Annotated in this window: 223 protein-coding genes, 3 tRNA genes, 3 pseudogenes and 1 riboswitch (1 of these 230 only partly in view); of the genes and pseudogenes, 98 read left to right on the forward strand and 131 right to left on the reverse strand. The window is 57.7% G+C overall.

The features are described from left to right. Positions 1–486: 486 nt before the first annotated feature. The gene (locus tag ACR0D9_RS07530) at positions 487–2,106 is read left to right on the forward strand and encodes a GMC family oxidoreductase (protein WP_480506945.1); all 1,620 of its coding nucleotides are present in this window, start codon (positions 487–489) and stop codon (positions 2,104–2,106) included. Between the two features lie 5 nt (positions 2,107–2,111). On the opposite strand, the gene ACR0D9_RS07535 is transcribed toward ACR0D9_RS07530, so the two are convergent. Further along, positions 2,112–2,957, reverse strand: coding sequence for an SDR family oxidoreductase (locus tag ACR0D9_RS07535; protein ID WP_480484604.1), 846 nt, complete (start codon positions 2,955–2,957; stop codon positions 2,112–2,114). An 87-nt stretch (positions 2,958–3,044) separates the two neighbouring features. Here ACR0D9_RS07535 and ACR0D9_RS07540 point away from each other — a divergent pair, with 87 nt between their 5' ends. After that, positions 3,045–3,677: a class I SAM-dependent DNA methyltransferase gene (locus ACR0D9_RS07540; RefSeq protein ID WP_480487107.1), complete on the forward strand. Its 633-nt coding sequence runs from the start codon at positions 3,045–3,047 to the stop codon at positions 3,675–3,677. A gap of 22 nt (positions 3,678–3,699) precedes the next feature. Here the strand turns inward: ACR0D9_RS07540 and ACR0D9_RS07545 are convergent, their stop codons facing one another. Beyond that, complete coding sequence (locus ACR0D9_RS07545) at positions 3,700–4,689, reverse strand: sterol desaturase family protein (protein WP_480487098.1); 990 nt, start codon at positions 4,687–4,689, stop codon at positions 3,700–3,702. 21 nt (positions 4,690–4,710) lie between these two features. After that, complete coding sequence (locus ACR0D9_RS07550) at positions 4,711–5,466, reverse strand: class II aldolase and adducin N-terminal domain-containing protein (RefSeq protein ID WP_480487096.1); 756 nt, start codon at positions 5,464–5,466, stop codon at positions 4,711–4,713. 114 nt (positions 5,467–5,580) lie between these two features. On the opposite strand from ACR0D9_RS07550, the gene ACR0D9_RS07555 reads away from it, so the two are divergent. The 5 genes from ACR0D9_RS07555 (at position 5,581) to ACR0D9_RS07575 (ending at position 10,961) form a co-directional block, all read left to right on the forward strand. Beyond that, positions 5,581–6,450 carry a LysR family transcriptional regulator gene (locus ACR0D9_RS07555; protein WP_480487094.1) on the forward strand — a complete coding sequence of 290 codons (870 nt, stop codon included), beginning with the start codon at positions 5,581–5,583 and terminating at the stop codon, positions 6,448–6,450. 140 nt (positions 6,451–6,590) lie between these two features. Continuing rightward, positions 6,591–8,393 (forward strand): adenine deaminase, encoded by a 1,803-nt coding sequence (gene ade / locus ACR0D9_RS07560; RefSeq protein ID WP_480538261.1) that lies wholly within the window; start codon positions 6,591–6,593, stop codon positions 8,391–8,393. Continuing rightward, on the forward strand, positions 8,390–9,853 hold the full coding sequence (locus ACR0D9_RS07565) for an AMP nucleosidase (RefSeq protein ID WP_480487090.1): 1,464 nt from the start codon (positions 8,390–8,392) through the stop codon (positions 9,851–9,853). Before ade ends, ACR0D9_RS07565 begins: the two co-directional genes overlap by 4 nt. Positions 9,854–9,983: 130 nt before the next feature. Further along, complete coding sequence (locus tag ACR0D9_RS07570; protein ID WP_117871130.1) at positions 9,984–10,271, forward strand: HU family DNA-binding protein; 288 nt, start codon at positions 9,984–9,986, stop codon at positions 10,269–10,271. Between the two features lie 216 nt (positions 10,272–10,487). Continuing rightward, positions 10,488–10,961, forward strand: a complete 474-nt coding sequence (locus ACR0D9_RS07575; RefSeq protein WP_480538262.1) for a GNAT family N-acetyltransferase — start codon at positions 10,488–10,490, stop codon at positions 10,959–10,961. A gap of 99 nt (positions 10,962–11,060) precedes the next feature. On the opposite strand, the gene ACR0D9_RS07580 is transcribed toward ACR0D9_RS07575, so the two are convergent. Next, positions 11,061–12,257, reverse strand: a complete 1,197-nt coding sequence (locus ACR0D9_RS07580) for a BCCT family transporter (protein WP_480538561.1) — start codon at positions 12,255–12,257, stop codon at positions 11,061–11,063. Between the two features lie 182 nt (positions 12,258–12,439). Between ACR0D9_RS07580 and ACR0D9_RS07585 the strand changes: the two genes are divergently transcribed. From ACR0D9_RS07585 to msrA (ACR0D9_RS07595), 3 genes are all read left to right on the forward strand, one after another. After that, positions 12,440–13,324: a DMT family transporter gene (locus ACR0D9_RS07585; RefSeq protein ID WP_480538264.1), complete on the forward strand. Its 885-nt coding sequence runs from the start codon at positions 12,440–12,442 to the stop codon at positions 13,322–13,324. A 125-nt stretch (positions 13,325–13,449) separates the two neighbouring features. After that, positions 13,450–13,899 carry a peptide-methionine (R)-S-oxide reductase MsrB gene (msrB, locus tag ACR0D9_RS07590; protein ID WP_267363147.1) on the forward strand — a complete coding sequence of 150 codons (450 nt, stop codon included), beginning with the start codon at positions 13,450–13,452 and terminating at the stop codon, positions 13,897–13,899. Then, positions 13,896–14,408, forward strand: coding sequence for a peptide-methionine (S)-S-oxide reductase MsrA (gene msrA / locus ACR0D9_RS07595; RefSeq protein WP_209598908.1), 513 nt, complete (start codon positions 13,896–13,898; stop codon positions 14,406–14,408). The genes msrB and msrA (ACR0D9_RS07595) overlap by 4 nt, the downstream gene beginning before the upstream one ends. A 39-nt stretch (positions 14,409–14,447) precedes the next feature. On the opposite strand, the gene ACR0D9_RS07600 is transcribed toward msrA (ACR0D9_RS07595), so the two are convergent. From ACR0D9_RS07600 to ACR0D9_RS07635, 8 genes are all read right to left on the reverse strand, one after another. After that, positions 14,448–16,451, reverse strand: a complete 2,004-nt coding sequence (locus ACR0D9_RS07600; protein ID WP_480538266.1) for a hydantoinase/oxoprolinase family protein — start codon at positions 16,449–16,451, stop codon at positions 14,448–14,450. A 72-nt stretch (positions 16,452–16,523) separates the two neighbouring features. Then, entirely contained in the window at positions 16,524–17,561 is a 1,038-nt protein-coding gene (gene queG, locus ACR0D9_RS07605; RefSeq protein WP_480538268.1) for a tRNA epoxyqueuosine(34) reductase QueG, read from the reverse strand. 74 nt (positions 17,562–17,635) lie between these two features. Next, complete coding sequence (fzlA, locus tag ACR0D9_RS07610; protein ID WP_267363152.1) at positions 17,636–18,301, reverse strand: FtsZ-binding protein FzlA; 666 nt, start codon at positions 18,299–18,301, stop codon at positions 17,636–17,638. 58 nt (positions 18,302–18,359) lie between these two features. Beyond that, positions 18,360–19,094 carry a monofunctional biosynthetic peptidoglycan transglycosylase gene (mtgA, locus tag ACR0D9_RS07615; RefSeq protein ID WP_480538270.1) on the reverse strand — a complete coding sequence of 245 codons (735 nt, stop codon included), beginning with the start codon at positions 19,092–19,094 and terminating at the stop codon, positions 18,360–18,362. A 39-nt stretch (positions 19,095–19,133) separates the two neighbouring features. Further along, the gene (locus ACR0D9_RS07620) at positions 19,134–20,048 is read right to left on the reverse strand and encodes a Hint domain-containing protein (protein WP_480487081.1); all 915 of its coding nucleotides are present in this window, start codon (positions 20,046–20,048) and stop codon (positions 19,134–19,136) included. Between the two features lie 181 nt (positions 20,049–20,229). Continuing rightward, positions 20,230–24,762, reverse strand: coding sequence for a glutamate synthase large subunit (gene gltB / locus ACR0D9_RS07625; protein WP_480487079.1), 4,533 nt, complete (start codon positions 24,760–24,762; stop codon positions 20,230–20,232). Next, positions 24,759–25,196, reverse strand: a complete 438-nt coding sequence (locus ACR0D9_RS07630) for a GFA family protein (RefSeq protein ID WP_480487077.1) — start codon at positions 25,194–25,196, stop codon at positions 24,759–24,761. Before ACR0D9_RS07630 ends, gltB begins: the two co-directional genes overlap by 4 nt. Positions 25,197–25,220: 24 nt before the next feature. Further along, positions 25,221–26,654: an NAD(P)-dependent oxidoreductase gene (locus ACR0D9_RS07635; RefSeq protein ID WP_480538272.1), complete on the reverse strand. Its 1,434-nt coding sequence runs from the start codon at positions 26,652–26,654 to the stop codon at positions 25,221–25,223. A gap of 231 nt (positions 26,655–26,885) precedes the next feature. On the opposite strand from ACR0D9_RS07635, the gene ACR0D9_RS07640 reads away from it, so the two are divergent. Continuing rightward, positions 26,886–27,689 (forward strand): undecaprenyl-diphosphate phosphatase, encoded by an 804-nt coding sequence (locus tag ACR0D9_RS07640; protein WP_480538274.1) that lies wholly within the window; start codon positions 26,886–26,888, stop codon positions 27,687–27,689. Here ACR0D9_RS07640 and ACR0D9_RS07645 read toward each other — a convergent pair whose 3' ends face one another. Next, positions 27,690–28,673: a complex I NDUFA9 subunit family protein gene (locus ACR0D9_RS07645; RefSeq protein WP_480538275.1), complete on the reverse strand. Its 984-nt coding sequence runs from the start codon at positions 28,671–28,673 to the stop codon at positions 27,690–27,692. Positions 28,674–28,874: 201 nt separating this feature from the next. Between ACR0D9_RS07645 and ACR0D9_RS07650 the strand changes: the two genes are divergently transcribed. Then, a tRNA-Leu gene (locus tag ACR0D9_RS07650) sits at positions 28,875–28,961 on the forward strand. Between the two features lie 222 nt (positions 28,962–29,183). Further along, a pseudogene (locus tag ACR0D9_RS07655) lies at positions 29,184–29,381 on the forward strand (hypothetical protein); the annotation flags it as partial. Positions 29,382–29,583: 202 nt separating this feature from the next. On the opposite strand, the gene ACR0D9_RS07660 reads toward ACR0D9_RS07655, so the two are convergent. Beyond that, positions 29,584–30,537, reverse strand: coding sequence for an AraC family transcriptional regulator (locus ACR0D9_RS07660; RefSeq protein WP_480484587.1), 954 nt, complete (start codon positions 30,535–30,537; stop codon positions 29,584–29,586). A 136-nt stretch (positions 30,538–30,673) separates the two neighbouring features. On the opposite strand from ACR0D9_RS07660, the gene ACR0D9_RS07665 reads away from it, so the two are divergent. Together ACR0D9_RS07665 and ACR0D9_RS07670 are read left to right on the forward strand one after the other, a co-directional pair. Then, positions 30,674–31,195, forward strand: coding sequence for a DUF4142 domain-containing protein (locus ACR0D9_RS07665; protein WP_480484586.1), 522 nt, complete (start codon positions 30,674–30,676; stop codon positions 31,193–31,195). Then, positions 31,195–31,542, forward strand: a complete 348-nt coding sequence (locus ACR0D9_RS07670; RefSeq protein WP_480484585.1) for a cupredoxin domain-containing protein — start codon at positions 31,195–31,197, stop codon at positions 31,540–31,542. The genes ACR0D9_RS07665 and ACR0D9_RS07670 overlap by 1 nt, the downstream gene beginning before the upstream one ends. Positions 31,543–31,804: 262 nt before the next feature. Here the strand turns inward: ACR0D9_RS07670 and ACR0D9_RS07675 are convergent, their stop codons facing one another. Together ACR0D9_RS07675 and ACR0D9_RS07680 are read right to left on the reverse strand one after the other, a co-directional pair. Next, complete coding sequence (locus ACR0D9_RS07675) at positions 31,805–32,440, reverse strand: glutathione S-transferase family protein (protein WP_480538277.1); 636 nt, start codon at positions 32,438–32,440, stop codon at positions 31,805–31,807. Further along, entirely contained in the window at positions 32,440–33,183 is a 744-nt protein-coding gene (locus tag ACR0D9_RS07680; RefSeq protein WP_480484583.1) for an ATP-binding cassette domain-containing protein, read from the reverse strand. Before ACR0D9_RS07680 ends, ACR0D9_RS07675 begins: the two co-directional genes overlap by 1 nt. A gap of 260 nt (positions 33,184–33,443) precedes the next feature. Here ACR0D9_RS07680 and ACR0D9_RS07685 point away from each other — a divergent pair. Continuing rightward, a pseudogene (locus ACR0D9_RS07685) lies at positions 33,444–33,698 on the forward strand (PfkB family carbohydrate kinase); the annotation flags it as partial. A gap of 128 nt (positions 33,699–33,826) precedes the next feature. On the opposite strand, the gene ACR0D9_RS07690 reads toward ACR0D9_RS07685, so the two are convergent. Continuing rightward, a complete protein-coding gene (locus ACR0D9_RS07690) occupies positions 33,827–36,025 on the reverse strand; it encodes an adenylate/guanylate cyclase domain-containing protein (protein ID WP_480487065.1) in 2,199 nt (732 codons plus the stop codon). 185 nt (positions 36,026–36,210) lie between these two features. After that, entirely contained in the window at positions 36,211–36,702 is a 492-nt protein-coding gene (locus ACR0D9_RS07695) for an RNA pyrophosphohydrolase (RefSeq protein WP_480538279.1), read from the reverse strand. Between the two features lie 137 nt (positions 36,703–36,839). Here ACR0D9_RS07695 and ACR0D9_RS07700 point away from each other — a divergent pair, with 137 nt between their 5' ends. Next, entirely contained in the window at positions 36,840–38,867 is a 2,028-nt protein-coding gene (locus ACR0D9_RS07700) for an FAD-dependent oxidoreductase (RefSeq protein ID WP_480484579.1), read from the forward strand. 20 nt (positions 38,868–38,887) lie between these two features. Here the strand turns inward: ACR0D9_RS07700 and ACR0D9_RS07705 are convergent, their stop codons facing one another. Next, positions 38,888–39,496 carry a LysE family translocator gene (locus ACR0D9_RS07705; RefSeq protein WP_480484578.1) on the reverse strand — a complete coding sequence of 203 codons (609 nt, stop codon included), beginning with the start codon at positions 39,494–39,496 and terminating at the stop codon, positions 38,888–38,890. 423 nt (positions 39,497–39,919) lie between these two features. Here ACR0D9_RS07705 and ACR0D9_RS07710 point away from each other — a divergent pair, with 423 nt between their 5' ends. Continuing rightward, a complete protein-coding gene (locus ACR0D9_RS07710; protein ID WP_209505110.1) occupies positions 39,920–40,825 on the forward strand; it encodes a LysR family transcriptional regulator in 906 nt (301 codons plus the stop codon). A gap of 52 nt (positions 40,826–40,877) precedes the next feature. Here ACR0D9_RS07710 and ACR0D9_RS07715 read toward each other — a convergent pair whose 3' ends face one another. Continuing rightward, positions 40,878–41,795, reverse strand: a complete 918-nt coding sequence (locus ACR0D9_RS07715; RefSeq protein WP_480538281.1) for a hydrogen peroxide-inducible genes activator — start codon at positions 41,793–41,795, stop codon at positions 40,878–40,880. A gap of 98 nt (positions 41,796–41,893) precedes the next feature. Between ACR0D9_RS07715 and ACR0D9_RS07720 the strand changes: the two genes are divergently transcribed. After that, positions 41,894–42,856 carry a sodium-dependent bicarbonate transport family permease gene (locus ACR0D9_RS07720; RefSeq protein WP_480506523.1) on the forward strand — a complete coding sequence of 321 codons (963 nt, stop codon included), beginning with the start codon at positions 41,894–41,896 and terminating at the stop codon, positions 42,854–42,856. Here ACR0D9_RS07720 and ACR0D9_RS07725 read toward each other — a convergent pair. The 4 genes from ACR0D9_RS07725 to ACR0D9_RS07740 are packed head-to-tail and all read right to left on the reverse strand — an operon-like array spanning position 42,849 to position 45,765. Further along, entirely contained in the window at positions 42,849–43,751 is a 903-nt protein-coding gene (locus ACR0D9_RS07725) for an OmpA family protein (protein WP_480538283.1), read from the reverse strand. The genes ACR0D9_RS07720 and ACR0D9_RS07725 overlap by 8 nt on opposite strands. Beyond that, on the reverse strand, positions 43,748–44,320 hold the full coding sequence (locus ACR0D9_RS07730; RefSeq protein WP_209505114.1) for a peroxidase-related enzyme: 573 nt from the start codon (positions 44,318–44,320) through the stop codon (positions 43,748–43,750). Before ACR0D9_RS07730 ends, ACR0D9_RS07725 begins: the two co-directional genes overlap by 4 nt. Before the next feature lie 15 nt (positions 44,321–44,335). Continuing rightward, the gene (locus tag ACR0D9_RS07735; protein ID WP_480538285.1) at positions 44,336–45,046 is read right to left on the reverse strand and encodes a GNAT family N-acetyltransferase; all 711 of its coding nucleotides are present in this window, start codon (positions 45,044–45,046) and stop codon (positions 44,336–44,338) included. Next, on the reverse strand, positions 45,043–45,765 hold the full coding sequence (locus ACR0D9_RS07740) for a competence/damage-inducible protein A (RefSeq protein WP_480538287.1): 723 nt from the start codon (positions 45,763–45,765) through the stop codon (positions 45,043–45,045). Before ACR0D9_RS07740 ends, ACR0D9_RS07735 begins: the two co-directional genes overlap by 4 nt. 50 nt (positions 45,766–45,815) lie before the next feature. Here ACR0D9_RS07740 and sfsA point away from each other — a divergent pair, with 50 nt between their 5' ends. Beyond that, positions 45,816–46,547 (forward strand): DNA/RNA nuclease SfsA, encoded by a 732-nt coding sequence (gene sfsA / locus ACR0D9_RS07745; protein WP_480538289.1) that lies wholly within the window; start codon positions 45,816–45,818, stop codon positions 46,545–46,547. A 55-nt stretch (positions 46,548–46,602) separates the two neighbouring features. On the opposite strand, the gene ACR0D9_RS07750 is transcribed toward sfsA, so the two are convergent. Then, positions 46,603–47,520, reverse strand: a complete 918-nt coding sequence (locus ACR0D9_RS07750) for a homocysteine S-methyltransferase family protein (RefSeq protein WP_480487052.1) — start codon at positions 47,518–47,520, stop codon at positions 46,603–46,605. Between the two features lie 275 nt (positions 47,521–47,795). Between ACR0D9_RS07750 and map the strand changes: the two genes are divergently transcribed. After that, on the forward strand, positions 47,796–48,608 hold the full coding sequence (map, locus tag ACR0D9_RS07755; protein WP_480484570.1) for a type I methionyl aminopeptidase: 813 nt from the start codon (positions 47,796–47,798) through the stop codon (positions 48,606–48,608). Here map and ACR0D9_RS07760 read toward each other — a convergent pair. The 4 genes from ACR0D9_RS07760 to ACR0D9_RS07775 are packed head-to-tail and all read right to left on the reverse strand — an operon-like array spanning position 48,596 to position 51,197. Then, positions 48,596–48,775 (reverse strand): hypothetical protein, encoded by a 180-nt coding sequence (locus ACR0D9_RS07760; RefSeq protein ID WP_267364635.1) that lies wholly within the window; start codon positions 48,773–48,775, stop codon positions 48,596–48,598. The genes map and ACR0D9_RS07760 overlap by 13 nt on opposite strands. 25 nt (positions 48,776–48,800) lie before the next feature. Next, positions 48,801–49,436 (reverse strand): HAD family hydrolase, encoded by a 636-nt coding sequence (locus ACR0D9_RS07765; protein ID WP_480487050.1) that lies wholly within the window; start codon positions 49,434–49,436, stop codon positions 48,801–48,803. Further along, complete coding sequence (rsmD, locus tag ACR0D9_RS07770; RefSeq protein ID WP_480487048.1) at positions 49,429–49,989, reverse strand: 16S rRNA (guanine(966)-N(2))-methyltransferase RsmD; 561 nt, start codon at positions 49,987–49,989, stop codon at positions 49,429–49,431. The genes ACR0D9_RS07765 and rsmD overlap by 8 nt, the downstream gene beginning before the upstream one ends. Beyond that, entirely contained in the window at positions 49,986–51,197 is a 1,212-nt protein-coding gene (locus ACR0D9_RS07775; RefSeq protein WP_480484567.1) for an NAD(P)/FAD-dependent oxidoreductase, read from the reverse strand. Before ACR0D9_RS07775 ends, rsmD begins: the two co-directional genes overlap by 4 nt. 99 nt (positions 51,198–51,296) lie before the next feature. Between ACR0D9_RS07775 and ACR0D9_RS07780 the strand changes: the two genes are divergently transcribed. The 4 genes from ACR0D9_RS07780 (at position 51,297) to ACR0D9_RS07795 (ending at position 52,815) form a co-directional block, all read left to right on the forward strand. Further along, positions 51,297–51,782, forward strand: coding sequence for a redoxin family protein (locus ACR0D9_RS07780; protein WP_480474293.1), 486 nt, complete (start codon positions 51,297–51,299; stop codon positions 51,780–51,782). 102 nt (positions 51,783–51,884) lie between these two features. After that, the gene (locus ACR0D9_RS07785) at positions 51,885–52,130 is read left to right on the forward strand and encodes a glycine zipper 2TM domain-containing protein (RefSeq protein ID WP_480487046.1); all 246 of its coding nucleotides are present in this window, start codon (positions 51,885–51,887) and stop codon (positions 52,128–52,130) included. A gap of 10 nt (positions 52,131–52,140) precedes the next feature. After that, the gene (locus tag ACR0D9_RS07790; protein ID WP_480487044.1) at positions 52,141–52,488 is read left to right on the forward strand and encodes an EF-hand domain-containing protein; all 348 of its coding nucleotides are present in this window, start codon (positions 52,141–52,143) and stop codon (positions 52,486–52,488) included. Positions 52,489–52,503: 15 nt separating this feature from the next. Beyond that, entirely contained in the window at positions 52,504–52,815 is a 312-nt protein-coding gene (locus tag ACR0D9_RS07795) for a hypothetical protein (RefSeq protein ID WP_480538291.1), read from the forward strand. Here the strand turns inward: ACR0D9_RS07795 and ACR0D9_RS07800 are convergent. From ACR0D9_RS07800 to ACR0D9_RS07815, 4 genes are read right to left on the reverse strand one after another with little or no spacing between them, the layout of a single operon-like run. After that, on the reverse strand, positions 52,812–53,105 hold the full coding sequence (locus ACR0D9_RS07800; protein ID WP_209505128.1) for a 4a-hydroxytetrahydrobiopterin dehydratase: 294 nt from the start codon (positions 53,103–53,105) through the stop codon (positions 52,812–52,814). The genes ACR0D9_RS07795 and ACR0D9_RS07800 overlap by 4 nt on opposite strands. Next, complete coding sequence (locus tag ACR0D9_RS07805) at positions 53,102–54,289, reverse strand: GNAT family N-acetyltransferase (protein WP_480538293.1); 1,188 nt, start codon at positions 54,287–54,289, stop codon at positions 53,102–53,104. Before ACR0D9_RS07805 ends, ACR0D9_RS07800 begins: the two co-directional genes overlap by 4 nt. Before the next feature lie 45 nt (positions 54,290–54,334). Next, positions 54,335–55,102 carry a glycerophosphodiester phosphodiesterase family protein gene (locus ACR0D9_RS07810; protein WP_480474298.1) on the reverse strand — a complete coding sequence of 256 codons (768 nt, stop codon included), beginning with the start codon at positions 55,100–55,102 and terminating at the stop codon, positions 54,335–54,337. After that, a complete protein-coding gene (locus ACR0D9_RS07815) occupies positions 55,099–55,554 on the reverse strand; it encodes a RidA family protein (protein WP_480474299.1) in 456 nt (151 codons plus the stop codon). Before ACR0D9_RS07815 ends, ACR0D9_RS07810 begins: the two co-directional genes overlap by 4 nt. 350 nt (positions 55,555–55,904) lie before the next feature. Here ACR0D9_RS07815 and ACR0D9_RS07820 point away from each other — a divergent pair, with 350 nt between their 5' ends. Next, the gene (locus ACR0D9_RS07820) at positions 55,905–56,675 is read left to right on the forward strand and encodes an MlaA family lipoprotein (RefSeq protein WP_480484606.1); all 771 of its coding nucleotides are present in this window, start codon (positions 55,905–55,907) and stop codon (positions 56,673–56,675) included. Continuing rightward, positions 56,665–57,264 (forward strand): MlaC/ttg2D family ABC transporter substrate-binding protein, encoded by a 600-nt coding sequence (locus ACR0D9_RS07825; protein ID WP_480484563.1) that lies wholly within the window; start codon positions 56,665–56,667, stop codon positions 57,262–57,264. The genes ACR0D9_RS07820 and ACR0D9_RS07825 overlap by 11 nt, the downstream gene beginning before the upstream one ends. Positions 57,265–57,366: 102 nt before the next feature. Here ACR0D9_RS07825 and fliP read toward each other — a convergent pair whose 3' ends face one another. From fliP to fliF, 4 genes are read right to left on the reverse strand one after another with little or no spacing between them, the layout of a single operon-like run. Then, on the reverse strand, positions 57,367–58,098 hold the full coding sequence (fliP, locus tag ACR0D9_RS07830; protein WP_480484562.1) for a flagellar type III secretion system pore protein FliP: 732 nt from the start codon (positions 58,096–58,098) through the stop codon (positions 57,367–57,369). Continuing rightward, complete coding sequence (locus tag ACR0D9_RS07835; RefSeq protein WP_267364617.1) at positions 58,098–58,385, reverse strand: FliM/FliN family flagellar motor C-terminal domain-containing protein; 288 nt, start codon at positions 58,383–58,385, stop codon at positions 58,098–58,100. The genes fliP and ACR0D9_RS07835 overlap by 1 nt, the downstream gene beginning before the upstream one ends. Next, positions 58,378–58,974 (reverse strand): FliH/SctL family protein, encoded by a 597-nt coding sequence (locus tag ACR0D9_RS07840; RefSeq protein WP_480538295.1) that lies wholly within the window; start codon positions 58,972–58,974, stop codon positions 58,378–58,380. Before ACR0D9_RS07840 ends, ACR0D9_RS07835 begins: the two co-directional genes overlap by 8 nt. Further along, the gene (gene fliF / locus ACR0D9_RS07845; protein WP_480538297.1) at positions 58,974–60,557 is read right to left on the reverse strand and encodes a flagellar basal-body MS-ring/collar protein FliF; all 1,584 of its coding nucleotides are present in this window, start codon (positions 60,555–60,557) and stop codon (positions 58,974–58,976) included. Before fliF ends, ACR0D9_RS07840 begins: the two co-directional genes overlap by 1 nt. 118 nt (positions 60,558–60,675) lie before the next feature. Between fliF and ACR0D9_RS07850 the strand changes: the two genes are divergently transcribed. From ACR0D9_RS07850 to ACR0D9_RS07870, 5 genes are read left to right on the forward strand one after another with little or no spacing between them, the layout of a single operon-like run. After that, positions 60,676–61,173: a flagellar basal body-associated FliL family protein gene (locus ACR0D9_RS07850; RefSeq protein WP_480487036.1), complete on the forward strand. Its 498-nt coding sequence runs from the start codon at positions 60,676–60,678 to the stop codon at positions 61,171–61,173. A gap of 9 nt (positions 61,174–61,182) precedes the next feature. After that, entirely contained in the window at positions 61,183–61,665 is a 483-nt protein-coding gene (locus tag ACR0D9_RS07855; protein WP_480538299.1) for a hypothetical protein, read from the forward strand. Next, on the forward strand, positions 61,662–62,246 hold the full coding sequence (locus tag ACR0D9_RS07860; protein WP_480484556.1) for a MotE family protein: 585 nt from the start codon (positions 61,662–61,664) through the stop codon (positions 62,244–62,246). Before ACR0D9_RS07855 ends, ACR0D9_RS07860 begins: the two co-directional genes overlap by 4 nt. A gap of 47 nt (positions 62,247–62,293) precedes the next feature. Continuing rightward, a complete protein-coding gene (gene motA / locus ACR0D9_RS07865; RefSeq protein WP_480484555.1) occupies positions 62,294–63,163 on the forward strand; it encodes a flagellar motor stator protein MotA in 870 nt (289 codons plus the stop codon). Next, positions 63,160–65,307, forward strand: a complete 2,148-nt coding sequence (locus ACR0D9_RS07870; RefSeq protein ID WP_480538301.1) for a hypothetical protein — start codon at positions 63,160–63,162, stop codon at positions 65,305–65,307. The genes motA and ACR0D9_RS07870 overlap by 4 nt, the downstream gene beginning before the upstream one ends. 58 nt (positions 65,308–65,365) lie before the next feature. On the opposite strand, the gene ACR0D9_RS07875 is transcribed toward ACR0D9_RS07870, so the two are convergent. Then, the gene (locus ACR0D9_RS07875) at positions 65,366–66,733 is read right to left on the reverse strand and encodes an MmgE/PrpD family protein (protein WP_480538303.1); all 1,368 of its coding nucleotides are present in this window, start codon (positions 66,731–66,733) and stop codon (positions 65,366–65,368) included. Between the two features lie 119 nt (positions 66,734–66,852). Continuing rightward, positions 66,853–68,307, reverse strand: coding sequence for a betaine-aldehyde dehydrogenase (betB, locus tag ACR0D9_RS07880; protein WP_480538304.1), 1,455 nt, complete (start codon positions 68,305–68,307; stop codon positions 66,853–66,855). Positions 68,308–68,494: 187 nt separating this feature from the next. On the opposite strand from betB, the gene ACR0D9_RS07885 reads away from it, so the two are divergent. After that, a complete protein-coding gene (locus ACR0D9_RS07885; protein WP_480487031.1) occupies positions 68,495–68,824 on the forward strand; it encodes a hypothetical protein in 330 nt (109 codons plus the stop codon). Between the two features lie 3 nt (positions 68,825–68,827). Here ACR0D9_RS07885 and ACR0D9_RS07890 read toward each other — a convergent pair whose 3' ends face one another. Both ACR0D9_RS07890 and trhO read right to left on the reverse strand, forming a co-directional pair. Then, positions 68,828–69,340: a potassium channel family protein gene (locus ACR0D9_RS07890; RefSeq protein WP_480487029.1), complete on the reverse strand. Its 513-nt coding sequence runs from the start codon at positions 69,338–69,340 to the stop codon at positions 68,828–68,830. 65 nt (positions 69,341–69,405) lie between these two features. Then, positions 69,406–70,311: an oxygen-dependent tRNA uridine(34) hydroxylase TrhO gene (trhO, locus tag ACR0D9_RS07895; RefSeq protein ID WP_480487027.1), complete on the reverse strand. Its 906-nt coding sequence runs from the start codon at positions 70,309–70,311 to the stop codon at positions 69,406–69,408. A 97-nt stretch (positions 70,312–70,408) separates the two neighbouring features. Between trhO and pncA the strand changes: the two genes are divergently transcribed. After that, on the forward strand, positions 70,409–71,002 hold the full coding sequence (gene pncA / locus ACR0D9_RS07900; protein WP_480487026.1) for a bifunctional nicotinamidase/pyrazinamidase: 594 nt from the start codon (positions 70,409–70,411) through the stop codon (positions 71,000–71,002). On the opposite strand, the gene ACR0D9_RS07905 is transcribed toward pncA, so the two are convergent. Further along, the gene (locus ACR0D9_RS07905) at positions 70,999–71,532 is read right to left on the reverse strand and encodes a hypothetical protein (protein WP_480484547.1); all 534 of its coding nucleotides are present in this window, start codon (positions 71,530–71,532) and stop codon (positions 70,999–71,001) included. The two genes, pncA and ACR0D9_RS07905, sit on opposite strands and share 4 nt — an antisense overlap. A 164-nt stretch (positions 71,533–71,696) precedes the next feature. Here ACR0D9_RS07905 and pncB point away from each other — a divergent pair, with 164 nt between their 5' ends. Next, a complete protein-coding gene (gene pncB / locus ACR0D9_RS07910) occupies positions 71,697–72,989 on the forward strand; it encodes a nicotinate phosphoribosyltransferase (RefSeq protein ID WP_480484546.1) in 1,293 nt (430 codons plus the stop codon). 57 nt (positions 72,990–73,046) lie between these two features. On the opposite strand, the pseudogene tnpA reads toward pncB, so the two are convergent. Both tnpA and ACR0D9_RS07920 read right to left on the reverse strand, forming a co-directional pair. Next, positions 73,047–73,477 (reverse strand): annotated as a pseudogene (gene tnpA, locus ACR0D9_RS07915) (IS200/IS605 family transposase). A gap of 54 nt (positions 73,478–73,531) precedes the next feature. Beyond that, positions 73,532–73,607 (reverse strand) — tRNA-Thr (locus tag ACR0D9_RS07920). A gap of 238 nt (positions 73,608–73,845) precedes the next feature. On the opposite strand from ACR0D9_RS07920, the gene ACR0D9_RS07925 reads away from it, so the two are divergent. The 3 genes from ACR0D9_RS07925 to arsJ are packed head-to-tail and all read left to right on the forward strand — an operon-like array spanning position 73,846 to position 76,936. Beyond that, a complete protein-coding gene (locus ACR0D9_RS07925) occupies positions 73,846–74,679 on the forward strand; it encodes an arsenate reductase/protein-tyrosine-phosphatase family protein (RefSeq protein WP_480538306.1) in 834 nt (277 codons plus the stop codon). Then, positions 74,676–75,674, forward strand: coding sequence for an ArsJ-associated glyceraldehyde-3-phosphate dehydrogenase (locus ACR0D9_RS07930; RefSeq protein ID WP_480482368.1), 999 nt, complete (start codon positions 74,676–74,678; stop codon positions 75,672–75,674). Before ACR0D9_RS07925 ends, ACR0D9_RS07930 begins: the two co-directional genes overlap by 4 nt. Then, positions 75,671–76,936, forward strand: a complete 1,266-nt coding sequence (arsJ, locus tag ACR0D9_RS07935) for an organoarsenical effux MFS transporter ArsJ (RefSeq protein ID WP_480482370.1) — start codon at positions 75,671–75,673, stop codon at positions 76,934–76,936. The genes ACR0D9_RS07930 and arsJ overlap by 4 nt, the downstream gene beginning before the upstream one ends. A 397-nt stretch (positions 76,937–77,333) precedes the next feature. On the opposite strand, the gene ACR0D9_RS07940 is transcribed toward arsJ, so the two are convergent. Next, positions 77,334–77,924 carry a tyrosine-type recombinase/integrase gene (locus ACR0D9_RS07940; RefSeq protein ID WP_480482372.1) on the reverse strand — a complete coding sequence of 197 codons (591 nt, stop codon included), beginning with the start codon at positions 77,922–77,924 and terminating at the stop codon, positions 77,334–77,336. 907 nt (positions 77,925–78,831) lie between these two features. Here ACR0D9_RS07940 and ACR0D9_RS07945 point away from each other — a divergent pair. Continuing rightward, positions 78,832–79,476 (forward strand): helix-turn-helix domain-containing protein, encoded by a 645-nt coding sequence (locus tag ACR0D9_RS07945; protein WP_480482374.1) that lies wholly within the window; start codon positions 78,832–78,834, stop codon positions 79,474–79,476. Here ACR0D9_RS07945 and ACR0D9_RS07950 read toward each other — a convergent pair. Further along, positions 79,473–79,697, reverse strand: a complete 225-nt coding sequence (locus ACR0D9_RS07950) for a helix-turn-helix domain-containing protein (RefSeq protein ID WP_456036516.1) — start codon at positions 79,695–79,697, stop codon at positions 79,473–79,475. The genes ACR0D9_RS07945 and ACR0D9_RS07950 overlap by 4 nt on opposite strands. 82 nt (positions 79,698–79,779) lie before the next feature. On the opposite strand from ACR0D9_RS07950, the gene ACR0D9_RS07955 reads away from it, so the two are divergent. From ACR0D9_RS07955 to ACR0D9_RS08000, 10 genes are all read left to right on the forward strand, one after another. After that, entirely contained in the window at positions 79,780–80,061 is a 282-nt protein-coding gene (locus ACR0D9_RS07955; protein ID WP_480487020.1) for a hypothetical protein, read from the forward strand. Continuing rightward, complete coding sequence (locus ACR0D9_RS07960; protein ID WP_480538308.1) at positions 80,049–80,462, forward strand: hypothetical protein; 414 nt, start codon at positions 80,049–80,051, stop codon at positions 80,460–80,462. Before ACR0D9_RS07955 ends, ACR0D9_RS07960 begins: the two co-directional genes overlap by 13 nt. Beyond that, a complete protein-coding gene (locus ACR0D9_RS07965; protein ID WP_480482380.1) occupies positions 80,459–80,617 on the forward strand; it encodes a hypothetical protein in 159 nt (52 codons plus the stop codon). Before ACR0D9_RS07960 ends, ACR0D9_RS07965 begins: the two co-directional genes overlap by 4 nt. 176 nt (positions 80,618–80,793) lie before the next feature. Beyond that, positions 80,794–81,111, forward strand: coding sequence for a hypothetical protein (locus tag ACR0D9_RS07970; protein WP_480482382.1), 318 nt, complete (start codon positions 80,794–80,796; stop codon positions 81,109–81,111). 57 nt (positions 81,112–81,168) lie between these two features. Then, positions 81,169–81,972: a metallophosphoesterase gene (locus ACR0D9_RS07975; RefSeq protein ID WP_480538310.1), complete on the forward strand. Its 804-nt coding sequence runs from the start codon at positions 81,169–81,171 to the stop codon at positions 81,970–81,972. Positions 81,973–82,175: 203 nt separating this feature from the next. Continuing rightward, a complete protein-coding gene (locus ACR0D9_RS07980; protein ID WP_480538311.1) occupies positions 82,176–83,786 on the forward strand; it encodes a phage minor head protein in 1,611 nt (536 codons plus the stop codon). After that, positions 83,783–84,112, forward strand: a complete 330-nt coding sequence (locus ACR0D9_RS07985; RefSeq protein ID WP_480538313.1) for a hypothetical protein — start codon at positions 83,783–83,785, stop codon at positions 84,110–84,112. The genes ACR0D9_RS07980 and ACR0D9_RS07985 overlap by 4 nt, the downstream gene beginning before the upstream one ends. 455 nt (positions 84,113–84,567) lie before the next feature. Beyond that, the gene (dcm, locus tag ACR0D9_RS07990; RefSeq protein ID WP_480538315.1) at positions 84,568–85,794 is read left to right on the forward strand and encodes a DNA (cytosine-5-)-methyltransferase; all 1,227 of its coding nucleotides are present in this window, start codon (positions 84,568–84,570) and stop codon (positions 85,792–85,794) included. Positions 85,795–85,825: 31 nt separating this feature from the next. After that, entirely contained in the window at positions 85,826–86,263 is a 438-nt protein-coding gene (locus tag ACR0D9_RS07995; RefSeq protein ID WP_480482394.1) for a very short patch repair endonuclease, read from the forward strand. Beyond that, positions 86,260–87,630 carry a type II restriction endonuclease gene (locus tag ACR0D9_RS08000; RefSeq protein WP_480538317.1) on the forward strand — a complete coding sequence of 457 codons (1,371 nt, stop codon included), beginning with the start codon at positions 86,260–86,262 and terminating at the stop codon, positions 87,628–87,630. Before ACR0D9_RS07995 ends, ACR0D9_RS08000 begins: the two co-directional genes overlap by 4 nt. Before the next feature lie 216 nt (positions 87,631–87,846). On the opposite strand, the gene ACR0D9_RS08005 is transcribed toward ACR0D9_RS08000, so the two are convergent. Together ACR0D9_RS08005 and ACR0D9_RS08010 are read right to left on the reverse strand one after the other, a co-directional pair. Further along, complete coding sequence (locus ACR0D9_RS08005; RefSeq protein ID WP_480487014.1) at positions 87,847–88,386, reverse strand: helix-turn-helix domain-containing protein; 540 nt, start codon at positions 88,384–88,386, stop codon at positions 87,847–87,849. A gap of 278 nt (positions 88,387–88,664) precedes the next feature. Continuing rightward, positions 88,665–88,741 (reverse strand) — tRNA-Arg (locus ACR0D9_RS08010). Positions 88,742–88,856: 115 nt separating this feature from the next. Here ACR0D9_RS08010 and ACR0D9_RS08015 point away from each other — a divergent pair. Both ACR0D9_RS08015 and ACR0D9_RS08020 read left to right on the forward strand, forming a co-directional pair. Continuing rightward, a complete protein-coding gene (locus ACR0D9_RS08015; protein ID WP_267366879.1) occupies positions 88,857–89,882 on the forward strand; it encodes a LacI family DNA-binding transcriptional regulator in 1,026 nt (341 codons plus the stop codon). Further along, positions 89,879–91,090 (forward strand): winged helix-turn-helix domain-containing protein, encoded by a 1,212-nt coding sequence (locus ACR0D9_RS08020; protein WP_480538318.1) that lies wholly within the window; start codon positions 89,879–89,881, stop codon positions 91,088–91,090. The genes ACR0D9_RS08015 and ACR0D9_RS08020 overlap by 4 nt, the downstream gene beginning before the upstream one ends. A gap of 3 nt (positions 91,091–91,093) precedes the next feature. Here ACR0D9_RS08020 and ACR0D9_RS08025 read toward each other — a convergent pair whose 3' ends face one another. Both ACR0D9_RS08025 and hpaR read right to left on the reverse strand, forming a co-directional pair. After that, on the reverse strand, positions 91,094–91,792 hold the full coding sequence (locus ACR0D9_RS08025; RefSeq protein WP_480538320.1) for a fumarylacetoacetate hydrolase family protein: 699 nt from the start codon (positions 91,790–91,792) through the stop codon (positions 91,094–91,096). A gap of 599 nt (positions 91,793–92,391) precedes the next feature. After that, positions 92,392–92,826 (reverse strand): homoprotocatechuate degradation operon regulator HpaR, encoded by a 435-nt coding sequence (gene hpaR, locus ACR0D9_RS08030; RefSeq protein ID WP_209506956.1) that lies wholly within the window; start codon positions 92,824–92,826, stop codon positions 92,392–92,394. A 188-nt stretch (positions 92,827–93,014) separates the two neighbouring features. On the opposite strand from hpaR, the gene ACR0D9_RS08035 reads away from it, so the two are divergent. Further along, positions 93,015–93,785, forward strand: coding sequence for an HpcH/HpaI aldolase family protein (locus ACR0D9_RS08035; RefSeq protein ID WP_480538322.1), 771 nt, complete (start codon positions 93,015–93,017; stop codon positions 93,783–93,785). A gap of 4 nt (positions 93,786–93,789) precedes the next feature. Here ACR0D9_RS08035 and ACR0D9_RS08040 read toward each other — a convergent pair whose 3' ends face one another. Then, complete coding sequence (locus tag ACR0D9_RS08040) at positions 93,790–94,932, reverse strand: DUF3095 domain-containing protein (RefSeq protein ID WP_480538324.1); 1,143 nt, start codon at positions 94,930–94,932, stop codon at positions 93,790–93,792. Between the two features lie 139 nt (positions 94,933–95,071). On the opposite strand from ACR0D9_RS08040, the gene ACR0D9_RS08045 reads away from it, so the two are divergent. The 5 genes from ACR0D9_RS08045 to ACR0D9_RS08065 all read left to right on the forward strand — a co-directional run bounded on the left by ACR0D9_RS08045 (position 95,072) and on the right by ACR0D9_RS08065 (position 100,842). Next, positions 95,072–96,244, forward strand: coding sequence for an MFS transporter (locus ACR0D9_RS08045; protein ID WP_480487007.1), 1,173 nt, complete (start codon positions 95,072–95,074; stop codon positions 96,242–96,244). A gap of 21 nt (positions 96,245–96,265) precedes the next feature. Continuing rightward, the gene (locus ACR0D9_RS08050) at positions 96,266–97,297 is read left to right on the forward strand and encodes a glycosyltransferase family 4 protein (RefSeq protein ID WP_480487005.1); all 1,032 of its coding nucleotides are present in this window, start codon (positions 96,266–96,268) and stop codon (positions 97,295–97,297) included. Positions 97,298–97,400: 103 nt separating this feature from the next. Beyond that, a complete protein-coding gene (locus tag ACR0D9_RS08055) occupies positions 97,401–98,423 on the forward strand; it encodes an aspartate-semialdehyde dehydrogenase (protein ID WP_267367255.1) in 1,023 nt (340 codons plus the stop codon). A gap of 213 nt (positions 98,424–98,636) precedes the next feature. Further along, positions 98,637–99,578 carry a class I SAM-dependent methyltransferase gene (locus tag ACR0D9_RS08060; RefSeq protein WP_480482420.1) on the forward strand — a complete coding sequence of 314 codons (942 nt, stop codon included), beginning with the start codon at positions 98,637–98,639 and terminating at the stop codon, positions 99,576–99,578. 346 nt (positions 99,579–99,924) lie between these two features. Next, complete coding sequence (locus tag ACR0D9_RS08065; RefSeq protein WP_480538326.1) at positions 99,925–100,842, forward strand: endonuclease/exonuclease/phosphatase family protein; 918 nt, start codon at positions 99,925–99,927, stop codon at positions 100,840–100,842. 63 nt (positions 100,843–100,905) lie between these two features. On the opposite strand, the gene ACR0D9_RS08070 is transcribed toward ACR0D9_RS08065, so the two are convergent. Continuing rightward, positions 100,906–101,442 (reverse strand): SRPBCC family protein, encoded by a 537-nt coding sequence (locus ACR0D9_RS08070; protein ID WP_480506899.1) that lies wholly within the window; start codon positions 101,440–101,442, stop codon positions 100,906–100,908. A 97-nt stretch (positions 101,443–101,539) separates the two neighbouring features. Then, positions 101,540–102,190 carry a carbonic anhydrase gene (locus ACR0D9_RS08075; RefSeq protein ID WP_480538328.1) on the reverse strand — a complete coding sequence of 217 codons (651 nt, stop codon included), beginning with the start codon at positions 102,188–102,190 and terminating at the stop codon, positions 101,540–101,542. Between the two features lie 144 nt (positions 102,191–102,334). Here ACR0D9_RS08075 and ACR0D9_RS08080 point away from each other — a divergent pair, with 144 nt between their 5' ends. The 3 genes from ACR0D9_RS08080 to ACR0D9_RS08090 all read left to right on the forward strand — a co-directional run bounded on the left by ACR0D9_RS08080 (position 102,335) and on the right by ACR0D9_RS08090 (position 105,048). Beyond that, positions 102,335–102,724, forward strand: a complete 390-nt coding sequence (locus ACR0D9_RS08080) for a hypothetical protein (protein ID WP_267363938.1) — start codon at positions 102,335–102,337, stop codon at positions 102,722–102,724. A gap of 63 nt (positions 102,725–102,787) precedes the next feature. Beyond that, a complete protein-coding gene (locus ACR0D9_RS08085) occupies positions 102,788–104,170 on the forward strand; it encodes a leucyl aminopeptidase family protein (RefSeq protein WP_480538330.1) in 1,383 nt (460 codons plus the stop codon). Further along, entirely contained in the window at positions 104,167–105,048 is an 882-nt protein-coding gene (locus ACR0D9_RS08090; protein WP_480486995.1) for a C40 family peptidase, read from the forward strand. The genes ACR0D9_RS08085 and ACR0D9_RS08090 overlap by 4 nt, the downstream gene beginning before the upstream one ends. 3 nt (positions 105,049–105,051) lie before the next feature. Here ACR0D9_RS08090 and ACR0D9_RS08095 read toward each other — a convergent pair whose 3' ends face one another. The 10 genes from ACR0D9_RS08095 to ACR0D9_RS08140 all read right to left on the reverse strand — a co-directional run bounded on the left by ACR0D9_RS08095 (position 105,052) and on the right by ACR0D9_RS08140 (position 116,030). Beyond that, on the reverse strand, positions 105,052–105,402 hold the full coding sequence (locus tag ACR0D9_RS08095) for a DUF2794 domain-containing protein (protein WP_209598949.1): 351 nt from the start codon (positions 105,400–105,402) through the stop codon (positions 105,052–105,054). 73 nt (positions 105,403–105,475) lie between these two features. Continuing rightward, the gene (locus ACR0D9_RS08100) at positions 105,476–107,140 is read right to left on the reverse strand and encodes an ABC transporter permease (protein ID WP_480482431.1); all 1,665 of its coding nucleotides are present in this window, start codon (positions 107,138–107,140) and stop codon (positions 105,476–105,478) included. Positions 107,141–107,262: 122 nt separating this feature from the next. Continuing rightward, the gene (locus tag ACR0D9_RS08105) at positions 107,263–108,480 is read right to left on the reverse strand and encodes a phenylacetate--CoA ligase family protein (protein ID WP_480482433.1); all 1,218 of its coding nucleotides are present in this window, start codon (positions 108,478–108,480) and stop codon (positions 107,263–107,265) included. A gap of 19 nt (positions 108,481–108,499) precedes the next feature. After that, positions 108,500–109,333 carry an ABC transporter ATP-binding protein gene (locus ACR0D9_RS08110; protein ID WP_480482435.1) on the reverse strand — a complete coding sequence of 278 codons (834 nt, stop codon included), beginning with the start codon at positions 109,331–109,333 and terminating at the stop codon, positions 108,500–108,502. 111 nt (positions 109,334–109,444) lie between these two features. Beyond that, complete coding sequence (locus tag ACR0D9_RS08115) at positions 109,445–110,728, reverse strand: ABC transporter substrate-binding protein (RefSeq protein WP_267363927.1); 1,284 nt, start codon at positions 110,726–110,728, stop codon at positions 109,445–109,447. Positions 110,729–110,802: 74 nt separating this feature from the next. After that, positions 110,803–111,879 (reverse strand): branched-chain amino acid ABC transporter permease, encoded by a 1,077-nt coding sequence (locus tag ACR0D9_RS08120; RefSeq protein WP_480482437.1) that lies wholly within the window; start codon positions 111,877–111,879, stop codon positions 110,803–110,805. A 3-nt stretch (positions 111,880–111,882) separates the two neighbouring features. Then, positions 111,883–112,140 carry a hypothetical protein gene (locus tag ACR0D9_RS08125; protein ID WP_209506939.1) on the reverse strand — a complete coding sequence of 86 codons (258 nt, stop codon included), beginning with the start codon at positions 112,138–112,140 and terminating at the stop codon, positions 111,883–111,885. Positions 112,141–112,143: 3 nt separating this feature from the next. Further along, entirely contained in the window at positions 112,144–113,130 is a 987-nt protein-coding gene (locus tag ACR0D9_RS08130) for a branched-chain amino acid ABC transporter permease (protein WP_267363929.1), read from the reverse strand. 29 nt (positions 113,131–113,159) lie between these two features. Next, positions 113,160–113,978, reverse strand: coding sequence for an ABC transporter ATP-binding protein (locus ACR0D9_RS08135; protein WP_267363930.1), 819 nt, complete (start codon positions 113,976–113,978; stop codon positions 113,160–113,162). A 78-nt stretch (positions 113,979–114,056) separates the two neighbouring features. Further along, complete coding sequence (locus tag ACR0D9_RS08140; protein ID WP_480528688.1) at positions 114,057–116,030, reverse strand: AMP-binding protein; 1,974 nt, start codon at positions 116,028–116,030, stop codon at positions 114,057–114,059. Between the two features lie 161 nt (positions 116,031–116,191). Between ACR0D9_RS08140 and ACR0D9_RS08145 the strand changes: the two genes are divergently transcribed. Further along, positions 116,192–117,445, forward strand: coding sequence for an FkbM family methyltransferase (locus ACR0D9_RS08145; RefSeq protein WP_480538332.1), 1,254 nt, complete (start codon positions 116,192–116,194; stop codon positions 117,443–117,445). A 248-nt stretch (positions 117,446–117,693) separates the two neighbouring features. Here the strand turns inward: ACR0D9_RS08145 and ACR0D9_RS08150 are convergent, their stop codons facing one another. The 4 genes from ACR0D9_RS08150 to ACR0D9_RS08165 form a co-directional block, all read right to left on the reverse strand. Further along, positions 117,694–118,284, reverse strand: coding sequence for a hypothetical protein (locus ACR0D9_RS08150; protein ID WP_480538334.1), 591 nt, complete (start codon positions 118,282–118,284; stop codon positions 117,694–117,696). A 121-nt stretch (positions 118,285–118,405) separates the two neighbouring features. Further along, a complete protein-coding gene (mutT, locus tag ACR0D9_RS08155) occupies positions 118,406–118,804 on the reverse strand; it encodes an 8-oxo-dGTP diphosphatase MutT (protein WP_267363933.1) in 399 nt (132 codons plus the stop codon). Continuing rightward, positions 118,801–120,027 (reverse strand): bifunctional glutamate N-acetyltransferase/amino-acid acetyltransferase ArgJ, encoded by a 1,227-nt coding sequence (gene argJ, locus ACR0D9_RS08160; protein WP_480538336.1) that lies wholly within the window; start codon positions 120,025–120,027, stop codon positions 118,801–118,803. The genes mutT and argJ overlap by 4 nt, the downstream gene beginning before the upstream one ends. A 5-nt stretch (positions 120,028–120,032) precedes the next feature. After that, complete coding sequence (locus tag ACR0D9_RS08165) at positions 120,033–120,881, reverse strand: peptidylprolyl isomerase (RefSeq protein ID WP_480538338.1); 849 nt, start codon at positions 120,879–120,881, stop codon at positions 120,033–120,035. Between the two features lie 177 nt (positions 120,882–121,058). Here ACR0D9_RS08165 and secA point away from each other — a divergent pair, with 177 nt between their 5' ends. From secA to ACR0D9_RS08180, 3 genes are all read left to right on the forward strand, one after another. Then, the gene (gene secA / locus ACR0D9_RS08170; RefSeq protein ID WP_480538340.1) at positions 121,059–123,776 is read left to right on the forward strand and encodes a preprotein translocase subunit SecA; all 2,718 of its coding nucleotides are present in this window, start codon (positions 121,059–121,061) and stop codon (positions 123,774–123,776) included. A gap of 100 nt (positions 123,777–123,876) precedes the next feature. Next, positions 123,877–124,794, forward strand: a complete 918-nt coding sequence (locus ACR0D9_RS08175) for a hypothetical protein (protein WP_480538342.1) — start codon at positions 123,877–123,879, stop codon at positions 124,792–124,794. Between the two features lie 24 nt (positions 124,795–124,818). After that, positions 124,819–126,375 (forward strand): phosphate ABC transporter substrate-binding/OmpA family protein, encoded by a 1,557-nt coding sequence (locus ACR0D9_RS08180; protein ID WP_480538344.1) that lies wholly within the window; start codon positions 124,819–124,821, stop codon positions 126,373–126,375. Between the two features lie 3 nt (positions 126,376–126,378). Here ACR0D9_RS08180 and radC read toward each other — a convergent pair whose 3' ends face one another. The 13 genes from radC to dnaK form a co-directional block, all read right to left on the reverse strand. Beyond that, entirely contained in the window at positions 126,379–127,134 is a 756-nt protein-coding gene (gene radC / locus ACR0D9_RS08185) for a RadC family protein (protein WP_209506928.1), read from the reverse strand. Between the two features lie 35 nt (positions 127,135–127,169). Further along, positions 127,170–127,904 carry an ABC transporter permease gene (locus ACR0D9_RS08190; protein ID WP_480538346.1) on the reverse strand — a complete coding sequence of 245 codons (735 nt, stop codon included), beginning with the start codon at positions 127,902–127,904 and terminating at the stop codon, positions 127,170–127,172. Beyond that, on the reverse strand, positions 127,901–128,629 hold the full coding sequence (locus ACR0D9_RS08195; protein ID WP_480538348.1) for an ABC transporter ATP-binding protein: 729 nt from the start codon (positions 128,627–128,629) through the stop codon (positions 127,901–127,903). Before ACR0D9_RS08195 ends, ACR0D9_RS08190 begins: the two co-directional genes overlap by 4 nt. After that, a complete protein-coding gene (gene tenA, locus ACR0D9_RS08200; RefSeq protein ID WP_480538350.1) occupies positions 128,626–129,300 on the reverse strand; it encodes a thiaminase II in 675 nt (224 codons plus the stop codon). Before tenA ends, ACR0D9_RS08195 begins: the two co-directional genes overlap by 4 nt. Next, entirely contained in the window at positions 129,297–130,232 is a 936-nt protein-coding gene (locus ACR0D9_RS08205; protein WP_480486973.1) for an ABC transporter substrate-binding protein, read from the reverse strand. The genes tenA and ACR0D9_RS08205 overlap by 4 nt, the downstream gene beginning before the upstream one ends. Before the next feature lie 18 nt (positions 130,233–130,250). Beyond that, positions 130,251–131,216, reverse strand: a complete 966-nt coding sequence (locus tag ACR0D9_RS08210; protein ID WP_480538352.1) for a HesA/MoeB/ThiF family protein — start codon at positions 131,214–131,216, stop codon at positions 130,251–130,253. Then, positions 131,213–131,809, reverse strand: coding sequence for a thiamine phosphate synthase (locus tag ACR0D9_RS08215; protein ID WP_480486970.1), 597 nt, complete (start codon positions 131,807–131,809; stop codon positions 131,213–131,215). The genes ACR0D9_RS08210 and ACR0D9_RS08215 overlap by 4 nt, the downstream gene beginning before the upstream one ends. Beyond that, entirely contained in the window at positions 131,806–132,570 is a 765-nt protein-coding gene (locus tag ACR0D9_RS08220) for a thiazole synthase (protein WP_480486968.1), read from the reverse strand. Before ACR0D9_RS08220 ends, ACR0D9_RS08215 begins: the two co-directional genes overlap by 4 nt. Positions 132,571–132,572: 2 nt before the next feature. Beyond that, positions 132,573–132,767, reverse strand: coding sequence for a sulfur carrier protein ThiS (gene thiS / locus ACR0D9_RS08225; RefSeq protein ID WP_209506920.1), 195 nt, complete (start codon positions 132,765–132,767; stop codon positions 132,573–132,575). Then, positions 132,751–133,728: a glycine oxidase ThiO gene (gene thiO / locus ACR0D9_RS08230; RefSeq protein ID WP_480486967.1), complete on the reverse strand. Its 978-nt coding sequence runs from the start codon at positions 133,726–133,728 to the stop codon at positions 132,751–132,753. The genes thiS and thiO overlap by 17 nt, the downstream gene beginning before the upstream one ends. Then, positions 133,725–134,528: a bifunctional hydroxymethylpyrimidine kinase/phosphomethylpyrimidine kinase gene (gene thiD / locus ACR0D9_RS08235; RefSeq protein ID WP_480486965.1), complete on the reverse strand. Its 804-nt coding sequence runs from the start codon at positions 134,526–134,528 to the stop codon at positions 133,725–133,727. Before thiD ends, thiO begins: the two co-directional genes overlap by 4 nt. Positions 134,529–134,572: 44 nt before the next feature. Next, a riboswitch (TPP riboswitch) is annotated at positions 134,573–134,677 on the reverse strand. A gap of 239 nt (positions 134,678–134,916) precedes the next feature. After that, entirely contained in the window at positions 134,917–136,062 is a 1,146-nt protein-coding gene (gene dnaJ, locus ACR0D9_RS08240) for a molecular chaperone DnaJ (protein ID WP_480538354.1), read from the reverse strand. 74 nt (positions 136,063–136,136) lie between these two features. Then, positions 136,137–138,044, reverse strand: coding sequence for a molecular chaperone DnaK (gene dnaK, locus ACR0D9_RS08245; protein ID WP_480482473.1), 1,908 nt, complete (start codon positions 138,042–138,044; stop codon positions 136,137–136,139). 212 nt (positions 138,045–138,256) lie between these two features. Here dnaK and ACR0D9_RS08250 point away from each other — a divergent pair, with 212 nt between their 5' ends. Beyond that, a complete protein-coding gene (locus ACR0D9_RS08250; protein ID WP_480486961.1) occupies positions 138,257–138,859 on the forward strand; it encodes an alpha-ketoglutarate-dependent dioxygenase AlkB family protein in 603 nt (200 codons plus the stop codon). Here ACR0D9_RS08250 and ACR0D9_RS08255 read toward each other — a convergent pair. Beyond that, on the reverse strand, positions 138,856–139,680 hold the full coding sequence (locus tag ACR0D9_RS08255) for an ABC transporter permease (protein WP_267364436.1): 825 nt from the start codon (positions 139,678–139,680) through the stop codon (positions 138,856–138,858). The two genes, ACR0D9_RS08250 and ACR0D9_RS08255, sit on opposite strands and share 4 nt — an antisense overlap. Positions 139,681–139,802: 122 nt before the next feature. On the opposite strand from ACR0D9_RS08255, the gene cysQ reads away from it, so the two are divergent. The 7 genes from cysQ (at position 139,803) to ACR0D9_RS08290 (ending at position 147,834) form a co-directional block, all read left to right on the forward strand. After that, positions 139,803–140,600, forward strand: coding sequence for a 3'(2'),5'-bisphosphate nucleotidase CysQ (cysQ, locus tag ACR0D9_RS08260; RefSeq protein WP_480538356.1), 798 nt, complete (start codon positions 139,803–139,805; stop codon positions 140,598–140,600). Next, complete coding sequence (locus ACR0D9_RS08265) at positions 140,600–141,400, forward strand: 3-deoxy-manno-octulosonate cytidylyltransferase family protein (RefSeq protein WP_480538358.1); 801 nt, start codon at positions 140,600–140,602, stop codon at positions 141,398–141,400. Before cysQ ends, ACR0D9_RS08265 begins: the two co-directional genes overlap by 1 nt. Before the next feature lie 72 nt (positions 141,401–141,472). Then, positions 141,473–142,456, forward strand: coding sequence for a UDP-glucose 4-epimerase GalE (gene galE / locus ACR0D9_RS08270; RefSeq protein WP_480486955.1), 984 nt, complete (start codon positions 141,473–141,475; stop codon positions 142,454–142,456). 10 nt (positions 142,457–142,466) lie between these two features. Continuing rightward, complete coding sequence (locus ACR0D9_RS08275) at positions 142,467–143,507, forward strand: glycosyltransferase family 2 protein (protein WP_480538360.1); 1,041 nt, start codon at positions 142,467–142,469, stop codon at positions 143,505–143,507. A 185-nt stretch (positions 143,508–143,692) separates the two neighbouring features. Next, entirely contained in the window at positions 143,693–144,679 is a 987-nt protein-coding gene (locus ACR0D9_RS08280; protein WP_480538563.1) for a glycosyltransferase family 2 protein, read from the forward strand. Further along, positions 144,676–146,376: a DUF5927 domain-containing protein gene (locus ACR0D9_RS08285; protein WP_480538362.1), complete on the forward strand. Its 1,701-nt coding sequence runs from the start codon at positions 144,676–144,678 to the stop codon at positions 146,374–146,376. Before ACR0D9_RS08280 ends, ACR0D9_RS08285 begins: the two co-directional genes overlap by 4 nt. Positions 146,377–146,382: 6 nt before the next feature. After that, the gene (locus ACR0D9_RS08290) at positions 146,383–147,834 is read left to right on the forward strand and encodes a nodulation protein NodH (RefSeq protein WP_480538363.1); all 1,452 of its coding nucleotides are present in this window, start codon (positions 146,383–146,385) and stop codon (positions 147,832–147,834) included. Here ACR0D9_RS08290 and ACR0D9_RS08295 read toward each other — a convergent pair. The 8 genes from ACR0D9_RS08295 to hslO form a co-directional block, all read right to left on the reverse strand. Beyond that, entirely contained in the window at positions 147,818–148,336 is a 519-nt protein-coding gene (locus ACR0D9_RS08295; RefSeq protein ID WP_480486947.1) for a L,D-transpeptidase family protein, read from the reverse strand. The genes ACR0D9_RS08290 and ACR0D9_RS08295 overlap by 17 nt on opposite strands. Positions 148,337–148,396: 60 nt before the next feature. Further along, positions 148,397–149,182 (reverse strand): ion transporter, encoded by a 786-nt coding sequence (locus ACR0D9_RS08300; RefSeq protein ID WP_480486945.1) that lies wholly within the window; start codon positions 149,180–149,182, stop codon positions 148,397–148,399. A 21-nt stretch (positions 149,183–149,203) separates the two neighbouring features. Then, entirely contained in the window at positions 149,204–150,433 is a 1,230-nt protein-coding gene (locus ACR0D9_RS08305) for a class I SAM-dependent RNA methyltransferase (protein ID WP_480538365.1), read from the reverse strand. A gap of 39 nt (positions 150,434–150,472) precedes the next feature. Continuing rightward, complete coding sequence (locus ACR0D9_RS08310; RefSeq protein ID WP_480538367.1) at positions 150,473–152,305, reverse strand: ABC transporter ATP-binding protein; 1,833 nt, start codon at positions 152,303–152,305, stop codon at positions 150,473–150,475. Beyond that, positions 152,302–154,140, reverse strand: a complete 1,839-nt coding sequence (locus tag ACR0D9_RS08315; protein WP_480538368.1) for an ABC transporter ATP-binding protein — start codon at positions 154,138–154,140, stop codon at positions 152,302–152,304. Before ACR0D9_RS08315 ends, ACR0D9_RS08310 begins: the two co-directional genes overlap by 4 nt. A gap of 191 nt (positions 154,141–154,331) precedes the next feature. Then, positions 154,332–155,486: a CCA tRNA nucleotidyltransferase gene (locus tag ACR0D9_RS08320; RefSeq protein WP_480538370.1), complete on the reverse strand. Its 1,155-nt coding sequence runs from the start codon at positions 155,484–155,486 to the stop codon at positions 154,332–154,334. Next, a complete protein-coding gene (locus ACR0D9_RS08325) occupies positions 155,483–156,079 on the reverse strand; it encodes a CoA pyrophosphatase (RefSeq protein WP_480538372.1) in 597 nt (198 codons plus the stop codon). Before ACR0D9_RS08325 ends, ACR0D9_RS08320 begins: the two co-directional genes overlap by 4 nt. Further along, the gene (gene hslO, locus ACR0D9_RS08330) at positions 156,072–157,058 is read right to left on the reverse strand and encodes an Hsp33 family molecular chaperone HslO (protein WP_480538373.1); all 987 of its coding nucleotides are present in this window, start codon (positions 157,056–157,058) and stop codon (positions 156,072–156,074) included. Before hslO ends, ACR0D9_RS08325 begins: the two co-directional genes overlap by 8 nt. Before the next feature lie 76 nt (positions 157,059–157,134). Between hslO and ACR0D9_RS08335 the strand changes: the two genes are divergently transcribed. Then, positions 157,135–157,578, forward strand: a complete 444-nt coding sequence (locus ACR0D9_RS08335) for an NUDIX hydrolase (RefSeq protein ID WP_267363745.1) — start codon at positions 157,135–157,137, stop codon at positions 157,576–157,578. On the opposite strand, the gene ACR0D9_RS08340 is transcribed toward ACR0D9_RS08335, so the two are convergent. After that, the gene (locus tag ACR0D9_RS08340) at positions 157,575–158,849 is read right to left on the reverse strand and encodes a PP2C family protein-serine/threonine phosphatase (protein ID WP_480486931.1); all 1,275 of its coding nucleotides are present in this window, start codon (positions 158,847–158,849) and stop codon (positions 157,575–157,577) included. The genes ACR0D9_RS08335 and ACR0D9_RS08340 overlap by 4 nt on opposite strands. Positions 158,850–159,011: 162 nt before the next feature. On the opposite strand from ACR0D9_RS08340, the gene ACR0D9_RS08345 reads away from it, so the two are divergent. Continuing rightward, on the forward strand, positions 159,012–159,341 hold the full coding sequence (locus ACR0D9_RS08345) for an Hpt domain-containing protein (protein ID WP_480486929.1): 330 nt from the start codon (positions 159,012–159,014) through the stop codon (positions 159,339–159,341). On the opposite strand, the gene ilvA is transcribed toward ACR0D9_RS08345, so the two are convergent. Together ilvA and ACR0D9_RS08355 are read right to left on the reverse strand one after the other, a co-directional pair. Next, positions 159,338–160,564, reverse strand: a complete 1,227-nt coding sequence (ilvA, locus tag ACR0D9_RS08350) for a threonine ammonia-lyase IlvA (RefSeq protein WP_480538375.1) — start codon at positions 160,562–160,564, stop codon at positions 159,338–159,340. The genes ACR0D9_RS08345 and ilvA overlap by 4 nt on opposite strands. Positions 160,565–160,622: 58 nt before the next feature. Continuing rightward, the gene (locus ACR0D9_RS08355; protein WP_480482510.1) at positions 160,623–161,384 is read right to left on the reverse strand and encodes a hypothetical protein; all 762 of its coding nucleotides are present in this window, start codon (positions 161,382–161,384) and stop codon (positions 160,623–160,625) included. 142 nt (positions 161,385–161,526) lie between these two features. On the opposite strand from ACR0D9_RS08355, the gene ACR0D9_RS08360 reads away from it, so the two are divergent. From ACR0D9_RS08360 to msrA (ACR0D9_RS08375), 4 genes are all read left to right on the forward strand, one after another. Then, entirely contained in the window at positions 161,527–162,753 is a 1,227-nt protein-coding gene (locus ACR0D9_RS08360) for an argininosuccinate synthase (protein WP_480482512.1), read from the forward strand. Positions 162,754–162,785: 32 nt separating this feature from the next. Continuing rightward, positions 162,786–163,190 (forward strand): DUF1810 domain-containing protein, encoded by a 405-nt coding sequence (locus ACR0D9_RS08365; protein ID WP_480538565.1) that lies wholly within the window; start codon positions 162,786–162,788, stop codon positions 163,188–163,190. 79 nt (positions 163,191–163,269) lie between these two features. Further along, positions 163,270–163,551, forward strand: a complete 282-nt coding sequence (locus ACR0D9_RS08370; protein ID WP_480538377.1) for an SCP2 sterol-binding domain-containing protein — start codon at positions 163,270–163,272, stop codon at positions 163,549–163,551. A gap of 256 nt (positions 163,552–163,807) precedes the next feature. Beyond that, the gene (msrA, locus tag ACR0D9_RS08375; protein ID WP_480538379.1) at positions 163,808–164,479 is read left to right on the forward strand and encodes a peptide-methionine (S)-S-oxide reductase MsrA; all 672 of its coding nucleotides are present in this window, start codon (positions 163,808–163,810) and stop codon (positions 164,477–164,479) included. On the opposite strand, the gene ACR0D9_RS08380 is transcribed toward msrA (ACR0D9_RS08375), so the two are convergent. Both ACR0D9_RS08380 and ACR0D9_RS08385 read right to left on the reverse strand, forming a co-directional pair. Further along, complete coding sequence (locus ACR0D9_RS08380; protein WP_480538381.1) at positions 164,476–165,348, reverse strand: ribokinase; 873 nt, start codon at positions 165,346–165,348, stop codon at positions 164,476–164,478. The two genes, msrA (ACR0D9_RS08375) and ACR0D9_RS08380, sit on opposite strands and share 4 nt — an antisense overlap. Positions 165,349–165,351: 3 nt before the next feature. Further along, positions 165,352–167,607 (reverse strand): NADP-dependent malic enzyme, encoded by a 2,256-nt coding sequence (locus ACR0D9_RS08385; protein ID WP_480494020.1) that lies wholly within the window; start codon positions 167,605–167,607, stop codon positions 165,352–165,354. A 161-nt stretch (positions 167,608–167,768) separates the two neighbouring features. Here ACR0D9_RS08385 and mutS point away from each other — a divergent pair, with 161 nt between their 5' ends. Continuing rightward, the gene (mutS, locus tag ACR0D9_RS08390) at positions 167,769–170,384 is read left to right on the forward strand and encodes a DNA mismatch repair protein MutS (protein WP_480538567.1); all 2,616 of its coding nucleotides are present in this window, start codon (positions 167,769–167,771) and stop codon (positions 170,382–170,384) included. A 56-nt stretch (positions 170,385–170,440) separates the two neighbouring features. Here the strand turns inward: mutS and ACR0D9_RS08395 are convergent, their stop codons facing one another. Next, positions 170,441–171,004, reverse strand: a complete 564-nt coding sequence (locus ACR0D9_RS08395) for a nucleotide exchange factor GrpE (protein ID WP_480482518.1) — start codon at positions 171,002–171,004, stop codon at positions 170,441–170,443. A gap of 10 nt (positions 171,005–171,014) precedes the next feature. Beyond that, positions 171,015–172,079 carry a heat-inducible transcriptional repressor HrcA gene (gene hrcA, locus ACR0D9_RS08400; RefSeq protein WP_480482520.1) on the reverse strand — a complete coding sequence of 355 codons (1,065 nt, stop codon included), beginning with the start codon at positions 172,077–172,079 and terminating at the stop codon, positions 171,015–171,017. 112 nt (positions 172,080–172,191) lie between these two features. Between hrcA and rph the strand changes: the two genes are divergently transcribed. From rph to ACR0D9_RS08420, 4 genes are read left to right on the forward strand one after another with little or no spacing between them, the layout of a single operon-like run. After that, positions 172,192–172,905, forward strand: coding sequence for a ribonuclease PH (gene rph, locus ACR0D9_RS08405; protein WP_267363729.1), 714 nt, complete (start codon positions 172,192–172,194; stop codon positions 172,903–172,905). Further along, on the forward strand, positions 172,902–173,516 hold the full coding sequence (gene rdgB, locus ACR0D9_RS08410; RefSeq protein WP_480482522.1) for an RdgB/HAM1 family non-canonical purine NTP pyrophosphatase: 615 nt from the start codon (positions 172,902–172,904) through the stop codon (positions 173,514–173,516). Before rph ends, rdgB begins: the two co-directional genes overlap by 4 nt. Then, entirely contained in the window at positions 173,506–174,660 is a 1,155-nt protein-coding gene (gene hemW / locus ACR0D9_RS08415; protein WP_480538383.1) for a radical SAM family heme chaperone HemW, read from the forward strand. Before rdgB ends, hemW begins: the two co-directional genes overlap by 11 nt. A gap of 2 nt (positions 174,661–174,662) precedes the next feature. After that, complete coding sequence (locus ACR0D9_RS08420; RefSeq protein ID WP_480482526.1) at positions 174,663–175,016, forward strand: YbaN family protein; 354 nt, start codon at positions 174,663–174,665, stop codon at positions 175,014–175,016. Here ACR0D9_RS08420 and ACR0D9_RS08425 read toward each other — a convergent pair. The 7 genes from ACR0D9_RS08425 to ACR0D9_RS08455 form a co-directional block, all read right to left on the reverse strand. Then, on the reverse strand, positions 175,006–175,902 hold the full coding sequence (locus ACR0D9_RS08425; protein WP_480486918.1) for a ParB/RepB/Spo0J family partition protein: 897 nt from the start codon (positions 175,900–175,902) through the stop codon (positions 175,006–175,008). The genes ACR0D9_RS08420 and ACR0D9_RS08425 overlap by 11 nt on opposite strands. 20 nt (positions 175,903–175,922) lie before the next feature. Continuing rightward, the gene (locus tag ACR0D9_RS08430; protein ID WP_209506882.1) at positions 175,923–176,726 is read right to left on the reverse strand and encodes a ParA family protein; all 804 of its coding nucleotides are present in this window, start codon (positions 176,724–176,726) and stop codon (positions 175,923–175,925) included. Further along, positions 176,719–177,339, reverse strand: a complete 621-nt coding sequence (rsmG, locus tag ACR0D9_RS08435) for a 16S rRNA (guanine(527)-N(7))-methyltransferase RsmG (RefSeq protein ID WP_480538386.1) — start codon at positions 177,337–177,339, stop codon at positions 176,719–176,721. The genes ACR0D9_RS08430 and rsmG overlap by 8 nt, the downstream gene beginning before the upstream one ends. After that, a complete protein-coding gene (gene mnmG / locus ACR0D9_RS08440; RefSeq protein WP_480538388.1) occupies positions 177,336–179,204 on the reverse strand; it encodes a tRNA uridine-5-carboxymethylaminomethyl(34) synthesis enzyme MnmG in 1,869 nt (622 codons plus the stop codon). Before mnmG ends, rsmG begins: the two co-directional genes overlap by 4 nt. 12 nt (positions 179,205–179,216) lie before the next feature. Next, entirely contained in the window at positions 179,217–180,503 is a 1,287-nt protein-coding gene (mnmE, locus tag ACR0D9_RS08445) for a tRNA uridine-5-carboxymethylaminomethyl(34) synthesis GTPase MnmE (protein ID WP_480538389.1), read from the reverse strand. A 31-nt stretch (positions 180,504–180,534) separates the two neighbouring features. Continuing rightward, complete coding sequence (rho, locus tag ACR0D9_RS08450) at positions 180,535–181,806, reverse strand: transcription termination factor Rho (RefSeq protein WP_267364726.1); 1,272 nt, start codon at positions 181,804–181,806, stop codon at positions 180,535–180,537. Positions 181,807–181,928: 122 nt separating this feature from the next. Continuing rightward, positions 181,929–182,378: a CopD family protein gene (locus ACR0D9_RS08455; protein WP_209506877.1), complete on the reverse strand. Its 450-nt coding sequence runs from the start codon at positions 182,376–182,378 to the stop codon at positions 181,929–181,931. A 404-nt stretch (positions 182,379–182,782) separates the two neighbouring features. Here ACR0D9_RS08455 and ACR0D9_RS08460 point away from each other — a divergent pair, with 404 nt between their 5' ends. The 4 genes from ACR0D9_RS08460 to dnaQ are packed head-to-tail and all read left to right on the forward strand — an operon-like array spanning position 182,783 to position 185,517. Continuing rightward, a complete protein-coding gene (locus ACR0D9_RS08460) occupies positions 182,783–183,382 on the forward strand; it encodes a Maf family protein (RefSeq protein WP_480538391.1) in 600 nt (199 codons plus the stop codon). Beyond that, positions 183,379–184,212: a shikimate dehydrogenase gene (locus ACR0D9_RS08465; RefSeq protein ID WP_267364724.1), complete on the forward strand. Its 834-nt coding sequence runs from the start codon at positions 183,379–183,381 to the stop codon at positions 184,210–184,212. The genes ACR0D9_RS08460 and ACR0D9_RS08465 overlap by 4 nt, the downstream gene beginning before the upstream one ends. Beyond that, positions 184,209–184,802, forward strand: coding sequence for a dephospho-CoA kinase (coaE, locus tag ACR0D9_RS08470; protein WP_480486905.1), 594 nt, complete (start codon positions 184,209–184,211; stop codon positions 184,800–184,802). The genes ACR0D9_RS08465 and coaE overlap by 4 nt, the downstream gene beginning before the upstream one ends. Next, the gene (dnaQ, locus tag ACR0D9_RS08475) at positions 184,795–185,517 is read left to right on the forward strand and encodes a DNA polymerase III subunit epsilon (protein WP_480538394.1); all 723 of its coding nucleotides are present in this window, start codon (positions 184,795–184,797) and stop codon (positions 185,515–185,517) included. Before coaE ends, dnaQ begins: the two co-directional genes overlap by 8 nt. A gap of 23 nt (positions 185,518–185,540) precedes the next feature. Here dnaQ and secB read toward each other — a convergent pair whose 3' ends face one another. Next, positions 185,541–186,041 (reverse strand): protein-export chaperone SecB, encoded by a 501-nt coding sequence (secB, locus tag ACR0D9_RS08480; RefSeq protein ID WP_209506872.1) that lies wholly within the window; start codon positions 186,039–186,041, stop codon positions 185,541–185,543. A 54-nt stretch (positions 186,042–186,095) separates the two neighbouring features. Then, positions 186,096–186,596 (reverse strand): FxsA family protein, encoded by a 501-nt coding sequence (locus tag ACR0D9_RS08485; RefSeq protein ID WP_209506871.1) that lies wholly within the window; start codon positions 186,594–186,596, stop codon positions 186,096–186,098. A gap of 108 nt (positions 186,597–186,704) precedes the next feature. On the opposite strand from ACR0D9_RS08485, the gene ACR0D9_RS08490 reads away from it, so the two are divergent. The 3 genes from ACR0D9_RS08490 to ACR0D9_RS08500 are packed head-to-tail and all read left to right on the forward strand — an operon-like array spanning position 186,705 to position 188,991. Then, positions 186,705–187,367, forward strand: coding sequence for a Tim44/TimA family putative adaptor protein (locus ACR0D9_RS08490; protein WP_480482550.1), 663 nt, complete (start codon positions 186,705–186,707; stop codon positions 187,365–187,367). Further along, positions 187,364–188,404, forward strand: coding sequence for a murein transglycosylase A (mltA, locus tag ACR0D9_RS08495; RefSeq protein WP_480538396.1), 1,041 nt, complete (start codon positions 187,364–187,366; stop codon positions 188,402–188,404). Before ACR0D9_RS08490 ends, mltA begins: the two co-directional genes overlap by 4 nt. Beyond that, positions 188,404–188,991, forward strand: a complete 588-nt coding sequence (locus ACR0D9_RS08500) for a Smr/MutS family protein (RefSeq protein ID WP_480538398.1) — start codon at positions 188,404–188,406, stop codon at positions 188,989–188,991. Before mltA ends, ACR0D9_RS08500 begins: the two co-directional genes overlap by 1 nt. Here the strand turns inward: ACR0D9_RS08500 and ACR0D9_RS08505 are convergent. The 12 genes from ACR0D9_RS08505 to hslU all read right to left on the reverse strand — a co-directional run bounded on the left by ACR0D9_RS08505 (position 188,988) and on the right by hslU (position 206,252). Beyond that, the gene (locus tag ACR0D9_RS08505) at positions 188,988–190,208 is read right to left on the reverse strand and encodes an MFS transporter (RefSeq protein WP_480538400.1); all 1,221 of its coding nucleotides are present in this window, start codon (positions 190,206–190,208) and stop codon (positions 188,988–188,990) included. The genes ACR0D9_RS08500 and ACR0D9_RS08505 overlap by 4 nt on opposite strands. Continuing rightward, positions 190,205–191,305: an alpha/beta hydrolase gene (locus tag ACR0D9_RS08510; protein ID WP_480482558.1), complete on the reverse strand. Its 1,101-nt coding sequence runs from the start codon at positions 191,303–191,305 to the stop codon at positions 190,205–190,207. Before ACR0D9_RS08510 ends, ACR0D9_RS08505 begins: the two co-directional genes overlap by 4 nt. A gap of 154 nt (positions 191,306–191,459) precedes the next feature. Continuing rightward, positions 191,460–193,154, reverse strand: a complete 1,695-nt coding sequence (locus ACR0D9_RS08515) for a Na/Pi cotransporter family protein (RefSeq protein ID WP_480482560.1) — start codon at positions 193,152–193,154, stop codon at positions 191,460–191,462. Between the two features lie 4 nt (positions 193,155–193,158). Next, on the reverse strand, positions 193,159–193,956 hold the full coding sequence (locus ACR0D9_RS08520; RefSeq protein ID WP_480486895.1) for an inositol monophosphatase family protein: 798 nt from the start codon (positions 193,954–193,956) through the stop codon (positions 193,159–193,161). 539 nt (positions 193,957–194,495) lie between these two features. After that, the gene (locus ACR0D9_RS08525) at positions 194,496–195,494 is read right to left on the reverse strand and encodes a hypothetical protein (RefSeq protein WP_480538402.1); all 999 of its coding nucleotides are present in this window, start codon (positions 195,492–195,494) and stop codon (positions 194,496–194,498) included. Between the two features lie 34 nt (positions 195,495–195,528). Next, entirely contained in the window at positions 195,529–197,544 is a 2,016-nt protein-coding gene (locus tag ACR0D9_RS08530; RefSeq protein WP_480538404.1) for an FkbM family methyltransferase, read from the reverse strand. A gap of 384 nt (positions 197,545–197,928) precedes the next feature. Then, positions 197,929–198,822 carry an NAD-dependent epimerase/dehydratase family protein gene (locus ACR0D9_RS08535; RefSeq protein ID WP_480538406.1) on the reverse strand — a complete coding sequence of 298 codons (894 nt, stop codon included), beginning with the start codon at positions 198,820–198,822 and terminating at the stop codon, positions 197,929–197,931. Beyond that, positions 198,822–199,859 carry a GDP-mannose 4,6-dehydratase gene (gene gmd / locus ACR0D9_RS08540; protein WP_480486890.1) on the reverse strand — a complete coding sequence of 346 codons (1,038 nt, stop codon included), beginning with the start codon at positions 199,857–199,859 and terminating at the stop codon, positions 198,822–198,824. The genes ACR0D9_RS08535 and gmd overlap by 1 nt, the downstream gene beginning before the upstream one ends. 240 nt (positions 199,860–200,099) lie before the next feature. Further along, a complete protein-coding gene (locus ACR0D9_RS08545; protein ID WP_480486888.1) occupies positions 200,100–201,587 on the reverse strand; it encodes a glycosyltransferase family 4 protein in 1,488 nt (495 codons plus the stop codon). Positions 201,588–201,929: 342 nt separating this feature from the next. Then, on the reverse strand, positions 201,930–203,210 hold the full coding sequence (locus tag ACR0D9_RS08550) for a glycosyltransferase family 4 protein (protein ID WP_480538408.1): 1,281 nt from the start codon (positions 203,208–203,210) through the stop codon (positions 201,930–201,932). Between the two features lie 53 nt (positions 203,211–203,263). Next, positions 203,264–204,682, reverse strand: a complete 1,419-nt coding sequence (locus ACR0D9_RS08555; protein WP_480482576.1) for a mannose-1-phosphate guanylyltransferase/mannose-6-phosphate isomerase — start codon at positions 204,680–204,682, stop codon at positions 203,264–203,266. A 262-nt stretch (positions 204,683–204,944) separates the two neighbouring features. After that, a complete protein-coding gene (hslU, locus tag ACR0D9_RS08560) occupies positions 204,945–206,252 on the reverse strand; it encodes an ATP-dependent protease ATPase subunit HslU (RefSeq protein ID WP_480474422.1) in 1,308 nt (435 codons plus the stop codon). Positions 206,253–206,443: 191 nt separating this feature from the next. Here hslU and ACR0D9_RS08565 point away from each other — a divergent pair, with 191 nt between their 5' ends. Then, a complete protein-coding gene (locus tag ACR0D9_RS08565; RefSeq protein ID WP_480486882.1) occupies positions 206,444–207,685 on the forward strand; it encodes an MFS transporter in 1,242 nt (413 codons plus the stop codon). Here ACR0D9_RS08565 and hslV read toward each other — a convergent pair. After that, a complete protein-coding gene (gene hslV / locus ACR0D9_RS08570) occupies positions 207,677–208,234 on the reverse strand; it encodes an ATP-dependent protease subunit HslV (protein WP_480482584.1) in 558 nt (185 codons plus the stop codon). The two genes, ACR0D9_RS08565 and hslV, sit on opposite strands and share 9 nt — an antisense overlap. A 197-nt stretch (positions 208,235–208,431) precedes the next feature. Between hslV and ACR0D9_RS08575 the strand changes: the two genes are divergently transcribed. After that, entirely contained in the window at positions 208,432–208,626 is a 195-nt protein-coding gene (locus ACR0D9_RS08575) for a DUF1127 domain-containing protein (protein ID WP_209505251.1), read from the forward strand. 62 nt (positions 208,627–208,688) lie between these two features. Here ACR0D9_RS08575 and ACR0D9_RS08580 read toward each other — a convergent pair whose 3' ends face one another. The 10 genes from ACR0D9_RS08580 to regB all read right to left on the reverse strand — a co-directional run bounded on the left by ACR0D9_RS08580 (position 208,689) and on the right by regB (position 221,294). Then, complete coding sequence (locus tag ACR0D9_RS08580; protein WP_480482586.1) at positions 208,689–209,051, reverse strand: Lin0512 family protein; 363 nt, start codon at positions 209,049–209,051, stop codon at positions 208,689–208,691. After that, positions 209,048–209,398, reverse strand: a complete 351-nt coding sequence (locus tag ACR0D9_RS08585; protein WP_209598521.1) for a Lin0512 family protein — start codon at positions 209,396–209,398, stop codon at positions 209,048–209,050. The genes ACR0D9_RS08580 and ACR0D9_RS08585 overlap by 4 nt, the downstream gene beginning before the upstream one ends. A gap of 73 nt (positions 209,399–209,471) precedes the next feature. Beyond that, positions 209,472–209,792, reverse strand: coding sequence for a thioredoxin (gene trxA, locus ACR0D9_RS08590; protein WP_209505247.1), 321 nt, complete (start codon positions 209,790–209,792; stop codon positions 209,472–209,474). Positions 209,793–209,852: 60 nt separating this feature from the next. Then, entirely contained in the window at positions 209,853–213,212 is a 3,360-nt protein-coding gene (gene addA, locus ACR0D9_RS08595; protein WP_480538410.1) for a double-strand break repair helicase AddA, read from the reverse strand. Further along, positions 213,209–216,133 carry a double-strand break repair protein AddB gene (addB, locus tag ACR0D9_RS08600; RefSeq protein WP_480538412.1) on the reverse strand — a complete coding sequence of 975 codons (2,925 nt, stop codon included), beginning with the start codon at positions 216,131–216,133 and terminating at the stop codon, positions 213,209–213,211. Before addB ends, addA begins: the two co-directional genes overlap by 4 nt. Further along, complete coding sequence (locus ACR0D9_RS08605) at positions 216,126–216,812, reverse strand: nucleotidyltransferase family protein (RefSeq protein ID WP_480538414.1); 687 nt, start codon at positions 216,810–216,812, stop codon at positions 216,126–216,128. The genes addB and ACR0D9_RS08605 overlap by 8 nt, the downstream gene beginning before the upstream one ends. Beyond that, positions 216,809–217,813: an aminoglycoside phosphotransferase family protein gene (locus tag ACR0D9_RS08610; RefSeq protein ID WP_480538416.1), complete on the reverse strand. Its 1,005-nt coding sequence runs from the start codon at positions 217,811–217,813 to the stop codon at positions 216,809–216,811. The genes ACR0D9_RS08605 and ACR0D9_RS08610 overlap by 4 nt, the downstream gene beginning before the upstream one ends. After that, positions 217,810–218,283: a tRNA (adenosine(37)-N6)-threonylcarbamoyltransferase complex ATPase subunit type 1 TsaE gene (tsaE, locus tag ACR0D9_RS08615; RefSeq protein ID WP_480538418.1), complete on the reverse strand. Its 474-nt coding sequence runs from the start codon at positions 218,281–218,283 to the stop codon at positions 217,810–217,812. The genes ACR0D9_RS08610 and tsaE overlap by 4 nt, the downstream gene beginning before the upstream one ends. A 42-nt stretch (positions 218,284–218,325) precedes the next feature. Next, positions 218,326–219,831, reverse strand: a complete 1,506-nt coding sequence (locus ACR0D9_RS08620) for a PAS-domain containing protein (RefSeq protein ID WP_480486869.1) — start codon at positions 219,829–219,831, stop codon at positions 218,326–218,328. A gap of 65 nt (positions 219,832–219,896) precedes the next feature. Next, positions 219,897–221,294, reverse strand: a complete 1,398-nt coding sequence (gene regB / locus ACR0D9_RS08625) for a sensor histidine kinase RegB (protein WP_480486867.1) — start codon at positions 221,292–221,294, stop codon at positions 219,897–219,899. A gap of 90 nt (positions 221,295–221,384) precedes the next feature. Between regB and ACR0D9_RS08630 the strand changes: the two genes are divergently transcribed. Together ACR0D9_RS08630 and ACR0D9_RS08635 are read left to right on the forward strand one after the other, a co-directional pair. Beyond that, entirely contained in the window at positions 221,385–222,011 is a 627-nt protein-coding gene (locus tag ACR0D9_RS08630; protein WP_209598516.1) for an SCO family protein, read from the forward strand. Between the two features lie 81 nt (positions 222,012–222,092). Beyond that, the gene (locus ACR0D9_RS08635; protein ID WP_050604676.1) at positions 222,093–222,647 is read left to right on the forward strand and encodes an ActR/PrrA/RegA family redox response regulator transcription factor; all 555 of its coding nucleotides are present in this window, start codon (positions 222,093–222,095) and stop codon (positions 222,645–222,647) included. A gap of 38 nt (positions 222,648–222,685) precedes the next feature. Here ACR0D9_RS08635 and ACR0D9_RS08640 read toward each other — a convergent pair whose 3' ends face one another. Further along, a complete protein-coding gene (locus ACR0D9_RS08640) occupies positions 222,686–223,408 on the reverse strand; it encodes an SGNH/GDSL hydrolase family protein (protein WP_480486865.1) in 723 nt (240 codons plus the stop codon). A 36-nt stretch (positions 223,409–223,444) separates the two neighbouring features. After that, positions 223,445–224,038 (reverse strand): HD domain-containing protein, encoded by a 594-nt coding sequence (locus tag ACR0D9_RS08645; RefSeq protein WP_480538420.1) that lies wholly within the window; start codon positions 224,036–224,038, stop codon positions 223,445–223,447. Positions 224,039–224,244: 206 nt separating this feature from the next. On the opposite strand from ACR0D9_RS08645, the gene ACR0D9_RS08650 reads away from it, so the two are divergent. From ACR0D9_RS08650 to ACR0D9_RS08665, 4 genes are all read left to right on the forward strand, one after another. Then, complete coding sequence (locus tag ACR0D9_RS08650; RefSeq protein WP_480538422.1) at positions 224,245–224,559, forward strand: hypothetical protein; 315 nt, start codon at positions 224,245–224,247, stop codon at positions 224,557–224,559. A gap of 102 nt (positions 224,560–224,661) precedes the next feature. Then, complete coding sequence (gene ahcY / locus ACR0D9_RS08655; protein WP_267366313.1) at positions 224,662–226,050, forward strand: adenosylhomocysteinase; 1,389 nt, start codon at positions 224,662–224,664, stop codon at positions 226,048–226,050. A 13-nt stretch (positions 226,051–226,063) separates the two neighbouring features. Beyond that, a complete protein-coding gene (locus tag ACR0D9_RS08660; protein WP_480538424.1) occupies positions 226,064–226,813 on the forward strand; it encodes an extensin-like domain-containing protein in 750 nt (249 codons plus the stop codon). 137 nt (positions 226,814–226,950) lie between these two features. Then, positions 226,951–227,292, forward strand: coding sequence for a DUF2853 family protein (locus tag ACR0D9_RS08665; protein ID WP_267366309.1), 342 nt, complete (start codon positions 226,951–226,953; stop codon positions 227,290–227,292). Between the two features lie 219 nt (positions 227,293–227,511). On the opposite strand, the gene ACR0D9_RS08670 is transcribed toward ACR0D9_RS08665, so the two are convergent. Beyond that, a protein-coding gene (locus ACR0D9_RS08670) for a hypothetical protein (RefSeq protein WP_480538426.1) crosses the window boundary here: on the reverse strand, positions 227,512–227,631 show its 3' portion. The gene runs 1,164 nt beyond the window's last position; 120 of the gene's 1,284 nt are visible here — the last part of the coding sequence; its start codon lies beyond the right edge, outside the window; it ends in the stop codon at positions 227,512–227,514.

Consider the following 227,631-nt stretch of genomic DNA (forward strand, 5'->3'; position numbering starts at 1 on the left):
AACCTCAACCTCAGATGCCCACCGTCTCTCCGGTGCGTCTCAACCGTCTTTCCAGTCCGTCAGGCCAACCTCAGTTGCGCCGGTGAAGGGGTATTTACGGATTAGGCTTCCGACCTGCAACCCCCATTTTGAAAAAACTTCACATTTCTCACTACTCTCTCATTTAAATGTTGTAAATCAATAGTTTAAACAGATATTTCGCGATTCCCATCGGCCATTTCAGGTGCAGGCTCATCAGAAGAAGAGGGTGAAATCTGCACTTTGGCTGGAATCGTCGACCCCGTCAGCAAACGACGACATCGATATCCGTCTTGAGTCACTCGATCGACGCGGGCGTACCGTTTCGCTGAATGTCGAAGAACACTTGGAAACTGACTTCAGGTCACAATTGTTTTTTTACTCAATTGACGCAGTCTCAGGTGAGCCTGGCTCGGATGGCGAACAGCGGACCGGCACAATAATGGTTCTGATAGTAGGGAAGCCAGCATGGAGTTCGACTATATCATCGTGGGCGGCGGTTCGGCAGGATCCGTTCTTGCAAACCGCCTCACCGAGAACCCGGCTTCACGCGTTTGCCTGCTCGAAGCAGGTGGGAACGGAAACGGCCTGACTGTCAGGGTGCCGGCAGCTGTCGTGGCAGCCCTTCCGGGACGACCCAAAATAAACAACTGGGCTTTTGAAACCATACCGCAACGCGGGTTGAACGGACGCCGGGGGTATCAACCCCGCGGCAAAGCACTGGGTGGTTCGAGCGCGATCAACGCGATGCTTTATGTCCGGGGTCAGCGGCAGGATTACGATGGGTGGGCCGATCAGGGCTGCGACGGTTGGGATTGGGACAGCGTATTGCCGTATTTCAAACGGTCCGAGAACAATGAGCTTGGCGCAGACAGCTGGCATGGTGACAAGGGCCCGTTACAGGTGTCACAGCAAAAGGAACCTCGCCCGATCACCCGCGCGTTCATTGAAGCCGCGCGGCAACTCCAACACCGTCATACTGATGATTTCAACCGAGGCGATAACGAAGGTGTCGGGCTGTATCAGGTAACGCAGTTTCATGACCCGACAAAGAATGGAGAGCGGTGCTCGGCGGCTGCGGGTTACCTGTTCCCGATTGCCAACCGTCCGAACCTGACGATCATTACACATGCCCATGCGAAAGGGCTGGTATTTCAGGGTAAGCGCGCAACTGGCGTTGTTTTCAGGGTCAAAGGCAAAGAGGCAGACACCACCGTTACCGCCACTCGCGAAGTTCTGCTGTGCGCGGGAGCATTAAAAACACCGCAGCTGCTGCAAATCTCTGGGATTGGAGCAAGCGCTGATCTAGAACCGCACGGGATCGCTGTTCTCAACGAACTACCGGGTGTAGGGCGGAACCTGCAGGACCACCTCGACTTTACTCTGACCTACCGGACCAAAGACACGAACAACTTTGGGATCGGCGCAACAGCGGCAGTGCGACTGCTGAAGCACATCCATCAGTGGCGCAAGACCGGTGTGTCAATGGCGGCCACTCCGTTTGCCGAAGGCGCGGCGTTTCTGAAAACCTCACCCGAGCTGGAGCGCCCGGATATCCAGCTGCATTTCACCATCGCAATGGTCGATGATCACGCCCGCAAACTGCATTACGGTTACGGGTACAGCTGTCATATCTGCAAGCTTCGCCCGGAAAGCCGGGGAACCGTTGGCCTGAGCAGCGCCGACCCAATGGCAATGCCTGTCATCGACCCGGGATTTCTTGCAGATGCACGCGATCTGGACACCATGATCAAAGGCGCGCGAATGACGCGAGACATCCTGCAAGCGCCAGCTTTGGCCAAATATCGGCATAAAGAGATGTTCGGAACCGATACGGCCAAATCTGACGCCGATTGGGAGGGGCATATCCGCGCCCGCGCCGATACGATCTATCACCCGGTCGGCACCTGCAAGATGGGTACCGACGATCTGGCGGTTGTGGATCCCGAACTTCGGGTGCGGGGGATTGAGGGGCTGCGTGTAGTTGATGCGTCGGTGATGCCAACGCTGGTGTCGGGAAACACAAACGCGCCAACAATAATGATCGCGGAAAAAGCCTCGGACATGATTAAGGCAGCCGCGCAGTAAAGAACCTACCGGTCCTTCATCAGCGCCTCCAACCCCACCCGGTAGTTCGGGTAGATCAATTCGACACCCAACTCATCCTTGATCCGGTCGTTTCGGACGCGTTTGTTCTCGTTATAAAAACTGCGCGCCATCGGTGTCAGATCGGCCTCGTCAAATGAAACCGCCGGGGGCAGAGGAAGCCCCTGCAACTCGGCGGCATACCCGATGACATCCTGTGGCGGGACAGGCTCATCGTCGCAGACATTGTAAACACTGCCCGGATTCGGCCTTGTCATCGAGGCTTGCAGAACCTGCGCAATGTCATCCACGTGGATACGCGAAAACACTTGCCCCGGCTTGATGATACGCCGCAGCCCACCGCGTGTGAGCTTAGAGAACGGCCCACGGCCCGGGCCGTAAATCCCTGCCAGACGGAAGATGTGAACAGGCAGGCCCGGCACAGCCGCCCATTGCTCTTCAGCCAGCATGCGCCACTTTCCACGCTTGGCGGTCGGTGTTGGCGGGGTGTCTTCGTCAACCCAGGCGCCCTGGTGATCGCCATAAACAGCCGTTGTCGATAAATAACCCACCCAAGTGAACTGACTTGCTCGTTTTCGGATCTCGTCGCCCAGCGCTGCCAGTACCGGATCGCCCGCCTCGCCCGGTGCCGTTGAGATCAGCAAATGCGTCACCCGATCCAGGTTTGGAACCTCACCGGGCCAGATCAGCGGGTCCGCGCCAGAGGCACGTATCGCATCTGTGCCTTCGCCATCTCGTGTGGTGCCAAAAATCTGCCAGCCTTTCGGGGCAAGAATTCGGGAAAGGGCCTGCGCAGAATAGCCGTGGCCAAATGAGAAGAGTGTCTTGGTCATGCACCGTTGATGGGCTTCAGCGCATCGGGATGCAAGCGCCGCATGGACGCACTTGAATCGAATCTTCTGATGCGCCTTTCTGTGGATATGAGCAAAAAGAAACCAGACCTGCATTCTGCCTACGCGCTGAGCTCTCCGGACGATAACAAACGCCTTTATGCGGAATGGGCCGGGGACTATGACGACAGCTTTGCCGCGCGTGAGGATTATCAGCTTCATACCCATACCGCGCGGGCGTTTGTGGGCGCGGGCGGTCAGGGGCCGGTTCTGGATGTCGGAGCGGGAACGGGCCTGTGCGGCGCGGTGTTGTCTGGGCTTGGTGTTGGCCCGATTGATGCCACGGATATCAGTTCAGAGATGCTGGAACAGGCTATGCGCAAGGATATCTACCGGGACGCGATCGAGGCTGACCTGACCCATGGCATCCCGGTTCCGCCAGACAGCTATTCCGGCATCGTGTCATCTGGCACGTTCACACATGGCCACCTGGGTCCCGAAGTGTTGCCTGCGCTGCTTCGCGTCGCACGATCAGGCGCTACGTTCGCCCTGTCAATAAACGCCCGCCATTTCGAAAAGATGGGCTTCAAGGGCAAGCTGCACGAACTGGAACAGGACCAGATCCGCAACCTGACCCTGCCCGAGGTTCGCATCTATGGCGATCTTGCCGCAGGACCCAATAAGGATGACACGGCCTTCATTGCATTGTTCGAGCGGGTTTAGTCCCCGGACAGAACCAGCCGCGTCAAGTGTACATCTGCTTTTTGTAGGCCCTCGTGCGTGTCGTCGCCTCGGCTGAGCCATCGTGATAGGTGCCAAACCACTTGTCGAACGGAATTTCGGATGTGCCGTAGTTGCACTCGAAATACCTGTGGTGGAGCTGATGAAAAAAGTCGCCCGCCCGCGCGGCTTCGGTCTCACCGGCCTTTAGCTTCTCGAACCCAGAATGGGACAGTATCGGGCTGACCTGCTGGAACGAGCTGTGAAACAACACATGCAGCGGATGGGAAGGCACGATCAGGTGGATGAAATACGTCGTGAAATACAGCATGTTTTCATACCAGTGATTCGAAATCCCTGACCATGGCCCGGTATTGACATTGCGGTGATGGACCGCGTGCACAAGTTTATAAAGCCTGGGATGATGTTCCAGCCGGTGCACCCAGTAAAAATGCAGACCGGACCACATGGGAATAAACAACATCCAAACCACGAACCAGACCGGCGCGCTGGCCCAGGTAATCGTCGGAACCCAGCCATTTGCCATCGCCCAGAAGATGACCCACTGGTAAATGGTCGCCACCGTCATGGCGCTGCCCAGCGTCCACCAGATGTTATCCCAGACCTGATTGCGGAATGTGAATGTTCCGTTGTCCCGTGTCAGGTCCCTGCGATCAAACTTTTTGTACATCCCCTGCCCTTTGCGCATGTACAGCCACCAGTGCAGGCTTCCTGCTACCAGAGTTTGCGGCACCATATTCAGCAACCAGATCCGAAACATCCATCCGGGCGCAAAGCTTTTCATCGTCTCTAACGCAGGGAAAAAGAACGCATAGGCGATGACGGCCAAGGTCATGCACAGTGTCAGGGCGGTGATTTGCAACCACGCTCCGCTGTACCATTTCAGCACGGCCGCCGGACGTGGTGGCCAACTGAACAGCGGGTTGAGACCCACTGGCCCGTCGGGGTGGTAATGCCAGCGGGCAGCTTCGGGGTCCTGCGTGGAATCTCGCATGTCGGTCACTCTGTCTTGCATTCAGGTTGCGTAATCCGAGCCTTCTGCATCGAGTATTGCTTTGATCTCTCGCAGATGCGCTTCGGCTTGACCGGGGTAGTCGTCCAGTTCCTGTGCTGTTTTCTCGGCAATTTCATCCGACAGCACCCGCAGGGGCAGGCCTGTTTGCAGCGCCCGGATGTAAGTTTCGGCAGCGCGCTCGAAATAATAGAGCCTGTTAAAGGTATCTGCAGGGTCGCTGCCAGTGATCAGAACCCCGTGGTTGCCCATGATCATGACTTTCTTCTTCGGATCAGCCAACATCCCGGCGCACCGCTCGCCTTCGCTTTCAAAAGCCAATCCGCCAAATTCTTCGTCAACAACGTAGCGGTTGTAGAAGGTCGCGGTGTTCTGGTCGATTGGCGGAAGTGTACTGTCGGCCAGTGACGCCAGAACAGTTGCGAAAATCGAATGCACATGCATGACGCAACGCGCGTGCGGGCAGTGGCGATGGATCGAGCCGTGCAGGCCCCAGGCCGTGGGATCAGGTGCGCCGGGCTGGGACATCACATCCGGATCGTTGGCGTTCAACAGCAACAGATCAGACGCGCGAATACGCGAGAAATGCGCCTGATTGGGGTTCATCAGGAACTGCGTCCCGTCTGCGTTCACAGCAAGACTGAAGTGGTTGGCAACGGCTTCGTGCATGTTCAGCCGGGCCGTCCAGCGAAAGGTTGCGGCCATGTCCACACGTTCTGACCAATGATCGATGTTGGGACGAAGGTTGGTGAGACTCATGTGACGCGTCCTTTGGTATCTGCGAATGACCAAAGCCTGCATTTGGTCCGGCAATTTGACCAACGAAAAAAACGCAACTATTCCATTAGCTAAACTTATGCCGGAGTTATGTCGATGCAAAACAGGCTTCCCCCGCTTGGCTGGCTGCGCACATTCGAAGCCGCAGCCCGCCATCTGTCATTCACCGGTGCGGCGCGGGATCTGAACATGACGCAAAGTGCGGTCAGTCAGCAGATCAAATCGCTGGAAGGCCATCTGGGTCAGCCACTGTTCCTGCGACGCCCGAAGGCGCTTGAGCTGACAGAGGCCGGAATCACCTATTTGCCGGTGGTGCGCGAGGCGTTTCGGACACTGATACGGGGCACTCAGGCGGTAACTGGCGCGCAACAGAATGCGGTCCAGGTGCAGTGCAACATCAGTTTCGCCGTGAACTGGCTGGCCCCGCGTCTGCCATTATTTCAGGCTGAACACCCGGATGTTCAGCTGAACATCTTCACCGAGTTGTGGGAACCGCGCGAGATGGCTGAAGGCGCAGCAGTCGAGATCCGGTTTTCCCTTCGACCCTCAGATACAACCCGGACAGAGGTGCTGCGCTCTGAATATTACTATCCCGTCTGCGCGCCGGGATATCAGGTGTGCCTGCAAGACCTTCAGGAAAAACCTCTGTTCGACTGTTCCAACCTGTTGACCAACTGGGCGACGTGGGCTGAAGATCAGGCTCTGAATTGGCAGAATCCGCCTATTACCTACGCGACAACCTATCTGGTTTGTTTGTCAGCTGCGATGGCCGGAGGTGGCCTGTGCCTGGCCCATGACACCATCGCAGGTCATTTGATCGATCAGGGACGACTAGTCGCACCATTTGAGCATCGCGCCCCGATGCCCGAGGCGTATTATCTGCTGCTCTCCCCTCAGGCCGAGGACACGCCCGGAGCGGTTACCTTTGCGAACTGGATACGACGAGAATTCGGGTCCGAAACGTAAACCCGGACGGGTTCCTGCGCGCTGTCGGCACCTATGTCAGCTTTCGATGACTGAGTCGGGCAGATTTGCAGAATTGTGATCCGTCGGCAGTAGTAAAGAACCGGGGTTGCGCCCACGCGCGCATTCGTGAAAGTTGAGCCATGGAAAACACACCCTTCCCAACTTGGCCCGATGTCGCCCCCCGATTGATCGCAGTTGCTGCCGGACGTGAGGCAGCAGATATGGTAATAAAGGGTGGGACTTGGGTAAATGTGCACAGCCGCGAACTGCTGCCGAACCATTCAGTTGCAATCGCTGCAGGCCGTATTGCATTTGTCGGTCCCGACGCCTCGCATTGTACCGGACCAGAGACACAGGTTATCGACGCGCAAGGCCGCTTTATCCTGCCCGGCTTATGCGACGCGCATATGCACATCGAATCGGGGATGCTGACCCCTGCCGAGTTTGCCCGCGCAGTTATCCCCCATGGCACAACCAGTATGTTCACCGACCCGCACGAGATCGCCAATGTGTTGGGGCTGGACGGTGTGCGCATGATGCATGACGAAGCAATGATGCAGCCGGTCAACATCTTCACTCAGATGCCGTCCTGCGCGCCCTCTGCACCGGGGTTAGAGACGACAGGCTATGAAATCACCCCCGAAGACGTGGCCGAGGCGATGAATTGGCCCGGGATCATCGGCTTGGGGGAAATGATGAACTTCCCCGGCGTGATTCACGGAGATCCCAAAATGCTGGCCGAGATTGCGGCCACGCAGCGGGCAGGCAAGGTCGTCGGCGGACATTACGCATCCCCTGATTTAGGGCCTGATTTTGCGGCTTACGTGGCTGGCGGACCTGCCGATGACCACGAAGGCACCTGCGAAGCGGATGCCATCGCACGGGTCAGACAGGGAATGCGTTCGATGATGCGGTTGGGCTCGGCCTGGTATGACGTTGAAAGCCAGATTACCGCAGTAACCGAAAAAGGTCTGGATGCGCGCAATTTCATCCTGTGCACGGATGACTGCCACTCTGCAACGCTGGTCAATGAAGGGCATATGAATCGCGTCGTGCGCCACGCCGTTGCCTGTGGCTGTGACCCGCTTGTGGCCCTGCAGATGGCCACAATCAACACCGCCACGCATTTCGGTCTGGAACGCGAGATCGGATCGGTCACGCCGGGACGACGGGCGGATATCATCCTCAGCTCTGACCTGACCGAATTGCCGGTCGAACTGGTCATAGCGCGCGGGCAGGTTGTCGCGGAAAACGGGGTGATCAAGGTTGATTGCCCCCATCTAAACTGGCCCGACAAAGCACGTCGCACGGTTCATCTGAAGCATGCGCTGACCTCGACCGATTTTGAGATCACGGCGCCGAAGGGCGCAAACAAGGTAAGGGCCAACGTCATTGGCGTGGTAGAAAACCAGGCCCCCACTAAAGCGCTGAAAGCCGAATTGCCGATTATCGGCGGGCTTGTTGAAGGTGAGGGTGACGTATGTCAGATCTCACTGGTCGAACGACACCGGGCGACAGGGGGCGTCACCAATGCCTTTGTCTCGGGGTTTGGATATCAGGGAAAAATGGCCATGGCCTCGACCGTGGCACATGACAGTCACCACATGATCGTCGTCGGCACGGACCGTGAACAGATGGCGCTGGCCGCGAATCGACTGGCCGAGGTGGGTGGCGGCATCACGATCTTCCGGGACGGCCAGGAACTGGCGATGGTCGAACTTCCCATTGCCGGTCTGATGTCCGACAGCCCGGCCGCTGAAGTGGCGGCCAAGGCGGACAGGATGGTTCAGGCCATGCAGGAATGTGGCTGCAATCTGAACAACGCATATATGCAACATTCGCTGCTGGCGTTGGTCGTCATACCGGAACTCAGGATCTCTGATCTCGGGCTGGTTGACGTGCGCACATTCAAAAAAATTGATCTTCTGGAACCCTTGGCATGACGACACTCCTGACACCTGAAGCCCTTTCGCCAGAACAGTTCACCGATCCCGCAGCCGCAGTTGCGCGACTGGAGGAGCTTTACACTCAAGCAACAGAATTTCTTTGCGACAGCTTCTCGAAGGTACTGCAAAATGGAGCACCAACCGCCAGATACAGGGCCTATTACCCCGAGATTCGCATAAAGACGTCGACCTATGCTCAAGTCGACAGCCGCCTGAGTTTTGGGCATGTGGCGGAACCCGGTGTTCACGCTACAACCGTAACGCGCCCGGATTTATTCCGGTCCTACCTGACCCAGCAGATTGCCCTGTTGATCAAGAATCACGACCAACCGGTGACGATTGCAGCGTCGGACACACCTATTCCGGTGCATTTTGCCGTGGCGAATACGTCAGGTCTGGTTGTGCCGCATCAGGGGGCGGCTGCTTTCACCCTGCGCGATGTGTTTGACGTGCCGGATCTGACCACCACGAATGACGACATCGTTAACGGCGTGCACGATCATGAAGACGCCGTCGGACCCTTGTCATTGTTTACTGCCCAGCGCGTCGATTATTCACTTGCGCGACTGGCACATTACACAGCGACAGATGCCCGGCATTTTCAGAACCACGTTCTGTTCACGAACTATCAGTTCTATGTTTCGGAATTCGAGAACTACGCCCGTGAGCAGTTGGCTGATCCCAGCAGCGGGTATACCAGCTTTGTCTCGACCGGGAATGTTGAGATCACGGAGCCGGACGCAGAAATCGAGCAACCGCTGAAACTGCCGCAAATGCCAACCTATCATCTGAAGCGTGAAGATGGTTCGGGTCTTACTTTGGTGAACATCGGTGTTGGCCCCTCGAATGCGAAAACTGCGACCGACCATATCGCGGTTCTGCGCCCCCACGCGTGGTTGATGGTTGGCCATTGCGCCGGATTGCGCAACACGCAGGCATTGGGTGATTTCGTTCTGGCCCATGCATATCTACGTGATGACAAGGTTCTGGATGATGACCTGCCGGTCTGGGTGCCCATCCCGCCCCTGGCCGAGGTTCAGGTCGCGCTGGAACGCGCCGTGGCCGAAGTGACCGAGCTGGAAGGGTATGAACTGAAGCGGATCATGCGGACGGGAACAGTTGCATCGGTCGACAATCGCAACTGGGAACTGCGCGATCAATCCGGACCGGTTCAGCGCCTCAGCCAGTCGCGGGCCATCGCGCTGGATATGGAAAGCGCCACCATCGCCGCGAACGGCTATCGCTTTCGCGTTCCTTACGGCACTTTGCTGTGCGTGTCGGACAAGCCCCTGCACGGCGAACTGAAACTACCGGGCATGGCGTCTACCTTTTATACCACTCAGGTCGGGCGTCATTTGATGATCGGGATACGCGCTATGGAGCACCTGCGCGGCATGCCGTTGGAGCGTCTGCACAGCCGGAAATTGCGTTCCTTCGACGAAACTGCCTTCCTCTGACGCAAAAAAGCAACGTTTTCCCCATATTTTTAGGGGTTTCTGCGCTACTATTCGTTGTGTTTGGCCACAATATCCCGTTACAGTTACGCGGTGAGGCCCTATAGATCGGGCACGTTAAGGAGACCAAGAAATGGCAAAACCTATGACAAAGACTCAGCTGGTTGCTGCTCTCGCTGAGGAAATGGGAACCGATAAGAAATCCGCGAACTCTGCGCTTGAGGCCATAACCGGCCTGATCACACGCGAAGTTTCCGCAGGTGGTGCAGTGACCCTGCCTGGCGTCGGCAAAATCTACTGCCGCGAGCGCCCCGAGCGTCAGGTCCGCAACCCGGCAACCGGTGAAACCTTCACCAAAGAAGCCGACAAGGTTGTGAAAATGACCATCGCGAAAGCACTGAAAGACAGCGTGAACGGCTGATCTCAAGCGCTTGGAACCATGAAAAGGGGTGGCGGTTACGCGGCCCCTTTTTTGTGCCTGAGCTTCACATTTTAAAGCCTGCGCACATGTGTCCTAAGGCATCAGAGTTCTTATTCAGACTGTAAATATGGGCTACAATCCAACACCGGTTGTCCTTGGCACGTTTTTTACGGACAACCCTTTGATTTCCTGCTTGGCCCGCTAAATCCCAGTTCTATGGAACAGGATATAACCTTCACGCGACTGCCCCTCGTCTCAGCACCTGAGATACTGGCGCATATGAGAAATCCAATTCTTGCCGAACACATGCCTCTCCTGACGCAGGATTGGGATGAGGAAACAGTCGCCGGTTTCATTCACGCGAAAGAGTCGTGTTGGGCGCGGGACGGCCTAGGTCATTGGGCAATTCTGCACCGCGGACATTATGTGGGATGGGGCGGATTTCAAAAAGAAGGTGAAGATTGGGATTTCGGGTTGGTCTTGAAGCCCGGTGCATTTGGACTGGGTGCAAAGATAGCACGTCAGGCCATCGCATTCGCAAAGCAGGACAATCGTATTCCGTTCGTGACATTCTTGCTGCCGCCTTCACGCACGAAACTGCGCGCAATGACCAAACTCGGCGCTTATTTTGTTGGGCAAGTAGACTACGCTGGCCACAGTTTCCTCAAATATCGTCTCGACACGAACTGAAGTGAACGACAAGGAATGAGGGCCGGATCGGGCAGTGCCCAAAAACGGCTGCGGGCCCCAATGTCGAGGCCCGCTTTTGGTTTGGTAGGTTCGAAACAATCAGTGAATCGTCTCAACCTTGTGGAAGTCCAGATCGCGATCTTCCGGCATGGCATCGATACTCATCACCTCTTTGCGCTTGGTGACCAGGATATAGACCACGCAAGCCAGGTAAAGACCGACTACGACGGCTCCGATCCACTGGATTTGCAACCACTGACTCTGGAACAGCAGCGTTAGCACAAACAGCAGCGCGACGTTGCCAGCGACATAGGTCGCCTTGCCAAACCGCTCGGCGGTCATGTTCAGGTTGTCTGTATAGAGCCTAATCAGCGAGTCCAGCGAGTTGATCACAAAGGTCACGCCCACGATTACCATCGCGATATTGGTGATGCCTGCGGTGCTGATGCCGTTCAGGTGATAGTAGTAGAGAACGGTGAACCAGATCCCCAGCGGGATCGACGGGAAGATCAACAACGCCGCCAGCAGCTGCCAGGTTTTCAAACCGCCCACAAAGCGCGAAGTAAACTGGCCAATCATGATTGACCACGCAAACCACCAGAACAAGTAGAAGGCATGATAATCGGTCAGCGGCAGGACAAATTTGTGCACATTGGTGAAATAGGCACCAATGTTACTGCCGGTTTCGATAAACCCGGTCATTCCCATGCCAGCGGCCGCCCACATACCCAGAATCAGTGCAAGGAACAGAAAGGTCGAACCGACCGACAGGATGCGCACATATTTCAAATCGGTCGACGAGTATGCCGCCGCCAGAATGACCACAAACACGATGACGTAGAAGGTGGTAACGACAGATTCTCCATCCCCGACCTCTGGCAGGTAGCCAGGCAGGTAGATCAGGAACAGGCTGGCGGTAAAGGCGCAGGTGCCGATGATGACGATGTTGTTGATCAGCTTGACCAGCGGAATCTCAAAGAAGTTCACGCGGGGTTCGATCACGCAGAAATAGAAGGCTGTCAGGAAGTAAAACGCCCAGATCAGAAATCCCCAGAAACCGAACTCGATCGCCAGTGGATTAGCAAAGGCATAGGCCGGATCTTCGGCATAGCCACCAAATTCTGTCAGCGGGAACATGATCAGGCCAACATCCAGACCGGACGTAAACAGAATCGCGATGAACGTGAAAAGGTGGACAGGTGTAACGCCAACGCAGCGCAGGTTCCACCACTTCACGACGAAGAACGCGACCAGGCCCAACGCCAGCAGAACGCCAAAAGATAGAATGTACTCCAGAAGCACCGACAACCCTCCCTTGATATGTCAGATCCCGGAGCCGATAACTTTAATTGTTCAGTCAATCAATAAAAACATCCTCGTGACTTTCGTTGCATCACGGATGTGTCTTTTTTGACGCGCAGCGCTTGCGACCCATCGGAAAATCGGGGACAGTCCGCGCAAAGTGACAGGGGGTCTCCATGGATCTGCGCGCCATAGCCATGGGGCTTACTTTTGCCCTGATCTGGTCGTCTGCCTTTACCTCGGCGCGGATCATCGTGGCAGACGCCTCTCCCTTGTTTTCGCTGGCTCTGCGGTTTTTGATCTCAGGGGGTCTGGGGGTTCTGATTGCCCGGGCGATGGGGCAAAGCTGGCACCTGACCCGGAACCAATGGCGGGCGACAATTCTGTTCGGTATCTGCCAAAATGCCCTGTATTTGGGTCTGAATTTCTACGCTATGCAAACGGTCGAGGCTTCGGTTGCGGCGATTATCGCGTCCACAATGCCCTTGTTGGTGGCGCTGGCAGGGTGGCTGATTTTCGGCGAGAAACTGCGCCCTCTCGGGATTTTGGGATTGTTTGCCGGATTCACCGGCGTCGCCCTGATCATGAGCAGCCGGATCAGTTCTGGTGTCGACATGTTCGGCATCGCGTTGTGCGGCATCGGAGCTTTGGCGCTGACCTTTGCCACCCTCGCGGTCCGCGGTGCGACTTCGGGCGGTAATTTCATGATGGTCGTCGGTCTACAGATGCTTGTAGGTTCAGCCATGTTGTTCGTGGCTGCTCCGATCTTTGAGGCCATCTACATCCACCCGACGCTGCCATTGGCCTTGGCGTTCACCTACACAACCCTGTTTCCTGGGCTGCTGGCCACGCTGATCTGGTTCCTTCTTCTGGATCGCATCGGCGCGATCCGCGCAGCCACGTTCCACTTTTTGAATCCGGTATTCGGTGTCACGATTGCGGCCATATTGTTGGGCGAGAAACTGGGCGCGATGGACGCAATTGGCGTTACAATCACGACATTGGGTATTCTTGCCGTACAGCTTTCACGCCAACCTGCCAGCAAAACGACTTCGGCCTAACACAAGGACCTAAGTGTATGCGTCTGACCGACCGCACGACTGTGAGAGCTCTTTGAAATATCGCTTTGCTTTCTGTACGGCAGCCCCCAGATAATGGCACAAACGTCAAATCAGCCGGAGGATCCATGACACGCTACACCAAAGACCCCACGGTTATTGCGGCGCTTTCGCCCGAAGAATTTCACGTCACCCAACGCAACGGCACCGAACGGCCGGGGACAGGCAAGTATTTGGGGAACAAGGAACCGGGTATCTACGTGGACATCGTGTCAGGCGAACCGCTGTTTGCTTCGACCCACAAATACGAATCTGGATGTGGCTGGCCCAGCTTTACCAAGCCGATCATCCATGAGCATGTGGAAGAGTTTCGCGACACGACACATGGTATGATTCGGACCGAGGTTCGCTCGAAACACGGCGACAGCCATCTGGGGCATGTCTTCCCCGACGGCCCGCGAGAACATGGCGGTCTGCGATATTGCATCAACTCGGCCTCGCTCAGGTTCATCCATCGGGATGAGATGGAGGCTGAAGGTTACGCCGAATTCCTGATCCACGTGGAGGAAATCCAATGACTGAACAACGTGCTGTACTGGCCGGAGGCTGCTTTTGGGGTATGCAGGACCTGATCCGCAAGCTGCCAGGCGTCTTGCGTACCCGGGTGGGCTACACCGGAGGCGATGTGCCCAACGCCACCTATCGCAACCACGGCACCCACGCCGAAGGGATCGAAATCTGGTTTGACCCATCGCTAATCAGTTACCGCGACCTGCTGGAATTTTTCTTCCAGATTCACGACCCGACCACGGTGAATCGACAAGGCAACGACCGAGGCATGAGCTATCGTTCCGCGATTTACCACGTCGATGAAGCCCAAAGAGCAACCGCCCTGGATACAATCGCAGACGTGAATGCCAGCGGCTTGTGGCCGGGAAAAGTCGTAACCGAAGTCGAACCCGTCGGCGATTTCTGGGAGGCCGAACCCGAGCATCAGGATTATCTTGAGCGTATCCCGAACGGATATACCTGCCACTTCCCGCGCCAGGACTGGGTTCTTCCCAAACGTGCCAGCGCCGCAGAATAATGCACCACCTGCCCGGCCCCTCTGAACGAGTCAGAGGGGCTAGCCCGCCGCAACCCGCGGTCGCCCGCTCGCCTCGACCGTGATCATTGCTTCGACAAACACATCATTGGCCTCGACCCGCGCGGTTTTGATGTCGCGATCCACGATCACCCGGATATCTTCTGCACCGGCTTCGCGCACCGCGCCTTCAGCTTCCGACCTCAGAACATTTTCCAGCAAAGCCAGCGCATCTTCTGATGCGGAAAAATCCTTGGGCCCGCCCTCGAGATGTACACGATACCGCCCTTCGGCAGGACTTGTCACCGTGCCCGTTCGCCGTAAGGTCAACCGCCCCACGACAGCGCCAATCGCATTGGCTACGCCCGCATGTTCCGGCAGTATCATCCGGCAGTGAAGCCGTTCACCAACCGCCGGGTAATAGCTGGGGGCAGATGCCCCAAGTCCCACAACATCAACGTTCAGGGCTGCGGTCAGCGACAACAAACCGCGATGCTGCGCCAATCCGCGCTGTGTCAGGATATGCCGCGCCAGCTCCTGTGGCGAAAGCCCGAAACTGTCTGGTTCCTCATCAAAAGCAGCCTCTAACAAGGTCAAACTGGTCTGTTCTGTCAATTGTATCACGATCATCTGCGCCAGCGCTTCGGCGGAATTTGCCAACATATCTCCGGACCCGACCCGTTTGCGCGCGACCAGTTCAAGTGCCTTACGGGCGGCGTCCGCATCCCAGGCATCCACCCGCCCCAGTACATGGCTGGCATCCGACGGCGTCACGCCCGAGATCTGAATGATCCCGCGGTCCACCAACCGGGTCAATGCGCCGCTCTCCATTCGGGACCGAAGCAAGGAACCGATCGGCAGAACCTGATCTCCCAACCGCTCCAACAGGGCTTCTTCTCGCACATCTATACCGTCGTCACGTATTCCCGGCACGCGACGGGCAAAGCGCGTATCGTGCTCACCCACCGTCGTGGCCCGCAATTGCTCGTCCAGAACGGCATGGACGATCTCGGGCGCTTCCGAGGCGATCAGGGACACCGGAAGAACGCGGCGCGGCCCCAGAAAAACACCGCCCTGCAACCCCTCGGTCACGACATGCACCTGACTGTCACCTCCAAGGCCATGGGTGCGCATCGCAACTGCCTCGACCATTGTGCGGAACCCGCCCACCTGTGCCCCGGCCGAGTCTATCGCGGGCTTACCGTCACGGATCAACGCCACGTCAGTTGTCGTGCCGCCAATATCCGACACCAACGCATTCTCTGCGCCGGTCAACCAGCGCGCGCCTACAATTGACGCGGCTGGTCCGCTCAGGATCGTTTCAATGGGGCGTTCACGCGCCTGTTCAGCACTCATCAACGCCCCATCACCGCGCACGACCATCATCGGGGCCATTATCCCCAACTCGCGCAGCTGGTCCTGCGCACGCCCGATCAAACGATCGATCATCCCGATCAGCCGCGCATTCAACACGGCCGTCACGGCGCGTTTCGGCCCATTCAGCTTTGCCGACAAGTGATGCGAACATGTTACCGGAGCCCCGGTTCTTTCCGTAACGATCCGTGCGGCTTCCAGTTCATGCGCGGGATTACGGGTGGCAAACTGAGCGGCTATGGCAAAGCCAGAAATCCCTTTATGAGTGTCTAAAAACTGCTCCAGCGCGGCAACGTCCAATGGCGCAGCTTCGCTGCCAGAATGAGAATGCCCACCAGACATAACCAGGGACGGGTCCCCTTTTAACGCGTCCTTCAAACCGTGCTTTTCAAGGTCGCTGTCTTTGAATCCGATATAGATCAACGCAACGCGCCCGCCCTGCCCTTCGACCAAGGCATTAGTCGCCAATGTTGTGGACAAAGACGCCATTGAAATCTGATCCGGCGCAACTTTCGCCTGCTCCAGAACGGCAGAAATCGCCTTGCCCACACCAATTGCCAGATCCGCGCGTGTGGTCAGGGACTTGGCCGAGGCTATGACCTCTTTTTCATCCCGGATCAGTACCGCATCGGTATAGGTTCCACCCGTATCCACCCCCAAAGCCAGCGCCATCGGGTTCTCCTTACTGTTCGCTGCAGATTGGTGTAGCGATTGGGGCCGACACGTCCAGCCTGTTTGCGGCAATTATGAAAGTTGTTCCACCGCCCAACGCGCTGCGTCGGCCACGGTTTCATCCGGGTCATCTGTCAATCTCTGGGCCGCAGCCTTCAAACTCGGGCGCCCCGAGTTTCCAATGGCATAAAGCACGTTGCGCACAAACCGGTCGCGCCCAATCCGTTTAATGGGTGAGCCAGAGAACTTCGCTCGGAACAAAGTATCATCAAGCGCTACCAGCTCTTCCAGCGCAGGCGCCGTCAGATCCTCGCGCGCGGCATAGCGTATGTCACTTGCGGCAACCGCAAACTTGTTCCACGGGCAAGCTGCCAGGCAATCATCACAGCCGTAGATTCGATTGCCCAGCTTTCCGCGAAGTTCAGGCTCCACAGGGCCTTTATGTTCGATGGTCAGATAGGAAATGCACCGCCGTGCATCCAATTGATACGGGCCTGGAAAGGCGTCCGTGGGGCAGCTGTCCAAACAGGCCCGACAAGACCCGCAGCGATCAATCTCAGAAGAATCAGTGGGTATGTCCAATGTTGAAAAAACAGACCCTATAAAGGCCCAATTACCCCATTCCCGACTGACAAGATTTGTGTGTTTCCCCTGCCAGCCCAACCCGGCGGCCTGCCCCAAGGCTTTCTCTGGCACGGGTGCAGTGTCAACGAACACCTTAACCTCGCCGCCCGCCTCGGCAATCAGCCACCGCGCCAGACGCTTCAGTCGCTTTTTGACCAGATCATGATAGTCTTTGTTCTGCGCATAGACAGAAATCGCCCCGTGGCCGCGTTGCTTCAAGACGTCTGTCGGGTCATGTTCCGGCGTGTAACTCTCGGCCAGCATGATCACTGATCGCGCCTCGGGCCAAAGGGCTGCAGGATCACCGCGCCAATGCGTTCGTTCGGCCATCCATCCCATCTGCCCATGATACCCGGCACCCAGGTACGCGGCCAAACGCTCGGGAACTTCTGGAACATCCCACGGGCGGCAGACACGGCACGCAACAAACCCTTCTTCAAGGGCCTGTTGTACCAGCTTTTCCTTCAAATCAGATCCGCTCTTCATCTGGCCAAAAATATCCTCGGGGGGAATCGCGCATCTGCGCGATGGGGGGCAGACAGCCCCCCTGGCGCACCCTATCAGAAATCCAGATCAGCGTAATGGGGCGGCGGCCGGAAACCCGGCACCTGATCCGCCAGAATAGAGCGAAACGCAGGGCGTGATTTGATTTTCGCATACCAATCCTTGACCACCTGACTGCGGTTCCAATCCACGTCCGAGATATAGTCCAGCGAAGACAGATGCGCCGCTGCTGCGAAATCAGCCAATGTCATCTGGTCACCGGCCAACCACCGGCGGTGATCCAGCAGCCATGCCATATAATCCAGGTGGTACTTGATGGCCTTGGCACCCTGTTTGACGTTCTTGCTGTCCGGATAGCCCTGACCCGTCACTTTTTTGTTTACCCGTTCGTACAGCAGCTTCGACGTCACCTCATGGTGGAATTTGTCGTCAAACCAACCAACAAGGCGCCGCACTTCGTATCGGGCTTCGGGGCTTTTTGGCATCAATGGCGGTTCGGGACGGGTTTCTTCGATGTATTCGCAGATCGCTGCGCTTTCCGACATCATTTGTCCGTCCAGACGCAATACTGGTACTTTACCCGCGGGGTTACGGCGCAAAAAGTCGGGGTCCTGTTCCCAGTATCGCTCTTCGACAAGCTCAACCTCGATCTTCTTTTCCGCCAGAGACAGCCGAACCTTGCGGCAATATGGAGAGAGGGGAACATGAAACAGACGCGCCATGGGCTTCCAATCGAACCAGTGAGTACCCGACAGATTTAGCCTTGGCAGGCGACGGGTTTCAATCCTCGAAACAATCTGCGCGACCATCTGCGCGGATGGTGGCCGCCCCATCCAGAATAGATGCCGCCCGCCTGCGCGTTTGCGCCGTCGGGTCAGTGACCGATCTGTTGCGCGGTGACGGCAGAATGGCGGCAATCCGCGCCGCCTGAACCGAGGTAAGCTTTGAGGCGCTGGTGTTGAAATACCGTTGCGCGGCAGCCTCGACCCCAAAAACACCATTCCCGGTTTCGGCAACGTTCAGATAGACCTCGAGAATTCGCTGCTTGCTCCAGAAAATCTCGACCACAGGTGTGATCGAAGTTTCCAACGCCTTGCGTATCCAACTGCGCCCTTGCCAAAGAAATACGTTCTTCACAACTTGCTGTGTAATCGTCGAGGCGCCGCGATTCCCGCCATCCTCAAGCGCATCGCGAATGGCCTCTACGTCAAATCCCCAGTGCAGGCAGAAATTTGCATCCTCTGCTGCCACGACCGAACGCGCCATGATCGGAGCCATGTCCTCGATCGGCACCCATTCGCGCTCAACCTTTCCCAAACGGCGCCATTCCGACCAGATCGTATGGGTTACGGGTGGGTTCACAACCGAATACAACAGGATTATCGCAAGCAAAGCTCCGGCAATTGCCGCAACCGCACGAGTCAGCCAACGGCGAATCTGACGCACCGTAGGTGTTTTTCTGCTGGATGCCTTGTTTTTCTTACCGCTTGATTTGCGGGCTGCTTTCTTCGCCATGCCTCAGCTATACGACGCGCGGTCCGGGTTTGAAACGGCCTAAATCGCGAAAGCGCGCGCTTCGCGCGGGTGAACAACCGGTCGTGCGGTTTCTACCGACATCGGATCATGACCTGCCAGTTCAGGGAACAAGTGCAGGACCTCGCTCTGCGTTTCGCGGTCCGAGGCCGACAACGCGTGCCCCGGATAATAGCTTTCGCTTTTGGCGCCATTGGCGATGACGATCTCGTGCTGCTTGAACAAAAGGTGGAAATACTCCACCTCGCCGCCTTCCACCCGGGTCACCGTTTTTCCATTGACCAGAGCATGTGCCGGAATCAGCGCTTCAGCGTGCCCAGACAAGTACGAGGCCCGCCAGTCTTCAACCAGCATCCGATGCTGAGGCGAAACAAGCAGCGGACGATCCAGGTCAAACACTCCGGCCTCAAACCGGATCGGGGCCAGCTTTCCTTCGGCCGCCACCACTGTACGCCCAACCCAGATCAAAGGCTGGGGGCCATGATCCACGGTCGTGACCAGATCGCCGACTTCAAGATCTTCAACCGCACGTTCGCCTTCCGGGGTCGCTATCATGGTGCCCGGCGTGAAACAGGGCGGACCCAGATTGCCGACATTCAGCGGCCCCTGTGTGTTGACGAAGGTGGCTGAAACAAATGTTCCCGGCTGCAGGACCTGGCCGTCTGTCGGTGTGAAAACCCGAGATCCGTCAGCCAGATAAAACGTGGTGCCGGTATAGGTTACGTTCCCGACGCCCGCCACGTTGATGGTAACAGTGTCCCCTGGCCAGGAATTCGTGACGTCCTGACCGTTGACGGTGTCGCCGCTCGGTGCATCGATTTCGTTGTCATCGTCTGCATCGATCAAAGTGAAGCTGCTAACAGTGACTGCCGTTCCCGCAGGTGGCGGGTTTGCTGGATCGAAAGTATAAAACTGATCCTGATACGGTGTTGGCATCCGGTTGCCCCTGTTTGCTTATCATCTGGCGCCTAGATCGGCCCATGATTGTCGCCTGAGTGTGAAGAAAGATTGGCGATTTTCGGATAAACGGGCAAGACCTGCACTGAAACGTCGTTAACATACGAACCCCGCGTGGTGCAAATGACACGCGGGGCTTTTAGAGACAATAGGTTTCGGCTTATTCCGCCGGAACTGCTTTGGCTTCAACACTCAGCGGGTGGCTGAGCTTGTTCAGCATCTCCTTCGGGCAAACCTGCAGGAAGTTGCCTTTTTCCACTTCCCAGTGCTGAAGAATGTCAGTGGCCTTGCGGCTTTGCGATTCAGCAGCATGGCGCATGATGAGCGATTTCAACTGCTCTTCCCAGTGATCCACAGTGACCGGGCAAGTGACCAGCGTTTCCCTATTCATCAGCGCCTCAGCCTTGCCTTCGGGATCATACAGATAGGCCATGCCGCCTGTCATGCCCGCGCCAAAGTTGGCTCCGATCGTTCCAAGGATAACGGCGACACCGCCGGTCATGTATTCACACCCGTTGGAACCGCACCCCTCGACAACAACCTTGGCACCAGAGTTCCGGACCGCGAACCGTTCACCGGCGCGACCGGCCGCGAACAGATACCCGTCGGTGGCGCCATAGAGCACAGTATTGCCAATGATCGTGTTGTCATCTGCTTTCAGCGGGCTGACCTGCGGTGGACGCACGACGATCATACCGCCGGACAGGCCCTTACCGACATAGTCATTGGCATCGCCCGACACTTCCAGCTTCAGACCGGGGGCCGCAAAAGCTCCCAGCGATTGCCCGGCCGAGCCCTGCAGTTTCACATGCAGATGGTCGTCCTGAAAGGTGTTCCGCATCCCGAAATTCTGCACAATATGGCTGGACACTCGGGTTCCAACGGTCCGGTGTGTGTTCTGCACTGCATAAGACAGCTGCATCTTTTCACCATCCTTCAGGAACCGGGCCGCATCACGAACAATTTCGGCGTCCAGCGTATCCGGCACCGCGTTGCGCTCTTTGTCGCGGTTGTAGATGATGTTATGTGCCCCATCGACAGTGATCAGCAGCGGGTTCAGATCGAGATCATCCAGATGAGCGGACCCACGGCTGACCTGAGCCAGCAGATCGGCCCGACCGATGATTTCATCAATCGAACGCGCGCCGAGGCTGGCCAGCAGCTCGCGCACTTCCTGCGCGTAGAAGGTGATCAGATTGACGACCTTATCCGCATTGCCGGTGAATTTGGCGCGCAGGGATTCATCCTGCGTACACACGCCCACCGGACAGGTGTTCGACTGACACTGACGCACCATGATACAGCCCATGGCGATCAGCGCAGCGGTACCGATGCCGAATTCCTCGGCCCCCATCATCGCGGCCATGACAATGTCGCGCCCCGTGCGCAGGCCACCGTCGGTCCGCAGGGTGACGCGGTCGCGCAGGTTGTTCATCGCCAGAACCTGATGCGCCTCGGTCAGGCCCATCTCCCACGGCAGACCAGCGTATTTGATCGAGGTCGCAGGCGACGCGCCTGTACCGCCATTGTGACCCGAAATAAGGATAATATCCGCTTTCGCTTTGGCTACACCGGCAGCAATCGTGCCAACGCCCGAGGACGCTACCAGCTTGACCGTCACCTTGCAGCGCGGGTTGATCTGCTTCAGATCGTAGATCAGCTGCGCCAGATCCTCGATCGAATAGATATCGTGGTGCGGCGGCGGCGAGATCAGCGTCACGCCCTTGGTCGAATGGCGCAGGCGCGCGATCAGGTCGGTGACCTTCATACCTGGCAACTGACCACCTTCGCCGGGTTTTGCACCCTGAGCGACCTTGATCTCAAGCTCCTCACACTGGTTGAGGTATTCCGCAGTCACACCAAACCGACCTGAAGCCACCTGTTTGATCTTGGCCGAAGGGTTGTCGCCATTGGGTTCAGGCACGAAATGTGCCGGATCTTCGCCACCTTCGCCACTGTCGGATTTCGCACCGATCCGGTTCATCGCCACGTTCAGTGTTTTATGCGCTTCTGGCGACAATGCACCCAGCGACATACCTGGCGTGACAAAGCGTTTGCGGATCGAGGTGATCGATTCCACCTCTTCGATCGGCACCGGCTTGCCCAGCGGTTTGAAATCCATCAGATCGCGCAGATGAATTGGCGGGTTCGACTGCATCTTGGCTGAATACTGTTTCCACAGCTCATACGAAGCCTTGTTGCAGGCCATCTGCATCATGTGCATCGAGGTCGCTTCCCACGCGTGGGTCTCACCTGACTTACGCGCCTTGTAGAAACCACCGATGGGCAGCACATCCAGACCGCTGTTCCAACCCTTGGCATGGATTTCTTCGGCCTTGGCCTGAATACCTTTGATACCTATGCCCGAGATACGGCTGGTCATTCCAGGGAAATACTCGGCCACCATGGCACGGCTGAGGCCAACGGCCTCAAAGTTCAGACCACCGCGATAAGACGAAATGACCGAGATGCCCATCTTGGCCATGATCTTCAGCAAGCCCTGATCGATCGCCTCGCGATAGCGCGCGACGTTTTCGGTCAGGCTTCCGTCCAGCAAACCGCGATCGATACGGTCAGCCAAAGAATCCTCGGCCAGATAGGCGTTCACCACAGTCGCGCCACAGCCGATCAGAACGGCAAAGTAATGCGGGTCTACACATTCAGCCGAACGGACGTTCAACGAACAGAAGGTCCGCAAACCCTGACGCGTCAAATGGGAATGCACAGCGCTGGTCGCGAGGATCATTGGCATCGCAATCCGATCCTCGCCCGACCGCATATCAGACAAGACGATATGCCCGGCACCAGATCGCACAGCTTCTTCGGATTCGGCTCTGATACGGGCCAAAGCCGCGCTCAATGCGCCTTGACCAGCCTCGAAGCTACAGTCGATTTCCGCCAGCGGCGCATCAAAGTTCTCAACCAGCTTGTCCCATTGCGCGTTGCCGACAAAGGGGCTTTCCAGAACCACGATCTCGGTCTGGCTGCTGTCTTCGTCCAGCACGTTCTTGAGGTTGGCAAACCGGGTTTTCAGCGACATCACGCGGTATTCACGCAGGCTGTCGATCGGCGGGTTGGTCACCTGGCTGAAGTTCTGACGGAAAAAATGGCTGAGTGGGCGGTATTGCTTTGACAGAACAGCCGAGGGCGTATCATCCCCCATGGATGCCAGGGCTTCCTTGCCGTCTTCCGCCATCGGAGCAAGGATTTGTTCCAGCTCTTCCACCGAGTATCCCGCAGCAATCTGGCGCTTGCGCAACTCGCCACCCGCAAAGATCGGAACTTCGCTCACACCCGCAAGCGTTTCGTCCAGATCGTTTATCTTGCCAACCCATTCGCCAAATGGCAGCGCGCGGGCCAGCTTGTTCTTGATCTGGGTATCGCGGTACAGCTTGCCCTTTTTCATGTCGACCGCCAGCATCTGACCCGGCCCCAACGCGCCTTTTTCGGTCACGGTAGCTTCGTTGATCGGCACCATTCCGGCCTCGGATCCTGCGATGACAAGGCCATCGCCAGTCACAACGTACCGCATGGGGCGCAACCCGTTCCGGTCCAGACCGGCGCAGACCCAGCGTCCATCGGTCATCGCCAGCGCGGCCGGGCCATCCCATGGCTCCATCACCGAGTTGCAGTAGGAATACATGTCGCGCCACGCTTGCGGCAGCTCGACCGCCTGCTTGGACCAGCTTTCCGGAACCAGCATGGTTTTTGCCATCGGGGCCGACCGCCCCGCGCGCACCAGAACCTCGAAAACCGAGTCTAATGCGGCAGAATCTGACGAACCACCTGCGATGATTGGCTTGATATCTTCAGCATAGTCACCAAAGGTTCCGCTGGCCATCCGGATCTCATGGCTTTTCATCCAGTTGACGTTGCCCTTGAGGGTGTTGATCTCGCCGTTGTGGGCCAGCATGCGGAATGGCTGCGCCAGCCACCATTGCGGAAACGTGTTGGTCGAATAACGCTGGTGGTAAATCGCGAATGCCGATTCAAAGCGTTCGTCCATGAGATCGGGATAGAATACAGCGACCTGTTCGGCCAGCATCATACCCTTGTAGATGATCGACCGGCAGGACAGCGACGCAAGATAAAGACCAGAGATACCCGACACCAAAGCCGCTTTTTCGATGCGGCGACGGATGACATAGAGCTCGCGCTCGAAAGTTTCTTCGTCCACACCCTTGGAGTTCGAGATCAGGATCTGCTCAATCTCGGGGCGGGTTGCGTTGGCCTTTTCCCCAAGGCAAGTCACATCGACCGGCACGTGTCGCCAGCCATAGATGTAGTAACCCATACGCAGAACTTCGCTTTCGACGATGGTCCGGCACCGCTCCTGCGCGCCGAAATCGGTGCGGGGCAGGAAAACCTGACCAACAGCAATCAGCTCATTCAGCTTGGGTTCGTGACCCGTGCGGCGGACCTGATCATAGAAGAAGGGAACCGGAATCTGCACATGGATGCCCGCGCCATCGCCGGTCTTGCCATCCGCGTCAACGGCCCCGCGATGCCAGATCGCTTTCAGGGCATCGATCCCGGCATCCACCACCTTGCGCGACCGTTTGCCATCCACGGACACAACAAGGCCCACACCGCACGAAGAATGCTCTTCTGCCTCGGAATAGAGACCATTTTCGGCCATCCACTTGCGTTTTGCTTCTTCTGCCCGCACCCAATCGGCATCATATTTGGTCATTGGCTGTCTCCTTCGTCAGAGGGGGAATACATGGCTTCGACCTCGGCTTTGGTCATTTGCCGACGTTCACCTGCGAACGCGTATCCCTCGGGCTTTTTGTCGATATAAAGTTCAAGTTTCAGCGGGTTACCTGTTGCATTTTCAAACAGGCCAGCCGCCATTTGTGTCTGTCCGTGCATCTCACCCGGCAGCGTGATCCGATACCAGAGCGAGGATCCGCATTCGCCGCAAAAAGCACGTTCTGCCCAGTCGGACGAGGTAAATGTCTTGACCGGGCCCAGCGCTGCATAGCCTTCTTTCGCCTGAAAGGTCACCAGCATCGAACTGGTCCACCGACGGCATTGATCACAGTGACACGCCCCCAGAGCATCCCGCACAGGGGTGGCGGTGACTGTGACCGCGCCACACATGCATTGGCCTTGAAGTTCCGACATTTCGAACCCTCCTGAAAACTGGGGTTATTCCGCCGCCACGGCAGTTTTGGCGTTGAACCGGTCGATGATCGCGTCAGCGCAGTCGCGCCCGTCGCGGATCGCCCATACGACCAGTGAGGCACCGCGCACGATGTCCCCGATCGCGTACACACCATCCATTTCGGTTTCCCCGGTCTGGAATGCTGCCCTGACCGTTCCCCATCGGGTGACAGGCAAGTCGGGCTGCCCGAACAAGGTGGGCAGGTCTTCAGGCTCAAAACCCAATGCCTTGATCACCAGATCGGCGCCCTCAACATAATCCGCGCCTTCGATCACTTCGGGGGCCTGGCGACCAGATGCATCGGGTTGCCCCAGACGCATCTTCTGCACCATCACGCCAGAAACCTTGTCGTCGCCCGTGAACCCCTTGGGTGCACTGAGCCATTCGAATACCACGCCTTCTTCCTCGGCGTTCTGTGTCTCGCGCTGCGAACCCGGCATGTTTGCCCGGTCACGACGGTACAGGCATTTGACCGATGTCGCGCCCTGACGGATCGACGTACGCACACAATCCATCGCGGTGTCACCACCACCGATCACGACAACCTTCTTGCCCTCGGCATTCAGCCGTCCGTTGTCGAAATCCTCAACAGTGTCACCAAAGCTTTTACGGTTTGATGCAGTCAGGAAATCGATTGCCTTCTCGATCCCGGCAAGACCACTGCCCGGCATGGACAGATCCCTCGACTTGTAAACGCCCGTTGCGATGATGATCGCGTCATGCTTAGCGTGAAGTTCAGCGAATTTTGCGGCGTCCACGTCGCAGTTCAATACGAACTCGACACCGCCGTCCGCCAACAGGTCGTTACGCCGCTGGACGACTTCTTTTTCCAGCTTGAAGCCCGGAATGCCATACATCAGCAGACCACCCGCACGGTCGTAGCGGTCATAGACCGTGACCTGAACACCGGCCCGACGCAGCATGTCCGCCGCGGCAAGACCACCCGGCCCGCCACCGATAATGCCGACGCTTTCACGGCGCTCTGTCGCAGGGACCACTGGTTTGACCCAGCCTTTGTCCCACGCCGTGTCGGTAATGTACTTTTCGATCGTGCCGATGGTGACCGTTCCGTGGCCGGATTGTTCGATCACGCAATTTCCTTCGCACAAACGGTCTTGCGGGCAGATGCGGCCGCAAATCTCGGGGAAGGTGTTTGTCGCCTGGCTGGTTTCGTAAGCCTCTTCCAGCCGTCCGGTTGCAGTCAGCCGCAACCAGTCGGGAATGTTGTTATGCAGCGGGCAGTGCGATTGACAGTAGGGCACACCGCATTGACTGCAACGGCTGGCCTGTTCTGCTGCTTTCTCGGCAGCGAACTCGGCATAAATTTCGTTAAAGTCTTCTCTGCGGTCATTGGCGGCACGCTTTTCCGGCATGACGCGGTCGATCTGCACAAATTTCAGCATCGGTTGCTTGGCCACGGGTCAGACTCCATGAATTGGCTTGGTTGGATTTCTTTATGCGATGCGCAAACGGATGAAAAGTCATATATGCTGACCTATTGTGAGAATTTTCCACCCACTCACTCGAAATCTGTGAATTCTTAAAGGAATTTTAGGTACGATTCGGACCTATATGAAGACTTTCCTTTTCCCCACCACCCTTATAGCCATACACCACATAAAAAACGTGGCGGCAGCACGGCAGGGCAGATGAGTCTTTTCCACCTGATTCTCGTGGCAATCATTCAGGGAATAACTGAGTTTTTGCCCATTTCGTCTTCGGGTCACCTGATCCTGCTGCCGAACTTGTCGGGCCTTCAGGATCAGGGTCAGGCCATAGACATCGCGGTGCACGTGGGAACCCTTGGAGCGGTCGTTCTGTATTTCTGGGCGGATGTGAAGCAGGCTCTTGCCGGGGTGCCGCGCGCCCTGACCGGCCGGACAGATACGCCGCAGGCCCGTTTGGCTCTTGGTCTGATCATTGCGACACTTCCAACCGTGATTGCAGGTCTGATTCTGCATCTGACCGGGTTAAGCGAGGCCATGCGTTCGATCGCTGTAATCGGGTGGACGATGCTGGGCTTTGGCCTGCTGCTTTATTGGATTGACCAGAAAGGCCCCCAAAAGAAAGAGGCGTCTGATTGGGGTATTCGCGATGCTTTCGTCATGGGGCTGTGGCAGGTTCTTGCGCTGATCCCCGGAACATCGCGGTCCGGGATCACCATTACAGGGGCACGTCAATTGGGCTATACCAGAGAAGACGGCGCGCGGATTGCCATGCTGATGTCAATCCCAACCATTCTGGCCTCTGGCACACTGCTTGCACTGGATGTGATACGCGACGCTGATGCGCAACTGGCCCGGGATGGGGCCATTGCCGCGGCATTTGCTTTTGTCTCAGCACTATTGGCGCTTAGCCTTATGATGCGACTGCTGCGCAGTGTCAGCTTTACGCCCTATGTGATCTACCGCGTCATTCTGGGCGCAGCATTGTTGTTCATGGCCTACAGCTGATCAGATACGCAGGTTTTTCGCAGAGTTCTGAATGTCATCATACTGCCCCGACGGGCGGAACTTCCACAGATATTCCGGCAGCACCGATTCCAGAGTGGTCGGCGCAATGCCTAGGTCCGCAAAGGACTTGGCCCCGTCAGATACCACGTTGTCATGACGCAGATTCCTGACTTGATCGCGGGTCAAAATGTTGTTCGGGAACAGCTGGAAGCTGACGAATTTTGCGATATCCAGCACACCCGCCATAATCCGGGCAGCAAAAAACGGCAGGCCGACAATGATGCGCCGCCGGTGGACAACTTCAAGCATCTGCTGCATCAGGGCGCGGAAGGTTTTCACTTCCGGTCCGCCAAGCTCGTACACGCCCGGCTCTGCCTGCCCCAGAATACCTTTGATCGCTGCCTGGGCCACGTCGTCCACGTAAACCGGCTGAAATTTGGTCTCGGCACCAACCACTGGCAGGAACGGACCCATGCGGGTCATCCCGGCAAATCGGTTATAGAACTGATCCTCGGTACCGAAGATTACAGATGGGCGAAGGATCACCGCATCCGGTATGTGCTTCAGCACACCTGCCTCGCCCAGCGCTTTGGTCCGGGCATAATCGCTGGCCGCGTTTGCATCCGCACCGATGGCCGAAATATGCACCATTCGACCAATGCCCTGCTGTGCGGCCAGGCGCGCAATACGCTCGGCCCCTTCGGCCTGAACGGCATCAAACGCGTTCTTGCCCAGTTCATTCAGAACACCTACGCAGTTCACCACGACATCGGCGCTCTGCATCGCCAGCGCGACCGAGGCGTCATCGCGGATATTGCACAGCACAGGCTCAACCTGTCCCACGACGCCGTAGGGTTTCACGAACATGGCTTCGTTCGGGCGTCGTACAGCCACCCGCACACGCCACCCCTCACTCGCCATACGTCGCGCGATGTAGCGACCGACAAATCCCGATCCGCCATAAATCGTCACCAGTTTCGACATGAGAGGGCTCCTGCTGAGAAATTGCGCTCTAGAACTAACGCTCGCAGGCCAGCCAAACAAGGCACTAATTCGCCGCGCCGGTCATGAAATACTGAGGCCAAAATCTCAGTTCGAAAACCGAATTCAAAAAACTTTCAAAATTCATTCAGAATCCGGTTGACGCCCCCCGCCAGTCAGCTTAAACGCCGCTCCACGACACCTGCCCAGGTGGCGGAATTGGTAGACGCGCTAGCTTCAGGTGCTAGTGTCCGTATGGACGTGGAGGTTCGAGTCCTCTCCTGGGCACCATCTTTACCTCAAAAATATATAAATCACAAGAGCTTAGCGGAAAGTTCAAACCTGTAAAGGTGACACAAGAGGTGACGCAATGCCTCTAATCATCTTTGCAGCAGAAGCGATTCTGATCATGGCTAGATACATTGAACAAAAGAACTCCAATGGTGTTTGGTAATTTCGTAGGCGTGTTCCCCAAGACGTTCGAAAGCACTACCCCAAGCTAAGCAATCGAAACGAACTCGATTTTCTCTCCAAACGAAAGACCCCAAGGAAGCGACTGTTCTGGCTCAGAGAAAAGTCACCGAACAAGATGGGTTCTGGAAAAGTGTCAGAAGGGCCGAAAGAGTATTTCAGGTTGATGGGAAAAGACCCAGAAAGCAGGCAGGAAATGGTCGCGCTCGAATAGTCTGTCTGACGTCAGACAGAGGTTGAAAACGCCCAGTCCGAGAACAAAAGGAGGCACCATCATGGCGATGGCGGCGGGATTATCGATAAGGGCGGATATATCTTTGGCGGCAAAAAGCGGAAACTTTCTTCTCCGTTGTTTTGCGACGGAAAAGTGTGCTCCTCAGCAACAGGTACTTTTGAGCACTGTCGTTGGAATGAATGCATACCCGGCAACATTGCAGATCGTTCAGACCTGAGTGGGTAACGCAGAGGTTCGAAATCTGGCAGGCGGTTGCCCGATCTCTTTCTTGAACGCGCGACTGAACGCTGCTTCCGAGGAATACCCACTCAGATCCGCGGCCTCGGCAACACTGACACCTTTCTCTACCAACGCGCTGCGGGCAATCTGCATACGCCATGCAGTCACATATTGCATCGGTGTGATCCCAAGCTTCTCGGAAAACCGCATTGCGAAACTTGTCCGAGACAATGCCGCCCTGTTGGCCAAAGAATCGACACTCCACTGCGCAGTCGGGTCATTGTGGAACGCCGTCAATGCGCGGGTAAGATGAACATCGGCGAAACCTGCGAGTTTTCCCCCTGTTCTGGCGGTATCTTCGATATGGCACCGGATAGCCTGCGCAAAAATCGCCTCTGACATCTTCAGCGCTATCAAATCACCTCCAAAACGGCCGAACCCTGCCTCGGACCCTATCACGCGCAACGTCGCTTCCAGCCAATCGCTGGCCTCGGCGCCATAATCCCGGATGACAATGCTTGGCGGCAATCGGTCAAGCAACAGATGCCTTGATCCTTCGGCTAGTGAAAAATGACCACAAATCAGCTGGTTCTCCATGTTGGGGTCGTTGCCGCCATACACCAGAACACCCTTACCATCATAGCCGGACCTTTCCAGCACGTCATCCAGCGGCAAGGCGTCTTCCGGGCCCGAAACACGACAATTCAACGTATGTGCCGCCCCGTGTGGAACCAGGATAAGATCGCCTTTGGTAAGGCGTAGCGCCCGATCTTCTCCTGCGACGCGCACTACGCACTCACCGCGATGTACATAGTGGAACCGGGCCACGTTCTGAAACGCCGGCACCTGGATCCCCCAGGGCTGTTCGCTAAGGCTGGTGCGGAAATACAGTGTCCCCTTGAGCGACAGGCGGGTCAGAATATCACTTAGCAGATCAAGCATGGTTGCTGATATTACCAAGAGTTCGATATCTGTCTACATGTTCGAACGATAGGGCATGTCTTCTGGACGGCAGGTAATTCAAAGACAAGGCAAACTGTACGCATATCAGGGCTTCAATCAACTTTGGAGATTCCAGATGAAAACCGTTTTCCTTTCTGCTGCTCTTGTCGTCGTCGGCTATGCTGCTGTTGCAGATGAGAACAAGATGAACGATCTTGAAATCGCGCATACAGCGTATACTGCCGGTGAAATCGACATCCGCTATGCGCATCTTGCTCTTGCTGTGTCCGACAATAACGACGTTCGGGATTTTGCGAACACAATGATCCGTGATCATGCGGCCGTGAACCAAGCTGCAGGGGCGTTGATCCAACAACTGAATGTAACGCCCCAGGACAACGCCCTCAGCCAGGCCCTGGTTAAAGGTTCGGTCGAGAAACGCGATGAGCTGAGCGGGCTGCGCGGTAAAGCCTTTGATTGCGCCTACGCTCAGAATGAGCTCGCTTATCATCAGATCGTGAACAAAACGGTTGAGGACGAGTTCATCCCCAACACCACCGTTGAGCCGCTCACCAACCTGCTGCAGGATGCTCTTGCCACATTCAAACAGCATGAAGGCCACGCCGAACAGATGGTGTCTGGGCTGGATTGCGGCTGATGGCTGTACTGTCACGCAGAAAGTTTGGTGCCGTACTGGGTGCGGCACCGCTTACTCTTCTGGCTGGCGCATTGGGTGCGTCCGCCGGGGCAACCAGCCATCAGATTTCTATTCGCAAATTCAAGTTCGCGCCTGAGAAACTCGAAGTTTCGGTCGGTGATGAGGTGATCTGGACCAATCTGGACATCGCGCCTCACACCGCAACGGAACAAGAGATGCAAGATTGGGACACCGGGCCGCTAGAGCGGAACGAAAAGGCAGCCGTGGTATTCGACAAACCCGGGGTTTATGCCTATTTCTGCGTGTTTCACCCGCATATGAAGGGGGCTATCGTAGTGAAAGATTAATCAGCGGCTACACGCGGGGAGCTGAGCGTCGCCGTGCTTTGATTTCTTCATCAGAGTCACCTCATTCATCCGTAAAAACCTACTTCTAAACGCCCCAAATTTTCGGTGAGATTACCACCCGGCGCGTCTGTTCAACCCGCGGCCGAAGAATACGAAAATCACACCTGCAAGAACGAGGGAGTGTCGGAGGCAGAGTATACGTGCGAAGTTGCCGTGATATTCGGCGGCGGACCAATTCCATTCCTAAAATCCTGCTGTTTTGTCACGTTTTCCTTTTGGATTGAAATAACGCGTCGCACCCGAAGAATTCGCACGCCATTGCCGTCGCAGGCTTTGCCTTAATATGCTCCGTCCAACGTGTAACATTCGGTGCATTCTCAAGTGAAAGGCAGAGATGGTTGTGGTCATTAATCCAAGGGAACAAGGCAATATCTGCAACACTGTAAGAATTGCCGCAAAGGTACTGCTGGTCATCCAATATGCTGTCCAGATACGCGATAGAACGATTAGCAATTGAGTTATACAACGCAAGCGCCTCTGGGTTGGGGTTTTCTGCAAGACCAGACCAATACTCAACCTGACCAAAGTAGGGCCCTTGAGACGAAGACTGGTAGAACAACCAAGAATTAATCTCGTCCAAACCCGTCGGCGTTTCGACAAGTCCCCATCCGGTTTTTCGAGCGAGATACAAAAGAATGGCGTTGGATTCAGTGAGTACAAATCCACCGTCATCTATGACCGGCGTTCTACCGGCCGGGTTCAACCTCAGGAACTCAGGCCGGTGCTGTTCTCCTTTTCTGATATCGATTGGAACAAACTCGTATTCGAGCTTTGTTTCCAATAGCATCATCAGAACCTTCAGAGCATTTACAGTGTTGTATCCATAGAATTTAATCATCAGAATTCGAGACCTTCTTCCGACAACCCTTCAAGATGAGGCATCAGAAAAAGCAGTTCCTCTGTGTATGAGGTCTGGGGATTGGTAAACAACTCTGCGGTTTCCTGTACTTCAAGAATACGGCCAGATTGCATAACTGCGACGCGGTCACACATCTGGCGCACAACAGGAAGGTCGTGGCTGATAAACAGCATTGTCAGGCCAAGGTGCTGCTGCAGATCTTTCAGGATATTGAGGATCTGTGCTTGAATAGAAACATCCAGCGCAGAAGTAGGTTCGTCGCAGATCAAAAAGCGTGGCTGTGTCGCCAGTGCCCGCGCTATCGAAATCCGCTGGCGTTGTCCCCCTGAAAACTCGTGAGGGAATTTTCCGGCCGCTGCGGCGCCAAGTCCAACTTGATCCAAGAGTTCATGCACACGTTTCGTCAACTCATCGCCTCCCAGAATTTTGTGGTGACGGATGGGTTCAGCAATGAGATCCAACACTTTCATACGCGGATTAAGAGATGAGTAAGGGTCTTGAAAAATCATCTGAATGTCGCGACGAAAATTCGCTTGTGCAGTCTTGTCCAACGGATTGCTCACGACTGTACCGGCGAACTCAACTTCTCCGCCATCTAACGCGTAAAGTCCGCTGATTAACCGCGCGACCGTTGACTTCCCTGAGCCGCTTTCACCGACAACACCAAATTGTCCGTCATCGTTTGCCTTGAACCCGGCTAATGTCGGGGGAATTTGTCTCAAACTTCTTTGAAAAATGAAGGGGAGTGGCAGGTTCAGTGCTTGGTCGCCGAACTTCGAAAACTGGTTGAATGGGCATATTCCGACTCCCTACTCGCCCATCCTGATCATCTGCGCGACTTGAATGCCATCCAGCGTTGCGGATGCAAAGGATTTGAAGCCGAGCATTGGGTGATCCACATCTTGATGATCCTATGGTCTTTTCAATCACGTTTCCGGGGAACTTGCCCCTGATAGCCTTCTGGAATGAAAAACCTTTCGCGCGCTCGGGTGACGGCGTGACCGTCCTGAACGGAGGCGCGCGCATCGACGTGCCGGTCAAGAGGATCGTCCCCGTAGACGCAACCGGTGCCGGAGACCAATTCGCCGCGGGGTTCCTGTATGGAATGGCCACAGGGCGCGATTACGAGACCTGTGCCAGGATCGGCAACGTCTGCGCCCGCGAGGTCATCAGCCATATCGGCCCAAGACCCGAGGCGGATATGCTGGAATTGTTGCGGGAAGAAGGGCTGCTTTGAGTCCGGAGTTGCCGATGCTGCGGCATGCTCGAACTGGTCGATAGTGCTGCAGGCGTGCAATCCCGGGCGGATAGCCGGCCTGAATCTGACCGTGCGCGCCTTTCCCAGCAGGGCTAGGAGTCAGCTTTCTACTCGCCTGAGATGCGCGTGATCGCCCTCTTGGCACGAAGCCCTATTATGGGCTCCTCAGTGACGGCCTCCAGCGCTGGCAAAGCTGCACTGGCTGGCGCGCCGATCTTTCCGAGCGTGATTACGACCTCGCGGCGCGCGCGCTTACCGCCAGTTTCAAGAACACCGAGCAGATCAGAGACCGCGCTGGCCGCCTGGGGACCGAACCAGCCCAACATCCGCAGCGTTTCGATTTGCGCTGGTCCTTCCTGCGTCTTGAGGTCTTCCAGTAGGGATGTCACGGTAGTGGTTGGCCTGAGCGCTGCGAGTTTCAACCCGTCGGCCATCTTGCGGTTTAGTTCCTCGTGATCACCGTCCCACTGCATCGGCAGCAGATAGTTTTCGGCAAGCGCCAGCCGATCCTTGTCGCGCGCCCAGGCATACATCAGGTCGTCGGCTTTCCGGCGGTCGCCCAACTGCGCGTGAATCGACGCCGCGGTGATGATCAGGTTCAGCGACTTTTTCGTTCTGGCAGTCGCCTCGTCCAGAATTTCGGCTGCCCTGTGCAACTGCCCTAACGCATAATACGCAGCTGCCTCGACAATAACGACATTGGCGGGCACACTGGGGTCAAGCCGCTTGGCAATCGCAATCTCGTCTAGACCCTGCTCGGGATTGCCCGAAGCGATTAGCGCCCAGGCCATAGTGACATGCGCCTCGGGGTCATTTGGGCCAAGCTCGATCGCCCTGGCCGCTTCTTCGATGGCCTTTGCCGAGCGCGCGGCGCCAGTTTCGCCAGTGTTCTGGTCACGGAAGTTAAGCTGCCGCATGGCGCGAATAATGTGCACCATCGACCCGCCTCTGTCGCCGGCTTTTTCAAGATGATCGGGGATCAGAACGGTATAGAGGTGGGCGCGGGAGTTACCGCGAATTTTCTGGTTCCACCGGAACACGCCATCTCGTTGAAAGGCCAGCGCCAGTGCGGCATGGGCACGGCCATAGTCGGGATCAATTTCAATCGCCCTTTCGAAATGATCCACAGCTCGGGCATTGTCGCGTTCGTTGAAGTTCGACATCAACTCCCAGCCACGTTGAAATGCCTCGCGGGCGGCGACGACTTTAGTATCGGCCCGGTTCACCTCCTCGAGTTCGTCGTCGGTCAGTTCAACCTTCAGCGCGTTGATGATCTTCAGTACAAACGCGTCCTGTGCCGCAAAAACATCCGAGGCGTCGCCGTCGAAGCGGTCAGCCCAGACGTGGTTGCCGGTGGTGGCGTCAATCAACTGAGCGTTGACGCGCAATGTGGTGCCCGAGCGCCGCACGCTGCCTTCGAGCACGTATTGCACGCCCAGGGTTTCGGCGACGTCTTTGATGCTCACCGACTTGCGCTTGTAAATGAAGGTCGAATTGCGCGCGATGACGAACAAGCCCGAAACTTTCGACAGGTCGGTGATCAGATCCTCGGTTATCCCGTCGGCCAGAGGTTCCTGTTGGGACTCGCCGCTGAGATTGTCAAACGGCAGAACCGCAACCGAGGCCTTGTCGGGTAACGGCAATGCCATCGCTTCGATCGAGGCCGCTTCGACCTTCACCGGACGGGATTGAAGCCAGTACGCCGCTCCAGCACTGATGGCCAGAAGGCCAAAAAGCGCGGCTATGACCGCGCTTGCTTTACCGTAGCGCCCGCGGGATGGCCGAACGACGGTTGGTTCGGTGCGTCTTGTGGCACGATAAACACGGACAGGCTCGGGGATGTTTTTCAGCGTCTTGTCGCCCAGATCGCCGAACGCCGCCTCAAGCTTGCCGCTGGCATGATCGACGACCGTGCGCGATACCAGCACCGAACCCGGCTCAGCGATGGATTCCAGCCGCGCGGCTACGTTGATGCCATCTCCGAAAATATCGTCGTCCCTGACAACGATATCACCCAGGTTTATCCCGATCCGAAATTGCAGGGCGTCCGGCTCGTCCGCGCGAGGCCTTATCCGGTCCTGCCAGTCCAAAGCGCAGTTCACCGCATCTACGACGCTGGCAAACTCGATCAGATAGCCGTCGCCCATCCGCTTGACGATCCGTCCCCCGTGGCGTTCGACCAATGGCGTGATGATACCTGTGTCGAGCGCCTCGAGCCGGGCAAGAATGCCAGCCTCGTCCTCGTGCATGAGGCGCGAAAAATCGACCAGGTCGGCAACAAGAATGGCTGCTAGGCGCCGCTCCATCCAGAATTCCGCTGTGGTACAAGCTATGCCTTTAAGGTTGCCCTAGCTGTTCGCGTCGTTCAATCCCTTTCGAATATTCGCAAACATCCCAGTCGCGAGCTGCAAACACAAGTCATGGGTAAGCGAAGGCCGAACTGCTGGCTTCGTCTCGCTTAGCGGAACAACCTGAAAAGCATCCCTAGCGATCAGAGTTCGTTTAGATAGTCGGAAAAAGCCTCGACCACGCGCTCATACACATCGCGCTTGAAGGGCACGATTTCGGCGATCAGCCGGTCTGGCTCCTGCCATTTCCAGCGGGTGAATTCCGGGTGGTCGGTTTCGATGTTGATCTGATCGTCGGCGCCGGTGAAGCGCAGCAGGAACCATTTTTGTTCCTGCCCGCGATAGCGTCCTTTCCAGATGTGGGGCACGATGTCATGGGGCAGGTCATAGGGCAGCCAACCCTCGGTTTCGGCGATGATTTCGACCAGATCAGCCGTGACCCCGGTTTCTTCCCACAGTTCGCGCAGGGCTGCGTCGCGGGGATCTTCGCCCTTGTCCACACCGCCCTGCGGCATTTGCCAGGCGTCTTGTGGGCCGTCGTTTCGCATGCCCACAAAAACCCTCCCCTCGGTATTCATCAGCATCAGCCCGACGCAGGGGCGATAGGGCAGTTTGGCGATTTCTTCGGGGGTCATGCGCGGCCTCATCGGGTTGTTCCGCCCACCTCTAGCAATCACCGGCGTCACAGCAAAGAGGGTGACGTGGGGTTTTGCGTGACAAAGTTGACGCGAACGTCAATCTAGCGGTCAAATTCAGGAGGGAGAGTTCCGCCATGACTGCGTACCCGAATATGCTGGCCCCGCTGGATCTGGGCTTTACCACGTTGAAAAACCGCGTGCTGATGGGCTCGATGCATACGGGGCTTGAGGAGACCGGCGACTGGAACCGGGTGGCCGAGTTCTATGCCGACCGGGCGCGGGGCGGCGTGGCCCTGATGGTGACGGGCGGGATTGGTCCGAACCTTGAAGGCTCGGTCCTGCCGGGGGCCTCGATGATGGTGAGCGACAAGGACGTGGCGCACCATTCCATCGTGACGCAGCGCGTCCATGAAGCGGGCGGCAAGATCGCGATGCAGATCCTGCACGCAGGTCGTTATGCCTATGGGCCGAAATGCGTGGCACCCAGCCCGGTGAAATCGCCGATCTCTCCGTTCCCGCCCACTGAGCTGGATGAAGAGGGCATCGAGAAGCAGATCAGCGATATCGTCAACGCCGCCGTACTGGCGCAAAAGGCAGGTTATGACGGGGTCGAGATCATGGGGTCGGAAGGGTACTTCCTGAACCAGTTCCTTGTGACCCATACCAACAAGCGCACCGACCGCTGGGGCGGGTCTTATGAGAACCGGATGCGTCTGCCGATCGAAGTTGTGCGCCGCACGCGCGAGGCGGTGGGCACCGATTTCATCATCATCTACCGGCTGTCGATGATCGATCTGGTCCCCAACGGCTCGACCCATGACGAGGTGGTGCAACTGGCGCAGGAGATCGAAAAGGCCGGGGCCACGATCATCAATACCGGCATTGGCTGGCACGAGGCGCGGATCCCTACCATCGCCACCAGCGTGCCGCGCGCGGCCTTTGCCTGGGTGACCAAGAAGCTGATGGGCAAGGTGGGGATACCGGTGATCACATCGAACCGGATCAACACGCCCGAGGTGGCCGAAGAGGTTCTTTCGACCGGCTGCGCCGACATGGTCTCGCTGGCCCGCCCGATGCTGGCGGATGCAGATTTCGTCAACAAGGCGATGGCAGATCAGGCGGCAAAGATCGCGCCTTGCATTGCCTGCAATCAGGCCTGTCTGGATCACACGTTCAGTGGCAAGCTGACCTCATGCCTCGTGAACCCGCGCGCCTGTCATGAGACGGAGCTGGTGATTGAACCGGCAAAAACGCGCAAATCCATTGCCATTGTGGGTGCAGGCCCTGCCGGTCTGTCGACCGCAATGATCGCGGCCCAGCGCGGCCACGATGTTACCCTGTTCGACCGCGCTGATGAGGTCGGCGGGCAGCTGAACATGGCCAAGCAGGTGCCGGGGAAAGAAGAATTCTGGGGTCTTGTCGACTGGTACCGTACCATGATGGATGATCTGGGCGTGACTGTCGAACTGAACCGCGAGGTAGGCGCAGATGACCTGACCGGCTTTGACGAGGTGGTCATCGCCACCGGTGTCAGCCCGCGTGATCCGCAGATACCGGGGCAGGATCGGGACAACGTGCTAAGTTACATCGACGTGCTGCGCGGCAAGGCCGAGGTTGGCAAGTCTGCTGCCGTGATCGGGGCCGGTGGCATCGGCTTTGATGTGTCCGAGTTCCTGCTGGAAGAGGGCCACAGCGCCACGACCGACCTGCCAATGTGGATGAAGGAATGGGGCGTGACGGACCCGGCTGAGCACCGTGCAGGGTTGGCGCCCGAGGGGCCGCAACCCAGCGCCCCCGCACGTCAGGTCACCCTGTTGCAGCGCAAGAAACAGGCGCATGGCAAGGGTTTGGGCAAAACCACTGGCTGGATTCACCGGGCAACGCTGAAGATGAAGAACGTCAATTTCGTGGGTAGTGTGAATTATGAACGCATCGACGATGACGGCCTGCATGTCAGCTTTGGCGAAGAGCGCGCAGACCCGACGGTGATCGCGGCCGATACCATTGTGTTATGTGCCGGTCAGGTGTCCGAACGGTCACTGGCGGACGCGCTGATCGAGCGGGGCATCACCCCCCATGTGATCGGGGGTGCGGATGTCGCCGCCGAGCTGGACGCCAAGCGCGCGATCAATCAGGGCACGCGGCTGGCGGCGAAGTTCTGATCGCCCCGGTTTAGCGTTTCCTAGTCGGACAGCGCGAGTTTTGCACCCAGTGCGCCAAAGGCCGTTGCAAAACTCCGCCTGATCCACTTCATCACCGTTGGACGGCGGATCACATAGTCGCGGGCCAGTGCTGCGCAGCCCCCGTATCCGACGAAGACAACAAAGGTCATGGCCATAAAGGCCAGGGCCAGCTGGATCAGCGCACCCCCTGCGTTCGCCGTGTCGGCTGGCAGGAACTGCGGCAGAAACGCCAGAAAGAACAGCGACAGCTTAGGGTTCAGCACGTTGATGAGCGTTCCCGTGATGGCAATCTTGAAACTGCTTTTCGCGGTCTTGTCGGCGGTGACATCCAAGGCGCCGCCACTCCTGAGGATGCCCCACGCCATGTAGAAAAGGTAAATGACACCAAGGTATTTCACGAGCTGAAACGCCACGGCACTGGTGTGCAGCAATGCGGCAAGCCCGACGATACTGGCCACGGCAGCGGGAACGATTCCCACTGTGCATCCGACCGCGGCGGCAACGCTGGCCCGGAAACCGCGGCCAAGGCCAACGGCCAGTGTGTAGATGACACCGGTGCCTGGCAGCAGCACGACGATCATGGATGTGATGAAGAATTCCAGTGACATTCAAACCCCCTGCAAATGCGCGCAGGGTCGCGAACATCCGCGAAGATGTAAATAGCGATCGGTCCGGGAACAGGGGTTGCGGCCCGGTGTCGCCGCTGGGCGTGGTGGTGAAACTTGGCTTTGAAAAGGGTTTTCGGGGTACCGTGCCCCCGGCCAAAAGACCGACAAGGACGGAGATGGAGAAAACGGATTTCCTGACCCCCTCTGTCGTCACAAAAATGCCATTCTAAGATGAACAGAAACGTATGATTGCGTGGAAAACGCAGTATCGCAGGCGTCGGGGCCGGTTTGGAAACCACTGTTTCTGCGTTTCTCATACGCAAACGATCCGATTCAAATCCCTGATATTATCCCATGTATGCCCCGATTCCGCCCAGATTCAGAGCGATAGTCGGGTTGGAAATCAAGATCTGGGGAACGAGAATGGACCGACTGACCGAAATGGAAGCCTTCGCCAACGTGGTGGACCAGGGTGGCTTCACCGATGCGGCCAAGAAGATGGGCATCTCCAAATCGGCCGTGTCCAAACACGTCTCGAGCCTCGAAGCGCGTCTGGGAGCCCGGCTGCTGAACCGCACCACGCGCCGGGTGTCGCCGACAGAAATCGGCCTGGCCTATTATGACCGCGCGCGTCGCGTTCTGAATGATGCGGGTGAAGCGGATTCGCTGGTCACATCGATGCAATCGGCCCCGTCCGGACTGCTGCGCATCAGCGTAGCCACGGATTTCGGTGTCAATCACCTGTCGCCGGTCCTGTCCGATTTCCTGGCCGTCTACCCCGACATCACCGTGAACATGGTGCTGAACAACCGCTATGTCGAACTGATTTCCGAAGGATTTGACGTGGCCGTGCGCATCGGTGAGCTGGAAGACAGCACGTTGCGCGCCCGCAAGCTGACCGAAACGGTCAAACGCATGGTCGCCGCGCCCAGCTATATCGAACGGTTCGGACGCCCGCAGAAGATCGACGATCTGAACGAACACAAGTTGCTGCACTATTCCAGCCAGTCGTCAGGCAATGTCTGGAAACTGACCGCACCGTCTGGCGAGAAGCGTCAGGTGCGCACCGCGGGTTGGCTGAGCGTGAATGACGGCCAGTCGCTGCTGAACGCGGCCATCTCGGGGCTGGGGATCGCGTATCTGCCCAGCTACCTTTATGCCGAAGCGTTGAAATCGGGGCGGGTTGTCGATGCCATGCCGTCCCTGCCGGACGAGGTACAGGGCATTTACGCCGTTTATCCGCCCGGCCGCTTCACACAACCCAAAGTACGGGCCTTCATCGATTTTCTGGTCGATGCATTCGAAGACAAAAGCCCGATGGATTGGTAGTTTCTCCCTGAAGACCAACCTTTGGCCCGCATGTCAAAGTGCGGGCCTTTTTTTATGAACCAATCACTGTCAGGCCGATGGATCGCGCGGAAGAGCGCAGGCTTTCCGTCAATACGTTCTGACCCGGCGGCGGCGTTTCGGCGTTGCGCGCCAGCAATGCGATATCGCGATTGGCATTGGGAATGGACAGCGGGCGCAGCCGTACTTCGTCGCGGTAAATGCCCTGTCTGCGGGCAAACAGATCCGGCAGTACCGCAACCCCAACCCCCGAGGCCGCCATCAAGACAATGGAATCAAGCGTTGTGCCTTCATATTCATCCGAAACCACACCACCGCATTCGGCTGCCAGCGCATAGACGATGCGCGACAGGCGGTGGCTTTGGTCAAGGGTCAGGAACAGCCGGTTCTGCAAGTCGGCAGCTCTGACGCCCTGGGGGTCCTGCGCCAGAACGTCGTCAACGGCCACCGCAACCCAGAGGGGTTCGTTGAACAAGCGGTGCTGAACGGTATTGGGGTGATCCTCGGGCGTTGACAGGATCAGGTCAAACCGACCGGATTTCAGGCCCTGTTCCAGATCGCGGGTGTTTTCCTCGCGCACGACAATGCGTAATCCGGGGCGCAGGCGGTGCACCTCTTTGATGGCTTGCGGCAGCAGGTACGGCCCGATCGAAGGCAAAACGCCCAGTCGCAACCTTCCTCCGACAGGCATATCGTTGGTCATGGCGTGGCGCAGGTCCTTGACCTCGGCAAGGATCTTTTGCGCGCGCGAGATGAACTCTTCCCCCTTTGTGGTCACCTGAATTCCACCACGGTTGCGGTCAAAGATCCGAACGCCAAGCTCTTGTTCTACGGTTGCAATTTGCGCCGACAGGCTGGGTTGACTGACATTCAGCACCTCGGCGGCCAAACTGAACCGCCCGAGGCGGCTGACCGTGACGATGTATTCCAATTGGCGCAGGGTTGGACGCATTTCATAGCCTGAAACTATATTAAACTTATAAAGATAGTATTTGGCGAAATCAATTTTGCAAGGCACCTAGCCCTGAAACGAGGGATCAGGAGACAAGTATGCCCGGAGTGATCGAGACGCTGTCCAGCAACCTGCTGGTGCCCACCATATTGTTTTTTGCCCTAGGGCTTCTGGCCGCTTTTGTGCGCAGCGATTTGTCTATCCCGGCGGGCGCGGCCAAGTTCATGTCGCTTTACCTGCTGCTGGCCATCGGGTTCAAAGGCGGTGCCAGCCTTGCCGCGCATGGCATCCACCTGCAACTGTTCCTGACCCTGCTGGGCGGCGTGGCCCTGTCCTTTACCATCCCCTTCGTGGCCTTTGCCCTGCTGAGGGTTATGACACGGCTGGATGCGTTAAATGCAGCGGCGGTCGCAGGGCATTACGGCTCGATTTCGATTGTCACCTTTGTCACCGCCACCAGCCTGCTGGATCTGGTGGGATTGACCCATGACGGGTTCATGGTGGCGGTTGCGGCAGCGATGGAGGTGCCGGCCATTCTGTCGGCGCTGTGGCTGGCGCACAAGACCGGCGGCAATGGCGTCAAGGATGACAAGCTGTGGCGTGATCTACTGGCCAATGGATCGATTGTGCTGTTGACCGGGGCGTTCCTGATCGGGGCCATAACCGGGGGTGAAGGCATGCAGATGATCGCGCCTTTCATCGTCACGCCCTTCACTGGCATCCTGTGCCTGTTCCTGCTGGATATGGGGCTTTCGGCGGGGCGCAGCCTGATCAGCAATCGCGACAAACTGTCGGTTGGCCTGTTCGCATTTGGCGTATTGATGCCCCTGATCGGCGCGCTGATGGCCTGGGCCGTCGGTGCGGTGATCGGATTGCCGCAAGGCAGCCTGTTCCTGTTCATGGTGCTGTCGGCCTCGGCGTCTTATATCGCGGTTCCGGCCGCCATGAAAATTGCACTGCCAAAGGCCGAGGCCGGGATTTATCTGACCCTGTCGCTGGGTGTGTCGTTTCCGTTCAACATCACGGTCGGATTGCCGCTGTACCTGTGGTGGGTCAGTTGACGAGCAAGACCGCCTCGACCCGGCGGTTCAGCTCGCGCCCTTCGGGGGTTGCGTTCGAGGTGAGCGGGGACAGATAGCCGACGCCCTGCGCCTCGATCCGGTCGGCGGCCACACCATGCGCATCAATCAGACGGGTGCGGACCGACTCGGCCCGGCTTTTGCTGACCGCGATATTGGCCTGCAACGCGCCGGTGTCATCGGTGTGCCCCACCAGCGCTAGGCGCATCTTGGGGTTTTCGGCCAGATACCCGGCCAGCAGGGTCAGAGAGGCGTATGTCCCTTCGCCCAACGCAACCTCACCGGTTGGGAAATGCAGATCGTCCAGTATCACGTGACCCGATGTTGCCAGCGCCTCAAGCAGCCCGCCCGACCCCTCGACTGCCTGTTCGATCACGACCGGAACAGGGTCCGGTGCATTCTGGGGTGTGACGCGGATCATCTGGACATACCCGTCCGGGGGGTTGCGGCTGACCAACAGGCTGAGGGCAACAGGCCCCTTGGTGGCCGACAGGAACCGGTAATCCTGAATGGCGACATACATATCCGGGGTCGGCACGACCTCGGTGCCAAAGCGGAAATCGAACCCGCCACAGGCGCGGGCATCACATTCGAACAGAATCTTATAGCCCTGCGCCTCGATCTGGTCGCGCAGCGGGGTCAAAAGCTGGAGGGTTGTGCTTGAGCCCGCCTGAAGCCGCCACGTGTAGCGTTCAACCCGGCCTTCGAGGGTGTCAGCAGGCACCGCGCCATTCGCGAAAGGCCCCGTTGGCAGGTCATAGCTGTCCAGCGGCGAGGTGCGGTCGCTGATTTGGCGGGCGCTGGCTGGAAGGGTCAGGTCCTGCGCCAGAACCGGCCCAGCCAGCAGCGTGGCAATGAGGGCGGCTGATCGGATCATCGAAACTGCGCGTGATACTCGGGGTTGGGCACCATTGCCGTGGCACTGGCTACCCGGTTGGACATGTTGAAGAACCCGGCGACATTGGCAATGTCCCAGATATCGCGGTCGGTAAAGCCTGCATCGCGCAGCTTCTGGCGGTCGGGTTCTTCGATCTCGGCGCTGGCGGTGGTCATTTTGGCGGCAAAGTCCAGCATCGCGCGCTGCCGGGGCTCGATCGGGGCAACGCGGTAATTCATCACCAGCATCTCACCCAGTTGCGGGTTGCCTGAAAGCTGCCGGACCGCCGCGCCGTGTGCGACCAGACAGTAGAAGCATTTGTTGATCGACGACACGACCACGGCGATCATCTCGCGTTCCAGCTTGGACAGGCCGCTGTTGGCCAGCATCAGATCGTTATACATCGCCGTGAAAGTGTTCAGCTTGTCGATATCGAAGGCGTTCGCTTTCAGCACATTCGGCACCATGCCCAGCTTTTCGACACAAATATCGAAGTATTTCTGCGTTTCCGGCGGCAGCGGATCGACCATGGGCAGGTTCAGCGCGGTGGGCATGTCTTTCTGTGTCATGGCGACCCCTTTTGTTCAGACAAGGTGACGGTAATGGTATTCACTGGCGATCTCCATCCCGAGGGCGCGATAGAGACCATTGGCACCTTCATTGGCCTTGGTGCAGATCACACTGAAGGTTTGAGCACCGTTGTCACCTGCCCAAATCGCCGCGGCGCGCATGGTCCACTGACCCAGCCCCTGACGGCGGTGCGCGGGCAGGATTTCAAGCGCATGTAGCATCGCGACATCGCCATGCATCGCCACGAAGGCTGCGCCGCTGGGTTGGTCGTTGTGGCGCAGCAGCAGACCGGTTTTGGGACCCTTCGCGCGCTCCATCACCGCCAGACGTTCGGGCCCGATCCCACCAGCCGCCCAGATTTCGCGCATGATTTCAAGCGGCTCCCAGACCGAAAACACCATGACCGGAGGGATCGGCTGATCGGTGAGGTGAGAGACGGGGCACGTATAGATGTTGACCGGATCAAGGATGTCATATCCCCGTTGCGCCAGCTTTGCGTCCAGCGCCTCATCCCCCGGGCGCAGGCAGAAGATGGATTTCTGCCCCATGGCCTGCATCGCGGCCTCGGCCGCGTCGATATCGGCATCGCTGGCCGGGGCCAGCGCATTGGCCGCAGAAACACGCGAGCCACCTCCCTGCCCTTCGCGCAGTTGAAACGGCCCCAGCCTGCGATACCGCGCGGCAGGCCATGTGCCGTCAACGATGTCCGCCCAGTCGCCTCTCAAAGCGCAAGCTCTTTCGCCAGACGGGTCATGGCCGCGTCAATCCGGCTGCCATCGGTGCCGCGCACCACCACGTTGGCCCCGAAGGCCCCGTTGATCTGAAACGGATAGCAACCGATGGACAGATCGCTGAAATCCTCGGCCAGCGCGGACAGGTTTGCGGCGATATCGCCTTCGCCCCGGTCCACGCGCAGGGTTTGCGACAACAAGGGGCTGCCACCGGTCAGTGTGGGCAGGACGCTGGCGACCATGGCCTGAAACACCAGCGGTACCCCGGCCATCACATGCACGTTCTTCAGGGTGAAACCCGGCGCCGTCGAGACCGGATTGTCGATCAATGTCGCGCCATCCGGGATACGCGCCATGCGCAGGCGGGCAGCGTTCAGTTCCATCCCGGATTTGTCGTAATGCGCCTGCAACAGCGCGCGCGCGTCGTCGCGAATGTCAATCGGGGTGTCAAAGGCGCGCGCAATGCAATCGGCGGTGATATCGTCATGGGTCGGGCCGATGCCGCCGCTGGTAAAGACGGTGTCGTGGCTGTCAGACAGCGCTTTGACCGCCGCTTCGATGGCGGGGGCGTCATCGCTGACGATGCGGACCTCTTTCAGATCGATGCCGTGTTTTGCCAGCTCCTGCGCCAGATAATGCATGTTTGCATCGCGGGTGCGGCCCGACAGGATTTCATCCCCGATCACCAGCATTGCTGCGGTTGGATTGGCCATGGCGCGGACTCCTCTTGATCGTCTTCAGGGGCAGGTATAGGCCGTGAGACATGCGTTTTGGAACCCCTCTTGTCCCCGCCCGCCTGATCCGTCGCTACAAACGCTTTCTGGCCGATTGCAGGCTGGATGACGGGCGCGAAGTGACCGCCCATTGCGCCAATCCGGGATCCATGATGGGGCTGGCTGAACCGGGCCAGTTGATCTGGCTTGAGCCCAATGACGACCCGAAGAAAAAGCTGAAATTCGGCTGGCGGCTGGTGGATCACGAAAACGGGCATTTCACCGGGGTCGATACTTCCGTCCCGAACCGCGCCCTGCGGGCAGCGCTTGAGGCGCGCGAGATCCCCGAGCTGGCCGCTTATGACACTGTCCGGCCCGAGGTGAAATACGGGCAAAACAGCCGTATCGATTTCCTGCTGAGCGGCCCCGGCCTGCCAGATGCCTATATCGAGGTCAAAAGCGTGACGCTGTCCCGCCAGCCCGGTCTGGCCGAGTTCCCCGACAGCGTCACCGCGCGCGGCACCAAACATCTGGGCGAGCTGGCACAGATGGCGGCGCAGGGGCACCGGGCGATCATGCTGTACCTGGTGCAACGCACCGATTGCGACCGGTTCGCGCTGGCCGCGGATATCGACCCGGCCTATGCGGCGGCGTTTGAGGTCGCGCAGGCGCAAGGGGTAGAGCGGATGATTTGCGGGACGCGGATTTCGCCGGATGGGGTTTGGGTTGACGTCAGTACCTTTCCAGTAATCAACCAGCATGACCCTGGCCTGTTGACGTAGCCCAAAATGCGCGCGATTGACTAAGGAGCACTGATTGAGACTGTTTGGCGCGCGTCTAAGACGCAGCAACCGCTTGTGCCATGAGTTTCAAATGCCTCATATCTGTACCGCAGCACCCTCCTATCACTGAAATTGACGGGTTGTTATGCACGACGTCCGCAATCTCTTGCCCAAGCACATGGGGGTCACCTTCGTCTAATTCCTCGGCCTCATCCAGTTCCGCATGAGAGCAACTTGATGCGTTTGCGACAACGCCTCTTAGTCTTGGATGGCGATTTAGCGCATCGGAAAAGTGGGTCGGATGGGCACAATTGACCATGAAGAACTGCGCAGCCGCATCCGTGGCGACATCGATTTGATCCAGCGCGTCTACAAGCTTTGTTCCATCAGCCAGACACCCGTCGGTTTCAACTACCAATGACATCACTATCGGTAGTCCCAAATCCTGCGCAGCCAGAATGCAGCCCGCTGCTTCGCTAGGTCTGTTGAACGTATAAGCTGTCACCAAGTCGACGCTGGTTTGTTTCAAAACGGCAAGCTGCGCACTGTGATACTGACGGGCATCATCGATCGACATGGCCGGAACGTCCGCATAGGGATCGTGGCGTGGGCCGACGCAGGCAGAAACCAAAACGTCATCTCGACCAGCGCTCTGACGCACGTCTTCCATTAACGCGACAGCATCCCGGTTTATTTCATCCAGTTGTTCGGCATCGTAACCCAGAGGAGCAGCCCGATCAGCATTGGCCATCCAAGTCGGTGCATCAAGTATACAACCCACTTCCATCTCGCCCGCCAACTGAACAAGCGCGTGCATCTGACCTGCCAGGACAGAACGGGTTTCTGGGTTCTCTAGCAATGGAAATGAGGCAAATCCCGGCAAATCTATGCCGTGGTTAAAGATCAGATCCGTGCCAGTTCCGGCAAAAACCAAATACTTTTTGTCTGTCTCGTGCGGGAGCTGTCGTGGCACTTCAGTGCGCTCCTTTAGTTGTTGGAGTTCATCGCAACAATAACAGGGCAGAGGCTGTCTGTGAAATTTGCTGTGTAAACTGAACAAACGCCAATCCGTTATGCGTCAACGCAATGGTCGATGGGTCAAACCGGATTTGAAACCTAACTTCAGTTCAAGTTCTTGAACTCTCGTGGTTCTGCCCCATGTGCCGCCTGATACACTGCGCCCTCTGGTACTTTCTGCACAAGCAGCGTAAAAGAAGTGCCGCGCGTAACATTTGGAGCTTTGCGTCGATGAAAGAGCATCGTGGCCGCCTGACCAAGGACGGTATCCGCATCTATGAACAGGGTGATTTTGCCGGGATGCACGCGGCGGGCGCTCTGGCGGCGCGGATATTGGATGATATCGCCGCGCATGTCTTTCCCGGTCAGACCACGGGTGCGCTTGACGGGCTGATCACGCAGATGGTCGAGGATGCGGGCGCGACCTCGGCCACGATCGGCTATAAAGGATATGAGCACGCCAGCTGCATCAGTGTGAACCATGTGGTTTGCCACGGTATTCCCAGTGACAAGAAGCTGAAGGATGGCGATATCCTGAACATCGATGTGACCGTCATCGTGGATGGCTGGTTCGGTGACACCTCGCGCATGTATGTGGCGGGCAAACTGCCGCGCAAGGCCGAGCGTCTGATCCAGGTAACCCATGACGCACTGTTCAAGGGCATCGAGATGGTCAAGCCGGGCAACACGTTCGGCGATATCGGCCATGCCATTCAGGCCTATGTCGAAGCGCACCGGATGAGTGTTGTTCGCGACTTTTGCGGGCACGGTCTGGGCCGCGTGTTCCACGCGCCGCCGAATGTGCTGCATTATGGCCGCCCCGGCACAGGCGCGGTTCTTGAGGAAGGCATGTTCTTTACCATCGAGCCGATGGTCAATCTGGGCCGTCCCGAAACCAAGACACTGGCCGATGACTGGACCGCCGTGACCCGCGACAAGTCGCTGTCGGCACAGTTCGAGCATTCGGTGGGCGTAACGGCGGATGGGGTCGATATCTTTACCCTGTCGCCAGGCGGCAAGTTTCACCCGACCTATTCGTCCTGATCGGCGGCCTGTTCGCGCAGGAGTTTCAGCAGCATCGTCTCAGCCCCCCAAGGGGTAACCGCATCGTGGATGAACACCGGCGCGCGCAGGGGCTTGGGGTCAGGTTTCGCCATGACCTCGGCGTCGCGGGAGACTGTCCAGACAAAGGGTGTCAGAGCATGATCCATGGCTGCACCCTAGCACAGTTGGGAGTCAGAGTCCCAACAGCGGGTGCGCCTGTGACATATCCGTGATCACCTCGGCCCCAAGATCGGCCAGCCTGTCACCACCGCCATGCGGCGCGTAGGCCAGACAGCGCATATTGGCCCGGATTGCGGCTGTAACGCCATTGTGGCTGTCTTCGATGACCACCGGGGCCTGTGCGCCAAAATTCTCGGCCGCCAGTTGGAACATCTTTGGATCAGGCTTGCCGGTGCCAAGCACATGGGCCGAGAACATCACATCTTTGAACCGGTCCCAAAGCCCATTCTGGCCCAGCGTGATCTGCATCTTGTCCGGGCTGCCGTTTGAGGCCACGCAACAGGGGATGCCCCGCTGATCCAGCGCCGCAAGCAGGTCCGCGACACCCGGCACCAAAGGCACACCGGCGCGCAGGCGGTCGTAGGTTTCGGCATAGACCTGATCAATCCAGTCTTCGGGAAGATCAGCGCCCATCGCACGCGCCTTGTCGCGCACCCCGACCATGGTTCCGCCCACAAACAGGGACATGCATTCGGGCAAGGTCAGGTGCAGGCCATAGCCCGCCAGATTGTCCGCCAGCACCTGGTTCGAGATCACCTCGCTGTCGACCAGAACGCCATCGCAATCGAAAATGACCAGATCATGCACTTTGATCACCGTTCCGCATCAATGAGATATAGGTGTCGCCATATTTGCGGCTGTCGTGCAACGTGAACCCGGCCGGAGCCTGCATCCGTGAGTTTTCTTCCCAAACCAGCAGCGCATCATCCGCGATCCAGCCATTGGACAGCGCGGCGATGGCTTTCTGTCCCATGGCCTTGCCATAGGGCGGGTCCAGAAAGATCAGATCGTAGGGTGCGCCCGGATTTTCGCCCAACCGGGTTGCATCGCGGCGGATCAGGTCGGTGCGCCCGGCACTGCGGGTCAGGTCGATATTCTTGCGGATCAAACCCTGCGCCACGCGCCCGTCATCAACGAAGGTGACATGTGCCGCGCCGCGTGACAGCGCTTCGAGCCCAAGCGCCCCGGTGCCAGCAAACAGGTCCAGCACGCGCAGGCCGTCGAAATCGATCTGATGGGCCAGCACGTTGAACAGGCTTTCGCGCACCCGGTCGGTGGTCGGGCGCAGATGTGCGCCCGCATCGCCCTTGCCGATGGGGGTCAGGGCGCGACCGCGGAACTCTCCGGCGATGATCCTCATGCCTTGAGCAGCGGTTTAAGGTCTGCATCCGGGTCGGCCACGACGGCCGGGTCTGCCGTTTTTCCCATCTCGATCAGGCGCTTGCCAACCATATAGGCGCGCGGATCGTTCATCGCGTCGACCGCAATCAGCTTGTCACCGTTGTAATACCAGAAGGATACGGTCTGCCCTTCGCCCTGCCGCGTCACCACGCGGTCATATCCGGTGTTCAGGCCCGCGATCTGAAGCTTGACGTCGTATTGATCCGACCAGAACCACGGGGTTGCCACATAATCCTTGGCCGCGCCCAGCATGTTCTGGGCCACGATCTCGGCCTGATCAATGGCGTTGGGGACGCTTTCCAGACGGATGCGGCCTTCGCCATGCGGAAAAGAGGCGCAATCGCCAGCCGCCCAGATCGACGGGTCGGACGTGCGGCCATGGGCGTCGGTCCTGATGCCGTTATCCAGTTCCAGCCCGGCCATCTCGGCCAGCTGGGTCGCGGGTGCAATGCCGACGCCAACCACTACAAAATCAACGTCCAACTTTGTGCCGTCGGTCAGAACCGCGCCGGTGACCTTGCCGTTTTCGCCGATCAGACGATCCAGCCCGACACCCTCGCGGATGTCAGCGCCGTATGCACTGTGCAACGCGCGGAAATAATCGCTGGTCTCGGGCGCTGCGACCCGTTGCAGGATACGGTCGGCCATTTCAATCAGAGTGACCTTGACGCCGCGCTTGGCGCAGACAGCGGCAGCTTCGAGCCCGATATACCCGCCGCCCACGATCAGCGCGCGGGCGCCTTCGGTCACTTTGGGCTCCATCTCGTCGATATGGGCCAGATCGCGCACCACATGCACACCGTCCAGATCGCCACCAATCGCGGCAGGCAGGCGGCGCGGGTCCGATCCGGTGGTCAGCGCCAGTTCGTCGTAAGAGATAACCTCATCCCCCAGGGTGACCGTTTTGGCCTTGGGGTCGATACCGGTGACGCGCTGACCCAAACGCAGGGTGATGTTGTTTTCCGTGTAAAAACTTTCGGGCCGCAGGAACAGACGCTCAAGCTCCATCTCGCCCAGCAGATAGGCTTTGGACAGGGGTGGGCGTTGATAGGGCAGATGCGGCTCGGCCCCGATCAGAGTGATCTCACCCGCAAACCCGTCCTTGCGCAGACGAGCCACCAAAGAGGCGCCTGCCTGCCCCGCGCCGATCACGACAATATGGTTCATGCTTTGCCTACCCCGTAGTTTTCAAGTGGTCACCGTGTTCAGACCACCTATATTGCGGCTAAGCACATTTCTGCAAATCCAAACGACAGGAGCTGAATAATGATTTCAACAGGAGATACCCTACCCGAAGCAACGCTGATCCAGATGGGTGCGAACGGGCCGGAAGAGGTGCGGATTTCAGACAAGACCAAAGGCCGCAAGGTGGTGATCTTTGCCGTGCCGGGGGCCTATACCGGAACCTGCACGACCGCCCATGTGCCCAGTTTCATCCGCACAAAGAAACAGTTTGACGCCAAGGGCGTGGACGAGATCCTGTGCCTTTCGGTCAATGATCCGTTTGTGATGCAGGCGTGGGGGCAATCCACAGGCGCGACCGAGGCGGGGCTGACCATGGTGTCGGACGCAGCGGCAGAGTTCACCAAGGCCATCGGCATGGATTTCGACGCGCCGCCCGTGGGGCTTTTCGCGCGGTCCAAGCGGTATGCAATGCTGGTCGAGGATGGCACGGTCACGGTGCTGAATATGGAAGAAAACCCCGGCGCCTGCGAGATTTCCGCCGGTGAAGGCCTGTTGGATGTGATCTGATTTTGATCGGCCCCGGTCCGACCGGGGCCTTTCGCCGCCAATTTAACTTGAAGCACCGCCCCAGAGCGCGAATACTTGGCGTATTCATACGGGGAGTTTTTCATGAAACTTAACGCGTTCTACCTATTACTGTCCGGCGCGGCCCTTTTGGCGGCCTGTGGACCGGTCCCAACTCAGCAACAGCAAGCTGCACGCCAGCACGAAATCGCCTGTCTGGGCGGAACGTTGGGCGGGGCGCTGATCGGGGGCGCAATCGGCAACCAGTTTGGTGGCGGATCAGGCAAGACGATCCTGACCGCAGCGGGCGCTGCCGCTGGCGGCATCGAAGGTCAGAGATTCGCGTGCTGAGGAGGTCGATATGAAACAGCTAAGCCTAGTGATGTTCATGGTGGCTTTGGCCGGTTCGGGTCACGCCGAAAGCGTGGCTGAACTGCACGAAAACGAGTTGAAGGCCATCGACGCCAACAATGACGGGTTCCTGTCCAAAGACGAGTTCGATGCTTTCTCGGATTACGCCTTTCAGACGATGGACGAAGACAGGAACGGCACTTTGGGTCAGGCCGAGGCCAAACCGTTCATGGACATCAAACTGTTCCGCAACGCTGACCGAAACGGCGACAACGTAATCTCAAGACCTGAATTTGACACCCAGATGGGCGAGGATTTCCTGTCTGCCGATCAGAACGGGAATGGTCAGCTTGATTAATGGCAGGAGCATGAGATGAACAAATGGCTCGGTTTGACAGCGCTGGCGCTGGTTGCGGCCTGTGACGTGCCGCAGGCCCCGTTGGTGACAGGCCCGGACGGGCAGGCCCGCATTCAGATCAACCTGTCTGGCCTGACCTGCTATGAAACCAAGTGTCTGGATATCAACCCGGCCGCGCGCAGTGTGCGCCAGATCGGAAACAAGACCACGGGTATTCCAAGAGCGATTGACGTCAGCGACGGCACTGTCACGCCTGCCGAGTTCCGGCAGATGGGCACTGCCGCATCGCTGGCTGGCGGTGAAGGGTCAGGCCGCAACGACCGCTAGCACAGACTGTCCATCTTTCGGGCCAGTTTGGCATCCAGCGAGGACAGGCCGCCCACATCATGGGTCGACAAGACAACCTCGACCGTGCGGTAGACATTGAACCATTCGGGATGATGGTTCCACTTCTCGGCCCAGATTGCCACCTGTGTCATCCAGCCGAAGGCATGGACGAAATTGTCGAAAATGAAAGTCTTGGTGATCGCATCGCGGCCTTCAACCATGGTCCAACCGTTTTTGAACAGCGGATCCAGCAGCGGGCCACGGGTTTCGGTCGACAAGAGTTCGGTCATTGCTGTTCCTCCGGGTTCGATTTCCTGAACGGGCCGTAATCCGTCAGAATCTCGATCTCTTCTTCCACTGCGTGGCCTTCGGCGTCCAGATATTTCTTGACCGCATCAGCAAAACCCGGATCGCCGACCCAATGCAAGCTATGCGTGCGTGTTGGCAGGTACCCTCGCGCCAGCTTGTGTTCGCCCTGTGCGCCTGCCTCGACCCGGGCCAGACCGTGAGCAATGGCAAAGTCGATTGCCCTATAATAGCACAGTTCGAAATGCAGGCAGGGATGATGTTCGATGCAGCCCCAATAGCGCCCAAAAAGGGTTTCCCGGCCGATAAAGTTCAACGCACCCGCAATGGGAAAGCCATTCCGTTCTGCCATCACAAGGGCCATGTCATCTGCCATCGTGTCCTGAGCAATATCAAAGAACTGCCGCGTCAGGTAGGGTGAGCCCCATTTGCGCGATCCGGTGTCCTGATAGAACCGCCAGAACGCGTCCCAGTGTTCGGGGCGCAGCTGGTCACCGGTCAGAGTGCGGATCCCGCCGCCAAACCCACAGGCCTGCGCGCGTTCTTTCCGGATAGTTTTGCGCTTGCGCGACGACAGCGCGCTCAGGAAGTCGTCGAAATCTGAATAGTTATCGTTCAGCCAGTGAAACTGCTGCGATCGGCGCAGCATCAGGCCCATCTGTTCACCAGCAAGGGCTTCGTCTTCGGTACAGAAGGTCACGTGAAGGGACGAAACCCGGTTGTCAGCCGCAAGCTGCACCGCCCCCTGAACCAGCGCCGACATGCCGATCCGTTCATAGCCCGGACGCACCAGAAACCGCCGCCCGGTTGCCGGGGTGAACGGCACCGCGATTTGCAGTTTGGGGTAATACCGCCCGCCCGCGCTTTCATAGGCATGGGCCCAGCTGTGATCGAAGATATATTCACCCTGGCTGTGCGATTTGGCATACATCGGGGCCGCCGCGATCAACATCCCGTCATGATAGGCGGTCAGGTATTGCGGCTGCCAGCCGGTGCCACGCCCGACCGAGCCGCTGTCCTCCAGCGCCAGCAAAAAGCGATGTGTGGTAAAGGGACCAAGCGGCCGCCCGCCATCGGCAGCTTCGGGGCAGGCGCAGGCATCCCACTCTGCCTCTGAAATCTGCGACAGAGCGCCCAGTACCTGAATCTCGATCTGTGCCTGATCCATATGTCCTCCGCGCCTGTCCTTTATCTGTGACCGCACGGAGGGGGTTCAAGTCGAATGCGCGGCCAAATAGCCTTCGAAGGTCACATTGTCGGCAACCTTGCGGGCTTCTGCCTCTTGTTCGGGCGACCGGATTGTCCAACACAGGATCGGCACGCCCCGCGCCTTGAGTTCCGCCACGCGGGGGCGCGACAGGTCTGCGGCTTCGTGGCTGATGAAACTGGCGCCGACACGGTCGAAATCCGGGATATCGCGCAAGTGATCGCAGACGCTTTGCGGCAAAAGCTCGACACTGGGCTCATACGCGCAGGTCGTGATCCCGCGCGGCAGATGCGGGGCCAGCCGCGCCAGTTCAGCGACCGAGTTGGGATTGAAGGACATCAGGGCCACCGGGCCTTTGTAGCCCTGCAACGCGCGTACGGTGTCGCGTTCAAGCGCGCCCACCTTCGTGCCCATCGCCCCGTCCTGATCCTTTAATTCGATCAGCAACGGCACCCGGCCCGCGACAATTTCCAGCACATCATCCAGTGTCGGAATGCCGTCATCCCCATGCAGAAGCGGCGTGCCAGAGGCGGCCAGTGCCGTGACCTGCTGAATGGGGCCCGACTGCCCGGTCAGACGGGTCATGTCATAATCGTGAAAGACCATTGCCTGGTCGTCCGATGTCAGTTGAAGATCGATCTCGATCCCGTAGCCAGCTTCAATCGCGGCACGAATGGCCGCCCGGCTGTTTTCCGGGCGGTTCTTGGTAATGTCGTGCAGCGCCCGATGCGCAATCGGGGCCTGCAAAAACACATCTGGTAGGGGCGGCGTCATTCGATTTCGAAAATGCCTTCGATCTCGACCGCGACACCCAGCGGAAGCGACGCCGCGCTGACGGCGGAACGCGAATGGCGACCGGCATCGCCCAGCACCTCGACCAGAAAATCGGACGCGCCGTTGATCACCTGCGGCTGTGCCGTGAATTCAGCGGTCGAGTTCACGAATCCGGTCAGCTTGATCACGCGGACCAGCTTTTCGATATCGCCGCCGCAAGCCGCCTTGACCTGTGCCAGCAGGTTGATCGCGCAGACACGCGCCGCCGCAGCCCCGGCTTCGACATCCAAGTCATCGCCCAGTTTTCCGGTGATCAGCTTATCAGTCTTCGAGATCTGGCCAGATACATAAAGGATGTTGCCGACACGCACGAAAGGCACATAGTTGGCCGCAGGCGCGGGCGCGTCTTCCAGCGTTACACCGAGGCTTTCCAGTTTGGCAGCGATGCTCATTGCGAGGGTCCTTCCCTAAATTCAACTCTGCGGGACGCTAACCGGGAAGCACGGATTGGGAAAGACGGAAACCGGTAAATTTCGGCCTTCCTGCGATCTGAGCGTATCTTTACTGAAAATTCACTGTTGATCGACGGTCACTTTACCCCACCGTGATGAACAGGTTACACGCAAGGTGTTTCATTTAAGACCTGAAACGACTATGTGACTGCAACTTGTGCCGCTCCGGCACGTGGATTTTGGTGGATTATTGATTGAATGTCCGGCAGGCGCATATGCCGGGCCATTTAGGAGAGACAAAGATCGTGTCGAGCAGATTTCGCCTGAAACACCTTGTTTTACTGTCGCTCATGGCCGTTGTGTCCGCCTGTGCAACCACGCCGCCCGAGGGTGCCTCGCGCAGTGACGTGTTTGACCCGTATGAAAATGCGAACCGGGGAATTCACAAGTTCAATCTGGGTGTTGACCGGTTTCTGTTCCGGCCGGCCTCGAAAGGCTATGTCAAAATCGTTCCTGACCCGATGGTCACCAGTTTCAGCACTTTTGCCGAAAACATCTCGCTGCCCGGTCAGGCTGTTGACTACCTGCTTCAGGGCAACCCGAAACAGATGGGCAACGCCCTGCTGCGCTTTGTGATCAACATGACCGTTGGTGGCTTTGGCCTGTCTTCGCCCGCTGATGAGCTGAACCTGCCACCGGTGGACACGGATTTCGGTGAGACCCTGCATGTCTGGGGAGTGGGTGAAGGCGCTTATATCGAGCTGCCATTCTATGGCCCGTCGACCCAAAGGGATGCGATTGGGGTTGTGGTCAACCTGTTCTCGAACCCGATCAATTTCAGCCCGACCCGCCCCACCGACAACCTTGGCGTCTACGCCGAGATCGTACGGCGCATGGGAGATCGGGGCCGGTTCTCGGACACTGTCGATTCCATTCTTTACGAAAGTGCTGACAGCTATGCGCAGGCCCGCCTGATCTATTTGCAAAACCGCCGCTTCGAACTGGCAAGAGATGACGAAGACGCCTATCTGGACTTGTATTCTGACCCCTATGCCGAAACCGGAACGGACCCGGTCAGGGACCCCTATCTTGACCCCTACGAGGACCCCTATGCCGAATAACGCGTTGAACCGCCGTCATTTTATCGCAGCCGGGCTGGCGCTGGCAGTGCTACCCGTACCTGCCTTTTCCCAGACCGAGGCCGCCGCCAAGGCGCTTGTGACCAGCGTGGTTACCGACATCAACCGGGTGATCGAGTCGGGCAAGTCCGAAAAAGCGATGCTGCGCGATTTCGAAAAGATCTTCGCTCAATATGCCGACGTGCCGATCATGGCGCGCTATGCGCTGGGTGCGGATGCCCGCTCAGCCAGCCCGACCCAGCTGAAACAGTTCACCGCTGCATTTCAGGGTTATATCTCGCGCAAATACGGCCGCCGTTTCCGCGAGTTCATCGGCGGTGAGGTCGATGTTCGCAATGCCCGCAGGATCAAGGCCGGGTTCGAGGTTCGCACGATGGTCAAGCTGCGCGGATCAGCCCCGTTCGATGTGACGTTCCTTGTTTCCGACAAATCCGGCCGCGACAAGTTCTACAACATGTTCATCGAAGGCGTGAATCTGTTGCTGACCGAACGCACCGAGATTGGCGCAATGCTGGATGCCCGCAAAGGCAACCTGAACCAACTGATCACGGATCTGAAAAAGACGGGTTAAGCCGTTTCCGGCACAAAAGTGTGCCGGACAGCTCGTGTTTTTGGAAGTTCAAGAGGGTCGGGTCTGCCTGACCCTTTCTCATGATGCGCGTGCCTGACAGATTTACGGCATGTAGCTGCGAACCAACGCGCCTGCGATCAAAGCCCACCCGTCGGCGATTACGAAAAACGCCAGCTTGAACGGCAAAGACACGATGGCAGGTGGCACCATCATCATGCCCATCGACATAAGCACCGCCGCAACCACAAGATCGATGATCAGAAAGGGCAGGAAGATCAGGAACCCGATCTGAAAGGCACGCGCGATCTCGGACAGCATGAAAGAGGGCATCAACACCGATAACGGGGCCTGGGCAGACAGCTCGACCGCGTCACCGCCGGGGCGCAGGGCCGCCATTGCATAAAACGTATCTGAATCCAGCCGGTTCGCCATGAAGGTGCGAAACGGCTCTAACGCGCGTTCCAGCGCGGGCTCGACCGCCATGGTTTCTTCCATCATCGGGCGTATTCCCGCGGTCCAGGCCTCGGTGAACACCGGGTCCATGATGAAATAGGTCAGAAACAGCGCAAGACTGACCAAAAGCATATTCGGCGGCGATTGCTGCAGGCCGACACCCTGCCGCAGGATCGACAGAACGGTGATGAGAAACGGGAAACAGGTGATCATGATCGCCAGACCCGGAGCAACGCTGAGCACCGTGATCAACAGGATCAGCTGGATGGTGCGGGCCGAGATCGAACCGCCTTCGCCCAGCGACAGGGTTACATCCTGAGCCGCCGCCATCGACGGCAGGGACACCACTACAGCCAGACCCAGCCAGATCACATAGCGCATCAGCCGATTCCGTTTTGCAGATCCGCAATCTCGGTCAGGCGCACGGCCAGTTGCCCAGCCTGATCGCCCTCCATCTCCTCAAGCACCCCGCGTGCCACCAGCTGATCCCCGACATAAAGGTCGACCGGGTCCTCGATCCGCTTGTCCAGGGTCAGCACCGCGTTCTCACCCATGTTCAGCAAGTCCCGGATCAACGGGCGGGCGCGGCCAACCGAAACGGTCACTTCAATCGGAACCGTTTCGAAAGGATTGGGTTTTTCGGTTTTCGGGAACTGGGTGTCATTCATTGGACAAAGCCTTTCTTGCCTCAAAGACGTATGCGTCAAATGCCTGTGCAATGGTGGACAGCAGGGCCGCGCAATCAATCTCGCGCCGGCCTGTGCCGACCTGCAATCGCGCCTGTCCGGGGGCCAGGCCAGGGTCTTCGATGACGCGCGGTGCGGAGTGCAAGGTCTGCGGCAGCAGGGATTGAACGGCTTGCGCGCACCCTTCCGGCACCATGATCTGCATCGGTTGTTCGATTTCCATGCGCGCCATCTCGCAAAGCTGTTCGACGATCCGGGCGGCCAGCCCGCGTTCGACCATGTCAGGCAATACGGTCTGAACCAGGCTTTCGAACATCGGTTCCAGAGACAATGTCATCCGGTTAAGCGCCTCGTGATAGGTGAAGGACATATCCTCAAGCGAACCCGCCAGTTCAGCTGAAACGCGGCCGCGGTTCTGTTCCTGCGCCTGCGCGGCATCCTCCCAACCGGCGCCGTACCCGCTTTCGAACGCGGCAAGGCGTTGTTCCTCAAGCGCTTCCTCGTCCAGATACAGAACTGCTCCGGCGCTGGTTCGGGTGGTGAAATCCTCAAGCAGATGAGCGATGGACATCACACGCGCTCCTCACCTTCTTCAAGCCAACTGCGCAGGATCTCGACCGTTTCTTCCTGTTTGTCGCCGATCATTGCGCGCAACCGATCAACCGGGTCCCCGATGGCACTGACCCCAAGCACGGGAACGGTCCCTTGTTGGGGCAGTGGCGTGAACTCTGCCGTTCCGTCGGCTGCAATTTCACCGGTCAGGACCGACGGGGCCGGTGCCCGTCCCTCCGCAGCTGGCAACAGCGCCGGGACCATCGCAGGTTTCATCAGGATCGGACGGATCACGAACAACGCCAGCACCAGCGACACCAGCGCCAGCGCGGCCATCTGGATCAGTGACATGGCGTCCAGATGGATGTTTTGCCAAAGCGACGAGGAAACCAGCGTGCCTTGCGGCGTGACCACTGGTAAATCCAATGATTTCAGCGTGATGACGTCCCCGCGCGCGGCGTCAAATCCCACAGCCGAGGCCACCAGCTCCTCAAGTGCGTCAAGTTCTGTTTGCGGCAGCGGCGTGAAGGATTCAGCGCCCGAAGCATCCAGCGCCCGCGTCCCGTTGACCAGAACGGCAACCGTCAGGCGTTTGATCGCACCGGGGGCGGTGTGCACTTCCAGCTCGGTTTCGGAAACCTCGTAATTCACCCGCTCACGTGTCTGGGTCGCGGTCGAATTCGATTCGTCCCCCCCCGCACCATCGCCGTCGGGCAGGTTTGAGGCCACCGTGACATCGGCTGACTGGTTGCGCGCGCTGTCGGAGCGTTCCTCGACATCCGTGCTGATCGCCACCCTGCCTTTGGGGTCAAAGCGCCGCTCACGCAGGGATTCTGTCCTGGTTTCAGTATCGACGCTGACCTCGACCACGGTATTTCCCGTGCCAACTCGCGCTTCGACCAGACGCAGAACCCGTTCCCGCAGCTGCCGCGCCTTGTCATCTGCCGTGTCGGCGGCCACGGCGGTGTCCTGCCCACCAATCACGGACCCGTTCGAATCGATCACTGTCACGCTTTCAGGCGACAGACCACTAACGGCAGAGGCGACAAGAAACCGGATGGCCTTGGCCTGATCGCTAGTGATATCGCCCCCCGAGGGCACCAGATAAACCGAAGCCGTCGGTGCGACGCTGCGCTGAAACGGATTGGCAGAGCCGTTGGCAATATGAACGCGGGCCTGGCTGACATGCGGGCTGCCCACGATTGTGCGCGCCAGTTCCCCCTCTTTCGCGCGCCAGTAGGCAGCATCGAACATTTGGGATGTGGTGCCGAAGCCGTTTAGCGAATCCAGCAGTTCATAGCCCTTGTTGCCGTTGGCCGGCAGACCTTCACTGGCCAAAGTCATCCGCAGCTCGTCCCGCTGTGCGCCCGAGACGTAAATTGATCCGCCCCGAATCTCGTAGGCCACGCCACGCTGGTCCAGCGCGCGCACGATATCCCCGGCGGCCCCGCTTTCCAGACCCGCGTAAAGCAGGGTCATCGACGGCGCTGTCGCAAGGCGCGACATTCCGAGGATCCCGAGAAACACCAGCACAACCGCACCGGCAACGACGATTTGTTTACGCCTGTCCAAACTTGCCCAGACAGTTCCGATCTGCTGCACGCTCACCTCCGACTCGCCGACATTCTGCCCGGCGCATCCTCTGTTTGGACGATTGCCCTTAACAATCGGTTAGTCCCTGCGAGGTTATGACAGGACAGATCACAGGAATGAGGACGTCATGACCGACGCAACGGCTGAACAGGCGGAAACCCCGGAAAAGAAGGGGAAAAAAGGAATGATCGTCGGGGTGATTCTGGCCATCGCCGGTGCCGCCGGTGGGTATTTCCTGACCTCGTCCGGGCTGCTGCCGCTGGGGAACAAGGCCGAGAAGGCGGAAAGCCATGACTTGGAAAAGGAAGAACCGGCCAAGGCATTGGCGGATGTTGCCTTTCTCGATTTGCCGCCGGTGATCGTTTCGGTGAATTCCGGCGGCGCGCGGCATCTGAAGTTTCACGCACAGCTTGAGGTTAACGCCCCGTACATGACTGACGTGGAAAAAATGCGACCGCGAATCATGGATGTCCTGAACGGGTATCTGCGGGCCGTCGAATTAATGGATCTTGAGGATTCACTGGCGTTGATGCGCATCCGGGGCCACCTGCTACGCCGCATCGAGATTGTCGTTGGCGAAGGTCGCGTGCGCGACGTGCTGGTGATGGAATTTGTTCTGAACTAGGAGGCGAAATTGGAGCTGATTGCGGATATTTTGCTGGTCGCCGGCGCCATGGGTGCGGGTCTGTATTGTTTTGTGCTGTCGCGCCGTCTCAAGCGTTTTGCCGATCTTGAAAAGGGCGTCGGCGGCGCGGTAGCGGTGTTGTCAACCCAAGCGGAAGAGCTGCGGAAATCACTGGATGATGCGCGAAACGCCTCTGATCAGTCAGGCGACCAGCTTAAGGCGCTGACGGGGCGCGCCGAAACGGTGGCACAGCGGCTGGAACTCATGATGGCGTCAATGCACGACGTCGTGCCCGAAAAAGACGCTGATCCCCAACCCGAGGCAGAGGTTTCAGAGACAAGTACCATCACCGAAGTTCCGGAGAGCGTGAAGCACGAAGGCAAACCCGAGCCGCAGGCCAGCGAAGCCGCTGCGCCCCAAGAACAGGCACGCGCACCTGAGGGGCTGATGTTCTTCCGGCATGACCGCAAGCAAGGCGAGGCGCAGGCATGAGCCGCCCGCGGATCAACACTCCCAACGCGCGGCCCCGCGGAGGGGTGCTTGCCGTGATCTCATTGCTGATGATCGGCTCGGCCGCTATCCGCATCGGACTGGAAGCCGGACCCGCCTTTGCCAAACCAGCCAAACCTGAGGCGGAACACGATGAACCCGTCCCGTCCGACACCCGTGACATGCAGGTTTTGCTGACAGAGCTTTTGCGCCGGGAAGAGCGTGTCAAACAAAAGGAAGACATGCTGCGCGAGCGGGAAAACGCTCTGGAAATCGCGGGTCAGGCTATCGAGATGCGCATGGCCGCGCTTGAGGAGGCCGAGGAGTCGTTGCGCACCACTCTGGCGCTGGCGGACAGGGCGGCGGAAAACGACCTGACGCGCCTGACCGATGTCTATCAGAACATGAAGCCGAAAGACGCGGCTGCGCTGTTCGAAACCATGGACCCGACCTTTGCCGCCGGGTTTCTGTCACGCATGTCACCGGATGCGGCAGCCGGGGTTCTGGCGGGGCTCAGCCCCGAAGCGGCCTATACGATCAGCGTTGTCATGGCGGGCCGAAACGCCTCGGCCCCTCAGGAATAGTCGCCCGTGTTCCCCGCAGTTGCAACACACATAGCCGGAGATCTCAGATGATTGGAATAGTTGGAATTGTCGTCATTTTCGTGATGGTCTTCGGCGGCTATCTGGCCGCTGGCGGCAAGATGACCATCATTCTAAAGTCGCTTCCGTTTGAGATGATGATGATCGGTGGTGCCGCGGTTGGTGCCTTTTTGATCAGCAACGACATCGGCGGCGTGAAACACACGATCAAGGACATGGGGAAGGTCTTTAAAGGCCCGAAATGGAAGCCCGAGGATTACCGCGACCTGTTGTGCCTGCTGTTTTCCCTCATCCGCATTGCCCGCGCCAATCCGGTAGAGGTGGAACAGCATATCGAAGACCCCGGCAGCTCGGACCTGTTTTCGTCCTACCCCAGAATTCAGGCCGACAAGGAAGCGGTTGATCTGATTTGCGACACGATGCGGTCCGCGGCGATGAATTACGACGATCCGCATCAGGTCGAAGAGGTTCTTGAGAAACGGATGGAAGCGAATTTCCACCATGCCCTGCATTCGAGCCACGCCTTGCAAACCGTGGCCGACGGCCTGCCCGCGCTTGGAATTGTCGCCGCCGTTCTGGGGGTAATCAAGACAATGGGGTCCATTGATCAGCCACCGGAAGTTCTGGGAAAACTGATCGGCGGCGCCCTTGTGGGTACGTTTCTGGGTGTCTTTCTGGCCTACGGTCTGGTTGGTCCCTTTGCGGCCAAGCTGAAATCCGTTGTCGAGGAAGACAACCACTTCTATCAGTTGATCAAGGAAGTTTTGGTTGCAAACTTGCACAACCACAATGCTGCTATGTGCATTGAGGTCGGACGCCAGAACACACCAACGCATAACCGCCCTGATTTCTCTGAGCTTGAGGATGCGTTGAAAGAGCTCAAACGGGCCGCGGCATGAGGCAAACCGCGATACTGGTTGCAGCATTGATCACACTTGCAACGGCCGCAACCTCTGAAGAGGTGACTGTGCGGTCCGGTGAACATGACGGCTACACCCGGCTGGTTTTCACCGTTCCACCGGATACGGGCTGGGTTCTGAGCCAACGCAAGAACGGCGCCAAGCTGGCAATTGACCTGAAGGATGTCACATTTCGGGCGGGTTCGGTGTTCGGGCGGTTGACATCAGATCGGCTGGCCGCGCTGTCGCAGGCGCAACCCGGTAGTGCGCTTGAGCTGGAATTCGGGTGCGACTGCACGGCGTCGGCGTTCCTGTTTCGAAACTCGATGATCGTTTTGGACATTGCACCAGCAATAGCTCTGCCGCCCTTGCTTGCGGAAATCCCTCCGCCGACCCGAAAAAAACCGGCAGCGCCGAAAGCTTCTCCCGCGGAACACAAGCTTCTTTCCCAGCTGGACCTGCCGCTTCTGACCGGGAAGACGCACGGGATCAGGGATCAGTTGTCGACCCGTCTGGTGCAAGGGGCGGATCGTGAGCTGCTGGACCTGAATTTGGCACCTGTCGGACCGCGCCGTTCTGCCTCGTCCGAGTCCGTGACGCTGTTACCCGGATTGACATCGAACATCCGCGTGACCTCGGTTCTGGATGATCTGCAGGACATTCTGAACTCTGGTTTGCAGCAGATCGATAACAACCCGGTTTGTATCTCAACGGCTGAACTCGGGTTCACGACATGGTCCGGGACGCGCCCGTTTCCAGAGCAGGTGTCCGCCTTGCGCACCGCCCTATACAAAGAGTTCGACCGTCTTGACGCGGAAAGCGCGCTGAAGCTGGCAAAGCTCTATGCCTATAACGGCTTTGGGGCCGAGGCGCTGAAGGTTTTGCAGTTATTGCCCCCCCCACCTGATGAGGCTGGACGTGTTGAAGGGATTGCACGGCTGGTGGATGAGCGGCCAGCACAGGTTTCAAATCCATTCAGGGGCCAGCAACGGTGCAACAGCGACGTCGCACTTTGGGCCGTGCTATCTGAGGGAAAGCTGGCACCTGATGCACATCTTGAAGCCATCGAACACAGCTTTGCAAAGCTGCCAGAGCATCTTCGCCGCCACCTTGGCGCGCGACTTTCGGATATCCTGACAGACGCGCAGGAACTGGAGGCCGCGCGAAGAATCATGCGTTCGGTCGACCGGGTTGAACAGAAGCCGTCCCCGAACACCACGCTGGCCCGTGCTGGCGTCGCCGAAGCCGAAGGCGACAGCGCCCTTGAAGAGGCGCTGTTGACCGAAGTCGCGACCTCGGCCGGGGCCAAGTCCGAGGCGCCTTTGGCTTTGGCGCGGCTGGTGGAAAAGCGGTGGTCCGACCGCAAGACTGTGTCTTCAAGGGAACTTGAACTGGCCGCGTCTTACGCGATCGAGTTCCGGCGATCTGAACTGGGCCCGATGATGAACCGCACCCATGCGATTGCCCTGGGTCTGAGCCAGGATTTCGACAGCGCATTCGATGTGATCCAGTCTTTGCCAGACGGTTCGGACAGCAACAGCGCTTTCAACCGTCACCTGCAACTGCTGGCAGAACGCTCAGACGACCTTACCTTTTTGCGTCAGGTCACATTGGTGCAGCAGTCGGGTCGGGCGGCGGCGCTATCCACGGATACCGTGATTACACTGGCCGAACGCCTGGCCGTGCTTGGCTTTGCCGATCAGGCCGTTGCGCTGGCAAACAGGCCTGAGGATCGGGCCCGGCGGTCAGAGCGTGCCCGTCTGCGCGCCCGTGCGGCGTTGTTGTCGGACCGCCCGCAACAGGCCATGCTTGAGCTGGCCAATGATACCTCGGACGAGGCGCTCGTCCTGCAGGCGCAGGCGTTGGACAAGGTACAGGACTATGCGGCGGTGGCCGAACTCATGCAGAACCGCGGGCAACAGGAAGAAGCAAACCGATACCTATGGCTGGCCGGGTTACCGGAGGAAAGGATTGGGCCCTCTGACGGAAAGTACGCAAGCCTCAACCAAACCTCCGAGGCCCTTTTAGCCCCGCCGATTCGCGTGTCAGGCAAGCCGTTGGCGGATGCGGGAAGCCTGCTGGAGGACAGTCTGGCAACGCGGCAGAGGATCGTCGAAATGCTGAACACGGTCAGGGTGGAGTGAGGTTTCACAGCCAACCGGTCCAGTTGCCCGGATCGTTGCAGGCGGGTCGGGGCGCGGTTCACGGTTCTGGTGGATCAAAAATCAGCGGTGTCAGGTCTGCATACCGCGCGCTTTTGTCCGGCCAACTAAGTATCACTTGACGGATGCGGTCGGCACGATCTTGTCCAAGCACGGGGGCCGCAAACTGCGTATACTTGGCGATGACATCGTCCCGTGACATGGGGGCCTCGGGGCCGCCGCGGGCATGAATATCCCCGGATTTCAGAACACGGCCATCCGTTGTCGTGATCGTGACGTCTGCCCAGCGCCCTTCGGGAAACCGGGAGCTGTGGTGTTCGCTTTCCGCGACCGTGATGCGGGACATCAGATTGGCGACCGCAGGATCAGACAGGCCAGACCCTGAGATTTGTTCAACGCCGATGCGCCCGTAAACGGCCTGAACTGCCACGGCAAATGGCAGGGAATACTGCGCTTGCGAAGTTGTTTCGGGCAGTCCCGCAAAAAGGCAGGCCGCCTGATGAAAGCTGCTGATATGCAAAGTTTCGATCTGCGTGCTGGTCAGGTCATGCGCGATCATGACAGCGCGCACGCCATCAATCGCGGCATGGGCCCAGCGACAGATCGGATAGGGTTTCACGTATTGATGTTCGACCTGCCAAAAGGTTCCCAGATCCTCCCAGTAGGGTGTGACCTCTTCCGCCTCGATTGTGATGGCGGGCGCGCCGGTAAAGCCGCGTTCGGCCAGAACAGCGGCGGACAGCCCCACCATCGCGCCCCAACCCGACCCGTCATGCAGCATTGTGGGGTTGGCAATCTCGCGCATCATCTGGCTGCGTGGACCGTGATATTCGGCAATTCCCATCGCCTGCCGCATCTGGTCGACAGAAAATCCGCGCAGGCGCGCCGCCATCGCAACCACGCCAAGCGCGTTCCAGGCACCGGATGTGTGGTAATCGCTGACACTTGCGTGCAGCGACAGGCCCGCGCGCCCGGCCACCTCGTACCCGGCAACGACCGCCGCCAAAGCCTCGGGTCCGGTCAGATTCGGGCAATGTTCGGCCAGTGCAGCCAGCGCTGGCAACACGACCACCCCGATATGGCCCTTGGTGGGGTTATATCCGTCGTGACCGTCCAGATTGTCGGTTTGCGTGGCGGCAGCATAGGCGGCACCCGCCATGCTGACGGTGCGGCCATCGAACAACATCCGTGCGCCATATGCAGGATCGGTACTGGCATAAAGCAATGCCGCCGTGTCCCGCGCGATCACGCCTGCCTGCATCGGGCCGGATGCGATCAGGATCCCCATCGTGTCGAGCATCATCAGCGCCGCAGCCTCTAGTGCGCTTTCAGGCATGTCCGAGGCCGCGCGGGTCAGCGTGAAATCGGCAACCCTGGAAAATGTAATTGTCTGCGGGTTATGCGCCATGAGAGCTCTCCTGTCGGGCGGGGCCGGTACAGGAAAGTCAGCCACAGGTAAGGGCGGGCTTGTACTCTGTTCCCGACGCCAAATGTCGGGAACAGAGGAAAACGAACGAAGAAGCGACCCTAGTAAGGGGCTTCGACGTCATTCATGGAAACGTAGACCGTTTTCATTTCCGAAAAATGGTTGATCGCCAGCTTCGAATTCTCGCGTCCGACACCCGACATTTTCGATCCGCCGAACGGGGCTTCGACCGGGGCAAGGTTATAGGTGTTGATATAACAGGTTCCCGCCTCGAACCCGGCCACAACACGGTGCGCGCGGGTCAGGTCATTGGTGAACACGCCTGCGGCCAGACCAAATTCGGTGTCATTGGCACGGGCCATGACCTCGGATTCCGTGTCGAAATCCAGCACCGACATGACAGGACCAAAAATTTCCTCGCGCGCGATGGTCATGTCATCGGTCACATCAGCAAAAACGGTTGGCTGCATGTAGAAACCGCCGCCTTCGATCCGGTTGCCGCCAAAGACCAGCCTTGCGCCCTCGGCCCTGGCTTTGTCGACATAGCTCAGCGCGATGTTCAACTGGTTTTCGCTGACCATCGGGCCAAAGCTGACGTCCTCGTCCATCGGATCGCCGATTTTGGCGTTGGCCAGACGTTCGGACAGGCGTTTCAGGAAGGCATCCTTGATCCCTTTTTGCACAAAGACGCGGGTGCCGTTGGAACAGACCTGGCCCGATGAATAGAAGTTGCCAAGGATCGCGCCGGACACCGCGTTTTCGATGTCGGCATCGTCAAAGACGATCATCGGAGATTTGCCGCCCAGTTCCATGGTCACGTGCTTCATACCGTCAGCCGCCGCGGCATAAACCTTGCGGCCTGTCGGCACCGATCCGGTCAGCGAGACCTTGGCCACACGCGGATCGGTGACCAGCGCGGCGCCTACGTCGCCATAGCCCTGAATCACGTTGTAGACACCCTTGGGCGCACCGGCCTCGACAAGAATCTCGGCCACTTTCAACGCCGAAAGGGGCGTCGTTTCCGAGGGCTTGAAGACCATCGTGTTGCCGCAGGCCAGCGCCGGGGCACCTTTCCAGCAGGCAATCTGCGTGGGATAGTTCCACGCCCCGATGCCGACGCAAACGCCCAGCGCCTGACGGATGGTGTAGACGAAATCGCCACCGCCCAGCGGAATATGCTCGCCGGTCAGAGAGGCGGCCAACCCGCCGAAATACTCCAGCGCATCCGCACCTGATGTGGCATCTGCCACCGTGGTTTCCTGAATCGGTTTGCCGGTGTCATGGGTTTCCAGAACAGACAGGTCGTAGTTGCGGTCGCGCATGATGTCGGCCGCGCGGCGCAGAATGCGGCCGCGTTCTGTTCCGGTCAGTGCGGCCCAGGCTGCCTGAGCGGTTTTCGCGCTGTTTAAAGCCTTTTCCACAATCGCCGGTGTCGCCGAATGCAGACGGGCAATCACCTCGCCGGTAGCGGGGTAGATCACGTCAATGGCCGCGCCTTCGGTATCCTCGACATAGGCGCCGTCAATGAAATGGCTGGCCTTGGGCTGAAACTTCATACCGTGTCCTTTTCTTAAACACCCGTCCGGACGGGGCATTTGGTCGTTTGGAATCGGCCCTAACGGTTATTGACTAGCCAGTCAATAAAATCATCCAAGCGGCAAGATAACGCCTGCCATCGCTCACAAACCTTGAAATTTTTGGTTAATGTTCTATATATGTTCCACATAGTCAGAGGACAAACCGATGACCCAGCACATGCGCCACGTGGCACTGAACGGGCCAAACAACGACTACCATCTGCTTCCGGTAACAGACCGGCAGATGCGATATGCGCGCGCCATTGCCGAGAAATCAGCGCTTGAGATCCCGGTCGAGGCGCAGCGCGACAGGCGGTTGTTGTCCGACTGGATTTCGGCCCACAAACCGCGCGGCACCTCGCAATTCGACGATTACCCGACGGGCAAGCAGGTGGCATTCGCCGAACGGATCTCACGCAGCAAGCACCGCCCGATCCCGTCCGAGTGTTTTCGGGACAAGAAAATGATGTCCCGCTGGATTGATCACAACAGATAACCCTTACTTAGGGTCTTCTGGCGCATGATTGCGGGTATAAAGCGCAACCGCAGCCGCAACAAACATACCCAGCAGAATGTAACCGGTCACAGCCTCGGACACTGCAAGCCCGCGACACAGGCCGGTCGGGGACATGTCGCCATACCCGACCGTGGTGAAGGTGACATATGAGAAATACAGGACATCCCCCGGACCCTGCGCCCCGACCACACAGTTGTCGTTGTACCCAAAAGCCCCGTAGACGGCGGCGAACAGGAACGGGACGACCTGGATGAATGACACGCCCATCAGGAACAAAAGCCGTCGCGGCGATTTCACCTGTGTCATGTAGTACCAGGATTGCGACACCAGCCAGATCAGCAGGCCAACCGACGCGATTGTTCCGATCATGTCACCCGCAGCGGTTTCGTTAAGACGCGATAGCCCGAACCAGGCAAGAAAACTTGTCAGAACCAGCCCCAATGCAGCAATCAGGGTCGATTTCCATTCTTCCAGAGTTGTGGGTTTGCGGTGCATGAACGCCCTCTCAGCCTAGTCTGACGGTGATCATCCGACCTAAAGCAAGGGCCTGCAACCCGCTTTCAGTCCTGCCGCAAATGCGGCTCGCCCCGCTTGCGCGCAAGCACTATCTGTTTTTGCCGTTCACGAAAGCGCATCTTGTCGGCCTCGGAGGTCTCGTCGATGCATTGGTGACAGGACACACCATGTTCATATTCGGGGCGTTTCATATCCTCGGGCAGGATCGGGCGACGGCAGCCATGGCACAGCTTGTGCGGTCCTTCAACAAGGCCGTGCCCTACCGAGACACGATTGTCGAACACAAAACATTCACCCTGCCACGAGCTGTCTTCGGATGGCATCTCTTCAAGATAGCGCAGGATGCCACCTTTGAGGTGATAGACATCATCGACCCCCTGCCCCAGCAGGTAATTGGTGGACTTCTCGCACCGGATGCCGCCGGTGCAGAACATGGCAACGCGCTTGTTGTGAAAGCGGTCCTTGTTCGCCTCCCACCAGGCAGGAAATTCGCGGAAACTGGCTGTTTCAGGGTCGATTGCGCCTTCAAACGTGCCGATCGCCACTTCGTAGTCATTGCGGGTGTCGATCACCACGACATCGTCCGAACGGATCAGATCATTCCAGTCCTGCGGATCGACATAGTTGCCGACACGGGCGCGCGGATCGACATCCGGCTGACCCATGGTCACGATCTCTTTCTTCAGGCGCACCTTCATCTTGCCGAAAGGCGGATGGTCCGAGGTCGCCTCTTTCCACTCCAGATCCGAGCAACCGGGCAAGGCCCGGATATGTGCCAATACCGCATCGATCCCGGCGCGTGGACCTGCGATGGTGCCGTTGATACCTTCCTGCGCCAGCAACAGCGTTCCCGTGACGGACTGCGCGCGGCACAGATCAAGCAACGGTTCGCGCAGTGTGACGGGGTCTGGGAATCGGGTAAAGTGATAGAGGGCAGCGATCGTGTACATATGCGCGATCTACCCCCGCAAACCCGGAGTCGCAAGGGATTGCATTGACGCCCCGGCCCCTGCCCCCTACCGATAAGGCAGTTATACGGAGGCCGCCATGACCCATGCCCTGCTTGTCATCGATGTCCAGAACGATTTCTGCCCGGGCGGTGCCTTGGCAGTGGCCGGAGGAGACGAAATCGTCGCGTCTATCAATACCATGATGGAGGAGTTCGACGCCGTGATCCTGACGCAGGACTGGCATCCGGCGGGGCATTCTTCCTTTGCCAGCTCGCACAAAGGCAAAAACCCGTTCGAGCTGATCGACATGCCTTATGGCCCGCAGGTGCTGTGGCCGGACCATTGCGTTCAGGGCTCAAACGGTGCTGCGTTTCACCCCGAGTTGCGCACTGATGGTGATTTGATCCTGCGCAAGGGGTTCCGCAGTGGCATCGACAGCTACTCCGCGTTCTTCGAAAATGACCATCAGACGCCAACAGGCCTGAAAGGCTATCTTGAGACCCGAGGCATCACCCGTTTGACACTGGTTGGATTGGCGACCGATTTCTGCGTTCACTATTCGGCTGTAGACGCTGCCCGGTTGGGATTCGATGTCACAGTCCGGATGGATGCCTGCCGCGCGATTGACATGGACGGATCACTGGCTGCCGCCGAGCAGGCCATGCGCGACGCCGGTGTTACGCTGACCTAAGGGGTCGCCCCGGCAGCCGCCAGCAGTTTGATCGTCACAAACAAAACAACGGCCAGCCCAAACGCCAGCCCGATACGCCCCGAAATAGAACGCCGACGGTCCGAAACAGGCTGCTGTGGCTGTGGCGGTGGTTTGCGCACCTGACGCGTGCGCACGATCCCGGCCATGGGCTGCGCCATCCGAATGTAATTCAGAAAATCCCACAGGTTGAACTCGCCGCAATATTCCCCCTGAACGCCGCGCGATTTTATGTTCTCAAACAGAGAACGCAGAATCCTGACCCGGTCCACCTGATCTTCGGCCGGAAACACACCGGGCACGATGCCGCTGTTCCGCGACTCGAGGCTGAACCCGGCATCCAGGAAAATCTTGCGGATTTTCGGCGATGTTCCCCGTAGCGCATCTGCTGTTCTGATGTCGCGAAACACCGCACACACTTGGCGTTCCACGTCAGAGTCTGACCCCAGCTTCTCCGGGTCAATTTCGTTCAGTGCTACATTAACAATATCAAAATCGTACTCGAGACCCATTCACAAACTCAGTTTCGTCTTTCCATCCCCTTCTCTCACTAACCGGCGAAAACAATGCACAATATGCCCGTATTGTGACGTCATGCTGGCATTGTCACCAAATCAGCGACTCTTGCCATTCCCGTTGTCGATTGATCTAACTACGGAAATCGCAGGAGTTCCCCATGGTCGACATCGCGACCCGCGTCTACAATCATAAATGGAAGATTGACCCGATTGTCCGGTCTTTAATCGACACAGACTTCTACAAACTGCTGATGTGCCAGTCAGTGTTTCGAAACAAGCCCCAAACAAATGTGGTGTTTTCCCTGATCAACCGGTCGAATCACGTGCCTTTGGCCCGTTTGATCGACGAAGGTGAGCTGCGGGAACAGCTGGATCATATCCGCTCGCTTAGTCTCAGCCGGGGGGAAAGCACCTGGCTGCGGGGCAACATGTTCTATGGAAAACGCCAGATGTTCCGTTCCGATTTCATGGAATGGTTCGAGAATATGCGCCTGCCGCCCTACCACCTTGAACGCAAAGGCGATCAGTATGAACTGACCTTCGAAGGCAAATGGCACGAGGTCATGTTGTGGGAAATTCCGGCGCTGGCGGTGCTGATGGAACTGCGCTCGCGCGCGGTGTTGAACGACATGCGCCGGTTTGCGCTACAGGTGCTATATGCCCGCGCGATGACCCGCGTATGGGAAAAGATCGAAAAGCTGAGCACGATCAACGGTCTGGGGATTGCCGATTTCGGCACGCGGCGACGGCATTCCTTCCTGTGGCAGGATTGGTGCGTGCAGGCGATGATCGAAGGGCTTGGCCCCGCGTTTACCGGAACCTCAAACTGCCTGATCGCGATGCGGCGTGAGGTTGAGGCCATCGGCACCAACGCGCATGAGCTGCCGATGGTCTATTCCGCGCTGGCCGACACCGATGCCGAACTGGCACAGGCCCCTTATGACGTTCTCAGCGATTGGCATGACGAACATGACGGCAATCTGCGCATCATTCTGCCCGATACCTACGGCACCAAGGGCTTTCTGGACAACGCACCCGACTGGCTGGCGGGCTGGACCGGTATTCGCATCGACAGCGGTGATCCGGCCACCGCCGCCGAGGTGGCCATCGACTGGTGGAAAGCGCGCGGTGAAGACCCGACCCAGAAACGGATCATTTTCTCGGACGGGTTGGATGTGGACAAAATCCAGGAATTGCATGCGCAGTTTGCCGACCGCACCAAAGTATCCTTTGGCTGGGGTACCTTGCTGACCAACGATTTCCGCGGTCTGGTTCCAAATGACTCGCTGGCACCGTTCTCATTGGTCTGCAAAGCCGTATCCGCCAATGGACGCCCGACGGTAAAGCTGTCGGACAACCCGGAAAAGGCGATGGGCCCGAAGGACCAGATCGAACGCTATAAGCGGGTGTTTGGCGTTGGCGCTCAGGAGGCGATCGAGGTGATTGTCTAAGCCAAGGCACAATATCAAACACTTATCCTCAATTCATATGATGCCGGGACTAAACGACTACAGATTGGCGTCGGCAGGATCGGCGATATGGTTTTCGAGGTATTGCAGCACGATGTTCTCGGTGATGGCGCCGTCGGTGGTTGAGAAATACCCCCAGCCCCAGAACCGGCGTCCACAGTAGCGGCTGCGCAGCGCGGGAATTTCCCGTTGCACCTTGTGAGACGAACGGCCCTTCATCTTGCGCACCAGACCCGAGATGGCAATCTTCGGCGGCACCGACACGAACAAATGCACGGGATCGCTCAACAACACCCCGCGCAAGATGTCGACCTCGTTCTCGTGGCAGACCTGACGGACGATGGCGCGCACCCGCAGGCGCACCGCACCGGTCAGCACCTTATAGCGATACTTGGTCGACCAGACGATATGGTACGGTGATAGAAAACGCAGTGCTTGCCAATATCATAACACGATTCTCCGCACTGAATCGGGCCCGACCGGAAGTCGAAGGGTTTGCGTCAAAGCGTGGATACTGAAACTTGTGGTGCCGCTGAAGGGACTCGAACCCCCGACCCCATCATTACGAATGACGTGCTCTACCAGCTGAGCTACAGCGGCGCCTTGAGTCATCCGAAACTGGTCTCTTCCGGATGAGATGGCTCATTTAAACTGTCAGCCTGAAGCCTGCAAGACCAGTTGTGTCCGTTCGGGCCTTTCCCCCCTTTTCACCAGAGGTTGTCGTCGAGGTATTGGGCCAATGATCAATCCATTGGGGCGAGCTTCCAGTTTGTGAAATTTTTGTAACGACGCAAAAGTCGTTTTGACTTCATACCTATAATTCCATAATTCATGAAATATGATAACAGAAGCAATTGATCAACTGACCATCCTTGGCCACCCACAACGTATCACCGTGTTTCGCATGTTGATGCGACGGTATCCCGACACTGTTTCGGCGGGGGAACTGGCGTCGGAACTGGGGATCAAACCCAGCACCTTGTCGAACTATCTCAACGCGTTGCAGCGATCCGGGCTGGTCAAGCAGGAACGCTCCGGGACGTCACTGCTCTATTCGATTGAGATGAAGAACGTGCAGCACATGTTCGATTTCCTGCTCGTGGATTGCTGCCGTGGCCGACCCGATCTTTGCATGCCCTTGGCCAAAGGGCGCGAAACCATGGCTGACCGAAAGTTCAATGTGTTGTTCATTTGCGTGGGTAATTCTGCCCGGTCGATCTTTGCCGAATCCCTTTTGCGGGATATCGGCGGGGATCGGTTCAATGTGTATTCGGCCGGCATACGACCGTTTTCCGAACTCAACCCGTTTGCAATTCGGGTTCTGCAAGACAAGGGGCACGATACTTCGGCGCTCCGCTCAAAGAATGTATCCGAGTTCTCGGGGTCGGGCGCGCCTGAAATGGATTTCGTCTTTACGGTCTGCAATCAGGCTGCGAACGAAGAATGCCCCGCCTGGGAAGGCCAGCCGATCAGCGGTCACTGGGGCATGGCGGATCCAGTCAAGGCAGAAGGCACCGATGCCGAGAAAAGCCTGGCCTTTCAAAACGCGTACGGCGCGCTGATGCGTCGGATTCAAGCCTTTACATCGCTGCCGATTGAAAGCCTGGACCGGATCGCACTGCAATCCGCCGTTGATGAAATCGCGCGGTCGCCACTTGAGGATGCACCATGACGACTTACGCTTTGAACGGCCTTGGCCGAATGGGGAAACTGGCCCTGAAGCCACTCTTGGAACAGGGGGCAAAGATTGCCTGGATCAACGATGCCGTCGGCGACCCCCAGATGCACGCGCATCTGTTGGAGTTCGACACCGTGCATGGGCGATGGGAAGCAGAATTCAGCTTTGATGCCGACAGCATCACTGTGAATGGAACCCGCCTGCCGTTCATCGGCACGAAAGACCTGAACACCCTACCGCTGGATGGCGTCGACGTCGTGATCGACTGTACGGGCGTGTTCAAGACCGAGGCCAAGCTGGCCCCGTATTTTGATGCCGGGGTGAAGAAGGTCGTCGTCTCGGCCCCGGTCAAAGACGGCCCGACGGCCAATATCGTTGTCGGTGTGAATGACGGCACATACGACCCCGCGACTCATAAAATTGTGACAGCGGCCTCGTGCACAACGAATTGCCTGGCGCCGGTGGTCAAGGTGATCCACGAGAATCTGGGAATCCGCCACGGGTCGATGACCACGATCCATGACGTGACCAACACGCAAACGATTGTTGATCGGCCCGCAAAAGACTTGCGGCGCGCACGGTCGGCCCTCAACTCACTGATCCCGACGACCACCGGTTCGGCCACCGCCATCACGCTGATCTATCCCGAACTCAAGGGGCGTCTGAATGGTCACGCCGTCAGGGTGCCGCTTTTGAACGCCTCGCTGACCGATTGCGTATTCGAAGTTGAGCGGGCCACCACGGTTGACGAGGTCAACGCCCTCTTCAAAGCGGCGGCTGAGGGTGATCTGAAGGGTATTCTGGGTTATGAGACCCGCCCACTGGTATCCACCGATTACACCAATGACAAACGCTCCTCGATCGTCGATGCGCCCTCGACCATGGTGATAAACGGGACACAGGTGAAAATCTATGCGTGGTACGACAATGAGATGGGCTATGCGCACCGCTTGGTGGATGTGGCGCTGATGGTCGGGTCCTCGCTGTGACCCAGCGGCCCGAAGGACTGTCGGCTTATGTCGCGGTCACGGCGGCTTATTGGGCCTTCATGCTGACTGACGGGGCGCTCAGGATGTTGGTGCTGCTGCACTTTCACACCATGGGATTCTCACCGGTTCAGCTGGCCTATCTGTTTGTGCTTTACGAGATTGCTGGGATCGTCACCAACCTGGCCGCAGGCTGGATTGCCGCCCGGTTCGGGTTGACGTCCACCCTTTATGCAGGATTGGGGCTGCAGGTGGTGGCGTTGCTTGCCATGACGCAGCTTGATCCGCACTGGACCGTTACCGCCTCGGTCAGCTTTGCGATGATGGTGCAGGGGGCAAGCGGAGTGGCCAAGGATCTGGCCAAGATGTCGTCGAAATCATCAGTCAAATTACTGGCCCCGGCCGAGGGCGGAGGGCTGTTTCGGTGGGTCGCGGTGCTGACCGGATCAAAAAACGCCGTCAAAGGGCTGGGTTTCCTGTTGGGCGCGGCCATGCTGGCCACGTTGGGATTCATGACGGCAATTCTGGCCATGGCGGCGGTTCTGGCACTGATCCTGTTCGCAGTTATTCTGTTCATGCCAGCGGGCCTGCCGAAGGGGCGAAAAGGGGCGAAATTCTCGGAAATATTGTCAAAATCCGCCAATGTGAACTGGCTATCCGCAGCGCGGGTCTTTCTGTTCGGTGCCCGCGATGTCTGGTTCGTGGTCGGCATCCCGATCTATTTCTATGCCGCCCTGTCGGACGGCACCGACGACGGCAACCGTTCCGCGTTCTTCATGATCGGAACATTCATGGCGCTGTGGGTCATCCTCTATGGCGCAGTGCAGGCCTACGCGCCAAAGATCCTTCGTGCGGCGGATCGAACCGAAGGCGATTTGATCCGCGCGGCACGTAATTGGGCGATTGTCCTTTTCTGCGTTCCTGCGGCTCTAACATTCGCCGTATCGCTGTCAAATGGGCCTGAAACCTGGCTGACCACAACGCTTGTGGTTGGGTTGCTGATCTTCGGAGCGATATTTGCGGTGAATTCATCGCTGCATTCCTATCTGATCCTGGCCTTCACCCGGTCCGAACGCGTGACAATGGACGTCGGATTTTATTACATGGCAAATGCAACAGGCCGGCTGATCGGCACGGTTCTGTCCGGCCTGACCTATCAGATCGGAGGATTGCCAATGGTCCTCGGCACCGCGTCCGTGATGTTGGCCCTTGCTGCGCTGACTTCATGCAAACTGACAGACCAAACCTCCGACGCACTGACGTGACCGTTTTTGAACGAAACCTCATTGACTGAATCGCCCTCGCCATGATTGGTAGCGATCTGATCGGCGGGGCTGCGCAAGGTTATAGAAAATCGAATGGCGCGAATTTTACATGTTTCGGCATATGCCTTCGCAATGTTCAGTAAACCATGACGACTCCGCTGGCCGCTGAATCCCGGTATCCGACATATTATCCTGTATTTTTGGTGACCCCGGCAGGATTCGTACCTGCAACCTGCCCCTTAGGAGGGAGTTATTCATCTTTGATTTCCTTCTTTGTTTTCCGTTTCTTAAGTGATTTTGGCTTTGCCGCTTGTACAGGCTTCGTACGAAAACGCGCCCTGATGGCGGCTTCGTCGGTCTCTGCATGGGCATAGATACGCATCGGCAGATTGGGATCTTACCACCGCCCTGCCCTGGCTGCTGTCACTGGGTCAACGCCCTGCCGGACCACCAGTTCTGTGAAAAACCCATGCCTCCCGGCGGGGTGCGCCGAAAGGTATGGAATGCCCGCACGCTTGCAGATCGTCTTCCAGCGGTTGTTAGAGCCGGTCGAGCTGCCGTAACCAAAAACACGGGGAGACAGGAGCTGTCCGGTTTTCAGGTTCTTGGGCCGCTTCGGCTGCAAGGCCTCAAGCTCAGCCATCATTTCGGGAGAAACTGCAATCCAGCTTTCGGCATGGCCTTTCTGAGCCTTGATACGAACCTCGCAGGTTTCGGGTCTCAGATCGTCCGGCTCAATTGAAATCGCCTGGTCAATGCGCGCTGCCGTCTCAAACATGAAGCGCGCCATCGCGGCATTGTAGGGATCGGCCGCCGCGCAAAACGCCTCGATCCATTCGCGCGTTGCCGGGATGCGCTCAACTCGGCTGGTTTTCTGCCTGCGCTGATCTTGGGCAATCCGCTCGAACTTGTCATACCGTTTAACCCGCAGGAGTGGCGTCCCCTTGAATTCGTGCGCGTTGTTGATGACCGCGCGCGCCGGAGTCACGATCTCGCGCCACCAAGTATCTGTGCAAGCCTTCGGTTTCAGTTTGGGTCCAAGGCTCTTGAGTAGCGCCCCCGTGATCGCACCGAGAGGCAAGTCCCCGATTTCTTCCAGTATCGGCAGGAGCTGCTTCGCCGTTTGGGGCGACGGGAGATAAATCTCAACGGCGTCAGCAAATCGCAAGGTGTGTTCTTCGCCGATGACATGCTTACGGATCTGAAGTTCCGTTTCATCCCTTATCCAGTCCCTTGCGCAGCCTCAGTAGTCGCTCGCGTGCTTTTGCGATATGGACCGGCGATCGGTCGACCGTTGTATTCGATCCAGCCCTTGACCCAGTAGACCGATCCGCGTTGGTAGGGTTCGAGCGGCATCCTTGGCTCTACATCAAAATTCTGTCGAGTTGCGATGGGGTGATAATCAACGCATTTCCAATCTTGAATCGTGCACCCAGCCGATTTGCCTTCTCTCGAACCGTTCGTTCGGTAATCCGGATCCCACGGCTGACCAACACCTCGACCCACTGGTCCGGTGTCTTGCCCGTTGCCAGAATTTCCGAACCGAAAGAGGAGCCGGGCGCACCATTCATCTTTATTGGCCCATCGCTTTCTGTGACGACTTGATCAGCGCTTCGAGGTGCTCGGGTGTCAGCTACATCAAACGACCGATATTGTAGAAGTTCCCGGTCCTGTGCGCCTTTTCCCGGATAAGCCGGGGCGAAACATGCACGCCGTGTTCGCGCAAGCTCACGCTCCACGCCTCTGGTGTCTGACTCTGCGTTAGAAGCTCCGACATTTCTCCACCTGCAATCTTCGTAAACTCTTGCAAGAAGTTGCAGGCCATAGGTAAGAAGTCACGCGACAGTACAAATATTCTACATTTTCGGAACATATGTTCCGAAATCAGGAGTGCCATGCCGTTTGTTCCGCAGAAACCGCCTACACCTGAAGAAGAAGAGCAGGCCAAACGCGAGCGAATGAAGCAAGATTTGCTCGATTACAGGCGGGCATATCATTCCCCTGTGTCGCCTCTGCACGAAAACTTGCGAACCCTTCGAATCAACCGACAGCTAAAGAAACAGGATATGGCTGATCTGATGGGGATCACGCCGCGCACATATTATACCTATGAAAGTGGCGCGCGGCCTGTTCCTTCAGACTCACTTGCTAGGCTCGCAACCATGATCGACGTCGATCTGGATATGCTCCTAATGGGACGTTCTCTCAAGCCGACACCACAGATCATTGAGAGTGCAATCGACGACCTCATGAAAATCCTTGAGTTTCTGGATCGCGAGTATCCAACCATGGATTGGAAGACCCGGATGAAAGTTGCTCGACATGCCGTCATGGCTGATACAGGTGACTGGCCCCGCGTGGATCCCGAGATGATCCGTGGATCAGTTAAAGTCCTTACCAGGTACAAATTTCATCCGGAAAATCTCCCCCAACCACCTAATCCTGACGACTACGGCGATGATGATCGACCGCACGGTTATGAACGGGACATGGCTGCCTGGCAGGCCATTGTTGATCAAGATCTTGGAGACGACACCTAAGGCTTCAGCAGCGTCCAAGCCTCAACGCCGAACCCCTCGGCCACCCGATACAGGTTGTCGATCGAGATGTTCTGTTCCGAGCGCTCGACCGCGCTGAGATAGGTTCGGTTCAGCCCGGCCTCGTTCGCCAGATACTCCTGCGACCAGCCACGCTCGGCGCGCAGCTTGCGCATATTGCGCGCGACGATGTCTCGCAGGGGGCTCTTGGGCGTCGTTTTCATGCACAATGCTATTGTGCTTTGACGCTTTTAAATCTACCTGTTTTAACATACATTCGACGAGTTGGAGAGTACCCATGCCCCAATGCCCCACTGTATGACCGAGATCCACGAAGAGGCACGGGTTTGCCCGTCCTGCGGCGCAAAGAAGGGCGTTCTGGGCGCGGGGTTCACTGGGCGCTACCTGAAGGTTCGGGCTGGTATCGTGGCGGCGATTGGCCTGCTGCCGCTCCTCGTCGGGCTTGGCTTTCTTGTCACAGGCGACGTCATTGGCTTCATGCTGCTGGGTGGGCTTGCCGCCATACCTTTCGCCATCGCTGCCGGAATCTTTGTCGCATCGGAGGGGCGCGAAAAATGGTATCGCTGAACCTTCACGATCCGGACGGCGTGCAGCGCCGCTTGCAGGCCTTTCTTGTCCAGTTCACCGTGCCGCATTGGGTTACGCAGACCCAGACCAACGCCACGATTGAGGATCAGGAACGCGCCGCAGGGGGGCTGGACCTCGTTCTGGATATCCTGCTCGATGCGCAGCTCGGGCTGGAGGCCGATCTGGTTCCTGCCGATCAAGAGCAATTCTGGCACAGCCCGCGCTGTTTGCACGCGCCGGAAACGGGGGCGCAATTCGATATCCGCGTGGGTGCGCGCGGCGGCTATGGTCCGCGCGTCACGGCGGGCAACGCTGTGTTCACCGATAACGCAATAAGCTTTGAGGCCCTGACCATGGCACTGCGCAGCTTCGCTGCCCTGCACCGCGAGGCCACCGCATGAGCGAGCAGAAGCACACCTCTTTCTACATCAGCGCCGAGGGCCACAAGGCTCTGCGGCTGGAGGTGATCAAACGCGGCCTGTCGATGAGCCAACTCATCGCCCGCGCGCTGGCCGATGCGGGGGTCGATATTCCGGCAGAGGATTTGAAGAAATGAAAACGCTGTTCACCGCCGCGCTGATCGCGCTCGCCAGCCCTGTCATGGCCGGGGGCTGATATTTCGAGGCATCACTGGAAGGCGGGGCCGAATTCTGGACCTTCACCAATGCGACGGGCGATGTCAGCCCGCGCCGCCAGACGGGGGATGAAATCTGGCTCATACGCTCGGACGAGGTGAGCGAGCTGGGGCCGGACGGGGCCTGCACCTTTGACAACTGCGCCGTGAAGGTGCTGCCAGGCGGGCAAGTTCCAGAAGCGCGGGAACGGGTGCAGCTCACCTTCTCGAACGGCGAGATGCTGGACTTCGAGGCGCGCGGCGGCGAGATTCTGTTCGACAACTATTCCGCCGCAGGCATGGGCGCGACCGCGCTGTTCGTCGAAAACATCCGCGCGGCGGAATGGGCCGAAGTCGGCTTTGGCGGGCTGGCGCACAGGTTCAGCCTTGCCGGATCGGCTAAGGCGCTGGATGCAATCAGGGTGTATCTGCAATAGGCGTGCGATGGAGATATAGGGCGATAGCACTATCACACGATCAAATGAGGGCGCGGTATGGCGCGGTTTCTGGTCTGGAGCGACCTGCATGACGAATTTTGGGGCGGCTTCGACCTGCCTGACCTGTCCGCGCCGGTAGACGGGGTTCTGATCGCGGGCGACACGCACACGCGGGGACGGCATCTGCAAATCCCCGCAAGCGCGGCACGGAAGTATGGCTGCCCGGTCGTGGTGATCTGGGGCAATCATGAACCCTATGGCTCGGTCTGGGCGGAACTGTTGACCGAGGAGGAGCGCCAGCTTACCGAACTGCGCGCCGAAGGCCTCGACGTCCGCGTTCTGCATGGGGCCGAGACCGAAATCGCGGGCGTCCGTATCATCGGCGCGACGCTCTGGACGAATCCGCAACTCTATCCAGAGTTCGACGACCTCGCGCGGATCATGGTCTCGGCCTACATGCAGGACTACCATGCCATTCACACCGCGCCCGATACCCGCTTTACCATCGACGACATGCTGGAACGTCATGCGCAGGACAAAGCTGCAATCCTCGCCGCCCTGCGTGCCCCATATGATGGCCCGACCGTAGTTATGACCCACCACCTGCCGCTGCGCGAACTGACCACCCCGTGGCGCACCATCGGCGGCCACGAGAAGCGCGCGATGAACAACGGGTTTGCCTGCGACCTCTGGGACGAGATCCGGGGCTTCGACATCGACACATGGATTTGGGGGCACAGCCACGAGGGAGAGAGCCGGAGATTCGAAAGCGACCACGGACCGATCCGCTTTGTCACGAACCAGCGGGGATATCCAGGTGAGGAGGTGGCGTTCGATCCGGCCTTTGTGCTGGAGGTCTGAGAGTGTCAGGATAGGGCGATAGCGCTATCCCGCTGCCGCATGATCGCTTCGAGCCTATTTTGTCGGATGCTGCGTCGTGCATGAATGTCTGGCTCCAATGCAAGCAGGATGCGTTGCTCTCCGCAAAAAAGTTGCGAACGGTAGTCTTGGGCTTTCTTTACCAATTGTGAATAGAACATTTCCGGCACGCTTTCGGAGATTCCATGCAACACAGTTTCAGCCACTTCTTAAGGCACGGCGGTGACAGCAAGTACGAGATCGCGCAGCGACACGGTCATCTGATTGGCCGCCGCGTAGGATTATCGCTCAAGTCGACATTTCCTAACTACACAGCTCTACGGGCCGATTTCAGCGAACGCCTCGACCAGGTGATCTCCGAAAACACTCGGATGCTTCTGAACGCGCTGACCCCGCCTGACACAGTGCCAATTGTCTCCGAAGCTGAATTGCGGGATGTGTCAGATGCAAAGTCAGAAGCGCTCGACGCCTGGGACTCGCGCCTTGAGATAATTTTCGGCGAATACCAAAACCATCCGCAACGGTTGCGGCCACTGCGCACAGACATGGAAGAACGTCTCGTTCGGGCTTTTGCGGGAGTAATAAATCGGCTTCGGCAGGAAAGCTTGGGGATTCAGCAATACATCTGGCGCTCGCGAGATGATGCCAAGGTGCGCGACAGCCATGCGGCCTATGACGACCGCGTTTTCCGCTGGAACAATCCACCGGAGGGCGGGTATCCCGGCGAGGCACACAATTGCAGGTGCTATGCCGAGCCAGTGTTGCCGGGCGTTCAGAGCAATGTGGTACTCGCTGACTTTGCACCCACGGCAAATGGTGTCCCCGCTCTCGATCTGACGGAGGCGATGCGTGGCTTGCGCGCTCTGACGGGCGTCGGCGCGGCGCTTCTTGCGTCTGATGCGCTGCAAAACTGGACGCAAGCCATGCGTGATAGGCGCGTGGACGATGCTGGCGCGCGACTGGGGGTCGATGTAACAACTGTAGAAGGTCGCCTGGCGGCGACAGCCTATGCCCTCGTGCAGGAAGGGATTAGCACCGGCGAGTATCCGGTCCTGCCCAAGACCCCCGAATTCGCACGAATAGGGGCCGAAGCGGCAGCGCTTTATGAGTTGCTAAATCCCGGCACCATTCTTGATACGGGCGTTGGCGGTGATCCCGCGAAACAGCGCGCTTTGCAGGATTTCATCGCAGCCGCCGGGGCAGCGTTCGCGCGCGGTGAACTGCGGCTTCAGGATGGGGAACTGGCGCAAGGCTGGGTCGAAGTCTTTCCTGAGCTTGCGGAGGATGAACGCCGCTTGGGGCAACTGCCGGGCTTCACTCCGGAACGGGTCGAGCAATGGCTTGAAACCTATCCGATTGAAGAGCTTGGCCTGCCGAACCACACCGGATCGCCAATTCCTGATGATCCGACCGACAACATTGTCTCAACGCCGATCCCGGAAGAGGCGGGGCCGAATATTGTCGAAGCCCGACCTGGGGCCACAACGACACCTGGCGGCAACAGAATTCTGCCCCACGGTGGCAAAGGGGGCGGGCGAGAATATATTGGCCTCAAAGGCCACGATGTTGAGCAAATTGACGAGATCATCGCCAATCCTCGTCCAGATCTGAGTGGTATCGTTGAAGGGCGCGGCAGATACAAAGGGCAGGATATGACCCTGTTGACAGGCCAGGATGGCCATTGGGTTCTTCTTGACCCCGATGGTAACGTCTTCGCTGTAAGCAATCGTAATCTGCCGCTTGGGCACAAAGAGAACCAACCGGACGACATCATCCGTCCTCTGGAGGAGCAATGAATACACGGTTTGAAGACCTGATAGAGCAGGCACAAACAGGGGCAGGCACTGAATGGATTTCCGAAGCCGAGCTTCTGGACTTCAACGAATATCTTGCCACGCGCGGCTTTGGCATTTCAAGAATGGAGGTCGCACAGGCAGCCGGTGGGACCGTCAAGCGAAATTTCGGCTACGGCATCTTGCCTGCCCCAATCGGCGACGACTCCGAACACTGGCTCAATCATTTCGATCCCCAACGTTCCGCCGCATATGTTCGCGAAACTGTTCAGTTTGCCAAAGAAGACGGCGCCCTGTTCGACTACAAGGTTTGGGCCGAGCAGCCTTAAATCACCGAGAAGCTTGGTCAAAAAACATACGTTTCTGCCCTGCCAACCCTGAGCCGCCATTGGTGCGATCGCAGAGAAACGAGGCTTTGTCTGCATTTCTGCCGTCTAACACTTCTAGCTGGGCTGATCTTTGAAGCTGCACTTCCGCCAACTGAACTGCCACTATGATGCTTTTGGGGACAAGCGCTGACGCCCGCCAGAAACCCCACAATCGCTCGATCCTTGGCGTCTCGCTCATGTAGATTTTCCGGCTCCCGTTGCACACACCGGCCCTGCCTGACATCGCCCCCCACATGGCAGGGATAGCGACTGCCGCCCCGTAGGGGTATGGGCTTAAGCGGAGCACTCAAGTTCGCCTGTCCGCAAACAAAGCCACCTGATTTCGTCGTTTGTTCTTGATTAAGGTGACTCATGTAGACATTGTGTCAGAAAAATTCCCAGAGGGGCGATGACACATGCAGGCTGACTTTTCGACTCTACTGGCGCAGGCCGGATACACTGTGCCAGAGGCCGCGCGCGTGCTTGGCTATTCTGAAGGCCACATCTATCGCTGGAAGCGCGGTGAGGAAATCCCCCGTGAAAGCGTGATCCGCCTGCTGAACATGGAGATCGAGCGGCGGCGCGATACGGGCGATGCGGAAAAGACCGTTACCTTCATTGATCTCTTCGCCGGGATCGGCGGGCTGCGGCGGGCTATGGAGAGTGCGGGCGGGCGCTGCATCTTCACCTCTGAATGGGACAAGTACGCCCAGCAGACCTATATGGCGAACTTTCCCGACAACCGGCTTCCGGTGGGCGATATCCGGGAAGTCGACGCCGAAGACATCCCCCGGCATGACGTTCTGGTTGCGGGCTTTCCCTGCCAGCCCTTCTCGATCGCCGGTGTGTCCAAAAAGAATGCGCTCGGCCGCGCGCATGGCTTTGAGGATGAAACCCAGGGAACGCTCTTCTTCGATGTGCTGCGCATCCTGATGCATCACCGCCCTGCGGGTTTCATGCTGGAAAACGTCAAGAACCTGAAAAGCCACGACAAGGGCCGGACCTTCGAGGTGATCCGCCGCAAGCTGACTGAGGAGCTGGGTTACACGCTGGAGACCCGGATCATTGATGCCGGGCATTTCGTGCCGCAGCACCGCGAGCGGATTGTGATGGTCGGCTTCCGTGAAGCGACCGGGTTCAGCTTTGATGACGTGCAACTTCCGACTTACGGCACCAAACGGATGCGCCATATTCTGCATCCCGAGAATGGCACGGAACAGCCAGAGGGCCATTTCACCGTTGGGTCGGATGCGGCGGTCAGCGACAAATACACCCTGACCGACAAGCTCTGGGCCTATCTGCAAGGCTATGCCGCAAAGCATAAGGCCAAGGGAAACGGTTTCGGCTTTGGCATGGTGGACGGGGACAGCATCTCGCGTACGCTTTCGGCCCGCTATTACAAGGACGGCTCTGAAATTTTGGTCAGCCGGGGTGAAGGCAACAACCCGCGCCGCCTGACGCCACGCGAATGTGCGCGCCTGATGGGCTACCCGGATGACTTCCGGATCCCGGTCTCGGATACGCAGGCCTACAAACAGTTCGGCAACTCGGTCGCGGTGCCTGTCTTTGCCGAGGTGGCAAAGGTGATGGCTCCGCACATCCTCGCGCTGACGAGAGCTGAACCGCTCAAAAAAGTTGGCTGACGTTCACGACAACAAGACCCGCAGCCGGAATATGGCGGCGATCCGTGGCGCTGATACCAAGCCTGAAATGCTGATTAGGCGCGGGCTTTATGCCCGTGGTTTTCGTTATCGGCTCCATGATCGAAAACTGCCGGGTAAGCCGGACATCGTGCTGCCAAAGCACCGTGCCCTGATCTTTGTGAATGGCTGCTTCTGGCATGGCCACGACTGCCCGCTCTTTCGATGGCCCGCAACGCGGAAGGAGTTCTGGCGCACGAAGATCACCGGCAACATCGAGCGGGACGCCCGGAATATCGACATGCTGATCGCGTCAGGCTGGCGTATCGCGATTGTCTGGGAATGTGCGCTGAAGGGACGTGGCAGGTTGTCGCCGGAGGTGGTGATTGACTCCCTGGCCCGATGGATATGTTCTGGTGACCAAAGGCTGACTCTTGAAGGCCTGAACACGAAAACAGGCGATTTGAGTTGAGCGAGCAAGGTATTTTCGATTTTGAGGGTGAAGGCGGCGGGCAGGCTGGGCTTCTGACGGACCTTCTGAGCCGGGCCGAACGGGTTCTGGTCAAGAAGCTTTCGAACAATGACCGGGACTGGGCGCGCTATGCCAACAAGCACCAGGCTGGGGTCTATATCCCGGCGGAACAGCGCGAGGGCGGGTTCTTTCCGCCGCTGGAGGTCAAGGCGCGCAAAGACCCGGATGCGGCCCCGATCCGGGAGGCCTGGTTCGAAACGCTCTGGCCGCAGGCTTCGGGCGATGCGCAGGCCAAACGCACCCGGATTGTGCATTACACGAGCAAGGGCCCTGAGACGCATATGACGCGCCTGCCGAAAGAGTGCTTTGAGCAGCTTTCGCCAGCCTCTTTCCTCGTGATGGGGCGGTATCGGCAGGGTGAAAACACCGTCTATGAATGCCTGACCATCGATTCCGCCAGCGATGAAGCCGACCTGCTACTGATGCATCTCGATATCACGCCGGATTTTCTGATCGGTGAGTTTGAGCCCGCCGTGATCCGGGCACGGGAACAAGACCGCGTTCTGGACTTCGCGGAAGAGCTGATCGCGGCCTGGAAGGCCGGTACGATCGTCGAATTCGGCCGCTCTCGTGCGGCCATGCCTAAACCCCTGGAACTGGCCGGGCTGGCGCGCGCCCGTTACCTGGAAATCCACGGTCTGGACTGCCTAGATCCTTTTGCCATCGAGCGCCCCGGTGATGCGCTCCGTGAAATCAGCCGCAGCATCGAGTGGGATATGTTCCGCGACTTCCAGCGCCGCGAGCGGGCTGTCGAGCTGGTGCGCATCGTCTTGGGTGACAAGCCACGCGACATGACCGTCGCAGAGATCATCCGGCAGCTGATCAATGAACTGCCCCGGATTGACGCGCTGATGCTGTCTGCCAGCCAGCAGCGGAAATCACGGGCGGGCTATTCCTATGAACACCATATCGAGGCGATGCTGAGCGGCGGGAAGATCCCCTTCGAAAAGCAGGTGGTCATCGAAGCGAAGAAGCGCCCCGACTTCATTCTTCCCTCGCTGGGCTTCATCAGCAGCGGTGAAGTCCTCGCCGCGACAGGCCTGATACTGAGCGCCAAAACCACCCTGCGCGAACGCTGGAAACAGGTCGAGCGTGAGAAGGGTGAACGCAGGCTGTATCTCACCACGGTCGATGAGAATATCGCGGGCAACGCCATTCAGGACATGGCGGGCATCGGCGTCCAGCTCGTAATCCCCGAGAGCCTGATGGACGCCAAAGAAACCGAATATGCCGGGCACGCGAATGTGCTGACCTTCCGGCGGTTCTGCGATGAAGTGGTGCAGCCGAACTTGGCGGTTTGGGCGTAGTGCGATGGCCGGTTGTTTAGGCATGAAGGGCGGGAAGACGTCAATCGCTGCAAACGCATGAGAGCCGGTAGGCATCCAAGGGCACGGCACTCTGGAGGACGGGCCAGGATCAAAACTAGGCACCAAGGCCTCCGAGGTTGCATCTCAAGGCAAGTGAACGGCCCACCACCCACTATTTAATTTCCAACGCCCACTGTGAATTCATAAAGCGAATAGTCAGACATGTGAAGACTGACAGGGCCCTTGGCGGTTGAGCGCGGCTATTGCACCCTCGAAGCACAGCCTGCGAATGTCTCCGAACAGCTTTTTGATCCGGGCGCGCAGCCGTTCGGCCTCCTCCTCTTCAAAGGTCGCCATTCGAGCCGCCGCCTGAATCTCGGCGGCACGCGCAATCAGGGGCGCGAGGTTGATCCCGAATTCGTGGCCGATCCTGCCATCTCTTCGGGAGCCTACGCGGCGACTGTGATCGGAAGCTGATTTCGCCAGAAAGCCCCGCTCAATTAAACTAGCCTCGATCCGTGCGACCTGCCGCCGGTCAAGCCCGGCCTGCGATGCGGTTTTCGTTATCGAAATCCAGAAACCGCAAATCCGGCCAGCAACGTAATCTTCATCCATTATGTTGGAGATCGCGACCTTCAGATAGGCGATTGCGCCCTTGCTGAGTCCGAGCTGCCGCCGGGCTCTCTCGATCAATCCAAAGAACTGCCAGCGCGTCATGCCCTCCGGGAGGCCACCATGCGTAAGATGCTGCGTCATGACAGCACCTCTTTTCTGGACGGCATCTCTCTGGTGATGCTATAAGCGTCGGGAAAGTCGGATACTTTCACATGCACTTTGACCCCGGTTTCGGTTGCCGCCGAGCCGGGGTTTTCATTTGGGCTGCACCTGGCCGCAGCAGCGTGAAGAGCGGATATCTGTACAGGTTTTGTACAGACGAAGCCCGGATTCCGTCCGAAATGGACCGGAAAATCATGCAAACTGCTGCATGAAGCTCCAAGGTTAATCCGGCAGTCATTTGATTTTAAATAAGAATTTGGTGACCCCGGCAGGATTCGAACCTGCAACCTGCCCCTTAGGAGGGGGCTGCTCTATCCAGTTGAGCCACGGGGCCGTGCCAGGCTCTCTGTAACCGGGATTTTCCGGGTTGTCATCGCCTTTGCACAATTGTTGTACACACTGACCTGTTCACGCTACCATCGGACAAAACAACAACGCAGGTGCCTCCCGTGAACAGTGAAACCAAACGCCCGCTTACCCTTCGTGATGTGTCCGAGGCTTCCGGAGTATCCGAGATGACGGTAAGCCGGGTTCTGCGTAACCGGGGGGATGTGTCTGACGCCACCCGCACCCGCGTTCTGGCCGCCGCCAAAGAGCTTGGCTATGTCCCCAACAAGATCGCGGGCGCATTGGCGTCCAGTCGGGTTAATCTGATCGCGGTGATCATCCCTTCGCTTTCGAACATGGTCTTCCCCGAGGTGATGACGGGCATCAACCAGGTGTTGGAAGACACCGAATTGCAACCCGTGGTCGGGGTAACCGATTATCTGCCCGAGAAAGAGGAAAAAGTGCTGTACGAGATGCTCTCGTGGCGGCCCTCTGGCGTGATCATTGCGGGGCTTGAACATACCGAAGCTGCGCGCGCCATGCTGGATTCGGCGGGTATTCCAGTGGTCGAGATCATGGACACGGATGGCAAGCCGGTGGATGCGATGGTGGGGATCTCACACCGCCGCGCGGGGCGCGAAATGGCGCAGGCAATCCTGAAGGCCGGATATCAGCATATCGGTTTCATGGGCACCAAGATGCCACTGGATCACCGCGCACGGAAGCGGTTCGAAGGCTTTACCGAAGTTCTTGGCAAACACGGGATCGAGATCGAGGATCGCGAGTTCTACTCCGGTGGATCGGCCCTGGCCAAGGGGCGCGAAATGACCCAGGCTATGCTGGAACGCTCGCCCGAGCTGGATTTTCTGTATTACTCGAACGATATGATCGGGGCCGGTGGTCTGCTGTACCTGTTGGAACAGGGTATCGATATTCCGGGACAGATCGGCCTGGCAGGCTTTAACAATGTCGAGCTTTTGCAGGGCCTGCCCCGAAAACTCGCGACGATGGATGCCTGTCGTCTGGAAATCGGCCGTCAAGCTGCCCAGATCATCGCCGAACGTCTGGAAAATCCTGATACCGAGATCGAGACACGCGTTACTCTGACCCCCACGATCAGCTATGGTGACACGCTGAAACGGCGATGAACACACCCCTGAAAAGGCTCGACAACCGGACGGCACGGGCGATCTTCATGGACCGCCACGCTTTGGGCGAACAACCCTCGGGTTCAGGCAAAGGTGTCGCGCTTCTGGATCTGATCCAACGGCTTGGGTTTGTTCAGCTTGACAGCATCAACACCGTTGCCCGAGCACATGACATGATCCTGTTCTCGCGCAGGCCCGCCTATCGCAGCGCCAACCTGAAAAGGCTCTATGAAAGGGACAATGCGCTATTCGAGCATTGGACGCACGATGCGGCGGTCATTCCGATGGAGTTCTATCAGCATTGGCATCTGCGCTTTCAGCGGGATGCGGATATGTTGAAGGCGCGGTGGAAGAACTGGCGGCGGGATGGGTTCGAACAGCAGTTTGACACAGTGCTGCAACACATCCGCGACCATGGGGCGGTGTCGTCATCGGATGTTGGCAAGGATGAAAAGAAGGGCTCGGGCGGGTGGTGGGACTGGCACCCATCTAAAACCGCGTTGGAGTATCTGTGGCGCTCGGGTGCCCTGACCGTCGTTGGTCGGGATGGCTTCCAGAAACGCTATGATCTGACAGAGCGCGTGATTGAAACACATCTCTGCCCCGGCAGCACGCCCTGTGATGCCGAGGGGACCGTGGATTGGCTGTGCAACGCCGCACTGGACCGGCTGGGATTTGCAACATCCGGAGAGTTGGCGGCTTTCTGGGACACCGTCAGCGCGGCTGAGGCAAAAGACTGGTGCGCCGCGGCGCTGGAAAGTGGCGATATTGAAGAAATCGAGGTTACCTGTGCCGATGGGCGCTTGCGCAAGACATTCGCACGCGCAGACCTGACGACCGAAGTACCGCAGCCGACAAGCCGCATTCGTGTGCTCAGCCCGTTTGACCCCATGCTGCGCGACCGCAGCCGGGCCGAGCGGCTGTTCGGCTTTCACTACCGCATCGAGGTTTTCGTCCCCGAGGCCAAACGAACCTATGGATACTACGTTTTTCCGCTGCTCGAGGGCGACCGTATGATTGGCCGTATCGATATGAAAGCCCACCGCGATCGTGACCTGCTTCACGTCAAAGCGCTCTGGCCCGAGCGCGGGGTGCGCTGGTCAGATGCCCGTACCCGACGCCTGAACGCCGAGCTGGACCGGGTGCGGCGACTGGCCGGTGTGGAACATGTGACTTTCGCCAAGGACTGGCTGAAAGAGCCTGTTTAGGGTCTATTCTGCGTCTGACAGGGTCAACTTGACCGGCTCCAGCCCATCAATCTTACCTGTCAGAACATCCCCCGCAACAACCGGACCAACACCAGCCGGTGTACCGGTCAGGATCAGGTCACCGGGGCGCAGGTGGTAAAAGCCGGACAGGTGCATGACAATCTCGTCGATCTTCCAGATCAGCTCCTCCAGGGTCGCGTTCTGGCGCAACTCTCCGTTTACGCTTAGCTGAATGCGTTTGTCATCCTCCGGGGTCCAGTCGGCAGCTGGTGTCAACGGGGCAAAGACCGCTCCGTTTTCGACGTCCTTTCCCAGATCCCAGGGCCGCTGCTTGTTGCGCTCGCGGATTTGCAGATCACGACGCGTCATATCCAGGGCGCAGCCATAGGCATAAACGGCTTCCCACGCCTGCGCACTGGTGGCACGAAACACGGGCTTTCCAATGGCCAATGCCAATTCCATCTCATGATGGTAATTCTGGGTCCCGGCAGGATAAGGAACCGTCGCACCCGAGAGTACGGTGTTCGGGGCGGATTTGGTGAAATAGAAAGGTGCCTCGCGATCCACCTCATTCCCCATTTCGGCGGCATGGGCGGCATAGTTTCGACCGACGCAGAAGATCCGTCCAATGGGATATCCGGCTGCCGCGCCGACAACGGGGATGGTGATCGGGTCCGGAAGCGAAAAAAGGCTGTTTGGCATGATAATCCCTGAAGGTTGCGTAGCTGCCATATTACGTCTGCCAGACCCTCCAGCAAGCCCGGAAAACACGCTGTATTTCGCCAATCTCGAAGTGGTGTTTCAGCGTGAAACGGCTCAATTCTGACCTGATTGACTGACGCCGTGTCAAAAATTGGTTTCATCAGTTTTTATGGTCTCACCAGTACACAAACAGGTCGAAACAACTCTTGGCTCAGTCAAAAGCCGGGCAAAATCCTCAGGTGGTCAGGACCGCTCCGATTTCGGTGCGGTGTCATAATTCAGAACAGCAGCTTTGGTAAAGCATTCCACCAAAGTGACGTCGGCAAACCATAGGCTGACCCATTTACCGGTCGGCTAAGCCTAAATCAGTTTCGGAGAGTATAGGTGCAGGCCCCTCCCCCAAGGGCCGAAAGACCCTGTTCAGAGCCACATCACAGGCTTTTCATGTACTCCGAAGCACAGGCCGGACCGTCAGGTTTGACGTAACCGGTCTTGGGCCAGGCACCAACGACCAGTCCGGGTCTGGCCGCCCCGTCGGAGACTCCCCCTACAGTTTCCGGCGGGGTCACTGCCGACGACACCGGATGCAGTGCCAATAATCAGGATTCGAGGTCCTTCAACTCGTTCAGCAGATCCAGCAGTAACTCATGCTTGTCCGGTCCAAGCTGAGATCGAATACGTTCCGCCTGTGCCGTGCTTGCAGCCAGATTGGCACGAATGATCTGAACCCCTTTTGTGCTGATCTCAACAACCTGACGCCGTCGGTCTGCCGGATGGCTGCGCCGCGTGATCAGTCCGCGGGTCTCCAGCTTTTGCAGAATGCGCGTCAGGCTTGGCAGCAACAGGCAGGCGCGATCGGCGATGTGGGTCGGCTCTTGCGGGCCTTCTTCATTCAACACCCGCAACACCCGCCACTGCTGTTCCGTGACACCAGCGTCAGCCAGCATTGCTCGAATGGGTCCCATAACCTTTTCCCGCGCCCGCAAAAGCGCAATGGGCAAAGATCGCGACGTCAGAGGGAGATCGTCGGTCATAAGAAAATTATCACCGAAATCCGGGATATAAGCAAGCAACCCGACACGCAGCAGCAGCGCCCACTCCCGTATTCGCACGTTATGCGGGCCGATTTCAGGCTGGACAATTAGGAACGACCGTTGATGATGCGACCGAGGTCCATTTCATGTCCTTCTCACCTGCTCCGGCTCAAATATGAGGTTTCAACATGTCAGCCCCAAAGAATATGTTCAAACAGGCTCTAATAAAGGGCGAACATCAGATTGGTTGCTGGATGAGCTTTGCTGAATCCGTCACCGCCGAGATCATGGGAACCGCGGGTTTCGATTGGCTGGTGATCGATGGTGAACATGCGCCAAATGAGATCCGCTCGATCCGGGATCAACTGACAGCTTTGGCCAGCAGCGCATCTCATCCCGTTGTTCGGGTCCCTGTTGGAGAGACCTGGCTGATCAAGATGGTTCTGGATGCTGGTGCCCAAACAGTACTGGTTCCGATTGTCGAAAGCGCCGCGCAGGCGCAGGATCTGGTCCGTGCCTGCCGTTATCCACCGGACGGGGTGCGGGGTGTTGGCGCAGCGGCATCGCGCGCCACGATGTATGGGTCGACAAGCGACTATATCCAGACCGCAGATCAGGAAATCTGCCTGTTGTTGCAGGTGGAAACCCGCGCCGGAGTGGCCGCGTTGGATGACATTCTTCAAGTCGAAGGTGTGGATGGCGTTTTCATTGGCCCCGCTGATCTGTCAACCGACATGGGGTACAAGGGCAACAGCACCGCACCCGAGGTGCGTGCGGTCATCGCGGACGCCCTGGCCCGGATCAAGGCCGCAGGCAAAGCGCCGGGCATCCTTGCCACCAATGACGAAGCGCGTCAGGCCTATCTGGACATGGGCGCCCAATTTCTGGCGGTCGGCATTGATGTGATGCTGCTGGCACAGGCGGCACGCGCGCTGGCCGCGCAGTGGAAACCTTCTTAGACACTCAAGAGCGCATGGCCGCAGCGGCCTGCGCATAGCCGCCCGAGGCTCCATCAACAAAATGCACATGGTCATCCCGGGTGGCCGAGGGGACGATACATGTCATCATCGCCTCGTCCTGTGCGTGCAAACCGTATCTGATTTTCCCACGGCGACGCGCCTCTTCAAGCAGGTGTTCGATTTGGCGCAATGTGTCCGGATCGCAGTCGAGCGTCATTTTCAGCCCGTCATCAAACTTTCGGTAATCGGCATTACTACTGACCATATGTCTGTAATGGTCCGGCTCAAAGCGTCCCATCCGCAGGCCAGTTTTGAACAATACCGCGATCAACAGGTTTTGAACCAGCAGAACGAGCTTGTGCAAAATCACATGACGCCCGTTGCGCGACACATGTGCGTCGATGTCAAGGCCGGGCGGAGGCCATGTCATGGGCGGACCCTTTTCCGACACCGGATGGCCAGCACGCTCAAGCGCTTCCGACGCGGACAAGACGGATTGCGCAAGATCGGCAAAGTCCCGTTCGGTTGCTGACGGTGTGGGCTGTACGACCAGTGAAACAATCTGACCGTGACGGGCCGGGCTGTTGGACCACCTGCAAGAAAGGCCTGTCAGGTCCGGCTGCGCACCTGGCCCTGCGGGTGTGACCATATTTTGCCCGGCTTTCATCCCGGCCTCGGCCCAGGCCAGACCACCGCCGGAAAACATGGCGTAGTCCACTCCGGTAGAGGGTGCATAGCGAGCAACGCGCAGATCCTTACCCGCTTTGCGAATATCAGCCACCGACACCAGCGCCGCCCGTAATGGCATGGAGAACTCTTCATCTGCCCAGCGCCGCAAATCAGCCAGCGTAGTCCGGGCGGTTTCAGCTTTTCCAGGCGGGACAGCAAACCCCGCCCCATCGCCGCCAAAAACATACGGAAACAACGCGCCGTCCATTGCATTGATCATGGCCGAAATGACCGCAGCGCCCACAGTGTTAACGGTCTTGTACCGGCCCCGCGCAATTTCGCCCGTTGAATCGACAATGTCGGCAACACCCAGAACCCAATCATCGGGCAGTTTTGAAAACTGCGCAGGGTCTGACAGACGGGTAAAATCGCGCTGCAAGGGAAGGTTTTCGTAAAATGCAGACTGGAGGTCTTTCATGCTCCCCTCGGAATCAATGTTTTGACAAAGATAGCCGGAAGGCGAGCCATGTCCTGACTTTGAAACATAATACACAGGCTTGTGCGTTGCATCACGGCGTGCCAAGCATTTTCCTCGGACGAGCAGGAAAGGGCTGAAGATGCAGGCAGGTTTGGTGGTTTTATGCCTGGGCTATGTGCTCAGCCAATTTTTCCGCGCTTTCCTTGCGGTTCTCAGCCTGGATCTGGAACGTGACATCAGTGCCATGCCCGAAGATTTGGCCTTTGCTTCCGGTCTTTGGTTTATCGTATTCGCCGTCATGCAGATCCCGGTCGGATGGGCGCTGGACAGGATTGGTCCCCGCCTCACGTCCGCCGCGCTGCTTCTGGTGGGCGGGGCAGGTGGAGCGGCGGTTTTTGCAGCCGCAACAACGCCCCTGCACATCAGCATAGCCATGGGCCTGATCGGTGTCGGGTGCTCTCCGGTCCTAATGGCCTCCTACTATATCTTTGCGCGTGAATACCCCCCGGCGCGGTTTGCCACATTGGCCGCCGTGATGTTGGGCGCAGGGTCCGTTGGAAATCTGGTGGCTTCTTATCCAACCGCGCTTGCCGTGGAATGGATGGGGTGGCGCGCAACGATGGTCGGGCTGGCCACAGTGTCCGCCGCAATCGCATTGGGCCTGTGGCTGACAGTTCACGACCCGGCGAAGGTCGAAACAGAACACAAGGGATCCCTAATGGATCTGCTGAAGGAGCCTGCCCTGTGGCTGATCCTGCCCCTGATGCTGGTTGCCTACGCCCCCGCTGCCGCGCTGCGAGGGCTTTGGGCCGGGCCTTACCTGAATGACGTCTTTGGCTTAAGTGCCACTCAGATCGGCACTGCAACGCTGATCATGGGTGCGGCTATGATTGCGGGCACTTTTGTTTACGGACCGCTGGACCGCGTTTTTGGTACCCGGAAATGGGTGGTTTTCGCTGGCAACGCACTGGGCGCAGCTGCGTTGGGCTTGCTCTGCCTGTGGATCGAGGATGCAACATGGCTGTCTGTCCTGCTGATGGCCGTGATCGGCTTTACCGGAGCCAGCTTTCCGGTCATCATGGCTCATGGCCGTGCCTTCGTGCCACCCCATCTGGTGGGGCGTGGTGTGACATTGCTGAATCTTTTCGGCATCGGCGGCGTTGGCATTGCTCAATTCGTCACCGGACGTATTCACGCAGCCACCGTGCAAGACGGATCAGCGGCACCCTACACCGCAATATTCGGGTTTTTTGCGGTCACCCTTGCCATTGGTTGCGTGATCTATCTATTCAGCCGCGATAGTGTGGATTGACGCAGCCATCAGGAGAGCCTGTTGAAAGACCCCATTGTCATAGCCCCAAATCTAAAACGCAGACTTTCGGGCGTAACGGCTACCATAGCAAGGCTGGTTCCGCTGCAAGCGCAATGGATCGATATCGCCGCCACTGGCCCGGGTCTGCCCGCCGACACCCCGCACATCCCGCTTGGTCGACTGCCTTTCCTGTCGCGTCGTAAATGGCGGGTCTGGCACGCGCGCCGCAACACCGAGATGTTGCTGGGCCTCATCCTGCGCGATGTGTTCCGGTTGAAACTCAAAATGCTGTTCACAAGCGCGTCCCAAAGGCCGCACACAGGCTATACCAAATGGCTGATCGGAAAGATGGATGCGGTCGTTGCAACCTCGCGCAAAACCGCAGGGTATCTTGAGCGAGACTCGCAGGTGGTGATGCATGGCATCAACCTAGAAGACTTCGTTCCGCCTTCAGACAAGGCCGCCGTCCGTGCTCGGCTGGGGCTGCCGGATGGGGTACTGTTAGGGTGTTACGGCCGCATTCGACACCAAAAAGGCACTGATGCCTTTGTCGACGCCATGATTGACGTGTGCGGGCGGTTCGACACAGTGTCAGGCATCGTCATGGGCCGGGCAACCGAGAAACACACCGCATTTCTGGCCGAACTGAAGGATAAGGTCGCAAAGGCTGGCTTGTCGGATCGCATCCTTTTCAAGCCCGAGGTGACCGTAGATCAGGTTGCTGAATGGTATCAGGTTCTGGACCTGTTTGTTGCGCCACAAAGGTGGGAGGGGTTTGGTTTGACCCCTCTCGAAGCAATGGCCTGCGGTGTTCCGGTTGTAGCCACAGATGTCGGTGCGTTCTCCGAGATCATTACTGATCCATCCTTTGGCAAGGTGGTGACCCCCGATGATGTTCCCGCCTTGGTCGAGGCGATTGCCCAGATGTTGAAATGCAATGATTCCCTGTCACAAGCGGGTCAGGCATCCCGCACCCATGTCGAGCAGAATTTTGACATTCAGGGCGAAGCAAAGACGCTGGTTGCGCTATATGAACGACTTTTGAACGATTGAACCGCTTGAATTCAGCATCAGTCGTTGAAAACCCCGCTGATAGCCCTTTTTTCTTCGCCGCAACGCGGCTATGAACGCGCGTCCTTAACTTTGGAGACATGAAATGGGCTATCGCGTCGTAGTCGTCGGCGCCACGGGCAACGTGGGCCGCGAAATGCTGAACATTCTGGCTGAACGCCAGTTCCCGGTTGATGAACTTGCCGCCCTGGCAAGCCGTCGCTCGCTGGGTACCGAAGTAAGCTTTGGCGACAAGACCCTTACGACCAAAGATCTGGACACGTTTGATTTCACCGGCTGGGACATGGCGCTGTTTGCCGTGGGTTCCGAGGCGACCAAAGTCTACGCCCCCAAGGCAGCTGCGGCGGGTTGTGTGGTGATCGACAACTCGTCGCTCTATCGCTATGACCCGGACATTCCGCTGATCGTGCCGGAATGTAACCCGCAGGCGATCCACGACTACAAGAACAAGAACATCATCGCCAACCCCAACTGCTCGACAGCGCAGATGGTTGTCGCACTGAAGCCGCTGCATGACCGCGCCAAGATCAAGCGCGTTGTTGTGTCGACCTATCAGTCAGTTTCGGGTGCCGGCAAAGAGGGCATGGATGAGCTTTGGGATCAAACCAAGGCCGTCTACAACCCAACCACCGAAGTCGCTCCGAAGAAGTTCCAGAAACAGATCGCCTTCAACGTCATTCCGCAGATCGACGTCTTCATGGAAGACGGCTCGACCAAGGAAGAGTGGAAGATGGTTGTCGAGACCAAGAAGATCGTCGATCCGTCGATCAAGGTCACCGCAACCTGCGTCCGCGTTCCGGTCTTCGTCGGCCATTCCGAGGCCGTGAATATCGAGTTCGAGGAATTTCTGGACGAAGACGAAGCCCGCGATATCCTGCGCGAAGCGCCGGGCATCATGGTGATCGACAAGCGCGAAGCCGGTGGCTACGTCTCGCCCATCGAGTGCGCAGGCGACTTTGCCACATTCATCAGCCGCATCCGCCAGGATTCGACCATCGAAAACGGTCTGAACCTGTGGTGCGTCAGCGACAACCTGCGCAAGGGTGCCGCCCTGAACGCGGTTCAGATCGCCGAACTGCTGGGCCGTGAGGTCCTGAAAAAGGGCTGACAATCCAGCCTTTGCAAAAACTAAAAAAGAAACCCGCTGTTTGATCAGCGGGTTTCTTTTTAGAAAGCCAAACTTGCGGAACAAGACTGGCTTTGTGCATCAAGCATTTGGAATGTTGATAATATATTCAAACTACAATATTCAACTTTTCTGATCCGATAAAGCGTTGGACTTACTAAAACACTATCTCGGTTAATTAAATGGTGAACCGCCGTGGCTCGAGCCTTTTTCGATAAGCTAGAAGCAATCTTACGTCCAACTCCCAAAATCCGTATCGAAAATTTCGAGCGCGACCCAAAAGTAAGCTACGTCTCATCTAATAGCCCATTGAGCCAAGGCCCGTTAGGTTCAGAAATCGCTCGAACAGGACGCCTAAACTCGAATGAGTTTGCCGCCTGCATTGAAGAACTCAATCTTCCTCATACTCACCATCGCAAGTATTGGGAGCTGGCTTTCATTTTACAAGCTTTGCGCGAACGCGACCTACTCCAGCCCGGAATCAAGGGCTTGGGTTTCGCAGTTGGTAAGGAAAGAATCCCTGCCTACCTCGCAGCGAAGGGCTGCGAAGTTCTAGCGAGTGATCTGGCTGACAACAACAAGGGTAATGAAGGTTGGGAGACAACTGGCCAATGGAGCGCATCAGTCGAAGATTTACTTTTCTCTGAGATCTGCTCAAAGGAATTATTTAAGAAGAGCGTCAAATTTCGCCCCATTGATATGAACGATATTCCCAGCGATATCTCAGGGTACGACTTTACCTGGTCCACGTGTTCTTTCGAGCACTGCGGTTCTCTCGAACTCGGAGTTCGTTTTTTGGAGAAACAGATGGACTGCCTGCGTCCCGGTGGGGTCGCTGTGCATACAACGGAATTCAACCTATCATCAAACACCCGGACGTCAAAAGGCGGAAAGACCGCAATCTATCGCCTACGTGACATTGAAGATGCTGTGAAACGCCTTCAATCCAAAGGACACAAAGTGGAGCCGTTGGATATTCGCTTAGGCGACGATCCACTTGATTTAACCGTGGACAGGCGCAAAGGGGATCCAAGACAGTACTCTGGCACCAAGCACATGCGATTGCTGATGAAGGGGTACGTTACAACTTCTATAGGCTTGATAATCACTAAGTCTACAAAGCCAGTGCTGCGTTAGTTTAAGAAACGCGCAATGAAATTGTGTTGAATAGACCCGAGAATTTTCGGCACCTCGGGTGGCAACCGTTAATCAGAAAGCAAGGACGACAAAACCTTGCATCTGGGCTCGAAGCGGACCTCCGGTAACTTACACAGACCCACTTTCATCACCCGTTCCTCTCTAGTGGAACCTTTAGGCTCATCAGTCCGAACGAAATGTTCAAATACCGGTCCTGAATTCGGAACATTCCCCCGACCAGTTGACAAATTCAGGCGTGCTTGCCAGCTAAGCACGGATCTGAACGCAACGGATGAGACAGAGCAGACAACAGGTGGTGCCCTGCACAGGGCATCAGAGGCAGAGCATGGGAAATTCGGCCAAACGCAGAATTGGAAGATACCTGATCACAGGATGTACAGGCATTCTGGTTGGGCTTATCCTCATCGGGTTTACCGGACAATTCCTGGCGGTCGGAGATTCCTTTGCGCTTTTCCGCCCGCAAGCTGGCGTTCTGCTTTTGCCGTGTGCCGCGATCCTGCTGTATATGCGCGCCAGATACCTTGCTTTGGTCACCCTGGCCTTTGCCGCTGTTGCTGTGGGATCAATCGCAACCAGTTTCGCCGCCCCGCCCAAGGACTGCGACGGTCCGTGTCTGACCCTGTATCAAAAGAACCTCATGAGCCGGGCGTGGCCCCGGTATTCGCTGGCCGACGACATCATTGCATCCGATGCTCAGATCGTGACGTTGCAGGAAGTCTCGAGTCACAACCGCGAATACATGAGCAACCTGTTCGAGCATTACCCCGAAAAGGTGATCTGTGAGTTTCGTCCCGAACAAAACGTTGCCATCCTGACAACTTTGCCGATTGTCGAAGGGTCCGGGTTTTGCCTGAAAGGTCATGGTCTTGTCGGAATACAAGTCGAAGCCCCGGACGGGTCTTTGGTCTGGATCGTATCGATCCACCTGAACTGGCCTTTTCCTTATGACCAATCAACCCAAAGCCGGATCATTGCGGAACGCATTGCGGATCTGGATGGCCCGGTTCTGATAGCCGGGGATTTCAACATGGTTCCTTGGGGTGCAAGCGTCCGGCGGATAGCGGCGGCAGCAGACAACCAGAGTTTTGGGGCCGTCCTGAACACTCATGATCTTGGCAGCTGGCACCTACCGTTGCCAATCGACAACCTTTTGTTCCCGAAGGGAACAACCGGAACAGTCGAACTGCGTCCGTTCATGGGATCCGACCATTTCGGCAAATTCGCGCGGTTTCGTTTGGATTGATCCGCGAGGTCTCCGCCGCCTTGGTGGGCATACCAGAACGTATGTCGCGATCCCAAGAAGGGTCTAGGTGTTATTTTCGATCAGCACTTTCAGATTATTCAACCCCCGCTCGTAATCGCCGCCAACCCATTTATCCATCATCACCCCCATCCAGCGGGACATGGGGTTGAGCCCCAGATCGGATTCGAACCCCCAAGTCACATTGGTTGAGTCACCATCGGGTTTCAGAGTGAACGAAGCCGACGCCGTGCCCATCTGCCCAAAGTCCAGATCTGTTTTGACCAGTTGATTTTCCACGCTTTCGACGATTTCCTGCGACCCCGTACCGACCTGTGCGTGATCCGAGCTCCAGTTCAACTTGTTACCGACACCTTCCTCGGGGCCACTGTAGCTTAGTTTCGTCTCCGGATCGCGTGACAGCCAGGGTGACCATTTCTCGGTCGCTTGCATGGAATTCACAAACGGAAAGATCACTGCAGCCGGGGCGTCGATGGTGATGCTGCGGGACACTTCCGCCTTGCCGGGCAACACGTATGAGACGGCGACGAACAGAAAAACAAGAAGGCACAGCCCTGCGAGAATTCGTTTAAGTATCTTCATAGCAAGCTCCAAAATCAAACGTCATGTGTGGAGCATACGAAAAAACGGCCCGGAATCAGAGCCGTATTCCGCATCATTTATTTGCTATGAACTGTCGTCAGACCGGAACGAATTTCTTCTGTACGGGATCGAAACTCTCTAACCCGCCAGCACCTATATCGGTCCACAACCCGTGCAGGCTCAGAGTGCCTTTTTCGACCGCTGACGAGATGAACGGGAACGTCATCAGGTTTTCAAGCGACGCGACAACCGATTGGCGTTCCAGCTGTCGGGCTTGTTCGAGGCTGTCTTCGATATCAGCGACAAGTTCGAATTTTGGCTTCAGAATGTCCATCCAGCGGCCGACAAAGCTTTCTTTTGCATCCAGTTGCGGCGCCTGACCCTTGCACATGTCGATACAGCCCTGAACGCCACCGCATTGCGAATGGCCAAGAACCATCAGATGCGCAACCTTGAGAGAAGTGACGGCGTACTCGATTGCTGCGCTGGTACCGTGATGATCGCCGTCCGGCGCATAGGGTGGCACCAGATTGGCGATATTGCGGTGGATAAAGAAATCGCCCTGATCCGCACCGAACATCGAGGTCACATGGACCCGGCTGTCGCAGCAGGAAATCACCATCGCCCGGGGCCGCTGCCCTTCATCTGCCAGCCGCTTGAACCAGACCTGGTTTTCCGAATATGTGGTCGCTTTCCAGCCGTGATACCGCGTGACCAGATAGCTCGGCAAAGGTTTGGCAAATTCCATTACGGTGTCCCCGTTCTTGTCGCTGACCGATCCTCTAAACCGAATTCTAGGAAAATTCGAGCAATTATCCGATTTCTCTGCAAGGTTTTGCAAAGGAATTTGTCACCAGTATCAAACCTGCGCCGTGGGGGCGTCAGAATTAGGGTGAATGTGGTGGAAAAAATAATCACGCTTGAACACAAGGAATCCGTCCGTCTGGATTCGGATCAACTAAGTGGCCTTTACCGTCAACTGGGCGACAAGAACGCGCTGGATGTGCTGTGCCGCACCATCGAAGAACTGGCAGTGCGCCTGTCGAACTGCGAACGCTTTTGGCGTCAGCGCGAATGGGCCGAACTGCGCAAATGCGCAAGGTCCCTGGTCGCGATTTCCGAACAGGTCGGGATGACGGTTCTGGCCAGGGTTGCAGGGGACGTGGCGCAGGCCGTCGATGCCGGTGACGCGGTAGCCGCAGGTGCAACGCTGGGACGTCTGATCCGCGTTGGTGAGCGATCATTGACAGCCGTCTGGGATCAACAGGACCTTTCCGTCTGACAGGGGTTGCGGGCAGAATATGCGCGGCTAGTCTGTGCACAGAAACAATCTGTCGAGGCGCCCATGACACTGTCCTTCGCCCCATCCTCTGACCCTTCCGTACCGCTTCATGTGATCGCGCAGCCGGATTTGGACGGCTGGCTTCTGGATCAGCCCGAGCGCGTGCAATCCTGGGTCGCAGCAAACGGGTTTTCCGGTGCACTGGGGCAGGTCCTGCTTGTGCCAGCCACGAACGGCGCAATTGAATTCGCGCTGGCTGGTTACGGAACCGAAGACAAACGCGCGCGCAAACGGTTCCCTCTTGCCGCAGCGGCTTTGGCGTTGCCGGAAGGAACCTACAGCCTTGCTTCGGGCATTCCTGCGGATTTGTTGGAGATGGAGTGTCTTGGCTGGCTGATGACTGGCTATGCCTTTGATCGATACGCATCCCAGACCGGGGGGTCAGCGGCGTTGATTGCACCTGATGGCATCAACGCCACCCGTATTGAAGCCATGGCAAATGCCGAGGCTCTGACGCGCGATCTGGTCAACACGCCCACTTCGGATATGGGACCGGATCAGTTGCAGCAAGCGGTCGAGGTTCTGGCGGATGAATTCGGCGCGTCTTGCAAGGTGATCACCGGCCAAGCGCTGCTGGACCAGAACTTTCCCATGATTCACACGGTAGGGCGGGCCGCGGAACAGGCCCCCCGGCTGATCGAACTGAACTGGGGCACCAGTGGCCCCAGACTGACACTGGTGGGCAAAGGTGTATGTTTCGATACCGGCGGGCTGAATTTGAAACCGGGCGCTTCCATGGGCCTGATGAAAAAAGACATGGGCGGCGCGGCCAATGTGCTGGGACTTGCCCGGATGATCATGGCGCTGAACCTTCCCCTGCAACTGCAGGTTCTGATCCCGGCCGTTGAAAACGCGGTATCAGGCAATGCCTTTCGCCCCGGTGATATCCTGACCTCACGCAAGGGCCTGACCGTTGAAATCAACAACACCGATGCCGAAGGGCGTCTGGTTCTGGCTGATGCGCTGACTTTGGCGGATGAAGGGAGTCCCGATCTGGTGATCTCGATGGCGACGCTGACCGGTGCGGCGCGCGTGGCCGTGGGCCCTGATCTGGCACCGTTTTACACCGACGACGAAAGCTGCGCCGTGGCCTTGGCACAAGCGGCCAAAACGTCTGCTGATCCGGTCTGGAGAATGCCCTTTCACACACCCTACGAGGCGATGATCGAACCCGGCATTGCCGATCTGGACAATGCCCCCTCGGGCGGGTTTGCCGGGTCTATCACCGCCGCGCTGTTTCTGCGCCGGTTCGTAGGGTCCACCCGCTATATCCATTTTGACATCTACGCGTGGCAACCCAGTAATGAACCCGGCCGCACAAAAGGTGGTCTGGGTCAGGGAACACGCGCAGTGCTATCGGCCTTACCGGAGGTATTGGGGTTATGACGGATCACAGATTGCTCCCCTTCAACGGACGAGTAGCGCATTCATCGTTGAAAGGTCATATCGACGCTGACGATTTCACGGATGGTGAAACATATCGTATCCAATCGGTTGTGCGGGACGTTCTGGACAAACCCAATGGTAGCCGGCGGTGCCAAATGGTGTGTGGAGAAGTATTCATCATCTTGGAACGGACGCAGAACCACCTGTTCGGGTTTCGCGAAAAAGATGGCTATGTTGGATGGGTGCGACAGGAAATAGCGGTTCGGCCGCTTCAGCCAACGCATCGAGTTTCCGTGCCAAGGGCCGTTTCGTTGAAACACCCCGATGTGACCAAGAACGTGAATGAGCGGATACTGCCTTTTGGCGCTGGTGTTGAATACTGGCCGCGCCGCGATTCTGAACGCGAAAAAGCCATTCGTTCGACCGGGTGGGTTTGCGTGAAAGAAGAGGGCCACATTCCAACGCCGCGATACATTCGCGAAACACAGCTGGTCGAAAAAGACTGGGTGGGTTCTGATCCTGCAGCCATAGCAGAACAGTTTCTTACCACCCCTTACATCTACGGTGGCGATACCGGGCTTGGACTTGACTGTTCGGGCCTGATTCAAATCGCTTTTCATTCTTGCGGATTACCCTGCCCTCGCGATAGCGACATGCAAGCAGAGTTCTTCAAGCCAATCTCAAGCCCCGAGCTTCGCCGTGGTGATCTGGTGTTTTGGAAAGGTCACGTAGGCATGATGCTGGATCAGGACACGCTTCTGCATGCAAACGCACATCACATGGCTGTTGCCAAAGAACCTTTGGAAGACGCTATTTCTCGTATCGGCCGAAAAGAGTTCGGGGCTGTAACAGGATATGGGCGACATCCTGCGTCTTAGGCTCTAATCCGGGTTTACGGCCCGGATGAGCTTGCGTTCCAGCACCCGCAGTACCGCGCGCAGATCATGGCCGCGTTTCAGGATGCGGCCATCCATACCTATGACTGAGTACATCCCCTGCCGGGACTTCAGGCGCGGGTGCTTTTCGACGCGGTAGATCGGGTGCTCAGCGGTGCGACGGAAGATCGAGAACACTGCCATATCGCGCAGGTTTGAGATACCATAGTCTCGCCACTCTCCAGCGGCGACCATCCGTCCATAAACGGACAGGATTTGCGACATCTCATGCCGGTCAAAGGCCACGGGCATCTGCGCTGCGTTTGCCGAAAACCGGTTGGGAGGCTGCATATTCATACCTCCAGCCTTGCCGGAAATCATGTTTGAATCAAGCCTGATGCGCTGTTGCCCGGCTTTTACAACACAAGTGTTACCGCCGACCAACCTGACGGCAGATCAGGATTACCGGCAGCAGGCCGACCGCCAGAATGACCAGTGACGGCACGGCGGCGCCCTCAAGCCTCTCATCCGAGGCAAGCCTGTATGCCTGTACGGCCAGTGTGTCGAAGTTGAACGGGCGCATGATCAGGGTGGCAGGCAATTCCTTCATTACATCAACAAAGACGATCAACAGCGCAGTCAGCAGCGACGGTGTCAGAATGGGCAGGTGAACGCGCCGCAATGTTCCCAGCGGTGTTTGCCCCAACGACCGGGCCGCGGCATCCATATTGGCATGAACCGTGCTTTGCCCCCCCTCATATGCGCTGAGCGCGGCAGCAAGGAATCGCACCATGTAAGCGGCGACCAGCAGCCAGATTGAACCTGTAACCAACAACCCAGTTGACACATCGAATGTCTGCCGCATCCAGGCATCCAGCGCGTTGTCAAAGCTGGCGAAAGGTACAATCAAGCCGACTGCGATGACGCCACCGGGCACGGCATATCCCAGTCGCGCCATGTAGGCCGTCGCAGACGACGCGCGCCCGGGTCTCAGACGTTGAAAGAACCCGACACAGATCGCCGCAAAGACAGTGACGACCGCGGCCGTGCCAGCAAGGGTCAGCGAGTTCTGGATGAAACCGATATAGCGCCGCGACAGCAGGTTCTGTTCCGATTCCAAACCCATCTCGACCAGTATGATAACGGGCAACAGAAACCCGAAAATAACGGGTATCGTACATAACAGGAATGCCGCGACGGCGCGAAGACCGGTCAGGTGTTCCGCCGGTTGGGCAGCATGTTTCTTTCCGGCCTGATAGTATTTTGCCTTACCGCGCTGGGTGCGTTCGGCCACAGCCATGATCAGTGCAAAGACAAGCAGGCACCAGGCCAGCTGCGCCGCCGCCGCACGGTCGGCCATTGAAAACCAGCTGGTGTAAATCCCGGTCGCAAAGGTCTGCACACCGAAATAAGACACGGTTCCGAAATCGGCGATGGTTTCCATGATGGCCAGAAGCACACCACCGGCAATTGCCGGGCGCGCCATCGGCAGCGAGACGCGCCGAAACGCCAGCCATGGATTGTTGCCCAGCGCCCGAGCAGCCAGAAACGCCGAAGCACTTTGTTGCAGGAACGCAGCCCGCGCCAGCAGGTAGACATAAGGGTACAGCACCAGAATCAGCATCACCGCAGCGCCCCCGGTCGAACGGATTTCAGGGAACCAATAGTCGCGCGGCCCCCAACCCGTTACATCCCGCAAAGTGCTTTGAACGATACCCGGATGATCCAGAATAAAGGTGTACGCATAAGCAAGCACATATGCCGGAAAAGCCAAGGGCAAGACCAGCGCGATCTCAAGGATCCTGACACCGGGAAAGCGGGTCATCGTCACCAGCCAGGCAGCGCCCGTGCCGATACTGAACGTACCCGCCGCGACCAGCACCACAAGGATCAGGGTCGTCACAGTATAGCTGGGCAGCACCGTTTCCACCAGGTGCGAGATCGTATCTGTCCCGCCCGTCACTGCCGCCAGAACCACGGCCACCATGGGCAACAGGCATGCGGCAGCCACAAGATAAGCAACTGCGGCCAACAGCCGTGTGCCGCGTACACCGCGATTGCGTGATCCGTTTTCTGAATAGTCGATCTGGGCCATTATCCCGGCTTTTGATTGGCAAAGGCTTAGGGTACGCCTTTAATCGACCAAAATGCTCGGAAACACCAGTGCGTCGGTCAACAAATCTGCGGCACAAACTGCCGCAGACCTGTTATTCACCACTATTCGTAGACGCGCTGATCCTCGATCACCAACCCGTCTTTGGGCAGCGAGCCGGGGGCGACGACTTCGATTGCGCCTTTCAGTTTCAGCACTTCGGCCACCGATCTGGCATATGCCGTATCATCCCCGCCTGTGCTTTCGATCTGGACAGTCATCGAATCCATCTCGCCCTGACGGGTGGCGATGACACGAGCCTTGACGATTTCCTCATGCTTGTCGACCAAAGCGGCAACCTGTTCCGGACGCACGAACATACCTTTGATCTTGGTCGTCTGATCTGCACGCCCCATCCAACCTTTGATCCGGGTGTTCGTGCGACCGCAGGGGGAAATCCCCGGCATCACGGCGGAAAGGTCGCCTGTCGCAAAGCGGATCAGCGGGTAATCGGGGTTGAGAGAGGTCACCACGACCTCACCCACCTCACCCGGTGCCACCGGAGTTCCGGTTCCAGGTGTCACAATCTCGACAATCACGTGCTCGTCGATGATCATCCCGTCGATCGCGGCGCTTTCATAAGCAATATTGCCCAGATCCGCTGTCGCGTAACATTGCAGGCACGAGATACCCCGGTCGGCGTATTCCTGTCGCAGAGACGGGAACAAGGCCCCACCTCCAACGGCGGCTTTCGAGAAATGCAGTGAAACGCCCATCTCATCGGCTTTGTCCAGAATGACCTTCAGGTAATCCGGCGTTCCTGCATAGGCCGTACAGCCAACGTCGCGGGCGGCAGTCACCTGCAACTCGGTTTGTCCGGTTCCTGCGGGCAGAACAGCCGCGCCGACAGCCCGTGCGCCATTTTCAAAGATCATACCGGCTGGGGTTAGGTGATACCCAAAACAGTTCTGGACAATGTCCCCTGCGCCAACACCCGCGGCATTCAGGAAACGGCCCATGCGCCACCAGTCGTGATCAGTGCTGCCCGGCTCATAGATCGGTCCCGGCGACTGGAACACATGATGGAAATGCCGCGCCGGTTTCACTGTAAATCCACCAAACGGGGGGCGTTTGGCCTGTGCTCTGGTCAGGTCCGATTTCCGCAGAACCGGCAATGTTGGCAAATCTTCAACTGATTTTACCTTATTAGTGTCTGATTCTGACAGATGCGACGCAAATCCAGGGGCCGACATCGCGCGTTTGATCTGCTCCACTAGTGCCCTGGCCTGGTCCGAGGCGCGTTCGTCTGCCGAGCGTGTTTCGAGTGCGTCGAAATAGGTCATAGCCATATCCTCCATCCGCTCACAGCCACCTTTTGCGACGACGATAGGACCGCACATCGCGAAAGCTTTTGCGGCCTTCGTCGGACATGCCCAGGTAAAACTCTTTCACATCCGGGTTTTCGCGCAGGTCGGCTGCCGGGCCATCCATCACGACACGCCCGGATTCAAGAATGTAACCGTAATGTGCAAAGCGCAGGGCGACGTTGGTGTTCTGCTCTGCCAGCAGAAAGGACACGCCCTCTTTTTCGTTGAGGTCCTTCACGATACTGAAAATCTCTTCGACCAGCTGCGGAGCAAGACCCATTGAGGGTTCGTCCAGCAAAATCGTCTCGGGCCGCGACATCAAGGCCCGCCCCATGGCAACCATCTGTTGTTCCCCACCCGAAGTATAGCCTGCCTGCGACCGGCGGCGTTCCTTGAGCCGGGGAAAATATGCGTAAACCATCTCAAGATCCCGCTGGACCGCAGCCGCCCCGTCTTTGCGGGTGTAGGCGCCGGTCAGCAAGTTTTCTTCGACGGTCAGGTGCTCGAAACAGTGGCGGCCTTCCATCACCTGAATGACACCCTTTTCAACCAGATCGGCCGGATCGCTTTCATGCACGTTCTGGCCGCGATACTTGATCGAACCTTTGGTGACTTCTCCGCGTTCGGAATGCAGCAGGTTCGATACGGCCTTGAGCGTGGTTGTCTTGCCCGCACCATTGCCGCCCAGCAACGCTGTGATGCCGCCCTTTGGAACGCTCAGGCTGACGCCTTTCAACACGAGGATCACGTGGTTGTAGATCACCTCGATATTATTGACCTCAAGCAGGGTTTCCGCCTGCACGTCAGTGGTTTGTGCCGCATCCAGCATCAGCGCGTTTCCTCATGCCTGCCCGTTCCGGGGCTGTTCGTGAGGAGCGGCAGGTGACCCGCCGCTCCGGTTGTCTGAACGCCCCGGATCACATCCGTGGCGCAACATGCCTTACTCGCAACGTGGCGAGATGCTGTTTTCGGTTGCGTAGGCACCGGAATCTTCTTCGATCAACGCGCCGATAACTTCGGCATCTGTCGGTTTGAAGTCCTGTACCGGGTTCCAGGCACCAGTCGCCGCATCCCACTGAACAACACCGACAAGGCCGGGGCCGCCGTGGTTTTCGCAGGAAACCGAGAATTCAGGGCCGAACCCGGACATGCCAAGCGCTTCCATCTTGGCGTTGGTCATTTCCAGTGCTTCCATGCCGTCGCGCATCATCGACGCGTCGATATCAGCGGTTCCGTGCATCGCCTGCGCCGTTTTCACAGCCTCGGCTGCCAGCATGGCGGCATAAAGACCACGGTTGTACTGAACTGTACCCAGCTGATCGCCGGCACCTGCAGCCTTGCCCGAGTCAACGACGTACTTTTTCAGGTCGTCATAGACCGGATAGTCCATGCCAAGGCCGGTAAAGGTCAGCGCCTTGTAACCGGTCGCTTTTTCGCCAGCAGGCTGAACGTCGAATTCCGCGCCAGACCACCAGACACCGATGAAGTTTTCCATCGGGAAACGGATGTTGGCCGCTTCCTGAACCGCAACCTGGTTCATGACGCCCCAGCCCCACATGATGACATAGTCAGGCTTTTCGCGGCGAATTTGCAGCCATTGCGACTTCTGCTCCTGGCCCGGGTGATCAACCGGCAGCAAGGACAGCTCATACCCATGCTTTTCAGCCAGAGTTTCCAGCGTCCGGATCGGTTCCTTGCCGTAAGCAGAGTTGTGATAGACCAGCGCAATCTTCTTGCCGCTCAGGTCACCGCCATTTTCATCCAGCAGATAGTTGATCGCACCGGACGCACCGTTCCAATAGTTGGCCGGATAGTTGAACACGTGGCTGAATACTTTGCCGTTCGCAGCCGAGGTCCGGCCATACCCCATCGTGTGCAGCGGAATGCCGTCTGCGGTCACTTTGGGGATCAGCTGATAGGTGATACCGGTCGACAGCGGCTGATACACCAGCGCGCCTTCACCTTTGGTGGATTCATAGCATTCCACGCCTTTTTCGGTGTTATACCCGGTTTCGCATTCGATCACGTTTGCTGGTACACCGCCGATGCCACCGTCCCGCTCGTTCAGAAGCGTGAAATAGTCGGCGTAACCGTCCGCGAATGGAATACCACCGGCCGCATAGGGCCCGGTTCGATAGCTGAGCGACGGGAACACAAGATCCGCCATCGCGGGTCCTGCCGCCATCAGGGCGCTCAGCGCCACGGTTGCCAGTTTCTTGTTCATCGGGTGTCTCCTCCCTTGATTGATCCGATATTGAGTTCGGGCTTGATCACCCGTCTTTATGATTGGGCCAGCCCTCAATGCGGGAACGGCCAGAGTCTGAGTTTCTCTTTCGCCACGCGCCACAACTGTGCCAGACCGTGGGGTTCCAGGATCAGGAACATGATGATCAGCGCGCCCACGATCACCAGCTGAAGATGGGCAACGATATCGGTCGGCCAACCCAGAAGATCGACGCCAACCAGTTTGAGCAGAACCGGCAGAAGCACGAGGAAGGCCGCCCCGGCAAAAGACCCGAAAATCGAGCCTAATCCGCCGATAATCACCATAAACAGCACCAGGAATGACTTCTGAATGCCGAATGCTTCGCCCACCTCGACCGCGCCGAGATAGACGGCAAAGAACAAGGCCCCTGCGATGCCCACAAAGAACGAGCTGACAGCGAAAGCGCTTATCTTGGCTTTCAACGGGTTCACCCCGATGATTTCGGCGGCGATATCCATGTCGCGGATCGCCATCCATGTCCGCCCGGTCGTGCCGCGGGTCAGGTTGCGCGCAATAATCGCGCTGAAGGTCAGGAAGATCAGGCAGAACAGGTAGGTCGCCCAGGCCGGGGCGTTCGGGCCCGAGATGATGATGCCGAACACGTCACGCTCGGGCGCGTTGATCTGACCCGAGGCCGAGTAGTTGTAAAACCACGGCACCCGGTTGAAGAGCCAGACCAGAAAGAACTGTGCCGCAAGCGTGGCCACCGCCAGATAGAACCCCTTGATCCGCAGGGAAGGCAGGCCGAACAAGACACCTACAATCGCTGTGATACCACCAGCCAACAGGACATGAATGAACATGCTGACATCTGGAAATGCGGTCATCAACTTGTAGCAGGCATAAGCACCCACCGCCATGAAACCGCCTGTACCAAGGCTGACCTGCCCGCAATAGCCCACGAGTATGTTCAATCCGATCGCCGCGATGGCATAGATCAGAAAGGGCAGCAGCAGGGCGTTTGCCCAATAGTCGTTGATGATGAACGGAATGATCCCGAACGCCACCGCCAGAACGACATAGTACCGGTACCGGTCGAACTTGATCGGGAAAGTCTGGCTGTCATCCACGTAGGAGGTTTTGAAATCTCCGGCCTCACGATAGAACATCTGTTACTTTCCCCATTCTTCCTGCGCCCGGTTTCGGGTCGCGGCGTCCAGCTGGCTGGACCCTTTGGCATATCCGCTCGCCTCAGAGGCGCGCACCAGTTTCAGGTAGGCCAGAACACCCATGATCAGACCGGCAAAGGCCAGGATCGCGGCAATCGTCAACTGGCTGTCAGTCAGGTCATTCGAGGTCAGCGCGATATAGCCAAAGGCCCAGAACCCCGCCCATGCGATTACGTTGATGATGGCGATCAGCTTGGTCATGCGTTACACCCTCTCGATGATCTTCTCGCCGAACAGACCCTGCGGTCTAAACACCAGGAAGATCAGCGCCAGCACATAGGCGAACCAGTTCTCGGTCGCACCGCCGACCAGCGGGCCAACCGAGAATTCGAATAGCTTCTCGCCCACACCGATGATCAGTCCGCCGACGATGGCACCGGGGATCGAAGTGAACCCGCCCAGCATCAACACCGGCAGCGCCTTGAGTGCGATCAGCGACAGCGAGAACTGCACGCCCGATTTGGTGCCCCACATGATCCCCGCGACCAGCGCCACGAACCCGGCCACCGACCAGACCATGACCCAGATGAAGTTGAGCGAGATCCCGACCGAAAGTGCCGCCTGATGGTCATCTGCCACAGCACGCATGGCCCGGCCCTGTTTTGTGTACTGGCTGAAGGCCACCAGCGCCGCCACCAGAAGCGCCGCAATTACGGTTGCCACGATGTCGAGGTTGTCGATGAAGAAGCCATAGCCGAAGATGTTAAAGGTGACCTCGTCGATCCACAGGTTGATGCCCTGCGGCAGACCCACATCCAGCGTCTTGATCTCGGATCCCCACATCAGGTCGGCCACACCTTCAAGGAAATAGGCCAGACCGATCGTGGCCATGAACAGGATGATCGGCTCCTGCCCAACCAGATGTCGCATGACAAAGCGCTGCACACACCAGGCCAGCAGAACCATCACACCCATTGTCAGGATGATCGCCAGCAGGGCGGGGATGTTCCAGCCGAAGTTATAGACATGAGTGCCGAAGGTCGCGTTGATCAAATGCGCGAAAGGCACCTGCCCGTTCATGATCCCGACCAGTGTCATCGCCGCAAACAGGGCCATAACCCCTTGCGCGTAATTGAAAATCCCGGATGCCTTGTAGATCAGCACAAAGCCCAGCGCGACCAGCGCATAAAGCACCCCGGCCATCAGACCGTTAAGGATGACCTCCGTGGCAAAGATTAACTGCTCAGGCATATGTGCCTCCCCGGATATCTGCTTTGGTCTCAGTCATGGCTGACCCCCAGATAGGCGTCGATGACTTCCTGATTGTTGCGCACCTCGTCGGGTGTACCGTCACCAATCTTTTTTCCGTAATCCATCACGACCACGCGGTCGCTCAGGTCCATCACCACGCCCATATCGTGTTCGATCAGGGCGATGGTGGTGCCGAATTCGTCATTCACATCGAGGATAAAGCGGCTCATGTCCTCTTTCTCTTCGACATTCATGCCCGCCATCGGTTCATCCAGCAGCAAGAGCTTTGGTTCTGCCGCCAGTGCGCGGGCCAGTTCGACGCGTTTTTTCAGGCCATAAGGCAGGCGCGCAACGGGCGTCTTGCGGATGTGCTGGATTTCAAGGAAATCGATGATCTTCTCGACCGCCTCACGGTTTTCAACCTCTTCCGCCTCGGCCTTTCCCTTCCACCAGGCCTGCTGGAAGATGTTGGTCTGCATGAAGTTCAAACGCCCGGTCATGACGTTGTCCAAAACGCTCATCCCTTCGAACAGGGCGATGTTCTGGAACGTCCGCGCGATCCCCTGCTGCGCCACCTCAAAGGGCCGCATCGCTGGGCGTTTTGATCCGTGGAACCAGACCTCGCCTTCCTGCGGGACATAGAACCCCGAGATAACGTTCAGCATGGATGATTTTCCGGCCCCGTTCGGCCCGATGATGGCGCGAATTTCGCCTTCGCGAATATCGAACGAGATGTCCTTGATCGCCACGACGCCGCCAAAGCGCAGGGTGATGTTCTTCATTTCCATCACCACGCCGCCGATCTTGCGACCGTCTTCGGTGACATATCCTTCGGCGTTATCCAGCATCAGTCACTCCCTGACTTGCGCATAAACGGGATGGCGGGCGTGGCGATGGCCGCAGGTCTAGCGGTGCAATGGCGGCCCTCATTCCGCTGCCACCTTGTGCTGCGCACCCGGTACAACCGGCGCGTCCACGATTTTCAGTGTCGCGCTGATCGCTCCCTTGCGCCCATCTTCATAGGTCACTTCGGTCGTAGTCGACACGCTTTCGGACCCGTCATAAAGCGCCGCAATGATGTCGTGGAACTTCTCTTCGACAAACCCGCGCCGCACTTTCCGGGTGCGCGTCATCTCACCATCATCAGCGTCCAGTTCCTTGTGCAGAACGACAAAGCGATGCACCTGGCAACCGGACAGCATTTCATCAGCTGCTACCGATTTGTTGACCTCTTCCACATGCGCCCTGATCGTCTCTAACACACGCGGATGGCCTGCCAGTTCCTGATAGGAGGCATAGGCCACGTTGTTGCGTTCCGCCCAGTTGCCGACCGCTGTCAGGTCGATATTGATAAAGGCCACGCAGCGGTCCTTGCCGTTTCCGAACAGAACGACCTCGAGAATATCGGGATAGAATTTCAGCTTGTTCTCGACATATTTCGGCGCAAACATGGACCCGTCGGCCATTTTGCCCACGTCCTTGGCGCGGTCGATGATCCGCAGATGGCCGCTGCTTTCCTCGATGAACCCGGCATCACCCGTTGCCACCCAGCCTTCGGCATCTTTGGTCGATGCCGTGGAATCCGGGTTGTTGTAATATTCGACAAACACGCCGGGTGAGCGGTAATGGATCTCGCCCTTGTCGTCGATCCTGATCTCGACATCCGGCGCGGGCACGCCAACCGTGTCGGCCCGAACCTCGCCATCCGGCTGCACCGTGATGAAAACGGTTGCTTCGGTCTGGCCATAAAGCTGTTTCAGGTTGATGCCCAAAGATCTATAGAAATCAAAGATTTCCGGTCCGATCGCTTCACCCGCTGTATAACCAACCCGGAACCGGCCATAGCCCAGCGTATCCTTGAGCGGCCCGTAGACCAGCAGGTTACCCAGCGCGTATTTCATCCGGTCGCCAAACCCGACGGGTTTGCCATCCAGCAACTTGCCACCCACCTTTTTGGCATGCGCCATGAAGTGATGGAACATGCGCTGCTTCAGCTTGCTCGCATCCTCCATCCGGATCATTACATTGGTCAGCTGGCTTTCAAACACGCGCGGCGGGGCGAAGAAATAGGTCGGCCCGATTTCGCGCAGGTCGGTCATCATCGTGTCGGCGCTTTCCGGGCAGTTCACGCAGAACCCGCACCAATAGGCCTGACCGATGGAAAAGATGAAATCACCGACCCATGCCATCGGAAGATAGGAAAGGATATCTTCATCGCGGGTCAAATGGTCGAAAATCGCTGAATTCTTGGCGCTTTCGATCACGTTGCGGTTCGACAGAACCACCCCCTTGGGCTTGCCCGTTGTGCCCGAGGTATAAAGCATGACGCAGGTGTCGTTATAGGTGATCTCAGAGATGCGCTTGTCCAGCTCTGCATCAAACCGCTGATGTCCTGCCTGACCTTCGGCCATGAGATCTTCCAGCGCGTTCATCTGGCTGTGGTCGTATTTCCGCATCCCCCGCTTGTCGGTATAGAGGATGTGCTTGATCTGGTGCACTTTTTCCTGAATCTCGATGACCTTGTCGACCTGTTCCTGATCACCGCAGACGACATATTTCGCGCCGCAATGCTCCATCACATAGGTCATCTCTTCGGCGACTGCGTCCTGATACAGAGGCACCGGAACTGCACCGACCATCTGTGCTGCGACCATGGTCCAGTAATGTGCTGGCCGGTTGCGTCCGATCACGGCAATGTGGTCACCGCGCTCAACGCCAATTTCAAGAAATCCAAGGGCGAGCGCGCGAATTTCCTTGGCCGCTTCAGCCCAGGTCCAGCATTGCCAGATCCCAAATTCTTTTTCCCGATAGGCCGGGGCATCCCCGAACTGGGTCGCGTTGCGGTGTAGAAGCGCCGGAAGGGAATGCAACCCTTCGGCGCCCGACTGCGTCTGAGCCAATCTTTTTCTCCTCCCCATCCGGCCTCCTCAAAGCCGGAAATGGCGGATCCGGGAAAGCCCCCGGATGCCAGTGCCCCGATTTGGGACACTCGCACGATCAGCGTCAACTTTTTCCTGATGTTTTCTCAATTCTTACGAATTGTAACAGGTGCAGAGGGGTGATGTTACGTTTTGTACAATATGAACATGTCGGGCTATTGAACGGTTATGCGCTGCACAGGTTGTTATGCGGGTTCGACGAACAGGACGAAAATTGCGAAGAGGCACAACCAGAAGAGAGAGCAACTGCGCCATCTATTAATCTCAGAACGACGCGAAAATTGTCTCTGAAATCACAAACCTGCAACAACCACAGCTTCCGTTTTTCGCCACGGATAGCTGGACATTACCTGCTATCTATTCAAAGTGAGGCGACTTACAATTCATTTGAGGACAGAAGGTTGGGACTCAGGCGATTTTTCAGGCGGCATTTTCGCGCGCAAACTCATACTCCAGCGCAAAATCAGGAATACCAAGCAGGTGCCGGGCACCCTCTTTACAACTATGTTTGCGATTTTCCAGCTTTGGATCTAATTCGTGAGTTCGCCGAACCCAATCCGAAAGCAACAGACGGGGTGGTGACCAACTTTCTTGGCGTCAGAATTGAACCACGCGTGATGTCCAGCATCCTGGAACCCCTGGCAGGCAAGGTAGAACCTATTCCCGATCCGGGCAATTGGCATGCCGACATCGCAGAATGGGCGGCAACGCTTCTGTCTGTGAAAGAGGCCTCAGGTACTTACCGGATTATTGAACTTGGTTGCGGTTGGGGATGCTGGCTTAACAATATGGGCTTCGTCGCTAAAAAGAGAGGATTAAGTGTCGACCTGATCGGTATCGAAGGTGACAGCTCTCATCTGGAAAACGCCGAGCGCACGTTTCAACTGAACGGCTTCAACCCAAGTGAGTACCGCCTTGTCAATGGGGTGGCCGCCAGCAAAGAGGGCATCGCGCTTTTCCCAAAATACGAAGAGGCGCACGAAAACTGGGGCGCAGAGCCGATTTTCTATCCGGACGAAAAGGTTCTGGCCGAATCCCGCGCCAAAGGTGACTATATAGAGCTGAATTGTTATACGCTTGAAACCCTGTCTAATGGCGAAGCTGTCGATCTGCTACACATCGATATTCAGGGCTCGGAGCTGGACTTTGTGCAGAGCAACTTCGACGGCATAGAAAATCTTGTAAAGCGCGTGTTTATCGGAACGCACTCTCGCTATCTTGAAGGCGCTTTGCAGGAGTTTTTCCTGACAAAGGGATGGACGCTCGAAATGGACCGCCCCGTAATTCACAGGTTGATCGAAGGTCGCCCACAGATCGAAATTGATGGCGTGCTGCAGTTCAAAAACCCGAACCACGACAAGCTACCGCTTCATTGACAGAAATGCGGTTTGCGTCTGGCGTTTGGCGCTATTGGTTTCTTGTGACGGTGCGGGAATGCCGCGCCGTCCAATGACCGTCTGTATTTAGCAGCCGCATCATCTTTTACATTATACAGCTATCCAGATTAGCTTTGACCTATAAGTGGTATCCGGTAGCCTTGGGCTTTACCGTACAAAACAGGTCCCGTGTGCAGCAGGGATGCCGGACCGGCAAACAGAATTCGACCTTCGGCAGGTTGGCGCGGTTACTGATACTTAGCTTTTAATGCTGCTTTTTTAAAACGACCAACAGATGTTGAGCGCAACGTGTACAGCAACCCCAAAAGTTTCGTGTTCAAGGGCATTGTCTTATCGCGGTAAACGAGGCTTGCCTCATAGGGCTTGTTGGCGTCGCAAAGTTCAATGATTTCGCCTGCGGCCAAAACCATCTCGTCCATCAGGGCTTCGGCGGCTTCCGCCTTGCTTGCCTCATCCTCTGAAATTGTTTTGTCTCTTTGGGACTTTCGGCGGAAATCCACAATGGCGGCGGGCACGTATTCAGTGACCCGATTTCTGAATCGCGTCATGTCAGAGCCATTGGCCTGAGTGCCGTCCGATTTGGTGTAGGAGTTGTAATCACCGTATAGGGCCAGGATCGTACTTGTCTGGTGAAACAAAAGATCCTGCCGCGCAAAATCGAGTTCAACGTAGCGGTCAATTCGGGCCTGTTCTTCGATCATGACCGTTATCGAAGCCTTCGCATCATCTGCTTTGGCACCATGAACCGCTGAAATAAGAAAGGCCAAAATCAAAACAATCCTGGGCACCCAAAGCTGTGCAACTCGACTTGCAATCATCTTGCAATCATAACGAGGTACTCCTTCACCATTGAGAAAGCACTCGAACACTACCACAAATCGGCAAATAAATCCGCCAAGCTGTAATCCGGGCCGTTTGCGCCTGACGCCCTTTGAGCCCTTACAACCAATCCCGCAGGATCGGGATCAGTGGCACATCCGCGGCGGGCATGGGGTAGTTGCGCAGGTCATTTGCGCGGACCCATTTCAGCGCCTGCCCCTCTTTCGACTGCGGGATGCCCTGCCATTTGCGGCAGGCGAACAGCGGCATCAGCAGGTGGAAATCGTCATAGCTGTGGCTGGCAAAGGTCAGGGGGGCGAGGCACGAGGCCCAGGTGTCGATGCCCAGTTCCTCGTGCAATTCGCGGATCAGGGCGGCTTCGGGGGTTTCGCCGGGTTCGATCTTGCCGCCGGGAAATTCCCAAAGACCGGCCATGGATTTACCCTCGGGGCGTTGGGCCAGCAGCACCCGGCCCTCGATGTCGATCAGGGCGACCGCAGAGACCAACACGGTTTTCACGAGCGGTAATCCGCGTTGATCTCGATATATCCGTGGGTCAGATCGCAGGTCCAGACGGTGGATTTGCCCGCGCCCAGACCCAGATCAACGGCGATGACCAGATCCTGACCTTTCATATAAGCGGCGGCTGCGTCTTCGCTGTAATCGGGGCTGACCCAGCCTTTTTCGGCCACAAGGATGTCGCCGAACGAAATGCTCAGCAGGTCGCGATCCGCCGCGGCACCGGATTTACCGATGGCCATGACGATACGGCCCCAGTTCGGATCTTCGCCCGCGATGGCGGTTTTGACCAGCGGAGAGTTGGCGATGGCAAGGCCATGGATCTTGGCGTCAGCGTCTGTTGCGGCCCCTGTCACGCGGATCTCGACGAATTTCGTGGCACCTTCGCCATCGCGCACCACTTGCTGGGCCAGATCCAGCATCACAGCCTCCAGCGCCTCGGCGAAGGCCGCGTTGCCGGTGGCGTCCACACCCGAAGCGCCGGTGGCGCACAGCAGCAGGCTGTCCGAGGTGGATGTATCGCTGTCCACGGTGATGCAGTTGAACGTCCGGTCTGTCTGCGCACCCAGCATCGCCTGCAACGCCGATTGTTCGACCCGGGCGTCGGTAAAGATATAGACCAGCATGGTCGCCATATCGGGCGCAATCATGCCGGAACCCTTAGAAATCCCCGCAATAGAGACTGTTTTGCCATCAATTTCGACCTGCGCCACGGCCCCTTTCGGGAAGGTGTCCGTGGTCATGATCGCGCGTGCGGCGTCTTCGATCGCGTGACGGCTAAGACCCGCCTTCAGCGTTTCAAGCTTGGCAATGATGCGGTCATGAGCCAGCGGTTCACCAATCACGCCGGTTGAGGAGGTAAAGACCCGCTCGACCGGAACACCTGTCGCCTTCGAGACGGCCTGCGTCACCTCGGCCACCGAGGTCTGACCATAATGCCCGGTAAAGGCATTGGCATTGCCCGAGTTCACCAGGATCGCCGCCGGGCCATCGTTGGGCCCGCCGATCTTGTCCTGACAATCCAGAACCGGGGCGGCACGCGTGGCTGAACGGGTAAAGACCCCGGCCACAGATGTGCCCGGGTCCAGCACGGCCAGCATGACATCCGTGCGGCCCTGATATCGCACGCCCGCCGCGACGGTGGCGAACCGCACACCGTCAATTGCAGGCAAATCAGGGAAGGACGCTGGCGCCAGCGGCGAAACCTTGGTGATCTTGGCCACGGGGATTACTCCTGAATCAGGTCCAGCTGGCGCAGGACTTCGGGTCCGGCACCTTCCAAAGCGGGGCGGTCGATCTGTGCCTGCTGTGTCAGTTCATCGATGCGCGCCTGAATGGCGTCCTGCTGAACGGTCTGTGCAAGCTCTTCGCGCACGGCATCCAGCGCGGGCGCTTCGGTTTTGCGCTTGTCGTTCAACTTGACCACATGCCAGCCAAACTGCGTCTGAACCGGATCGGACACCTGCCCTTTTTCGAGCGCGACCACGGCTGTTTCGAATTCCGGTACCATCTGGCCCTTGCCGAACCAGCCCAGAGCACCGCCATTGGGGCCGGACGGGCCGGTGGAGTGCGCGCGCGCGAGCTCGGCGAAATCGGCGCCGTCATCAAGCTGCGCCTTGAGGTCGTTGGCCTGTTCTTCGGTCTCGACCAGAATGTGGCTGGCATCGAATTCGTCTTCACCCGCGAAATCGTTGTACTGCGCGTCGTAGGCTGCCTGAATGGCCTCGTCCGTGACAACGGTATCGGTCAGGGCTGTGACGGTCTGAACCGCCAGAAGTGAGCGTTCTTCATTTTTCAGCCGCAGCGTGTTCAGTTTGTTCAGCCCGTCCTGCTGTTGCCCCAGCAATTGCTGCTGGATCAGCTGTTCCAGCACGAAGTCGAACAATACGTCATCTTCGGCCTGCTGGTACTGCGGCGGCAGGGCGGCAACGGTAGCGATCACGTGACCCAAAGTGATCTCATCCCCGTTCACACGCGCCACCACAGTGGATGCATCCGGCTGGGTTTCAGCGGCCAGCGGCAAGGCCATCATGGCGGTCAGAGCCAGCGATGGCAGAAAAGTGAGGCCTTTGGGCATTGAATCATCCTATTTCCTTGCCGCGGCAGGGCGCAGCGTTGACACTCTGGAACCTGCCGCTTACATCGCTTTGAAGCCTTGGACAGGGCCGCCTTTCACCCCCCGTATCTATGGGTTGCGCGCAAGGTGGGCAAGCCTGTCAAAAACCAAGACAAGAACAGATCCGCTGGAGTGAACATGCTGGGACTCGGAACGCTCGCCAAAAAGGTGTTCGGAACACCGAACGACCGCAAGATCAAGGCGACCCGCCCCCTGATCGAAAAGATCAACGCGCTGGAACCCGAGTTCGAGAAACTGTCCGATCAGGGCCTGATCGACAAGACAGAAGACCTGCGCAAACGCGCGCTGGATGGCGAAAGCCTTGACGATCTGCTGCCCGAAGCCTTTGCCAACGTGCGCGAAGGCGCCCGCCGCGCGCTGGGGCTGCGCGCCTTTGACGTGCAGCTGATGGGCGGTGTTTTCCTGCATCAGGGTAACATCTCGGAAATGAAGACGGGTGAGGGCAAGACATTGGTCGCGACCCTCCCTGCCTATCTGAACGCGCTGACCGGCAAGGGCGTGCATGTGGTCACGGTGAACGAATACCTGGCCAAGCGCGACGCGGAATGGATGGGCAAGGTGTTTGCTGCCGTAGGCATGACCACAGGCGTGATCTGGTCGGGCCAGCCTGACGCGGAAAAACTGGCCGCCTATTCCTGCGACATCACCTATGCCACCAACAACGAGCTGGGTTTTGACTATCTGCGCGACAACATGAAGGCCGATCTGGAGCAGGTTTACCAGAAGCACCACAATTTCGCGATTGTGGACGAGGTCGATTCGATCCTGATCGACGAGGCGCGGACGCCGCTGATCATCTCGGGTCCGGCACAGGACCGCTCGGACCTGTATACCGCCATCGATGCGCTGATCCCGAGTCTGACCGACGAACACTACACGTTGGACGAAAAGGCCCGCAACGTGACCTTCACGGATGAGGGCAACGAGTTTCTGGAGCAGCAGCTGTTGGCTGCCGGCCTGATTCCTGAAGGCCATTCGCTGTATGACCCGGAAAGCACGACCGTGGTGCATCACGTGAATCAGGGTCTGCGCGCGCACAAGCTGTTCCAGCGCGACAAGGATTACATCGTGCGCGACGGCAATGTCGTTCTGATCGACGAATTCACGGGCCGCATGATGCCGGGCCGCCGCCTGTCCGAGGGCCTGCATCAGGCCATCGAAGCCAAGGAAAACGTGCAGATTCAGCCTGAGAACGTGACGCTGGCCAGTGTGACCTTCCAGAACTATTTCCGCCTTTACGACAAGCTGGGCGGCATGACCGGGACCGCCCTGACCGAGGCCGAGGAATTTGCCGAGATTTACGGCCTGGGCGTGGTTGAGGTTCCGACCAACAAGCCGATTGCCCGTGTGGACGAGGATGATCAGGTCTATCGCACCGCCATGGAAAAATATGGCGCGATGATCGAAGAGACCAAATTGGCGCAGGAAAAGGGTCAGCCGGTTCTGCTGGGGACGACCTCGATCGAGAAATCGGAACTGCTGAGCCAGATGCTGACCAAGGAAGGCATCGCCCATAACGTTCTGAACGCCCGCCAGCACGAGCAGGAGGCGCAGATTGTCGCTGATGCCGGCCGTCTGGGCGCGGTGACCATCGCCACCAACATGGCCGGTCGCGGCACCGACATTCAGCTGGGCGGCAATGTCGAGATGAAGGTGCTGCAAGCGATTGCGGACAACCCCGAGGCTGATCCGTCGGAGCTGCGCGCCGCAGAAGAGGCGCGCCACGCGGAAGAAAAAGAAAAGGTTCTGGCCGCAGGGGGCCTTTATGTGATGGCGTCCGAACGCCATGAAAGCCGCCGCATCGACAACCAGCTGCGCGGCCGTTCGGGCCGTCAGGGCGATCCGGGCCGTACCGTATTCTACCTGAGCCTTGAAGACGACCTGATGCGCATCTTTGGCTCGGAACGGCTGGACAAGGTGCTGACCACGTTGGGCATGAAAGAAGGCGAGGCGATCATTCACCCCTGGGTGAACAAGTCGCTGGAACGCGCGCAGTCCAAGGTCGAGGGCCGCAACTTTGACATGCGCAAGAACGTTCTGAAATTCGACGACGTGATGAACGATCAGCGCAAGGTAATCTTTAGCCAGCGCCGCGAAATCATGTCGGCCAATGACCTGTCCGAGATCGTCTCGGATATGCGCGAGCAGGTGATTGACGATCTGATTGACGAATACATGCCGCCGAAATCCTATGCGGATCAGTGGGATACCGACGGTCTGCATGCGGCGATCAAGGACAAGCTGACCATCGACGCCCCGGTTCAGGACTGGGCTGCCGAAGAAGGTGTGGATGACGAGCAGGTGCGCGAGCGCCTGGTCAAGGCCGCAGATGAGATGATGGCCCAGAAGGCGGTTGCCTTTGGTCCCGAAAACATGCGCAACATCGAAAAGCAGGTGCTGTTGCAGACCATCGACAGCAAATGGCGCGAGCATCTGCTGACGCTGGAACATCTGCGCTCGGTCGTGGGTTTCCGCGGCTATGCCCAGCGCGATCCGCTGAACGAATACAAAAACGAAAGCTTCCAGCTGTTCGAATCCATGCTGGACGGTTTGCGGGAAACCGTGACACAGCAATTGTCGCGCGTGCGTCCACTGACCGAAGAAGAGCAAAAGGAAATGCTGGCGCAGATGGCGGCGCAACAAGCACAGGCACAGCAGGCCGTGGACAAGGCCGCGAGTCAGGCCGAGGCCAAGGCCGAAGCTGCGGCGTCAGGCGATGCCCTGCCGGGGTTTGACGAGAGTGATCCGTCGACCTGGGGTAACCCGTCGCGAAACGACCTGTGCCCCTGCGGATCCGGCAAGAAGTTCAAACACTGCCACGGCAGATTGACCTGACGTTAACACCCTTTAATCACAATGAGTCCGTCTCGCGGCCACAAATTGGCCGCGATTGGTGGCGAGAGTGCAAGCTGCTCCTTCAACTGGGGAGGGTGTCTTGTTTGTAGTTCGCAACTACGTAACCATGTGCGGAACGGTCGCTTGTGCCCTGGGCATAGGCTATCTGATGCAGAACGGACCGGCTGCGCAGCAGAACCGCGCGCAGGGCGGTGTCGATGTGGCCTCTGTGGCCGATCAGTCTTCGATCCTGTCGGGACTGGACAGTATCGTTCTGACTTCGGCCACCGCATCAGATGCTGATCCGGTCACTGTTACACCGGCACCCCGCGCTGTACCTGTAGCCCCCAAGACATCGAACTGCCGGATCAGCGCGCACGCAAACGCAGCACCCGGTGCCATGGCGCACCTGTCGCTGAAAGCGCCCTGCCACAAGAACGAGCGGATTGAAATTCACCATAGCGGCCTGACTGTTAGCCAGATGACGGATGCCAGCGGCGCGCTGGACATGGCGATCCCGGCCCTTTCGGAATACGCGATCTTCCTGTTTTCTTTCGAAGATGAAACAGGCACCGTCGCCACCACTCACGTTCCCGAAATCGCCGGTTTTGATCGTGTTGTCCTGCAATGGCAGGGTGATACCGAGTTGCAGATTCATGCGCTGGAATTTGGTGCCAGCTATGGCGCGGATGGCCATGTCTGGGATGACGCATCTGCCGAAGGCGCCGGAGAGGTTGTGCGTCTGGGCCAGTCCGGTTCCGGGATCACTCAGAATATCGAAGTGTATTCTTTCCCGGCCAGTACATCGGAACAGTCGGGCACGATTGACCTGACTGTCGAGGCCGAAGTGACCGATGCAAATTGCGGCCACACGCTGAACGTGCAGTCGCTGGAGTTGTTGTCGGACCGCCGCCTGCGGTCGCGCGACATGTCAGTGACCCTGCCGGATTGTTCGCGCGCGGGCGAGTTTCTGGTGTTGAATAATCTGCTCTCAGACCTGACAATCGCGGCAAAGTAATCCGCAGGCAGGCTTGAACCTCTTATGACATTTTTCCGTGTGGCGGTGGCTGCGCTGTTTTCCGTGACGGTGGCGACCGGTGCTTTTGGGCAGGACATCACACTGACCTCGCATGATGGCAAGGTCGAAGTGACCGGCAATCTGCTGAGCTTTGACGGTGAGTTCTATCGCGTCGATACGCAATTCGGGACGTTGACCGTGGATGGCTCGGGCGTCACTTGTGAGGGGCCCGCCTGCCCCAACCTGATCGATTTCGTCGCCGAAGTGCAGTTTTCCGGATCATCGGTGATGGCGGAAACGGTGCTGCCCGCCCTGATCATCGGCTTTGCCCGTCAGGAAGACCTGACCGCGACTCCCGCCCGCGTGGATGAGGACACCTTTGTTTACGAGCTGCATCAGGCAGGTCGGGCGGCGCCGCTGGCACGGTTTTTCTTTGACGTGGGCACCACGGATCGCGGGTTCAGTGATCTGATCGCAGACCGGGCGGATATCGTGATGGCCCTGCGCGAGATGCGCGAGGCTGAGCGGGAGGCTGCCGAGGCTGCGGGGTTGGGCGATCTGAAGCGCGCCCGTCGGTCGCGGGTCATTGCACTGGATGCCATGGTCCCGGTCGTGGCCCCCGACAGCGTGATGCGGCAGGTTTCTCTGGCAGATATGGCTCGTATTCTGTCCGGAGAGATCAGCAACTGGGCACAGCTGGGTGGGCCGGATGCCCCTATTGCACTGCATGTGCCAGAGGCCGGGTCGGGTCTGGCGCAGGCGGTCGAGGATCAGATTCTGAAAACCGCCGGTGTGGACCTGACCGATACGGCGATCCGCCACAATCGCATACATGACCTGACCGCGGCCGTGGCAAAGGATCCGTTTTCCATCGGGGTCGCCAGCAAGGCATCGGCCCATGGCACCCGCGCTTTGCCGTTGACCGGCGGGTGCGGGCATCCGCTGGCCGCGACCCGCCAGTCGATCAAGACTGAAGATTACCCGCTGAATTTGCCCATGTTCCTGTATCTGCCGGAACGACGCCTGCCCCGGATTGCGCGGCAGTTTCTGGCCTATAGCCAAAGCCCCGAGGCGCAGATGGCCATACGTGACGCAGGATATGTGGATCAATCGGCTGAAACCCTGCCGGTTGGCGTGCAGGGGGACCGGCTTGCCAATGCGGTCGTCACTGGTGGAACTGAGGTTGGGCTTGAGGAATTGCAACGCATGATCAAGACCCTGCGCCCCCTGTCGCGCCTGTCCCTGTCGGTTCGGTTCGAACCCGGATCGTCCCGCCCGGACGCGCAGTCGCGCGCCAATATTCAGCAGCTGGCACAAATGCTGGACGCGGGTACGTTGCAGGCACGCAAGGTTGTGTTTGCAGGCTTCAGCGATGGGGACGGGGGTGCCGTTTCAAATGCCCGCATCGCCCTGAGGCGCGCGCAAACCGTGCGAAACGCGGTTATCGCCGCGCTTGAAGCCCCGATCCCTGACAGTATCGCGGTTACCGCCGAAGGGTTTGGCGAGGCGATGCCCATGGCCTGCGACGACACCGAATGGGGCCGCAAGGTCAACCGGCGGGTCGAGATTTGGGTGCAGTAACCGCTAGAGATACCCTTCGGAGCGAAAGCTGAGCTCGGTCGATTTGCCGATGATCAGGTGGTCATGCAGGGTCAGCCCCAGGGCGGAACAGGCATCCTGTATGCGGTTGGTCATGTCGATGTCCGACTGTGACGGCGTTGGGTCGCCCGAAGGATGGTTGTGCACCAGGATCAAGGCCGAGGCATTCAGCTCCAGCGCCCGTTTGGCCACTTCGCGCGGATAGACGGGCACGTGATCCACGGTGCCTTTGGCCTGTTCCTCATCCGCGATCAGGACGTTCTTGCGATCCAGATAGAAAACGCGAAATTGCTCGGTCTCGCGATGCGCCATTGTTGTATGGCAGTAATCCAGCAGCGCGTCCCAGCTGGATATCACGTGCCGTTGCATCACCCGCGCCCGTGCCATCCGATGCGCGCAGGCTTCGAGGATTTTCAGATCGGTGATGACCGTATCACCAACGCCCTTGATCTGGCGCAGCCGTTCTTCGGGCGCTGTCAACACGCGGTTGAAATCGCCAAAGGCATTCATCAATGCGCGCGCCAGTGGTTTCACATCCTGCCGCGGGATGGACCGGAATAAAACCAGCTCCAGCAACTCATAATCCGGGATCGCCGCCGACCCGCCCGCCATGAACCGTTCACGCAGCCGCTTGCGATGGTCTTTGATGTAGGAGGGTAACCGACCATTCGGCAGCGGCTGCGCTGGCGCTTCGTCCGTATCAAACAGCATGGGGGCTTCGGCAAAGGCGTCCTGTGTCATGCGTTTACCCTGTCGCAGAATCACTTTCCGAAAGGTTAACGCGCCTCTCCTGCCATACGCGCGGTGGCGCGGCGGACAATCATGTGCAGAAGGATCGAAAACACGCCCAGCGTCAGCATCGCCGCAAACATCAGGTCCGTCTTGGCGCGGCCATTGGCCAGCAGCATCAGATATCCCAGACCTTGCGATGAACCGACCCATTCGCCGATCACGGCACCGATCGGCGCATACACCGCCGCAAGCCGCATCCCCGAGGCCAGAGACGGCAACGCCGCAGGGATACGGATGTGCCACAACACAGCGCGCTTGCCCGCCTGCATCGTGCGCGCAAGGTCCAGATACCCCTGCGGTGTCCGCATCAAACCGTCAAAAAAGGACGACGTGATCGGGAAATAGATGATCAGCACCGCCATCGCGACCTTGGACAACAGGCCATAGCCCAGCCACAGGGTCAGCAACGGGGCCAGCGCAAAGACCGGCAGGGCCTGAGTGAACACCAGCATTGGCTGTACCAGAACCCGTGCGGCGCGGGAATTGGCCAGCTGCAATGCGGTGACAACGCCCAGCAGCGTGCCGCAGGCAAGGCCGATAATGACCTCGATGGCTGTGATCCAGGTGTGTTCTGCAATCAGCCAGCGGTTCTGCCACCAGGTCTCGGCAACCACTGCGGGACCGGGCAGGATGAATTTTGGCAATCCTGTCAGGGTCACGATCCCCTGCCAGATGGCAAGGGCAAACAGGGTTGCTGCCAGAACAGAGAGGGACTTCATAACCCGCCCTCCCGCAGCAGCCGCAAAAGCGCGCCTTGTGTTTCCAGCGTCTGCAGATCATCCACGCTGCGCGGGGCCGGAGCAACCGGCGGGTCGCACGGCGTCAGCCCGTGCTGTGTCATGACGACGATGGATTGCCCCAGACGCGCGGCCTCGCCCGGATCGTGGGTCACCAGAAGGACGGTGCGGCCTTTCAGCGCCTCGGCGGCCAGATCCTGCATATCGGCACGGGTTCGGGCATCAAGGGCGGAAAAGGGTTCGTCCAGCAACACAATCGGCCGGTCTTCCATCAGGGTGCGGGCCAGTGCCACGCGCTGACGCTGCCCGCCCGAAAGCTCGGGCGGTTTCTTGGTCATATGGTCCTGCAACCGCATCCGTTCGATCAGGCGGTCACGCCGGTCAACGTCAACTTTCTCGCCCCGCAGCCGCGCGCCCAACGAGACGTTCTGCGCAACACTCGCCCAAGGCAGCAACAGGTCGTCCTGCGCCATATATGCAACCCGGTCTGAAACCGGCTGGCCATCGCTGGCGGTGATCCGGCCCGAGAATTCAGCCCCGGTTTCCAGCCCGGCAATCAGCCGCAAGACCGTAGTTTTGCCAACACCCGATCCGCCCAGCAGACAGGTCCACGCCCCGGCGTCAAGCGTCAGGGTCAGCGGTGCGAACAGAGTTGCACCGTCGATCGTGGCTGTGCCGCTGATGGTCAGATCGGGCGCCGGGGTCATGGGGTCAGACCCATCTGCCAGAAATTGACCTCCAATTCCGTGGCCGTGCGGAACGTCCGGCACAAACGATCCCAGCGGGGCGAAGACTGAAAATCCGCCCCAATCCGCCTTGTTAGAGCCGAATCCAGCAACTCGCCCACGGCGGCGCAGGCGTTCTGATAGCCCTCGTCCGCATAGGTATCGATCCAGCCGCGATAGGATGTTGATGTTGCCTCCGCAGACAGGCGGGTGCCAATCTCACCATATCCCATGACGCAGGGTGCAAGTGCTGCCAGAAGATCCAGCAGATCACCGCTATAGCCCGCCTCGAGGACAAAGCGGGTATAGGCCAGATTTTCGGGCCGTTCCGGCGTTGCAAACAGATCGGACTGCGAGATGCCTTCTGCTTCGCAAATGCCGATATGCAGCTTCATCTCTTCGCTGATCAGGCCGTTCACGGTACGCGACGCCGCCAACATTTCAGCATGTGTTTCCGATTTCACCACGGCCAGCGCCCAGGCGCGCGAGAAGTGGATCAGGAACACGTAGTCCTGACGCAGATAGTGCAGGAACGCCGGACGTGGCAGGGTGCCGTCTTTCAGGGCTTCGACAAAAGCGTGGCGGGTGTAATCCCGCCACGGCCCCTGCGCCGCATCGCGCATCAGCGCAAAGGCTTTGCCATAATCGCTCATTGCGCGGTGACGTCGATGGCTATGTCGCTGACGGGCAGGACAGTATCGATCATGCCGCTGTCGTTCAGGAACGCTTCGAACCGGGCATAACGGCCAGCGTCAAACCCGGCGGGACGCAGGGCAAAGCGCGGCAGCGTGTCGACCCATGCGCGCGCGTTCAACTCGTCCTGCAGCTCGGGCGAGGTGGCCGAGAAGACCTCCCAGCTTTTTTCCGGGTTGTTGACGATGTACTGAGTCGCTTTTTCGGTCGCGGCCAGGAAACGGGCGATCTTGTCTTTGTCCATCGTATCGGGGTTGGCGACATAGATCAGTTCGTCATAAGACGGCACGCCTTCTTCCTCGATATAGAAACAGGTGCCGGGGCGGCCTTCGATATCCATCTGGTTCAGTTCGAAGTTGCGATAGGCGCCAATCACCGCGTCCACCTGACCGGTCATCAGCGAGGGCGAGAGTGAGAAATTCACGTTGATCATTTCAACATCATCCAGCGCGACTTCGTATTTGCCAAGCACAGTGCTGAGGATGGCCTCTTCCACACCGGCGACGGAAAAGCCGATTTTCTTGCCCTTGAGGTCAGCGGGCGATTTGATCGGGCCGTCTTTCAGAACCAGCAGGCAGTTCAGGGGCGTCGCGACCAGCGTGCCGACCCGTTTCAGCGGCAGCCCTTCGTGGATCTGCAAATGCAGCTGCGGCTGATAGGATACCGCCAGATCCGCCTGACCGGCAGCAACCAGACGCGGCGGCGCGGACGGGTCGGCGGGGGCAACGACTTCGACCTGCAATCCCTGCTCGGCGAAATAGCCGTTTTCCTGCGCCACGATGATGGGCCCGTGGTCGGGGTTGATGAACCAGTCCAGCAGGACGGTCATCTTGTCTTCGGCCCAGGCCGGCGCGGCGGCCAGAAGGGCAAGGGCTGTCATCAGCTTTTTCATATCTCACGTTTCCTTTTCTCAGGAGGCTGAGGCCGCGACGAGGACAATCTCGCCCGGCCAAATCGGTTGAATTTTCTCGGCAGCGCGCCATGCGCGCAGCCCGGTGGCACAGCAAAGGGCAAGGCGTTGCCCTTTTTTAGAATCTATTATTTGAATTTCTTCGGGTGAAATGCGCGTCGCATTCGGGTGAGCTGGAACCGGCGCTTCGTCCGGGTCACGCAGTTCGACAATCTGGTCTGTCTCCTTCAACTGACTGGCAGAGAGAAAGCGGAAACAGCTGTTCGGTTCCGGCGCGTCATCAAAACGAAACCCGGTGCAGCGCAGGGTTCGCGCATCATATTGCACCATCTGCCCAAGCGGGGACGGGTCAAGCCGCAAGATCAGGTTCAGCGCCATCTGCGCCTGCATGGACCCGATCACACCGACAACGGGGCCTAGAACACCCGCCGTGGCGCAGCTTGCGCCGCTATCCGGCGCATCGGGGAAAACGGCTCGCAGAGAAGGCGCGCTGCCGCAGAAGCCGCCCACATAACCCGAAAGCCCCAGTACCGAGGCGCTGATCAGTGGCTTGCCTTGTGCCAGACAGGTATCCGACAGCAAATAACTGACCGCATAGCTGTCGGCACAATCCAGAATGATATCTGCCTGCGACACCAGATCGGGCGCATTTTCCCCAGTTAGAGCCTGTTTCCTGGAAATCACATCGATTTCGGCATTCAACGCACGGCATCGGTCAGCGGCGCGTTCAGCCTTTGACTGCCCGCAATCTTCTTCTGAAAACAACGTTTGGCGATGCAGATTCGACAGATCAATGATATCACCATCTACAATCGTGATATGCCCCACTCCGGCTCCGGCCAATAGCGGCAGAAGCGGCGCGGCCAGACCACCTGCGCCGACCACCAGAACACGGGCCGCAGTCAGGCGGGCCTGTCCTTCGGCCCCAACCTCGGGCAGCAGCGTTTGGCGGACATAGCGGCTCATCTCGTGACCTCTATCCAAGCACGCACCCGCGCTTCGGGGTCGGTGTTCAGCGTGATGTCCGTGACGGCCGAGACAATGTCGGCCCCCGCTGCCAGCACCCCTGCTGCGCGCTCGACGCTCATGCCGCCAATACCGACCAGAGGAATGTCGCCAACCCGCGCCTTCCATTCGGTCACGCGGGGCAGGCCCTGCTGATGCCATTTCATCTTTTTCAGGATGGTCGGATAGATGGGACCCAGCGCCACGTAATCAGTATCCATGGCCAGAACCCGCTCAAGCTCATCATCGTCATGAGTGGAAACACCCAGCTTTAGACCCGCTTTTCTGATGGCTTTCAGGTCAGCATCATCCAGATCCTCTTGCCCCAGATGAACCCAGTCACAACCCAGATCGATGGCCTGCTGCCAGTAATCGTTGATCACCAGAACCGCCCCGTAGTCGCGGCACAGATCGCGCGAGGCGGCAATCTGATCGCGCACCACCTCATCCGGCTGATCCTTGATACGTAGCTGCACCAGCTTGACACCCAGGGGCAGCATCCGCCGCAACCAGTCCGCGTGATCGAAGATCGGATAGAAACGGTCCAGCGTCATGACAGGAATGCCTTTCCAACAACAGGGGTCGAAGGTTCGGCCATATCACGCGCCTCGATCGGGTCTGCCTGATGGGCGAGTTGTCCGGCATGGATTGCCTGCGCCATCGCCTTGGCCATCAAAACGGGATCACCGGCACGGGCCACAGCGGTGTTCAGCAGAACGGCGTCATAGCCCAGTTCCATCGCATGGGCCGCGTGGCTGGGCAGGCCGATCCCGGCATCCACCACCAGCGGCGTGTCAGGAAACTCGGCCCGCATTGACCGCAGGGCGTATTCGTTGTTCAGCCCTCGCCCGGACCCGATAGGCGCGCCCCACGGCATCAGCACTTCGCACCCCGCTTCCAGCAGGCGTTCGCCCACGATCAGATCATCGGTGGTGTAGGGAAACACCTCAAACCCGTCTTCGGTCAGGATGCGCGCGGCCTCGACCAGCTGGAACACATCCGGCTGCAAACTGTCGGTGTGGCCGATCAGTTCCAGCTTGATCCATTTGGTATCAAACACTTCGCGCGCCATATGGGCTGTTGTCACCGCCTCTTTCACCGTATGACAGCCAGCCGTATTTGGCAGGATCAGAACACCCAGCTCGCGGATCATCTGCCAGAATGTCTGACCCGCGCCGGATTCCCGCCGCAGCGATACCGTGGCAACCGCCGCACCGCTTTCGCGAAAGGCCTGTTCCAGAATGGCAGGGCTGGGATATTGGGCGGTGCCCAGCATCAAGGGGTTCGGCAGTTCGATGCCGTAGAACATTCGCATCCTCAGCCCCCCTGCATTGGTGCGACCACTTCGACCCGGTCGCCGTCGGTCAGTTTGTGCGCAATACGCAGGCTTGACGGCACGAAATCTTCGTTCACGGCGGTGGCCACACGGCCCGAGAAGCCGCATTCCAGCAACAGATCCGACAGGGTTTCGGCACGCACGTCCCGTGTCTCGCCGTTAAGCACGATCTTCATCAACCATCTCCGAATGTGTGTTGTCCAATGCCAGATCAGCGACACCCCGCGCCAATGCAGGGGCCAGCAGATAACCGTGGCGATACAGCCCATTGGCATAGATTGTCCGGCCCAAGCGCCGGATACGCGGCAGGTTGTCCGGGAATGCAGGGCGCAGGTCGACGCCGATCTCCAGCACCTCGGCCTCGCCAAAGGCCGGGTTCACGGCATAGGCCGCGCTGAGCAGTTCCAGCATCGAACGCGCGGTGATGCGGCTGCTGTCCTCGGACTCGATCATGGTTGCGCCCAGCATGTAGACGCCATCCCCGCGCGGTACGATGTAAAGCGGCATCCGCGGGTGCAACAACCGCACCGGACGCGAAAGGGTCACATCGGGGCAACGAAGAACCAGCATCTCACCTTTCACGCCGCGCAGGTCGTGCAGATATTCGCGCGCGTGCAAGCCCCGGCAGTCTATGGCGTTGTCCAGTTGCACCGGCGCCAGCTTTCGGTGGAATTCAACGCCTGCGCCTTGCAGGTGGCGATGCAGATCGCGCAACGCCTGACGAGGATCAAGGTGAGCTTCGTTTTCAAAATACAGAGCTTTACCGAACTTGCTTAGATCAGGCTCTAATTCGCATATTTTCGCCCGATCAACCTCGCTGTACCCTTCGGTTCGGCGCGCAAACCGGCGCAGGTCAGGCAGGTCACGCGCGTTGGCAACAACAAGGGTTCCACGTCTGTTTACCTGCGTTCGCTGCGTCCACCATTCGATTGCTTCCTGCCCCAGCCGCAGCACCGGTTCTTCCGCGTTTTCAAATTCACACCAGGGGGCCAGCATCCCACCGGCCCACCAGGAACACCCATGCGGGCCGGACGGGCCGCCCGGATCGAAAACCTGCACCTTTGCGCCGCGTGACATAAGCTCGCTGGCCACGGCCAGACCCGCAACGCCCGCACCTATAACCGACCAAAGTGTCATGCGGGCCAGATCCGGTGGAAGTGGTGCACTGGACCGTGCCCGGCACCAATCTTCAGCTCATCCGCCCGCGCAATGGCCCCTTGCAGATAATTATGCGCCTGCGCGATCGCATCCCTCAGCGGCAGGCCCCTGGCCAAACCGGCGGCGATCGAAGACGACAGGGTGCATCCGGTTCCGTGGGTGTTTCTCGTGTTCTGACGCGGGGCCTGAAATGCGGCCACGACGCCTGAGGGGTCGACCAACAGATCGTGGCAGACATCGCCCGACCCATGCCCGCCCTTCATCAAAACCGCACCTGCGCCCAGAGCGCACAGGGCCTTGCCTTGTGCGGCCATCTCGTCCGGTGATTGCGCCGGTTTCGCATCCAGCAAACATGCCGCTTCGGGCAGATTGGGTGTCAGCACAGTCGCTGCTGGCACCATCACTTCGCGCAGAGTCCGGACCGCTTCCTGCGCCAACAACGCATCCCCGGATTTTGCGATCATGACGGGATCAAGAACAACGGGCCCTTTGAACGTTTCCAGGCCTCGGGCCACTGTGTGAATGATCTCTGGCGTCGCAAGCATACCGATCTTAATGGCCTTCACGTCCAGATCGCTCAGCACCGCGTCGATTTGAGCGGCAATGACATCCAGCGGAACCCCATGCACCGCAGTGACGGCTTGCGTGTTCTGCGCCGTAATGGCGGTAATGACGCTTGCGCCGAATACACCCAACGCCGACATCGCTTTCAGATCGGCCTGAATCCCGGCGCCTCCGCCGCTGTCAGACCCTGCGATGGTCAGGGCAATTGCCGCCATGTCGTTGCTCCATCTTCTTTGGGCAACGAGGTAGGGAAAACGTCTGTGTTCATAAGACCGTTCCCTACGCCGGAATTGCCCGGATCAGGTTCGATGGGTTAACGCGGTCGCGCCTCTCAGCCCTGATACGGGCACCCCAACGGTTGTCGCGGACAATTTCAGGGTCAGCGGTTGGAATCAAGACCCAATTTGGCAAATGCATTGCCACTTTTGGTCATCTGATAAGGCCAATTGAATGTCTTTAGGGAGTATTTTGCGAGGCTCTGCCTCGCGCTCCGGGATATTTAGAGCCAGATGAATAAAGGATCCCTGCTTCATCTGGCCGGAAATATCCCGGGGGAGGCGCCCGGAACGGGCGGCGGGGGCAGAGCCCCCGTAACTCTGTTTGTCAGCTTTTCATACCGTCCCAGAAGGATTTGACGGATGAGAAGAAGCTTTTTGATTCCGGGTGGTTATCTTCGCCCAGGTCATCAAACTCGCGCAGCAGTTCTTTTTGGCGGCTGGTCAGGTTGACCGGGGTTTCGACGGCCAGTTCGATGAACATGTCGCCAACACCGCCGCCGCGCAGCGCGGGCATACCTTTGCCGCGCAGGCGCATTTGCCGGCCCGACTGGCTGCCTGCCGGGATCTGCACCCGCCCACGGCCGCCATCGATTGTCGGAACCTCGATCGATCCGCCCAGCGCGGCCTTGGCCATGCTGACCGGTACACGGCAATAGAGGTTCACGCTGTCGCGTTCGAACAGTTTGTGATCAGACACTTCCACAAAGATGTAGAGGTCGCCCGGAGGGCCACCGCGCATTCCGGCCTCGCCTTCACCTGCCAGACGAATACGGGTACCGGTTTCGACACCAGCGGGGATGTTGACCGACAAGGCGCGATCTTTTTCGACGCGGCCTGCACCTTTACAGGATTTGCAGGGGTTCTTGATGATCTGACCCAGACCCGAGCAGGTGGGGCAGGTTCGTTCGACCGTAAAGAAACCCTGTTGCGCCCGTACCTTGCCCATGCCGGAACAGGTGGGGCAGGTTGTCGGCTCGACCCCGCCTTCTGCACCGGTTCCTTCGCAGGAGGAACAGGCCACGGCTGTCGGTACATTGATGGTTTTCTGCTGACCCGAATACGCCTCTTCCAGCGATACGCGCAGGTTATAGCGCAGGTCCGAGCCGCGCGCGGCGCGTCGACCGCCACCGCCACGTTGCCCACCCATGAAATCGCCGAACAGGTCGTCGAACACATCCGAGAACGCGCTGGAGAAATCGCCCTGCCCAAAGCCGCCGCCAGGTCGGCCACCACCGCCCATGCCGTTTTCGAACGCCGCATGGCCAAAGCGGTCATAGGCCGCCTTTTTGTCGGCATCGCGCAGCACGTCATAAGCCTCGTTGGCTTCCTTGAACTGCGCCTCGGCATCCGGGTTGTCCTTGTTGCGGTCCGGATGCAGCTCTTTGGCTTTCGTGCGAAAGCCTTTCTTGATCTCATCCGCCGAAGCGCCCTTGGACACGCCGAGCACTTCGTAATAGTCGCGTTTTGACATCAGTATTTCCTTCTGCCTCAACGTAAATAGGCCGGCCCGGCATCCGGACCGGCCTACATTGGCCCGGTTACCCGTTAGTTACGCTTGTCGTCGTCCAGATCTTCGAACTCGGCATCGACGATATCGTCATCACCATGTGCGGCATCTGCCGCGGCAGGCTCGTCCTCGGCCTCTTCGGACTGCGCCTTGTAGATGGCCTCACCCAGCTTCATCGCTGCTTCGGTGACGTTCTGGATGCCAGACTTGATCTTGTCGGCATTGTCGGTTTCCAGCTCGTCCTTGAGTGCGGCGATCGCCAGTTCGATAGCTTCGATCGTGGTCGGGTCGACCTTGTCGGCATGCTCTTCCATCGACTTTTCGGTCGAGTGGATGAGGCTTTCCGCCTGGTTCTTGGCGTCGACCAGCTCGCGGCGTTCCTTGTCGGCTTCCGCGTTCTCTTCGGCGTCCTTGACCATCTTTTCGATGTCTTCGTCGGACAGACCGCCCGATGCCTGGATAGTGATCTTCTGTTCCTTGCCGGTGCCTTTGTCTTTGGCCGAAACCGAGACAATGCCGTTGGCGTCGATGTCGAAGGTCACCTCGATCTGGGGCATGCCACGCGGTGCGGGCGGGATGTCTTCGAGGTTGAACTGACCGAGGATTTTGTTGTCCGCAGCCATTTCACGCTCGCCCTGGAACACGCGGATGGTCACGGCGTTCTGGTTGTCCTCGGCGGTCGAGAAGACCTGAGACTTTTTCGTCGGGATCGTGGTGTTGCGGTCGATCAGGCGGGTGAACACGCCACCCAGCGTCTCGATGCCCAGCGACAGCGGGGTTACGTCCAGCAGAACCACGTCCTTGACGTCGCCCTGAAGAACACCGGCCTGAATGGCGGCACCCATGGCAACCACTTCGTCCGGGTTCACGCCTTTGTGCGGCTCTTTGCCGAAGAACTTCGTGACCTCTTCGATCACTTTCGGCATCCGGGTCATACCACCGACCAGAACAACTTCGTCCACGTCAGCGGCCGACAGACCGGCATCTTTCAGAGCAGCCTGGCACGGCTTCATCGACTTCTTGATCAGGTCACCGACCAGGGATTCCAGCTTGGCACGGGTCAGTTTCATGACCATGTGCAGCGGCTGACCGTTCGAACCCATCGAGATGAACGGCTGGTTGATCTCGGTCTGCGAGGTCGAGCTGAGTTCGATCTTGGCTTTTTCCGCGGCTTCTTTCAGACGCTGCAGGGCCATCTTGTCAGCAGACAGATCGACACCGTGTTCCTTTTTGAACTCATCCGCCAGGTAGTTGACGATGCGCATGTCAAAGTCTTCACCACCCAGGAAGGTGTCGCCGTTGGTCGATTTGACCTCGAACAGGCCGTCGTCAATTTCCAGAATGGTCACGTCGAAGGTACCGCCACCAAGGTCATAGACTGCGATGGTTTGGGTTTCCTGCTTGTCCAGACCATAGGCCAGAGCGGCAGCTGTCGGTTCGTTGATGATCCGCAGCACTTCCAGACCGGCGATTTTACCGGCGTCTTTGGTGGCCTGACGCTGTGCGTCGTTGAAGTATGCCGGAACGGTGATGACCGCCTGCGTGACTTCCTCACCCAGATAGCTTTCCGCGGTTTCCTTCATCTTACCCAGAGTGAAGGCCGAGATCTGGCTTGGGGAGTATTTTTCACCGCGGGCCTGAACCCATGCGTCGCCATTGCCACCATCAACGATGGTATAAGGCACCATTTTCTTGTCTTTTTCGACTTCGGCATCATCCACACGACGGCCGATCAGGCGCTTGACGCCAAAGATCGTGTTGTCGGGGTTGGTGACCGCCTGACGCTTTGCAGGCTGACCGACCAGTCGCTCATCTTCAGTGAAGGCGACGATCGAGGGCGTGGTCCGCGCCCCTTCGGCGTTTTCGATAACCTTCGGCTGCGAACCGTCCATGATGGCCACGCACGAGTTTGTGGTCCCGAGGTCAATCCCGATTACTTTTCCCATTTTTGCAATCCCTTTCTCTTCAAGGCGATGTCTCGACGACAGGACCCGTTACGGCATCCCGCCCCCGATCTGATGTGCGCGACAGCACTACCATCGCGCGTCCCGGCGTATATAAGGGCGAGACCTGAGGCCTGCAAGCACCGTAGAACGCAGGTTTTAGGGATTCTGATGCCTTTTTTGGCAAGGAATTGGAAAGGATTGGGGTTTCCGGAATGGCGCGATTGGTTTTGCGGGGGTTCGATATCAGGAAAGGTTATCTTGATCCTGCGGCCCAGTCGCGGGTGATCGCGGATTTGCGCCCGATTCTGAAAGCCGCGCCCCTGTTCCGGCCTGTTACCACCTCGGGCAAGGAGATGTCGGTTCGGATGACCTCGGCAGGCGATCTGGGTTGGGTGACCGACAAGGCGGGGTACCGTTATCAGGATCAGCACCCCAAAGGTAGTGACTGGCCGGAAATCCCCGCCGCCATTCTGGATATCTGGCGCGATCTGGTCAGCACCGAGCGAGCGCCCGATTGCTGTTTGATCAACTACTACGGGGAAGGCGCAAAAATGGGCCTGCACCAGGACAAGGACGAGGCAGATTTTTCATGGCCCGTCCTGTCGGTTTCGCTGGGCGACGATGCCTTGTTTCGGATTGGCAGCACGACGCGCGGCGGCAAGACCGAGTCGATCTGGCTGAGCTCGGGGGATGTGGTTGTCATGGGTGGTCCGGCGCGGCTTGCCTATCACGGTGTGGATCGGATCAGGTTCGGATCCTCGCGCCTGTTGCCCAAAGGCGGGCGCATAAACCTTACGCTGCGGGTCGCGCGCTAGCGGCGCGCATTCCAGCTTTTCGAGACGTGCTGACGGGTAAAGAATTCACCCATAAGACCGATCATCAACAGGGCGATTCCAACCCAGGCCGCGTATTCCCAGCTGGTGTTTCTTGGATAATAGTTGCGGAACACGAACCCGCGGGTCTGGTCGATGATGTGAAACAGCGGGTTCCAGGCAAACATCATCAACAGCCCGCCACCCAATGCGTTCGCAATGAACATCTTGCCGGAAAACACCATGTTCAGACGGCGATATATATTGGTTAGCATCGAAACGGTCGTCGGGGCCCACGGTTTCAAAGCCATGAACACAAGCCCCACCGCGCAGCCGGTAAACCAGGCCAGCACCAGCATTGCGAAGGCGCCGCCGGGGTTCTGCACCTCAAGCGGAGCAACCGCGACACTGTAGACGAACAGGATGATGAACATGGCCAACAGGAACTTATAGAAAGTGCTGAAGGCCGCCGCGAGAATCGTGACCATCACGTTCATCGGCGAATGCAGCATCATTGGGTTATTGGAGGATCCAACCCCGGAAATCGCGCCAATCGATTGTATGTGCAACATGAACGGGAACACACCCGACAGGACATACAGCAGAAATTCGCCCCTGATCCTGGCGACCCCGCCCCGGCCCATCAGCGACATGAGCAGATAGAAGGTGACCATCATCACCAGCAATTGCACAACGTTAAGCAGGATCGCGATCACCGCATTCGGATGCTGCGCGCGCACGTTCCGCACCACCGCGTGGAACACCAGTTCCGCAGTCGTCAGTGCACCGCCCAGCAGCGTTTGATTGCGCTTGTAATAGAACACTTAAAGGGTCTTTCCTGCCTCGTCGTCCCTAACCTGGCATGAATATCTTGCCGTTCGGTAACCGTCGCATCATAAGTCGGTCACGAGTTTGGATCAACAAACCACAGGAACGGAGCATTTTTGTGACCTACGACGCGCTTATTCCCGTCATCCGGCGTCTGGCCCTTGAGGCAGGCGACAGGATCATGGAAATCTATGAGGCAGACGATTTCGACGTCAAAGTCAAATCAGACTCCAGCCCTGTGACCGAAGCGGATGAGGCAGCCGATGCGCTGATTTCAGCCGGGTTGCGTCAGGCCTTCCCCGACATCCTGCTGATCACCGAAGAACAGGCCGCCTCGCATTCCGAAAAGGGGGACACCTTTTTGATTGTCGATCCGCTGGATGGCACCAAGGAATTCATCAACCGCCGTGGCGATTTCACCGTCAACATCGCACTTGTCGAGAACGGAACGCCGACACGGGGCGTGGTCTATGCCCCGGCGCGGGGTCGCATGTTCTATACGCAGCCCGATGGTCAGGCGGTCGAGGAAACGGGCGCGTTTGACAAGGATGCACCCGGCACCCTGACCCCAATATCAGTCTCTAACCCAGACAATTCCGCGCTTTTGGTCGTGGCGTCAAAGTCGCACCGGGATCAGGCCACCGAGGATTACATCAACAAGTATCAGGTCAGGGACAGCAAAAGCGCGGGATCGTCTCTCAAGTTCTGTCTGGTTGCGACGGGCGAGGCGGATCTTTATCCGCGGGTCGGGCGCACGATGGAGTGGGACACGGCGGCAGGGCACGCGGTAGTGGCCGGGGCCGGAGGCCGGGTTGTGCGGTTTGACGATCACGCGCCGCTTCTCTATGGCAAAGAGGGCTATGCGAACCCGTTTTTTATCGCGTACGCTCCGGGTGTTAAGCTGAAGGAGGCCTGATGTCAGTTCTGATCGCCATCCCCGCCCGCTATGCCTCGACCCGGTATCCGGGCAAGCCTTTGGTGCCGCTGACCGGCGCGACCGGCGTTTCGATGACACTGATCGAACGGTCCTGGCGGGCGGCCACTTCTGTTGCGGGCGTGGACCGGGTTGTGGTCGCAACCGATGACGACCGCATCCGCGAACTGTCCGAAGGCTTTGGCGCCGAGGTGGTGATGACCTCGGAAAACTGCCAGAACGGCACCGAACGCTGCGCCGAGGCGCACAAGGTTCTGGGCAGCGGATATGACATCGTGGTCAACCTTCAGGGCGATGCACCCCTGACACCGCATTGGTTTGTCGAAGACCTGATCACAGGGCTGCGCGCGGCACCCGATGCTGGCGTGGCCACACCGGTCCTGCGTTGCGACGGGGATGCTTTGAACAGCCTGCTGAACGACCGCAAACATGGCCGCGTTGGCGGCACAACCGCCGTATTCGCGCGCGACAACAGCGCGATGTATTTCTCGAAAGAGGTTGTGCCCTTCACCTCAGAAACCTATGGCGGGGATGAACCCACGCCGGTGTTTCACCACGTCGGCGTCTATGCCTATCGGCCTGATGCGTTGGCGGCCTATCCGGGCTGGCCAACGGGCCCTCTGGAAAAACTGGAGGGTCTTGAACAGCTCAGGTTCATGGAAAATGGCCGCAAGGTTCTGTGCGTCGAGGTTGACGCCAAGGGCCGTCAATTCTGGGAGCTGAACAACCCGCAGGACGTGCCCAAGATCGAAGAGATGATGGCCGCGATGGGGCTGGAATAGCCGGTTTTTGCCCATGACGCCCCGCGGTTCCCATATCTCGATGACAGGCAATCTGGTTCCAAAGGACGTTTCATGAAACCAATCCTCGTGACCGGTGGTGCCGGATATATCGGGTCGCATGCCTGCAAGGCGCTTGCGCAGGCGGGTTATGTTCCCGTGACCTACGACAATCTGGTCACCGGCTGGCAGGATGCGGTGAAATACGGGCCGTTTGAACAGGGCGACCTGTTGGACCGGGCACGCCTGGACGAGGTATTTGCCAAACACAAGCCGGTTGCGGTGATGCATTTTGCGGCCCTCAGTCAGGTGGGCGACGCGATGCGGCAACCCGGGCTGTACTGGTCGAACAATGTCACCGGATCGCTGACGCTGATCGAGGCTGCGGTTGCGGCGGGCTGTCTGGATTTCGTGTTCTCGTCCACATGCGCCACCTATGGCGAGCATGACAATGTGGTGCTGGACGAGGCCACCGCCCAACACCCGCTGAATGCCTATGGTGCATCAAAGCGCGCGATCGAGGACATCCTGAGGGATTTCGAAGCGGCCCATGGGCTGCGCCATGTCATTTTCCGGTATTTCAACGTTGCTGGTGCCGATCCCGAAGGCGAAGTGGGCGAGTTTCACCGGCCTGAAACCCATCTGATCCCCCTGATGCTGGACGCGATTGATGGCAAGCGCGAGGGTTTGACCGTTTTTGGCACCGATTACGATACGCCGGACGGCACATGTATTCGCGATTATGTCCATGTCTGTGATCTGGTCGACGCACATGTTCTGGGGCTGGGCTGGTTGGAACAGGGTAAAGAAAGCCGTGTTTTCAATCTGGGCACCGGCTCGGGGTTTTCCGTGCTTGAAGTGATCGAGCATTCCAAATCCGTCACCAACCGCCCTGTGCCATATTCGGTCGGCGCCCGACGGGCGGGCGATTGCACCAAGCTGGTGTCCGGTTCCGTCCGCGCCCAAACCGAACTGGGATGGAAGCCGAAAAGGTCAACGTTAGAGACGATGATTGCGGATGCCTGGCGCTGGCATCAGAACGGCCACTACGAGAAATGAGGCCCCTGTGATGTCCAATACGGTTCAGACACTTCCTGATATCGGTTGGCGACAGGAATACCGGTTGCGCTGGAAACGGCGACGCCTTCTTTGGCGCTCGATGCGCAGCCGCCATCAACTGACCTGCCTGAAAGATCAGACAAGCAGGATACGGGGCGGCGACGTGCTGGCCTTTACCACCTTGCGCAATGAGATTACCCGCCTGCCCTGGTTCTTCCGTCACTACCGCCAGCTGGGCGTGAACCATTTTCTGATCGTCGACAACGGCAGCGATGACGGCTCGGCTGACTACCTGCAAGGGCAACCGGATGTGTCCCTTTGGCAGACCCGGTCCAGCTATCGCGGATCACGCTTTGGGCTGGACTGGCTCAGCTGGCTACAGATGCGTTACGGCCATGGCCACTGGTGCCTGATGGTCGATGCGGATGAGTTGCTGGTTTATGCCCGGCACGACCGCCATTCCCTGCATGAGCTCACAGAATGGCTGGACCGGCAGGGGCGGGTCGGGTTTGGCGCTTTGATGCTGGATCTGTATCCAAAAGGGCCGTTGGGCGGCCAAACCTATGACCCGGACACGGCCCCGATCGAGGTGCTGAACTGGTTTGACGCAGGCCCGTATCGCGCGCAGCGGCAAAGCCCGATGGGAAACCTTTGGGTTCAGGGCGGCGCACGCGAGCGGGTGTTTTTTACCCAAACGCAGCAGCGATCCCCCACACTGAACAAGATCCCGCTCATGCGGTGGTCGCGGCGCTATACCTATGTAAACTCGTGCCATTCCGCCCTACCCCGTCGTCTGAACGCAGTGTATGACGGGCCAAGCGGCGACACCCCGTCCGGCGTGCTGCTGCACACGAAATTTCTGCCGGACATTATTGAAAAATCCAAAACTGAAAAGCTGCGCCGCCAGCATTTTCATGACCCGAACCAGTTCGGCACGTATTACGATCAGATACTCAGTCAACCAGACATGTGGACCCCGCACTCGGTGCGCTATACCGGCTGGTCGCAGTTGCTGGAGATGGGGCTGATGCGTGACGGCGGCTGGTCTTGAAAACAAATCGGGGGGATCAACGGCACCTTTACCATTTCCGGGGTTTAAAAAAGTTGCCTCAGAAGAGGTAGAAGTGGCATAAACCGACAATGCCCTGTCGCAACCAACGGTCGCGGCGGGTTCGGGGAAAGCTCGCGTTATAATAAAGGTTGGGCAGTCGCGTGAGCCTGTTTGATTCATACAAGATGAGATTGCGGCGCAAGCGCCGTATTCTGCGCTGCCTCAGACGTCGGCGCGAACTTAAGCCCGCCAGCAACAACACGTCTGCCATCCGCCGCGACGATATCCTGTTGATGAGCGTTGTGCGAAACGAGAAAATTCGCCTGCCCTATTTTCTGGAATATTACCGCAAACTGGGTATCGACCATTTTCTGTTCATCGATAATGACAGCGATGACGGCAGTTTTGAATTCCTGAAACAGCAGTCCGATGTATCGGTCTGGCGGACGACTACCAGCTACAAACGTGCAAGCTATGGTCTGGACTGGTCGAATTACATTCTGCGCAAATACGCGCATGGACATTGGGTTCTGAGCGTCGACCCGGATGAGTTTTTCATCTACCCCTTCTGCGACACCCGCCCGATCCGCGCCCTGACAGACTGGCTGGACGGAAGTGCCGTGCGCAGCTTTGGCACCATGCTGATCGACATGTACCCCGAAGGGTCTGTGGATGCCGAAACCTATCGCGAGGGGCAGGATCCTTTTGAAATCGCACGGTGGTTCGATCCGGGAAATTACACGATCACCAAGAACCCCGATTACAAGAACCTGTGGATTCAAGGGGGCGCCCGGGCGCGTGTGTTCTTTCGCGACAAGCCATCCAAAGCCCCGGCACTGAACAAGATCCCGCTGGTCAAATGGGATCGACGCTATGTCTATGTCAGCTCGACCCACTCGCTTTTGCCGCGCGGGCTGAATCAGGTGTACGACGAATGGGGTGGGGAAAAGGCCAGCGGCTCGTTGCTTCATGCCAAGCTGATTGACACCCTTGGCGACAAGGCGCGTGAAGAATTGCAACGCCGCCAGCATTATAGCGGTTCGGGCGAATACAAGGCCTATGCCGCACAGCTTGAAGACAAGCCCGTATTCTGGTGCGAGTGGTCCGAGGCCTATATCAACTGGCGGCAGCTTGAGATTCTGGGCCTGATGTCAAAGGGAAACTGGGCATGAGCGGTCTGGGCGTCGTCATGCTGGTTCATACCTCGCTGGACCGGGCCGAACAGGTCGCGCGCCATTGGACCGCTGCGGGATGCCCTGTTGTGATCCATGTGGATCGCAAAGTACCGGGTGAAGAATATGCGCGATGTGTTGCGTCCTGTTCGGACAATCCCCGGATCGCATTTTCCAACCGGCATCAATGCGACTGGGGCGGGTGGGGAATCGTTGCCGCCTCACAAAGCGCGTCCGAACTGATGCTGGAGCGATTTCCCGAAACGCGCCACGTCTTCCTGTCGTCGGGGGCCTGCCTGCCGCTGCGCCCGGTTCAGGAGCTGATCGATTACCTGGCCGACCGGCCTCGTGTCGATTTCATCGAAAGCGCGACAACGTCTGATGTCAGCTGGACAATCGGCGGGTTGGATCATGAACGGTTTACGCTGCGGTTCCCGTTTTCCTGGCGAAAACAGCGCGGATTGTTCGACGCATATGTAAAGCTTCAGCGCGCGGTCGGGTTTCGCCGGAAAATCCCCGACGGTTTGGTCCCGCATATGGGCAGCCAGTGGTGGTGCCTGACCCGTCAAACACTGTCTGCCATTTTGCAGGACCCCAAGCGCAAACAATATGACAGCTACTTCCGCCATGTTTGGATTCCGGATGAAAGCTATTTCCAGACATTGGCGCGGCTGTATTCTACACATATCGAGAGCCGATCCCTGACCCTGTCCAAGTTCGACTATCAGGGCCGCCCGCACATCTTCTACGACGACCATCTGCAATTGCTGCGGCGGTCAGACTGTTTTGTTGCCCGCAAGATCTGGCCCCGTGCGGAACGGCTGTATCAGGCGTTTCTGACCGATCAAGCAAGTGCGATGAAACCGGCCGAACCCAATCCCGGCAAGATTGACCGGGTGTTTTCCAAGGCGGTCGAGCGGCGGACGCGGGGGCGTGACGGGCTGTACATGCAAAGCCGGTTTCCCCGGCACGGCAGTGAAAACGGCCTTACCTCGTCACCCTATTCCGTATTTCAGGGCTTTTCCGAACTGTTTGAAGACTTCGAAGATTGGCTGGCCGCGGCCACTGGCACACGCGTGCACGGGCACCTGTTCGGACCCGAGCGTGCGGAATTTGCAAAGGGTGAAACCATCACAAACGGTGCGCTCAGCGATTGTGCTTTGCTGCGGGACTACAATCCAACGGCCTTTCTGTCGAACCTGATCTGGAACACACGGGGCGAACGCCAGTGTTTCCAGTTCAGCCCCCGCGACACGCAGGACATCAACTGGTTTCTGGCGCGGGACAAGAATGCGCAAATCTCGGTCATCACAGGGGCCTGGGCAATTCCGCTGTTCCGGTCAAACCTGAACTTCTCGGACATCCGGAGCGAGGCCGCGCGTCTGCAACAGATCGAAACCAAACAGCTTGAGGTTTTGACCTCGGTCTGGACCAAGGCGCGGATGCGCAGCTGGTCTCTGGCCGATTTCATTGAAGCGCCGATGGAGCCCTTGCAGACAATCCTGGACGAGATTGGCGCGCATCAAGCCAGTCACCTGACAGAAGCGCCCACAATGGTCGATCTGTCCGGCTTCGGGAAGTTCCTGCAAAACCTCAAGAATCAGGGTATGCACCCTTACCTGATGGGCGATTTCCCTTCGGACGATGTGTTCGGCCATCAGACGAAACCCTATCGCAAACCCTATCTGGTGCAGTAATTACCCATGCCAGCCAATTTTGATTACTTCGTTGTTCTGGCTGCCATGCGCACAGGGTCGAACCTTCTTGAGGCCAATCTGAACGCGCTGGACGGGGTTTCCTGTCATGGCGAAGCCTTTAACCCGCATTTTGCCGGCAACCTGAAGTCCGATACCCTTCTGGGTCTGTCGCTGGAAGACCGCGATGCAGATCCGATGCGACTGTTGAAGGCAATCCGGTCGGCACCGGGTGGCTTGAACGGTTTTCGGTATTTCCAGGACCACGATCCGCGCATTCTGAAGCCTGTGCTGAATGATCCGCGCTGCGCCAAGATCATTCTAACACGCAATCCGCTGGACAGTTTTCTGTCCCTGAAAATCGCGCGCACCACGCAGCAATGGCTGCTGAAGAACGTGAAGCGCCGCGTCGATGCCCAGGTTGCGTTCGACGGGGTTGAGTTTTCTGAGTATCTCGATCAGGTCCACGGCCACCAACACATGTTGCAGCGGCATTTACAGAAAACCGGTCAGACTGCCTTTTTCATCACCTATGACGACCTGGCCGAGTTGGACGTTCTGAACGGTCTGGCCGCATGGCTGGGGGTTGAGGCGCGGCTGAGCAAGCTGGACGACACTCTGAAACCGCAAAACCCGGCACCTGCCGTATCGAAGGTCACCAACCCCGATGAGATGCAAGACGCCCTGTCCAGGTTGGACAGGTTCGGATTGCACCAGCCCACCCGTTTCGAGCCAAACCGAGGGGCGGCGGTACCGCAATATATCGCCGCAGCCAGATCAAATTTGATGTATTTGCCCATTCGCGGCGGAATAGAGCCTGTTATCGCGCAATGGATGGCCGAGCTGGATGGCTGTTCTGCGGACGATCTGGTCACAAACCGGAACCGCAAGGAAATCCGCGCCTGGATGCAAGACCACCCCGGACACCGGAAGTTCACCGTGTTGCGCCACCCGCTGGCACGGGCGCATTCGGCGTTTTGCCAGTACATTCTGGATACCGGGCCGGGCAGTTACAAGATGGTTCGCAATTACCTGCGCAACCGCCTTGACCTGCCGATCCCCGGGCAGGTGCGCGACACCAATTACTCGGTCGAACAGCATCGGGATGCGTTTCTGGCGTTCCTCGGGTTCCTGCGCATGAACCTCAACGGTCAGACGCCGATCCGCGTTGACGGGACGTGGTGCAGCCAGTCCCGCACGCTGGATGGTATTGCCAGCTTTTTGATGCCGGACCTGATTCTGCGGGAAGAAGAGCTGACCACGGCTCTGCCGGATCTGGCCCGCTCAACAGGCCACCCCAATCCGCCGGTTCCCGGCCCGTGCGCGCAAGATGTTCCGTTTACGCTGGATCAGATCTATGACGAACAGCTTGAAGCGCTGGCATCCGAGGTCTACCAGCACGACTATGAAACATTCGGGATTGCAGCGTGGGCGCCTGTGCCCCCTAAGGGCGCAGGGTGATCAGCGTCCCTCGGTTGACCATCGCATAGATTTCTTCGATCTCGTCATTCTTGACCGCGATGCATCCCGCGGTCCAATCCGGAGTTTTCTTGGCGCGTTTGAACTCGGATCGTAGATTTGGCTGCCCGTGAATGAAGATGTCCCCACCGGGATCAACTCCCGCAGCCTTAGCCTTGGCGATGTCCTGAGAGTTGGGATACGATATCCCGATAGACAGGTGATACCGGCTGTTGGGGTTGTGCCGATCGATCAGGTAACTTCCTTCGGGCGTGCGGCCGTCTCCGCGTTTGGTTTTTGTGCCCTGCGGCGCAAATCCCAGATCCACATCATATTCCTTGAGGACTTTTTCGTGGTGCAACAAATAAAGTTTGCGCGCGCCCTTGTTGACCACCAGCGAGGTGACCTCGGGCCCATCATAAGTCAGAAAATTTGGTCGGGCTGATGCACAAGCCGATAGGCCCAGCGTTGCTACCGCCCCCAATCCGAATGCTCGACGATCCATGTTTCACTGCCTGCTTTGTTTTTTTGGGACTTATTATGCCAAAAAACGCGAAAACTGAAATCACTTTTTGATGTTCAAGTTTTCGGTCAGATGCCGCTCGATGCTCTCCAAGCGTTCCAGAACCTCATCACGATACGCATCAGTTTTGACCTCATCCTCTGCATGGTGCGCGTCCTGCATGGAATTTACGATCAGACCCACCAATAGGTTCACCACCGCAAAGGTTGTGACCATAATGAAGGGGACGAAGAACAGCCAGGCATAGGGATAAACCTCCATCACCGGGCGGACGATCCCCATCGACCAGCTTTCAAGCGTCATGATCTGAAACAGTGTATAGGCCGACAGGCCAAGATCGCCGAACCAATCCGGGAAGGTTGCCGAGAACAGCTTGGTCGAGATCACGGCACCGATATAGAACAGAATTGCCATCAGCAGGAAAACACTGGCCATTCCCGGTAGGGCCGAGATGAACCCTTCAACCACCCGGCGCAGTCTTGGCGCAACGGAAATCACGCGCAATACCCGCAGGATTCGCAGGGCTCGCAGAACGGAAAGACCTCCGGCGCTGGGAACAAGCGCAATGCCGACGATCAGGAAATCGAAATTGTTCCAGCCGTTTGTGAAAAACCTGCGTCCGGTCGCGGTCAGCTTCATGGCGATTTCCGCCACAAAGATCGCAAGGCACAGCTTGTCCAGCATCACGATCAGCGGCCCGGCGGCTTCCATCAGGGTCGGCGACGTCTCCATCCCCAAAAGCACTGCGTTAAAGATGATGACAGCCGTTATGAATTGCCCGAATGCAGGCGCTTCGATGATGTTCAGCAGACGCTGTCTGAAACCCATGGGTCGCTTTCTCCTGTCTGATCAAGATGCGGCGTTCAGGGTAAACCGCGCAGCAAGTTCCGTATGTGACGACCATCGAAACTGGTCAACGACCTGCACCCATTCAAGGGTATAGCCAGCGTTAACCAATATTTTTGCATCGCGCGCGAAGGTGACGGGGTTGCACGAGACATAGGCAATCACCGGGCGTCTGGCCTGTACCAGCTCGGCCACCTGTGCCTCGGCACCAGCGCGGGGCGGGTCCAGAACGACTGCGTCAAACGATTTCAGTTCATCCGGCATCAATGGACGACGGAACAGGTCGCGGGCCTCGGTCGTCACGCGTTTCAGACCTTGCGCCCTGCGCCAGCCCTGATCCAGCGCCTGCACCATGTCCGTGGCACCTTCGACCGCGTGAACCTCGGCTTTTTCTGCCAGAGGCAATGAGAATGTGCCGCTGCCCGCAAACAGGTCAACAATTCGTTTCGCACCCCGTGTTGCCTCGGAAACGGCCTGTAATAGAGCCTGTTCTCCGTCCTTGGTCGCCTGAAGGAAGGCACCGGGTGGTGGCGTGACGGCGGCGGCCCCAAAGCGCTGAACCGGAGCGTGGCGCATGGCGATCACTTCACCATCCCAGCTGAGCCGCGCCAGACCATGTTTTTCGGTTTCCTGCGCGAGTGCCAGTTCCAGCGGCCCATCCAGGGGCTTGCCGCCCTTGACGGCCACATCCAGCCCGCCTTCGGACAGGGTGAGCGTGACGGCCAAGACGCCCTTGCGGCTGCCGCCCAGAACCGCCAGCGCCTCGGCCACGGGAATTGCGGCGATCAGGGCCGGGTCAAGCAATAGGCAATCCGGGATTTCGGTGATCGTATCCGATGCACGTCCATGGAACCCGGCCAATGTGCCTTTCTTGGTCCGCCTGACGGCAATCGTGGCGCGTCGGCGAGAGTGTTCGGGAGATGTGTGTATCGGACGCATCAGCGCCTCAACCCCCTGCGCGGACAGGGCGTTGCGGACAATGCTCAGCTTCCAGTCGGCGACAAACACGTCGGAGGCGTGTTGCAGCTGACAGCCACCGCAGGCTTTGTAATGGCGGCACGGGGCTTTCACCCGGACATCAGACGGTACTTCGACGCGGATATCGGTCAGCACCTGATCAACAAGGGTGCCGCTGACAACCTCACCCGGAAGGGTGCGTGGAGCGTAAACGGGCCCATCAGCGATGCCGTCGCCCTGATGGCCGAGCCGGGTGATTGTGTATTTCTGCGTCATGAGGGGCCTGATAGCCGGGCTTTGGGTTCAACAAAACCCTTATTCGGCAGCTTCCGCCTGAATGAAACCACCAGATTGCCGATGCCAGAACCGGGCATAAAGCCCGCCCTGATCCAAAAGATCCTCGTGACTTCCGGTTTCCACGATTTGCCCCTGATCCAGAACGATAATCCGGTCCATCTCGCTGAGTGTCGACAATCTGTGGGCGATGGCCAGAACGGTTTTGCCCTGCATCACCCGATGAAGCGCCGATTGAATCGACGCCTCGACCTCGGAATCAAGGGCCGAGGTTGCTTCGTCCAGAACCAGAATGGGCGCATCTTTGAGAATGGCGCGTGCAAGGGCGATCCGTTGCCTTTGGCCACCGCTGAGCTTTACGCCACGCTCGCCCAGATGAGCGTCATAGCCGGTACGGCCCTGGCCGTCCTTGAGGCTCAGGATAAAGTCATGCGCTTCGGCCTTGATTGCCGCTTCGATCAACTCGGCCTCGGACACGTCCGGACGACCATAGAGGATGTTTTCGCGGGCAGACCGGTTGAACATCGCCGTTTCCTGCGTGACCATGCCGATCTGGCGGCGCAAACTGTCCTGCGTGACCTGCGACACGTCCTGCCCGTCGATGCAAATAGCGCCGTTTTCCCTGTCATAGAGCCGAAGAAGCAGCGAAACGAGCGTTGATTTACCCGCCCCTGAGGCCCCGACAATTCCCAGCTTCTCGCCCGGTTTCACAGTCAGCGTCAGGTCCGTAACACCGCCCACATCCCGGCCGTATGCAAAACTGACATCTTCAAACGAGATGGATCCTTCGGTCACATCAAGATCCTTCGCGCTGCGCGCATCTTCGACCCTGTCCCTTCTGGCCAGCGTCTTCATCCCGTTTTCAATCTCGCCCACATTGGCATAGAGGCCCATCAACGTGAAGCTGACCCATCCGGTCATCTGCGAAATGCGAACCGACACCGCGCCCGCAGCAACGATGTCACCTGCGGTTGCCATTCCGAACTGCCATAACCACAGCGTCGCCCCCAGCAGGAGAACAGGCAGAATACCGGCAAGCGCCATCAGGACGAACCGGAAACTGGCCGACAGTTTGCCGAATGCCAGCGATTTTTTCCGCAACTCGACCATTGAATGCCGCGCGGCCTGATCTTCGAAATCCGAGTGTGCAAATAGCTTGACGGTTTTGATGTTGGTGATCGTGTCGACCACCTGCCCGGAAACCATCGCCCGCGCGCCCGCACGTGCGGCCGAGCGCATGCGAATACGCGGCAGGTACCAGCGCACAAGCAGGAAATAGACCACCAGCCAGGCCGCAAAAGGCAGCATCACCAAAGGATGAATAGACCCTAACAAAAGCAAAGAGCCCACCAGCGACGCCAAGGCAAACACAATCGCACTGATCGTTTCGGACACGACCGAGGCCATGGCGTTCGACGTTTGCATCTGTTTCTGGGCAATGCGCCCGGCGAAATCATCGTCGAAATAGGTGACAGACTGGCCCAGCGTCCAGCGGTTCAGCTTGGCCAGCACCAAAGGCGTGATGTTGGGCATCACGATATAGTTGTTCGAAATCGAAGACAGCCCAAACAGGATCGGGCGCAGCAGCATGAAGAACACCACCGCCCCAAAGATCATCCACATATTCCCGGCGGTCATGAAATGCTCGGGCCCGCTGGATGTTGCCACATCGATCACACGCCCCAGAATCCATGCTGTTCCAGCCTCCATCGCGCCAGCCAGCGCCGAAAAGAACGCGGCGACAAACAGCATGGGCCAGGCGCCCGAAAGGCTCCAGCGAATGAACGCCCCCAATGTCTGCGGCGGGGGCGTTTCAGTGGTCCTGAACGGATAGATGAGATCGGCAATCTTCATTCAGCGGCCTCCGGGTTCATGAAGCCGCCAGATTGCCGCGCCCAGAACTGCGCGTAAAGGCCACCTTGCGCCAACAGATCAGAATGCGCGCCCTCTTCGACGATGCGGCCCCCGTCCATCACCAGAATGCGATCCATCTGCGCAATGGTGCTGAGCCGGTGGGCGATGGCGATCACGGTTTTGCCCTGCATCATGCCGTAGAGCGTTTCCTGAATTGACGCTTCGACCTCGGAATCCAACGCCGATGTCGCCTCGTCCAGCAAAAGGATTGGTGCGTCTTTCAGGATCACCCGGGCCAGCGTTACCCGCTGCCGCTGACCACCAGACAGCTTTACGCCCCGCTCACCCACATGCGCATCATACCCGGTGCGCCCCTGCGGGTCTTGCAGGTCAAGGATGAACGCGTGCGCTTCGGCCTGTTTGGCTGCGGCAATCATCTGCGCCTCGGTCGCGTCCGGACGACCGTAAAGGATGTTGTCACGCACAGAGCGATGCAGCAACGCACTATCTTGCTGGACCATGCCGATATGGCTGCGCAGACTGTCCTGTGTGACATCCGCTATGTTCTGATCATCAATCAGAATGGCACCGCGTTCGACGTCATAAAACCGCAAAAGCAGCTTTACCAGAGTCGATTTCCCGGCACCCGACCGCCCAATGAGGCCGATCTTTTCGCCGGGCTGAATGGTCAGGTTGATGTGGTCAAGCCCACCGGCCTCGCGCCCGTAATGGTGCGAGAGATTGCGGATCTGAATTTCTCCTCTGGTCAACCGCAGGGGTTTGGCTTCGCGCGCGTCAAGCAGGTCGATGGGTTGCGCGATGGTCTCCATCCCCTCGGCCACGATACCAAGTTGGCGGAAGAAGCTGGTCAGCGCCCACATGATCCATCCGGTCATGGCGTTCAGGCGCAGGGTCAGTGCGGTTGCTGCCGCGACGACACCAACCGAAGCGGAACCCTGCATCCACAAGGCAATTGCCCAGCCCACGACACCCACGATCAGCACCCCGTTCAGGGTGACCAGAACCGCATCCATGATGGTGAAAATCCGCATCTCGATCTGGAATGTCCGGCGGGTTTCCTCGATCGCTTCGCGGGCATAGTCCAGCTCTTGCGGGCCGTGCGCGAACATCTTGACGGAATGAATGTTTGTATAGCTGTCCACGACGCGGCCCGTAACGGTTGACCGCGCATCGGATGCCGCCTTGGACGCCGGCCCGACACGGTGAACCGTCCAGCGCACCAGCATCGCGTAGAACGCAAACCAGATCAGCAGCGGGATCAGCAGACGCGCATCCGCCGCATAAAGCAGGATTGCCGCCCCGATCAGGTAAGCCAGTGAAAAGGAAATCGCGTCAAAGACCTGAAAGATCACCTCACCCGCTGCGGGCGGTGTCTGCATGATCCGGTTGGCAATCCGCCCGGCAAAATCATTCTCGAACCAGCCAACCGACTGACGCAGAACGTGCTTATGGGCGCGCCAGCGGATCAGAGTGCCAAAGTTCGGCAGAATCGTGTTGTTCAGGATCAGTACGTCGACCAGATGCAACAAAGGGCGCAGAAACAGGACAAAGGCCGCGATCAACAGCAGCTCGGTCCCGTGGTTCTGCCACACCTCGGTTGGTGTGCCGCCCAACAGGTCAACGACACGACCCATATAATAGATCAACCCAATCTCGACACCGGCGACGATAATGGAAATCAGCGCAGCCCAGACAAACACCCGATAGAACGGGCGCGAATAGTCCAGCAGAAACGGCCACAGCCGGGTCGGCGGCGCGTCAGCCTCATGATAGGCGACAAAAGGGTCAACAAGGTTTTCGAAATAGCGAAACATGGAGTGTGCTCCGATTGAGCAGAGATAAAGACGTGCGAAGACAGATGGCGCCTGAACACCACCCTTTACGGGGCAAGTGTCCCGGCTTTAGCCGAACCAGATCCCGTAATACATTCGCATTCCTCCATCCATGTGACGGGCGCACCTAACCACAATGGACCAAAGTTGTCATCCCCTTTTGAGACTAAACATTAACTTGCAAGCAAGTCCTCGCGCGACAGCGCAAAACCCGACGCGATCCACCGGCTTTCAAGCTCGGCCAGCTTTTGGCCCAGCGCCGGGCCGGTAAACCCGGGGATCAGGTCTTTGGCTTGTATCGGGAAACGCGCGGCTGCGCCTGCGTGCAGGTCCTGTCTGAAGCTTTCGGACCAGGGCTGTTCGAAAAACGCGCACCGCAAAAGGGTTTTGTTCAACCCGCCTTCGTCACCATACCGATAGCCCAGTTCAGCCACGCTGGTGGTTGACTGCGCTTCGGTCCGCATTCCGGTCAGGCGTTGCAGTTGCGAACGGCTCAAGCGCAGGGTTGCGGCGTCATCGGGCGTCGCGATGGCCGCCAGACGGCGCAGGGGGTTCGACTCGGCACCTGCCGCATGTTCCAAAGCGACCAGAGGTGCCAGTGACCGGTCATCCGCGCCTGGCAGCAATTGCGCCAATACGCCTGTGCTGCGCATCGTCGCAATGGCCGGGGCCGGATCAGGCGCGCCCAGCAGTTTCAGCAGTTCCGCCCCGACGCGTTCCCGCGACAACGAGGTCAGCCCGTCAAGATTGGCACCAATGGCAGCCAGCGCGTCCGGGTCGAAACCGGCATCCGGGTCGCCATACCATGCGTGAAACCGGAAATAGCGCAGTGACCGCAGATAGTCTTCGCGAATGCGGTCCTCTGCTTCACCGATGAACCGCACCCGCCGGGCCCGAAGGTCGGGAAGCCCGCCAAGCGGGTCTAACACAGTGCCATCGGGCCTTGCATAAAGTGCATTCATGGTAAAATCGCGCCGCGCAGCATCTTCTTCGACGTGATCGGAAAAGGCGATGACAGCGCGGCGACCATCGGTTTCGACGTCACGCCGGAAAGTGGTGATCTCGTGCGGGATACCGGCGCTGACCACTGTAATCGTGCCATGGTCGATACCGGTGGGGATGGCCTTGAGGCCGGCAGCCTGCGCCATCTCGACAACCTGTTCAGGCCGGGCATCAGTGGCAATGTCGATATCCGACACCGGCGCGCCCAGCAGCGCATTGCGCACGCACCCACCCACAAAAAGCGCCTGCGCCCCGGATGAGGTCAGGGCGGCGCATACCTTTTGGGTCGCCGGTTCGTTGACCCAAAGCTCCTCAATCTGCATCATTCATTCACCCGCGCTGCAAGCCCGCGCAATATGCGGGCCGTCGCACCCCATATGTAATAAGGGCCGTACGGAACTGTGTAATATCTGCGTTTTTGTCCGCGCCAACGGCGCGATTCCACCAGATAATTCTTGGGATTCAAGAGATGCGCAAGGGGGGTCGAAAAGACTTCGTCGACTTCGCCGGGTTCCGGAACAGGTTGAAATCCCTTTCGAAGAACGGCCACCACGGGTGTGACCGTGAAAGAGGTGACTGTTTCATGCGTCGGCAGATAACCCAGGATTTCGGGAAGGTCCGCAGGCAGGCCGATCTCTTCCTGTGCTTCGCGCAGGGCCGTTGCCGTGACATCCGCATCCCCTTCATCCTGTTTGCCGCCTGGAAACGCGATCTGACCCGGATGGTGTTTGAGGGCCGAGGACCGTTTCGTCAGGATCACCTGAGGGGTGTCATCCGCAAGCGAGATTGCGACAAGAACCCCCGCCGAGCGCAGGCGACGCCCGGGCGGCAGGACGGTATCCGGGTTCAGGTCAAAATCGCTGGACCCGTGACCGGGACGGCGCAGCGCCGTCCGGATCTGTTCAATCGGGTCAAGCACCCTTTCGGTCTTCGGCTTCAAAGCCAACCGTTGACGGGTCAAGCACATAGTGTGCGCCGCAGAACTGGCAATCGGCGGTGACCTGACCTTCGGGCGTCGTCATCTTTTCGAGGTCCTTTGCCGAATAGATCGACAGGCTCTGCCGTACCCGGTCTTCGGAACAGGTGCAGCCAAACTGCACGGACTGCGCATCAAAGACCCGTGGCTGTTCTTCGTGGAACAACCGGACCAACAAATCAGTCGGCGCAATCGAAGGACCGATCAGCTCAAGATCCTCGACTGTGTCCAGCAGGATATTGACCCGGCCCCAGTTCTCGCCCTCTTCGCCGTCGACCAGATCGCTGGCGGTCAGGATCTCGCCATTGCCCTCACCCGAGGCGGCAAATGGCGAAGCTTTGGGCATATGCTGCAACATGATGCCGCCGGCACGCCAATGTTCATCCACGCCGGGCTCGGTCGATTTGCCAAAGCTCAGCGAGAACCGGGTTGGCAGCTGCTCGGACTGTGCAAAATAGGCCTCGGCGCAGGCGCTGAGGGAGGCCCCGGTCAGCGGCGTGATACCCTGATAGGGTTGCGTGCCTTCGCCCTGGTCTATCATGATGGCAAAATACCCTTCGCCCACCTGATCGAAGGGGGCCGTATCGGTGAGCCGGTCACGGTCAAAGCTGGCATAGGCCCGGATCTGCGCGGGCTGACCTTCGGCCTTGGGTGCGTAATAGTCGGTCGCAATCATGCGCACCGGCCCCTTGGACTGCACCTGCAACGACAGCTTCCAGCGCAGCGCAACCGTCTGCCCGATCAATGCGGTCAGCAGGGCCATCTCGGCCACCAACGCCTCGACCTGTTCGGGGTAGTCATGCTGCTTCAGGATACCATCCAGCACACCATCCAGACGGGCCACTCGGCCGCGCATATCCGATACATCGAGCTGAAAGGGCAGGACGGTATCGTCCCACGCGATTTTCGTTCCAAGAGACATGGGGTTTCCTTACGCGCCACAGGTTGGCATACCGGCACCATATAGGTCGAACAGATTAGGTTGTAAGGGGCCATACATGATCAGGCGGTTCGGTGAAACCCCAGAGCCGGGGCGGAAATACACGCGACGGGTCGGTGTTTACGCACTTTTGCCCCGCAGAAGTCACCTTTTGCTGACCTGCCAGACAGAACCCGGACCCGACCTGCAATTGCCCGGCGGGGGTATTGATCCGGGCGAATCACCCGTTACCGCCCTGCATCGCGAAGTCTTTGAAGAAACCGGGTGGCTTATTGCGGCGCCCCGGCGGATTGGTGCCTTTCGGCGCTTCACCTATATGCCGGAATACGACCTGTGGGCCGAGAAGGTCTGCCTGATCTATCGCGCGCGCCCCGTGCGACGCATAGGCCCGCCGACCGAGGCGTTTCACGAAGCGCTGTGGATGGAAACTGCTGACGCCGTGGGTTTACTGGGAAATGACGGTGACCGGCACTTTGCCGAATTGCATCTCGGGTCGCTTTAAGGTCCGTTATATTCAAAAAAGACGGCCGAGACATCATCGCCGATGCCGTCTTTGGGTGACATCACTTGCGTCAAACGCCAGAACATGTCGTCCAGAAACTCTGACCCGCCCCTTTCCGACATGCTCTGTTGGGCCATCTGACGCAAACCGTCTTCTTCCAGCAAGCCACCACCAGCCAGTTGGCATTCGGTAAACCCGTCCGAGTACAACAGCAGCTTGTCGCCGGGCTGCATCTGCGTCTCGATTTGTTGAAAGCGCGCATCTTCGATCAATCCTATGGGCAAGCCTCCGTCACCAAGAAACTCGGCGCGGCCACCCTGCCGCAGCAGCAGGGGGTGCGGATGCCCGGCCTGTACCATTTTCAGATGCCCGTTGCGCAGGTCAACGATGGCGTAAACCATGGTAAAATACTCTTCGATGCCTTCATCGGCCATCAGGCGGGAATTGAGCGTTTCAGCCACGTATTTCGGCGGAAGAAGTGCATAAAACTTGTCGAACCTCCGCTCCATCGCGACGTTCTGATCGAAATGCTTGCTGGACAGATACCCCCCCAATCGCGCCGTCATCATGGCCGAGGTGATACCATGACCGGATACATCGATGCTGTAGAACCCGAGCCGGTTCACCCCGGGCGAGAACATCCCCACCAGATCACCGCCGATATGACCACAGGGTTTCAGCAACAGACTGACTTGTGACTTCCCGAATGTCCGGGTCAGTTCGGGAACCAGCGATTCCTGAATTTTTCGCGCCTGCATCAGGTCCTTGTCGATCGCGTCATGCGCCAGCCTGAGTTCCTCGAGCGCGGATTCGATCAGGCGGTTTTTCTGTGAGAGCTCGCGCTGCATGTCCAGAATGCGCGCACCGGCTGAAATTCGGGCGCGCAGTTCGTCCGCCTCAAGCGGCTTGATCAGAAAATCGTCTGCCCCGGCATCCAGACCGCGCGCGACCTCCTGCTTTTCGCTTTTGGATGTCAGAAGGATGAAATAGCTGTATTGATCCGTTTCCAATGCCCGAAACGCACAGCAGAATTCAAGGCCGCTCATCCCCGGCATGACCCAGTCGCTTAGCACAAGATCGGGCGGATTATCGACACAAAGTGCCAAAGCGGCATGGCCTGTATCGGCCTCGATCACCTCGAACCCCCACTTCCTGAGAGAGGCCACCAGAATGCGCCGTTGCAGGCGGCTGTCATCCACCACCAGCACCGTGCGGATCGCGCCGAAATCCAGATCAGCTCTGGTTTCCTCAAAACTCGCACCCGGCACCATTTACCCTCTGCTCTGATGAGTTTCGTCACTGATGGCGACCCTATCGCCGACTGATTTAACATCCGGTGAAGAGTGACGATTGCCGAAGCGTGGCCCCGTTAACCTGCTTTTTACCGGGCGCGTCTATTCAGAACCATGACCATTCATTAGCTGGTGAATATCATGATCCACTGGGCCAGAGTCAGACAGTTGCGGGATGAAGTCGGCCCCGAGGAATTCGACGAGGTGGTCGAGATATTTCTGGAAGAAGTGCAGGACGTGATCATCCGCCTGCGCCGCGACACCAACCGGGCCGAGCTGGAACAGAACCTGCATTTCCTGAAAGGCAGCGCGTTGAGCCTGGGGTTCGATCAATTCTCGAAACTCTGCCAGGATGGGGAACGGCAGGCGGCGGCAGGGCAAGGGGCCGAGGTTGATCTGCCAGCGCTTTTGGCCGTTTTCGACAGCTCGAAAACCGTGTTTGAAGCTGAGCTGAATGAGAAACTGAGCTAGATCACGAACTGTGCCAGCGTCTCGTCCTCGGTGATGTCGGTATAGGTGAACCCTGCATCGTCCAGATGGGCAAACAGGCGCATGAAGTTTTCCGGCTTGCGGGTTTCGATCCCGATCAGAACCGAACCGAAATTGCGCGCCGATTTCTTCATGTATTCGAACCGGGCGATATCATCCTCGGGGCCGAGAATATTCAGGAACTCTTTAAGAGCGCCGGGTCGCTGCGGCAGGCGCAGGATGAAGTACTTTTTCACACCGGAGTACCGCTGCGCACGTTCCTTGACCTCGGGCAGGCGTTCGAAATCGAAATTGCCGCCGGATGTCAGGCAGACCACGGTCTTTCCGCGCACAAAGCTTTGGATATCACCTACTGCCTCGATCGCCAGCGCCCCCGCAGGTTCCAGCACGATGCCTTCGACATTCAGCATCTCGATCATGGTGGTGCAGATACGGTCCTCGGACAGGACCAGAACGTCCGACAGGTGACGTGATTTCAACAACTCGAACGGCTTTTCACCGATCCGCCCGACCGCCGCGCCATCGACAAAGGTATCCACATGATCCAGCGAAACAGGATGCCCCGCGGCCAGGGCTGCGCGCAGACAGGCCCCTCCGGCCGGTTCGACGAACAGGCAATGGGTGCGGTCCCCGAACCATGTGGCCACGCCGGCGGACATGCCGCCTCCGCCCACGGGAAGCACAACGTGATCGGGCGCACCACCCATCTGCCTTTCGATTTCAACCGCCAGCGAGGCTTGCCCTTCGATCACATCGGCATCGTCAAAAGGCGACAGGAAATACCCGCCCTGCTGCGTGCACCATGCCTGAGCGGCAGCAAGCGTGTCATCGAAATAGTCACCGATCAGATGAATCTCGACGTTGTCCCCGCCAAAGATACGCGTTTTCTGGATCTTCTGCTGAGGCGTCGTGACCGGCATGAAGATCACGCCCCGGACCCCCATATGCTGGCACATATAGGCCACGCCCTGCGCGTGATTGCCCGCGCTGGCACAGACGAACAGGTTCTGTCCCTGTTGCTTGCGCATGGCGTTAAAGGCACCGCGAATCTTGTAGGAGCGCACCGGGCTCAGGTCTTCGCGCTTGAGCCAGATATCCGCCCCATAACGGTCGGACAGGTGGGCATTGCGCTGCAACGGCGTTGCCGGGAAGACAGAGCGCATCGCCTCTTCGGCGGCGCGGGCGCGGGTCATGAAGTCGGTCATGCCCGCCTCCCTGCCCCATCAGCGTGATAAGGGCAAGGAATACATATGTGTACGGGCGTCAGCGTAGTTCGCGCTTCTCGACGACAAAACCGTAAAGGGCCGTCATGATGCTGACGCCCAGCATGAGCAGAAACCATTGCGCAACTAGGAAATAGACAAAGCTGCCTATGATTGGGGCCAGAGGTGTATGTAGCAACAAATTCGGTATTGCTGTAAGAACTCCAACACAAAGTGCGGCAACAAAAATCGGCTTAGAGAACTCTTTGGTTTTGCGCCACGAATCTGGAACTTTCATAAATTCCCCAACTGCCGCAGCCGGTAACACGAGCGAAAGCCTAAACGAAATGTACGAAATGACGACACCAAGCAAAAAACCAAGAAAGGTGCCGTCATCAGTTGACACCCCGCCATCATAAAAAACGGCTGCAGGTACCAGAAAAATAAAAACAGCGACAAGACTCAGTAGAATGCTCAATGGGATAATCCGAAGAAATGCGCCGCCATAGGCCCACATACGGTCTCCGTCCCATACTGGCCACGCGAGATGTGGTTCAACGTTCTGAAGTACGTAACGATGCCAGCCTACGGCCACCCAAACCAGTACGATCAAATAGAGGACTGCGAGTACAAAGCCAGCTAGAGACACGCCCAACATCGGAGAGAGTTTATCGGTCTCCGGCAAACTTTCCGTCTGAAAAATAGTCAAAAAATAGAATGCGGTGCCTAAAACAAGAAACGGAAAAAAGCTTAATCTCAACGCGACTGATATGTTGTCCAAAAGCATTAATACCGCATGCCTAAAAATCTTGTAGCCCAGCATCCTAAAACTGCCCTCTCAACCAATCCTTGTTCTCTTTCCCTCCGTTTCACCTCATTTCCCGGCCTTCGTCAACGCGCACCAACTTGCCCCCGCGTCCAAAACCCGCTAGGGGCCAATCGTTCTACGCATAAAGGGAAGTCAGATGTCCGCGCCCAAGAAAGTTGTTCTGGCCTATTCCGGTGGCCTTGATACCTCGATCATTCTGAAATGGCTGCAGACCGAGTATGGCTGTGAGGTCGTGACCTTCACCGCCGATCTGGGTCAGGGCGAGGAACTGGAGCCCGCACGCCAAAAGGCCGAATTGCTGGGGATCAAGCCCGAGAACATCTATATCGAGGATATCCGCGAGGAGTTTGTCCGCGATTTCGTCTTCCCGATGTTCCGTGCCAATGCGCAATATGAAGGGCTGTACCTGCTGGGTACCTCGATCGCACGGCCGCTGATCTCGAAACGTCTGGTTGAGATTGCCGAGGCCACTGGTGCTGATGCTGTTGCCCACGGCGCAACCGGCAAGGGCAACGATCAGGTGCGGTTCGAACTGGCGGCTTACGCGCTCAACCCAGACATCAAGGTCATTGCACCGTGGCGCGAATGGGATCTGACCAGCCGCACCAAGCTGCTGGAATTCGCCGAGCAGAACCAAATTCCGATTGCCAAGGACAAACGCGGTGAGGCGCCGTTCTCGGTTGATGCAAACCTGCTGCATACCTCGTCCGAGGGCAAGGTTCTGGAAGACCCCGCCGATATGGCACCCGACTATGTCTACCAGCGCACCGTCCACCCCGAAGACGCCCCGAATGAGCCTGAGTTCATCGAAATCGGCTTTGAAAAAGGCGACGCCGTCAGCATCAACGGTGAGGCGATGAGCCCGGCCACGATCCTGACCAAGCTGAACGAATATGGCGGCAAGCACGGTATTGGCCGTCTGGACCTGGTCGAAGGCCGGTTCGTGGGCATGAAGTCGCGCGGCATCTACGAGACACCCGGCGGCACCATCCTGCTGGAAGCGCACCGTGGCATTGAATCCATCACCATGGACCGTGGCGCGATGCATCTGAAAGACCAGTTGATGCCGCAATACGCGGAACTCATCTACAACGGTTTCTGGTACAGCCCCGAGCGTGAGATGCTGCAAGCCGCCATCGACAGGTCGCAAGAGCATGTCACTGGCACCGTCCGCGTGAAGCTGTACAAAGGTCTGGCCTCGACCGTGGGCCGCTGGTCGGATCATTCGCTGTACTCTGAGGCACATGTGACCTTCGAAGAGGATGCAGGTGCGTACGATCAGAAAGATGCGGCAGGCTTTATCCAACTGAATGCGCTGCGTCTGAAACTGCTGGCTGCGCGCAACAAGCGCCTGTCCAAGTGATCGACGAAGACGATACCGACGACGAACTCGACATGTTCATCGAGGCGCAGGACACGGTTTGGGCCGATGTCCTGCGCGAACTTGAACAGGGGCAGAAAACCAGCCACTGGATGTGGTTCGTGTTTCCGCAACTGGCCGAGCTGGGCCAGTCCCATATGGCGCAGCTTTACGGCATTGAAGATCTGGACGAGGCGACACGCTATCTGAACCACCCGGAACTGCGCGACCGGCTTAGGCAGGCGGCCTCGCTGATGCTGCTGCACACGGGGCGCGATGCCAGCGACATTCTGGGCGGAATTGACGCGAAAAAGCTGCGGTCTTCGATGACATTGTTTTCATCTGTGGCAGATGCTCCGCCCGAGTTTCGTGCTGTTCTGGACGCCTTCTATGGCGGTAAGCCTTGTGACCGGACGGTTCAGATTCTCGGGGCATCGTGATCAGAAGTTCCAGTTGGGTCAGCCTTGCCTGTTCGGCACCTGACGCATTACGCATTCGGAAACCGTGAAAGGACCCCGAATGCTTCAGGACATCGCCGATGGAATTCAAAAAGGGCTGAACGGCAAAAGCTTTGACGGTTCACTGAAGTTCGATTGTGGCGCGGACGGTGTGATTGTTCTGGCGGACAATCAGGCATCGACGCAGGACCGGGACACGGATTGCACAATCCGCATCTCGCAGGAGAACCTGACCAAGCTGTTGACCGGAAAGCTGAACCCGATGACCGGCGTTGCTTTGGGCAAGCTCAAGATCTCGGGCAATATGAGTGTTGCGATGAAGCTGGGGCAATTGCTGGGCTGATTTCGGCGCAATGCTGGCCTTTGGTCCAAGGCCAGCCAGACCGGTGGTCCCACCCGCGGCGTGCCGCCATTCCGCTTCGAGATACCAGTCGCGCAGGATCCGTCGCAAATGAACGGTGGTTTCGCCCGCCTTTCAAGTGGGCCGTTTACGCGTGATCGCAGACGATAAACTAGTCTCACCAGCGCGTGACATTGCATGACAGGCAATTGCAAGGGGGTCGAACCCGCGTCAATCTCATCTTAAAAGGAGACCTGACATGATGCGGACTGCTTATTTTGAAACCGTCAGACCAGCCCTTCTGTTTACACTGATTGCATTGGCTGCACTGTTGCGCGCGCTGCCCGCCCCGGCTGCAGGAACCGAAACGCTGACGGTGGCTGGCGGGTGTTTCTGGTGCGTGGAATCCGATTTCGAATCCGTGCCCGGCGTAATCGGGGCGGTGTCAGGGTACACCGGTGGCACATCCGCGGATCCGACATATGATCAGGTTTCAAAAGGGGGAACCGGCCACTACGAGGCGGTTCAGATCACGTTCGATCCGGCGCGGGTCTCTCGCGCGTCACTTCTGAACATGTTTTTCCGCTCGGTTGACCCGACAGACGCAGGTGGCCAGTTCTGCGATCGGGGCGACAGCTATCGAACTGCGATATTCGTCTCTAACAAAGGCGAAAAGGTGTTGGCAGAACAAGCCAAAGTAGACGCGCAGCAAGCGCTGGGGCAGACCATTGTCACCCCGGTTCTAAGCGCAGGACCCTTTTACCCCGCCGAGGCGTATCATCAGGATTATTACAAAGGCAACAAACTGGTCCTTACCCGTTTTGGACCAAAGCGCCAGCACAACGCCTACAAGGCGTATCGCAAAGCCTGTGGTCGTGACGCGCGCGTCAAGCAGCTTTGGGGCGGGGAAGCGCCATTTGCAGGGTCCTAGTCAAAGGATGCGTCACGCACTTCTTTCAGATCGGGAATGACATCCGCCGTTCCGTGCCGCATGACCATCAGGGCTGCGGCGCGGTTTGCCTGCAAAATGGCCTGCTCCATTGGCATTCCGCGATCCATGCCCGCCAGCACATAGCCGGTGAAGGTGTCACCTGCCCCTGTGGTATCCACCGCCCGCACCTTATGCGCGGGAAACTCGACCGGATCGTTGCCCTGCTGCAAATACCTTGCGCCTTTAGAGCCGAGGGTAACAATGACATGCCGAACGGGCAGATCGGCGATGCTCAGACCGGTTTCCTGGCGCAGCTGTTCAGCCTCCACCTCATTCAGGATCAGGAAATCCAGATAAGGCAGAACGCCCTGAACGGCCTGAGCCTGAAACGGGGCCGCGGCATAACAGACGGTCAGGCCAAGCTTGCGCCCCAGCTGCGCCGCTTCGACCTGGGCATTGGTTTCATTCTGCAAGATCAGCAGATCACCGGTGTTTGCCGAGGCCAGCGCCTGCCCCAGATGGACGGGTTCCAATGCGTGATTGGCGCCGGGATACAGGATAATCAGGTTCTCCCCCTCGGCATCCACCGCAATGATGGCGTGGCCCGTGGGAACATCCACCTCAGAGATATGGCGTGTATCCACACCATATTCTGTTAGTCGATCCTTGGCCCAGCGCCCATCGGGCCCCACGGCACCTATATGGCTGACGCGTGATCCCGCACGCGCAGCGGCCACCGACATGTTGGCCCCCTTGCCGCCCAGAAACCGATCCAGCCTACGGGCGGCCAGGGTTTCCCCCGGCGCAGGCAGATGCGGCAGGTCATAGACCATATCCGCGTTGATCGAGCCGAGATTCCAGATCGTCATGATTTATCCGATGTCGCAAGAGGCCAGAATGGCCATATTCAGAATATCGTTCGCGGTCGAGACGGTCGAGCAGATCTGGATCGGCTTGTCGATGCCTGACAGGATCGGGCCAATCACGGTGGCTCCACCCATTTCCTGCATCAGCTTGGTCGAGATTGATGCCGAATGCCGGGCCGGAACGATCAGGATATTCGCCGGACCGGTCAGGCGCGAGAACGGATAGGCCGTTTGCTGTTCGACGTTCAGGGCAACGTCCACCGTCATTTCACCCTCGTATTCAAAGTCAACGCCGCGCCGATCCAGCACAGCCGGGGCCCGGTGCATCTTTTCAGCACGTTCTGACACCGGATAGCCAAAAGTTGAGAAGCTGACAAAAGCCACGCGGGGCTCCAACCCCATATGCCGGGCAACTGCGGCCGAACGTTCGGCAATATTCGCCAGATCGTTTTCGTCAGGCCATTCATGCACCAGTGTGTCGCCAATCAGGACAATCCGGCCTTTATGCAGCAAAGCTGTCACACCGGCGGCACCATTGGCGGCATCGGCATCAAACACATGGTTGATCCGGTCGAGCACATGTGCAGACTTGCGGGTTGCGCCGGTGACCAGACCGTCACCATGCCCATGGGCCAGCATTAGCGACGAAAACACATGCCGGTCCCGTGCGGCCAGACGATGAATATCTTTGCGGTCAAAGCCCTTACGCTGCAAGCGCTGATACAGGAAGTTCGAATAGGTTTCGAGGTGCGTGGTATTGGCAGCATTCACGACCTCGATTTCGCGTACAGCGTCGCCCAGGCCCGTGGCTTCCAGTTTGGCCTTCACATCGTCTGGCCGACCCACCACAAGCGCCTTGCCGAAACCTGACCGCTGATACATGACCGCTGCGCGCAATACCCGGGGATCGTCGCCCTCGGCGAAAATCATGCGGCTTTGCGCCTGACGCGCTCGGGCGTTCAGACCGCGCAGGATGCTGGCGGTCGGGTCCATCCGGGATTTCAGACTCAGCTCATACGCGTCCATATCGATAATCGGACGGCGCGCGGCACCGGTGTCCATCCCTGCCCTGGCAACAGCCGGTGGGATACGGTGGATCAAACGCGGGTCGAACGGGGTGGGGATGATATAATCACGCCCAAAGGTCAGCGACTTGCCATAGGCCATTGCGACCTCATCCGGCACATCCTCGCGCGCCAGATTGGCAAGTGCGTGGGCACAGGCGATCTTCATCTCATCATTAATGGCGCGGGCGTGAATGTCCAACGCACCGCGGAACAGGTAGGGGAAGCCCAGAACGTTATTCACCTGGTTTGGATAGTCGCTGCGCCCGGTGGCAACGATCGCATCCACGCGAACCTCGTGCGCTTCTTCCGGAGTAATCTCGGGGTCGGGGTTGGCCATCGCAAAGATGACAGGATTGTCGGCCATGCTGGCAACCATATCCTGCGTGACCGCGCCTTTCACCGAAACACCCAGGAACACATCCGCCCCCTTCATCGCGTCTTCCAATGTGCGCAAGTCGGTCGTGATCGCGTGGGCCGATTTCCACTGGTTCATGCCCTCTGTCCGGCCCTGATAGATCACGCCCTTGGTATCGCAGACAATGCAGTTTTCATGCCGCGCGCCCATTGCCTTGAGCAGTTCGATACAGGCAATCCCCGCGGCACCTGCGCCATTCAGAACGATTTTCACGTCCTCGATCTTCTTGCCCGAGATATGCAGCGCGTTCAGCAGGCCCGCCGCACAGATCACGGCCGTGCCGTGCTGGTCATCGTGAAAGACGGGGATGTCCATCTCTTCCTTCAGTCGCTGTTCGATGATGAAACACTCGGGCGCCTTGATGTCTTCCAGATTGATGCCGCCAAAGGTTGGCCCCATCAGACGCACTGCACGGCAGAATTCATCCGGGTCTTCGGTGTCCAGCTCGATATCGATCGAGTTCACATCGGCGAACCGTTTGAACAGGACCGATTTGCCTTCCATCACCGGTTTCGAGCCCAGCGCGCCGAGGTTACCAAGGCCCAACACCGCCGTCCCGTTCGAGATTACGGCCACCAGGTTGCCCTTGTTGGTATAATCATAGGCCGTTTCCGGGTTTTCCGCGATAGCCTCGCAGGGAACGGCCACACCCGGGCTGTAGGCCAGCGACAGATCTCGCTGCGTTGTCATGGGGACGGTGGCCTGCACCTCCCACTTGCCGGGGGTGGGGTCCAGGTGAAAGGCCAATGCCTCTTCTTTGGTGATCTTCGCTTTGGGCATCTTAAATGTCGTTTCCATGACTTCAGGGCTGACGCCTCATAGCGCAGGAGAACGCCCGCCTCAACGAGAATGAGTTTTCGGCTTTTACAGAAGATGCGGGATTTGTAAGGTCGCGCCCGGAATACGCCAAAAGGGGGCCGCTTTTGTCCACAGTCACGCCAATGATGGCGCAATACCTCGAAATCAAAGAGGCCCACCCGGATGCCCTGCTGTTTTATCGCATGGGTGATTTCTATGAGATGTTTTTCGAGGATGCCGTCAACGCTGCCGAGGCGTTGGACATCGCCCTGACCAAGCGCGGCAAGCACAATGACGAAGACATCCCGATGTGCGGCGTGCCGGTGCATTCAGCCGAAGGGTACCTTCTGACCCTGATCCGCAAGGGCTTTCGCGTTGCGGTCTGCGAACAGTTGGAAAGCCCGGCTGAAGCAAAGAAAAGAGGCTCTAAATCGGTCGTAAAACGTGATGTCGTGCGACTCGTCACGCCCGGAACACTGACCGAGGATGCGTTGCTTGAGGCGCGCCGACACAACTTTCTGGCTGCCTATGCCGAGGTCCGGGACGAGGCCGCGCTTGCCTGGGCGGATATATCAACGGGCGCGTTTCACGTGATGCCCCTGACCTCGGTCCGGCTCAGCCCCGAGCTTGCCCGGCTTGCGCCCTCCGAACTGATCGTGGCCGATGGAACGCAGGAAAAGCTGAACGAAACGCTGCTTGATCTGGGGATTTCACTGACGCCGGTCGGGCGCGCCAGTTTCGACAGCACGGCGGCGGAAAAGCGCATCTGCGGGCTGTTTCACGTGGGTGCCTTGGACGCGTTCGGCAATTTCGGCCGCGCCGAAGTGTCCGCGATGGGCGCGCTGATCGACTATCTGGAGATTACGCAAAAGGGCAAACTGCCCCTGCTGCAAACGCCGCTGAAAGAATCTGAGGATCGGGTCGTTCAGATCGACGCTGCAACGCGCCGCAATCTGGAACTGACCCGCTCGCTGTCCGGCGGACGCGCAGGATCGCTTCTTTCTGTCGTTGACCGGACCGTTACCCCCGGTGGCGCGCGATTGCTGGAACAGCGGCTTTCAAGCCCTTCTCGAAATCTGGATGTGATCCATGCCCGGCTTGACGCAGTCAGTTTCGCCGCTGGTGACAGCCTGATCGCGTCTGATCTGCGCGAAGCCTTGCGCAAAACCCCGGATCTGGACCGCGCCCTGTCGCGTTTGTCATTAGAACGCGGCGGGCCTCGTGACCTGACAGCCATTCGCAATGGCCTGACCCAGGCGGCCACGATTGCCGAAATCTGCACCGGTCAGGATTTACCGGTGTTGCTGGCAACCGCGCTTCAGAACCTTGTTGGTTTCGATGACTTGCTGACCTTGCTGGACGAGGCGTTGGTGGCCGAGCCCCCGCTTCTGACCCGCGACGGAGGCTTTATCGCGCCAGGTTTTGACGCTGAACTGGACGAGGCCCGCACCTTGCGCGACGAAGGCCGGTCCGTCATCGCCGGGTTTCAACGAAATTACGTCGAACACACCGGCATCACCTCGCTGAAAATCAAGCACAACAACGTGCTGGGCTACTTCATCGAAACCACGGCCACCCATGCCGAAAAGATGCTGAACACACCCTTTAGCGAAACCTATATCCATCGCCAGACGACAGCCAATCAGGTGCGGTTTACAACCGTCGAACTGTCCGAGATCGAAACGCGTATCCTGAACGCCGGAAATCTGGCGCTGGAGATTGAAAAGCGGCTCTATCAAAGGCTTTCTGGCGCTATCTTGGACCTCGCTTCCCGATTGAATCAAGCCGCCCGCGGGCTTGCCGAACTGGACGTGACGACCGCCTTGGCTGATCTCGCGCGGGGTGAAAACTGGTGCCGTCCAAGGGTTGATGCCTCTCGCGCATTCAATGTGCAGGGCGGTCGACACCCGGTTGTGGAACACGCCCTCCGGCGGCAAAGCGGCGATGCATTCATTTCCAATGATTGCGATCTGACCGTCGAAAACGGCGCGGCGATATGGTTACTGACGGGTCCGAACATGGCCGGTAAGTCAACCTTTCTGCGCCAGAACGCCCTGATTGCACTGCTTGCCCAAATGGGCAGCTATGTTCCGGCCGAAGAGGCGCATATTGGCGTCGTCAGTCAGCTGTTCAGCCGCGTCGGAGCCTCGGACGATCTGGCGCGGGGGCGGTCGACCTTTATGGTCGAGATGGTCGAAACCGCCGCCATTCTGAATCAGGCCGATGACCGTGCATTGGTGATCCTGGACGAAATCGGTCGCGGTACCGCCACCTATGACGGCCTGTCCATCGCTTGGGCCACATTGGAACACCTGCACGCGGCCAACAAATGTCGCGCATTGTTTGCCACGCATTATCATGAGCTTACTGCTTTGGCCGGTAAACTCGAAGGTGTCGATAACGCCACCGTAGCGGTCAAAGAGTGGGATGGCGAAGTCATCTTCCTGCACGAGGTTCACAAGGGCGCGGCTGATCGGTCTTATGGGGTGCAGGTTGCGCAGCTGGCCGGTTTACCTGCTTCTGTCGTCGAACGTGCCCGGGTGGTTCTGGACCAGCTTGAAAAAACCGAACGCGAAGGCGGCAAGCAAAAGGCGCTGATTGACGACCTGCCGCTGTTCTCGGCAGCCGCGCCGCCACCCCCGCCCGCACCGAAAACCTCGCCGGTGACCGAGATGCTGGAGGGTGTCCTGCCCGACGAACTGACCCCGCGCGAGGCGCTGGATCTGATCTACAAATTGAAAGAGGCGGCCAGATCCTGACCGCCCTTCATCTTTTCAAAAATACTCTCGCCGAAGGCTTGGCTTTGAAAAGCCAATCAGCTTGCTGGCGTTGAAGAGACCCCGACCTGAGCCGGACGCAACAGTCGGTCGTGCAGCATGAAACCTTCGGCGGACACCTGGATGATGTCCCCTGCCCGCGTGCCCGGGACCGGGGCCTCGAACATTGCTTCGTGCACATTCGGATCAAACCGGTCACCAACCTGGGGTGTAATCACTTCGATCCCGTGTTTCTGGAACACATCCTTCAGGGCACGCATGGTCAGTTCGACGCCTTCCAGCAGTCCGGCGGCAACCTCTTTCTGCTCGTCGGTCGCGGCCTCAAGCGCGCGCTTCATGTTGTCGTAAACAGGCAGCATATCGCGGGCCAGCTTGGAACCGCCATACTGCTCGGCATCGCGGCGCGCCTTGTCACCGCGTTTGCGCGCGTTCTCGGCGTCGGCAAGCGCGCGCATGAATTTGTCTTTATACTCATCCCGCTCAGCGCGCAGCTCGTCCAGCTCCAACGCCTCGTCACTGATCTCAGTAAACTCCTCGGCCAGCTCTTCCGCTTCTGCCGCCATGATATCGTCCAGAAAATCTTCGTTCTTGGGCTCTGCCATCTCTTACCCTCTAGCTCCGGTCGGATATCAGCTTGCCGACCAGTTGCGCCGTATAATCCACGATCGGCACGATCCGTCCATAATTCAGACGCGTGGGTCCGATGACCCCGACCGCACCGATTATCTTTCGATCAGCGTTCATATATGGAGACACCACCAAAGAGGAACCCGAAAGTGAGAAAAGTTTGTTCTCAGACCCAATAAAAATGCGCACACCCTCGCCGCCTTCCGTCAATTCGAGGAAATCCGCGATGTCGCGCTTGCGCTCCAAATCATCAAACAGGCTGCGAATACGCTCCAATTCTCCGGCCTGACCGGGTTCGTTCAACAGATTCGCCCGCCCCCGCACGATCAAACGGGCCGAGTCGGCTCCGTCTCCGTCCCAGGCCGCCAGCCCACTTTCCACCAGCTCGCGCGCCAGCGCATCTATTTCCTGCTTGCGCGCCTGAATCTGTTTCTGCATCTGACGGCGCACTTCACTGAGCGTGCGCCCCTCGATCAGCGCATTCAGAAAATTCGCAGCCTCGCGCATCGAACTGGGCGTCTGGCCGGGCGGCGGTGTGAACAGGCGGTTTTCAACATGGCCGTCAGAAAAAACCAGCACCACCAAAGCCCTGTCATGCCCTAACGAGACAAACTCGATATGTTTGATTTCGGCTTCATGCTTTGGCGTCAGAACCAGCGACGCACCTTGTGTTACGTGTGACAGAGCTGACCCGACCCGATCCAGCATTCCGCCAACATCACCCGTGTTAGAGCCTAAAGTCTCTTCCAGTTTTTGCTTGTCGTCGACGCCCAGATCGCCAACCTCAAGCAAACCGTCCACGAACATACGCAGTCCTTGCTGCGTCGGTACCCGACCCGCGCTGATATGCGGGCTGTCCAGAAGACCCAGAAACTCAAGGTCCTGCATCACGTTGCGCACGGTTGCGGCACTGACTTTTTCAGACAGGGTACGCGTCAGGGTGCGGCTTCCAACCGGCTCTCCGCTTTCCAGATAACTTTCAACGATCAGCCGGAACACCTCGCGCGACCGGTCGTTCATCTCGTCCAGAATTTTGCTCGCTTCACTCATGCGTTTTCCCCTGCTGGTTCATCATTAAATAGCAGGCAAATGAAAGGTCAATCGGGGTTGCATCGTAACGCTGCGGGGCGGTATCCCCAACCCAGCAAACAAAGGATTTCCCATGCGACCCTCTGGAAGAGACTTAAGTGAAATGCGCGCCGTTTCAATTGAAACGGGGTTCACCAAACATGCCGAAGGTTCCTGCCTGATCAAAATGGGCGATACACATGTTCTGTGTACCGCTACGATCGAAGATCGCGTACCCCCTTTCATCAAGGGTTCGGGGCTAGGCTGGGTCACCGCCGAATACGGTATGCTGCCCCGCGCCACCAATACTCGGATGCGGCGTGAAGCGGCCTCGGGCAAGCAAGGCGGGCGTACGGTGGAAATCCAGCGCCTGATTGGTCGCGCCCTGCGCGCCGGCGTCGACCGGGTTGCACTGGGCGAACGTCAGATCACCGTTGATTGCGATGTGATCCAGGCCGATGGCGGCACCCGCTGTGCCTCGATCACCGGCGGCTGGGTTGCGCTGCGACTGGCCGTCAACAAACTGATGAAAGCAGGTGACGTGATTTCAGATCCGCTGGTTGATCCGGTCGCCGCCGTGTCCTGCGGGATCTATGCGGGCCAGCCTGTGCTGGACCTTGACTATCCGGAAGACAGCGAGGCCGGTGTCGACGGCAACTTTATCATGACCGGATCAGGCAAACTGATCGAGGTCCAGATGAGCGCCGAAGGTTCTGTTTTCAGCCGCGCCCAGATGGATCAGCTGGTGGATCTGGCGGAAAAAGGCGTTGCCGAGCTGGCCGCAGCCCAGAAAGCCGCCACCGCATGACCCGTAAGTTTGACAGCGACAGGCTTCTGGTCGCGACCCACAACAAAGGCAAGCTTGAGGAGATGGCGCATCTCCTCGAACCTTTTGGCGTGACGGTTGTGGGTGCGGCGGACATGGACCTGCCCGAACCGGAAGAGACCGAGGACACCTTTGTCGGCAACGCCCGGATCAAGGCCCACGCCGCCGCAAAGGCCACCGGACTGCCTGCCCTGTCAGACGATTCCGGAATCACCATCGACGCGCTGGACGGCGCGCCGGGTGTTTATACCGCGGATTGGGCCGAAACCGCCAATGGGCGCGACTTCCTGATGGCGATGACCCGCGCCCATACTGAGCTAGAGGCAAAGAACGCCCCCCATCCCCGCACAGCGCAATTCCGCAGCACGCTGGTGCTGGCCTGGCCTGATGGGCATGATGAAGTGTTTGAAGGCATTGCCCCCGGTCATTTGGTCTGGCCCATCCGCGGCGAAGGTGGATTCGGCTATGACCCGATGTTTGTTCCCGAAGGATACGACATTACCTTTGCCGAGATGGATCGCTGGGAAAAGAACAAGATCAGCCATCGCGGACGCGCGGTTGAGAAGTTCGTGAAAGGCTGCTTTGGCGGATGATTGGCGCAACGGGGGCTTTGGCCTGTACGTGCATTGGCCCTTTTGCGAGGCCAAATGCCCCTATTGCGACTTCAACAGCCATGTTTCCAAAACTATCGATCAAAAACAATGGCTTAACTCCTATCTGAGCGAATTGCGGCGCTCGGCCGTCGAAACCCCGGATCGGGTGCTGAACACGATCTTTTTCGGCGGTGGAACCCCGTCGCTGATGGACCCGGAAACCGTTGCCGCCGTGATCGGTGAGGCCCGTGCGCTCTGGCGCCCTTCCAACACCATGGAAATCACGCTGGAGGCTAATCCCGGATCGGTCGAGGCCGGTCGGTTCGCGGCCTATCGTGACGCAGGCGTCAACCGGATCTCGATGGGCGTGCAGGCGCTCAACGACGAAGACCTGCGCCGCTTGGGGCGGATTCACACTGTGGCCGAGGCCCGCGCTGCCTTTGACATCGCCCGTGATTGTTTTGAACGGGTCAGCTTTGACCTGATCTATGCCAGACAGCACCAAACGCTGGATGCCTGGCGGTCCGAGTTGAACGAAGCTCTGTCCATGGCTGTGGATCACCTGTCGCTGTATCAACTGACAATCGAAGATGGCACCGCTTTTGGCGATCGTTATGCTGTCGGAAAACTGCGCGGCTTGCCCGAAGATGACAGTGCGGCCGACATGTACCTTGCAACACAAGAGATTTGCGAGAAACACGGCCTGCCCGCCTATGAGGTGTCCAACCACGCCCGCCCCGGTGCAGAGTCGCAGCACAATCTGGTCTATTGGCGTTACGGGGATTATGTCGGCATTGGTCCCGGCGCTCATGGGCGGATTACTGTGGATGGTCAAAAACACGCGACCGAGACCCATCTGAACCCGCAACGTTGGCTTGACGCCGCCACGAAGGGTTGCGGAGAAAAGAAACGCTATGTCCTTTCGCTTGAAGATCAGGCGAGCGAATACCTTATGATGGGCATGAGGATTTCAGAAGGACTAGATGTAGATAGGTGGGAGGCCCTGTCGGGCCCTCCACTTCCAGACGAAACCGTGGACCATCTGGTCGGCATTAATATGATTGAACGTGAGAACAACAGACTCAGAGCAACACCAGCGGGGCGCGCCGTGCTGAATGCTGTAATCCGGGAATTGATGGGCTAGATATGCAGTATCTTTGGGCGGGGCTGGGATTGCTTTGCGTTGCGATGGCCGCGATTGGGGTTGTTCTGCCTCTTCTTCCAACGGTTCCATTTTTGTTGCTGGCAGCGTTTTTCTTTGCGCGATCCTCTTCACGGTTGCACAACTGGCTTCTGTCGCACCGGATTTTCGGGCCAATGATACTGGATTGGCAGAGTTCGGGCGCAATACGTCCGGCCGCAAAAAAGGCAGCAACCTTATCGGTCGCCGCCGTTTTAGGGGTGTCTTTGCTCCTATCCGTTCCGCCCTTCGTGCTGATCCTTCAGGTCATTGTTCTGGGCGGCGTCCTGATATTTATCTGGACGCGCCCTAACGGCTGAGCTTTGCACAAAGATCGTCAAGCTGATCCAGGTTTTCATATGTCAGAACAACCTGACCGGATTCCGTTCCCGCCTTGTGGTTGATTGATACTTTCATTGCCAGAATCGCAGACAGGTCTTTTTCCAGCGCGCGTGTATCAGCATCTTTTCCGGCATCCAGATTCCTGGATCTGGGAGCAGGTCGTGCAGTGTCGCCCTGCTGCTGTTTCTTGACCAGCGCCTCGGTAGCGCGCACAGACAGACCATCCTTGACGATCAGTTTTGCCAATTCCGAGGGATTTTCCGCCGTAATCAGCGCCCGCGCATGACCAGCCGATAATTTCCCTTCAATTACAAGAGTTTGCACGTCAATTGGCAGAGACAAAAGCCGCAACAGGTTCGCAATATGGCTGCGGCTTTTCCCCAAAGCCTCAGCAAGCTTTTCCTGCGTGTGGCCAAAGCGATCCATCAACTGCCTGTATCCGGCGGCCTCTTCCACTGCGTTCAGATCAGCGCGCTGGATGTTTTCGATGATCGCAACTTCCAGTACCTCGGTATCATCGAATTCGCGCACAATCACAGGGATCTCGTGCAGCTGCGCCATCTGAGCAGCCCGCCACCGGCGTTCACCAGCGACGATTTCGTATTCTCCAACCCCTGTTGGACGTACGATCAAGGGTTGGATGATACCTTTTTCCCGAACCGACGCGGCAAGCTCATCCAATTGTTCGGGCTGAAATGTGCGTCGCGGCTGATTTGGGTTTGCCTTCAGCTTTTCAATCGGAACCTTCAGATCAGGTCTGCGCACGTCAGATGGTACTCGGTTGCCCGCCTCTGGATTAACGTCCGCCATGAGTGCGGATAATCCGCGGCCCAACCCTCTGGATTTCGCTTTCCTGGTGCTCATGTCGGCCTCCTCTCCACCGCTCATGCTGCGGTCTTGTTGTTCTTATGCATGATCTCACGGGCCAGATGCCGATACGCCATCGCACCAAGTGATCCCGAGTCATACTGCAATACCGGCAGCGCATAGGATGGCGCCTCGCTGACCCGCACATTCCTGGGTATCTTTGTTTTAAAAACCATCTCGCCCAAATTGTCACGCGCATCCTTTTCGACCTGGCGGGACAAGTTGTTGCGGTTGTCATACATAGTTAACACAACACCTTCGATTCTCAGGTCTGGATTCGCGGTTTGCCGGACCTCCCGAATTGTCAGCATCAATTGCGAAAGACCCTCCAGCGCAAAGAACTCACTTTGCAGCGGTACTAGGACAGAATGGGCGGCAACCATCGCGTTTACCGTCAAGAGGTTCAGTGACGGCGGGCAATCTATCAGGATGAAATCCAGCTCAAACGCGTCCACCGCCGTCTGACGCAGCGCATCATGCAAAAGATAACTGCGTTTTTCGTTGGAAATCAGCTCGATATCCGCCGAGCTCAGGTCGACCGTTGCAGGGACAACCAAAAGGTTCTCGATCTCCGTCTCTTGAACCACTGCCTCCAAAGGCGCGTCGTCCAGAATGAGGTCATAAGTGGTCCAATCCCGATCTTCGACCCCTAATCCGGTGGATGCGTTCCCTTGTGGATCGAGGTCAACCACTAACACCCTGCAACCAGCTTCGGCCAGTCCTGCCGCCAGGTTGATCGCTGTGGTTGTTTTCCCTACTCCGCCCTTCTGATTGGCAACCGCAATTATCCGGGGTCCGGACGGTCGAGACAGATCAACCACGTGATACTCCTTTGATCTTAAGGATAACGGCCTGAGGTTCAGTTAAACTTGTAATGGCCTCAGCATCGAAATTCCATTCCCCGCGCGCTTCTTCCAGCTCTTTTTTCCAGTTTGCACCTTTGGGCAACAGCGCGGTCCCGTTTTCACCTAAATGTCTGTCACAAAACGATAACAATGTACGCAAATCCGCCAGCGCGCGCGCCGAAACGATGTTTGCACCCAGGGGTTCAACCACCTCAATCCGCTTGGAAATCACTTTACACGACACGCCACATTCACGGGCAACGTTACGCAGAAATGCCGATTTTCGCTGGTCGCTTTCCACAAGAGAGAAACTGGCGGCCGGAACTTCCTCGGCCGCAATAATGGCGCACACCATTCCGGGGAACCCGCCGCCACTACCAAGGTCCACCCAGGTGTCAAACGTTTCAGCGCATCGAAAAACCTGGACAGAATCCAGAATATGCCGATCCCAAATGAATTCCAGGCTATTGCGCGAAACAAGATTTATCCTGGGGTTCCAGCGGTTCACCAGATCAACATAGGTTTTCAGACGCTCAAATGTTTCACGTGAAACATTCAAGCCATCAAACTTGGAATAATCGACCGTCATGCCTGGCGTGCTCGTTGATCGCGGCGCAATTTCGCCAGGACAAGGGTCAAGGCAGCCGGAGTAACACCTTCGACACGGCTTGCTTGCGCTATGTTCGACGGCTTGGCCTGCGACAGTTTTTGCTTCATCTCAGAAGACAGCCCATCCAAGCCAAAGTAGTCAAACCCACGTGGGATAACATAGGATTCATCCCGCTTCATGGCCTCAACATCGCGCTTTTGCCGATCGATATAGTTTGCGTAAAGCGCGTCGCGTTCGATTTGAAGCCGGATCGCCACGTCAACATCTTGTAGATCAGGTATCAGACGGAACATATCCTCGAAGGATGTATCCGGAAATGCCAGAATCGCCATTCCATCTCGGCGGTTTCCATCCTGGTTGACGTTGATCCCAGCCGAAAGAACTTCCTTGGGTGTGTATGTGCGTGCGGTCAACTTGGATTTCGCGGCATCAAGCTGGCTCATTTTCTTTTCAAAATGTGCCTGTCGCTTCTCTCCGACACAACCAAGTTCCAACCCAATCGGTGTCAACCGTTGATCGGCATTGTCTGCCCGCAAAGACAGACGGAATTCAGCCCTGGAGGTAAACATTCGATACGGCTCAGCCACACCACGGGTCGTCAGGTCGTCTATCATCACGCCGATATAGCTGTCTGATCTGGTGAAAATGACCGGTTCGCGGCCCAGTACATCCAGCGCCGCATTGAGGCCGGCGACCATCCCTTGTGCTGCGGCTTCCTCATATCCTGTGGTTCCGTTGATCTGCCCTGCCAGATATAGTCCCGGAACGTCGGGTAGCGACAAGGACGCGGTTAAGATACGAGGGTCCACATAATCATATTCAATCGCATAGCCCGGTTGCAGAATATTTGCCTTTTCAAGCCCTTTGATCGACCGAACATATTCCAACTGCACGTCCTGAGGCAGTGACGTTGAAATACCGTTGGGATAAATCGTGTGGTCATTAACGCCTTCGGGCTCAAGGAAAACCTGATGCGAGTCCTTATCTGCAAAGCGCACAATCTTGTCTTCGATCGAAGGGCAATATCTTGGACCTATGCCGTCGATATGGCCGCCATACATCGCCGATTTTGAGAGGTTTGCTTCGATGATCTCATGCGTCTTTGCATTGGTGTGTGTAATACCGCAGGAAATCTGAGGCGCGACAACCGATGTTGACAGGAAAGAAAACAAGGTTGGGTCCTCATCCCCGTCTTGTTTTTCCAAACCCGACCAGTCGATCGTACGCCCATCCAGACGCGGCGGTGTGCCGGTTTTCAAGCGTCCCAGCGGAAGGTTATAGCTATCCAACCTCTCGGCCAGTTTTATTGACGGGCGATCTCCCATTCGCCCACCAGCCCGTGACACGTCGCCGATATGGATGACGCCGCGCAGGAAGGTTCCGGAGGTCAGAACAACGGCTTTGGCGTACACTTCCGACCCATCTCCGAGGACGACACCGGCGACACGGTGTCCGTCCATCAGAAAATCTACAACCTCCCCAACGATAACGGATAGGTTTTCCTGATTGCTGATTTCGTTTTGCATCGCCGCCCGGTACAAGGCGCGATCAGCCTGCGTTCTGGGACCCTGAACAGCCGGACCTTTTCGCCGGTTCAGCAGTCGGAACTGGATACCAGCCTGGTCAGCGACACGGCCCATTACACCATCTAGCGCGTCAATCTCTCGTACCAGATGTCCCTTCCCCAACCCGCCGATGGCCGGATTGCAGGACATGACTCCGATATCGGTCGCGGATAATGTCACCAAAGCGGTTTTCGCACCCATCCTGGCAGCGGCGTGCGCAGCCTCCGTACCGGCATGACCAGCCCCAACCACGATGACATCAAAGTTTGAATGTTTCACGTGAAACAATCCTTATTTTCCCAAACAAAAGCTGGAGAAGATTTCATCCAACAGTGTTTCGACATCTATTCTGCCAACCAGAGATTCAAGCGCCCGTATGGCGGTTCTTAACTCCTCCGCAGCGATATCATACAGGTCCGGGCCTGATTCCAGAACCGTGATCGCAGCAGCAAGTGAATCCGATGCCTTATTCATCGCAGCGCGGTGGCGCTCACGCGTGGCAATACCATGTGTTGTGGTTCTATCACTCAAGACCCACGAAATCTGGTCTACAAGCGCGTCAATCCCCTGTCCTGTCTTTCCTGAAACACCTTCAGCAGCGCCCTCTCGCAAGTCCGCTTTGGGTAGAACGTGGATATCGCCATCCTGCATGGCCACACCCAGATCTTCCGGTGCTTCAGCCAGGAAAACGCGCAGGTCCGCCGCATCTGCCCGTTTTCGAGCCAGCTCGATCCCAAGATTTTCGACATGATCTTCGGTATCCCGCAACCCGGCCGTATCCAGCAATGTCACCGGCAAACCAGCCAGATCCATTCGAACCTCGATCACGTCCCGGGTCGTGCCTGCGTATTCCGAAGTAATCGCAGCCTCGCGCCCCGCAAGCGCGTTCAGCAGGGTTGATTTTCCTGCATTGGGAAGACCGACAATAGCCACTTCAAATCCGGTACGAATACGCTCGGCGATCTTTACCCCATCAGCTTCTCGACGAAGATCTGCCAGAACTCCGCTTGTCAAACTACGGACTTCCGGCGTGACGTCAGTGGGGACGTCTTCATCAGCGAAATCTATGACCGCTTCCAGCAACGATGCCGCGCGGATCAAATCGCGCCGCCAGCGCTCGGCCAGCGTGCCAAGCTCACCGGCCAGAATGGTTTGGGCCTGCTTACGCTGTGCCTCGGTTTCCGCGTCAATCAGATCTGCCAGGCCTTCGACCTGTGTCAGATCCATCTTGCCATTTTCAAGGGCCCGGCGTGTAAACTCACCCGGGTCCGCCAGTCGCAGCCCATCGGTGTTCGACAAACAACGCAGAACCGCATTGACCGAGGCCGTGCTGCCGTGGATCTGAAGTTCTGCCACGTCTTCACCGGTGAAACTTGCCGGTGCCTGAAATGTCAGAACCAGACCATCATCTAGATGTGATCCATCCTGATCCCGCAGGGTGCGCAAGACCATTCCCCGCTTGGGCAGTTCCGCGCCGCACAGATATGCGGCTGCGGAATGCGCTTCGGGGCCAGAGAGGCGAATGACCGCCACCCCTGCTTTGCCTTGCGCGCTGGCCAAGGCGAATATCGTATCCATTCGAAGGCCTCGCTGGGGTCTAAGACCTGTGTCAGGTGTTCATCGAATCGAAGAACTCGCCGTTTGTCTTCGTCTGTTTCAACTTCGACAACAAGAACTCGATTGCGTCGGTGGTACCCATCGGATTGAGGATACGGCGCAGAACGAAGGTCTTGGCCAGATCGCCCTTGTCGACCAGCAGGTCCTCTTTCCGAGTACCGGATTTAAGGATGTCGATCGCCGGGAACACGCGTTTGTCTGCAATCTTGCGGTCCAGAACGATTTCCGAGTTACCAGTACCTTTGAATTCTTCAAAGATCACCTCGTCCATCCGGCTGCCGGTATCGATCAGCGCGGTGGCGATAATGGTCAGCGATCCGCCCTCTTCAATATTCCGGGCCGCACCGAAGAAACGCTTGGGCCGCTGCAACGCATTCGCATCCACACCACCGGTCAGAACTTTACCCGAGGACGGAACAACGGTGTTAAACGCCCTACCAAGTCTTGTGATCGAGTCGAGAAGAATAACAACATCTCGTTTATGTTCGACCAAACGCTTGGCCTTTTCAATGACCATCTCCGACACGGCCACGTGACGCGTTGCGGGCTCATCGAAGGTTGACGACACAACCTCACCCTTAACCGAGCGCTGCATGTCGGTCACTTCTTCCGGGCGTTCGTCGATCAGCAGGACGATCAGATAACACTCCGGGTGGTTCTGTTCGATCGAATGCGCGATGTTCTGCAGGATCACGGTTTTTCCGGTCCGCGGCGGTGCCACGATCAATGAACGCTGACCTTTACCGATCGGCGCAACCAGATCGATCACGCGCGCTGACTTATCCTTGATGGTGGGGTCTTCGATTTCCATCTTCAGACGCTCATCCGGGTACAGAGGCGTCAGGTTGTCGAACAGGATCTTGTGCTTGGCCTTTTCGGGATCTTCAAAGTTGATCATGGTGACTTTGGTTAGCGCGAAATAACGCTCATTCTCATCCGGCGCCTTGATCTCGCCTTCGACCGTGTCCCCGGTCCGCAATGAGTGCAGACGGATCATATCGGGCGAGACATAGATATCATCAGGGCCCGGCAGATAGTTCGCCTCGGGCGAGCGCAGAAAGCCGAACCCGTCCTGTAGCACTTCCAGTACGCCATCACCGCCGACGGTCCAGCCATCATCGGCACGTTCGCGCAGAATCTGGAACATCATTTCGCCCTTACGCATAGTCGAGGCGTTTTCGATCTCCAGCTCTTCGGCCATGGCCAGAAGGTCTTTGGGGCTTTTGGCTTTCAGGTCGGCCAGATTCAGGGATTCATTGGACATGATACATACCTTCACCGCTGAGAACGCGGCTTGAAGTGGAATTTCAGTACGGAAAATACGCCGCCCGGACGGGCGTGTTGTGATCTACATAAGCGCAGCGACGTTCGGAGTCAAACAGGCGTTCAGAACTTCAGAATGACCGCCAGAACGATGGCAACCATCAGAATGGTCGGAACCTCGTTCATCATGCGATACTGCCGCCCAGTGAGCTTATTCTGGCCTGCCAGGAAATCCTTCCTTCGGGCCATAAGCCAATGGTGGAACCAGGTCATCGCGATCACGCCCGCACCTTTGACCCAGGGCCATGCAAAATCCCATCCGACGATCCCCGGTGTGAACACCATGATCAGCCCGCATACCCAGGTTACAACCATCGCGGGGCGCATGATCACCCGCAGCAGCTTGTCTTCCATTTCAAAGAAGATGTCTTGCGCGCCCTCTACGGCCTGCGCTTTTTCGACGTGATAAACAAACAGCCGTGGTAAATAGAACAAGCCCGCCATCCATGAGATTACGGCCATGATATGTAATGACTTCACCCACGGGTAAATCGTGAAAAGAAGGTCTGTCATGCCGACTCCGAACGTTGTTCGGTACCCTCCCTAATAAAAAAATAAGAAAAGAAAAAGGATGATGGTTTTGTAGGGTGCCAGAAATCCGTGGATTACTTTTTTACCCTAGCGTTTTCCCCAGGGGGACAGAATATCTGAGATCGCCGGTGATTCTGTTGACAGTACGAATTATTGATATAAATCAATAAGGTAAGTTGGATCAGGTAAATCTGATCTGTGGATAAACCGATGGGTATCATTGGATACATCTGTTATCCCAAGAGTTGGAGTTATCCTTGTCCCGACGGGATGAGATTTGAGCGACTCGGGGATCTTTGCCGCAAAATTCCCAGGGTTGCGTGTCAACCGGAAAACCATACAAAACACCCCAGAACTCTTATCGATTTGCACACGGGGTTTTCCACATGTCTGTCCCCATTCTTCTGGCTTCGGGATCTGTTATTCGCGCGCAATTGCTCAAGAACGCAAGTGTGCAGTTTGCAGTTCAAACGGCGCGCGTGGATGAAGAGGCGGTCAAACGGGCGTTGTTGGCGGAAAATGCCTCACCACGCGATATTGCCGATACGCTGGCCGAGATCAAAGCGCGTAAGGTCAGCGACAAGAACCCTGGCGCCATGGTGATCGGGTGTGATCAGGTGCTGGATTTCGAAGGGCAGCTGCTGTCAAAGCCCGAAACCCCGGAACAGGCGCTGGACCAACTGAAAGCCATGCGCGGCAAGCGGCACATGCTTTTGTCAGCAGCTGTGATCTATCAGGATGGTGAACCGATCTGGCGGCATGTGGGGCAGGTGCGTTTGCGGATGCGGGCCAGTTCCGATGCCTATCTGAAAGACTATGTTGCGCGGAACTGGGACAGCATTCGCCATGCCGTCGGAGGCTACAAGCTGGAAGAAGAAGGTGTACGCCTGTTCGCGACCATTGACGGCGACTATTTTAACGTTTTGGGTATGCCTCTGTTAGAGCTTCTCAACTTTCTGGCTGTCAAAGGGGTGATCGAGCAATGACAGACAACCGGGTTCCTTTGGCCGGAGTGATCGGGCATCCCATCGGGCATTCGCGCTCACCCAAGCTGCACGGCCATTGGTTAAAGACCTATGGGCTTGCCGGGCATTATATCCCGATGGACGTCGCCTCTGCGGATCTGGAGACTGTGCTGCGAACCCTGCCCAAAGCGGGCTTTGTCGGGGCCAATGTGACCGTTCCGCACAAAGAAGCGGCGTTGAAGATCGCAGATCACGTTTCTGACCGTGCAACCGTGATTGGTGCGGCAAATACGCTGGTGTTCCGAACTGATGGTTCGATACATGCAGATAACACCGACGGGTACGGGTTTATGGAAAACCTGCGCAGCGGCGCGCCTGACTGGAATGCGAAAGATGGCCCGGCGGTTGTGTTTGGTGCCGGGGGTGCTGCCCGTGCCGTTTTGCAGGCCTTGTCTGATGCCGGAGTGCCGGAAATCCTGCTGACCAACCGAACCCGCGCCCGCGCGGATCATCTGAAGGAAGAGTTCGGCCAACGCATTCGCGTGGTCGATTGGGTTCAGGCGGGGAATGTCATCGAAAACGCCGAACTGGTGGTCAATACGACCTCACTGGGGATGCAGGGCCAGCCAGAGCTGCGCGTGCCGCTGGATGGGTTGCAGCCCGGTGCCGTGGTAACGGACCTGGTCTATGCCCCGTTGAAAACCCGCCTGCTGCAAACTGCTGAGGAGGCCGGATGCACCACGGTCGATGGTCTCGGGATGTTGCTGCATCAGGCCGTTCCCGGGTTTGAACGCTGGTTTGGGGTCCGCCCCGAAGTAGACGCGGATACGCGCGCGGCGGCCCTGGCATGAGTTTTGCGCTTGGCCTGACAGGCTCAATCGGTATGGGGAAAAGCACCACGGCGCAGATGTTCGTTGAAGAAGGGTGCGCATTGTGGGATGCGGATGCGGCGGTGCATCGGCTGTATGCCATTGGTGGAGCAGCGGTTGAACCAATGCGGGCAGCCTTTCCTGATGCGATACTTGACGGGGCGGTTAGCCGAAACGCGTTGAAACGGATTATCGCGGATGACCCGACCACGTTGAAAACGATTGAGGCGATTGTGCATCCACTGGTCGCTGCTGACCGCGCAGAATTTCGCGAAAGCGCTACAAGCGACATCCTGGTGTTCGATATTCCGCTTTTGTTTGAAACGGGCGGTGATGCAGCAATGGATGCGGTGGCCTGCGTTTCGGTCCCGGCCGAAGACCAAAAGCGGCGCGTTATGGAACGGGGCACGATGACCGAGGCGCAGTTCGAGCAAATCCGCGCCAAACAGATGCCGAACGATGAAAAATGCGCACGGTCGGATTTTGTGATCGTGACCGATACTCTGGACCACGCCCGCGCGCAGGTGCAGGATGTGGTCAGGCAGATACGGGCGGGGATGGCACATGCGTGAGATTGTACTGGATACCGAAACCACCGGGTTTGACCCCGAAAGCGGGGATCGGATCGTGGAAATCGGCGCCGTTGAGCTGTGGAACCACGTTGCCACCGGTGAAACCTATCACGTCTATATCAACCCCGAACGCTCGATGCCGGAAGAAGCGTTTGGCGTGCATGGTATTGGTCCCGATCTGCTGGACACCCCGCGCCCGCCGGAAAAGGGCGAAGTGACGCTGAAAGACAAGCCGGTCTTTGCAAAGGTTGGCCATGGGTTTCGCGATTTTGTTGGCGATGCGCGGTTGGTGATCCACAACGCCTCATTCGACATGAAGTTCCTGAATGCCGAGCTGAAATGGATGGGTGCCCCGCTTATCCCGATGGAGCAGGCATTGGATACACTGGCAATTGCCCGCAAACGGTTCCCCGGCTCTCCGGCGTCACTGGATGCGCTGTGCCGTCGCTTCAATATCGACAACTCGAACCGTGTGCTGCACGGCGCGTTGCTCGACTCGGAAATTCTGGCCGAGGTTTACCTGGAATTGATCGGTGGACGGCAGCCTGATTTTGGTCTGTCGACATCCGCATCTTCAGTGGATGGTGGCAGCGATGATTGGCGAGCCACACCGCGCAGCACACCATTGCCATCCCGGATCACCGAGGATGAGCGCGCTGCACATGAAGCTTTCGTGAAAAAACTGGGCGAGAACGCCTTGTGGACCCGCGCCTGATCCGGACAGGCGCGGGTAAAAACTTACGCGTCGGCTTTTTGGGCCTGTTCGGCCTGACGGCGCATCAATTCATTGCGATAGAGCGCAACGAAATCGATATTGTCCAGGTTGACCGGCGGGAAGCCGCCATCGCGGGTGATGTCGCTGACGATGCGGCGCAGGAACGGGAACAACATGCGCGGGCATTCGATCATCAGGAACGGGTGCAGCTGATCTTCTGGCACACCTTCCACGTGGAACATGCCGCAATAGTCCAGTTCGCACAGGAACAGAATGTCATCCATGCCTTTGGCTTTGGATGTCAGGTTCAGCTTGATCGAAACTTCGAACTGATGGTCCGCCGCGCGCTTCTTGGCGTCCAGGTTCACCTGAACGGCGATTTCGGGTTGTACGTCTCCGGAAACGCCTTTTTGCGCCATCACGTTTTCAAAGGACATATCGCGGATGAACTGCCCCAGAACACGCATCTGAACCTGCGGGGCGGCTTGGGCCGCAGTGTTTTCTGCAGCGTTTTCTTCGGCCATGGATCTACTCCAAAAATGAAATTCGCCACTGCTTAGCAAGTTGGGCGCGGCACCTCAATGCTGGTGGGGGCCTTCCACCCATTTCGAAGGCTTCGAGGGGTCTTTTTTTGGCCGAACTTCGGTGAATTCCCCATCGATGATATCGCCCTGATCGAACGGGTTCCCCCGGGTTTGATATCCGGGGCCCGGCCCCATCTGGAACTGGGTCACGGTAACCTTGGATTTCAGATAGCGGAACACGGCGATGCGGACACCGGGAACTAACAACGCAAAACCAACGGCATCAGTGAAAAAGCCCGGTGTCAGCAACAAAGCACCCGACAACAGGATCATTGCCCCATGGGCCAGCGGTTCGGTCGGATCGTCCAGTTCGGCAAAGGACCGTTGCAGCTGTCCAAGCGCCATGCGACCTTGTGTCCGCACCAAAACCGTGCCCAGAACCGCGGTCAGCACTACGATGGCAAGTGTCGGCCACAACCCAATCAAACCACCAATCTGAATAAACAGCGCGATTTCGATTATGGGCACCAACAAAAATGCCAAGAACAGATACATTTGCGTTATCCTTTCCCTTAGGCCGGGCTGTGGACTTGCCACTCACTGTCACCTACATAGTGGCATGAGGCCGTGTATACAAAGTCGCGGCGTTGAAAAGAGAATGAAATGAGCGACAACCCTATGATCCAGCTCCTGGTCCTGGCCGGAATTGCCATTTTCCTGATCCTGCGCCTCAAAAGCGTATTGGGCACGCGTGAAGGCTTTGAAAAACCGCCTGTGCAGCAACAGCCTGAAGCCCATAAATCGCGCCGCGGTTTCGAGGTGATCGATGGCGGCCCGGATCATGACATTACTGACCATGTCGCCGAAGACAGCGAACAGGCGCAAACACTGGCTGCGATGAAACGTGTCGAGCCCGGTTTTTCGGTCAGTGAGTTCGTTCAGGGCGCGCGCGGTGCGTATGAGATGATCGTGATGGGGTTTGAAAGGGGCAATCTGGATGAAATCCAGCCTTTCCTGTCGGAAGAGGTGTTCGAGACTTTCGTTTCGGTCGTGGCAGCGCGCGAAGATCAGGGCCTGACCATTGAGGCCGAATTCATCGGTGTGCGGGAAACCACCCTGACGGATGTGAAATTCGACAAGGATACGAACCAGGCCGAAATCACGATGAAGTTCGTGGGGGAGCTGACCTCGGTCGTTAGGGATCGCGGAGGCGATATCGTCGAAGGCAACCCGAATACTGTGAAGCGCCAGAAGGACAGCTGGACCTTTGCCCGCGTCATGGGCAAGGACGATCCAAACTGGCTGCTTGTCGCCACGGACGCATGATTGCAACGCTTCGGTCGCTTTTACTGGTGGGTGCAATGACCATCGCCAGCGCTGCCGAAGCCGAGGCAACGCGATCCATACTGTCGTTTGACGATCTGCAGGGCTGGGCCGAGGACGACCACGGCGCGGCCCTTTCCGTATTTCTGAACACGTGCGGTGATCTGGATGACCCGGATTGGCGCGCCTTGTGTGGTGTGGCCAGAACATATGAACCGGATGCCGCCCGCGCCTTTTTCGAGTTATTCTTCCGCCCTGTTCTGGTCGAGGATGACAAAGAGGGCCTGTTCACCGGCTATTTTGAACCCGAGCTTGACGGCGCGCGCACCCGGACAGACCGTTTCAAATACCCGATCTACAAGATGCCGCCCGAAGCCCGTGCCGAAGGACCATGGCTGAGCCGTCGTGACATCCTGACCGGTGATGTGATGCAGGGCCGCGGGCTAGAGATCGCCTGGGTTGACGACCCTGTCGAGCTGTTCTTTCTGCAAATTCAGGGCTCGGGGCGCATTCGATTGTCGGATGGTGGTGCGCTGCGGGTTGGATATGGTGGTGCGAATGGTCACCCCTATCGGTCGATTGGTGTTGAGCTGGTGCGACGCGGGGTTCTGGGTGCGCATGAGGTCAGCGCCCAGATGATCCGTGCCTGGGTGCGCAAAAACCCCGAGGCCGGTGCCGAGTTGCTGCTTCACAACCCGTCATACGTTTTCTTTCGCGAAGTCTCACGCGTTGCCCCCGAATTTGGACCTTTGGGGGCGATGAACCGGTCGATCACGACAATGCGCTCGATTGCGGCAGACCCCGCCTATACGCCGTTGGGCGCACCTGTTTGGGTGGAAAAGGACGGTGAAAACCCGTTGCGACGGCTTATGATCGCGCAGGACACGGGCGCGGCCATCAAAGGCGCGCAGCGCGCCGACATCTTTTTCGGAACCGGTGAAGAGGCCGGGCAGGCTGCGGGCAGGCTGAAAGATCCGGGTCGGATGGTTCTGTTGCTGCCTATTCAGCGCGCCTATGCCCTGTTGCCGGATGAATTCTGATGACACGGCGCAAACTGACAACCGACGAGATCGAGCTATGGCGCAAGGTCACCAAACAGGCCGAGCGACTGCATCCGGACAGTCCGCAGAGTGTCCATCCGACCACCCTGCCGAAGCCCAGACCCAGAAAAACACCAAAACCCCGGTTTGAGGTGTTTGAGCTTGGTCAGAACCTTCAGCCGAAACCTAATCCAAACGATCTGAAGCCATCGGTGACGGATGCGCTGCGTGCCGCGCCTGTTCAGATGGATATCAAAGCTTTTGGCCGGATGAAACGCGGTAAGCTAAAGCCCGAAGGCAAGCTGGATCTTCACGGTATGCGGGTTGATACGGCCCATCCTGCGTTGATCCGCTTTATCCTGAGCGCACAGGCACAAGGTAAGCGACTGGTTCTGGTGGTAACCGGCAAAGGCAAGGACCGCGACGAACCCGGCCCGATCCCCACCCCGCGCGGCGTTCTGCGCAATCAGGTGCCGCACTGGCTGTCCATACCGCCGTTGGCGCAGGCGGTGATGCAGATCACGCCAGCGCATATCAGCCATGGCGGCGACGGTGCTTATTACGTCTATCTCAGGCGAATGCGCTAAAAGTCCCGACGGGCGCGGGAAATTCCGGTTCGGACCAGAACGCAAACCAGCACGAAAAACACCCCAACCCAGATGAACTGAGTGTTCAGCGAAATACCAAGGTCAATCAGAACGCCGGTCAGGCCGGGGCCGATGGCCGATCCCAGAACCATGACAGCCGCGGCCATCGCCTTGATCGCACCGATATGTCGGGTTCCGTAGAATTCGGCCCAGAATGCGCTGGGCAACGTGCTGTTTGCCCCAACGGTCAAAGCCAGGAAAACCAGCCCAAGGGTTGCGCCGCCGATTGAATTGGTTGTGCCCAGAATGACGAACCCAAGTGCGATCGGAAGCTGATAGTAGGGCATGATCCGGGCGGTTCCCCATTTATCCAGCGCCCAGCCAGATGCAAACATGGACAGCAGGGATATTCCGGTAAAGATCGGAAATAGCGCCACCAGCTGGATATGCTGCCACCCCTTCACATCAGCCAGATAAACCTGATGAAAGAAAAACGCGGTGATAAATGCGGATGGCCCAAGCACTGATGGCACCATGAACCAGAACAGGGGATGGAACAGAGCGTCCCGGCGGGTCCAGTGTTTTCCCTGCATTCCCGATGCTGAAAACGCGTTGGCGAGGCTTTGTGGAGTTCTCTCTTCTCGCAGCAGCCGCATCAGGATCGGAATACCCAACGCCGTGATGCCCGCCGCGGCAATCCACAGCCAACGCCAATCCAGATAAACCATGGCGCCAACAAAGATCAGCGGCAGCAACGCCTCGCCAAGCGCATAGCCGGTGGACGCTATGGAAAGCGCTTTGCCCCGCGTAACCGTGAACCAGCGGGCCATTGCGACCACGGCAAGATGCGTGCTCATCCCCTGCCCAAATAACCGCAACAAAAAAATCACCAACGGCAACAGCAGCAGCCAAGTGTTCAGCGCCATTGCAATCGCGGCCAACGCCAGTCCCGCCAGCACAACCGGGCCCAAAACCCGTACGCGGAAGATATCCGTCAACCCTCCGGCCCAGATCATCACGACGGCGGACAGGGTCGTGCCTAACGTGTACAGCCCACCCCATGCGCCGTGGCTGAGGCCAAATTCCGAGCGGATTTCACCAGCAAAGACCGAGATGAAAAAGGTCTGCCCGAAACTGGACAGAAATGTCAGCAGAACGCCGGCCCCAAGCCAGGTCGCGTTGTCCGCAAGAAACCGGTGCAGGGAAACCCGCGTCACGGATTACTTACCTGGGCCTGGCCGGTTTCAGTCAGCACGATTTCTGTGGCGCCAGCAGGATTGCGCTGGCTTGGCGGCACGAGAATGTCGATCCCGCGCCGGTCATCGCGCCCAAATGTTTCGCTGACCCGGCGCACAGAGCGGAGGATAGTCAATAAGGCCGGAGAAGTAGCAGCCACAAAGTGGGAGGATTCCGCATCGCTGTTGAAGGCAGTCGTATCCAGGATTTCAATCGGATAATCGGACAGCTTCTCGGCCGATCCGATATTGCCAAGCCTTTCACCATCGGCGGTTCCCCTCAACCGGCCGGAGACGTTCAGGACCTTGTCTTTCTTGGACACCATCAGGACAAAAGGATCAGGAGGATTTTTGATACTGTTCATCTGCGACCGAAAAACATCCACATCCAGATCGGGCGATATCAGAATAAGGCCTTCCAGATTTCGCTTTGCCCAGCCCGGCTGTTTCAGTTCGGTTTGCCGTATCATCTCCATTGCCAGCGCGCCGCCCATTGAATGCGCCACAAGGGCTACTCGCTTGACCCCCATGGACTTGAGTAGACGAATGGTTTCTTCCAGCCCATCACGGGCAAACAACATACTGTCCAGATCATAGGCATAACCATAGCCTGTCGCGCGGCTGGGCCATGAATAGACAAGGATTTGACCGGGAATGCCGATATCATGCGACAGCTGAGCGGCCCGGAACAATGTCTCTGTCTGAGTGGAGTTATAGCCGTGCACAAAAATCGTAACTTCCTCGGCCCCACTCAGCCTGTCTTTCAGCTGTTGCGGCCCGCTTAGCTGATCTACCTCTGCCAGCACGAACTGTTTTCTCGGGTCAGGGTTTGCGTATGAAAATTTAAGGCTTCCCGGTGAACGCCCCGGTGGTATCGACACGGTGGTTTCCAGAAATTGCAGGCGTTCTGCGCGGCGGAATCCATACGTGCCATCGGGCTCGCGCGCACGCGTCGTGGCCGCAAAAACCGTTTCGGGAGTTCCGATTTCCAATGCAGATGGAAGCGTTTCGGATACAGTCCGGTCAACACATGCCGCCAGCACGACCGGACACAGAATGAAGATTAAAAAACGCAGCACGGACAGCCCCCGGAACCAATTGCCGACACGCTATCTTATTCTAATCCCGCGTCCAGCACGGCGACGCGAAAAAGCGGCAGAAACTGGCCCGAGCGGTTACAATCTGTAACAGACCGTATTCGTACGGAACCGATCTCTGCCGGTGCTGTTGGACCTAGACCTCCGTATCCTCGTCCTGTTCCTTGTGCGGCATTTCTTCGATCAGGCGGGTTTCCAGCAATTGCCCGTTCCGATACAGGATCGGATAGGCCACCGCAGCGATGTGGCTGTTGAATTCACGGAACGCGCGCAGGGTTTCCAGGTGTATATCGCTGGTCTCAAAGCTTTCCGTACTGCCGTGCTGCAGGCGTTTGAGGTGGCGTTTGCGGCTGTCGCGCTCGGCCCGTTTGATTTCGGTTTTCTCAAGGCTCAGCAGACGGGCGCTTTCCAGATCGTCCGAGATCAGAACGTTTGAGGCCAGTTTGAGGTTGGCCAGGATGCCTTCGTGCATCTCAACCAGTTCCGACCAGCCCTCTTTTGAAAATGAAGCGCCCTTTTTCCGCATGTCGCCCGCCAGAACAGTCAACCGCTTGGCAACAACGTCGCCCGCAGTTTCCAGGCGGATTGCGTATTCCATCAGGTCGCGCGCCACTTTTGCGTTCTGCTTTCCGAATGTCTCCTCGGGAATGGCAGCCACGAATTTTCGAATACCCGACAGGCAGTTGTTCACATCTTCGTCCATGTCCCTTACGGCGCGTATCTGGTCCTTGTCGCCGCTGCGGTACAATTCCAGTGACGGGCGGAACATCGACTCGACCAGATCGCTCATCCGCAGCAGTTCACGCTTGAGGCTGGACAGCGCCTGAGACGGGCTGCCGGCGGTGCGCACATCCAGCGCGCTGGCCGGGCGACCTGCCTGGGCCAGCGCATTCGCAGATTTCGGGTCCGGAAAAAACTGCTCGAACGGCGCGCGCAATCGCCCGCAGAACGGCAGTGCCAGCAACAGCAACGAAGCATTGAACGCCAGATGCGCATTGACCAGCATCTGACCGCCCTGCAAATCCCCCAGAACACCGGCACGCAGTGCCGCAGTCGCTGCGAAAAGGGTGACAATCGCCCAGCTGCCGCGCAAGACCAGGTTGGCAAAGGGTATGCGCCTGGCAGGCATTTCCATCCCCCTGCTCAGCCAAACAGGTATGAAAGCTGAACCGAAATTGGCCCCCAATACCAGCGACAGCCCGGCAGCAAATGGGATTGCGCCGATCTGGACCAGCGTCACACACATCAGGATCGCCGCGACCGAGGAATGCATAACAAAGGCCAGCGCGCCGCCGACCAGAAACGCTGTAATATAGTCGCGCGCCAGATACTCGGCGACGGCAGGTAGAAAGGCACTGTCCCGGATCGGGTCCATGGCTTCGCGCAAAAAGCGCAATGAGATCAGGATGAACGCAATCCCCATCAGGATGCGCCCCAATTGCCGGGGCTTCTTGGCCTCGGTCTTGACAAACAGATACCCACCAACCGCCAGAAGCAATGGTATCAGCCAACCCAGCTGGAACGACAAAACCTGAATGATCAGCGCCGAACCGAGATCAGCGCCCAGCACGATTGCAAGGCCGGTGGGAAAGGTCAGGAACCCCCCAGCAGCAAAACCCGATGTCAAAAGGGCAACCGCTGCCGAGCTTTGCAGAACCACCGCCATTACAATGCCGACCATTGAAGCCTGTGCATAATGGCTTTGGCCCGTCATGAGGCGCTGGAACGAAGCCCCATAGCTGCGCTCGATCCCTGTGCGGACCATCCGCACTGCGTAAAGTAGCAGCATCGTGGCTCCGGCCAGGCTGATGAGAAAGCTTACTATCGCCATGATCCTACCCGTTCACCAAATCCAGCATCTCCCCGTGCAGTTCGGGTGTTGCCGCTGAAATCACCCGGCCGTCGGAGTTCAGGTCAAGCGGCCGACCCTCCCAATCTGTCATCACCCCACCCGCAGCTTCAACCACGGCCATCACCGGCAGGTAGTCATAGGGCTGAAGGTCATAGTCGATCACAGCATCCACATGGCCCGCCGCCAGCAGGGCATGGGGGTAGCAATCATAGGCGAACCGTCTGGTCTGTCCAGACTGCATCAGCCTGTCGAACAGCGCCGGATGATCGCGATAGATCTTATCCCCCTCGTTTACAAAAAGAATGGACTGATCCAGCCGCGTTTGGGCCGAAGTCGTGATCTCACGGCCATTCAACGTGGCGCCCCGGCCAACAACGCCGGTGAAAATTTCATTTATCGCCGGCATTCCGATCACGCCGATATCCGGTTTACCGTCAACCAGATGCCCCAACAGAAATCCAAACAGCGGATGCCCGGACAGGAATGACCGGGTTCCATCGATCGGGTCGATGATCCAAACCTCGCGACAATCCTGACCCTCGAACCCATGTTCTTCGCCAAAGACGCCGTGATCGGGAAAATGCTGTCCAAGATAGGCGCGAACCTGCGCTTCAACACCCTTGTCGGCCTGTGTCACCGGGCTTTCATCCGATTTGAACTCAACCCCCAGCGCGCCACGAAAATACCCCCGCGCTGCTTCGCTGGCCAAGTCGGCTATCTTTACCGCATGAGACAGCAGGTCGGTGCTTTCATCGGTCTGTGACGTCTTTGGATTCAGCATTTGTTTCTATCCTGTTTAACGATGATTGCGATCCCGGAGCGGTTACAAATCAGGAACGACCATTTGGCGGTCTCGCCTCGATCTCATCTCAACACATCCCACAATAATCCTACAAATCAACAAATACTCAAACAAAAAAACCCAAATATCCACGCTTTCACAAAAGTATGTGGATTTTGAAACATGATTCGATTCTCAGAACATGCAGACAAAGGCTGGCTACACGCAAACAGGCGCACCCAAAGGCCAGAGGGTTGTGACGAAAACAAGAGTGAGCTCCTGTGGACGTTCCGGCCCCTACACACTTGAAGACAAAGATTTAACTTATCCAGTAAACAAGTTTCCGGGATCGTGCCGCCTTTAGCAGCATTTCGGCGCTGAGCAAAACCGCGACCGCCGAAAGCCATGATTCCGAAGACCGACTGCAGACAGTTAAATACACTGAAATCTACCTAATGAATTGTCATGGAATACACTTCTAGGTAACGCGATCCAGCTATCTGAATTAAGGTCAGCAGTTCCAGGGTTGGCTAAGGTCTCTACATTTCGCTTATCCAGTGATCACTGTAAAGCGGGCCCAGGTCTCGGAGGGTCAGCGTCTTGCCCGACGACAGATCGATAACAGGCTTATCCAAAATAAGTTCTGCACGATCGAGCCCGCGAAAAAAGGACATTGCCATATTCTCATCCCGCGAGTCCCGATGCCGGGATGGCCATGCGCGATATGTATCAAGTTTTGATGTGATATGTGAGGAGAGGTCATCACGTACAAAAAATGCGTTCACGCCGGCCGAGTTTGTTCCGACAAATTGATACCCTTTCGCAGCGGCCAGCATTTTGAACGCACCCAGAGATGCACCATAATACTGGCCTGAATAATGTGCCGAGAAACGCTCGAAGCCCGGATCGTAAGGGACAGTCAGGTTATGCAAATCACCAAAGATCGCGTTGTATTCAACAATCAGTATCGCCGGAGATACGGAGCTAATCGCATCCAGCACCCAATAATCGTTGCCGTCAATATCGACACTAAGAATGCCAATTTCGCCCGACAGATCGTGTTCGATCAGCAGAGTGTCGATATTTTCCGCAGTAATAAAGGCTTCAACGGGCGTTATGTCATTGAAGACGTGGATTGGATCTGCCCGAACATACGCAATATTCGCGGCTGACCCATCCATGATCAGACCGCGCCACCCCCTGTGGCGCACCAAAAAGCGCGTATTCGCTTCGGTATAGTTTTCAACTCCAAACTCAACAAAGACGCGTGGTATGCTTGGCAGTTGCGAGACCAACCATTCGATAATGCCATCTTCCCCGAATTGAGAATGGATGCGGAATTCTGCGTCGGCGATACATTCAAGCCTTTCCATCGCCTGAACCTGCCGGGCAGCAACCTGCCCAGTGGCCAGCAGTAACCGTTCCTGGCGCTCCGCAATTTCAGCGAGATGAGCTGCAGTCATCTGCGGGGCCGGCGCAGACAAAGGCAGCGTTTCGGAAGAATGCAAGAAGCGCGATAAGACCCGACGCAGTTTCACGATAGGTTTCCGTAGTTGAATTGTAACAATGGTATCAAGAGCCTGTAAGATTTGGCATCAGCAAAAGATCAGTATGCGGAGAACCGGCCTTGGACTCGCCTTGCCGCAATGCCTCGTACATCTGATCAAGCGCATCAAGAGATAGCTGGTTTAGGCTATTCGGGTTAGATGTGCCAAGATCAATGACCCGGATATCGTCGCGTGATGCGATTGCGTCGCGTAACATTTTGTAACCCCCGGAACGCTCAAGACCATAGGGCCAAAACTCAAGCACAACCGGGCAACGCATTGTGGCCATTCTTTTTGCACAGGCCAGCACGTGACCTTCATGCCCTTGCGTATCGATCCAAATCAAATCGGGCCCGTCTTCAGGCAGCAGGCCATCCTCGACTAAACTGTCAAAGGTCCGAACCGGCACATCCTGAAGGATCCAATCGCCCTCATCATGTAGATTATTCGCGATGTCGCCTGAGACGCGAAGGCGATGGTCTCCGAAATTGGAAGGCGAGAGCTCCATCTGCATCGTGCCGTTTCTGTCCGATACTGCCATTTGGTGGCAGGACACCTTGTGATCTACCTCGTGCAGGAATGTGTTAGCGCGCAAAAGTCGAAAGTTTTGCGGGTCTGGTTCAAAAGCGATAACGCGGTCAAAACCACGCCGTGCCGCATGGATCGAATGGGAGCCGATATTCGCTCCGATATCCACGAAACATGACGTCGCGATTTCATGCCCATTTTGGGCAAGAATCTGCATTACATCATCAATGGCGTGCTCCTGGAACTGGCCAGTCTGACGAAGAGACCCGCCAATCACGGAATCATTTCGGTGCGTTATCCAGTGCCCTCCTTCGGCACCGCGCGACATGACGAGTTCCGAGTTTTGCACGAAGGGTTCGGGTGAAGCCCATTTTGTTGTCGAGATTTCAGCCTCCCCTGAAAGGAAAGTTGCCCCGTTGCCATCGTCTTCTGAGGATTTAGGTGCTGCGTTCAAGCGTTGGCTCGTCGGCCAGTGTAGCGCCAGATATTCCGGGCTTGCCATCCATTGCTGGAATTGGCGCCGAGGAGATCCGTCGTGATTCAATACCCACCTACGAAATATCCCGCGCGGCTTACCGCTCGCGTGGAAGAGCAGCCTCCGCAATGTCCGGACTGGACGCCCGTTCGTTGTGCGGAACAGCATTTTTTCAAGCGCTCCACGCTTGGGTTGAACTTGGGTCATTGTGTGCGCTCTTTGCAGTTGCATGATATCATCGCGAAGGCTCGACACTTCCGTGGCGAGAGGTGGAACGTTGCCCAGCGCCCGGTGAATCTCTGATAATGCTCTGTCAAACCGGTAGACACCTTGGATCAGGTCCATCCCAATTCGAAGCGAAAACGCCTCATCCAGAGCACCGATCTCTGGTCCATCAACCTGTGCTACCACTGCATAATCAAGCGAAACATCTGTGAAAAGACTGATCAAATGAGCAGCTGTTTCCTCTCTTGGCTCACTGCCCTGCAAACGAAGAATCACGTTGCGCTCGAACCCGACATGCTCGGTGAGAAAACTGGTTAACCCCGGAGGCAGCGGTCGCAAGTGCGTAGGGTCAAGATGAAAATTGACCAAGCTAACAAGTGGATTTTCCGGATTGGGTGTTTCCAAAATCAAAAGCCCACCAGGGCGCAAAACACGGTGCGCCTCTGTTACCAGTTCGCGAATATCGTCAAAAGGCAGATGCTCGATCAAATGAAATGCGGACACTAGGGCAAGCGTGTTGTCTGGCAGCGCTTTCAACGCCGGCAGCGCCTCCATCTGTTCAACCGCCAGACCTTTTTGGTGAGCGATATCAAGCATCCCCTTGTCGATATCGACGCCACGTGCACTCAGGCCAGCCTCTTCCAGAATTTCCAGCCATTCACCTCGACCGCATCCCAGATCAAGCGCCTGTGCGTCCCCTTTCTGAGCGGCGAGTGGCGACAGGAAGGGCTGGTATACTCGCAAACGCTCCCGAATAAGAGAAGGATCGCCACGAAATCGTGCCTCGAAATCGCGATAGAAGGTGTCAGTCATACTCCGTACTTTCACATTTGCATAGTTTTGTCCGAGATGATCGCGCTTTTCTCGGATATTTACCTGATTGTTAGTACAAGTCAGGACAGAGGTCATCCCGTTTCTGGCTCGGAAATCACGCGTTCCTTCGCGTTACGTATTAGGTCAGAGGATCTGCCAGCTTAGGTGTGATCGGCGAAGGATCAAAACACCCGTAATCTGATATCACTCTGACCCCAAGCCGTTCTGGATCAGAAAATAGACGGCCATAAACGGTGATGTGAATCAGAGATCCAATCACCTTTTCCTGCAGTTCATATACGATCCCGTTGGCGATGGTATCCGGATGCTACGGCCGATTGTTCTGCCAAGAACCTCTGGCGGCGGCAATCGAGATGCTTCAGGTCACTCCTTCAGCATCCATTTCAGCGTCTCTTCCAGAGTGTGACGGATGCCGATCGGGATCAGGTTTTCCAGAAGTGTGGGATCGCCCATCAGAACCTTGATTTCTTGTGCGCGCATAAAGGCAGGATTAGACACCACCTCGATCTCATGGCCGGTTATGGTTCGACACATGTCCAGAATCTCCGCCAGCGCGGTTGCTTTACCGGAGCAGATGTTCACGGTTTCACCTTCGGGTGCGTTTTCCAGAAGCAACCTGTACACTCGCGCAACATCGCGTACATCGGAAAAGTCCCGCGCGACATCCAGGTTTCCCAATTCTATCTGTGGCTGCTTACGACGGAAATGAGAAACGATCTTGGGAACAAGAAACTTGGGGTCCTGGCCAAGACCGGTATAATTGAATGGTCGGGCAATAACGACAGGAAGACGGTCGTTATACAGCCGGGCCATGTGCTCCATTGCAAGTTTTGAAACCGCGTAATCGTTAACAGGTGCCGGGGGGGTAGATTCCCCTGTGGATGGCACGGCGGCGTTACCATAGATATTCGCGCTACTGGCCAGAACGACGGCTTTGCGGCCATGTCCGGTGTTGGCAAGCGCTTCTAGTAAGCACCGCGTCCCCATTAGATTGACCTGATAAAAGCTCTCGGCGGTTCCGTGTGCCACAAATGCGACCCCTGCCAAATGCAGCACCGCGTCCGGAGCGACATGGGTAATGACCTGCTCTAGACCCGATGAATCTGTCAAATCTGCTTCCAGATATTGGGAATCAGGCTTGGGGGCCGGATTTGTTCCGGTGCCCCAAACGTCCCACCCTGCTTCTGCAAGCTCTATTGCGGCATAGTGTCCGGTAAAGCCATAGCGTCCGGTAATCAGAACTCGGGGTGCCGGCATCAAAAGGACACACCCTTTTCGTTACGTGCAAGATCCGCCTCAACCATCATCTGGCAGAGTTCCTCCAAAGATGTTGTCGCCTCCCAACCAAGCTCTTGTTTTGCCTTGCTCGCGTCGCCAATCAGCAAATCCACTTCAGCAGGGCGATAGAATTTGGGGCTAATCCTCACAAGAACACGGCTGCCCTCGGCGTCCACCGCCACTTCTTTCTCACCTTCACCTTCAAAACGCAGCTCGATACCCGCGCTCTTGAAAGCCATGGCGACAAAATCCCGCACTGTCTCGGTGCGACCGGTCGCCAGTACAAATGTATCGGGTTCATCAGCTTGCAGCATACGCCACATGCCATCCACGTAGTCCCGGGCAAACCCCCAATCGCGCTTTGCGTCAAGATTGCCCAGCTCAAGGCAATCAAGTTGACCCAGTTTGATTTTGGCAACCGCGTCAGTGATTTTGCGTGTTACGAACTCCAACCCTCGCAAAGGGCTTTCGTGGTTGAACAGAATGCCTGAGCTGCCGAATATATCGTAGCTTTCTCGATAATTGATGGTCATCCAATGCGCGTATAGTTTGGCAACACCGTAGGGGCTGCGCGGCCAGAACGGAGTCGTCTCGCGCTGCGGTACTTCCTGAACCTTGCCGAACATTTCGGAAGTGGAAGCCTGGTAGAACCGGATTTTGGGGTTCACTATTCTGATAGCTTCCAGCAAATAAAGTGCGCCAACGCCGGTGATCTGTGCGGTTGTGTGCGGTTGTTCAAACGAGACGCCCACAAAGCTTTGAGCCGCCAAGTTATAGATCTCATCCGGTTCCACCTTCTGAATAAGCCGGATCATTGTCCCCATGTCAGTCAGGTCGAGTTCCGACAGATCCAGATTGGGATGGTTACGAATACCAAGCTCTTCAATGCGCCAGAAATTCGTGGAAACAACCCGACGGAAGGTCCCCACGACGTTATAACCCTTGTTCAGCAACAGCTGAGCGAGATAGGCACCATCCTGTCCTGTGATACCTGTGACGATAGCAGTTTTTGTCACTCTTAATCCCTTTCTGTTTTGTCTTTTGCCTGTCGGAAAATCCTGGCCGACATGAGCAGTGCTTTTTTGTCAACTTAGTAGTGTGTGCAAGACCGCTTTAGTATTATTTCACGCGCAAGGGCTACAAAACTGGCCAATTCAAAGCTCTGTATTGGAATTGAAACCTGCGAACCCAAGCTTAGAACCAAGAGCGCGGACTTTCTGATGAAAGATTGGGCCTGCGATAAGTCGTGAAAGACGTCAATATGCATCGGTTTTTTTGGGTGCGTACATTGCCCGCCCCATATCCCGAGCCACATCTGACCAACTGCGCAGTGGCGCGGTTTTGATTTTTTCTTCCAGTTCTGAACGGTGGGCAGCGTTATTGAGCCTTAAGACGGCCTCGCCGATGCTTTGGACGCTCATTGCATCACAATATTCAACAAGATCCATTCCTACTTCGACGAGCGAGCTATTCTGGGCGACTACGGCCGTTTTTCCGTAGGCCAACGCCTCGCCCACGGGCAGGCCCCATCCCTCGTAAACACTCGGCATCAGCACGAACTGGCAGTTCTTGTAAAGGACGCCAAGCTCCTCATCTGTTGGTCCGTCAACCATGCTTACATAGCCGTATATATCGCCTGTCCCCTCTAATAGGTTATCGAACTCGTCTGTAAGCCAGCCTTTGCGGCCGGCAAACACAAGCTTAGGCAGATCAACATGGCCCTGATCAACAAGGTACTTCCACGCCATCGCGGTGCGCCAGATATTCTTGCGTGGTTCGACCGTACCAACACAAAGCGCATAAGGCTCACCAATAATTTTCCGCAGGTGGACACTTAGCTGGCTGGCGTCTTCAAGATGGGGGAAAGCGTCGAACGAAATCCGCGAAGACACGGGCCCTTGTTTCTGGGCATTCTCGTCTTCGAGCCCAATCTTGGACAACCCCGCCTGCGCCAAGGGAACAGCGGTCGCATTTCTCTGGATATCGTGTGCTTGAAAAAAGCGTAAAAGATCCTGCCGGGTCGCCTCAGAGATTGTCATGTAGCGGCTTGTGTACTCCCGACTGTCTAAAAGCCAGTCATAAAATACATAAGGCATGCTTCCAGCTGTAAACTGTGGTGCCACGATAGGGATCAGATCGTACACCAGCGAATGTACTTCCATCCCATTCGCTTTCGCCTTTTTGAACGCCTGAGTGTGGCGCGCCAGCCAACTGCTGTCCAGAAGCACAAGATGGTCACCTTCTATTGCCACATCGAACAAAGGTTGCTCGGTTCGGCGAGACCCCGAGGTTTCGACTGGTGCTTTCTTCCGCCGGGCCGCGCGCCACATCTCTGATGACATGTCCTTTTTTCGAAATACGGACTCTCTTCTGAGAAAGCTCATCACATCCAATTTGGTGCGGTGGAAGAAATACTTTGCAGGGCGGTTCCGGTACCCGTCCAACATTGGAAGATTTGAGCGCGCGGATTTCCAAGGATAGAAAATCTGCCGCAGCTTAGCTGGCGACGTAAGGGTTTCTCGACCCATTTCCTCCAGAAGCAAACAGCGCTGAACACCGGAGTTTGCATCGCACCAACAAAGGTAAACAAGCTTTGGATCGCTTAGTTTAGAAAACTCTGAGATCAACTCAACAACAACACGCTGAATGCCCGAGTAGCGATCAACTTTTTTGATATAGTCGATTAGTCCTGAGATATCGAAGAATACTTTTTTGCCATCTTGGTTAAACGTAGGGGCGTTCATAGCTTACTCTCCATGCAGTCTGCCAGATGAAGTGGTCTCATCTTCTTGGATTGTTTCGCAGTAATACCGAAGTGTACTGATTTTAAGGGCTTTTGCGACTAACTCGACTTCATGAGCAAGTAATCGCGCTTATCTGGAAAATTGAGGTTCACACAACAGAAGGGCTGACTCTTGACGGCGAGTGTGGCGTCTGCCTGACAGAATGCCGAGTAATGCTGAGACCTGCGCGCAGCGCCGAGGTCGATTGGACCAAAACCACGTGACATTTTAGAGGGGAATTGCCAGGCATGACAGTCCTTTCGAAGTTTATGGGCTCTATTGCCGGGATGGGTAACGGTCCCGTTAGTCCAGTCTTTGCAATACCGCTCGCACGTCCGCTGCAACGTTCGACCAAGTGCGAAGCTGCGGTTTATGCGCAGCAATGCGTGCGCGAAGGTTCTGAGCGAACTCCGGATCTGTCAGCAGCCTTGTGATATGGTTTGCAAGTTGATCAGGCCGATCTGGATCGAAATAGACACCAAGATCTCCGCACACTTCTTTCAGAACCGCCGCAGTAGAGCAAAGCGCTGGTGTACCGAACCACAAGGCTTCACCGGCGGGTAAACCCCAGCCCTCCATTCGGCTAGGCATGACAAGTGCCAAAGCATTCTTGTACAGGTTTACAAGGTCTGTCTGATTGGGGTTCTCGCGGAAGACCACGTGCTCACGGATCGTTGTGCATTCGTCTGATTGCAGATAGGTGCTTGTTTTGTGACGCAACGCCCCTGCCAGAACCAAAGTGGGTACGTCTTTCCCGTCACGCTTCAGAATGCGCAATGCTTCGAATACGACATCCAGGTTCTTGCGGCCCAGCATCGATCCAACTGTCATGATATATGGATTATCCGGAATATCTTGCTCGGATTGCTCGGTTCCCTCGGGGCATTCATGAACCAAGGGGACTGCGTAGACCTCTGGCGCTTCCGGCAGAACACCTTTTTCGGAGAAGTCCAGAACTTCCTGTCGCGTAAATTCGGAGTTTGTTAACAGCGCCTTGGCGCGGGAAACCAGCAGTTGGTTATCCCCTATGAAGTTGCGCGGGAAACTTGCCAGCTGGTGTTCAAAATCGTGCATGGGGATCATGTCATGCAGCAATGGAATGATATCGCAAGAAACCCCTTTACGATCCAGAGTGCACAGGATTTCAACGATCAACTTGGGCCGCCCACAACTCACCAACGTCTTTCCAGACATGTCGATGGGCGTCATGTCTGGGGCTATCGCCTCCCAGGCTTTGCGGTTTCTGCGCCCGACCAGCGGTCTGACGGCCGCCAGCACCAGATCCCTCATAATTGACTTGGTGTAGTGGTGACTGCGCACGCGCAATTGCCGGATACCGATTGGAACGTTCAGGTCAACGCCACCATCTGCTCGTATGGTTGGGAATACTTCTAGAAGTTCATTATGACCCTGCGAGAAAACGGCGAATCTGACGGACGCGTCCTGTTTTCTGAGCTCAGTGCCAATCTCGGCAACGACCCTGGCGATCCCGTAATAACGCAGCTTACCGGTCGAGGCTAAAAGCACCTCGGTCAGGTCATAGACAACCTGCCGCTTCTTGGCTGCATTGAGATCGTTTTCCATTTCCGTTTTCCTTCGGCCACCCGGTCAGTCTAAAGCGGTTATCCAACCGTGTCCTAGACCCTGGAATAGACGTCCTCATAGCGGATGATGTCATCTTCGCCCAGATAGCTTCCGGTCTGCACTTCGATCAGCACCATTGGAACCTTGCCTGGGTTTTCCATGCGATGCACAGCGCCAAGCGGAATGTATACGGACTGGTTTTCAGTGACCAGCTTGACGTCGTCATCGACGGTCACCTTCGCGGTTCCCTCAACAACAATCCAGTGTTCGGACCGGTGGTGATGGCTTTGTAGCGATAGTGCTGCGCCGGGGTGTACATGAATACGCTTGACCTGAAAACGTCCGCCAACCACCAGGCTTTCAAACCAACCCCACGGGCGGAAATCCTTGGGAAAAATGGTGGCCTGGCTTGCGCCCTTGACTTTGAGCGCCTCGACAGCCTTCTTCACGTCTTGCGCACGGGATTTGTCCGCCACCAAAACCGCGTCGGATGTAGCCACAGCGATTATGTCCTTCAGGCCGATGCCGACCACTTCCAAATTACCCGCCTCAGAACGCAAAAGCGTGTCATTACAGTCTATTGAGGTCGCATTACCTGTGGCCACAACTCCGTTGTCATCCGGTCCCGCCTCACGCCAAACCGAACCCCAGTCACCCAGGTCAGACCAGCCAGCAGAAAATGGAACAACGCTCAGGTTGTCGGCCTTTTCCATCACCGCATAGTCGATCGAGATATCTTCGGCCTGCTTCCAGGCCTCTGGGTCCAGCCGTAGAAAACCCAAATCCGTTTTGGCAGCTTCGCAAGCGGCCCGGACCGGAGCCATCAGTGTCGGGGCGTGGGTTTCAAAAGCGGCGATGACGTCACAGGCCCTGAAAAGAAAAATGCCACCATTCCACAGATGCTTGCCGTCGGCCAGCATCGCAGAGGCGGTTTCAACATCTGGTTTCTCGACAAAGCTGTCGAGTTTGACAGGAGCGGTGCCCTCCGGTGCTCCAGCCAGTTTAAGATAGCCATAGCCGGTCTCGGGCCGATCCGGTGTTATCCCAAAGGTTACCAACTGCCCGGCTTGGGCTGCTGGAATACCTGCAGCCACGGCTGCACGAAAGGCGTCAGCATCAGGTACAACATGGTCGGAGGGCTGAACCAGCAATAGGGCTTCGGGGTCGGACTTTGCCACATGGAGGGCTGCCGCCAGAACCGCCGGCGCGGTGTTGCGCCCCTCAGGTTCAATCAGAATCGTGCCTGGATCAATGCCAGCCGCCTGCAATTGTTCAGTCACGATAAACCGGAAATCAGATCCGGTCACCACTACTGGTGCATCATAGTCCGACCCTGACACGCGCCGGGCCGAGGATTGAAACAGGGTCTCGTCCCCGGTGATCGCTGTAAACTGCTTGGGATAGGATTTCCGGGACAGCGGCCAAAGACGGGTGCCAGAACCACCGCAAAGAAGAACAGGAGTGATGGACACGATCAGATAACCTTTGCCAATAAATGCAAGTGCCTAGTGTCAACTTAAGGGCGCAATTTCAAGGTTGTTCCACTACCACTGGGTACGTTTTGGCGAAAAAACGCTAAACACCTGCCCCCTGAGACCGCATTGTCCAGGCATTTCGGCCTCAATTTCCCAGTTGAGGTTCGATCGCCACGTGCCTCCAACGTGGCGTGCCTCAGACAAACCGCCATGCTTCCAGTTGGCAAAAGGGAAAAGCGGCAGTATCGGATCCGAGCTGCTACAAAACGTAACGGCTCAAATCCGCCGACTTGGTCAATTCACCCAGATTGTCGTCCACGAATTGTGCGTCGACAGTTATTTCTGTTCCGGCCCTGTCTGGTGCGGTGAATGACAGCTCTTCAAAGACCCGTTCCATGACTGTGTAAAGTCGCCGCGCACCAATGTTTTCAATGCTCTGGTTCACATCGGCTGCGATCCGCGCCAAGGCAGCAATACCATCCTCGGTAAACCCAACCGTGACCTCTTCGGTGGCCATGAGGGCTGTATACTGCCGGGTCAGTGCGTTGTCTGTTTCAGTCAGGATACGCACGAAGTCTTCCTCGGTCAGCGCGCGCAGCTCTACCCGAATGGGCAGACGGCCTTGCAACTCGGGCAAAAGGTCTGACGGTTTGGCGATATGGAACGCACCGGACGCGATGAACAGGATGTGGTCGGTTTTCACCGGACCGTGCTTTGTCGAGACGGTTGTGCCTTCGATCAGGGGCAGCAGGTCGCGCTGCACCCCTTCGCGACTTACATCTCCGCCACGCGCTTCTGTGCGGGCACAGACCTTGTCAATCTCGTCCAGAAAAACGATGCCATTCTGTTCCACCGATTCCAATGCGGTGCGGGTGACCGTCTCATCGTCCAGCAGCTTGTCTGCCTCTTCTCCGATCAGCACGTCATAGCTTTCGGCGACAGTCAGACGTTTCCTGACAGTGCGCCCGGCAAACGCCTTGCCAAAGATATCGCCCAGATTCATCATCCCCATCTGACTGCCAGGTTGTCCTGGGATATCGAACATCGGCATTGGGTTTGAACTGTCCGCGACGTCCAGTTCGATGACCGTTTCATCCAGTTCACCCGCCTTGAGCTTTTTGCGGAACATCTCTCGTGTGCCTTCACGGGCATCCGTACCAGCGATGGCGTCAATCACGCGGTCTTCGGCGGCCTGATAGGCTTTGGCCTTGACGTCTTCGCGCATGAATTCCCGTGTTTGCAGAATGGCGGCATCGGCCAGATCGCGGATGATTTGTTCCACGTCGCGGCCGACATAGCCAACCTCGGTGAACTTCGTGGCTTCGACCTTGATAAAGGGTGCGCGCGCCAGCTTGGCCAGGCGGCGGCTGATCTCAGTCTTGCCGACACCGGTGGGGCCGATCATCAGGATATTCTTTGGATACACCTCTTCGCGAATATCGTCCGGCAACTGCTTGCGGCGCCAGCGGTTGCGCAGGGCAACGGCCACAGCGCGCTTGGCATCCTTTTGCCCGATAATGAATCGATCCAGTTCCGAGACAATCTCGCGCGGGGTCAGGTCGGTCAAAGGGCAATCCTCTCGGTCGTATTTGCGTGATGCGGTCTAGGTAATCATGGCTTTGATGAAAACAAGCAAACCGCGGGTCTTGGCCGCGTTGGTTAACAATGCCTCATGCGGTTTGCAAATCCTTTGCTTGGGGAAAACACGAACCCTCTGTTACGGTTGCGTCAGGGTTACGAGCGTCAGGAGCATACAGAATGACGAAGATTGCCAAGATTACCCTGTTGTTTGTGGTGTTTGTGGATCTGATTGGGCAAGGTCTGGTCTTTCCCATCATCAATTCGTTGATCATGGAAACGAGCTCGGGTTTTCTGCCGGAAAGCACGCCAGTGGGCCGTAGGCATTTTTACTATGGTCTGGTGATCGGATGCTTTTTCCTGTCGTGGTTTCTGGGTGTTGTTTATGTCTCGAAAGTGTCTGACTCGATCGGGCGAAAGAATGCGCTGCTGGTCTGCCTTGGGGGGGCGTTGGCCGGATATGCGCTGACCATTGTGGCGCTTTATCTCAATAACCTGCTTCTGCTGATCGTCGGCCGTTCGATTACCGGGTTCACTGCGGGCAATCAGCCCATCGCGCAGGCAGCGATGATCGATGGCAGCACTGACGCGTCTGACCGGGACCGAAACATGGGCTACATCGTGACAGGTGTCAGCTTTGGCCTTGTCGGCGGGCCGATCATCGGCGCGGTTTTGTCGGATTCGGCGCTGTTTGGCGGCTTTGCCACGCTGAAAACCCCGTTCTATGGCGCGTTCGTGTTGGTGTTGATCGCGATTCTTCTGGTGCTTCTGTTTTTCAAGGACACCCGAACCAAGCGCGAGCCCTTTGTGTTTCGTCCCCGCGATATTACCGACAGTCTGATCGCAGTTGGCGAACACCCTTTGGTTCTGAAAATCTTGCCGGTCTATTCGTTTTTCATGATCGCCAATGTCACATTCTACGTGTTTGTCGACAATTTCCTGACCAGCGCATTCGGGTATGGGGTCATCGGGGGCAGCGTGGCGATGGTTGTCATCGGTGTGGCGTTGGCCTTTTCCAGTACGTTCCTGGTGAAGCCTGCCCAGGAAAGGTTCAGCAAACACGCGATCATTTACACGTCGCTTGTGGTGATGGTCATTTGCGGGTTTGCCTTTGCCTTCAGCCCAAGCGGTGTATTCAGCTATGTCCCCGTGTTTTTCTTCTATTTCCTGTTCGGCATCGCCTATCCAACGCTGTTGGGCCTGTTCTCCTCAAGCGTGAGCGAGGCGGATCAGGGCTGGGCCATGGGCGTGGCCACCGCCGTGTTCTGTCTTGCGGGGGGGATCATGTCATTGATCGGTGGCGGGTTGATGAGCATCGATATCCGCGTGCCCTATTACATCGTGATCGTTGCAGCGATCCTGGGGCTGGTCGGCATGCACCGCCGATGGAAAGGCAAAGAGATCAAGGCGCTTTTAGCCTGAGATCGTCTCAACCGTCAGGTTGCCATTGGTGTAGACGCAGATATCTGCTGCGATGGCCATGGATTGCCGGGCGATGTCTTCTGCGGATTTGTCGCTGTCCATCATGGCACGCGCGGCGGCCAGAGCGAAATTGCCTCCCGAACCGATGGCCGCCACATTGTGTTCGGGTTCCAGAACGTCCCCTGCCCCGGTGATGACCAGCAGATCCCTGCCGTCTGTCACGATCAGCATCGCCTCAAGCTTTTGCAGATACTTGTCGGTGCGCCAGTCCTTGGCGAGTTCAACCGAGGCGCGGGCCAGTTGACCGGGCGTAGCCTCAAGCTTGGCTTCGAGCCGTTCCAGCAATGTGAAGGCATCCGCTGTCGATCCGGCAAAACCTGCCACGACCTCGAACCCTCCGGGAGACAGGCGGCGCACCTTGCGCGCAGTGCCCTTGATCACCGTCTGACCCAGACTCACCTGACCGTCGCCGGCAATGACGACATGACCGTCCTTCTTGACGCCAATAATCGTTGTGCCGTGCCAACCGGGAAAGTCGCTATCTGCCATGATCGTCTCCGCTTTTGCTGGCGGTATATATGGGCCGGACCGGTTGTTGGCGCAACCCATTGCCAAACTGCCCAAAAGATATGCAAAAAATGCAAATCGGGGTTACCGGACCAGCAATTGTGAGTCCGGCCAAGCGGTACTAGATGAGGCTCACAACCGACGACGGGTCGGCTGTTTCTTCAATAAGGACTGCGCACATGGCAACTACAGCTAATATTCATGCGCCGCTCGGAGCAGCTACCATCCTGCACGTGGCGGACGTTTTCATCAATGCATTCGACAATGTTGTCGCATGGAATGAAGCCCGTAAAACACGGAACCTTCTGTCGGAACTCAGCGACACGCAGCTGGACGATATCGGTCTGAGCCGCGCGGATATCGCTAAAATCTGATCCAACCGACAGATCGTCAAACCGAACCAGCCGCCCGGATTTCCGAGCGGCTTTTTCGTTGCTCAGCCCTGGGCGTATTTCCCGGCAAGATCGGGTAAAAAGGCCTCGACCGCGGCAGTTGCAATGACGTGCAGAGTGCCAGCTTCTTCATCGGCGATATCCATACCACCTTTAACCGCGCGAACCTCGGCCCGGCCCCGTGGCAAGTCGACAGCAACCAACTCGCAATTCACCTGTTCCGGATTCTGAACGCCGATTGTCACGCGCACGCGCATTTCGTTGTGATCGATCCCCAGTTTTGAAAACAGCGTGATGGATGAATGATGCAGCGCGTCCTGAACCGCGCGGCGGGCTGCTTTGGTATAATCCTGACCATAAAGGTCATTGCCAGTGCCCATTTCCAGGATGATCCGCTTTTCACTCATTGCGTCGGTTCCATGTCGAAAGAAACGATCAGTGCAGCATTGGCGATGACCGTGTGGCCGTCGCCATGCGGTTTTTCGATGTCCAGCCCACCCTTTGTGACGGTAATGTTGGGCTGGCCATAAGGGAAAACGGCTTTGAGGGCGTCGGTATCCACTTGATCCGGCTGCTGCACGCCGATTTCGGCATCGATGATCATCGCCTCTTTCGGGAAACCAAACAGTTCGGCCATATTGACCGAGTTGTGCCACAGTGCGTCCCTGATCGCCCGCAGCGACGCTTCGGTATAGTCCATTCGGCGCAGGGATGTGCCCATCCCGAATTCTACAAGAACGCGCGTTTTCGCCATTGGTTTCCCCGCCGATTCAACAAAAAAGGCGCCCCGATCAGAGGCGCCTTTCGAACAATTCGTTATCGCCAGATTAGATGGATTCGTCGATCCAGCTTTGCAGCGCGGCTTTGGGGGCAGCGCCTGCGCGGTTCGATACAACCTGACCGTCCTTGAAGATGAACAGCGCCGGAATGCCGCGCACGCCCATGGCGGCGGCAGAGTTCGGGTTGTTGTCCACGTCCACCTTGGCGATCTTGACCTTGCCGCCATATTCGGCGGCCAGCTCTTCCAGTGCCGGACCGATCTGCTTACAGGGTCCGCACCATTCGGCCCAGAAATCCACTACAACTGGAACGTCCGAGTTCTTGACTTCGGCGTCAAAGGTTTCGTCGGTGACGGCTACGGTCGACATATTATGTCTCCTGAATGAAATGCGCTTGGGTTGTGAAGGTAGGGGCGGCAGTAGGCAAGGTCAAGATATCTGGGTGCAGGCCAGGGCATCCGTCACAAGATCGTGTGGCAGCCACATAAGATTTGCCGTTCTTGTCCAGAGGATTGCGGTGCGTATCTTATGGTTTGGATAGATCTGCGACAGGGCCTGCGCATACGCGCCCATTTGGCGAAGTAACCCTTCGGGGCAATCTTTGACCCGGTTCGGAACGGTGGCATTTGATTTGAAATCAATCACATGGACATCGGTGTCTGTCACGATCAGGCGGTCGACAATCCCATACATTCGCTGCCCGTTCAGGTCGGCAGTAACAGGTATTTCGGCCAATGTGTCCGGCGTGAAAATGTGTCGCAGGCTTTCGGATGTCAGTACGCCTGTGACTTCGGTCAGCAATGCGCCCTGATCCTCTTGCCTCATGTCGGGCAGCAGGCGGGCACAAAGCTCTGGCCAGTGGTTCTGCGTGACTTTGGGCAGATGCTCAAGCAGCAGGTGCACGCGGGTTCCGCGCAGTTTAGCAGCGTCTTCATCCATACCAGCGTCACCCGGCAACGCCTTGGCCCCACCCAGATCCGAAGGGCTGATAGAGGCCGCCGGTACAACTCGTTCCGGTGCGGGGTGCAGGAACATGTCGGGCAGTTCTGCATGTTTGGCCGATGCAACTGACTGCTCGACCAATGGCAACCCATCCCAGTCGCCATGGGACAGCCGACGTGTATCTGAACCAGGCAGTTGCGTTGCCCCGGCCTTTTCCATCGCCGCCTCTACCATCTGGTACCAGCTGTTGCCATCTTTACCCAGATCACCCGCCGCCGACACGATCAGCCACTTTTCGGCCCGTGTTAGAGCCACATATAGCAAGCGAAGCCGCTCGTTTTCCTCGCGGGTGCGCGCCTCTGACCGGGCGTGAGTGATCAGGTTTGGCGATTGGTCTGCCGAAACCTTCCACAGCGGTGTCCCGTCTGCCACCATGATTTCGGCGTCGCGTGGCGGCTGACGTTTGCCGGTATCCGGCAGAATGACGATCGGAGCCTCCAGACCTTTCGAGCCGTGCACCGTCATCACCCGGATCATATTGCCGACCCCGCTCATCTGTCGTTTGATTTCCAGATCGTCGGTCTGCATCCAGACCAGAAATCCCGTCAGGCTGGGGATATCCGTCCGCTCGTAGGCCAACGCCTGCGACAGCAGGGCATTGATACCGTCTTCTGCCTCGGGTCCCAGTCGGCCCAACAGGTTTCGCCGCCCGTCATGTCGGGTCAGAATGCGTTCGATCAGGTCATAGGGGCGCAGAAAGTCGATCTGACTGCGCAGATCGTTCAGCACGGCCAGGGTTTTGGGGAAATCGTCGGCGCGTCTGCGCAAAGCAGCCCACAGGAATTGCTCCTCCCGCCGATGGGCCAGATCGAAAAGCTGCTGCTCGGACCATCCGAACAGTGGGGATTTCAGAACTGTCGCCAGCGACAGGCTGTCTTCGGGCGTGGCCAGAAAGCTAAGCAGCGCAGCCAGATCCTTGACCGCAAGTTCGGCACCCACTTTCAGCCTGTCCGCCCCGGCGATGGGAAGCCCGGCAACCTTGCAGGCGCGAATGATTTCGGCAAACAAGTCGGACCGGCGTTGCACAAGGATCAGAAAATCACCCGGTTGCACTTTGCGTCGAACAAACTGGCCCTGCGTGTCCCCGTCTTCAGGGATCGTTTCGCCGCCATCGATCATTTCTTTGATCGTCTCAGCCACCCGTTTGGCCAGAATAACGGTATGATGCCGCGATCCGGGCCGGTCCACCGGATCGGTCCAATCCCCCTCTTCCGCGTCTTCGACTTTCTCGACGACGGGCCAAAGATCAATCCGACCGGGCAAATCGGATTTGAAGGCGCGGTGCTGGCTTTCCTTCTGAAATCCCGCATCGGCGCGGTTCTCAAAAAGCGTGTCGACCAGAGACAAGATCGCGCTGGAGGATCGGAATGAATATTCCAGCGTCGAATCCCACAGTTTAGAGCCTGATTCAGCGAGTTTTCGGTCAAACTCTTCCTGCATCCGGTCAAAAGCCTGCGGGTCGGCGCCCTGAAAGGAATAGATCGATTGCTTTTTATCGCCGACCACGAAAATCGTGCGCTCGACCCCTGATCGGGCCCCTTCCCCACTGGTGAATTCCTGAGCCAGTTTTTCGACCACATCCCATTGATCGGGGCTGGTGTCTTGCGCTTCGTCGACAAGAATGTGGTCGATACCCCCGTCTAGACGGTACAGCACCCATTCGGCCACCGCCGGGTCATTCAGAACCTGACGTGCGCGCAGGATCAGGTCGTCGAAATCCAGCCACCCCCGCAACTGCTTGCGGCGTTCATATTCCGGTAGAAATGCAGCGGCAAAGCGGTGCAAAACGGCGGTTTTCTGGGCGGCAACCAGCGCCAGTCGGCGTTCACGCGCGGCCTCGACCCGAAGCATGAGAGCTTCGAGTTGAGGCATCCGGTCAGTCAGCGCACCTTCGCGAAGGGGTTTGGTGGGAAAGCCGTTGGTCTTGGCGGTAAACGGTTCTTTTGCGCCTTTTCCGGTCAGCAGCACGTCTTCCAGCATGGGCAAGTGAGCCAATCGTGCGTCGGTGAACCCTGCCAGCCTTGCCGCAGCCTTGGCATTATTGCCGCCACTTTCGAGCAATACGGGCAGCATTGATTGGATCAGCTGGACCTCACCACCCTGAAAAACGCTTTGGAACAACGCATTATCGTCGAAATGCGAGGGCAGTTCGAAGCGTTGCAGAAGATCAGACCAATCCAGTTGCTGCGCGAACAGGTTGCGTTTCTGGGTGATCGCCGCAGTCAGGTTGTCAAAGCCTGTATCGGTGACAAACCGGGCCACGTCTTCGATCAGCCCGGCCTGCGGGCCTTCTGCAAAATCTTCAACAATTTCTTCCCTTAGCAAAGCTGCCGCACGGTCTTCCATTTCCGAAAACTGCGGGCTGACCCCGGCTTCGAGCGGGAAACGACGCAGCAACGAGGCGCAGAAAGAGTGAATTGTCTGAATCTTCAAGCCACCCGGCGTCTCAATGGCGCGGGCAAACAGGGTGCGCGCTTGGGCCAATCGATCTGAATCGATAACGCCGGTCACGCCCAGTTCGGCCAGGTCCTTTTGTAGCCTGGCATCTTCCAGCATTGCCCATTTGCCAAGACGGTCAAACAACCGGTTCTGCATCTCGCTGGCAGCAGCTTTGGTATAGGTCAGGCAAAGTATGTGCTGCGGTTGGACGCCACCCAGCAGCAGGCGCGCCACCCGATCGGTCAGAACCCGTGTCTTTCCTGACCCCGCATTGGCGGCCAGCCAGGTCGAGGCATCGGGTCGCGCGGCCTGCACCTGCCGTTCGGTGGCTTCGTTGCGCGCGCTCATATCAGGTCCTCGGGGCGCGTTTCGGCTGTCCGGTCCCACTCGCCGAACCGGGCCAGATGATCATAATCACCAATATCCGTATCCTTGTGCAGCATTCGGCGGGATGAATATCCCTGATCAGGCTCTAAATAGGCTGAAATCAGCTCTTTTAGTTCGGTCAGAACCTTCTCGGCGGGTTCTTTCAGCAGCGGCGCGGGCACCTCTTTATAGGCACCACCCATCCCGATGAAGATCGCCTCTGCCACCGCCATCGGGTCAAGACCTTCGATACCGCCCTGTTCAGCCATTGCAGCCTCGATCAGCAATTGCTTGTCGAATTTGGACTGCTGGCTTTCTGTCGGAGGCGCGCCGGTTTTATAGTCGATTATCCGCAAGGCCCCCCGGCTGTTGTGATCGATCCGGTCAGCGCGCCCCGTGAGGGTGAAATCCAGCGGGTTCAGCACCAGCTTCATCGCTGCTTCAAAGGCCACTGGTCCACCGTCACCCCGGCGCGAAAGTTCGGCGCTGATAAAGTCGTCTGCGATCCGTTCCAGTCGCGCAAGCCACAGGTGCCGCGCCGTGGGCCAGGCGACATGCTGCTCCAGCAATGCGTGCGCGCGCTTCAGGAAATTCTCACGCGTCAGCAAGGCGTTGTCGAGCACGCTATCCTTGACGAAATGTTCGAGGATTTCGTGGATTACGATCCCCCGCAGCAACGCGTCGGGTGCCTGGACAAGCGGGTCGAGAGGTTTCAAACGCAGCACATGCTTGGCATAGATGGCATAAGGATCGCGAATTAGCCGCTTGATTTCCGTTACTGACAGGTGACGCGGACGCGCGGCAACTGGCGGGCGCGGGGATGGGCGTGGCGCGGGGTCAATGCGCGGCGCGTCTTCCAGAGCGTCGGACCAATTCAGCCAGTTTTGGCCACGGGCGCGCATTTCGGCCAGCGCTTGGGGGCCACCCTGCTCAGGCAGGCCTTGCAACAGGTTTGTCAGCCGGTTCACCCAACGGGACGGCACCGTTTCCGCATCGTCCGAGCGGGTTGCGCGGGTCAGCCAGACCTCGGGCGCGCCGATGGCCTGTTGAAAATCATGCGCCGACAGGCCAATCCGCCGTTCGGGCAGCAACAACCCCGCTTTGTCACGCATCTGCCGGTTCAGCCAGGGGTCGGGCGCCGGAGCTTCTGGCCAACTGCCTTCGTTCAATCCGCCAAGGATCAACAGGTCTGCACCCTGTACCCGCGCTTCTAGTGTGCCCCAGATCATGATATGCGGATGTGGTGCGTCGCGGTCGCGGACCTCTTCCCCTGCTAGCAACGCGCCCAGAAGATCGGCAAAATCATGGGCCGTCATCGGCCCGCCATGTTGCGCCTCATCCCTGAGAGAATTCAGCACTGCCAGCGCTTTTTGACCTGCGTTCTTGTCCCAAAGCGTGCCGGTTTCACCTGCACTGCCGGCCGAGATCGCCTCGGCAAGTGTTGTGAGCCGATCTACCCAGTCGGAAAGCGCCAACTCGCCACCGATCTGTTGATCGCAGAAGTGGTGAACAACCCATTGGACCCAGGCCTCGGGGGTTTCTTTGCGTGCTGCAAATGCTGCGAGGCTGGTGCCATCCGGAAATGGCGGGCCATTTCGGCGCAGGTCCAGTTCCAGATCACGCGTGTGCAGCAAATGGTTACCGCGTTCACTGCCGTCATGACACAATGGGTGCTTTAGCAAGGTAAGCAGCGCCTCGCCCTCCAGACGGCGCGTGAACAGACCAGCCACATGTCGCAGAAACCGGCCCGGAGGCGAGAGTTGCAGCGGCAGGCCGGCGCTGTCATCCGCCAGAATGTTCCACCGGTCCAGCGCGGCGCTGACCTGACGGGTCAACATGCGATCGGGCGTGATCAGGGCGGCGGTCTGACCGGTTTCAGCAGCCTGTCGCAGGCGCAGGGCAATGGCCAAAGCCTCGTCCCGCGGTGATTGCGCCTCGACCAGTGTCAGGTCTTTGGTTGCGCCGAGTAGATCAGCCAGTTTCGGGCCTTCGCTCATCCAGGCATCGGTGATCGGGGCCGGGCGCAAAGCCAGGGAAACCAGACGGTTACGGGCAGGCGAGGGGGCGTTCAGGTCTGTCCAGGGGGTGATCTGGCCGGGTGACAGGCCCAGCCCGCGCATCAACTTGCGAAACCGGTATTGCGGATGATCTTCCGAAGTCAACGCATCATCCAACCCTTCCCAAACGTGATCCGGCTGGTCGAAATCGTATCCGGGCAGTACCAGCGCCCCTTGCGGCAAGCGCGCGACGGCGTCCATCAGCATCAGCGTGGTGCCGCGCGAACCGGTTGACCCGGCCAGAATAACCGGATGCAGGGGGGGATCGGTTTGCCAGCGGGCGATCAGGTTTTCGACCACGCGACGTTGGCGGGCCTGCGCGTCCATCACCTGCGAGCCCGTGTCAATGAAATGATCTGCGATACCGATAAAGGTCTGAGCCCGCGCCCAATGGCCGGACATGTCGCTGACATCCAGCCCCCGGATCGTGTCCGGTGACACACCTTCGCCCTGCATTTCGTCGATCAGCGCCGCCAGACTTTCGGACAGGTCAAAAACCGACGACCGCGCGGCCAGATCCGGTTGTTGTTCCAACAATTTGGCCACCAGCTGCGTCAGTTCCAGACGCCGCCGAAGGGGCGGAATGGCAGGTGGAATATGCGCCAGATCAGCGCTGTCCCCCAGATCGGTTAACAGCGAGATGCGGGGCAGCAGGCAAGGTGGCCCCTGATTGAACAGATCACGTACGCGCCGCTCCATGCGTCGCGTGTTCAACACCAGTTCCACCCGCGCCAAAGCCTCGGGCGGACCTGAACAACGCCGCTTCAGACCGTCGACCAACGCCTTGGGGAAATCCGTACCGGGTGGAACAGCGAAGACGCGGGGAAGGGGTTCGGGGTCAAACATCGGCCAGCAAATCCTCGGCCAGAGCGATCCCATCAGGGTGACCCACATCACACCAGCGCCCGGGATACTCGATGCCGAACAAACGCCCCTGGCCGTGCATCTGGTTCCAAAGCAGATTCAACGAAAACGCCGGCTGCGAGATGGCGTGCAATCCTTGTGTCTTGAGGATCTGCGCGCCCCCGTAAACCAAGCCGGGCCCACGCGTGATCCGCCCCGCCTGATCAGCGGTAAAATCACCGGGCCCGTCGTGACCTATGGCCTGCGCAGTTGGAACACACATCAAAAGCGCATCCATGCGGGCCGGATCCCATGCGTTTTGCAGCAGTTTCAATGGATTTGGGCCGGACCAGATTGCGTCGGTATTCAGGGTGAACACTGGGTCGGTTCCCAGCAATGGCAGGGCTGCGCGCAACCCGCCGCCGGTTTCCAGGATCTCCGGCTCCTCCCGCGATATCAGAATGCCTTTAGGCCCGAGATGCGCGTCGAGCTGATCGACGTGGTAATGCACATTTGCCGCTGTGCGAACAGGGCCAAGGTTGTCGACAAGATCCAGCGCATGGTCGATCAGGGGGCGCCCGGACACTTCGATCAGCGGTTTGGGTCGGTCCTTGGTCAACGCGCCCATACGGGTGCCAAATCCGGCGGCAAACAACATTACGGCAAAGGGTGATCCGGTCATTGCGGCCTCAGCCTGGCCAAATTCTGAGGTGTTGGTCGGGGCAGAGCGTCGTGCAGCAGCGAGGCCACCGAAACAAGGGCAGGGTGTTCCAGATCCCGCATGAGGTGCGACCAGACCGCCGGGATCATGTCCAGATATTGCGGCTTGCCGTAATCGGTTGCCAGCCGCGAAAAACCGCCAAGGATGCGAAGATTTCGCTGCGCGCCCAATACGCTGTACGCGGTCCGAAACTCGTGATCATCCATACCTGACCCTGCAATATAGCGGTTGATCATCTGCATTTCTGTCCCGACCGAAACATCGCGGCGAATGTCCTGAAGCAAGGACACCAGATCATAGGCGGGGTGCCCCAGCATGGCCAATTGGAAATCCAGCAATCCGACGCGCCTTATGCCGTCGCGCTCGGGCAGCCAAAGAAGGTTTTCCGCGTGATAGTCCCTTTGAATGACAACTTTGCCCCCAGAGGTTTCACGGTGCAGAATATCGGCAAACCGAAGTTCGAACCGGTCCAGAACGTCCTGATCAACATTGCCCTGAATTCCAGCGGCATATTTCGTAAGCGCCAGCGCCGCCAGGTCCGTCATCAGGGCCGGGTCGTAGGACGGTAGCGACAATAATGGGGCCTGATGCAGGTGAAGCAACACGTCTGTTGCGGCCTCGTACAAAAGGCGTTCTTTGGACGGGTCTTTTTTCAGAACACGTGCAAACAGATCATCACCCAGATCTTCCAGCAGCAGAAATCCATATTCAGCGTCTTCTGCGTAAATCTCGGGCGCACTCAGTCCAATCGAACGCAGATAGTCGGCAATGCGCACAAACGATTCGACGCTTTCGCCCTTGTCAGGTGGCGCATCCATCAGGACAGCCGTTCGCCCACTGACCGGATCGGTCACACGTTCGTACCGGCGGTTCGATGCGTCGCCGGCCAGTGGTGCACGCGTTGCCCCGGCCCAAGGAGTTTGTGCAATAAGGGCTTCTGCCAGGACTGTCCTGTTTGTCATCCGGCATTCTCCAGCTTTTTTACCCATTTCGGATCGGCCCATGACAAGGACACGTGGCGGGTATTTTCTGTGTCAGGGTCTGTTTCGAAGGCCAGCTTTAACGCAGCGGCAGGGGCTAGTGCGCCCAGCTTTTCCGGCCATTCCACAAGGCAGATTGCTGTGTCAAAGGCATCGACCAAACCCAGTTCATCCACTTCCTCTAACGCGTTCAGCCGATAAAGATCGCAGTGCCAGATCTCACCGGCCGGGGTGTCGTAGGTCTGAACCAAAGTGAATGTGGGTGACGGCACATCTTCCGGTTCAGGCATGAGTGATTGAATGAGGCTGCGTGCGAAATGCGTCTTGCCGCTGCCGATTGCACCACTAAGCAACAGGACATCCCCGGCATCAAGCGAAGACCCGACACGGGTCGCAAAATCTGCGGTTTCATCGGGCGATCTGAAGGTCAGGGTTTGGGGGGGCGTCGTCATGGCGCCACAATGACGTTCTGCCCAATCGGCTGCAACCCCGGTTCAGGCGCTGATCTGTTTCATCGGAGCTGTTTTTGTCAGAATATCCACGGGTGCAAACCGCACGATCGTCGCACCATTATGAACCGGTGAAACCGTGCAGTCCAAAGTGATACCTGACCGCATCCGGATTTCAGCCGTCCATTCCGCCCGATTATCCCGCATTTCGACAAAATCCCGGATCTCTCCAAGGATCGGCGTAGCGACACAATGGTCCTGCCAATGCCGCGTGACATCGGTGATGGTGTCGGTCTGAAAGCCGATTTCCTGTGCGCTGCCCCAAAGCTTTTCGTAGGCGTAGTTGGTAAGGGCCAGGGTGCCATCATCGGCAAATACAGCGATTGCATCGGCCAGCTTGTCCAATATGGATTGCATCAGATCCATCTCGGACCGGAAGCGGCGCGTTAACGTGATTTCTGCCGTAATATCTTCGAACAGAAACGCAACAGCCCCGTCGGGATGCGGCCTGCCGCTTACAGAATAAACCGAGCCAGAGGGAAGCGACCATGTTTCGTGGTAATTGCCGCCCTCGGCTGCTTCGAGCAGGTCGTTCATCTGACGCCGCCATGTACGGTAGTTCTTGGGCTCTGGCATCATGTGCTGATCCCTTAGCCGGTCGAAGAAGCTGCTGATATTTGGGCGGCAGCTGAGGAAATCCGGCGGCAACGTGGTCAGATCGATCAGGGCCGGGTTGAACAGCGCCAGTTGCCGGTTGCGATCGAAAATGGCCAGGCCGATCGAAAGTTGAGCAAACGTCTTGGTCATGGTCTGCACGAACTTGCGTTGCGCGGTTTCCGCTTCGACAATGGCGTTGATGTCTGTGGCGTAACATAACCGCCCGTCTTCCTGTTCGATCTGCGTCAGGTCGAACCACAACTTGCTGTTGGTCCCAGTCACATCTACCGAAACCCTTGATTTTCCAAGCGACGGCGCATCAGAGGTGCCCGGAAACAGCGGGGCAGTCAGATCGGCATCCTGACCACGCGCCCGGCGAACAAGCGTGACATAAGCCGCATTGCACCATTGCACCTGGCTGTTGTGATCCAGCAACCATACTGGATAGGGGGCCTGTTCCATGGCCAAACGGCTCGGTTCACTCAGCGTGCTTGACCCAGTCGGAGGTACTCTGGCCGGTTCGTGCAGACGCACGCGGACAATCCCGTCGATCCATTCACACACGACTTCGCGTTCGACTGTGCAATCAATGGCCGAGATTACCAGTACATTTTGATCACGAACCTTTTCGGGTGTTTCGGGGAAGGTGGGGAAATCCCTTTGCAGCAGGCGGCGCAAGTCCTGCCAGCTTCCAACATGTTCGAACCCGGCAAGCGCGATATCGGAGTGGCTGATCAGGTGATCACCATCAAACAGGAATACCGCATCGAACAGGGATGTTGTCGAAAACAAACCAAAGACATCGTCGCGTTGCGTCTGGCGTGGCAATAACCACTGCACGGCAAAGCATCCCGATACCAGGCTGATCGCGGCCAGAATGATCCAGTCGGCCATGAATATTCCCAAGGTAGAACAAACCCCGGCTGACTATGGGCAGGATAGGTTAACGGCTCCTTAACTCATACTTGAATGCGTTTGTTGGAACCGGATGGAACCGGCGTGTCACCCTTTTGCGCGTCAATCAGGTTGCGCGGCCACGAGACTTTGACGATCGCGCCTGTCCTGTCCTTGTGATCAGTCAGATGCTGATACGGGTCCGTGCCATTTGCGAATTTCAGCTCGGCACCGCTGCGTTCCAGCAACGTTTTTGCGATGAACAGTCCCAGTCCCATGCCTTCGTATTCCGGCCGGGTCCGCAGGTCGGCTTCGGCCCGTCTGCGGCGCATGAAGGGATCACCGATGCGTCCAATCATGTGCGACGGGTAGCCGCGCCCGTCATCCATGATGCTGACGGTGATCCTGCTGTCTGTCCATTCGGCTTCGACCCAGACATTCGCGCGGGCGAAATCCACGGCATTCTGGATCAGGTTGCGGAGCCCGTGAATGATCTCGGGCTTTCGCAGGATCGAGGGTTGCAGCACGTCTCCGTCCTGCGTCGGGCCTTCAGAAAAATGAACGACCTTGCCCCGGTCAACATGCGGTTCGGCGGCTTCGTTCACCACCGTCGAAAGCGGAGCCTGCCGCAAATGCAGGTCATCTTTTCCGGCACGACCCATATCGCGCAAAATGTCGCGGCACCGATCAGCCTGCTCACGGATCAAGGCGGCGTCTTCCCTGAGGTCGGGACGGTCGTCCAGCTCTTCGATCAGTTCCGCACTTGTCAGTTTGATCGTGGCCAAGGGGGTGCCCAACTCGTGCGCGGCAGCGGCTACCACGCCACCCAAATCGGTCAATTTTTGCTCGCGGGCCAGCGCCATATGGGTGGCAGCCAGCGCTTCGGACATGGACTGAACCTCGGAACTGACGCGGTGAGAATAAGCACCGATAAAGACGATGGCGATAATAATAGCCGCCCAATTGCCAAACAGCAGGATTTCCGGAATGTCCAGAAACACTCCGATGTTGGTCCGCAGCGGCAGGTGGAATTCCGCCAGCAGGGTGGTCAGAACAATCGCAACAGCCCCAACTATCAAGGTCGACCGTGTGCTCATGACATTGGCGGAAATCGTGACCGGCCCCAAAAGCAGAAGGGCGAAGGGGTTGTTCAGACCGCCCGTCAGATACAACAAGATCGACAGTTGCAGCAGATCGAACAGAACCATCAGGAAGTTTTCGAACTCGGACATCCGCTTGTTCTGTGGAAACAACAGAATGGCAGTCAGGTTACCCATGACCGAGATCCCGATGGCCAGATAGCACAGGCCCAGTTCCAGCTGCACGTGATAGTATTTCTGGGCCACGGTGATGGCGGTGATCTGACCAAAAATGGCAACCCATCTCAACAGGATCAGGGTGCGCAGGCGGATCCAGCTGCTGCGTTCCTGGCCGCGCCAAAAAGTCTGATTGGAATCTGCCATCGGTCGCTTATGTCCTGTTGCAAAGGCTGGTCATCTTGTTAGGTGTCCCGGCCGAAACGATCAACAACTCCTTGCGACCGGAAAACCGAAATGACCCGCCTATACGCAATTCTTGCAACTCTCGTTCTGGCCATCGGTCTTGGTGCGATGTGGCTTTTGACGCGTGGGGGCGGTTCCGGCGACCAGTTTGCACAGTGCCGATCCGGGCAGATTGCCGGGGGGACCGCTGCTATCGGCGGGCCGTTTGAACTGGTGAATGGCAAAGGTGAGACGGTGACCGACAAAGACGTGATCACCGAACCCACACTTGTCTATTTCGGCTATACATTCTGCCCCGATGTTTGCCCGTTTGACATGTCCCGCAATGTTGAGGCCGTGGATATCCTGAACCAGCGCGGGCAGTCAGCAACGGCGCTGTTCATCTCGATCGATCCCGAACGGGACACGCCCGAGGTTGTGGATGATTATGCCTTCAATCTTGGCGGCAAGACGATTGCGTTGACCGGTTCGCCCGAACAGGTCAGGGCGGCGAGCAAGGCTTACAAGACCTATTACAAGGCACAGGATAAAAGCGACGAATTCTACCTTGTTGACCATTCCACCTTCACCTATCTGGTGACGCCCGAACATGGTTTCCTTGAATTCTTCAAGCGCGATGACACCGCCGAACAGATGGCGGACAAGGTCGGGTGCTTTCTGGACCAGGCCGCGCCTTAACAAGGTTGTTTGACCTTTGTTTCTGCGCTGCTATTACTCATGTTTAAGCCAAAGGCATGAAATAGCGGAAAGACCTAACATATGGCAGACAGTTCTCAGCTTGATATCGGCCCTGATAAATCCCTGCTTTTGGTGGATGATGACGAGCCGTTCCTGAGACGTTTGGCCAAGGCCATGGAAAAGCGTGGATTCGAGGTCGAAACTGCAGGGTCTGTCGCCGCAGGCCGCGCAATTTCCACCGCCCGCCCACCGGCTTACGCGGTTGTTGATCTGCGACTGGAGGATGGCAACGGTCTGGATGTGGTTGAAGTTTTGCGCGAAAAACGCCCTGACAGCCGGGTAGTGGTTCTGACCGGGTACGGGGCGATTGCGACCGCAGTCGCCGCTGTAAAAATCGGCGCAACCGATTATCTGTCGAAACCCGCCGACGCCACCGACATCACCAATGCGCTGCTGGCCAAGGGTGACGAACTGCCGCCACCGCCGGAAAACCCCATGAGCGCGGACCGCGTGCGTTGGGAGCACATCCAGCGGGTTTATGAGCTGTGCGACCGCAATGTCAGCGAAACGGCGCGTCGGCTGAACATGCATCGCCGGACATTGCAGAGGATACTGGCGAAGCGCAGTCCGCGTTGAGACTATAACCTAATCACCGCAAAAAACCCCACTCAGCGTCACTGAAGGGAGCACTTTATTTCAGCGCAAAGCTGCTGTGTCAGGTGACGATAACCGATTGGATTGGGGTGTAGGCCGTCCGATGTCCACTTGTCGATGTTATCACTATACCCGGGAGGGGAGTTGAGAAACGTGCAGTTTCCCATTTCCAAGCAAGCTTGTTGTGCTGCAATGTTGTAGGCGGTTCGAAACGCTTCGTTTTCGATAGTCCAAGTTTCGCCGGCGACAGGCAGAACGGCGCGCCAGATCAATCTGTCTACGGAGGTGAACACATCCGCTAACTGCTTAACATATTTCGGAATCTCCTCCAGAGGTGTGTCGTTCAGGGCGTCATTAACCCCAACACCCAAGTACCAGACCGGAACATGAGTGATGAGCTCCGGGTGTACCCTTGCTATTAAGCCTTGGGTTGTGTCCCGACTGATTCCCAGATTCAATGCGTTTGAAACGATGTTGCTGGTTAGCCATCCCTCGATGATGGAATCACCAATAAATGCGATTTGAATATTCGGTGACGCTAGAGCTTGGGAAATCGGTCGTTTGTGCAGCCACACCATTGTCTGATAGTGTTTAGTTTCTGTGACGGGAGTATGCGCTCCGGTAAGCTTGCGTACTGTCTTCGCCAGATACCCAGTTCTGATCAACACGGCTGCTAGCGCCAGGATCAGCACCAAATTTGTTGCAAGCAAGATCCGGTTCCCAATCGGCCGTTTCGCGCTCATTTCACCATTTCCTTTAGCTGTTCAGGTTGCACGTCGCTAAAGTAGCGCGAGAAGCACTGTGTGCCGATCTGTGTAGGCTTTCCTTACTTCGACCGGTGGTCTCAGCGTGATCTCCAATCCCTCCATCACCGCTTTATCCGGGCGACCAAAGAATTTCGTCGCCTCTGCCTCGGAAAAGCCTGCGATTTGGGTCGCCTCCATCCAGGCGCTGATCTTGTCGGCCTTCTTGATCTGCCGCTTCACCGCTTTTGGTACCTCAGCAGGCAAACCGAACCGGATGTGGATCGCCGCCGCCAGCCGGTCGTCCAAGGCGCCGTAACCGGGGCCGACGGCGGATTTGACCGGCGAAATCATGTCGCCGATCACGTATTCCGGCGCGTCATGTAACAGGGCTGCCAACCGCCACTTGACGGGTGCCTTGGGGGCTATTCTTCCGAAGAGTTCCTCAACCAACAGAGAGTGTTCGGCCACGGAATAGGCGAAATCGCCGCGTGTCTGCCCGTTCCAGCGCGCCACAAAAGCAAGCCCATGCGCGATATCTTCTATCTCGATATCCACCGGGGTCGGGTCCAGCAGGTCCAGCCGACGCCCCGATAACATGCGCTGCCATGCTCTGGGTTGTGTTGCCATTTTGCTATGCCTCGCCTGACCGGACGCGATTGCGCCATATTTTTGTGTTATGATGTACCTGTCTGGATCACTTGCTGCCAACAGTTTCTTGAGCATTTGTGCTTTGAAACGGCGCGCCATGATCCCGACATCAAAACCGAGGGGGGCACATGCTTCTCCCGGTGTGCTCCTCTCGACCGTGAAAAGCGAAACGATAGGAGTTTGTCATGTTCAAGCGTTTATTCGCCATTGCCCTGACCTTTGGAATGGCCGCGACCGCCCCACCAGCTTTTGCCCGAAGTTGCGCAGATCGCGACGATATTGTCGCCAAATTGCAGGAAAACTACGCCGAGGAATTGGCCTTTGGCGGTTTGCAAAAGACGCGCGACGCGCACTCTGTGATGGAGGTCTGGGCCTCGAAGGAAACGGGCAGTTATACCGTTTTGGTAACCAATGCGAACGGAATCAGTTGTATTGTTGCCGTTGGCACCGATTTTTTTGAAGCGATACCAAAGATAAAAATCGAAGGCACGCCAAGCTGAAAGCGGCCAGCAGGCTTCCGGTAACAGTCTTCAAAGTTGCCACCTGCCCCAAGGAGTGCTAGGGGCAGCCGGGACTGTGATTTACCGAAAATGGAGCGCCTGATGGCCGTGGACTATATCGTTAAAGACATTTCGCTGGCCGGGTTCGGCCGCAAGGAATTGGACATTGCCGAAACCGAGATGCCGGGGCTGATGTCCCTGCGTGCGGAATATGGGGACAGCAAGCCTCTGACAGGTGCGCGTATCGTTGGGTCGCTGCACATGACCATCCAGACCGGCGTTCTGATTGAAACGCTGGTTGCGCTGGGTGCGGATGTGCGCTGGGCGTCGTGCAACATCTTCTCGACTCAGGACCATGCCGCCGCCGCGATTGCCGAGGCGGGCATTCCCGTCTTCGCCATCAAGGGTCAGACGCTGGAAGAGCATTGGGACTATCTGGATAAATCCTTCCTGTTTGAAGACGGTCCGAACATGATCCTCGACGATGGTGGCGACGCGACCCTTTACATCCTGCTGGGCGCGCGTGCTGAGGCAGGCGAAGACATCATCCCTGTTCCGGGTTCGGAAGAGGAAGAGGTGATCAAGAAGCAGATCGCCAAGCGTATGGCGGCCAGCCCAGGTTGGTTCACCAAGATGCGCGACCAGATTCAGGGCGTGTCCGAGGAAACCACCACCGGCGTGAACCGTCTGTATCAGCTGGTGAAAGACGGCCACCTGCCGTTCCCGGCGATCAACGTGAATGACTCGGTCACAAAGTCGAAATTCGACAATAAATACGGATGCAAGGAATCGCTGGTTGACGGTATTCGCCGCGCCACCGACACCATGATGGCCGGTAAGGTTGCCGTGGTTTGCGGCTATGGCGACGTGGGCAAGGGCTCGGCCGCCAGCCTGCGCGGCGCGGGTGCGCGCGTGAAGGTGACCGAAGTTGACCCGATCTGCGCGCTGCAGGCTGCGATGGACGGGTTCGAAGTGACCTTGCTGGAAGACGAAGTTGCAAGCGCGGATATCTTCATCACAACCACCGGCAACAAGGACGTGATCCGCATCGAGCATATGCGCGAGATGAAGGACATGGCCATCGTTGGCAATATCGGTCACTTCGACAACGAGATTCAGGTGGCTAGCCTGAAGAACCACAAGTGGACCAACATCAAGGAGCAGGTGGACATGATCGAGATGCCTTCGGGCAACCGTCTGATCCTGCTGTCTGAAGGCCGTCTGCTGAACCTTGGCAATGCCACAGGTCACCCGTCTTTCGTGATGTCGGCTTCGTTCACCAACCAGGTTCTGGCACAGATCGAACTGTTCACCAAAGGTGACCAGTACGAGAACAAGGTCTACATCCTGCCCAAGCATCTGGACGAAAAAGTGGCCCGCCTGCATCTGGATCGCATCGGCGTGAAGCTGACGAAGATGGATGCGGATCAGGCGGCGTACATCGGTGTCAAACCGGAAGGTCCATACAAGCCGGAACACTACCGCTACTGATTGTCGTCTGACGATGACGCAGAACAACGGTCGCCGCCGGTTTCTTTACTCGGCGGCGTTCTTTGTTTTCAGGGTTCTGGTTGTGGTGATCGTGCAGGGCGGCGGCGGCTGGGTGCTGTTGGCGCATCCAAAGACACCGGTGCCATCGCACTGGAACCCGTTGCGCGACCTGAAAGTCAGCGCGCCGGTCACGCCGGTCACCAGGTATCAACTGAACCGCGCCGTGGCGGACGAAACCCAGTGTCGGGCTACGTTGGCCGAAGCGGGGGTTCATTTCGAGGCGATGGAGGATCTGGTCGTTGACCAGAACTGTAGAATTGCCGCACGCGGCCTTCTGACCCGGCTGGCCACCTCGCATATCGAAGCCGTTGAAACCAGTTGCGCCACAACATTGCGTCTGGCGATGTGGGAACACCATGTCGTGCAGCCGGTCGCGCACGAACTGCTTGGAACCGGTATTGCCCGATTGCGCCATGTTGGAAGTTACAACTGCAGGCGTATGCGCACCCTGAAGGGTGAAAACAACGGATGGAGCAGCCATGCCCGTGCGGACTCGATCGATATCATCGGTGTAGAGACGAGCGATGGCCGCGTGCTGACCCTGTTAAATGACTGGCAGGGCTCCGGCACCGAACCCGCGTTCCTGCGACAGATCTGGCGGGGCGCGTGCGACTGGTTTCGTGTGGTTCTGGGGCCGGACTTCAATCGCTTGCACGCGGATCATTTCCACCTGCAAGGTTCTGGCTGGGGGTACTGCAGATAGGTCTTGCATCCTGTGCCTTCCAGCCCCCGTTAAGGGGGAGGATACGCAGTTTTTTATCCTTTTTGGCAGACCTGTGACACGTCTAATCTCGGCTATCGGTGATTGGTGCCGGATTAACGGATTAAGGAGATTAGGACATGGGCAAGCGCGACGAGCTGATCGCCAAATACGCTGAAGATCTGAAAAACAAATGTGGGATGAACCCCGATATGGACCTGCTGACCAAGGTCACAATCGGTTGCGGCCCGGCGATTTATGACGCAGATGCGGCAACTGTTGCAGCCAGCCAGGAGTCCGAGTTGGAAACCGTCAAAAACAACTTCCTGATCAAGAAACTGGGCTTGTCCGATGGTCCCGAGCTGATGGCAGCGATCAACAAAGCCATGGAAACCTATGGCATGTCCGAGCGCAACAAATACCGCGCCGTGGTCTATTACATGCTGACCAAGCATTTCGGAAAAGAAGCCGTTTACGGCTGATCTTACCGCGTATTCCTGAAACGCCTGTCGTCTTCCCGGCGGGCGTTTTGTATTTGAGTTGTTTTTTAAGGACTTGGCGTTTGAAATGCTGGGCGCGGTTGGGCTAAGGTCAAACCGTGACCAGGACGGTCAGAACCAGACATTTCCATACGCGTGTGGTGAGTAGGGAGCACGCGGGGGTAGGGAAGGTTCTGTATCGTCAGAACCTTCCCTCATTATTCATCTGAACTCTTTTAGGATACGCGCGATAAGGTTTTCTGCGCTGTCAGGCTGAACGGTTGAATTATCGTCCGCATTTCCGCCGCTGCCTTCCAGATAAACCTCGATCCGCCCCGGGCG

It is taken from the genome of Ruegeria sp. AK11 (genome assembly GCF_056541095.1).

Coding starts and splice junctions, on each gene's coding strand:
- ACR0D9_RS07640 (WP_480538274.1), top strand. CDS start 26,886: ATGAGTCTTTTCCACCTGATTCTCGTGGCAATCATTCAGGGAATAACT.
- ACR0D9_RS07695 (WP_480538279.1), bottom strand. CDS start 36,702: ATGACCCCCGAAGAAATCGCCAAACTGCCCTATCGCCCCTGCGTCGGG.
- ACR0D9_RS07805 (WP_480538293.1), bottom strand. CDS start 54,289: ATGGATCAGGCACAGATCGAGATTCAGGTACTGGGCGCTCTGTCGCAG.
- hslV (WP_480482584.1), bottom strand. CDS start 208,234: ATGGCAGATAGCGACTTTCCCGGTTGGCACGGCACAACGATTATTGGC.
- galE (WP_480486955.1), top strand. CDS start 141,473: ATGAAACCAATCCTCGTGACCGGTGGTGCCGGATATATCGGGTCGCAT.
- ACR0D9_RS07905 (WP_480484547.1), bottom strand. CDS start 71,532: ATGGGTCTCGAGTACGATTTTGATATTGTTAATGTAGCACTGAACGAA.
- ACR0D9_RS08455 (WP_209506877.1), bottom strand. CDS start 182,378: ATGACAGACCTTCTTTTCACGATTTACCCGTGGGTGAAGTCATTACAT.
- ACR0D9_RS08665 (WP_267366309.1), top strand. CDS start 226,951: ATGGGCAAGCGCGACGAGCTGATCGCCAAATACGCTGAAGATCTGAAA.
- ACR0D9_RS07575 (WP_480538262.1), top strand. CDS start 10,488: ATGGAACAGGATATAACCTTCACGCGACTGCCCCTCGTCTCAGCACCT.
- ACR0D9_RS08120 (WP_480482437.1), bottom strand. CDS start 111,879: ATGTTCTATCGTGAGGCCGGAGATTTCAAAACCTCCTACGTGGATGAC.
- ACR0D9_RS08150 (WP_480538334.1), bottom strand. CDS start 118,284: ATGATTGCAAGTCGAGTTGCACAGCTTTGGGTGCCCAGGATTGTTTTG.
- ACR0D9_RS08115 (WP_267363927.1), bottom strand. CDS start 110,728: ATGAACAAGAAACTGGCAACCGTGGCGCTGAGCGCCCTGATGGCGGCA.
- ACR0D9_RS08465 (WP_267364724.1), top strand. CDS start 183,379: ATGACAGACAACCGGGTTCCTTTGGCCGGAGTGATCGGGCATCCCATC.
- dnaK (WP_480482473.1), bottom strand. CDS start 138,044: ATGGGAAAAGTAATCGGGATTGACCTCGGGACCACAAACTCGTGCGTG.
- ACR0D9_RS08095 (WP_209598949.1), bottom strand. CDS start 105,402: ATGAATATGCAGCCTCCCAACCGGTTTTCGGCAAACGCAGCGCAGATG.
- ACR0D9_RS08035 (WP_480538322.1), top strand. CDS start 93,015: ATGTCAGCCCCAAAGAATATGTTCAAACAGGCTCTAATAAAGGGCGAA.
- ACR0D9_RS07600 (WP_480538266.1), bottom strand. CDS start 16,451: ATGGCGCTGGCTTTGGGGGTGGATACGGGTGGAACCTATACCGATGCG.
- ACR0D9_RS08660 (WP_480538424.1), top strand. CDS start 226,064: ATGACGCAGAACAACGGTCGCCGCCGGTTTCTTTACTCGGCGGCGTTC.
- trxA (WP_209505247.1), bottom strand. CDS start 209,792: ATGTCGACCGTAGCCGTCACCGACGAAACCTTTGACGCCGAAGTCAAG.
- ACR0D9_RS07820 (WP_480484606.1), top strand. CDS start 55,905: ATGGCCGTTGTGTCCGCCTGTGCAACCACGCCGCCCGAGGGTGCCTCG.
- ACR0D9_RS08055 (WP_267367255.1), top strand. CDS start 97,401: ATGGGCTATCGCGTCGTAGTCGTCGGCGCCACGGGCAACGTGGGCCGC.
- ACR0D9_RS08395 (WP_480482518.1), bottom strand. CDS start 171,004: ATGGCAGAGCCCAAGAACGAAGATTTTCTGGACGATATCATGGCGGCA.
- ACR0D9_RS07690 (WP_480487065.1), bottom strand. CDS start 36,025: ATGGAGCGGCGCCTAGCAGCCATTCTTGTTGCCGACCTGGTCGATTTT.
- ACR0D9_RS08545 (WP_480486888.1), bottom strand. CDS start 201,587: ATGAACGCCCCTACGTTTAACCAAGATGGCAAAAAAGTATTCTTCGAT.
- ACR0D9_RS08580 (WP_480482586.1), bottom strand. CDS start 209,051: ATGAGTGAAAAGCGGATCATCCTGGAAATGGGCACTGGCAATGACCTT.
- ACR0D9_RS08005 (WP_480487014.1), bottom strand. CDS start 88,386: ATGACGCAGCATCTTACGCATGGTGGCCTCCCGGAGGGCATGACGCGC.
- secB (WP_209506872.1), bottom strand. CDS start 186,041: ATGGCCGAAGAAAACGCTGCAGAAAACACTGCGGCCCAAGCCGCCCCG.
- ACR0D9_RS07620 (WP_480487081.1), bottom strand. CDS start 20,048: ATGCCAACACCGTATCAGGATCAGTTTTATACTTTCGATCCAGCAAAC.
- msrB (WP_267363147.1), top strand. CDS start 13,450: ATGACACGCTACACCAAAGACCCCACGGTTATTGCGGCGCTTTCGCCC.
- ACR0D9_RS08565 (WP_480486882.1), top strand. CDS start 206,444: ATGACGAAGATTGCCAAGATTACCCTGTTGTTTGTGGTGTTTGTGGAT.
- mtgA (WP_480538270.1), bottom strand. CDS start 19,094: ATGGCGAAGAAAGCAGCCCGCAAATCAAGCGGTAAGAAAAACAAGGCA.
- ACR0D9_RS08075 (WP_480538328.1), bottom strand. CDS start 102,190: ATGGAATTTGCCAAACCTTTGCCGAGCTATCTGGTCACGCGGTATCAC.
- ACR0D9_RS08085 (WP_480538330.1), top strand. CDS start 102,788: ATGACACTGTCCTTCGCCCCATCCTCTGACCCTTCCGTACCGCTTCAT.
- ACR0D9_RS08220 (WP_480486968.1), bottom strand. CDS start 132,570: ATGCGAATGTTCTACGGCATCGAACTGCCGAACCCCTTGATGCTGGGC.
- ACR0D9_RS08130 (WP_267363929.1), bottom strand. CDS start 113,130: ATGCCTGAGCAGTTAATCTTTGCCACGGAGGTCATCCTTAACGGTCTG.
- ACR0D9_RS08105 (WP_480482433.1), bottom strand. CDS start 108,480: ATGACCTATTTCGACGCACTCGAAACACGCTCGGCAGACGAACGCGCC.
- ACR0D9_RS07965 (WP_480482380.1), top strand. CDS start 80,459: ATGAGCGAGCAGAAGCACACCTCTTTCTACATCAGCGCCGAGGGCCAC.
- ACR0D9_RS07530 (WP_480506945.1), top strand. CDS start 487: ATGGAGTTCGACTATATCATCGTGGGCGGCGGTTCGGCAGGATCCGTT.
- ACR0D9_RS08530 (WP_480538404.1), bottom strand. CDS start 197,544: ATGACTGACACCTTCTATCGCGATTTCGAGGCACGATTTCGTGGCGAT.
- ACR0D9_RS07670 (WP_480484585.1), top strand. CDS start 31,195: ATGGCTGTACTGTCACGCAGAAAGTTTGGTGCCGTACTGGGTGCGGCA.
- hpaR (WP_209506956.1), bottom strand. CDS start 92,826: ATGACCGACGATCTCCCTCTGACGTCGCGATCTTTGCCCATTGCGCTT.
- ACR0D9_RS08135 (WP_267363930.1), bottom strand. CDS start 113,978: ATGCTGGATAACGCCGAAGGATATGTCACCGAAGACGGTCGCAAGATC.
- ACR0D9_RS08300 (WP_480486945.1), bottom strand. CDS start 149,182: ATGGGTTTCAGACAGCGTCTGCTGAACATCATCGAAGCGCCTGCATTC.
- msrA (WP_480538379.1), top strand. CDS start 163,808: ATGATGCGGACTGCTTATTTTGAAACCGTCAGACCAGCCCTTCTGTTT.
- thiS (WP_209506920.1), bottom strand. CDS start 132,767: ATGAAGATCGTGCTTAACGGCGAGACACGGGACGTGCGTGCCGAAACC.
- ACR0D9_RS08630 (WP_209598516.1), top strand. CDS start 221,385: ATGACCCGCCTATACGCAATTCTTGCAACTCTCGTTCTGGCCATCGGT.
- rdgB (WP_480482522.1), top strand. CDS start 172,902: ATGACCCGTAAGTTTGACAGCGACAGGCTTCTGGTCGCGACCCACAAC.
- ACR0D9_RS07945 (WP_480482374.1), top strand. CDS start 78,832: ATGCCGTTTGTTCCGCAGAAACCGCCTACACCTGAAGAAGAAGAGCAG.
- ACR0D9_RS08205 (WP_480486973.1), bottom strand. CDS start 130,232: ATGAAAAAGCTGATGACAGCCCTTGCCCTTCTGGCCGCCGCGCCGGCC.
- ACR0D9_RS08110 (WP_480482435.1), bottom strand. CDS start 109,333: ATGCTGGATGCGGCACAAACCACTGACGTGCAGGCGGAAACCCTGCTT.
- ACR0D9_RS08065 (WP_480538326.1), top strand. CDS start 99,925: ATGGGAAATTCGGCCAAACGCAGAATTGGAAGATACCTGATCACAGGA.
- ACR0D9_RS08275 (WP_480538360.1), top strand. CDS start 142,467: ATGTCCAATACGGTTCAGACACTTCCTGATATCGGTTGGCGACAGGAA.
- ACR0D9_RS08380 (WP_480538381.1), bottom strand. CDS start 165,348: ATGACGATCTGGAATCTCGGCTCGATCAACGCGGATATGGTCTATGAC.
- ACR0D9_RS07700 (WP_480484579.1), top strand. CDS start 36,840: ATGACTGCGTACCCGAATATGCTGGCCCCGCTGGATCTGGGCTTTACC.
- dcm (WP_480538315.1), top strand. CDS start 84,568: ATGCAGGCTGACTTTTCGACTCTACTGGCGCAGGCCGGATACACTGTG.
- ACR0D9_RS07870 (WP_480538301.1), top strand. CDS start 63,160: ATGAGGCAAACCGCGATACTGGTTGCAGCATTGATCACACTTGCAACG.
- ACR0D9_RS07675 (WP_480538277.1), bottom strand. CDS start 32,440: ATGATTAAATTCTATGGATACAACACTGTAAATGCTCTGAAGGTTCTG.
- tsaE (WP_480538418.1), bottom strand. CDS start 218,283: ATGACGACGCCCCCCCAAACCCTGACCTTCAGATCGCCCGATGAAACC.
- ACR0D9_RS08335 (WP_267363745.1), top strand. CDS start 157,135: ATGATCAGGCGGTTCGGTGAAACCCCAGAGCCGGGGCGGAAATACACG.
- ACR0D9_RS07960 (WP_480538308.1), top strand. CDS start 80,049: ATGGTATCGCTGAACCTTCACGATCCGGACGGCGTGCAGCGCCGCTTG.
- ade (WP_480538261.1), top strand. CDS start 6,591: ATGGAAAACACACCCTTCCCAACTTGGCCCGATGTCGCCCCCCGATTG.
- ACR0D9_RS08025 (WP_480538320.1), bottom strand. CDS start 91,792: ATGCCAAACAGCCTTTTTTCGCTTCCGGACCCGATCACCATCCCCGTT.
- fliP (WP_480484562.1), bottom strand. CDS start 58,098: ATGCGCTATGTGATCTGGCTGGGTCTGGCTGTAGTGGTGTCCCTGCCG.
- addA (WP_480538410.1), bottom strand. CDS start 213,212: ATGAGCGCGCGCAACGAAGCCACCGAACGGCAGGTGCAGGCCGCGCGA.
- ACR0D9_RS08360 (WP_480482512.1), top strand. CDS start 161,527: ATGTCCGCGCCCAAGAAAGTTGTTCTGGCCTATTCCGGTGGCCTTGAT.
- ACR0D9_RS07890 (WP_480487029.1), bottom strand. CDS start 69,340: ATGCACCGCAAACCCACAACTCTGGAAGAATGGAAATCGACCCTGATT.
- ACR0D9_RS08515 (WP_480482560.1), bottom strand. CDS start 193,154: ATGGCGATAGTAAGCTTTCTCATCAGCCTGGCCGGAGCCACGATGCTG.
- trhO (WP_480487027.1), bottom strand. CDS start 70,311: ATGTACACGATCGCTGCCCTCTATCACTTTACCCGATTCCCAGACCCC.
- ACR0D9_RS08180 (WP_480538344.1), top strand. CDS start 124,819: ATGACATTTTTCCGTGTGGCGGTGGCTGCGCTGTTTTCCGTGACGGTG.
- sfsA (WP_480538289.1), top strand. CDS start 45,816: ATGCGTTTTGGAACCCCTCTTGTCCCCGCCCGCCTGATCCGTCGCTAC.
- ACR0D9_RS08550 (WP_480538408.1), bottom strand. CDS start 203,210: ATGGAAAACGATCTCAATGCAGCCAAGAAGCGGCAGGTTGTCTATGAC.
- coaE (WP_480486905.1), top strand. CDS start 184,209: ATGAGTTTTGCGCTTGGCCTGACAGGCTCAATCGGTATGGGGAAAAGC.
- ACR0D9_RS07725 (WP_480538283.1), bottom strand. CDS start 43,751: ATGATCCGATCAGCCGCCCTCATTGCCACGCTGCTGGCTGGGCCGGTT.
- ACR0D9_RS07570 (WP_117871130.1), top strand. CDS start 9,984: ATGGCAAAACCTATGACAAAGACTCAGCTGGTTGCTGCTCTCGCTGAG.
- ACR0D9_RS08520 (WP_480486895.1), bottom strand. CDS start 193,956: ATGCTGAATCCAAAGACGTCACAGACCGATGAAAGCACCGACCTGCTG.
- ACR0D9_RS07975 (WP_480538310.1), top strand. CDS start 81,169: ATGGCGCGGTTTCTGGTCTGGAGCGACCTGCATGACGAATTTTGGGGC.
- ACR0D9_RS07645 (WP_480538275.1), bottom strand. CDS start 28,673: ATGTCGAAACTGGTGACGATTTATGGCGGATCGGGATTTGTCGGTCGC.
- ACR0D9_RS08145 (WP_480538332.1), top strand. CDS start 116,192: ATGTTACGTTTTGTACAATATGAACATGTCGGGCTATTGAACGGTTAT.
- ACR0D9_RS07740 (WP_480538287.1), bottom strand. CDS start 45,765: ATGGCCAATCCAACCGCAGCAATGCTGGTGATCGGGGATGAAATCCTG.
- ACR0D9_RS07995 (WP_480482394.1), top strand. CDS start 85,826: ATGGCGGCGATCCGTGGCGCTGATACCAAGCCTGAAATGCTGATTAGG.
- tenA (WP_480538350.1), bottom strand. CDS start 129,300: ATGAGCGATTATGGCAAAGCCTTTGCGCTGATGCGCGATGCGGCGCAG.
- rph (WP_267363729.1), top strand. CDS start 172,192: ATGCGACCCTCTGGAAGAGACTTAAGTGAAATGCGCGCCGTTTCAATT.
- ACR0D9_RS08585 (WP_209598521.1), bottom strand. CDS start 209,398: ATGGCGAAAACGCGCGTTCTTGTAGAATTCGGGATGGGCACATCCCTG.
- ACR0D9_RS08500 (WP_480538398.1), top strand. CDS start 188,404: ATGACACGGCGCAAACTGACAACCGACGAGATCGAGCTATGGCGCAAG.
- ACR0D9_RS07925 (WP_480538306.1), top strand. CDS start 73,846: ATGATAACAGAAGCAATTGATCAACTGACCATCCTTGGCCACCCACAA.
- ACR0D9_RS07785 (WP_480487046.1), top strand. CDS start 51,885: ATGAAACTTAACGCGTTCTACCTATTACTGTCCGGCGCGGCCCTTTTG.
- ACR0D9_RS08420 (WP_480482526.1), top strand. CDS start 174,663: ATGCAGTATCTTTGGGCGGGGCTGGGATTGCTTTGCGTTGCGATGGCC.
- ACR0D9_RS07790 (WP_480487044.1), top strand. CDS start 52,141: ATGAAACAGCTAAGCCTAGTGATGTTCATGGTGGCTTTGGCCGGTTCG.
- pncA (WP_480487026.1), top strand. CDS start 70,409: ATGACCCATGCCCTGCTTGTCATCGATGTCCAGAACGATTTCTGCCCG.
- regB (WP_480486867.1), bottom strand. CDS start 221,294: ATGGCAGATTCCAATCAGACTTTTTGGCGCGGCCAGGAACGCAGCAGC.
- ACR0D9_RS07810 (WP_480474298.1), bottom strand. CDS start 55,102: ATGACGCCGCCCCTACCAGATGTGTTTTTGCAGGCCCCGATTGCGCAT.
- mutS (WP_480538567.1), top strand. CDS start 167,769: ATGATGGCGCAATACCTCGAAATCAAAGAGGCCCACCCGGATGCCCTG.
- hrcA (WP_480482520.1), bottom strand. CDS start 172,079: ATGAGTGAAGCGAGCAAAATTCTGGACGAGATGAACGACCGGTCGCGC.
- ACR0D9_RS07705 (WP_480484578.1), bottom strand. CDS start 39,496: ATGTCACTGGAATTCTTCATCACATCCATGATCGTCGTGCTGCTGCCA.
- ACR0D9_RS07585 (WP_480538264.1), top strand. CDS start 12,440: ATGGATCTGCGCGCCATAGCCATGGGGCTTACTTTTGCCCTGATCTGG.
- ACR0D9_RS07835 (WP_267364617.1), bottom strand. CDS start 58,385: ATGAATGACACCCAGTTCCCGAAAACCGAAAAACCCAATCCTTTCGAA.
- ACR0D9_RS07715 (WP_480538281.1), bottom strand. CDS start 41,795: ATGCGTCCAACCCTGCGCCAATTGGAATACATCGTCACGGTCAGCCGC.
- ACR0D9_RS08295 (WP_480486947.1), bottom strand. CDS start 148,336: ATGGATCGTCGAGCATTCGGATTGGGGGCGGTAGCAACGCTGGGCCTA.
- ACR0D9_RS07665 (WP_480484586.1), top strand. CDS start 30,674: ATGAAAACCGTTTTCCTTTCTGCTGCTCTTGTCGTCGTCGGCTATGCT.
- ACR0D9_RS07660 (WP_480484587.1), bottom strand. CDS start 30,537: ATGCTTGATCTGCTAAGTGATATTCTGACCCGCCTGTCGCTCAAGGGG.
- ACR0D9_RS08635 (WP_050604676.1), top strand. CDS start 222,093: ATGGCAGACAGTTCTCAGCTTGATATCGGCCCTGATAAATCCCTGCTT.
- ACR0D9_RS07550 (WP_480487096.1), bottom strand. CDS start 5,466: ATGAGTCTCACCAACCTTCGTCCCAACATCGATCATTGGTCAGAACGT.
- ACR0D9_RS07730 (WP_209505114.1), bottom strand. CDS start 44,320: ATGACACAGAAAGACATGCCCACCGCGCTGAACCTGCCCATGGTCGAT.
- ACR0D9_RS08090 (WP_480486995.1), top strand. CDS start 104,167: ATGACGGATCACAGATTGCTCCCCTTCAACGGACGAGTAGCGCATTCA.
- ACR0D9_RS08370 (WP_480538377.1), top strand. CDS start 163,270: ATGCTTCAGGACATCGCCGATGGAATTCAAAAAGGGCTGAACGGCAAA.
- ilvA (WP_480538375.1), bottom strand. CDS start 160,564: ATGACCGACTTCATGACCCGCGCCCGCGCCGCCGAAGAGGCGATGCGC.
- ACR0D9_RS08280 (WP_480538563.1), top strand. CDS start 143,693: ATGAGATTGCGGCGCAAGCGCCGTATTCTGCGCTGCCTCAGACGTCGG.
- hslO (WP_480538373.1), bottom strand. CDS start 157,058: ATGTCTCTTGGAACGAAAATCGCGTGGGACGATACCGTCCTGCCCTTT.
- ACR0D9_RS08640 (WP_480486865.1), bottom strand. CDS start 223,408: ATGAGCGCGAAACGGCCGATTGGGAACCGGATCTTGCTTGCAACAAAT.
- thiO (WP_480486967.1), bottom strand. CDS start 133,728: ATGACACTTTGGTCGGTTATAGGTGCGGGCGTTGCGGGTCTGGCCGTG.
- ACR0D9_RS07930 (WP_480482368.1), top strand. CDS start 74,676: ATGACGACTTACGCTTTGAACGGCCTTGGCCGAATGGGGAAACTGGCC.
- ACR0D9_RS08040 (WP_480538324.1), bottom strand. CDS start 94,932: ATGAAAGACCTCCAGTCTGCATTTTACGAAAACCTTCCCTTGCAGCGC.
- ACR0D9_RS07775 (WP_480484567.1), bottom strand. CDS start 51,197: ATGAACCATATTGTCGTGATCGGCGCGGGGCAGGCAGGCGCCTCTTTG.
- ACR0D9_RS08070 (WP_480506899.1), bottom strand. CDS start 101,442: ATGAAGATACTTAAACGAATTCTCGCAGGGCTGTGCCTTCTTGTTTTT.
- ACR0D9_RS08190 (WP_480538346.1), bottom strand. CDS start 127,904: ATGAAGTCCCTCTCTGTTCTGGCAGCAACCCTGTTTGCCCTTGCCATC.
- ACR0D9_RS08610 (WP_480538416.1), bottom strand. CDS start 217,813: ATGACAAACAGGACAGTCCTGGCAGAAGCCCTTATTGCACAAACTCCT.
- ACR0D9_RS07885 (WP_480487031.1), top strand. CDS start 68,495: ATGACCCAGCACATGCGCCACGTGGCACTGAACGGGCCAAACAACGAC.
- ACR0D9_RS08355 (WP_480482510.1), bottom strand. CDS start 161,384: ATGCTGGGCTACAAGATTTTTAGGCATGCGGTATTAATGCTTTTGGAC.
- ACR0D9_RS07850 (WP_480487036.1), top strand. CDS start 60,676: ATGACCGACGCAACGGCTGAACAGGCGGAAACCCCGGAAAAGAAGGGG.
- ACR0D9_RS08385 (WP_480494020.1), bottom strand. CDS start 167,607: ATGCCCAAAGCGAAGATCACCAAAGAAGAGGCATTGGCCTTTCACCTG.
- queG (WP_480538268.1), bottom strand. CDS start 17,561: ATGAAGAGCGGATCTGATTTGAAGGAAAAGCTGGTACAACAGGCCCTT.
- ACR0D9_RS08460 (WP_480538391.1), top strand. CDS start 182,783: ATGTCTGTCCCCATTCTTCTGGCTTCGGGATCTGTTATTCGCGCGCAA.
- ACR0D9_RS08100 (WP_480482431.1), bottom strand. CDS start 107,140: ATGGCCCAGATCGACTATTCAGAAAACGGATCACGCAATCGCGGTGTA.
- ACR0D9_RS08125 (WP_209506939.1), bottom strand. CDS start 112,140: ATGACCAAGCTGATCGCCATCATCAACGTAATCGCATGGGCGGGGTTC.
- ACR0D9_RS08620 (WP_480486869.1), bottom strand. CDS start 219,831: ATGGCCGACTGGATCATTCTGGCCGCGATCAGCCTGGTATCGGGATGC.
- ACR0D9_RS08365 (WP_480538565.1), top strand. CDS start 162,786: ATGTTCATCGAGGCGCAGGACACGGTTTGGGCCGATGTCCTGCGCGAA.
- ACR0D9_RS08650 (WP_480538422.1), top strand. CDS start 224,245: ATGTTCAAGCGTTTATTCGCCATTGCCCTGACCTTTGGAATGGCCGCG.
- ACR0D9_RS08315 (WP_480538368.1), bottom strand. CDS start 154,140: ATGTTTCGCTATTTCGAAAACCTTGTTGACCCTTTTGTCGCCTATCAT.
- ACR0D9_RS08605 (WP_480538414.1), bottom strand. CDS start 216,812: ATGACCGGATCACCCTTTGCCGTAATGTTGTTTGCCGCCGGATTTGGC.
- ACR0D9_RS07710 (WP_209505110.1), top strand. CDS start 39,920: ATGGACCGACTGACCGAAATGGAAGCCTTCGCCAACGTGGTGGACCAG.
- ACR0D9_RS08285 (WP_480538362.1), top strand. CDS start 144,676: ATGAGCGGTCTGGGCGTCGTCATGCTGGTTCATACCTCGCTGGACCGG.
- addB (WP_480538412.1), bottom strand. CDS start 216,133: ATGTTTGACCCCGAACCCCTTCCCCGCGTCTTCGCTGTTCCACCCGGT.
- ACR0D9_RS08210 (WP_480538352.1), bottom strand. CDS start 131,216: ATGAGCCGCTATGTCCGCCAAACGCTGCTGCCCGAGGTTGGGGCCGAA.
- gltB (WP_480487079.1), bottom strand. CDS start 24,762: ATGACCAAATATGATGCCGATTGGGTGCGGGCAGAAGAAGCAAAACGC.
- ACR0D9_RS07630 (WP_480487077.1), bottom strand. CDS start 25,196: ATGTCGGAACTTCAAGGCCAATGCATGTGTGGCGCGGTCACAGTCACC.
- ACR0D9_RS08340 (WP_480486931.1), bottom strand. CDS start 158,849: ATGGTGCCGGGTGCGAGTTTTGAGGAAACCAGAGCTGATCTGGATTTC.
- ACR0D9_RS08645 (WP_480538420.1), bottom strand. CDS start 224,038: ATGGCAACACAACCCAGAGCATGGCAGCGCATGTTATCGGGGCGTCGG.
- ACR0D9_RS08575 (WP_209505251.1), top strand. CDS start 208,432: ATGGCAACTACAGCTAATATTCATGCGCCGCTCGGAGCAGCTACCATC.
- dnaJ (WP_480538354.1), bottom strand. CDS start 136,062: ATGTCAAAACGCGACTATTACGAAGTGCTCGGCGTGTCCAAGGGCGCT.
- radC (WP_209506928.1), bottom strand. CDS start 127,134: ATGACACAGGACGCCTTTGCCGAAGCCCCCATGCTGTTTGATACGGAC.
- ACR0D9_RS07815 (WP_480474299.1), bottom strand. CDS start 55,554: ATGAGCATCGCTGCCAAACTGGAAAGCCTCGGTGTAACGCTGGAAGAC.
- pncB (WP_480484546.1), top strand. CDS start 71,697: ATGGTCGACATCGCGACCCGCGTCTACAATCATAAATGGAAGATTGAC.
- ACR0D9_RS07555 (WP_480487094.1), top strand. CDS start 5,581: ATGCAAAACAGGCTTCCCCCGCTTGGCTGGCTGCGCACATTCGAAGCC.
- ACR0D9_RS07980 (WP_480538311.1), top strand. CDS start 82,176: ATGCAACACAGTTTCAGCCACTTCTTAAGGCACGGCGGTGACAGCAAG.
- ACR0D9_RS08165 (WP_480538338.1), bottom strand. CDS start 120,881: ATGCCCAAAGGCCTCACTTTTCTGCCATCGCTGGCTCTGACCGCCATG.
- ACR0D9_RS08320 (WP_480538370.1), bottom strand. CDS start 155,486: ATGATGCAGATTGAGGAGCTTTGGGTCAACGAACCGGCGACCCAAAAG.
- rsmG (WP_480538386.1), bottom strand. CDS start 177,339: ATGACGGTCGATTATTCCAAGTTTGATGGCTTGAATGTTTCACGTGAA.
- ACR0D9_RS08425 (WP_480486918.1), bottom strand. CDS start 175,902: ATGAGCACCAGGAAAGCGAAATCCAGAGGGTTGGGCCGCGGATTATCC.
- map (WP_480484570.1), top strand. CDS start 47,796: ATGAAAGAGCATCGTGGCCGCCTGACCAAGGACGGTATCCGCATCTAT.
- ACR0D9_RS07720 (WP_480506523.1), top strand. CDS start 41,894: ATGCCCGGAGTGATCGAGACGCTGTCCAGCAACCTGCTGGTGCCCACC.
- secA (WP_480538340.1), top strand. CDS start 121,059: ATGCTGGGACTCGGAACGCTCGCCAAAAAGGTGTTCGGAACACCGAAC.
- ACR0D9_RS07840 (WP_480538295.1), bottom strand. CDS start 58,974: ATGTCCATCGCTCATCTGCTTGAGGATTTCACCACCCGAACCAGCGCC.
- motA (WP_480484555.1), top strand. CDS start 62,294: ATGATTGGAATAGTTGGAATTGTCGTCATTTTCGTGATGGTCTTCGGC.
- fzlA (WP_267363152.1), bottom strand. CDS start 18,301: ATGGCGCGTCTGTTTCATGTTCCCCTCTCTCCATATTGCCGCAAGGTT.
- dnaQ (WP_480538394.1), top strand. CDS start 184,795: ATGCGTGAGATTGTACTGGATACCGAAACCACCGGGTTTGACCCCGAA.
- ACR0D9_RS08265 (WP_480538358.1), top strand. CDS start 140,600: ATGTCAGTTCTGATCGCCATCCCCGCCCGCTATGCCTCGACCCGGTAT.
- ACR0D9_RS07540 (WP_480487107.1), top strand. CDS start 3,045: ATGAGCAAAAAGAAACCAGACCTGCATTCTGCCTACGCGCTGAGCTCT.
- rho (WP_267364726.1), bottom strand. CDS start 181,806: ATGTCCAATGAATCCCTGAATCTGGCCGACCTGAAAGCCAAAAGCCCC.
- ACR0D9_RS08020 (WP_480538318.1), top strand. CDS start 89,879: ATGAACACACCCCTGAAAAGGCTCGACAACCGGACGGCACGGGCGATC.
- ACR0D9_RS08250 (WP_480486961.1), top strand. CDS start 138,257: ATGGCGCGATTGGTTTTGCGGGGGTTCGATATCAGGAAAGGTTATCTT.
- betB (WP_480538304.1), bottom strand. CDS start 68,307: ATGAAGTTTCAGCCCAAGGCCAGCCATTTCATTGACGGCGCCTATGTC.
- ACR0D9_RS08535 (WP_480538406.1), bottom strand. CDS start 198,822: ATGCCGGCACCCCGAGTTCTGATTACCGGACGCTATGGCTTTACCGGA.
- ACR0D9_RS08215 (WP_480486970.1), bottom strand. CDS start 131,809: ATGACGCTGGACCGTTTCTATCCGATCTTCGATCACGCGGACTGGTTG.
- ACR0D9_RS08305 (WP_480538365.1), bottom strand. CDS start 150,433: ATGACGCAGAAATACACAATCACCCGGCTCGGCCATCAGGGCGACGGC.
- ACR0D9_RS08290 (WP_480538363.1), top strand. CDS start 146,383: ATGCCAGCCAATTTTGATTACTTCGTTGTTCTGGCTGCCATGCGCACA.
- mltA (WP_480538396.1), top strand. CDS start 187,364: ATGATTGCAACGCTTCGGTCGCTTTTACTGGTGGGTGCAATGACCATC.
- ACR0D9_RS07875 (WP_480538303.1), bottom strand. CDS start 66,733: ATGGCGCATAACCCGCAGACAATTACATTTTCCAGGGTTGCCGATTTC.
- ACR0D9_RS07795 (WP_480538291.1), top strand. CDS start 52,504: ATGAACAAATGGCTCGGTTTGACAGCGCTGGCGCTGGTTGCGGCCTGT.
- ACR0D9_RS07955 (WP_480487020.1), top strand. CDS start 79,780: ATGCCCCACTGTATGACCGAGATCCACGAAGAGGCACGGGTTTGCCCG.
- ACR0D9_RS07825 (WP_480484563.1), top strand. CDS start 56,665: ATGCCGAATAACGCGTTGAACCGCCGTCATTTTATCGCAGCCGGGCTG.
- ACR0D9_RS07565 (WP_480487090.1), top strand. CDS start 8,390: ATGACGACACTCCTGACACCTGAAGCCCTTTCGCCAGAACAGTTCACC.
- ACR0D9_RS07780 (WP_480474293.1), top strand. CDS start 51,297: ATGATTTCAACAGGAGATACCCTACCCGAAGCAACGCTGATCCAGATG.
- ACR0D9_RS08195 (WP_480538348.1), bottom strand. CDS start 128,629: ATGACCCCGGCGCCCGATCTGACCATCAGCGGCACAGCCACGATCGAC.
- ahcY (WP_267366313.1), top strand. CDS start 224,662: ATGGCCGTGGACTATATCGTTAAAGACATTTCGCTGGCCGGGTTCGGC.
- ACR0D9_RS08490 (WP_480482550.1), top strand. CDS start 186,705: ATGAGCGACAACCCTATGATCCAGCTCCTGGTCCTGGCCGGAATTGCC.
- rsmD (WP_480487048.1), bottom strand. CDS start 49,989: ATGAGGATCATCGCCGGAGAGTTCCGCGGTCGCGCCCTGACCCCCATC.
- ACR0D9_RS07760 (WP_267364635.1), bottom strand. CDS start 48,775: ATGGATCATGCTCTGACACCCTTTGTCTGGACAGTCTCCCGCGACGCC.
- ACR0D9_RS08345 (WP_480486929.1), top strand. CDS start 159,012: ATGATCCACTGGGCCAGAGTCAGACAGTTGCGGGATGAAGTCGGCCCC.
- ACR0D9_RS07860 (WP_480484556.1), top strand. CDS start 61,662: ATGAGCCGCCCGCGGATCAACACTCCCAACGCGCGGCCCCGCGGAGGG.
- ACR0D9_RS07950 (WP_456036516.1), bottom strand. CDS start 79,697: ATGAAAACGACGCCCAAGAGCCCCCTGCGAGACATCGTCGCGCGCAAT.
- thiD (WP_480486965.1), bottom strand. CDS start 134,528: ATGGCGGCAATTGCCCTGACCATCGCAGGGTCTGACAGCGGCGGAGGC.
- ACR0D9_RS08485 (WP_209506871.1), bottom strand. CDS start 186,596: ATGTATCTGTTCTTGGCATTTTTGTTGGTGCCCATAATCGAAATCGCG.
- msrA (WP_209598908.1), top strand. CDS start 13,896: ATGACTGAACAACGTGCTGTACTGGCCGGAGGCTGCTTTTGGGGTATG.
- ACR0D9_RS07545 (WP_480487098.1), bottom strand. CDS start 4,689: ATGCGAGATTCCACGCAGGACCCCGAAGCTGCCCGCTGGCATTACCAC.
- ACR0D9_RS07535 (WP_480484604.1), bottom strand. CDS start 2,957: ATGACCAAGACACTCTTCTCATTTGGCCACGGCTATTCTGCGCAGGCC.
- ACR0D9_RS07800 (WP_209505128.1), bottom strand. CDS start 53,105: ATGACCGAACTCTTGTCGACCGAAACCCGTGGCCCGCTGCTGGATCCG.
- ACR0D9_RS08045 (WP_480487007.1), top strand. CDS start 95,072: ATGCAGGCAGGTTTGGTGGTTTTATGCCTGGGCTATGTGCTCAGCCAA.
- ACR0D9_RS08310 (WP_480538367.1), bottom strand. CDS start 152,305: ATGAAGATTGCCGATCTCATCTATCCGTTCAGGACCACTGAAACGCCC.
- ACR0D9_RS07985 (WP_480538313.1), top strand. CDS start 83,783: ATGAATACACGGTTTGAAGACCTGATAGAGCAGGCACAAACAGGGGCA.
- mnmE (WP_480538389.1), bottom strand. CDS start 180,503: ATGGATACGATATTCGCCTTGGCCAGCGCGCAAGGCAAAGCAGGGGTG.